Annotated in this window: 147 protein-coding genes, 2 other RNA genes and 1 pseudogene (1 of these 150 only partly in view); 54 read left to right on the top strand and 96 right to left on the bottom strand. The window is 64.5% G+C overall.

The genetic code is table 11. The annotated features are described in order from the left end of the window. Window positions 1–722 precede the first annotated feature (722 nt). On the top strand, window positions 723–878 hold the full coding sequence (locus RB623_RS05880) for a lipoprotein (RefSeq protein WP_308055829.1): 156 nt from the start codon (window positions 723–725) through the stop codon (window positions 876–878). 26 nt (window positions 879–904) lie between these two features. On the opposite strand, the gene RB623_RS05875 is transcribed toward RB623_RS05880, so the two are convergent. Next, window positions 905–1813, bottom strand: a complete 909-nt coding sequence (locus RB623_RS05875; RefSeq protein ID WP_308055828.1) for a PhzF family phenazine biosynthesis protein — start codon at window positions 1811–1813, stop codon at window positions 905–907. Window positions 1814–2054: 241 nt separating this feature from the next. On the opposite strand from RB623_RS05875, the gene RB623_RS05870 reads away from it, so the two are divergent. The 3 genes from RB623_RS05870 to RB623_RS05860 are packed head-to-tail and all read left to right on the top strand — an operon-like array spanning window position 2055 to window position 5256. After that, entirely contained in the window at window positions 2055–3341 is a 1287-nt protein-coding gene (locus RB623_RS05870) for an efflux RND transporter periplasmic adaptor subunit (RefSeq protein ID WP_308055827.1), read from the top strand. Next, window positions 3341–4048, top strand: coding sequence for an ABC transporter ATP-binding protein (locus RB623_RS05865; RefSeq protein ID WP_308055826.1), 708 nt, complete (start codon window positions 3341–3343; stop codon window positions 4046–4048). Before RB623_RS05870 ends, RB623_RS05865 begins: the two co-directional genes overlap by 1 nt. Further along, a complete protein-coding gene (locus tag RB623_RS05860; protein ID WP_308055825.1) occupies window positions 4048–5256 on the top strand; it encodes an ABC transporter permease in 1209 nt (402 codons plus the stop codon). The genes RB623_RS05865 and RB623_RS05860 overlap by 1 nt, the downstream gene beginning before the upstream one ends. A 3-nt stretch (window positions 5257–5259) precedes the next feature. On the opposite strand, the gene RB623_RS05855 is transcribed toward RB623_RS05860, so the two are convergent. Both RB623_RS05855 and RB623_RS05850 read right to left on the bottom strand, forming a co-directional pair. Beyond that, window positions 5260–5973 carry a hypothetical protein gene (locus RB623_RS05855; protein ID WP_308055824.1) on the bottom strand — a complete coding sequence of 238 codons (714 nt, stop codon included), beginning with the start codon at window positions 5971–5973 and terminating at the stop codon, window positions 5260–5262. Between the two features lie 11 nt (window positions 5974–5984). Further along, window positions 5985–7097 carry an endonuclease/exonuclease/phosphatase family protein gene (locus RB623_RS05850; protein WP_308055823.1) on the bottom strand — a complete coding sequence of 371 codons (1113 nt, stop codon included), beginning with the start codon at window positions 7095–7097 and terminating at the stop codon, window positions 5985–5987. 155 nt (window positions 7098–7252) lie between these two features. Here RB623_RS05850 and RB623_RS05845 point away from each other — a divergent pair, with 155 nt between their 5' ends. After that, window positions 7253–7879 carry a BA14K family protein gene (locus RB623_RS05845; protein ID WP_308055822.1) on the top strand — a complete coding sequence of 209 codons (627 nt, stop codon included), beginning with the start codon at window positions 7253–7255 and terminating at the stop codon, window positions 7877–7879. A gap of 112 nt (window positions 7880–7991) precedes the next feature. Here the strand turns inward: RB623_RS05845 and RB623_RS05840 are convergent, their stop codons facing one another. The 4 genes from RB623_RS05840 to RB623_RS05825 form a co-directional block, all read right to left on the bottom strand. Beyond that, entirely contained in the window at window positions 7992–8282 is a 291-nt protein-coding gene (locus tag RB623_RS05840; RefSeq protein ID WP_308055821.1) for a PilZ domain-containing protein, read from the bottom strand. A gap of 134 nt (window positions 8283–8416) precedes the next feature. Next, window positions 8417–9436, bottom strand: coding sequence for a ketol-acid reductoisomerase (gene ilvC / locus RB623_RS05835; protein WP_308055820.1), 1020 nt, complete (start codon window positions 9434–9436; stop codon window positions 8417–8419). 34 nt (window positions 9437–9470) lie between these two features. Further along, complete coding sequence (locus RB623_RS05830; RefSeq protein WP_308055819.1) at window positions 9471–10115, bottom strand: TetR/AcrR family transcriptional regulator C-terminal domain-containing protein; 645 nt, start codon at window positions 10113–10115, stop codon at window positions 9471–9473. Between the two features lie 718 nt (window positions 10116–10833). Continuing rightward, window positions 10834–11241 carry a helix-turn-helix domain-containing protein gene (locus tag RB623_RS05825; protein WP_308055818.1) on the bottom strand — a complete coding sequence of 136 codons (408 nt, stop codon included), beginning with the start codon at window positions 11239–11241 and terminating at the stop codon, window positions 10834–10836. 112 nt (window positions 11242–11353) lie between these two features. Between RB623_RS05825 and RB623_RS05820 the strand changes: the two genes are divergently transcribed. Further along, the gene (locus RB623_RS05820; protein WP_308055817.1) at window positions 11354–12238 is read left to right on the top strand and encodes an NmrA family NAD(P)-binding protein; all 885 of its coding nucleotides are present in this window, start codon (window positions 11354–11356) and stop codon (window positions 12236–12238) included. Between the two features lie 12 nt (window positions 12239–12250). On the opposite strand, the gene RB623_RS05815 is transcribed toward RB623_RS05820, so the two are convergent. Further along, complete coding sequence (locus RB623_RS05815) at window positions 12251–13156, bottom strand: LysR family transcriptional regulator (RefSeq protein WP_308055816.1); 906 nt, start codon at window positions 13154–13156, stop codon at window positions 12251–12253. Window positions 13157–13258: 102 nt separating this feature from the next. Here RB623_RS05815 and RB623_RS05810 point away from each other — a divergent pair, with 102 nt between their 5' ends. Then, on the top strand, window positions 13259–14452 hold the full coding sequence (locus RB623_RS05810; RefSeq protein ID WP_308055815.1) for an MFS transporter: 1194 nt from the start codon (window positions 13259–13261) through the stop codon (window positions 14450–14452). A 29-nt stretch (window positions 14453–14481) separates the two neighbouring features. Then, on the top strand, window positions 14482–15519 hold the full coding sequence (locus RB623_RS05805; RefSeq protein ID WP_308055814.1) for an aldo/keto reductase: 1038 nt from the start codon (window positions 14482–14484) through the stop codon (window positions 15517–15519). Window positions 15520–15592: 73 nt separating this feature from the next. On the opposite strand, the gene RB623_RS05800 is transcribed toward RB623_RS05805, so the two are convergent. Together RB623_RS05800 and RB623_RS05795 are read right to left on the bottom strand one after the other, a co-directional pair. Beyond that, window positions 15593–17497, bottom strand: a complete 1905-nt coding sequence (locus tag RB623_RS05800; protein WP_308055845.1) for a potassium transporter Kup — start codon at window positions 17495–17497, stop codon at window positions 15593–15595. Window positions 17498–17611: 114 nt separating this feature from the next. Continuing rightward, window positions 17612–18352, bottom strand: a complete 741-nt coding sequence (locus RB623_RS05795; RefSeq protein WP_308055813.1) for a pyridoxine 5'-phosphate synthase — start codon at window positions 18350–18352, stop codon at window positions 17612–17614. Between the two features lie 111 nt (window positions 18353–18463). On the opposite strand from RB623_RS05795, the gene RB623_RS05790 reads away from it, so the two are divergent. Beyond that, window positions 18464–18853 (top strand): STAS/SEC14 domain-containing protein, encoded by a 390-nt coding sequence (locus RB623_RS05790; protein ID WP_308055812.1) that lies wholly within the window; start codon window positions 18464–18466, stop codon window positions 18851–18853. Between the two features lie 3 nt (window positions 18854–18856). Here the strand turns inward: RB623_RS05790 and RB623_RS05785 are convergent, their stop codons facing one another. Beyond that, a complete protein-coding gene (locus tag RB623_RS05785) occupies window positions 18857–19984 on the bottom strand; it encodes an ATP-dependent RecD-like DNA helicase (RefSeq protein ID WP_308055811.1) in 1128 nt (375 codons plus the stop codon). A 225-nt stretch (window positions 19985–20209) separates the two neighbouring features. Here RB623_RS05785 and RB623_RS05780 point away from each other — a divergent pair, with 225 nt between their 5' ends. Further along, window positions 20210–20902 (top strand): gamma-glutamylcyclotransferase, encoded by a 693-nt coding sequence (locus tag RB623_RS05780; RefSeq protein ID WP_308055810.1) that lies wholly within the window; start codon window positions 20210–20212, stop codon window positions 20900–20902. 6 nt (window positions 20903–20908) lie between these two features. Here the strand turns inward: RB623_RS05780 and RB623_RS05775 are convergent, their stop codons facing one another. After that, a complete protein-coding gene (locus tag RB623_RS05775; RefSeq protein WP_308055809.1) occupies window positions 20909–22189 on the bottom strand; it encodes an MFS transporter in 1281 nt (426 codons plus the stop codon). Between the two features lie 70 nt (window positions 22190–22259). Between RB623_RS05775 and RB623_RS05770 the strand changes: the two genes are divergently transcribed. Further along, window positions 22260–22892: a TetR/AcrR family transcriptional regulator gene (locus RB623_RS05770; RefSeq protein ID WP_308055808.1), complete on the top strand. Its 633-nt coding sequence runs from the start codon at window positions 22260–22262 to the stop codon at window positions 22890–22892. Window positions 22893–23135: 243 nt separating this feature from the next. On the opposite strand, the gene RB623_RS05765 is transcribed toward RB623_RS05770, so the two are convergent. The 3 genes from RB623_RS05765 to nthA are packed head-to-tail and all read right to left on the bottom strand — an operon-like array spanning window position 23136 to window position 24758. Continuing rightward, entirely contained in the window at window positions 23136–23507 is a 372-nt protein-coding gene (locus tag RB623_RS05765; RefSeq protein ID WP_308055807.1) for a nitrile hydratase accessory protein, read from the bottom strand. After that, window positions 23494–24153 (bottom strand): nitrile hydratase subunit beta, encoded by a 660-nt coding sequence (gene nthB, locus RB623_RS05760; RefSeq protein WP_308055806.1) that lies wholly within the window; start codon window positions 24151–24153, stop codon window positions 23494–23496. Before nthB ends, RB623_RS05765 begins: the two co-directional genes overlap by 14 nt. Next, window positions 24150–24758 carry a nitrile hydratase subunit alpha gene (gene nthA, locus RB623_RS05755; RefSeq protein WP_308055805.1) on the bottom strand — a complete coding sequence of 203 codons (609 nt, stop codon included), beginning with the start codon at window positions 24756–24758 and terminating at the stop codon, window positions 24150–24152. Before nthA ends, nthB begins: the two co-directional genes overlap by 4 nt. Before the next feature lie 92 nt (window positions 24759–24850). Between nthA and RB623_RS05750 the strand changes: the two genes are divergently transcribed. Beyond that, the gene (locus RB623_RS05750; protein WP_308055804.1) at window positions 24851–26128 is read left to right on the top strand and encodes an SDR family oxidoreductase; all 1278 of its coding nucleotides are present in this window, start codon (window positions 24851–24853) and stop codon (window positions 26126–26128) included. Window position 26129: 1 nt separating this feature from the next. Further along, window positions 26130–26603 (top strand): DUF2269 domain-containing protein, encoded by a 474-nt coding sequence (locus RB623_RS05745; RefSeq protein WP_308055803.1) that lies wholly within the window; start codon window positions 26130–26132, stop codon window positions 26601–26603. Between the two features lie 2 nt (window positions 26604–26605). On the opposite strand, the gene RB623_RS05740 is transcribed toward RB623_RS05745, so the two are convergent. The 3 genes and pseudogenes from RB623_RS05740 to RB623_RS05730 all read right to left on the bottom strand — a co-directional run. Then, window positions 26606–27199, bottom strand: coding sequence for a LysE family translocator (locus RB623_RS05740; RefSeq protein WP_308055801.1), 594 nt, complete (start codon window positions 27197–27199; stop codon window positions 26606–26608). 129 nt (window positions 27200–27328) lie between these two features. Continuing rightward, on the bottom strand, window positions 27329–27472 hold the full coding sequence (locus tag RB623_RS05735) for an SEL1-like repeat protein (protein ID WP_308055846.1): 144 nt from the start codon (window positions 27470–27472) through the stop codon (window positions 27329–27331). A gap of 8 nt (window positions 27473–27480) precedes the next feature. Next, a pseudogene (locus tag RB623_RS05730) lies at window positions 27481–27596 on the bottom strand (LysE family translocator); the annotation flags it as partial. Between the two features lie 263 nt (window positions 27597–27859). On the opposite strand from RB623_RS05730, the gene RB623_RS05725 reads away from it, so the two are divergent. Next, complete coding sequence (locus tag RB623_RS05725) at window positions 27860–28609, top strand: hypothetical protein (RefSeq protein ID WP_308055800.1); 750 nt, start codon at window positions 27860–27862, stop codon at window positions 28607–28609. Window positions 28610–28667: 58 nt separating this feature from the next. On the opposite strand, the gene ilvN is transcribed toward RB623_RS05725, so the two are convergent. From ilvN to RB623_RS05710, 3 genes are all read right to left on the bottom strand, one after another. Beyond that, the gene (gene ilvN / locus RB623_RS05720; RefSeq protein WP_308055799.1) at window positions 28668–29240 is read right to left on the bottom strand and encodes an acetolactate synthase small subunit; all 573 of its coding nucleotides are present in this window, start codon (window positions 29238–29240) and stop codon (window positions 28668–28670) included. An 83-nt stretch (window positions 29241–29323) separates the two neighbouring features. Further along, the gene (locus tag RB623_RS05715) at window positions 29324–31114 is read right to left on the bottom strand and encodes an acetolactate synthase 3 large subunit (RefSeq protein ID WP_308055798.1); all 1791 of its coding nucleotides are present in this window, start codon (window positions 31112–31114) and stop codon (window positions 29324–29326) included. Between the two features lie 256 nt (window positions 31115–31370). Next, window positions 31371–32618, bottom strand: coding sequence for a flavin-dependent oxidoreductase (locus RB623_RS05710; RefSeq protein WP_308055797.1), 1248 nt, complete (start codon window positions 32616–32618; stop codon window positions 31371–31373). Between the two features lie 262 nt (window positions 32619–32880). On the opposite strand from RB623_RS05710, the gene RB623_RS05705 reads away from it, so the two are divergent. The 3 genes from RB623_RS05705 to RB623_RS05695 all read left to right on the top strand — a co-directional run bounded on the left by RB623_RS05705 (window position 32881) and on the right by RB623_RS05695 (window position 39213). Further along, on the top strand, window positions 32881–34728 hold the full coding sequence (locus tag RB623_RS05705; protein WP_308055796.1) for a CHRD domain-containing protein: 1848 nt from the start codon (window positions 32881–32883) through the stop codon (window positions 34726–34728). 597 nt (window positions 34729–35325) lie between these two features. Beyond that, window positions 35326–37269 (top strand): M10 family metallopeptidase, encoded by a 1944-nt coding sequence (locus RB623_RS05700; RefSeq protein ID WP_308055795.1) that lies wholly within the window; start codon window positions 35326–35328, stop codon window positions 37267–37269. Window positions 37270–37413: 144 nt separating this feature from the next. Continuing rightward, window positions 37414–39213 carry an NAD(P)/FAD-dependent oxidoreductase gene (locus tag RB623_RS05695; RefSeq protein ID WP_308055794.1) on the top strand — a complete coding sequence of 600 codons (1800 nt, stop codon included), beginning with the start codon at window positions 37414–37416 and terminating at the stop codon, window positions 39211–39213. 14 nt (window positions 39214–39227) lie between these two features. On the opposite strand, the gene RB623_RS05690 is transcribed toward RB623_RS05695, so the two are convergent. Together RB623_RS05690 and RB623_RS05685 are read right to left on the bottom strand one after the other, a co-directional pair. Then, window positions 39228–40208, bottom strand: coding sequence for an AraC family transcriptional regulator (locus RB623_RS05690; protein ID WP_308055793.1), 981 nt, complete (start codon window positions 40206–40208; stop codon window positions 39228–39230). Between the two features lie 103 nt (window positions 40209–40311). Then, window positions 40312–41316, bottom strand: a complete 1005-nt coding sequence (locus RB623_RS05685; RefSeq protein ID WP_308055792.1) for an AraC family transcriptional regulator — start codon at window positions 41314–41316, stop codon at window positions 40312–40314. A 562-nt stretch (window positions 41317–41878) separates the two neighbouring features. Here RB623_RS05685 and RB623_RS05680 point away from each other — a divergent pair. Further along, window positions 41879–44644: a calcium-binding protein gene (locus RB623_RS05680; protein ID WP_308055791.1), complete on the top strand. Its 2766-nt coding sequence runs from the start codon at window positions 41879–41881 to the stop codon at window positions 44642–44644. Window positions 44645–44703: 59 nt separating this feature from the next. Here RB623_RS05680 and RB623_RS05675 read toward each other — a convergent pair whose 3' ends face one another. Both RB623_RS05675 and RB623_RS05670 read right to left on the bottom strand, forming a co-directional pair. After that, complete coding sequence (locus RB623_RS05675) at window positions 44704–45282, bottom strand: HD domain-containing protein (RefSeq protein ID WP_308055790.1); 579 nt, start codon at window positions 45280–45282, stop codon at window positions 44704–44706. Then, the gene (locus RB623_RS05670; RefSeq protein WP_308055789.1) at window positions 45279–46430 is read right to left on the bottom strand and encodes a gamma-butyrobetaine dioxygenase; all 1152 of its coding nucleotides are present in this window, start codon (window positions 46428–46430) and stop codon (window positions 45279–45281) included. The genes RB623_RS05675 and RB623_RS05670 overlap by 4 nt, the downstream gene beginning before the upstream one ends. Before the next feature lie 133 nt (window positions 46431–46563). Here RB623_RS05670 and RB623_RS05665 point away from each other — a divergent pair, with 133 nt between their 5' ends. Both RB623_RS05665 and RB623_RS05660 read left to right on the top strand, forming a co-directional pair. Continuing rightward, window positions 46564–47490, top strand: a complete 927-nt coding sequence (locus RB623_RS05665) for a LysR family transcriptional regulator (protein ID WP_308055788.1) — start codon at window positions 46564–46566, stop codon at window positions 47488–47490. A 132-nt stretch (window positions 47491–47622) separates the two neighbouring features. Next, window positions 47623–49479 (top strand): ATP-binding protein, encoded by a 1857-nt coding sequence (locus RB623_RS05660; RefSeq protein ID WP_308055787.1) that lies wholly within the window; start codon window positions 47623–47625, stop codon window positions 49477–49479. Window positions 49480–49644: 165 nt separating this feature from the next. Here the strand turns inward: RB623_RS05660 and RB623_RS05655 are convergent, their stop codons facing one another. Both RB623_RS05655 and miaA read right to left on the bottom strand, forming a co-directional pair. Beyond that, window positions 49645–50439, bottom strand: a complete 795-nt coding sequence (locus RB623_RS05655; protein WP_308055786.1) for a GGDEF domain-containing protein — start codon at window positions 50437–50439, stop codon at window positions 49645–49647. A gap of 83 nt (window positions 50440–50522) precedes the next feature. Next, window positions 50523–51497, bottom strand: coding sequence for a tRNA (adenosine(37)-N6)-dimethylallyltransferase MiaA (miaA, locus tag RB623_RS05650; RefSeq protein ID WP_308055785.1), 975 nt, complete (start codon window positions 51495–51497; stop codon window positions 50523–50525). Here miaA and serB point away from each other — a divergent pair. Continuing rightward, complete coding sequence (gene serB, locus RB623_RS05645) at window positions 51496–52380, top strand: phosphoserine phosphatase SerB (protein ID WP_308055784.1); 885 nt, start codon at window positions 51496–51498, stop codon at window positions 52378–52380. The genes miaA and serB overlap by 2 nt on opposite strands. Then, entirely contained in the window at window positions 52377–52940 is a 564-nt protein-coding gene (locus RB623_RS05640; RefSeq protein WP_308055783.1) for a GNAT family N-acetyltransferase, read from the top strand. The genes serB and RB623_RS05640 overlap by 4 nt, the downstream gene beginning before the upstream one ends. On the opposite strand, the gene RB623_RS05635 is transcribed toward RB623_RS05640, so the two are convergent. The 9 genes from RB623_RS05635 to RB623_RS05595 all read right to left on the bottom strand — a co-directional run bounded on the left by RB623_RS05635 (window position 52937) and on the right by RB623_RS05595 (window position 61615). Continuing rightward, window positions 52937–54007, bottom strand: coding sequence for a YopT-type cysteine protease domain-containing protein (locus RB623_RS05635; RefSeq protein WP_308055782.1), 1071 nt, complete (start codon window positions 54005–54007; stop codon window positions 52937–52939). The genes RB623_RS05640 and RB623_RS05635 overlap by 4 nt on opposite strands. 239 nt (window positions 54008–54246) lie before the next feature. Beyond that, window positions 54247–55821: a DegQ family serine endoprotease gene (locus RB623_RS05630; RefSeq protein ID WP_308055781.1), complete on the bottom strand. Its 1575-nt coding sequence runs from the start codon at window positions 55819–55821 to the stop codon at window positions 54247–54249. Between the two features lie 278 nt (window positions 55822–56099). Further along, complete coding sequence (locus RB623_RS05625; protein WP_308055780.1) at window positions 56100–56285, bottom strand: DUF2065 family protein; 186 nt, start codon at window positions 56283–56285, stop codon at window positions 56100–56102. 10 nt (window positions 56286–56295) lie between these two features. Next, window positions 56296–57246: a protease modulator HflC gene (locus RB623_RS05620; RefSeq protein ID WP_308055779.1), complete on the bottom strand. Its 951-nt coding sequence runs from the start codon at window positions 57244–57246 to the stop codon at window positions 56296–56298. Beyond that, window positions 57246–58349: an FtsH protease activity modulator HflK gene (gene hflK, locus RB623_RS05615; RefSeq protein WP_308055778.1), complete on the bottom strand. Its 1104-nt coding sequence runs from the start codon at window positions 58347–58349 to the stop codon at window positions 57246–57248. Before hflK ends, RB623_RS05620 begins: the two co-directional genes overlap by 1 nt. A 382-nt stretch (window positions 58350–58731) precedes the next feature. Beyond that, window positions 58732–59280 (bottom strand): dihydrofolate reductase, encoded by a 549-nt coding sequence (locus RB623_RS05610; RefSeq protein ID WP_308055777.1) that lies wholly within the window; start codon window positions 59278–59280, stop codon window positions 58732–58734. Continuing rightward, window positions 59280–60293 (bottom strand): DUF4424 domain-containing protein, encoded by a 1014-nt coding sequence (locus RB623_RS05605; RefSeq protein ID WP_308055776.1) that lies wholly within the window; start codon window positions 60291–60293, stop codon window positions 59280–59282. The genes RB623_RS05610 and RB623_RS05605 overlap by 1 nt, the downstream gene beginning before the upstream one ends. A 79-nt stretch (window positions 60294–60372) precedes the next feature. Next, window positions 60373–61167, bottom strand: coding sequence for a thymidylate synthase (locus RB623_RS05600; protein ID WP_308055775.1), 795 nt, complete (start codon window positions 61165–61167; stop codon window positions 60373–60375). A gap of 136 nt (window positions 61168–61303) precedes the next feature. Beyond that, entirely contained in the window at window positions 61304–61615 is a 312-nt protein-coding gene (locus RB623_RS05595) for a DUF2853 family protein (protein WP_308055774.1), read from the bottom strand. Window positions 61616–61764: 149 nt separating this feature from the next. Between RB623_RS05595 and ssrA the strand changes: the two genes are divergently transcribed. From ssrA to RB623_RS05575, 4 genes are all read left to right on the top strand, one after another. Next, window positions 61765–62119: a transfer-messenger RNA gene (gene ssrA / locus RB623_RS05590) on the top strand. Window positions 62120–62161: 42 nt separating this feature from the next. Continuing rightward, on the top strand, window positions 62162–62464 hold the full coding sequence (locus tag RB623_RS05585) for a nucleotidyltransferase family protein (protein ID WP_308055773.1): 303 nt from the start codon (window positions 62162–62164) through the stop codon (window positions 62462–62464). Further along, window positions 62454–62801 (top strand): HepT-like ribonuclease domain-containing protein, encoded by a 348-nt coding sequence (locus RB623_RS05580; protein ID WP_308055772.1) that lies wholly within the window; start codon window positions 62454–62456, stop codon window positions 62799–62801. Before RB623_RS05585 ends, RB623_RS05580 begins: the two co-directional genes overlap by 11 nt. A gap of 51 nt (window positions 62802–62852) precedes the next feature. Then, window positions 62853–63407 (top strand): AAA family ATPase, encoded by a 555-nt coding sequence (locus RB623_RS05575; RefSeq protein WP_308055771.1) that lies wholly within the window; start codon window positions 62853–62855, stop codon window positions 63405–63407. 108 nt (window positions 63408–63515) lie between these two features. Here RB623_RS05575 and RB623_RS05570 read toward each other — a convergent pair whose 3' ends face one another. Together RB623_RS05570 and RB623_RS05565 are read right to left on the bottom strand one after the other, a co-directional pair. Beyond that, a complete protein-coding gene (locus tag RB623_RS05570) occupies window positions 63516–64268 on the bottom strand; it encodes an NAD(P)-binding domain-containing protein (RefSeq protein WP_308055844.1) in 753 nt (250 codons plus the stop codon). Beyond that, entirely contained in the window at window positions 64265–65470 is a 1206-nt protein-coding gene (locus RB623_RS05565) for a multidrug effflux MFS transporter (protein WP_308055770.1), read from the bottom strand. The genes RB623_RS05570 and RB623_RS05565 overlap by 4 nt, the downstream gene beginning before the upstream one ends. Window positions 65471–65619: 149 nt before the next feature. On the opposite strand from RB623_RS05565, the gene RB623_RS05560 reads away from it, so the two are divergent. From RB623_RS05560 to RB623_RS05545, 4 genes are all read left to right on the top strand, one after another. Next, complete coding sequence (locus RB623_RS05560; RefSeq protein WP_308055769.1) at window positions 65620–66291, top strand: TetR/AcrR family transcriptional regulator; 672 nt, start codon at window positions 65620–65622, stop codon at window positions 66289–66291. 246 nt (window positions 66292–66537) lie between these two features. Beyond that, window positions 66538–67080: an SspB family protein gene (locus RB623_RS05555; RefSeq protein ID WP_308055768.1), complete on the top strand. Its 543-nt coding sequence runs from the start codon at window positions 66538–66540 to the stop codon at window positions 67078–67080. 19 nt (window positions 67081–67099) lie between these two features. Continuing rightward, window positions 67100–67294: a DUF4169 family protein gene (locus RB623_RS05550; RefSeq protein WP_308055767.1), complete on the top strand. Its 195-nt coding sequence runs from the start codon at window positions 67100–67102 to the stop codon at window positions 67292–67294. Next, entirely contained in the window at window positions 67291–67518 is a 228-nt protein-coding gene (locus RB623_RS05545; RefSeq protein ID WP_308055766.1) for a ribbon-helix-helix domain-containing protein, read from the top strand. Before RB623_RS05550 ends, RB623_RS05545 begins: the two co-directional genes overlap by 4 nt. A gap of 237 nt (window positions 67519–67755) precedes the next feature. Here the strand turns inward: RB623_RS05545 and RB623_RS05540 are convergent, their stop codons facing one another. Further along, window positions 67756–71736, bottom strand: a complete 3981-nt coding sequence (locus RB623_RS05540; protein ID WP_308055765.1) for an AsmA-like C-terminal region-containing protein — start codon at window positions 71734–71736, stop codon at window positions 67756–67758. Window positions 71737–72089: 353 nt separating this feature from the next. Between RB623_RS05540 and RB623_RS05535 the strand changes: the two genes are divergently transcribed. Beyond that, the gene (locus RB623_RS05535; protein ID WP_308055764.1) at window positions 72090–72791 is read left to right on the top strand and encodes a glycosyltransferase; all 702 of its coding nucleotides are present in this window, start codon (window positions 72090–72092) and stop codon (window positions 72789–72791) included. Between the two features lie 107 nt (window positions 72792–72898). Here RB623_RS05535 and RB623_RS05530 read toward each other — a convergent pair whose 3' ends face one another. Next, complete coding sequence (locus RB623_RS05530; RefSeq protein ID WP_308055763.1) at window positions 72899–74302, bottom strand: FAD-linked oxidase C-terminal domain-containing protein; 1404 nt, start codon at window positions 74300–74302, stop codon at window positions 72899–72901. A 101-nt stretch (window positions 74303–74403) separates the two neighbouring features. Between RB623_RS05530 and RB623_RS05525 the strand changes: the two genes are divergently transcribed. Further along, on the top strand, window positions 74404–74889 hold the full coding sequence (locus RB623_RS05525) for a thioesterase family protein (RefSeq protein WP_308055762.1): 486 nt from the start codon (window positions 74404–74406) through the stop codon (window positions 74887–74889). Window positions 74890–75067: 178 nt separating this feature from the next. Then, window positions 75068–75271, top strand: a complete 204-nt coding sequence (locus RB623_RS05520) for a hypothetical protein (RefSeq protein ID WP_308055761.1) — start codon at window positions 75068–75070, stop codon at window positions 75269–75271. A gap of 57 nt (window positions 75272–75328) precedes the next feature. Here RB623_RS05520 and RB623_RS05515 read toward each other — a convergent pair whose 3' ends face one another. Together RB623_RS05515 and RB623_RS05510 are read right to left on the bottom strand one after the other, a co-directional pair. Beyond that, the gene (locus RB623_RS05515) at window positions 75329–76207 is read right to left on the bottom strand and encodes a dienelactone hydrolase family protein (protein WP_308055760.1); all 879 of its coding nucleotides are present in this window, start codon (window positions 76205–76207) and stop codon (window positions 75329–75331) included. Window positions 76208–76301: 94 nt separating this feature from the next. Then, window positions 76302–77447 carry a metallophosphoesterase gene (locus tag RB623_RS05510; protein WP_308055759.1) on the bottom strand — a complete coding sequence of 382 codons (1146 nt, stop codon included), beginning with the start codon at window positions 77445–77447 and terminating at the stop codon, window positions 76302–76304. 209 nt (window positions 77448–77656) lie between these two features. On the opposite strand from RB623_RS05510, the gene RB623_RS05505 reads away from it, so the two are divergent. The 4 genes from RB623_RS05505 to RB623_RS05490 all read left to right on the top strand — a co-directional run bounded on the left by RB623_RS05505 (window position 77657) and on the right by RB623_RS05490 (window position 83226). Further along, window positions 77657–78307, top strand: coding sequence for a L,D-transpeptidase (locus RB623_RS05505; RefSeq protein WP_374121642.1), 651 nt, complete (start codon window positions 77657–77659; stop codon window positions 78305–78307). 11 nt (window positions 78308–78318) lie between these two features. Then, complete coding sequence (locus tag RB623_RS05500; protein WP_308055757.1) at window positions 78319–78858, top strand: OmpA family protein; 540 nt, start codon at window positions 78319–78321, stop codon at window positions 78856–78858. Window positions 78859–79023: 165 nt separating this feature from the next. Further along, entirely contained in the window at window positions 79024–81732 is a 2709-nt protein-coding gene (locus RB623_RS05495) for a UvrD-helicase domain-containing protein (protein WP_308055756.1), read from the top strand. Window positions 81733–81801: 69 nt separating this feature from the next. Continuing rightward, on the top strand, window positions 81802–83226 hold the full coding sequence (locus tag RB623_RS05490) for a hypothetical protein (protein ID WP_308055755.1): 1425 nt from the start codon (window positions 81802–81804) through the stop codon (window positions 83224–83226). Window positions 83227–83464: 238 nt separating this feature from the next. Here RB623_RS05490 and RB623_RS05485 read toward each other — a convergent pair whose 3' ends face one another. From RB623_RS05485 to RB623_RS30325, 4 genes are read right to left on the bottom strand one after another with little or no spacing between them, the layout of a single operon-like run. Next, a complete protein-coding gene (locus tag RB623_RS05485; RefSeq protein ID WP_308055754.1) occupies window positions 83465–83812 on the bottom strand; it encodes a hypothetical protein in 348 nt (115 codons plus the stop codon). Continuing rightward, window positions 83809–84546 (bottom strand): thiocyanate hydrolase subunit gamma, encoded by a 738-nt coding sequence (scnC, locus tag RB623_RS05480; RefSeq protein WP_308055753.1) that lies wholly within the window; start codon window positions 84544–84546, stop codon window positions 83809–83811. The genes RB623_RS05485 and scnC overlap by 4 nt, the downstream gene beginning before the upstream one ends. 29 nt (window positions 84547–84575) lie before the next feature. After that, entirely contained in the window at window positions 84576–84887 is a 312-nt protein-coding gene (locus RB623_RS30330; protein WP_374121641.1) for an SH3-like domain-containing protein, read from the bottom strand. Then, complete coding sequence (locus RB623_RS30325) at window positions 84874–85299, bottom strand: hypothetical protein (protein ID WP_374121640.1); 426 nt, start codon at window positions 85297–85299, stop codon at window positions 84874–84876. The genes RB623_RS30330 and RB623_RS30325 overlap by 14 nt, the downstream gene beginning before the upstream one ends. A gap of 776 nt (window positions 85300–86075) precedes the next feature. On the opposite strand from RB623_RS30325, the gene RB623_RS05470 reads away from it, so the two are divergent. After that, a complete protein-coding gene (locus tag RB623_RS05470; RefSeq protein WP_308055752.1) occupies window positions 86076–86744 on the top strand; it encodes a Crp/Fnr family transcriptional regulator in 669 nt (222 codons plus the stop codon). Between the two features lie 45 nt (window positions 86745–86789). On the opposite strand, the gene RB623_RS05465 is transcribed toward RB623_RS05470, so the two are convergent. The 7 genes from RB623_RS05465 to RB623_RS05435 form a co-directional block, all read right to left on the bottom strand. Beyond that, complete coding sequence (locus RB623_RS05465; protein WP_308055751.1) at window positions 86790–88805, bottom strand: putative 2-aminoethylphosphonate ABC transporter permease subunit; 2016 nt, start codon at window positions 88803–88805, stop codon at window positions 86790–86792. A 1-nt stretch (window position 88806) separates the two neighbouring features. Beyond that, on the bottom strand, window positions 88807–89940 hold the full coding sequence (locus tag RB623_RS05460; protein ID WP_308055843.1) for a putative 2-aminoethylphosphonate ABC transporter ATP-binding protein: 1134 nt from the start codon (window positions 89938–89940) through the stop codon (window positions 88807–88809). A 129-nt stretch (window positions 89941–90069) separates the two neighbouring features. Then, window positions 90070–91092 carry a putative 2-aminoethylphosphonate ABC transporter substrate-binding protein gene (locus RB623_RS05455; protein WP_308055750.1) on the bottom strand — a complete coding sequence of 341 codons (1023 nt, stop codon included), beginning with the start codon at window positions 91090–91092 and terminating at the stop codon, window positions 90070–90072. Between the two features lie 220 nt (window positions 91093–91312). Continuing rightward, a complete protein-coding gene (locus RB623_RS05450) occupies window positions 91313–92152 on the bottom strand; it encodes an EamA family transporter (RefSeq protein WP_308055749.1) in 840 nt (279 codons plus the stop codon). A gap of 283 nt (window positions 92153–92435) precedes the next feature. Further along, entirely contained in the window at window positions 92436–93893 is a 1458-nt protein-coding gene (gene phnY / locus RB623_RS05445) for a phosphonoacetaldehyde dehydrogenase (protein WP_308055748.1), read from the bottom strand. A gap of 227 nt (window positions 93894–94120) precedes the next feature. Then, a complete protein-coding gene (gene phnA / locus RB623_RS05440; RefSeq protein ID WP_308055747.1) occupies window positions 94121–95377 on the bottom strand; it encodes a phosphonoacetate hydrolase in 1257 nt (418 codons plus the stop codon). Between the two features lie 23 nt (window positions 95378–95400). After that, window positions 95401–96588: a 2-aminoethylphosphonate--pyruvate transaminase gene (locus tag RB623_RS05435; RefSeq protein ID WP_308055746.1), complete on the bottom strand. Its 1188-nt coding sequence runs from the start codon at window positions 96586–96588 to the stop codon at window positions 95401–95403. A gap of 173 nt (window positions 96589–96761) precedes the next feature. On the opposite strand from RB623_RS05435, the gene RB623_RS05430 reads away from it, so the two are divergent. Next, complete coding sequence (locus RB623_RS05430) at window positions 96762–97631, top strand: LysR substrate-binding domain-containing protein (protein ID WP_308055745.1); 870 nt, start codon at window positions 96762–96764, stop codon at window positions 97629–97631. Between the two features lie 75 nt (window positions 97632–97706). On the opposite strand, the gene RB623_RS05425 is transcribed toward RB623_RS05430, so the two are convergent. From RB623_RS05425 to RB623_RS05415, 3 genes are all read right to left on the bottom strand, one after another. After that, window positions 97707–98195 carry a hypothetical protein gene (locus tag RB623_RS05425; RefSeq protein ID WP_308055744.1) on the bottom strand — a complete coding sequence of 163 codons (489 nt, stop codon included), beginning with the start codon at window positions 98193–98195 and terminating at the stop codon, window positions 97707–97709. Between the two features lie 125 nt (window positions 98196–98320). Then, window positions 98321–98962 carry a DapH/DapD/GlmU-related protein gene (locus RB623_RS05420; protein WP_308055743.1) on the bottom strand — a complete coding sequence of 214 codons (642 nt, stop codon included), beginning with the start codon at window positions 98960–98962 and terminating at the stop codon, window positions 98321–98323. 184 nt (window positions 98963–99146) lie between these two features. Further along, window positions 99147–99635 carry a CreA family protein gene (locus RB623_RS05415; protein ID WP_308055742.1) on the bottom strand — a complete coding sequence of 163 codons (489 nt, stop codon included), beginning with the start codon at window positions 99633–99635 and terminating at the stop codon, window positions 99147–99149. A gap of 185 nt (window positions 99636–99820) precedes the next feature. Between RB623_RS05415 and RB623_RS05410 the strand changes: the two genes are divergently transcribed. Next, window positions 99821–100399 carry an SCO family protein gene (locus RB623_RS05410; RefSeq protein ID WP_308055741.1) on the top strand — a complete coding sequence of 193 codons (579 nt, stop codon included), beginning with the start codon at window positions 99821–99823 and terminating at the stop codon, window positions 100397–100399. Window positions 100400–100409: 10 nt separating this feature from the next. After that, a complete protein-coding gene (locus RB623_RS05405; protein ID WP_308055740.1) occupies window positions 100410–101282 on the top strand; it encodes a 50S ribosomal protein L11 methyltransferase in 873 nt (290 codons plus the stop codon). A gap of 46 nt (window positions 101283–101328) precedes the next feature. Here RB623_RS05405 and RB623_RS05400 read toward each other — a convergent pair whose 3' ends face one another. After that, entirely contained in the window at window positions 101329–101505 is a 177-nt protein-coding gene (locus RB623_RS05400; RefSeq protein ID WP_308055739.1) for a hypothetical protein, read from the bottom strand. A 202-nt stretch (window positions 101506–101707) separates the two neighbouring features. On the opposite strand from RB623_RS05400, the gene RB623_RS05395 reads away from it, so the two are divergent. Continuing rightward, entirely contained in the window at window positions 101708–103552 is a 1845-nt protein-coding gene (locus tag RB623_RS05395) for an aminopeptidase P family protein (RefSeq protein WP_308055738.1), read from the top strand. Window positions 103553–103658: 106 nt separating this feature from the next. Here RB623_RS05395 and ydiK read toward each other — a convergent pair whose 3' ends face one another. The 26 genes from ydiK to mraZ form a co-directional block, all read right to left on the bottom strand. After that, window positions 103659–104735: an AI-2E family transporter YdiK gene (ydiK, locus tag RB623_RS05390; RefSeq protein WP_308055737.1), complete on the bottom strand. Its 1077-nt coding sequence runs from the start codon at window positions 104733–104735 to the stop codon at window positions 103659–103661. Between the two features lie 233 nt (window positions 104736–104968). After that, complete coding sequence (locus tag RB623_RS05385) at window positions 104969–105307, bottom strand: hypothetical protein (RefSeq protein ID WP_308055736.1); 339 nt, start codon at window positions 105305–105307, stop codon at window positions 104969–104971. A gap of 12 nt (window positions 105308–105319) precedes the next feature. Further along, window positions 105320–105616, bottom strand: coding sequence for an AzlD family protein (locus RB623_RS05380; RefSeq protein WP_308055735.1), 297 nt, complete (start codon window positions 105614–105616; stop codon window positions 105320–105322). After that, window positions 105613–106338, bottom strand: a complete 726-nt coding sequence (locus RB623_RS05375) for an AzlC family ABC transporter permease (RefSeq protein ID WP_308055734.1) — start codon at window positions 106336–106338, stop codon at window positions 105613–105615. The genes RB623_RS05380 and RB623_RS05375 overlap by 4 nt, the downstream gene beginning before the upstream one ends. A 727-nt stretch (window positions 106339–107065) precedes the next feature. Continuing rightward, entirely contained in the window at window positions 107066–109282 is a 2217-nt protein-coding gene (ligA, locus tag RB623_RS05370; protein ID WP_308055733.1) for an NAD-dependent DNA ligase LigA, read from the bottom strand. A gap of 82 nt (window positions 109283–109364) precedes the next feature. Beyond that, window positions 109365–111035, bottom strand: a complete 1671-nt coding sequence (gene recN, locus RB623_RS05365; RefSeq protein ID WP_308055732.1) for a DNA repair protein RecN — start codon at window positions 111033–111035, stop codon at window positions 109365–109367. Window positions 111036–111213: 178 nt separating this feature from the next. After that, window positions 111214–112083, bottom strand: a complete 870-nt coding sequence (locus tag RB623_RS05360) for an outer membrane protein assembly factor BamD (protein WP_308055731.1) — start codon at window positions 112081–112083, stop codon at window positions 111214–111216. Window positions 112084–112374: 291 nt separating this feature from the next. Continuing rightward, window positions 112375–113325: a UDP-3-O-acyl-N-acetylglucosamine deacetylase gene (gene lpxC, locus RB623_RS05355; protein ID WP_308055730.1), complete on the bottom strand. Its 951-nt coding sequence runs from the start codon at window positions 113323–113325 to the stop codon at window positions 112375–112377. A gap of 278 nt (window positions 113326–113603) precedes the next feature. Next, window positions 113604–115307 carry a cell division protein FtsZ gene (gene ftsZ / locus RB623_RS05350; RefSeq protein WP_308055729.1) on the bottom strand — a complete coding sequence of 568 codons (1704 nt, stop codon included), beginning with the start codon at window positions 115305–115307 and terminating at the stop codon, window positions 113604–113606. Between the two features lie 67 nt (window positions 115308–115374). Beyond that, window positions 115375–116685: a cell division protein FtsA gene (ftsA, locus tag RB623_RS05345; protein ID WP_308055728.1), complete on the bottom strand. Its 1311-nt coding sequence runs from the start codon at window positions 116683–116685 to the stop codon at window positions 115375–115377. Beyond that, window positions 116682–117617: a cell division protein FtsQ/DivIB gene (locus RB623_RS05340; RefSeq protein ID WP_308055727.1), complete on the bottom strand. Its 936-nt coding sequence runs from the start codon at window positions 117615–117617 to the stop codon at window positions 116682–116684. The genes ftsA and RB623_RS05340 overlap by 4 nt, the downstream gene beginning before the upstream one ends. Then, entirely contained in the window at window positions 117605–118531 is a 927-nt protein-coding gene (locus RB623_RS05335) for a D-alanine--D-alanine ligase (RefSeq protein ID WP_308055726.1), read from the bottom strand. Before RB623_RS05335 ends, RB623_RS05340 begins: the two co-directional genes overlap by 13 nt. A gap of 383 nt (window positions 118532–118914) precedes the next feature. Beyond that, window positions 118915–120366, bottom strand: a complete 1452-nt coding sequence (locus RB623_RS05330) for a GntP family permease (RefSeq protein ID WP_308055725.1) — start codon at window positions 120364–120366, stop codon at window positions 118915–118917. 3 nt (window positions 120367–120369) lie between these two features. Further along, window positions 120370–121395 (bottom strand): patatin-like phospholipase family protein, encoded by a 1026-nt coding sequence (locus RB623_RS05325; protein ID WP_308055724.1) that lies wholly within the window; start codon window positions 121393–121395, stop codon window positions 120370–120372. 195 nt (window positions 121396–121590) lie between these two features. Beyond that, window positions 121591–122556, bottom strand: a complete 966-nt coding sequence (gene murB, locus RB623_RS05320; RefSeq protein WP_308055723.1) for a UDP-N-acetylmuramate dehydrogenase — start codon at window positions 122554–122556, stop codon at window positions 121591–121593. Further along, the gene (gene murC, locus RB623_RS05315; RefSeq protein ID WP_308055722.1) at window positions 122553–123959 is read right to left on the bottom strand and encodes a UDP-N-acetylmuramate--L-alanine ligase; all 1407 of its coding nucleotides are present in this window, start codon (window positions 123957–123959) and stop codon (window positions 122553–122555) included. The genes murB and murC overlap by 4 nt, the downstream gene beginning before the upstream one ends. Continuing rightward, entirely contained in the window at window positions 123956–125083 is a 1128-nt protein-coding gene (gene murG / locus RB623_RS05310; RefSeq protein ID WP_308055721.1) for an undecaprenyldiphospho-muramoylpentapeptide beta-N-acetylglucosaminyltransferase, read from the bottom strand. Before murG ends, murC begins: the two co-directional genes overlap by 4 nt. 12 nt (window positions 125084–125095) lie before the next feature. Then, window positions 125096–126253 carry a putative lipid II flippase FtsW gene (gene ftsW, locus RB623_RS05305; protein ID WP_308055720.1) on the bottom strand — a complete coding sequence of 386 codons (1158 nt, stop codon included), beginning with the start codon at window positions 126251–126253 and terminating at the stop codon, window positions 125096–125098. Further along, entirely contained in the window at window positions 126253–127653 is a 1401-nt protein-coding gene (gene murD, locus RB623_RS05300; RefSeq protein ID WP_308055719.1) for a UDP-N-acetylmuramoyl-L-alanine--D-glutamate ligase, read from the bottom strand. The genes ftsW and murD overlap by 1 nt, the downstream gene beginning before the upstream one ends. Before the next feature lie 4 nt (window positions 127654–127657). After that, the gene (gene mraY / locus RB623_RS05295; protein ID WP_308055718.1) at window positions 127658–128740 is read right to left on the bottom strand and encodes a phospho-N-acetylmuramoyl-pentapeptide-transferase; all 1083 of its coding nucleotides are present in this window, start codon (window positions 128738–128740) and stop codon (window positions 127658–127660) included. A gap of 25 nt (window positions 128741–128765) precedes the next feature. Next, complete coding sequence (locus RB623_RS05290) at window positions 128766–130199, bottom strand: UDP-N-acetylmuramoylalanyl-D-glutamyl-2,6-diaminopimelate--D-alanyl-D-alanine ligase (protein ID WP_308055717.1); 1434 nt, start codon at window positions 130197–130199, stop codon at window positions 128766–128768. Beyond that, window positions 130196–131650, bottom strand: a complete 1455-nt coding sequence (locus tag RB623_RS05285; RefSeq protein ID WP_308055716.1) for a UDP-N-acetylmuramoyl-L-alanyl-D-glutamate--2,6-diaminopimelate ligase — start codon at window positions 131648–131650, stop codon at window positions 130196–130198. Before RB623_RS05285 ends, RB623_RS05290 begins: the two co-directional genes overlap by 4 nt. Window positions 131651–131722: 72 nt before the next feature. After that, window positions 131723–133441, bottom strand: a complete 1719-nt coding sequence (locus RB623_RS05280) for a penicillin-binding protein 2 (RefSeq protein ID WP_308055715.1) — start codon at window positions 133439–133441, stop codon at window positions 131723–131725. After that, window positions 133438–133815, bottom strand: coding sequence for a hypothetical protein (locus tag RB623_RS05275; RefSeq protein WP_308055714.1), 378 nt, complete (start codon window positions 133813–133815; stop codon window positions 133438–133440). Before RB623_RS05275 ends, RB623_RS05280 begins: the two co-directional genes overlap by 4 nt. Window positions 133816–133817: 2 nt before the next feature. After that, window positions 133818–134834, bottom strand: coding sequence for a 16S rRNA (cytosine(1402)-N(4))-methyltransferase RsmH (rsmH, locus tag RB623_RS05270; RefSeq protein WP_308055713.1), 1017 nt, complete (start codon window positions 134832–134834; stop codon window positions 133818–133820). Then, entirely contained in the window at window positions 134831–135295 is a 465-nt protein-coding gene (gene mraZ / locus RB623_RS05265; protein ID WP_308055842.1) for a division/cell wall cluster transcriptional repressor MraZ, read from the bottom strand. Before mraZ ends, rsmH begins: the two co-directional genes overlap by 4 nt. 502 nt (window positions 135296–135797) lie before the next feature. Between mraZ and RB623_RS05260 the strand changes: the two genes are divergently transcribed. Next, entirely contained in the window at window positions 135798–136913 is a 1116-nt protein-coding gene (locus tag RB623_RS05260) for a cystathionine gamma-lyase (RefSeq protein WP_308055712.1), read from the top strand. 330 nt (window positions 136914–137243) lie between these two features. Here RB623_RS05260 and rnpB read toward each other — a convergent pair. From rnpB to RB623_RS05235, 5 genes are all read right to left on the bottom strand, one after another. Further along, window positions 137244–137693: RNase P RNA component class A (rnpB, locus tag RB623_RS05255), an RNA gene on the bottom strand. A 101-nt stretch (window positions 137694–137794) separates the two neighbouring features. After that, window positions 137795–138688 carry a transglycosylase SLT domain-containing protein gene (locus tag RB623_RS05250; RefSeq protein WP_308055711.1) on the bottom strand — a complete coding sequence of 298 codons (894 nt, stop codon included), beginning with the start codon at window positions 138686–138688 and terminating at the stop codon, window positions 137795–137797. Between the two features lie 184 nt (window positions 138689–138872). Next, window positions 138873–139637, bottom strand: coding sequence for an N-acetylmuramoyl-L-alanine amidase (locus RB623_RS05245; RefSeq protein WP_308055710.1), 765 nt, complete (start codon window positions 139635–139637; stop codon window positions 138873–138875). Further along, window positions 139634–140353 carry a DnaJ family molecular chaperone gene (locus RB623_RS05240; RefSeq protein WP_308055709.1) on the bottom strand — a complete coding sequence of 240 codons (720 nt, stop codon included), beginning with the start codon at window positions 140351–140353 and terminating at the stop codon, window positions 139634–139636. The genes RB623_RS05245 and RB623_RS05240 overlap by 4 nt, the downstream gene beginning before the upstream one ends. Window positions 140354–140604: 251 nt before the next feature. Continuing rightward, window positions 140605–140808, bottom strand: coding sequence for a hypothetical protein (locus RB623_RS05235; RefSeq protein ID WP_308055708.1), 204 nt, complete (start codon window positions 140806–140808; stop codon window positions 140605–140607). 291 nt (window positions 140809–141099) lie between these two features. Between RB623_RS05235 and RB623_RS05230 the strand changes: the two genes are divergently transcribed. Both RB623_RS05230 and RB623_RS05225 read left to right on the top strand, forming a co-directional pair. Continuing rightward, on the top strand, window positions 141100–141345 hold the full coding sequence (locus RB623_RS05230; protein WP_308055707.1) for a hypothetical protein: 246 nt from the start codon (window positions 141100–141102) through the stop codon (window positions 141343–141345). 148 nt (window positions 141346–141493) lie between these two features. After that, complete coding sequence (locus tag RB623_RS05225) at window positions 141494–145294, top strand: hydantoinase B/oxoprolinase family protein (RefSeq protein ID WP_308055706.1); 3801 nt, start codon at window positions 141494–141496, stop codon at window positions 145292–145294. A 9-nt stretch (window positions 145295–145303) separates the two neighbouring features. On the opposite strand, the gene RB623_RS05220 is transcribed toward RB623_RS05225, so the two are convergent. Beyond that, on the bottom strand, window positions 145304–145693 hold the full coding sequence (locus tag RB623_RS05220) for a cupin domain-containing protein (protein ID WP_308055705.1): 390 nt from the start codon (window positions 145691–145693) through the stop codon (window positions 145304–145306). 167 nt (window positions 145694–145860) lie between these two features. On the opposite strand from RB623_RS05220, the gene RB623_RS05215 reads away from it, so the two are divergent. After that, window positions 145861–147105 (top strand): DUF3419 family protein, encoded by a 1245-nt coding sequence (locus RB623_RS05215; RefSeq protein WP_308055704.1) that lies wholly within the window; start codon window positions 145861–145863, stop codon window positions 147103–147105. Then, window positions 147102–147755: a class I SAM-dependent methyltransferase gene (locus RB623_RS05210; protein WP_308055703.1), complete on the top strand. Its 654-nt coding sequence runs from the start codon at window positions 147102–147104 to the stop codon at window positions 147753–147755. Before RB623_RS05215 ends, RB623_RS05210 begins: the two co-directional genes overlap by 4 nt. 172 nt (window positions 147756–147927) lie before the next feature. On the opposite strand, the gene RB623_RS05205 is transcribed toward RB623_RS05210, so the two are convergent. Both RB623_RS05205 and RB623_RS05200 read right to left on the bottom strand, forming a co-directional pair. Next, window positions 147928–148317, bottom strand: coding sequence for a tautomerase family protein (locus RB623_RS05205; protein ID WP_308055702.1), 390 nt, complete (start codon window positions 148315–148317; stop codon window positions 147928–147930). Window positions 148318–148332: 15 nt separating this feature from the next. After that, complete coding sequence (locus RB623_RS05200) at window positions 148333–149712, bottom strand: serine hydrolase (protein ID WP_308055701.1); 1380 nt, start codon at window positions 149710–149712, stop codon at window positions 148333–148335. 201 nt (window positions 149713–149913) lie between these two features. Between RB623_RS05200 and RB623_RS05195 the strand changes: the two genes are divergently transcribed. The 4 genes from RB623_RS05195 (at window position 149914) to RB623_RS05180 (ending at window position 154855) form a co-directional block, all read left to right on the top strand. Then, window positions 149914–150732, top strand: a complete 819-nt coding sequence (locus RB623_RS05195; RefSeq protein ID WP_308055700.1) for a GH25 family lysozyme — start codon at window positions 149914–149916, stop codon at window positions 150730–150732. A 98-nt stretch (window positions 150733–150830) separates the two neighbouring features. Further along, window positions 150831–152051, top strand: a complete 1221-nt coding sequence (locus tag RB623_RS05190) for a lytic murein transglycosylase (RefSeq protein ID WP_308055699.1) — start codon at window positions 150831–150833, stop codon at window positions 152049–152051. 177 nt (window positions 152052–152228) lie between these two features. Then, window positions 152229–153671 (top strand): amidohydrolase family protein, encoded by a 1443-nt coding sequence (locus RB623_RS05185; RefSeq protein ID WP_308055698.1) that lies wholly within the window; start codon window positions 152229–152231, stop codon window positions 153669–153671. A gap of 131 nt (window positions 153672–153802) precedes the next feature. Beyond that, entirely contained in the window at window positions 153803–154855 is a 1053-nt protein-coding gene (locus RB623_RS05180) for an AI-2E family transporter (RefSeq protein WP_308055697.1), read from the top strand. Window positions 154856–154950: 95 nt separating this feature from the next. Here RB623_RS05180 and RB623_RS05175 read toward each other — a convergent pair whose 3' ends face one another. Both RB623_RS05175 and glsA read right to left on the bottom strand, forming a co-directional pair. Beyond that, window positions 154951–156564: an MFS transporter gene (locus RB623_RS05175; protein WP_308055696.1), complete on the bottom strand. Its 1614-nt coding sequence runs from the start codon at window positions 156562–156564 to the stop codon at window positions 154951–154953. Between the two features lie 48 nt (window positions 156565–156612). Next, the gene (glsA, locus tag RB623_RS05170; protein WP_308055695.1) at window positions 156613–157614 is read right to left on the bottom strand and encodes a glutaminase A; all 1002 of its coding nucleotides are present in this window, start codon (window positions 157612–157614) and stop codon (window positions 156613–156615) included. A 209-nt stretch (window positions 157615–157823) separates the two neighbouring features. Here glsA and RB623_RS05165 point away from each other — a divergent pair, with 209 nt between their 5' ends. Further along, window positions 157824–157985, top strand: coding sequence for a hypothetical protein (locus tag RB623_RS05165; RefSeq protein WP_308055694.1), 162 nt, complete (start codon window positions 157824–157826; stop codon window positions 157983–157985). A 118-nt stretch (window positions 157986–158103) separates the two neighbouring features. On the opposite strand, the gene RB623_RS05160 is transcribed toward RB623_RS05165, so the two are convergent. Next, entirely contained in the window at window positions 158104–158613 is a 510-nt protein-coding gene (locus RB623_RS05160) for a hypothetical protein (protein WP_308055693.1), read from the bottom strand. Next, window positions 158606–159031, bottom strand: coding sequence for a hypothetical protein (locus RB623_RS05155; RefSeq protein WP_308055692.1), 426 nt, complete (start codon window positions 159029–159031; stop codon window positions 158606–158608). The genes RB623_RS05160 and RB623_RS05155 overlap by 8 nt, the downstream gene beginning before the upstream one ends. A gap of 430 nt (window positions 159032–159461) precedes the next feature. Here RB623_RS05155 and RB623_RS05150 point away from each other — a divergent pair, with 430 nt between their 5' ends. After that, entirely contained in the window at window positions 159462–160487 is a 1026-nt protein-coding gene (locus tag RB623_RS05150; RefSeq protein ID WP_308055691.1) for a serine hydrolase, read from the top strand. Window positions 160488–160650: 163 nt separating this feature from the next. On the opposite strand, the gene RB623_RS05145 is transcribed toward RB623_RS05150, so the two are convergent. Continuing rightward, window positions 160651–161874: an alanine racemase gene (locus tag RB623_RS05145; protein ID WP_308055690.1), complete on the bottom strand. Its 1224-nt coding sequence runs from the start codon at window positions 161872–161874 to the stop codon at window positions 160651–160653. Between the two features lie 425 nt (window positions 161875–162299). Here RB623_RS05145 and RB623_RS05140 point away from each other — a divergent pair, with 425 nt between their 5' ends. Next, a protein-coding gene (locus tag RB623_RS05140; RefSeq protein ID WP_308055689.1) for a DMT family transporter crosses the window boundary here: on the top strand, window positions 162300–163027 show its 5' portion. The gene runs 184 nt beyond the window's last position; only the first 728 of its 912 coding nucleotides appear in the window; it begins with the start codon at window positions 162300–162302; its stop codon lies off the right edge, out of view.

The raw sequence follows: 163027 nt of genomic DNA, 5'->3' as shown, positions 1-163027 counted from the left end.
CCAAATGAGCGATGATCCGCTCATCAGCCTGCCAGCCATGGCGCGCTGATCGTCCCGGCCCAACGCCGGAGAGCGCGGCGACCAACGCCGTCAGCTACACCACTCCCAGGGACACGATCGGCAGTGGAACGGGATAGAGCCCAAAGTCGCCGGCGGGCGCGGAAGCTGCGCCATATTATCAAGTCTGTGAGGCAAGGTTTTTGCGCCCGCTTCCCGGACTACCTCCCGAAAGGGAGCATTCTCTCAACAATGGCCAGGGCCGAAGGGCAGCGTGGTAACGGGGAAGGTTTTGACGGTGCCGCCTGATTTCATCTCGCTCCAAAAGGTTCCAGCAGGCGTGGGCTGCGATGTCGGCGCTCAGGCGGTACAGCCGCCGAGTGCATCTCACCTCCGCGCCTGCAATCCCCGCGACAATGTGCACAGCAGGCATGCAAATTTGAACATTGCCGAATCGGCGGGCATTTCGTATTTATTGGGTGTCGGCCATCTCCTCCTCCCAGATGTGGTGCCGACGCTGAAAGCGGCGAACCTCCTCCCTCGCCGCAATCAAATCGAGCCCGCTGCCACCTCCTCCCGGCAGCGGGCTTTTTTCTTGGTCCGGTGCCGCAGCATGCCCGCCGCACCCCGACGGGTGAGGGACGCATCGCTCGCCGTCAAGGCTGCGCCCCTCCCCTCGCCTGGGCATGCGCCCCGTGTTATGAGCGGGCCTCCGAAACGGGAAGATGCGGATGCGGCGATTGCTCTTGACCACGCTCACCCTGGTGCTGCTGGCCGGCTGCCAAAATTCCGGCACGCGCGGCATCGATCCGGCGGAATGCGACCCCCGCGCCACCGACAGCGGCAGGTGCGTGCCCGGAGAACTCCCGCCCGAGGAGTGAGCGGCTTCGGTCAGGAGCCGGCCTGCTCAGGCGAAAAGCGTTCCTTCCGCCACCTTGACGGCCTGGCCGCCGATGCGCGCCGCTTCGATCTCGCCCTGCGCCGTATCGATCTCCAGCCTGATGCGCGAGGGCCGGCCCATTTCGATTCCCTGCTCGATCCAGTACTGCGACGAGCCGTCGACCGGCCTGTCGAAACGCACGATGGCGCCAGCAAAGGCCGCTGCCGCGGAGCCCGTCGCCGGATCCTCGTAGGACGGGTTGCCCGGCACGAACATGCGCGCATGGAAGGCGGTGTCGTGGTGGATCGTCTCGCGGCAGTAGACATAGGCCGACGCCACCGCGCTGCCGCTCTTCGCCGGCGAAATCTCCATCCAGGCGGCGTTGTCGAAACGCACCTTGGCGGCGATGTCCAGGCCTGAAACCGGCACCGCCACGTAAGGAACGCCGGCGGTCCAGCAGGAAACCCTGTGATTTTCGAAGCCGATCTCGTGCGGTCCGAGACCGAGCGCTGAGGCAACAATGGCGGGATCGACCGAAAACGGCACCGGTTCCGGCAGTTTTGCGAGCGCGAATTCGGCAAAGGCCACGCCGTCGACATGACCGACGGCGCAGCGCACCGGCCCGATGTTTTCCTCCAGCACGAAGATCGACGGCGCGGCGCTGCCCGACAGGTCGGCAAGGGCGATCGCCGTGCCGACCGTTGGATGGCCCGCGAAAGGCAATTCGTAGTTCGGCGTGAAGATGCGCACCCGCGCCTTGTGGCGGGAATCTTCCGGCGGCAGCACGAAGGTCGATTCCGACAGGTTGAATTCGCGGGCGATGCGCTGCATGCCATCCGTATCCAACCCGTCGCAGTCGAGCACCACGGCCAGAGGATTGCCGGTCAGCGCCTCGCTGGTGAACACGTCGTAGACCACGTAACGGCGGCGTTTCATCGTGCAACTCTCCGGTCACCCCAACATGAGCGAAATTTAACTTGAAAGTGCTCCGCCTCTACATGACCTGTCGAGGTGAAGGGATTTTTCGGATCGGAATCAGCGCCATGGCCGGGGGTAGCCGTCCGCGGAGCATCTAGAGGGCTGCAATCGGACGTAATACGCCGGCAGCTTGCCTCGCGACGTGGATATTTCCTTTGGCCATAACGATGTTTACGATCACGCATGAAAAGGGTCCCTGATGGACCAGATTGTCAATCGGCCACGCGCCGGCAACTCGTCATCCATCGATGTGCTCGACCTCGGCGGGCGCGGCGGTTTTCGCTGGGGGCGGTTGGCGCGGCGTGCGCTGGTCGCGCTGGCGGTCCTGGCCGCGCTGTCCGGCGTCGCCTACTGGTGGACCGGCCCGTCGCGGGCTCCGGTCTCCTTCACCACCGTGCCGGCAACGCGGGACGACCTGGTCGTCGAGGTTTCCGCCACCGGCACGCTGCAGCCGCTGATTCAGGTGGATATTTCCAGCGAGCTTTCCGGCGTGGTGCGCTCCGTCGCGGTCAACGAGAACGACACGGTGAAAAAAGGTGATGTGCTGGCCGATCTCGACACGGTGCGCATCGCTGCCAACGTCGATCGCGCCGAGGCGTCCTTGAAGGTTGCTGAGGCGCAAGTCGGCCAGGCCGAGACGACGCTGACGGAAGCCGAGCAGACGCTGACCCGCGCCCAGCAACTGTCCAACCGCGGCATGGTCGCCCAGCAGGCGCTGGACACCGCGCTCGCCGCCCGCGACCGGGCCTCGGCGGCCGTCGCCGTCGCCAAGGCCAACATCGCCATCGCCCAGGCGGAGTTGAAGCTCCAGGAAGCCGACCTCCAGAAAAGCAGGATATACGCGCCAATCGACGGCATCGTGCTTACCCGTTCGGTCGATCCCGGCCAGACCGTCGCCTCGTCGCTGCAGGCGCCTGTGCTTTTCGTCATCGCAGCCGATCTGAAGAAGATGGAGTTGAAGGCGGCGATCGACGAGGCCGACATCGGCGCGGTGAAACCCAGCCAGCAGTCGCGCTTCACCGTCGACGCCTTTCCCGACCGCCCCTTCGACGCCGAGATCCGCGACATCTCCTTCGCTTCGGTGACGACCGAGGGCGTGGTCACCTATGACGCCCGCCTCGATGTGGAAAACGACGAACTGCTGCTGCGTCCCGGCATGACCGCAACCGTCGCCGTGGTGACCCGCGAGGCCAAGAACGTGCTGACCGTGCCCAGCGCTGCCTTCCGCTACAGCCCGCCGCAGCAGGCGAGCGAAAGTGGCTGGAGCCTGCAAAGACTGTTCATGCCGCGCATGGGCCGGCCGCGCGCCAACCGGCCGCAGGTGCGCGAGGCGGACGGCCTGCGCACGCTTTATGTGCTGCGCGACGGCCAGCCGGAGGCGGTGCGTGTCAAGACCGGCTCGACCGACGGTGAGAACACCGAAATCCTGTCAGGCCTGTCGGCGGGCGACCAGGTGATCACCGGCGCCCGCGAGGCGCGGCGCTGATGGCCGCCGACGCAACGCTCATCCGCTTCGACAAGGTCTGGAAGACCTATGGCAAGGGCGAAGCAAAGGTGCATGCGCTGGCCGGCGTGTCGTTTTCCATTGCCCGCGGCGAGTTCGTGGCGATCATGGGTCCGTCCGGGTCGGGAAAATCGACGGCGATGAACATCGTCGGCTGCCTCGATACGCCGACCGGCGGCCGCTACGATTTCCTCGGCACCGATGCCGGCGCGCTCGACCGGGGAAGGCGCGCAACGCTGCGCAACCGCCATATCGGCTTCGTTTTCCAGGGCTACAACCTCCTCGCCCGCACCACGGCGGCCGAGAATGTGGAACTGCCGCTGATCTATCGCGGCGTGCCGGCATCCGAGCGGCGGAAACTGGCGATGCGAGCGCTGGCGGAAGTGGGCCTCGAAGGCCGCGAGCACCACACGCCGGCTGAACTCTCCGGCGGACAGCAGCAGCGCGTGGCGATCGCCCGCGCCATCGTCACGCGGCCGACGCTGCTGGTCGCCGACGAGCCGACCGGCAATCTCGATACCGCTCGCAGCCATGAGATCATGGACCTCTTGACGCGGCTCAGCGAGGAATTCGGGCTGACCATCGTCATGGTCACGCACGAGCAGGATGTGGCCGGCTACGCGCACCGGATCATCGGTTTCCTCGATGGCCATGTCGCCTCGGACCGGCTCAAGGCGGAGGCCGCCTGATGTTGCTCGAAACCGTCCGTCTCGCCCTGCGTTCGGTGCGCCGCAACGTGCTGCGCTCCTTCCTGACTCTGCTCGGCATCGTCATCGGCGTCGCCGCCGTCATCGCCATGGTCACCATCGGCAGCGGCACAACCGAGAAGGTGAAGTCCGACATATCGCGGCTGGGCAGCAACCTGCTCGTGGTCCGCGCCGCCCGGCCCGACCGCTCCGGCTCGACATCGTTCACGCCGCGAAAACTCGACGAGAAGGACATGGCCGGCCTGGTCAAAGGGCTGGCGACGGCGCGCGCCGTCTCGGCCGAGGCGCAGAGCACAGTACGTGTCGTTTTCGGGGCGCAGAACGTGTCGGCCAGCGTCAGCGGTACCGACACCGACTATTTCATCGCCCGCGACTGGGACGTGGCGCTGGGCCGTGTCTTCACGGAGTCGGAAGTGCGCGGCGGCACCAATGTCTGCGTGATCGGCCAGACGGTGCGCGGCCTCTTCTTCGGCGCAGGAGATCCGGACGGCCAGTCGATCCGCGTCGCCAAGACGAGTTGCCGCGTCATCGGCGTGCTGGAGAGCAAGGGCACCTCCGGTTTCGGCCAGGACCAGGACAATGTGGTGCTGATGCCGCTGCTCTCCTTCCAGCGCCGTATCGCCGGCGACCGCGACATCGATACGATCTACGTGTCCGCGACAGAGGGCGTGCCTACATCGGGCGTGCAAGAGGAGATCGAGACGATCTTGCGCGAGACCCGCCGCATCGCGCCGGGCGCCGACGACAATTTCGACGTACGCGACATGACTCAGATCGCCGACGCGATGGCCAGCGCCACAGCCACCATGACCGGCATGCTTGGCGCGGTTGCCGGCGTCAGCCTGCTGGTCGGCGGTATCGGCATCATGAACATCATGCTGGTGTCGGTCACCGAGCGCACGCGCGAGATCGGCATCAGGCTCGCCATCGGCGCGCATGAGCGCCACATCCTGATCCAGTTCCTGGTGGAGGCGACTGTGCTGTCGCTGCTCGGCGGGCTGATCGGCATCGCTATCGGCCTTGCATTGGCCGGAGCCGCGTCACTGGCACTGTCGATTCCCTTCGCGCCGAGCCTCGCCGTCATCCTGCTTGCCGTCGGCTTCTCGGCGCTGATCGGCATGGTGTTCGGCTTCTTCCCGGCGCTGCGCGGCGCGCGCCTCGACCCGATCGTGGCGCTCAGGCACGAATGAGGCTTACTTGCCGCCGAAATGCCAGTCGATGAAGGCCTTCATGTAAGGCATTGCGCCCGGCGGAATGTCGTCACGGCCACGGATGATCACTGCTTCTTCGATTTCGGACTGTGCCTGTGCCTTCACGTATTCGGCGACGCGCGCCGCGACGCGGTCGGCCGTTTCACCGAGATGATAGCGCCGGAACGCGACAGACGCGCCGTCCTGGGAGAAAAGCAGGTAGTCTGCTTCGTGCTGAACGGCGGAAATGTCGAGGCCGGTCTCCTCGCGCACCTCGCGCACCATGTTGCCTTCGGCGTCGACCAGGCCGTCGGCATCGACGTCCGTCGGCTCGAAGGAACCGGCGGCGAAATAGACGCGGCCGGGATTTGCAGTATGTGCGGCCATGCGGATGGCCACCAGCGCCCCGTCGCTGCAAACCAGGGCGGCGTGGGCGAAGGCGTGCTCAGCCCCAGTCGGACGGTGGTCCCGCCAGTAGAGCAGAGTCGCATAATGCACCGCATGGCAACGCCCCGCCAAAACCCCGCCGGTATAGGTGAGTTCGGAGAGCAGCACGGTGCGACCGTCGAAAAGCGCCGGATTGGCGGAAACCTCGCGCCGCCAGTTGGCTTCGATCGCCTCCGCGTTCTCGATCTCCCAGGGATGCTGCCCGGGATCGAGCCGCACCTCGATCCGGGAAACCGGCACCAGCCGGCCACGGGGGAGGTCGAATGTCATGGGCGCGTCCATCATGCCATGTCCAGCGTCACGGCCACGGGACAATGGTCGGACGCCTTGGGCCTGTCCCAGCCGATACGCGGGAACCGCTCCACCTCCTGGCCCGGCGGAAAGATCGTACGCCACGGCTGGCCGCCGCGGACGATGTCCGGCACGGCGGTGGCGTTGCGCTTCGCCAGCCATGGCGACAGCAGCAGGTAGTCGAGCTGGCACAGATGCCGTTCCTGCGGCCCGCGCGTGTGATAGAGGGTCCAGCGTTCAAGCTCGGGCCGACGCTCGACGATGTTTTCGGCAAAACCGTCGGCAAGCAGGACGTCGAGCGCCGAGCCGGTTTCGTTCACCACGGTGAAATCGAAGCCGGGCTCAGCCTCGCCGCCGATGACGATGCGCTGGCGATAGTCGTTCAGATCGCCGCAGATAACCCAGCGCTTGGACGCGGCGTGGTCCTTGCCGAAGCGGGTTTCGATGATGTGCCGGACGGCAAGCGCCTCGGCCCGGCGCACCGGCATGGTCGCGTCGCGCCCCGGAATGCCGTCGCGCGGGCCGCCCATCGATTTGAAATGCACGGCATAGACGGTGAGCGGCTGTCCGCCGATGCGCAGGTCGATCTCCAGGCAGTCGCGGCGGAAGATGCGCTCATGCGGCTCGATGCCGAGCGCCGCGAGTTCGGGCGTGTGCAGGCCGAGTTCGCCGAAGGTGAGAGGCGCGTGGCTGTTCATGCGGACGAACTCGATCGGCTGGCCGTCACGGGTATGGTCGCGGGTCATCACCGCCACGTCGATGCCGCGCGAATCGTTGCCGGCAGTGGTGAATTTCTGGCGGTAGCCCTGCCCCACCATCTTGAACAGATAACCGTATTCGAAGGCCTTCAGCGCCTCGATATTGTCGACTTCCTGCAAGCAGAGGATGTCGGCGCGCGTGGCCGCGATGGCAAGCGCCGTCAACTGACGCGTGTCGTCGGTGTGGGCGACGGTGCGCGCCTGCTCCAGCAGCCTGTATTCGGCCTCGTCGCGAATGTGGAACAGCGCCAGCGTGCGGTCCTGCTGCAACTGGTTGCGGTAGCCGGAGAAATCGAACCTGTTCATCAGGTTTTCGACGTTGAAGGTGGCAAGGCGAAGCGACATGGTCCGCTTGTGCCCGCTAGCAGGAGCGAAGACAAGCCCGGCGCACGACCGCCAAGGGAACCGGCGCCGTTCATGCAGCGTTCATCGGAAAAATCCTACGATGTCACGGTGGACATGCAGGGGTGGCGGGCAGCTCGCTTTTTTGGAGATCGGAGATGATTACCGCATTCTCTACCCTTGCGCGCGCGGGCGTGATTGCGCTCGGCGTGCTCACCGGCGTTACGGGCGGCGCGTCCTCGGCGCCGATCGGGCCGGTCGTTCCGCAGTCGCCGGCCGCAAGCACGGGGCTTGCCGTCGTGCCGGTCGTCGAAGGCGAGTTCCGAGGAGGAACGAACCCAATCTATCGCAATTGGCGTGGCGGCGGCCGCCAGTGGCGCGGCAACCGCGAGTGGCGCGGCGGCCGCCATTGGCGTGGCGACGATGGATGGCGCGGAGGAAATCGCCATTGGCGTGGCGATCGCGAATGGCGACGCGACCGGTACTGGCGGGGCGATCGTGGATGGCGGCGTGATCGCCGCTGGGCGCGCCGGAACTATTGGCGCGACAATTACCGCTACGGTTCCGGCATCTATCTGGGCTTTGGCGTTCCCTATTACGGCGCGCCCTACTACGGCTACGCCGATCCGGGCTACTATGCCGCTCCGAGGTATTATCGCGCGCCGGTGAGGGCCAACTCGCATACCCAGTGGTGCTACGCCCGCTATCGCAGCTACCGCGCCTACGACAATACCTTTCAGCCCTATTACGGCCCGAGGCGGGAGTGCATTTCGCCGTTCATCTGACGGCATGCTGATCGAGATTGGCCGGGCCGACGCAGTTTCCCCTTTCTGCGCCGGCCCGTTGCGTTGACCACCGACACCCCCGCTGGCCAGTCGGTCAACGCTAGTCCGGGCATCAATCGAGCGAGACACCCAGTGCGGTTACACTGCGCCAGCGGACGGTCGCCTTGCGGGCCCTTTCTTCGCCGGACATCAGAAGGTCGAAATGCGATGGGATCGCAGAGGTGTCGCCGAAGACCAGGCGAGCTCCGCTTTCCGAAACGTTGCGTACGACGCATTCGAATGCGCCGTAGCCCTTGTTGAAGGTCAGCCGCGCGCCCTTGAACACGCGCCGGCGATCTTCCTGTCTCCGGTCGGCGAAAACCTCGCCGTCGATGCCAATGGACTTCTCGACAATAGGTGTCACGGCACAACCTCCTCGACTGCTGGAGGTTGAGCAAGAACCGCGCCACACTCGCAATGTACTGAAATGAGACACTTCAAAAAGAAGCGGCCCCGGTCGGATGACCTGGGCCGCTTCGTTCGACGGAGCTGGAATGCTCAGTTCTTGGCCTTGTCGACCAGCTTGTTCTTGGAAATCCACGGCATCATGCCGCGCAGCTTCTCGCCGACCTGCTCGATCTGGTGAGAATCGTTCATGCGGCGGATGCCCTTAAAGCGAGCGAGACCTGAGCGGTATTCCTGCATCCACTCGCTGGTGAACTTGCCGGTCTGGATGTCCTTGAGTACACGCTTCATCTCGGCCTTGGTCTCGGCGGTGATGATGCGCGGGCCCGACACATACTCGCCCCACTCGGCGGTGTTGGAGATCGAATAATTCATGTTGGCGATGCCGCCCTCATAGATCAGGTCGACGATCAGCTTCACTTCGTGCAGGCACTCGAAATAGGCCATTTCGGGTGCGTAGCCGGCTTCCACCAGCGTCTCGAAGCCGGCGCGGATCAGTTCGACCAGGCCGCCGCACAGCACCACCTGCTCGCCGAACAGGTCGGTCTCGCACTCTTCCTTGAAGTTGGTCTCGATGATGCCGGAGCGGCCGCCGCCGACGCCGCAGGCATAGCTGAGGCCGAGGTCGAGCGCGTTGCCGGAAGCGTCCTGGTGGACCGCGACCAGGCACGGCACGCCGCCGCCCTTCTGGTATTCGCCGCGCACGGTGTGGCCCGGCCCCTTCGGCGCGACCATCAGCACGTCGACCGAGGCCTTCGGCTCGATCAGGCCGAAATGCACGTTGAGGCCGTGGGCGAAGGCGATCGCCGCGCCGTCGCGGATGTTCGGCGCGATCTCGCCCTTGTAGATGTCGGCCTGAAGTTCGTCGGGCGTCGCCATCATCATCAGGTCGGCCCACTTGGCAGCGTCGGCCACCGACATGACCTTCAGGCCGTCGGCCTCCACCTTCTTGGCAGTCGCCGAGCCGGCCTTGAGGCCGATCGCGATGTCCTTGACGCCGGAGTCCTTCAGGTTGAGCGCATGCGCCCGGCCCTGGCTGCCATAGCCGATGATGGCGACCTTCTTGCCTTTGATGAGATTGAGATCGGCGTCGCGATCGTAATAGACACGCATGTCGTTTCCTTCCCGTTGAAGATGATGGCCGCCTTCAGCGGCCGGCCTGTGCTCCGTAGAGAGCGAGAAACTGCCGCGTCGCCTCGCTCGCATCGCGAGCGATCTCGGCGGCAGTCAATTTCAGCCGGTCGCCGAGCAGCAGCCGGATCTGAACGTCGCGGGCAACCAGCCCGAAAAAGCTGCGAAACGCCGTCTCGGCGTCATCGAAGGCAAGCAGGCCGGCGTCGCGCCCGGCCTCCAGCACCGGCTTCAGCCGTGCGGCCAGCGCGAAACGGCCGTTCTCCAGCACAATCGCGCCGAGATTGGTCTTTGCCGTGCCGGCATGGCCGACAGCGACGCGGTTCAGCGCGATCGAAGTCTTTGAGGAGATCACCGTCAGCCAGTCGGAGGCGAAACGCTCGAGGCTGTTGGTGAGCGAAAACAGCGCGATCGGCTCGCCGCCAAGCGGCTGGACGCGGACATGCGAGGCCTGCCAACGCACCGTCGCCGTCAGCAATCCGTCACGATCGCCGAACCATTTATAGAGCGTTTCCTTGGAGCACGAGGCGCGCCGCGCCACTGCGGTCATGGTCAGCGCATCGCCCTCCTCGACCAGCAGCGCGAGTGCTGCATCGAGGACCGCCTTCTGGCGGTCGGTCGGCGCTTCGCTGCTCTGGGTCTCTGGGGCGATGTGCAACACGCGTCTTTCCGCTTGTGCCGGTCGGTCGACAGGAACCGTACCGTACGTTACGGTTCCCTATGCTGCGAAATCCGCGCGAAAGCAAGTGCCACGCTGCGAAAAATCCGCCCTGGCCATTGAGTGGAAATCTCCCTTCCGGGAGGTGGGAAACGGGGCGCAGGGCCGAGCCTCTCAAAATATAAAACGTGGCGCGAACCCTGCGCCCCGCCGGCGTTCTTGCCCGATCGCTGATACCGCTCACTCGATCCGGAGCGTGTCGTCGCGATCTGGGGCCCGGGTCTCGAGGCTCTCGCCAAGCCGCGCACCGTTACGCGGCCACCCCGGCGCCGACGCCCTCCCTGATACCCGGTGCGCACCAGGTTCCCGCGAGAGCGATGAGCACATTATGTGGGAGCCTGAAGCAGGAGGGATAAGTCGCGCCGTTTTTTTATCGGGAAGCGCCCGCGTCGAAGACGCACTACGTGCGATTTCAATGCGTTAACGAGAAAAAGGCTGGTGTCGGTAAAGAAAAAAGGTGGCGGGGCGAATATTTTATCCCCTTTTTGCACCAGCACGTACGCTCCGCTCGTCGCTGCGCGACCCCGGAAAACACCATCTTCACCTCACCCCTACCTGAATCTCAACAGGTATCGGCGCTTTGCGAGTTGCGTGCCGATCTATGGCGATTGTGTCAGGCAAGACCGCCAGGCTGGCGGTTGGCGAATTTTGATCTCTATCGTCAAGTGCCGGAATCAAAAACGGTGCGCGCCTTGCGGACGTTGTCGTGGTTGAGTTCCGCCCACTGGATCAGCCGCTGCAGCGGTTCGAACATCGAACGGCCGAGATCGGTAAGGCTGTATTCGACGCTAGGCGGCTTGGTCGGAAACACTTCGCGATGCACATAGCCGTCGCGCTGCAGATCGTGCAGCGTCTGTGTCAGCATGCGTTGCGAAATGTCCGGCACCAGCCTGCGCAACTCGCCGAAGCGATAGGGCTGTTCGGCCAGCGCCATCATCAGCAGCGAGTTCCATCGCCCGCTCAGGGTGTGGATGACGTCGCGCACCGGGCAGTTGGCCAGCCCCGCACCGCCGCTTTCGGCCCTATAAATCTCCAGCTTGGTGCGCAGATTGGCCTGCCTTGCGTCCATCGATGGTTCCCTGCCTGTGCCTACCTCCCGAAAAACTGCCTTCTTTACAGTCTTCGGTCAAACCATAATTTAGTGCTGATCTCAAAAAGAGACCATCAATCAGGACTGCACGATGACCGACACGATCTTCATCACCGGCGCCTCCGGCCATCTCGGCAGGGCCGTCATCCATCACCTGCTGGAACGCGGCGTCGCGCCGTCGAAAATCATCGCCGGCACCCGCGATCCGGACAAGATCGCCGACCTGGCCGCCAGGGGCGTTGTCGTCCGCGCCGCGGATTTCGACGACAAGCCCGGCCTGGTCAAGGCGTTTGCAGGAGCGCACACCATCCTGATCGTCTCGACCGATGCGCTGGACGGCGCCGGCACCCGCCAGCGGCAGCACAGCACCGCCGTGGAGGCCGCCGTCGAAGCCGGCGCAAAACGCCTCGCCTACACCTCCCTGCCGGTGCCGGAAACCTCGAAGGTCAGCTTCGCGCCCGACCATCTGAACACAGAGAAGGCGGTGAAGGCGACCGGCCTCCCCTATCTCCTCTTCCGCGACAACTGGTACCAGGAGAACCTGTTCAGGGCGCTCCCGCACGCTTTTGCAGGCGGCCAGTGGTACACGTCGGCCGGCGCGGGCCGCACCGCCTATGTCGCGCGCGACGACATCGCCGCGGCGATCGCCGGCGCGATTGTGAATTGGCCGACGCAGAGCACCACCTACACGCTGACCGGCACCGAAGCGCTGACCAACGAGCAGATCGCAAAACTGGCGAGCGCCGCCGTCGGCAAGCCGCTTCAGGTCGTCGACCTGACGGACGAGCAACTGGCCGGCGGCATGAAGGCGGCTGGCTTGCCCGAGGCGATCATCCCTACACTGGTATCCTTCGACACGGCCACGCGCGCCGGCGACCTTGCGCTGGTCACCGGCGATGTCGAAGCGCTCTCCGGCCGCAAATCGAAGCCGTTGAAGGTTTTTCTTGAGGAGAACAAGGCGGTCCTCGGCGCCTGACCGGCGGCTGGTTCAAACCCGCACCCGTTCCACCAGAAAATCGAGGAAGGCGCGCACCCGCGACGGCAGGTGCCCGCCCTGCCCTACGAAGATGGCGTGGATCGGGTCGGTGTCGCCCGGATTGAACTCTTCCAGCACAGGCACGAGCCGGCCGGCCTCGATGTCCTGCCGGAGATGGAATTCTCCGAGCCGGGCGATGCCCAACCCGGCCAGCGCCAGCGCGCGCATCGCCTCGCCGTCGCTCACCAGCGCGTTGCCCAGCGGCGGCACATAGATCACCTCGCCCGCTTCGTCGCGAAACGGCCAGCCTTCGATCAGCCGCGTGAAACAGAAGCCTAGCCGGTTGTGCTTCGCAAGATCGGCCGGCGTTGGCGGTTCACCGTGGCGCTCCAGATAGGCCGGCGACGCCACCACGACACTCCGCGATTCGCCCAGCTTGCGGGCGAGCAGCCGCGATTCGCGCAGCGGCCCGACCCTTATCGCCACGTCGGCCCGCTCTTCCAAAAGATCGACGACCGCGTCGGTCAGCGCCACGTCGATGCTGACACCCGGATGGCGGGCCAGAAAATCCGGCACCAGCGGCAGCAGATAGTGCAGCCCGAAGGCGATGTTGGAGTTCACCCGCAGCCGGCCGCGCGGCGAGGCGCCGGAGGCCGCCTCGCGCTCCGCCGTGTCCATCTCGCTCAGGATGCGCGCCGCCCGGTCGTGGAAGGCGACGCCTTCCGGCGTCAGTTGCAGCTTGCGCGTCGAGCGGTTGATCAGCCGCACGCCGAGCCGTCGTTCCAGCCGCGCCACCAGCTTGCTGACCGCCGAAGGCGTCATGCGGAAATCGCGCGCCGCGGCGGAGAATCCGCCCAGTTCCACCACGCGCGAAAACACTTCCATCTCGCCGGAGCGGTTGACGTCGAGGCGCGCCATGGTGAATTCAACTCACAAGTGATGTTCCGTTCGGCAGGCTAGTTCATCGAACTTCCGATGTCCACTTTCAGGCGCGACACAGCTTCTCGGAAAGGCCAAATCGTGCCCTTTGCCCTTTATGCCCTCACCGCCGGTGCCTTTGGCATCGGCGTCACCGAATTTGTCATCATGGGCCTGCTGCTCGAAGTCGGCGCCGATCTCGGCGTGTCGATCTCGGCGGCGGGCCTGCTGATCTCCGGCTACGCGCTGGGCGTCGTCGTCGGCGCGCCGCTGCTCGGCGCCATCGCCGGCCGCTGGTCGCGAAAGACACTGCTGATGGGCCTGATGGTGGTCTTCACCCTCGGCAATCTCGCCTGCGCGCTGGCGCCGGACTATTGGACGCTGATGGCGGCGCGCGTGCTCACCGCCTTCGCGCACGCCTCCTTCTTCGGCGTCGGCTCGGTGGTCGCCACCGGCCTGGTCGCGCCGAACCGCAAGGCGTCGGCCATCGCCATCATGTTCACCGGCCTGACCGTCGCCAACATTCTGGGCGTTCCGTTCGGCACCTGGCTCGGCCAGGCCTATGGCTGGCGCTCCACCTTCTGGGCGGTCACTCTGGTCGGCATCGTCGCCTTCGCCGTCATCGCGCTGCTGGTGCCGCGCGACGAGCCGGGGCCGCGCCAGGCATCGTCGGAAAACGCGCTTGCCGTGCTCGCCCGCCGGTCCGTCCTGCTCGGGCTGCTGACCACGGTGCTCTCCTGGGTCGGCGTCTTCGCCGCCTTCACCTACATCGCGCCGATCCTGACGCAGGTAACCGGCTTTTCGGAAAGCGCGGTCTCGCCGATCCTGTTGGTGTTCGGCGCCGGGCTGGTCGCCGGCAATTTGCTCGGCGGAAGACTGGCCGACCGCTGGCTGGTGCCGGCCATGCTCGGCAGTCTCGCAGCGCTGGCGGTCGTCCTGTTCGCCATGACGTTCGCCATCCATCAGCCGGCCGCCGCGGTCGTCGCCGTCGGCCTGTTCGGCGCGGCCGCCTTCGCCACCGTGCCACCGCTGCAGATGTGGCTGCTGGAAAAGGCCGACGGCACCGGCCAAGGTCTTGCGTCCAGCTTCAACATCGCCGCCTTCAACCTCGGCAACGCCATCGGCGCGTGGCTGGGCGGCGCGGTCATTGACCACGGACCGGGCCTCGGCGCAGTCCCCTGGGTCGCCGGCATCGTGCCGGTCGCCGCCCTCGGCGTCGCGCTATTTACCGCCCGGCTAGACAGACGCAGCACCAGCATCGACGTATCTCCCGCGCTGCCCTGCCCGGCAGAATGAATTCACCAACCCTTTCAGGAGCCATCACCATGGAATACCGCAATCTCGGCGCCTCCGGTCTCAAAGTGCCGGTGCTCAGCTTCGGAGCCGGCACCTTCGGCGGCTCCGGCCCGCTCTTCAGCCACTGGGGCACGACCGACGTCGAGGAAGCCCGCCGCCTTGTCGACATCTGCCTCGAGGCCGGCGTCACCCTGTTCGATACCGCCGACGTCTATTCGAACGGCGCATCGGAAGAAGTGCTCGGCGAGGCGATCAAGGGCCGGCGCGACGCCGTGCTGATCTCGACCAAGGCCGGCCTGCCGACGGGCGACGGGCCGAACGACTGGGGTTCCTCGCGCTCGCGGCTGATCGCTTCCGTCGAGGCCGCGCTGAAGCGGCTCGGCACCGACTACATCGACATTTTCCAGTTGCACGCCTTCGACGCCTCGACACCGGTCGAGGAAGTCGTCTCGACGCTCGACCGTCTCGTGGCTGACGGCAAGCTGCGTTACATCGGCGTCTCGAATTTTTCCGGCTGGCAGATCATGAAGTCGCTCGCCGCCGCCGAAAAACACGGCTGGACCCGTTATGTCGCCAACCAGGTCTACTATTCGCTGGTCGGCCGCGATTACGAATGGGACCTGATGCCACTTGGAAAGGACCAGGGACTCGGCGCGCTGGTCTGGAGCCCGCTCGGCTGGGGCCGCCTGACCGGCAAGCTCGGCCGCGGAAAATCGCTTCCGCAAGGCAGCCGGCTGCACGAGACGGCCGGTTTCGGCCCGCCGGTAGATGACGAGCTGCTGTATCGCGTCGTCGATGCTTTGGAACAGGTCGCGACTGAGGCCGGCAAGACTGTTCCGCAGGTGGCGATCAACTGGCTGATCCAGCGGCCGACAGTCTCATCAGTCATCATCGGCGCGCGCAACGAGGAGCAGCTCCACCAGAATCTCGGCGCGGTCGGCTGGTCGCTGACGAAGGAGCAGATCGAAAAGCTCGACGCGGCCAGCGCCGTCACCGCGCCCTACCCGCATTTTCCCTATCGGCGGCAGGAAGGTTTTGCCCGCCTGAACCCGCCGCTTGCCGGATGACGTCCTGAAAAGAAGCAGATTGGTCCGCGACGGAATCGGTCAGCGTGGCGCGGCGCGAAACAGGCGCCGCGCCTCAGACCGCGACCTGCGTGCCGATCTCGACCACCCGGCCGGTGGGGATCTGAAAATATTCGGTGGCGTCGGATGCGGTGCGGGCCAGCCCGATGAACAGCTTGTCCTGCCAGCCCGGCATGCCGGAATTCGGTGACGGCTTGAGCGAACGCCGCGACAGGAAGAACGAGGTCGTCATGATGTCGAACTTCCACCCGTGCTTGCGACAGATTGCCAGCGCCTTGGGAACGTTCGGCCGCTCCATGTAGCCGAAGGTCAGGGTGATGCGCATGAACAGTTCGTTGACCGTCTCCAGGCTGACCCGCTCGTCATCGGGCACGAATGGCTGCGGCGCCGTCACCACGGTGAGGATGACGTTCTGCTGGTGCAGCACCTTGTAGTGTTTCAGGCTGTGCATCATCGCCGTCGGCGCGCTCTGCGGGTCGCTGGTCAGGAAGACGGCCGTGCCGGGCACCAGATGCGGCGGTTTCTTGGCGATGTTGGCGGACAGGAAATCGAGCGGAATCTCGTTCTTGCGTGTCTTCTCGAACAGTTGGCGCGAGCCGCGCACCCAGGTGGTCATGACCAGCACCACGGCGATCGCCACCACCAGCGACGCCCAGCCGCCGTCGAAAACCTTCACGATGTTGGACGCGAAGAAGCCGACATCGATGATGGCGAAGACGACGGTCAGCCCGACCGCCCAGGCGAGTGGCCATTTCCAGATGCGCGTCATCACCACATAGAGCAGGATCGTGGTCATCAGCATGTTGCCGGTGACGGAGATGCCATAGGCGGAAGCGAGTTCGCTCGATTCGCCGAAGCCAACCACCAGCGTCATCACCACCAGCGCCAGCAGCAGGTTGACGCGCGGCAAGTAGATCTGGCCGGATTGCGTCTTCGACGTATGCTGGATCTGGAAACGCGGCAGAAGATTGAGTTGCACTGCCTGGCGTGTCAGCGAAAAGGCGCCGGAGATGACAGCCTGGCTGGCGATCACCGTGGCTGCGGTGGCCAGAACGACCATCGGCACCAGCGTCCACCCCTGGTTCATCTCGAAGAACGGATGGCCTATCCTGTCTCCGTGCGCGAGCACGAAGGCGCCCTGCCCGAAATAGTTGAGCAGCAGGCAGGGAAAGACGATAGCCAGCCAGGCGAGCACGATCGGCCGCCGGCCGAAATGGCCGAGGTCGGCGTAGAGCGCCTCGGCGCCGGTCACTGCGAGGAAGATCGCGCCGATGGTGACGAAGGCGACATCCGGCGAGCGGATGAGGAACAGGACGCCCTCGACTGGATTGAGCGCCCACAGGATTTCCGGATCGTGGATGATGTACATCAGGCCGGACAGGCCGATCGCCAGAAACCAGACGGCAGTGATCGGCCCGAACACTGTCGCCACGCGCCCGGTGCCGAAGCGCTGCACCGAAAACAGCACGGCCAGGATGAACAGCGTCAGCGGCACGACGAACGGATCGAAGGCCGGCGTGACGACTTTCATGCCCTCCACCGCCGACAGCACCGAGATCGCCGGCGTGATCACCGCGTCGCCGTAGAACAGGCCTGCGCCGAGGATGCCGACGATCAGGATGAAATTCGAGCGGTTGGTGAAGCTTGAGCGTGCCAGCGCCATCAGCGACAGCGTGCCGCCCTCGCCGCGATTGTCGGCCTTGAGCACGAAGCTGATGTATTTGACGGTGACGATGATGGTCAGCGCCCAGACGATCAGCGACAGCACACCGAAGACGTTGTCGCGCACCGGCAGGCCATCGCCCGCCGAGGCCATCAACGCCTCGCGGAATGCGTAGATCGGGCTTGTGCCGATGTCGCCATAGACGACACCGAGCGCTCCCAGCATGAGCACCCGCGTATCAAGCGAGTGCTCGCTGGCGACCGGAGATGACTTCACGTCCTCCGCTGAGCCTTCCATGGCCATCTATTCGGCGTCTCCGGCGAAAACGGGCGGTGCTCTACGCCTGCTGCACTGCAATAGCAACTGCCGGAAAGAGATAGCGCACAATTAGCCTTTGCCGATAGGCCAATCCTACCAGCCGCAAGCGGCGAGGAAACGCCTGACCGTCTCGCGCATGCCGAACTCCAGCGCATCCGCAGTGATGGCATGGCCGATGGAGGCTTCGGCAGCCCGCGGGATGCGCTTCACCAGCGCCGGGAGGTTGGCAACGGTGAGGTCGTGGCCGACGTTGACGTCGAGCCCCGCGCCAAACGCCGCATCCGCGGCTTTTCCCAGTCTTTCCAGCTCCTTGGCAGCTTTTTCGGAATCGGAATGGCAACTTCCGTAGGGGCCAGTGTAGAATTCGACGCGATCGGCGCCGAGGCTGCGCGCGATGTCCATGCCGGCCGGATCGGGATTGGCGAACAGCGACACACGCATGCCCTTGCGTTTCAGCCGCTGCACGATCGGCCGCAGGAAATCCGCCTGTTCCGCGAAATCCCAGCCGTGGTCGGACGTCGCCTGCGACGGATCGTCCGGGACCAGCGTCACCTGCTCGGGCTCGGTCTGCTCGACCAGGGCGAGGAAGCCCTCGTCGGGATAGCCTTCTATGTTGAACTCGGCCTTCGGAAACTCGTCGTCGATCAGCGCGCGAATTTCCGGCAGGTCGGTGAAGCGGACATGCCTCTGGTCGGGCCGGGGATGCACCGTCAGCCCGTGCGCGCCGGCGGAAAGCGCGATGCGGCCGAGCCCCGTCACACTGGGCCAGGGCAGGTCGCGGCGGTTGCGCAGCATGGCGATGGCGTTGAGGTTCACGGAAAGTCTGATGGGCATGGTCTCGTTCTCGCACGGGGTCGTCGGCACGACCCCTACAGCCCGAAAGGCTGGAACGGAAAGCGGATTTTTGTGTTCAGGACAATCAGGAGTGATGAGGGAGAGCCCGCCATGAACATGCTCGAATCCGTTCCGGCTGTCCGCCGCATCGACACCGGCCGCCGCGACCTGCACGCCTTCGACATCGTCGGCCACGTAACGGCGGCCGACGTGGAAAACCTGTTCGGCTTGCTGGAGGCCGCCTGCGCCATCGACCCGCGTATCGACGTGCTGCTGCGCGTTGTCGATAATGAAGGCGTCGACTGGCGGGAGGTCTCGCCCGACACGATGAAGCAGGGCAAGGCGCTCGCCTCGGAACATGTCAGGCGCTGTGCGCTGGTGGGCGACCGCGCCGCGCTTGCGGCCACTCACGGCGTTTTCCTCAACGCCAGGCCTGTCGAATTCAGAGAATTTGCACCCGAGGACGAAGATGGCGCCTGGGACTGGCTCGAGGGCGAATGACGCTCACCGCACCACCGTCAGCCGCTCCGCCGCGCGGGTGATCGCGGTGTAGAGCCAGCGTTCGCGCGTGTCCTTGAAGGCCCAGCTTTCGTCGAACAGCACGACGTCGTTCCACTGCGAGCCCTGCGCCTTGTGCACGGTCAGCGCATAGCCGTAGTCGAAATCGTCGAACCGCTTCTTCTGCTGCCACGGGATTTCGGCGTCCGGATCCTCGAACGCCGCCTTCAGCAACTTGATCTTGGCGACGCCGCGGTCCGGATCGTCCTCTTCGGGTGAGACCAGAAGGTTGATCCCCGGCTTCACGGTCTCGCGCGCCGAGGTCATCACCTTCCACAGCGAGCCGTTGAGCAGGCCCTTGTTCGGATCGTTGCGCAGGCAGACCAGCTTGTCGCCGGCCTGCGGATAATCGGCGGTAAACCCCTTCAGCTCGCGCAATCGCTTGTTGTAGCGTTTTCGCGTCCGGTTGGTGCCGACCAGCACCTGGTCGGCCTTCATGACGAGGTCCTGTGTCACCTCCTCGCGGCCGATCACCTGCGCGGTGCCGTAGTTGCCCTTCATGAACTCCCTACCCTCGCGCACGTCGAGCGCAAGGCGGATGATCGGATTGTCTCGCGCCTGCCGGTGGATCTCCGTGAGCAGGAAGTCGGGCTCGTGCTCGGTGAAAAAGCCGCCGCCCGAGATCGGCGGCAACTGGCCGGGATCGCCCAGCACCAGGATCGGCGTGCCGAAACTCATCAGGTCGCGGCCAAGCTGCTCGTCGACCATCGAGCATTCGTCGACGACGACCAACTTGGCGCGCATGATCGGGCTCTGCCGGTTGAGCGAGAAGGTCGGCGACATCGACGTCTTGCCCGTCGCCTCGTCGGCCACCGCCTCCTCGCCGCGCGGACGGTAGATCAGCGAGTGGATGGTACGGGCGTTGGTTGCGCCCTTGGAGCGCAGCACCTGTGCCGCCTTGCCGGTGAAGGCGGCGAACTGCACCTGCCCGTCGACGTGTTCGGCGAAATAGCGGGCAAGTGTCGTCTTGCCGGTGCCGGCATAACCAAACAGGCGGAAAATCTGCGGCCGGCCGGACTTCAACCAGCGCGCCACAGCCTGAAGCGCCTCGTCCTGCTGCGGAGAAAATTCCATTGGCCTGAAAGAGAGGATTCGAAAGCACTTCGCAAGGCCAGATTGGCAAGCCAAGCCCGGAATGAGAACATACAAAGAACAGACACACGGCGCAAGCATCGCAAGCCGGCACTTCCCAAACTCCGATCCCGAAATCCGTCGCCCCGAGATGGTCTTGAGCCGCGCCGGAAAGGCGCTAGTCTGTGCTTGGATAGGGGAATTTCCGGTTTGGCCCGGAGCAAGACGATGGCGCTTACGCCGGAACTCGTGGCGCTGTGCGAGCGCGTCGTGGCCGATCCGGGGCCTGAGGCCGGCTTCATCGAACTGACCGACCAGGAAATCGGCGATACGGCCGCAAGGCTCGACTCCGAATGCGGCGGCCGGCCGCTCTGGATCTTCGCCTACGGCTCGCTGATCTGGAAGCCGGTGTTCGACCCGGTCGAGGCACGCCGCGCCACCGCTTACGGCTGGCACCGCTCCTTCTGCATGGACATGCGGCGATGGCGGGGTTCCAGCGAGCAACCGGGACTGATGATGGCGATCATGCGCGGCGGCACATGCCACGGTGTCGCCTATCGCCTGCCGGAGGAGAGCCGCAGGCAGGTGCTTCATGACATGATCTGGCGCGAAACCAGCTATCCCGAGGATCTCGCCTCGATCCGCTGGCTCGAGGCGGAATCCGATCAGGGCAAAGTCAGGGCGCTCAGCTTCTGGGCCGGCCCGAAAGGCAGTTTTATCCTTGGCCGGCTACCGCCCCAAGAAGCCGCCCGGCGCATCGCACGCGCCTGCGGCCATATCGGCTCCAACGCCGCCTATCTCTACAACACCGTGCTGAAGCTCGGCGAATTCGGCATCCGCGACCGCAATCTGTGGCGGCTGCAGGAACTGGTGGCCGCCGAGATCGCGGAAATGGCCAGGCTACGCCAAGCTGCGGAATGAAACCGCTCATGCCGCCTGCGGCTCGCCGAACTCCTCGCGGCGCGTCGGCACGATCAGCAGCGAGAGCGCCGCGGCGGCGATCGCGGTCATGCCGGCGATCTGGAAGGCGAGGTCGTAATTGCCCTGCAGCTCGCGCATGAAGCCGCCGAAGAACGCGGCGGCGGCAGCACCAACCTGGTGGCCTGCCATGATCCAGCCGAACACCATCGGCCCGCTGCGGTCGCCGAATGCCTGGTTGGAAAGCTTCAGCGTCGGCGGCACGGTGGCGATCCAGTCGAGCCCGTAAAACACCGCAAACACCGCCAGTGCCCATGGCGAGAAGCCGGACAGCGGCAGGTAGATCAGCGCCAGGCCGCGAATGCCGTAGTAGATGCCCAGCAGCTTTCGCGCGTCGAAACGGTCGGTGAGCCAGCCGGAAAAGGTCGTGCCAATCAGGTCGAAGATGCCCATCATGGCGAGCAGCCCCGCCGCCTGCACCTCCGCAATGCCCATGTCGCTGCAGAAGGCGATCAGATGCGTGCCGACGAGGCCGTTTGTGGTGAAGCCGCAGATGAAGAAGGTGGCGAACAGATACCAAAAGACGCGCGTGCCCGCCGCCTTGCGCAGCGTCGACAGTGTATGCACCAGGAAGTTGCTCGTGGCCGCGGCGGCTTCGGGCTCCGGCCCTTCCGCGCCGTAGCGGGTCAGGCCGATCGAGGACGGCCGCTCCGGCACCAGCAGCCATACCAGCGGTATCAGCGCGGCAGTGGCGATAGCCACGGTGATCGCCACCGGCTGCCAGCCGCCCCATTGCGACAGCGCCGCCAGCACCGGCAGGAAAACCAGCAGGCCGGTCGCGGCACTTGCCGACATCAGCCCCATCATCAGGCCGCGATTGGTCTTGAACCAGCGGTTGACGATTGTGGCGCCGAGCACGGTGGCGACGGCGCCCGAGCCGACGCCGGACAGCACGCCCCAGGTCGCCACGAGGTGCCAAGGCTCGGTCATCAGCAGGCTGAGCGCCGTCGAGCCGGACATGATCAGCAGCGCCGCAAGCAGCGTCCGCCGCAGGCCGATGCGATCCATGAGTGCGGCCGCGAAGGGGCCCGCAAGGCCGTAGATGAAGATGCCGACGGCGGCGGCGAATGAGATGACGTCGCGCCGCCAGCCGAACGCATCCTCCAGCGGCACCATCATCACCGACATGGACGAGCGCAGGCCGGCCGCGATCAGCAGGCAGAGGAAGATGACGCCGACCACCACAAAAGCGTAGCGCTGGCCGAAGGGACGCGAATTTGCTATTGCCATGTGACTCACCGGTACGTATCTTGCTGCTTGATACGTACCGTTCAGTAACATTGTCAAGCGACCTGAAGCGATGGACGACGAAAAAATCCCGGAAACGCCCTCGGCATCCGACGGCGGCCGCCACAGCCCGCGCGCGGCGGACCGGATTTTGGATACGGCGCGCCGGCTCTTCTATCTGGAAGGCATCCGCGCCATCGGCGTCGACGAGATTGTCAGGCAGGCCGGCGTCACCAAGCCCAGCCTCTATCGTAGTTTCGCTTCAAAAGACGATCTCGCCGCGTCCTATCTGAAAGTCTACGATCAGGAATTCTGGAAACGTTTTGACGCTTCGGTCGCGGCCCATCCAGGCGACCCGCACCGGCAGATTCTTGCGTTCCTGTCGGGCGTCGGCGAACGTGCCGTGATGGAAGGCTATCGCGGCTGTGGCATGACCAATGCGGCGGTCGAATATCCGGAGCCCAACCACCCGGCCCGCGCCGTCGGCGAAGCAAACAAGCGGGAACTGCGCCGCCGCCTGCGCGAGATGGCGTCCGGCATGGGCACGGACGACCCCGACACTCTCGGCGACGGGCTGCTGCTGCTTATCGAGGGCGCCTATATCAGCGGGCAGTTGTTCGGGCCGGGCGGCCCGGCGGCTTCGGTGGCGCGGAATGCTGACCTGCTGATTGAAGCGAGTGTCGAGCCTTCCAGCCCTTCCCGTTGATTGGGTGCGTCCTTCGAGGCTCGCCCGCCAAAGATGTATGCTTGAATTTCAGCGCTTCGCGGGCTCGCACCTCAGGATGAGGAAGGTTTGCGCCTGCGACGCCCACCTTGGACGCCGGAGCCATAGCGTTCCGTAGAGACGGCGACGTCCCGGCGAACCAATCTCGGCGATTGGCTTGCAGGCACGACCTTCCTCATCCAGAGGTGCGAGCCCGCACGACGTTGAAATAAAAGACAAAACTTTTCACGAGCGAGCCTCGAAGGACGCACCCTGCTCCGGATCGTTCTCCAGCAGGATCGGCTTTCCGTGCGGCGTCGCATGCGCGGCGCGCTCCCACGCAGCCGCCAGCGTCTCGATATCCTCGGCGAGCGCCACGCCCTTCTTCGCCAGCAGCTTTTCCAGCGCCGCCAGCCAGTGGTCATAGTAGTCATGGCCGTCCAGCGCGGCATCGGCGCGATGCACCTCGGCGGAAAGCGTCTCGGCCCACTCGCCCCAGGAAAACAATCCACGCTCGTGCAGCGCCACGACGAGCGCAAAAGCTTCCGCTTGCCAGGGTTCGGCAAAGACAGGCTCGTCCATCCCCGGCGGCAGGGTGCCGGCCTCACGCCGGTTCAAGGTAGCTCTCCCACGCGTCGATCGAGACGGTCAGCGTCGGATCGGCGCCCTCGCCCCAGATTTCGCCGGCGTCGAACACCACCGTATAGACATGCTGCGGCTGCTCGCCCCCGCCATGCGCGTTGCTGTCGGGGAAGACAAAACCCTCGCGCACTGCCTCCACCACGCCCGGCTTGCCGCGCGCATAACGCGGCAGGCGCGTATGGCCTGCTGGATGGAAATTTTTCGTCCGCACCCGGTCGCCCGCCTTGAATCGCGGCGCACCTTTCACCGGCCGGTCGCATGGCGCGCCCTTCGCCAGCACCGCCGCGACATTCTCCGCCTTCAGAACGCGCTTCGGCGTTGCCGCCGGCGATAGCACCTCGCCTTTCGCCAGTTCTTCATCCGTGACGAACTGGTGGCGCACCAGCAGGCGCTCCAGCGCCTTGATCCAGATTTCGTAATAGCTGGACGCATAATAGTCCGCCGGATGCAGCGATTCCCGCATGTGCCGGCTTTCGTCAATCGTCCAGGCACCCATCGCACCCGCCGAGATGGTGACGCCCAACGCCCGCTTCTCCCATTCGCCATGGAAATACGGCTCGTCCTGTTCCGGAGCGACCGGGCCGAACCCCATCTGCCCGCCGAGATCCTGCGGCCCGTTCATGCCGCCGGCTCCAGCGCCAGCCCGGTGCCGATCATCGAATCGCGCGTCACCAGTTCAGAAAGCCGTTCCTCGTCCCAGCCCTCGGTGCCGGGCGGCCGCATCGGCACGACGAGATAGCGCAGTTCGGCAGTCGAATCCCAGACGCGGATTTTCGTGTCGCTAGGCAGGGTTAGGCCGAATTCCTCCAGCACACCGCGCGGATCGATGACGGCGCGGCTGCGGTAAGGCGGCGCCTTGTACCAGACCGGCGGCAGGCCGAGCACCGACCACGGATAACAGGAGCACAGCGTGCAGACGACGAGGTTGTGCGTGTCGGCCGTGTTGAACACCGCCTGCATGTGCTCGCCCTGCCGGCCGCTATAGCCGAGCGAGGCGATCGCCGCCGTCGCGTCGCGCCTGAGCCACTCGGCGAAACTGGGATCGCTCCATGCCTTCGCCACGACCTTGGCGCCGTTGCGCGGCCCGACCTTCGTCTCGTAGGTCTCGACGATGGCGTCGATCGCTGCCGGATCGACCAACCCCTTTCTGACAAGAATTGTCTCCAGGGCCCGCACCCGCGCAGCCATGGGGTCAAGGTCGTTGTCGTGGTGGTGATCGTGGGACATGCGCAAAGTCTAGAACCGCCCCGGCGTACAGGCAAGCGGCCGCCAGCACCCAAGAATTGCACCACCCGCGTGCAACTCGCTATCGTCGCATTATGCGGGTGCTGATTCTGGGCGGAAGCGGACTGATCGGAACGGCTGTCGTGACAGCACTCGCCGGTCGCGGGCATGCGCTGATCGCCCTCGCCCGTGACATCGCGGCGGCGTCGCGACGAATCGGCCATGTCGAATGGCTGTCAGTTGACCTCGCAACCCTGTCCCAACCGACGGACTGGCAGAAACACCTCGACGGCATCGACTGCGTGGTGAATTGCGCCGGTGCCTTGCAGGACGGCGGCCGCGACGATCTCGCGGCGCTGCAGACCGCAACGCTCGCCCTCTACACTGCGGCCGCACGGCCCAAGCCTCGCCTCATCGTCCAGGTATCGGCACGTACCGAAGGCGCCAGCAATACGACCCGCTTCATACGGACCAAGCGGCATGCCGACACGGCGCTGAAAGAATGCGGCCTGCCCTTTGTCATCCTGCGGCCCGCCATCGTCATCGGCCGCAACGCCTATGGTGGCTCCGCGCTGCTGCGGGCGCTGGCCGCCTTTCCCATCGTCTCGCCGTTGGCGAACGCCGATACGCCGATGCAGTTCGTCGCGCTCGACGACGTGGGAACGGCTGTTGTCGACGCGGTCGAGGGCCGTATTCCGCCAGACGGCGACCTCGACCTCGCCGCGCCCCAGACACTGACGCTCGCGCAGGCGGTCGCCCTGCATCGCCGCTGGCTTGGCCTGCCGCCAGCGGCCACGATTGCGGTCCCGTTTTTCGCCGCCCGCCTTTTATCACAGATAGCCGACGGGCTTGGCCATCTCGGCTGGCGCTCGCCGCTGCGCAGCACGGCCATGACCGTCGCCTCCGGCGGCGTTGCCGACCATGTTCCACCGAGCGGCCGCTCCTTCAAGCCACTTGCCGAAATCCTCGCGACCCCAGCCGGAGCACAGGACCTCTGGTTCGCGAGGCTTTATCTGCTGAAAGCCCCTGTCTTCGCCAGTCTAAGCTTGTTCTGGCTACTCTCCGGCCTGATCGCGCTGTTTCGGTTCGACGCAAGCGCGCAGCATCTCATCTCGGCTGGAGCGTCCACTGCCGCCGCCGGCGCACTTACCCTGGCAACCAGCCTCGCCGACATCGTGCTCGGCATTGGCGTGGCCATCCGCCGATACGCCGCCGCTGCATTGAAAGGGATGCTGCTGCTGTCGGCCATCTACCTGCTTTCGGCGACAGTGCTGACACCCGGCCTCTGGACCGATCCGCTCGGGCCGTTGGTGAAGGTGCTGCCGTCGCTCGCGCTCACGCTAGTCGCCCTGGCGATCCTGGACGAGCGTTGACATGGAAGATCTGCTGCGCCTCGTTCATGTGCTCGGCGCGGCGGTGTTGTTCGGCACGGGCGCCGGCATCGCCTTCTTCATGGTGATGGTCCACCGCACTCGCGATCCGAAAACCATCGCCCATGTCGCCGGCACGGTAGTCGTCGCCGACACCGTCTTTACTGCGACGGCGGTCATTCTTCAGCCGATCACCGGCGCATGGCTGGCACTTCGGATTGGCTGGCCGCTTTCCGAAGGCTGGATCGTGCTGTCGCTGGCGCTTTATGTCGTCACCGGCCTGTTCTGGCTGCCGGTGGTCGTAATCCAGATCAGGCTGCGTGACCTTGCCCGCCGAGCCGGGCGCGACGACAGCCCGTTGCCCGCCGAATATTTCCGGCTCTACCGCATCTGGTTCGCCTTCGGTTTTCCAGCTTTCTTCGCGGTGATCGGCATCTTCTGGCTGATGCTGACGAAACCCGCGATGAAACTGTTCTGAGCCTATTTCAACATCGGCCACAGCGTCGCCGCCAGCAGCAGCCCCATGGCGATGTTGAACCATTTCAGCCGCTCCGGATCCGCAAGGAACCCACGCAGCGCCATGCCGAACCCCGCCCAGGTCGAGACACTCGGAAAGTTGACCGCGGCGAAGGCAAAACCGATCACCAGCACCGAGAAGAAGGGCTGCGCCGGATTGGTGTAGAGCGACATCGCGCCGACCGCCATCGCCCAGGCCTTCGGGTTGACCCACTGGAAGGCGGCCGCCTCCAGGAACGTCATCGGCTTGGCCTTGCCGTTCACGCCGCCCAGCGTGCGCGACATGGCGATCTTCCAGGCGAGGTAGAGCAGATAGGCGCCGCCGGCGACCTTCAGCACCAATTCGAGCGCCGGAAACGCCTTCAGCACGGCGCCGAGCCCGAAACCCACAGCCAGGAGCAACACCAGAAAACCGATGGCGATGCCGGTCATGTGGGGGATGGTGCGGACAAAGCCGAAATTCACGCCCGACGCCAGCAGCATGAGATTGTTCGGCCCCGGCGTGATCGACGTCACGAACGCGTAGAGGAGCAAGGCGAGAAAGACTTCGGTCGACATGATGCTTCCTGACGATCTTTTATGTCAGCATCATTGACCTATCCTGCCAGACAAGTCACGCGGACAATTGCGTTGGTGACAAGCTTGCGCCGACCGGCTGTGCTCGGTGCATGCCGAAAACCCGCGCACTCATTCGAGCGTTCGGGAAAGCTCGTTCGCATAGTCGCAGGCGGAGAAATCCGGATCGATCGCGCAGGATTTTTCATAAAGCGCCCGCGCCTTCGCCCTGTCGGGCGTGACGCCCTCGCCGATCTGGTACGACTGTCCGTGCATCGTGCAGCCCCAGGCATCGTCGGGATCGTCCGCACGAAGCTGAAATTCACGCCCGATGCCAGCAGCATGAGATTGTTCGACCCCGGCAAGATCGAGGTGACGAGGCATAGGTCAACAAGGCCAGAAATGCGTCGCCAGACGTCCATCATCCCTCGAAATATTTCCATTGTCGTGTCTTTTCGGGGGATCCGAAAAAACCAACTCCGCCCGACAGGCTGGTCCAAGACAGTAGTCCTGTTCGGATCGGCGAGGCCAACACCAACCCTGCGGCCAGATTGAGATGCCTTGGCCCTCACGATCGAAGCCTTGCCAGCGAACAGTTCCTGGTTCATGTCTTTCTGACATTGCGCAAAATGGCGATTCACCGCGCAACACTGGGAATGAAAAATGTCCGCCGTTGCCAAGCTCGAACCAAGCAGCCGCGCCCGCGAGCTCATCCGACATGTTGTCGCGAGCATCGACGCATCCGACCGCTATTCGTTACCGTTCCCACACATCTTCTTCCGTGATTTCTTCCCAAGCGATTTCTACGCCGAGCTGATCAAGTCGATTCCAACCGGGGGCTACTATCGGATCACCAGCGCCCGCATGGCGCTTCGCCTCTACGGCGACAATCTCGCCAAGATCGACGGGGACGTGCGCGACCTATGGGCAGACGTGTCGGAAACGCTGACCTCCCCTGAGGTCGAGGACGCGATCCGGCGCCAGTTGCGCGAGGGCCTGGAGATCCGTGCGCGCGGCGACAAGATGAACAGCGTCGAAGACCTTAAAATGGTGGCGAGACCGGTCCTCTACAGCGACAAGGACGGCTATCAGATCAAGCCGCATCCCGACACGCGCAGGAAGGTGGTGACGATGCAGCTCTACTGCCCCGCCGACGACAGCCAGCGCGAACTCGGAACTACGCTGTACCAGGCATCACTGAAAGGCATGCTGAACGTCGGTTCCTATGGTCTCGAGCCAGTCAAGACGCTGCCGTTCCTCCCCAATGTCGGCTATGCCTTCGTGGTTCTGAAGGCCTCTCACTCACTGATGAAGATGAGCTGGCACGGCCGCCCGAAAATCAAGACACCTATCAATCAGCCGCGCGTCTCGCTGCTCAACACCTTCTACGTCAACGAAGAGGTCGAGTTCTGATTGCCGGACGGTTCTCGCCTTCGACCTTGCTTCTATCGGGCGCAGAAATCCGCCGGCCTCACATCCCCTGCGGACCGCGGTTCATTGCCGCCACGCCGGTGCGACACACCTCGACCAGTCCCAGCGGCTTCATGATGGCGATGAACTGCTCGATCTTGGCGACTGCGCCGGTGATCTCGAAGATGAAGTGTTCCGTGTTGGCGTCGATCACCTTGGCGCGGAAGGCTTCGGCCAGCCGCAGCGTCTCGACGCGCTCGTCGCCGGTGCCCGCCACCTTGATCAGCGCCAGTTCGCGCGCCAGCGGCTTGTCCTGGCCGAGTTCGCCGGCCCTGACCGACAGGTCGACCACCCGATGCACCGGCACGATGCGTTCGAGCTGGTGCTTGATCTGCTCCAGCACATGCGGCGTGCCGCGCGTCACTATGGTGATGCGCGACAGGTGCTTTTCATGCTCGGTCTCGGAGACCGTCAGGCTTTCGATGTTGTAGCCGCGCCCGGAGAACAGGCCGATGACCCGGGCGAGCACCCCCGGCTCGTTGTCGACCAGAACCGACAGCGTATGCGTTTCGGGCCGCTCGGTCTCTCGGGCGATGAAGTAGGCGGAGCCGGTGGGCTGAAGCTGGGCGTTCATGATGGATTTTTTGCTTTCGCGGACGGACTGAACTTTTTTCGCGGAATGAAATGGGCCGCTGGCAGCGGCCCCTGTGGATCGGGTTAAACCAGTTCCCTGCCCTTGGCGTCGATGGCGTTCGCCACCGCCTCGTCGGTCGCCTCGTCCGGCAAGAGCATCTCGTTATGCGCCTTCCCGGACGGGATCATCGGGAAGCAGTTGGCGAGTGTCGCCACGCGGCAGTCGAACAGCACCGGCTTCTTGACGTCGATCATCTCCTTGATCGCGTCGTCGAGGTCGCCGGGCTTCTCGCAACGAATGCCGTGCGCGCCATAGGCCTGCGCCATCAGCACGAAATCCGGCATCGCCTCCGTATAGGAATGCGACAGCCGGTTGCCGTGCAAAAGCTGCTGCCACTGCCTTACCATGCCCATATACTGGTTGTTGAGAATGAAGATTTTTATCGGCGCCTCGTACTGAACCGCGCAGCTCATCTCCTGCATCGTCATCTGCACCGAAGCGTCGCCGGCGATGTCGATGACCAGCGAGTCCGGATGGGCGATCTGCACGCCGAGCGCCGCCGGCAGGCCGTAGCCCATCGTGCCCAGCCCGCCGGAGGTCATCCAGCGGTTCGGCTTGTCGAAATGGAAATGCTGCGCCGCCCACATCTGGTGCTGGCCGACTTCCGTGGTGATGTAGACGTCCTTGTCGCGCGTCAGCTCGAACAGCCGTTGGATGGCGTATTGCGGCATGATCACGTCGTCATTGTTCTTGAAGGCGAGCGAATCCCGCGCCCGCCAGCGGGCGATCTGCTCCCACCAGGGATAGAGCGCCTTCTTGTCGGCTTTCGCGGTCGCCCGCCACAGCCGGACCAGATCTTCCAGCACGCGGCCGCAATCGCCGATGATCGGCACGTCGACACGCACGTTCTTGTTGATCGAGGACGGGTCGATGTCGATATGGATCTTCTTGGAGTTCGGCGAGAAAGCGCTGATGCGGCCTGTGATGCGGTCGTCGAAGCGCGCGCCGATGCACAGCATCACGTCGCAGTCGTGCATCGCCAGATTGGCCTCGTAGGTGCCGTGCATGCCGAGCATGCCCAGCCAGTTCTTGCCGCTGGCCGGATAGGCGCCGAGCCCCATCAGCGTCGAGGTGATCGGAAAGCCGGTCAGATCGACCAGTTCGCGCAAGAGGTGGCTCGCCTCGGGACCGGCATTGACCACGCCGCCGCCGGTATAGATGACCGGCTTCTTCGCTGAAGCCAGCAGCGCCACCGCCTCCTTGATCTTGTCGAGGTCGCCCTGGACCTTTGGATGGTAGCTGGTGCGCGGCGCCGTCTGCGGCGGCGTGTAGATGCCCTTGGCAAACTGCACGTCCTTCGGCACGTCGACCACGACCGGCCCAGGCCGGCCCGTGGTGGCGACGTGGAAGGCTTCGTGGATAATCGCCGACAGCTCGTTGACGTCCTTGACCAGCCAGTTGTGTTTTGTGCAGGGCCGGGTGATACCGACCGTATCGCATTCCTGAAAAGCGTCGGAGCCGATCAGCGAGGTCGGCACCTGGCCGGTGATGCAGACCAGCGGGATCGAATCCATCAGCGCGTCCTGCAGCGGCGTCACCGCATTGGTGGCGCCCGGACCGGAGGTCACCAGCATGACGCCGGCCTTGCCGGTCGAGCGGGCATAGCCCTCGGCCGCATGCCCCGCCCCCTGCTCGTGGCGCACGAGGATGTGCTCGATCTCCTCCTGCTGGAAAAGCTCGTCATAGATCGGCAGGACCGCGCCGCCGGGATAGCCGAAGAGGTGCTTGACGCCATTGTCCTTGAGCGCCTGTACGACCATCTCCGCGCCCGTCATCTCGCGTGTGCCGCTGTCGTTCTTTGCCGTACTCGTCATCTCAATTGTTCCGTCGGTTCTTCGCCGTTTGGCGTATGCTGGTCGGTTTAGTCGTGTTGCGGGCAATAAAAAAGGCCCCCGGGAGGGAGCCTGCTTGTTGCGCATGGGAGGACGTCGCCCGGCGGTCACACCGCCTTGCCCATGCGCCTTCCTACGAGAATGAGGGTCGTCTTCATGGGCGCGGACAATAGTGCGAGGTCGCGGCAACTGTCAACAGGTTCGCACACGCGTTGTTCCCGCTGGCAAAACCGCTATGTCAGCCCTTGTTGACCTGCTGTTTGGCAAATCCCGCAAGCGACGCGTAGCCGCGAACGATGGCTTCGCGCTCGCTGTGGCTTGCGACTTTCTCGATGTCGTCGAAGCCGTCCGGTGCACGCGCCTCGACGACGTCGATCACGCCCTCGGGCCCACCCTTTCGGTTGGCGAGCACGATCCCCTCGGTCGCGGGGCGCCGCTCGGCATCATAGGCGGCAAGCGCTTCCGCCATACCGGCCCCGGAGGTGAGATGCGTGGTCAAGCTGCGCGCGTCCAGTATAGCCTGGCTGGCGCCATTAGAGCCGACCGGATACATCGGGTGGGCGGCGTCACCGAGCAGCGTCACACGGTCGAACGACCAGCGTGCGACTGGATCGCGATCGCAGTTCGGGTACTCGTAGAATGTCTCGCTGGTTTCGATCAACGCAGCCGGCTCGACGAAATCCAGGTGAAACCTGTCGCGCACGAATGGCAGCACCTCGTTGAGCAGGCCGGCGCGGTTCCAATCCTCAGGGCGCAAAGGCGGCTCACCATACGCGCCGGTACGCGCCATAACGGCCCAATTGGTCAGCCGCATGTCCGGTCGCTCGGGAACCGCTTTGATGGGATAGTAGACGAACTTGGCGAAATTGCCGCCCGCGATCGCCATCGTCCTGCCGTCCTTCCAGACCGGCCATTCCGTGGTGCCGCGCCACAGCATGATGCCGCTCCAGATCGGTGGTCCCTCGCCGGGATAGAGGACGGCGCGGACGGCGGAGTGGATGCCGTCGGCGCCGATCAGCAGGTCACCCCATGCCATCGACCTGGTTCGATCACCGCCGCACTCGACGTGAACGCCGACACCGCCCCCGGTCTGCTCAAAACCCACAACCCGGCAGTCCGTATGAATGGCATGCGGGCCCAATCGCTCGATCACGTTTCGGTGGAGCAGCCCAAGCAGTTTCCCGCGATGGATACTGAACTGCGGAACCTCGTAGCCGGCATCAAGGCCGCGCAGTTCTTGCCACACGATCTGTCCGAAACGGTTGCTCAAGATCAGCTCGCGCGTCCGGATGCCCTCGGCATCGAGATCGCGCATCAGCCCCAGCGACGACAGCTCGCGCACCGCATGCGGCAGCATGTTGATGCCGACGCCCAATTCGCGCATCTGGGGCGCCCGCTCGAAAAGCTCCACCTCGATGCCGGCCTGGTGAAGAAAAAGTGCAGTCGTCAACCCGCCGATGCCGGCGCCCGCAATCAGCGCTTTCATGATCCATACCTACCCCGGAATGGGCCGAAAGTTCAACGCTTGGGTGCCGGTCTGCAAGATTGCTATCGACTAGCCAGGTGGCGGGTACTGCCCGCGGTCGTCAAGCGGCCCGCTATCGACGCTGAAACTTTTGCGCTGCGGCGTTCGTTGCTTCGGCCGCCGGGAAGAAACCCTACCCCGCCACCGTTCATACGTTTGCTGCGGGCCGCTTCCCCCGGCCCGGGTCTCCATCGATTCTTAGCGCAAAGTCTGGGAGGGCATCATGGCTAACATCACGCTTGGCTCTGGCAACCAGAGCTTTCAATTCGAGGCCGGATCGGGCGACAACACCATCGTCGACTTCCGTTCCCGCTATTTCAACGCCGACCTGAGCGGCGCCAACGAGGTTCCGCCGCGCGACACCACCGCCACAGGCACGGCCGAGGCGGTGCTCAATTTTGCGCAGACGAAACTCGACATCGACGTCAGCGTCACCGGCCTCAGCACAAACGCCAGCAGCGGCCACATCCACCAGGAAGTCGCCGGCAAGAACGGCGGCATCGTCTTCAATCTCACGCCGCCGTCGGCACAGACTTTCGACATTTCCCGGAGCTGGGCCATTCCGATCACCGAGGTGGACGACCTCTTGAACGCCGGCCTCTACGTCAACATCCACACCGACAAGTTCAGCGGCGGCGAGATCCGCGGCCAGCTCGAAGTCAATGCGGGCGACACCGGCAACGACAGGATCGACCTGACCGGCTTCAACGTCGGCACTTTTGACGCGCTGCTGCATGTGCTTTCGGACACGGCGGAGGGCGCGGACATCACGATCCGCAAGAACGGCGTCGCCGACGTGCTCACCCTCGGCGGCATCGAGGTGGCTGACCTGCAGGAAGCCTTCTTCGTCTTCGCCGGCAACGTCAACGAGACCATCAACGGCACGGCGGGCATAGACGACCTGTTCGGCGCGGGCGGCACCGATGTCATCAACGGTCTCGCCGGCAACGACCATCTGCTCGGCGAGACCGGCAACGACACGCTGGTGGGCGGCGCCGGCGCCGACCATCTGCATGGCGGCAGCGGTGTCGACACCGCGAGCTATGCCGGCTCGAACGCCGCCGTCAACGTCAACATGTGGACAGAAACCTATACGGGCGGCCACGCCGCCGGCGACGAACTGTTCTCGATCGAGAATCTCACCGGCTCGTCCCACAACGACATTCTCGTCGCCAACGACGTGAACAACGTCTTGAACGGCGCCGCCGGCGCAGACTCCATGAAGGGCCTTGCCGGCAACGACACCTATTTCGTCGACAATGCCGGAGATGTCATTCTGGAAGATGCGGGCGACCTCGCCGACCTCGTCGCCACCAATACGAGCTACGTGCTCACAGCCGGCGCCGAGGTCGAGACGCTGCGCACCACCTCGATGGGCGGGACCGGCGCGATCAACCTCACCGGCAACACCTTCTCCCAGACCATCGTCGGCAATGCCGGCATCAACGTGCTGAAGGGCGGCGGCGGCCTCGACACTCTGTCGGGTCTCGGCGGCAACGACGTCTATCTGGTCTACAACGCCACCGACATCATTCAGGAGAGTTCCACGCAAGGCGCCGTCGACAGGATCGCGGCCGCCACCTCCTACGTGCTCAAGGCCGGCGTCCATGTTGAGCAGATGACGACCACCTCGGCCGCCGGCACCGGCGCCATCAGTCTCACCGGCAACGAGATCGCCCAGATGATGACCGGCAATGCCGGCGCCAACCGCTTGGAGGGCAAGGGCGGCGCCGACCAGTATCGCGGCCTCGGCGGGGCCGACACATTCGTCTTCGCCACGAAGCTCGGCGGCGGCAATGTCGACAAGATTTTGGATTTCAGCGTGCCCGACGACCGCATGCTGCTTTCGGACGCCATTTTCACGGCGCTGAACACCGGCACATTGGCCTCGGCAGCCTTCCGGGCGAATACTACCGGATTGGCGGGCGACGCTAGCGATCGCATCATCTACGAGACCGACACCGGCAGGATCTTTTACGACGCGGACGGGACAGGCGCCACGGCCGGCGTCCATTTCGTGACGATCACCGCCGGGCTGGCGCTCACCAACGCGGATTTCTCCGTGGCGTAGTATTGTGATCGCCAGTTGCCGCTTGCCCGAGGCACTGACGCAGTCGGTTTTTGCGGCCCACTTGATATTTCGACGTGGCCCGGCACCTCAGGGTGCCGGCCGCGCTTCCGCAAGGCCGGCTTCCTGTCCGGCCTGGCGGAGCCGCCGCTCGTTGCGGGTTCCGCGGCACCGGGGGGTCTAAGGCAACTCAGCGTCGCCCCAGGGTTGCGCCGGCGCAGGCGGTTGAAAACGTGAAGTTGACGCAATAACGACCAATGTTGTTTTGAGTTTATAAACGGCTTGATCGTTTAACCGGTATCTTGGGAGCACAGGAAGATGTCCGGTCTTACATCGCGCCATACCGGTCGACGAATGCAGCGGCAGCAGGTCGACCGAAGCGAACGACGCCGCTCATTGGGCCCGCGGTTGGACCCTGACGCGCTGTCTGCTCTAAGGTCTGTTGAGATTCCAGGTTAGGGCGAGCCGAAAATGGCGGATTTCGAGAACCGGAACGGAGTGTACGTTCTGCTACATGAGTACCGGAAGCGCAGAAAACCGCCATTTGCAGACCGCCATGACCTGAACATAAACAGACCGTAGCCGGTCCGGAGCACTGACATGCGCGCCCTGCCTCCCGACGGTCCCGTCGCAAATGGCACCAACGATCCCGTAACCGCCAACGTCGCTTCCGGCGTCCAGCGCATCGACGGCTTGCTCGGACCGAGGAGATGGTCCGACGGCTCCGTCAGCTACAGCGACCCCGACGCGGTATCCGACTATGGCGCCGGCCATCCCGAGCCCTTCGCCAACTTTTCCCAGCTCAGCGCGCAACAGATGGTGGCGGTGCACTTCGCGTTGAACACCGGGATCCAAACGCAACCGAGCGGCGCGGTCGGCTTTTCCGTCGAAGGTTTCACTGGCCTCAACGTGAGCTACGCGGGAACAGGCGTCGGGGCCGCGACTTTGCGCTACGCCAACACGAGCAACCCGAGCACTGCATATGCCTACTTTCCGAACACGGCCAATTACGGCGGCGACGCCTTCTTCGGCCCAGCGGGCGACCTGCCGACGGCGGGCAACTACGACTGGCATACGATCATTCACGAGACCGGACACGCGCTTGGTCTGAAGCACGGCCACGAGACCGGCGACTTCGGCGCGCTGCCGGCCAATCGGGACTCGCTTGAATACACCGTGATGACCTACCGCACCTTCATCGGCGACGACACCAGAGGCTACAACTACGAGACGTGGAGCGCACCGCAAACCTTCATGATGGACGACATCGCGGCCCTGCAGCACATGTACGGGGCCGACTACAGCACCAACAGCGGCGACACCGTCTATTCCTGGGACGCGACGACAGGCGAAACCTACGTCGATGGGAACCTTGCCATCGACCCGGGCGCAAACCGCATTTTTCAGACCATTTGGGACGGCGGCGGCAACGACGCCTACGATCTCTCCAACTATGCGACCGACCTTTTCGTCAGCCTGACCCCGGGCGGCTATTCGACGTTCTCCAGCGACCAACGCGCCTATCTCGGCGGCGGTCCCAACGGCGGCTTCGCGCGCGGCAACGTGTTCAACGCCTTCATGTACAAGAACAACCCGGCATCCCTGATCGAAAACGTCATTGGCGGCTCCGGTGCCGACAACATCAACGGCAACCGCGCGGCCAACCGCCTGGATGGCGGCGCGAACGCCGACACGATGACGGGCCGTCTCGGCGACGACACCTATCTTGTCGACAATTGGGCCGATGCGGTCGTCGAAGCCATCGACGAGGGCATCGACGTGGTGCTGGCATCTGCCTCCTGGGTCCTGTCGGCCGGCGCCGAGATAGAATTCCTGGAAACCGCGTCGCAAACCGACGCGACAGCGATCGACCTCACGGGCAATGCCTTCTCCCAGACCATCGTCGGCAATGCCGGCATTAATGTGCTGAAGGGCGGCGGCGGCCTGGACACGCTGTCGGGCCTGGACGGTAACGACATCTATCTGGTCTACAAGGCCACCGACGTCATTCAGGAGAGCTCCACGCAAGGCGCCGACCGCATCGGCGCCGGCACCTCCTATGTCCTCGCCGCCGACGTCCATGTCGAGCATATGGCCACGACCTCGGTCGCCGGGACGCGCCCCATCAATCTCACTGGCAACGAGATCGGCCAAAGGATGAATGGCAATGCCGGCGCCAACCGGCTGGAGGGCAAGGGTGGCAACGACACGCTGAAGGGACTTGGCGGCGCGGATACTTTCGTCTTCGCCAGCAAGCTTGGCGACGGCAATGTCGACACGATCCTCGATTTCAGCGTGCCCGACGACCGCATGCTGCTTTCGGACGCAATCTTCGCCGCCCTAAACACAGGCACATTGGCCTCCGCCGCGTTCCGGACCAACACCACCGGGCTGTCGAGCGACGCCAGCGACCGCATCATCTACGAGACCGACACCGGCAGGATCTTTTACGACGCGGACGGGACCGCCGCTGCGGTCGGCGTCCACTTCGTCACCATCACAGCCGGGCTGGCGCTCACCAACGCGGATTTTTCGGTGGCGTGAGCCCCGCCCAAGCCACTGGCACAATACATAAGACCGGCCCCGACTTTGGTCGGGCGTGACGGCGGGCAAAGCCTTCGCTCATACTGCAAAAGGTTCGCCGCGAGGAGGCACGCGGGCCGCGAGGTCTTTCCTGGGAGGTTTTTCATGCTCGACAAGGCGCCGAACCAAAAACTGTCGGACCTGCTGCAAAAGTTCGGCGGCGCGCTCGCCGCCGGCGACATCGATGGCGCGGTCGACTGTTTCCAGGAGGATTGCTACTGGCGCGACCTCGTCACGTTCACCTGGAATATCAAGACGATGGAGGGTCGCGACCAGATTCGCGACATGCTGAAAAGCCGGCTTGCCGGAACGAAACCCTCCAACTGGCAGATCGCCGAGGGCGAGGACGCCGCCGAAAACGACGGCCTGCTGGAAGGCTGGATCAGCTTCGAGACCGAGGTGGCACGCGGCTTCGGCCAGATCAGGGTTCGCGACGGAAAAATCTGGACCTTGCTTACCACCATGGTCGAGTTGAAGGGTTTCGAGGAGCCCGCCGGCTTCGCCCGGCCGATGGGTGCAAAACACGGCGCCGGAAGAAACCGCCCGACCTGGAAGGAGGAGCGCGAAAAGGAGCAGGCCGAGCTCGGCTTCAGCAAGCAGCCCTACTGCCTGATCATAGGCGGCGGCCAGGGCGGCATCGCGCTCGGCGCGCGGCTGCGCCAGCTCGGTGTGCCTACCATCATCGTCGAGAAAAACGAGCGCCCGGGCGACAGTTGGCGCAAGCGCTACAAGTCGCTCTGCCTGCACGACCCGGTCTGGTACGATCACCTGCCCTATATCGACTTCCCGAAGAACTGGCCGGTGTTCTCGCCGAAGGACAAGATCGGCGACTGGCTGGAAATGTACACGAAGGTCATGGAGCTCAACTATTGGGGCTCGACCGAGGCCAAGAGCGCTTCTTACGACGACAAGAAGAAGGAATGGACGGTCACCGTCACGCGCGACGGCAAGGACATCGTGCTCAAACCCAAGCAGCTCGTGCTCGCTACCGGCATGTCGGCAAAACCCAACATGCCGAAGATCAAGGGCATGGAGAATTTCAAAGGCGACCAGCACCACTCGTCGAAACATCCAGGCCCGGACGCCTATGCCGGCAAGAAGGCGGTGGTCATCGGCTCCAACAACTCCGCCCACGACATCTGCGCGGCCCTTTGGGAAGCCGGCATCGACGTCACCATGGTGCAGCGCTCGTCGACCCATATCGTGCGGTCCGACACGCTGATGGACGTCGGCCTGAGTGCGCTCTATTCGGAAAAGGCGGTGCAGTCGGGCATGACCACGGCCAAGGCCGACCTGATCTTCGCCTCCCTGCCCTACAAGATCCTGCACGAGTTCCAGATCCCGCTCTATGCCGAGATGAAAAAGCGCGACGCCGCCTTCTACGAGGGACTGGAAAAGGCCGGCTTCATGCTCGATTGGGGCGACGACAACTCCGGCCTGTTCATGAAATATCTTCGCCGCGGCTCGGGTTATTACATCGACATCGGCGCCTCGCAGTTGATCATCGACGGCGAGATAAAGCTCGCCCGCGGCGACGTGAAGGAGATCAGGGAGCATTCCGTCCTGCTCGAGGATGGCACCGAGCTGCCCGCCGACCTGATCGTCTACGCCACCGGCTACGGCTCGATGAATGGCTGGGCGGCCGATCTCATCTCAAGGGAAGTGGCCGACAAGGTCGGCAAATGCTGGGGCCTCGGCTCGAGCACCACCAAGGACCCCGGCCCGTGGGAAGGCGAGCAGCGCAACATGTGGAAGCCGACGCAGCAGGAGGCGCTGTGGTTCCACGGCGGCAATCTGCACCAGTCGCGCCACTATTCGCAGTTCCTTTCGCTGCAGCTCAAGGCCCGGATGGAGGGCATTCCGACGCCTGTCTACGCGCTGCAACAGGTGCATCACAAGGGATAGCGCAGCGCCCGTCCTCAGCTCTCGGCGATGCCGCGCACCTGCGACGGCTTCTCGCCGAACCGCTGGCGGAAACGGCGGTTAAAATAGGACACCTCGTTGAAACCGACGGCATAGGCGATGTCGACGACCTTCAACTGGTCCTTGCCCTTGTCGGCCAGCATCTTTCGTGCTGCCTGCAGTCTCAATTCCGTCACCCGGTCGGCGAAGCCGGTACCGGTTTCCTGCAACAGGTCGTTCACGTAACGCGGCGTAAGGCCGAGCTTGCGGGCGACGTGGGCGGTGGAAAACGACGGATCCGTGAAATGCTTGCGGATCAGCACGACGATCTCCTCGATGCGCGCCGCACGCAGTCCGCGCAGCTTCGCCAGTTCTGCCGAGTCGCCATTGGCGCCGAGCACGAGCGCGACGAGATCGATCAGCGTGGTCGCGACATGGTCGAACAGCGCCGGATCCGGCTCGCCCTGGGTCAGGTGCGGCAAGATGCCGACATAGCGCCTGAGATGTAAAGCCGCTTTGGGTGCGGCGTCGAGCGGCCGCGCTACCAGGTCATAGGCATTGGTCACGCGCTCCAGCAGCATCCTGGACGGGATGTCGAGCATGACGAAATCGTAGCCGCCGGGCTGCCGCACGGACCCCGCTTCGCTCTCCGCCACCAGGATGGGGCTTTCTGGCCGATGCACCGTTTCCCGGCCCGCCTGCGCCTGGATCAGGGGAGACCCGTTGTTGCTGAAGGCCAGGCAGAAATTCGAGCGGACTGCGGCGGCGACCTGCTGCTTGCTGCGCATCAGCGTGTCGATGGCGGCGGTGGTGGCACCGACATTGATGCCGCAAAAATGCTGGGCCTCCGCCGTGGCGAAAAACGGCTTGTCCTCGATGCGCCTGAGGTCGAAATCGCAATAGGCGGCTACATACATGTCGTGCCACGTGTTGAAACGCGCCCGGTCATCGAGCCCGGCTGGCATGTCTTGTGTGGAGAGGATGAGCTTTTGCGTCACGTCCAACGCCCCTCACGACGGCCAGACCGCGGGCGCGAGGATATCGCCGCCATCGGAGAGACGGAAACGCGGAGACCGGGTTGCGCGTTCTGGGGCCGCAAACTCAGGCTCTTTCACTGACGAGGCCGTCGCCGTCGGCGTGGCCTCGCGCATCCGAGGGCTTTTCGCCAAAACGCTGGCGGAAGCGACGATTGAAATAGGATACCTCGTTGAAACCCACCGCATAGGCGATATCGATCACCTTGAGCCGGTCTTTGCCTTTGTCGGCGAGCATTTTCCGCGCCGTCTGAAGTCTCAGTTCGGTCACCCGCTCGGCGAAGCCAATGCCGGTTTCCTGCAGCAGGTCGTTCACGTAGCGCGGCGTCAGTCCGAGTTTGCGCGCGACATGGGCGGTGGAAAACGCCGGGTCTGCGAAATGCTTGCGGATCAGCGCGAACACATCCTCGAGGCGAGCGGCGCGCAAGCCACGCATTTTCGCCAGATCCGCCGAGTCGCCATTGGCGCCGAGCACGAGCGCGACGAGATCGATCAGCGTGGCCGCTATATGGTCGAGCAGCAAGCGATCCGGCTCGCCCTGCGTCAGTTGCGGAAGAATGCCGATATAGCGCTTGAGATGTGCCGCCACCTGCGGTGCGGCGTCGAGCTGGCGCGCGACCATGTCGTACGCATTGGCGACACGTCCGATCAGCAGTTGCGGCGGGATGTCGAGGAGGAGAAAATTGAAGCCGCCTAGCTGGCGGATGTCGCCCGCCTCGCCTTCCGTCACCAGCACCGGGCTGTCGATCCGATGCACTGTTTCCCGCCCGAGCTGCACCTGGACGATCGGAAACGCGTTTCGGCTGAATGCCAGGCAGAAATTCGAGCGCAGTGAGGCCCCGGCGACGTGCTGCTTGTTGCGCAGGACTCGATCGACGGCGGCATCCGTGCTGGCGACACCTATCCCGCCGATCGCCTGGAATTCCGTATTGGCGGCAAAGGGCTTGTCTTCGACGCGCCTCAGATCGAACTCGCAATAGGCCGCCACATACATGTCGTGCCAGGTGTTGAAGCGCCCGCGATCGTCGAGGCGGTCCGGCATCCCCTGGGTTGACAGAACCAGCTTGTCCATTGCGCCCGAACATCGCCCCCTTGGCCGCGCGCGAAAAAGATGCCGAGAGCCTATCCGCAAGATCAAGTGAAAGGAATAGCGCGCGGCAGCGGCGTTGCGGAGCAAACCGAAATCGATGCGAACAGCCTGGCCGCGTGTTTCGGTTGCAGGAAACTGTGTCGGCCACAGTTTCGATACGAAATCGCGCGGGCGCCGAAATCGAGTCGAAACAAGGCGAAGGCATATGGGCGCCCAACGAACTCGCCGGTGCGGATGACCACATCGCCGCGCCAGAACATGGCGAGCCGCGCCGGCGGACTTATGCTCGGCGCGAGAGAGGGAAGAGGAGGAAGTCCAGGCCGGCGCGCACCGCCGCCGGCGTCTACGGCCGAACGGCCGGTTCTTCTAATGTCTCGACTGCGTCATCAAGCTTCAGACCACAACCCATCCACGTCGAAACCGCGAACGGTGCATCCGCCTGCATCTCTTGAGGAGATCGCCGGGGAGGCAACCGGTTCGCATCCATTGAATGGGAGCCCGCGCCTGATCGGCGCGGCGCGGCCGGCAACCTCAAGGAACTCCAATGCCTGTAACCAGCGTCTTCACCCACGCAGCCACCAAATTCGAATTCCAGGCCAACACCTTCGAGGGAGGCGACCAGCTCCTTCCCGATGTCACCGGCCTCGCCAATGGCGGCTTCGCCGTCGCCTACCACAGCGGCACAGCCGCCACCGGCTCGCTCCAGGTGGATTTCTACGACGCCGCGCATGAAGTCGTAGGAACGTTCCGCACGCCCTATGTGGGCCCCACCACAGTGGTGGGGCAGCCGCAGGTCGTTCAGTTGGAAAACGGCAATGTGGTCGTCGCCTGGGGGGACTCCGGCGAAGGTTTCAGGGCGCGTATCTACACCGAGAGCGGAGTTGAGGTCAGCCTGGAACTCGCTTTGAGTTTCGGCGGAAGCGCCGAAAACCTTCAGATCTCCGCGCTCAACGGCGGCGGGTTCGTTGCCACGTACGGCATCAACGATCACATCTACCAGGCCCGCTTCAGCGAGAACGGCCTCAATCTCGACGGCGGTTTCTTCCAGGTCGACACCGGTCTTGTCAGTGCGCATGACGCCACCGTCACCGCGCTGAGCGGCGGCGGCTATGTCGTTACCTATACCGACACCGCTCCCGCCGACCAGACGATCCGCGCCCGCATCTACGATGCCGACGGGTCAACCCTGGTGAACGACTTCGTCGTCGCCACCGCCGGCGACAACACCGACTCGCAGGTGGTCGGCCTCGGCAACAACCGCTGGGCCGTCGTCTACAAGGACACCGGCTGGCAGGGCGGCGACGCCGGCAATTCCGGCATCACCTTGCAGATCTTCGACAACAACGGCCTCAATGTTACGCCCGATCTCTACCAGCACGTCAACACGCCGTCTGCCTATGTGGAAAGCGATCCGCATATCACAGTGCTGGAGAACGGCTTCATCGTCGTCACTTGGACCAGGGAACTGAGCGCCAGCGATCACGACATTCTGGCGCGCGTCTACACCCCGGAGGGCCACGCGGTAACCGACGAATTCACGATCACCGTCTCGGGGAACCTCGACGTGAAATCCGCTGTCTCCGGCCTGCTGTCCGGACAATTTGTCACCGCCTGGCAGGACAACACCAGTGACGGCGACGGGGGCCAGATCAGCGCAGCGATCAACGAGGTCGTCCGTGTCACCACCGGCGACGCCCTCGACAACGTCTATCTCGGTGATGCCTTACGCGACAACATTGCCGGTCTCGACGGGAAGGACTTTCTGCACGGTCTGGGCGGCGACGACGCCATCAGTGGCGGCGACGGCAACGACATGCTCTATGGCCAGGACGGCAACGACAGGCTCTACGGCGGCGCCGACGACGACCAGCTTTTCGGAGGGGCCGGCGACGACTACCTTGCCGGCGAGGCGGGGCTCAACAGTCTGGCAGGCGGCGAAGGCAACGACACCTATCTTGTCGAAACTGCGAACGACACCGTCTCCGAACTGAACTCCGGCGGCGACAAGGATCGCATTCTCGTGCTGGACAGCTACACGCTCGCGGACGGCGCCAACATCGAAATTCTGGCGGCGAACGTACCGGGCGGCGTCGATGATCTGACGCTCACCGGCAACGGCGACGACACCCATATCATCGGCAACCACGGCGACAACAAGATCGAAGGCAAGGGCGGCGTCGACACGCTCGAGGGCTTGAAGGGTAACGACGTCTACATCGTCGACAACGCCGCCGACGTGATCATCGAGACGGCTGGCAACGGCACGGCCGACCGTGTCATGGCGCGCGTCGACTACACCCTCGCCAAGGACGTCGATATCGAGCTGTTAACCACCACCAGTTCCTCCGGCAATTCCGCGATCAACCTCACCGGCAACGCACTCGCGCAGGAGATTGCCGGCAATGCCGGCAAGAACACGCTGAAGGACGGCGGCGGCGCCGGGGACATGCTGAAGGGGTTGGCCGGCGACGACGTCTACCTCGTCTACAGCGCCGCCACGCAGATCGTGGAAGGCTCCAGCCAGGGCGCGGCCGACAAGGTGATGGTCAATGTCGACTACGCGCTCGGCATCGGCGTCTATGTCGAGCAGCTTTCCACCACCAACAGCAACGGCAACGCGGCGATCGACCTCACCGGCAACAACCTGTCCCAGCAGATCACCGGCAATGCCGGCGAAAACATCCTGAAAGATGGCGGCGGCGCCGGAGACATGCTGAAGGGGCTGGCCGGCGACGACATCTACCTCGTCTACAGCGCCGACACCCAGATCATCGAAGGCGCCGCCCAGGGCGCGCTCGACAAGGTGAGCGTCAATGTCGACTACACGCTCGGCGCCGGCGTGCATGTCGAGCGGCTGGCCACCACCAGCGCCGCCGGCAAGGCGGCGATCGACCTCGCCGGCAACGAGATCGCCCAGAAGATCGTCGGCAATGCCGGCGCCAACATCATCAACGGCAAGGGCGGCAGCGACACACTGCAGGGGCTGGGCGGCAAGGACACCTTTGTGTTCTCATCGACGCTGGGCGCCGGCAATGTCGACACCGTCGCCGACTTCAACGCCGCCGATGACACGATCAGGCTGGAAAACGCCATCTTCACCAAGCTGGCTGCTGCCGGCGCGCTGGCGGCCGGCAACTTCCGCGCAAACGCCTCCGGTGTGGCCGTCGACGCCAACGACTACGTCGTCTATGAGACCGACACCGGAAAGCTCTTCTACGACGCAGACGGCAACGGCGCCGGCAAGGCCATCCAGTTCGCCGTGCTGACCGACCATCCTTCGATCACCGCGGCCGACTTCGTGGTGATCTGACCGGGACTAGGGGGCCGGCATCCGCGCCGGCCCCGGTTTCCCTCTGTGCGCGAAGACCTTCACCCGTCGTGCGTCCGCACCACCCGCTCCAGCAGCGGCACGTAATCGCGAAGACTTTTGGTCCGCATGCCGGCGATCTTGCCGCCTTCGTCCCAAAGCCGCACCCGCACCGCCTCGTCATGGAACGGGTTCTTGCGAAATTCGGCGACCTCGTCTGGGCTCATCGGCCCGCCTTGCAGCGACAGCGTGTGAACCGAAGCCTCGGACAGCTTTCCGAAATAGCTCGGGTCGGTGGCGCAGAGATAGCGCTTGGCGGCGACATGCAGGCGCACGCATTCGACGATCACCGGCGGGAAGAACGGCTCCAGCAGCGCACCGCCCGCCTCGTCATGATGCTTGTCCTCGATGTCGTCCGGCGAATAGGTGCCGAACTCGCTGGTGAAATGGCCGATGTCGTGCAGCAGCGCGGCCGCCACCAACTCGTCTGGTGCGCCTTCTTGTTCGGCCAGCCAGGCGCCCTGCAGCATGTGCTCGGACATCGTCACCGGCTCGCCGAGATAGGCGTCGTCGCCGCGCCGCTCGAAAATGTCGGCGATGACCTCGATGATGGTTTCGGTCGTCGGCGCGATCTTGCTCATTCGGCGGCTTCCTTGAAATTTTTCTGGAGGGCGGCGAGCGTCGACAGCAGCCCGTCCCGGTCGGCATAGCAGCCCTGGAGCCAGCGCTTGCCGGTCCCGGAAAACGCCTTGCGGGCATGCAGCACGCGCGTATTGTCGACGATGAATGCCTGTCCGGGCTCCAGCTTGAACGTCACTTCGAAGGACGGATCCTCGATCATCTCGGCGAAGCGGCGATAGGCGCGGTAATAGGCTTCCATGTCGTCGAACGGCACGTCGGTGACCGGCGCCAGCGAGCGGTTGTTGAAACGCACGGCGATGAGTTCGCCGTCCGGGCCGAGTTCGATCATCGGCCGCTTCGAGCGCAGGCGCACGCCTGCCGAACCCGCATATTCGAACCGCGCGGCCCTCGACGAGAGCAGCCGGAACCCTTCCGGATATTCGTCCTGCAAGGCGGCCGCGACGGCGAATCCGTCTACCACGCTGGATTCGCCGCCCTCCACCGTATTCTCGATGCAGGCCAGGATTTGCAGCGTCGGCACCGGATCGCGGTACGGATTGTCGGTATGCGCCTGCAGCCCCAGATTGGTGTAGGCGAGGTTGTTGGGATTGACCTCCGCCCGCACCTCGAACCAGCGGCCGTAGTTGGTCTCGCGCACATAGCCGAACAGGTCGACGATGCTGATCAACGCCCCGGACTCGGCCGGCAGCCCGTCCATCACTGCGAAACCGTAACGGTGCACCGCAGCAAGCCAGTCGCGCAGCGCCGCGCCTTGCGCCGAGGCGGCGGCGAAATGTGCGCGCGGGACGGCGTGCTGTATTGTGGCGCGGGTCCAGCGCTCGATGCCGCCATCGGTCCATCCCGCTTGTGCCGGCGCGCCGCGGTCATAGGCATGGAGCGCAAGCCAGCCGGACGGGAAGCGCACGGCTTTTCCTTCTGGCAGGAACTGCACGGAGAGGTCGCCACCGGCGACCGCCGCCTCGCCGATGCGGGTATCGGCTGGAATGTCCAGGACGGTGATCAGCCGCTGGCCGTTGCCGGAACTTCTGGTCTTGTCGTCCAGAGCATTGTCGCGCAGCCAGCCGGCATGGAATCGCGCCGTCGAGCCGTTGGCCCAGGCGAGTGTCAGGAACCGCCCCTCTTCCCCGACCACGACTTCCGTCAGCATGATGGCTGGCCTCCCGCTTGCTCTGCTTTGCAGGATGCTGAACCTTCCCATATAAGACAAATTATCGTTTTCGCTCGATAAGGCCAAAAATTTTTATGGCTCGTCATGATCGCAGAAATCCGGTAACCGGCGCATGACGGCGCCCGGCCCTCGCAACGACAGCAAGCGATCCGGCAATGGCGGTGTCGTCGCCATGCCGCATCTGGACTGGCTGCGCAGCTTCGAGGCCGCCGCCCGCCTGTCGAACTTCACTGCCGCCGCCGCCGAACTCGGCCTCACCCAGGCGGCGATCAGCCAGCACATCCGCGCGCTGGAAGGCAAGGTCGGCCGAAAGCTGTTCAACCGCCTGGCGCGCGGCGTCGAACTCACGCCCGACGGCGCCGCCTATCTGCCGCATATCCAGTCGGCCTTCGCCACCATCGCCAACAGCACCCACGAATTGTTCGAACCGGCCGCGACCCATAGCGTGCCGCTGCGCTCGCCGGTCTCGTTCGCCACGCTGATGATCGCGCCGCTGCTGCCCCGTCTGTCGCGCGACCTGCCGCTCATCGAACTCGGCATCGAGACCATCCACCGTCCGGGGGACTATGGCGAGGAAAGCGAGATGCTCGACATCCGCTTTGGTCATGGCGACTTCGCCGGCCGGCGCGCCGACCGGTTGACCGACGAGACGCTGGTGCCGATGGGGGCGGCAAGCCTCGCCGGCGTGCCGGACTGGCATCGCCTCCCTCGGCTCTCGGTGGTCGGCGGACGTGGCATGTGGCGGGAATGGTTCTCCGCCGCCGGCATCGCCCAGCCGCCCTCCCCGGCTCACAAGTTCGATACCTTCGTCACCGCCATGCAGGCGGCACGTGAAGGCGCGGGCGTGCTGCTCGGCTCACGGCCGCTGGCGGACGCAGCCCTTCGCGAGGGCTCGCTCGTCATGCTTTCCGATTTCCAATTGGGCAGCGGCGCCGGCCACTTCCTCACCGCGCCGTCCGGCCGCCGGCTGGAAAAGCCCGAGGCCGATCTTCGCGCCTGGCTGGTGGCCGCCTTCGCCGAAGCATCGGGTATCGCCTGATAGAAACGCCGGCATTCGGCACATAAAGTTTTAGCGATCGCGTTAAGCCTTCCTAGACCATCGCGCCACACGCCGCTTTAACCCGAACCCGATAGCGTTGACTTTCGATCAGGAACCGGAGCGACCGCCGGAATGTTTGTCGAGCGGGACCAGTCCGCCGGGGAAGGCACAGTGCAGGAACGGCGCGACGCTGCGCAGAACGACAAGCGCATTCTCGGCCATGTCGTGCAATGCGACGGCGCGCGCGCCACCATCTCCGCCTATGCCGACGACGAGGAAGGCGCCGTCACCGGCATGTGGACGGTCGGCAAGATGATCTCCATCAATCTCGGCTCCATCCGAACGGTCGGCCTGGTCTACGCCATCGGCAAGTCGGACCGCTCCTGGTCGCCGGGCGAGCGGAATCCTATCGAGGTCAGCGTCGAACTCATCGGCGAAGTGCGCGACAGCGCGCCACCGGCGGCTCCCGTCTTCGATCGCGGCGTCACCCAGTATCCGCATATCGGGGCGATCGCCCACCGCATCCGCTCGCGTGACCTGCAGGCGGTCTACGATCTCGCCGGCCGGCGCGGCATCACGATCGGGGCCCTGTCTCAGGACGAGACGATCGATGCCTGCATCGCCATCGACGACACGCTGGCACGGCATTTCGCGGTGGTCGGCACCACCGGCGTCGGCAAGTCCACCGCCGTCTCCCTGCTTCTGCGCAAGGCGATCGAGGCGCGGCCGGACCTGCGCGTGCTCATCCTCGACCCACACAACGAATTCGCCAGCGCCCTGCCGGAACACAGCTATCGCATCGACACCAACAGCCTCGAACTACCCTTCTGGCTGTTCCGGCTGGAGGAACTCACCGAGGTGCTGTTCCGCGGCCGCGATGTCGTGCCCGAGGAACTGGACGCCTTGCGCGATCTGATCCCGCTCGCCAAGGCCAACTACCGCAGCGCCAACAGTGGCAATCTGGTCCGCCGCGGCCAGGACTCCATGACCGCCGACCTGCCGGTGCCCTACCGCATGGCCGACCTGATCCGACTGATCGACGAGCGCATGGGCCTGCTGGACAGCAAGAACGACCGTCCGGCGCTGAAGGCGCTGCGCACGCGTATCGAATCGGCGATCAACGACCCGCGCTACCGCTTCATGTTCGCCTCGCGGCTGATCGAGGATTCGATCCACGAGACCATCGGCAAGATTTTCCGCGTGCCGCATGGCGGCCGCCCGGTCACCTGCTTCGAGATGGCGGGCCTGCCTTCGGAGGTCGTCAACTCCGTCTGCTCGGTGCTGGCGCGGCTAGCCTTCGACCTGGCGCTGTGGAGCGATGGCAAGCTGCGACTGCTGTTCATGTGCGAGGAAGCGCATCGCTACATGCCGGCCGACCCGCGCCTCGGCTTCGCGCCGACCCGCCACGCGCTGTCGCGCATCGCCAAGGAAGGCCGCAAATATGGCTGCTTCCTCGGTGTTGTCACCCAGCGGCCGGGCGAACTCGATCCGACCATCCTGTCGCAATGCTCGACCGTCTTCGCCATGCGCCTCGCCAACGAGCAGGATCAGGCGATCATCCGTTCGGCCATCGCCGACTCCTCGGCCTCGACCCTGTCGTTCCTGTCCTCCATGGGACAGCGCGAAGCGATCGCCTTCGGCGATGGCATCGCCACCACCATGCGCTTCAAGTTCGAACGGCTGGCGGCTGACCGCATCCCCGGCGCGGGAAAACACCACGCGGCAGATGTCGTTTCGGGAATGGGCGGCGAACCCGATATCGCCGAGATCGTCGACCGGCTCCGCAACCAGCAACGGCCTGCCGGCGGGTCATTCACCGCCGCCGAACCGGTCGCAGCCACGCTTCAGCCCGGTGATCCCGGCTACCACAGGCCCGCTGCCTTGGAGCAACCCGCCCCGCTGCCGCCTCCCGCAGCACCGCTGCCGCGCCGCGAGGAACCGCGCGGCGACTTCCGCTCAAGCAGCGGCGGTTTTGGCCTGCGGCGGTAGACCCCACCTGATCTCAAAAAGGCTGTTTTTCGCCGTCGACGATTGGCGAGATTGCGACGACGGCCGGTTCGCCTCTTGGCACGGCAATGACGGCGCCAAACCGTCGTGACCGGCATACGCCGTCGCTCCGCACAGCGCAGAGGCGACCTTTGTCTGGTTCCGCATTCAGGCGCTTACGCGGTTTCGACCCTGCTTCTTCGCCTGGTAGAGCTGCTGGTCGGCACGGCGGAAAAAGTCCTCGGCGCTCTCCTTGCGGTCCCAGACCGCCAGACCGACGCTCGATGTGATCCGCAACCGGACGTTACCGGACAGGATCGGCATCGTGGCGATGCCCTTGCGGATGCGCTCGGCCAGACGCGTCAGCATCTCGACGTCCATGTTCGGCGCCACCACCGCGAATTCCTCGCCGCCGAGGCGCGCCACCACGTCGTGGTAGCGGGTCATCTCCTTGAGGCAACCGGCAACGGCGCGCAGCACCTCGTCGCCGACGTCGTGCCCATGGGTGTCGTTGACCTGCTTGAAATGGTCGAGGTCGAAGATCATCAGCCCGACCGGCTTTTCGATCTTGTCGAACTCCTCCAGATATTCCTTCAGCGCCTCGTCGAAATAGCGCCGGTTCTGCATGCCGGTCAGCGCGTCGGTCAGCGCCGCCTGCTCCAGCGTCACCGAACGGTCGCTGAGCGATTTGGTCATGGCCCGCAGCATGCCTTCTTCCTTCACCTGCGTGCGGATCAGCGGGTAGATGAAGAACACGCCGAAGAACAGCGCGGTGGCGATCAGCACGCCGGTGGCGAACAAAAGATGCGCCAGATAGGTGAAATGCGCGCCGGCGTCTTCCGGGTTGGTCAGTACGCGGGGGCTATCCTGCAGTACGTCATAGGCATGCAGAACCACCACGCCGGCACCAAGAATGACGGCGATGAAAACAATGAAAGCCGATTCGGATTTATGGAACCGCATTGCCTCTCCGCACCCACGGCGGACTTATCGCAGCTTCGACCTTACGGAGCGTTAACAACGGCAACCAACGCGTGAAACCCGTCTTAATCGTCCGGTAACCAAGCCTCCGTCGGGGAGCCTGATGAAATACTGTCGATTCCACCGCTAATTGATTGAATCCTTTTCCATTCCGGTCCGAATTGATTGCGAAACCACGTCGTCTGGCGCTTGGCGTATTGGCGGGTTGCAATCTTTGCGCGCAGGATCGCCTCGCGCTCGTCCAGGTCTCCGGCGATCGCCGCGGCAAGCTCGCGCACCCCGATCGCCTTCATCGCGGGCAGCGCCGGATCGAGGTTGAACCGAAGCAGATCCTGCACCTCTTCCCGGGCGCCGAGGTCGAGCATCCGGTCGAACCGTTCCTCGATTCGCCGGACCAGTTCCGCCCGCTCGGGCTCGATCACGAACAGCCGCGCGCTGCCCTGGTCGACCAGCGGCCGCCCCGCAACCGCTTGCCACTCGCGGATCGATTTCCCCGAACTTTCCAGCACCTCCAGCGCCCGCACGATCCGCTGCCCGTCCGACGGCTGCAGGAGCGCCGCGGTCGCCGGGTCCTCGCGCGTCAGCAGCCGGTGAAGCTTGTGCGGCCCCCGCTCCATCAATTCGTAGCGCCAGCGGTCGCGGACGCTAGCCGGTATCTCCGGCATCTCCGAAAGGCCCTGCAGCAGCGCCCGGAAATAGAGCCCGGTGCCGCCGACGAAGACTGGCCTGCGCCCGGCGAGAGCCCCTTCGTCGATCAGCCGCATCACGTCGCGCAGCCAGGCGCCGGTCGAATAGGGCGTCGAGGGATGGACGTGACCGTAGAGATGATGCGGCACGCGCGCCATGTCGCTGACGGTGGGGCGTGCCGTCAGCAGGTTGAGCACCGAATAACCCTGCATGGAATCGGTGTTGACGATCGCCCCGCCGATGCGCTCGGCAACCTCGAGCGCCAGCGCCGACTTGCCGCTGGCGGTCGGCCCGGCTATCAGGACCGCAGCTTTCAGCCGTCCCCGGCCCGCATCCCGAACGGAATCTTCCATGTCGCTCGTCGCCACGCTGATCTCGCATCCGGCCGAACGCGCCCTGACGCCTGCGCTGCTGGATATGGCATCGCGCGCCCTGATGGCAACCGGTTCGCGATGGCTGGCCGCCGGCATTGCTTGCGACCTCGCTTTGCCCGACGGTTTCGATGCAAACGTAGACCCCGGCCTGACCGCCGACCTCGCTTCGCGACGCATCGACCTCGTCGTCCAGCCGGCCGCCGGCCGCCGCAAGAGACTGCTGCTGGCGGACATGGACTCCACCATGATCGACCAGGAATGCATCGACGAACTGGCCGACGAGGTCGGGCTCAAGGACCACGTCGCCGCCATCACCGCGCGGTCGATGAACGGCGAGATCGCCTTCGAACCGGCGTTGCGCGAGCGCGTCGCGCTGCTCGCGGGCTTGGACGCCGGCGTCATCGACCGCATCGTCGCCAACCGGCTGACGCTGGCCTCCGGCGGCCGCGAGCTCGTCGCCACCATGCGCAGCCACGGCGCCTGGACGGCGCTGGTGTCCGGCGGCTTCACCGCATTCACCGCGCGCATCGCGCAAAAGCTCGGCTTCGACGAAAACCGCGCCAACATTTTGCTGGAGGCCAACGGAAGGCTCTCTGGCAAGGTCGCCGAGCCGATCCTCGGCCGTGAGGCCAAGGCCGCCGCGCTCGTCGAGATCGCCGCGCATCTCGGCATCTCCACGGCGGATTCGATCGCCGTCGGCGACGGCGCCAACGATCTCGACATGCTGGCGCTGGCAGGCGCCGGGGTGGCGCTGCACGCCAAGCCGGCGGTGGCCGAGCAGGCGCGCATCCGCATCGATCATGGCGATCTCACCGCCCTGCTCTACATCCAGGGCTACGCCGAAGCGGATTTTTCGCAATGAGCTTGTTCGCGACGGAGCGGCTCATCCTGCGCAACTGGCGGGAAAGCGACCGTGACCTGTTCCACCGCATCAATTCCGACGACACGGTGATGGAATTCTTCCCGTTCCGCCGAGACCGCGCGGAAAGCGACGCCATGATGGACCGCATGCGCGCCGAGATCGACCGCGACGGTTTTGGCTGGACGGCGGCGGAAATCGCTACGACCGGCGAATGCATCGGCTTCGTCGGTCTGCATGCCGCCGAGATCGAGCCGGTGGTTCCGCCCGGTTCCTTCGAGATCGGCTGGCGGCTTGCGCCGGAATATTGGGGAAAGGGTTATGTCACCGAGGCGGCCGCGCGCCTCATCGACCACGGCTTCGACGAACTCGGCCTAGCCGAGATTGTCTCCTTCGCGGTTTGGGACAACGAACGCTCGATCTCAGTCATGCGCCGTCTCGGCATGACGAAAACCGGCGAGTTCGACCATCCGCGGGTGCCCGACACGCATCCGAATCTCAAGCGGCATCGTCTGTACCGCATTTCACAGGAAGAACGGCGACAGCCACCGGTACTGAGTTAGTAAACCCCCTCCATTTTCCAGCTTCCCCAAGAGTAAAACCTCCACCAGTCGTTCATAAAACGATCCCGATCGGCGCAACCGGGTGGAAATCTGAACTCGCCGAAGTTCGAGTCAAAAAAATGAAGCCCGCCGTCAAGGTGGATGCCAATCGTGTGCCCGCTCCTACCATTTTTCGGAGCAAAGTTAACCAAAAATATCTCTACATTATTATCGGCATTATTTTCCGCTTTAGCCTTGCGCCGAACGGCCTTGATTACTTCGCTCCCACTCGCAGTGTCGTCTATCAGTTGGGGATCGTTGCTACAGCTATATATATTAAGGCTGCTGTACTTGGCGAGTTTTTGATTATCTGTCGCCACCTGCTTTACGGCCGTCCCAAACTGATTAGGTCTCCATTGTTTAAGATCGGATTGCATATCCCGAATAGTGCTATCCACCTTCTTCATCATACGTTTCTTTTCTGCTTTATCCAGCGTGAGTGGATGCACCGCAGGCTGATTTTTGCGGATCCCAAAGTTCGCTTTACCCATCAGGATTCGCCGTGCCCAATGAACCGTGAAGGAATAGCAAACACCAGAGTTACTTTCGGGCAAGAACATTGCCTGGGCAAATCCGTAAAGCAGGTATTGCGGATAGTCCTTTCTCAGCTGCTGATTGACCGCCGGGTCTTCTTTCATTCCCAATTTGGCGTCTTCGATTGTGGCATTGAGTTTGGCCAGCTTGGCCTGGTCGTTGGCGTAAGAGGTGCGCAGCGTCTTCAAGCCGCTGATGGCGTTGTCGATGTCGTTTTTGTTTACCTGGCCAGCCACTTTGTTTACATGGTCGGCCACTTTGTTTACATGGGCGGCCGCAAACAATTCGCGGATGGGTGTTCCAAAATATTCGTCATTGGTGATAGAATCCCGCCAAATTGTGCGTATCACACCCTGTAATTTGCCGGGTTCGTCCACAGAAAATCGCGCCGTAGAGGGGCTGTAGCTAAGCTTACTTCCGGGCGGCTTATTGGCTAGTTGCGCGAGCGTAGCGAGATTAAACGCGAGATTTCCAGGATCGCCAGGAGACGGCATCCAACTCTCCCAACATAGATCAGAAATTTAGTCGGTGCTGCGGCAGCGCGAAACGATGCGACGGTGTCGGAACTTTGTCAACGAAGCCCGCGAGGCCGATTGCCGATTCTCATGTTGGCGACCGGCCGCTGATTTATCCAGCGGACACGCTTGGCCGTACGGGCAGCGACCGATCACCTCAAGAACTGGCAATGGCAGTCGCCGGTGCAACGGACCTGAAGTCGTTGGGCTCCCTGAGATCAATCCATCCGCAGTGTGACGAAACGCAGCTCGCCGGTCTTCGACGACAGCATCAGCAGCGCGTTCTTGCGGCCCTGCTCCTTCAGCGCGCCGATGCGGTCCATCGCGTCCTTGGGCGACGACACCGATTCCTGGGCGATCTCGGTGATCACCTCGCCGGCGAGGATGCCGCGCTCGGCGGCCAACGACTTCGGATCGACCTCGGTGATCACCACGCCCGAAACGTCGCTGGCGATCTCGAACTTCTTGCGCGCATCATCGGTGAGTTCGCCGACCGTCATGCCGAGCACGGTGGCGGTCGTCACCGCCTCCTCCTGCTGCTCCTCGTCGTCCTCCTCCGCCGAGGCCTGCTTCTCGCCGTCCTCCAGCCGGCCGAGCGTGACCTTCACCGTCTGCTCCACGCCCTTGCGCACGATGATCACGTCCACCGCCTTGCCGACCGGGCTTTCGGCGACGACCCGCGGCAGGTCGCGCATGTCGTCCACGTCCTTGCCGTCGAACTTGATGATCACGTCGCCGGCCTGGATGGTTCCGTTGTCCACCGGTCCGCCCTTGATAACGCCGGCCACCAGCGCGCCCTTGGCGACCTTCATGCCAAGGCTTTCGGCGATCTCGTCGGTGACCGGCTGGATGCGCACGCCGAGCCAGCCGCGTCGCGTCTCGCCGAATTGCCGCAACTGGTCGACCACGCCGATCGCCAGTTCGGACGGGATCGAAAAGCCGATGCCGATCGACCCGCCGGAGGGCGAGATGATCGCGGTGTTGATGCCCACCACCTCGCCTTCCATGTTGAACAGCGGCCCGCCGGAATTGCCGCGGTTGATCGCCGCGTCGGTCTGGATGAAATCGTCGTAGGGGCCGGCATTGATGTCGCGGTTGCGGGCCGAAACGATGCCGACGGTCACCGTGCCGCCCAGCCCGAACGGGTTGCCGATCGCCATCACCCAGTCGCCGATGCGGATCCTGTTGGAATCTCCGAATTTCACCGCCGTCAGCTTCTTCAGCTTCGGATCGACCTTCAGCACGGCGATGTCTGTCTTGGTGTCGGTGCCGATCAGTTCGGCCTTAAGCTTCGACCCGTCGGAAAAATTCACCTCGATCTCGTCCGCGTCGGCGATCACGTGGTTGTTGGTGACAACGATGCCCTGCTCGGCGTCGACGACGAAGCCGGAACCCAGCGACTGCACCTTCTGTGCGCCCCCGCCCTGGCTGCCCTCGCCCTGCCGGTTCTTGAAGAAGTCGTCGAAGAAATCCTGGAACGGCGAGCCTTCGGGAAGCTGCGGCATCGGCACCGCGTTCGGCGCCTCCGTGCCCTTGACGTTCTGCGAGGTCGAAATGTTGACCACCGCGCCGAGCAGCCGCTCAGCCAGGTCGGCCACCGAAGCCGGGCCGTGCGACGGCTGGAGCTGAACCTGGGGAGGAGCGATCGGGGCCGGCTGCAGTTGCGCCGGAACCTGCTCCTGCGCCAACGCCAGTGGCGCAAAGGAAGGCACGGCGAGCGCTCCCGCTAGCACGGCTGCGGTCGTCGCGACCAGTCTCTTGCGGATGGCCGAACGGACGGACGTTGCGCTCATATGGTCGTTCTCCGGAGGTGGGCCTGCTTGGCGGCAACGCGGAATCTGCCAGCCGCCCGGCAGGGGTTTGCGCAAGAAATAGGGCGTGTTTGCGGCCTTGCCTATCGGCAAAATAACAAAGTTGTGTGAGAGCGCCACAATATAGATCTGTCGAGCTTCACGTCAGGGCGAGCCGAAAATGGCGGATTTCAGGGTCGCGGAGCGACGAACGGAACGCATGTGCATGCCTGAATACCGGAAGCGCGGAAGGCCGCCATTGGCAGGCTGAGTATCGGGCCTTAGCCGCGCACCAGCCAGACGATGGCGACGCCGGCGGCGATGGCCACCAGGCCGGCGCCGCGCAAGGCGGTTTCGGACATCGACAGGACTTCCGTCGCCAGCCGCTTGGCGAGCGTCGGAAAGCCGCCATAGACGAGACCCTCGACGACGAGGACCAGGCCCATGGCGGCCAGGAAGTCGTTCACCGGTCCAGCCCTACTGCGCCGTTCCGGTCGTCGGAGCCTCGCTCGGCGCGGGCTGCGCTGGCGCCGGTGCAGGCTGCACCGGCGTCCCGTCCGCGCTGTTGAAATAGCGGAAGAACTCCGAATCCGGCGTCAGCAGCATGGTCGTGCCCTCGCTGTTGAGGCTGGTCCCATAGGCGCTCATCGAGCGGTAGAACTCGAAGAAGGCCGGGTCGCGCTGGAAGGCGCCGGCGAAAATCGCGTTTCGCTGCGCCTCGCCCTCACCGCGCAGAATCTCCGATTCCTTGCGGGCCTCCGCCACGATCTCGACAACCTCACGGTCGGCGCGGGCGCGGATGCGCTGCGCCGCCTCGTTACCGCGGGCGCGCAGCCGCTCGGCCTCGGCCAGGCGCTCCGCCTTCATGCGGTCGTAGGTCTGCTGCGAGACTTCCTGGGTCAGGTCGGTGCGGCGGATCCGCACGTCCTCGATCTCCAGGCCGAGCGAGGCCGCGTCCGGCCGCAACTGGTCGCGCACCTCGCGCATCATCGAGGCCCGCTCCTCCGAAAGCGCCGCCTCGAAGCCGCGCAAGCCGTAGACGCGGCGCAGCGCCGCGTCGAGGCGGGTGCGCAGCCGCTGTTCCGCCAACGGCACGCTGCCCGAGACCGCCGAGCGGAATACCCGCGCATCGTTGATGCGGTAGGCAATGAAGGCGTCCACCTCGTAGAAGCGGCCGCCCGACACCTGGACGCGGATGTCGTCGAGGTCGAAACGCATGACGCGGTCTTCGATGATCTGGACGTTATCGGCCTCCATGAAGGCGAACGGCGCCTTGAAATAGATGCCGGGCTCGGTCTTCACGTCGACGATCTCGCCGAAGCGGAGCACGATCGCCTGTTGCCGCTCGTTGACCACGAAGATCGACGAATAGACGAGGAAAAGCACGACGATGGCGACGACGCCGATGGCTGCTAGGCGGTTCGACATCAATTGCTTCCTCCCGTGGCCGGGGCACGTTTCTGCAGTTCGGTCAGCGGCAGGTAGGGCACGACGCCCTGGCCGCTGCCCGGCTCCACGATCACCTTGTTGGCATCCCGGAGCACCCGCTCCATGGTCTCGAGATAGAGGCGCTTGCGGGTCACGTCGGGGGCCTTGGCATATTCGTCGTGGACCGAGATGAAGCGCTGCGCCTCGCCCTCGGCTTCCTGCACGACGCGGTTCTTGTAGGCGGCGGCCTCTTCGCGGATCTGCGCCGCGTCGCCGCGCGCCGCGCCGAGTTTCTGGTTGGAATACTGGTTCGCCTGCTCGACGAAACGGTCTTCGTCCTGCTCGGCGCGCTGCACTTCCTCGAACGCGTCGGCCACCTCGCGCGGCGGCGCGGCGTCCTCGATCGAGATCGCGTTGACCGTCAGGCCGGCGCCATACTCGTCCATGGTCTGCTGGATGTTGGTGCGCACCGCGTCGGCGATGCCCTGGCGGTCGTCGCGGAAGATGTCCTGCGCCGGCCGCCGGCCGACGGCCTCGCGCATGGCGCTTTCGGCGACCTGCCGCAGCATCTCGTCGGGGTCGGCCACGTTGAAGAGATAGGCTCTCGGATCGGCGACCTGATAGGCCACGGAAAAGCGCACGTCGACGATGTTCTGGTCGCCCGAAAGCATCAGCCCGGTCGTCGAAGTGCCGCGGCCTTCCGGAATGTTGATGAGCTGCTCGGCGGTCTTGGCCTTCTCGACCGTTTCGACCGGCCACCAGTGGAAGTGCAGGCCAGGCTCAGACAGTTCCGCCTTCGGCTTGCCGAAGCGCAGCTCGACAGCCAGTTCGTCGGGTTGAACGGTGTAGATCGCCTGGAAGAACCAGAAGGCCACGAGTACGGCGCCGATGACGGCGAACAGCAGCGGATTGGCGCCGCCGCCGCCGGGCAGCACGTTCTTCAGCCGGTCCTGGCCACGCCGTATGATGTCCTCTAGATCGGGCGGCGAGCCTTGCGGTCCGCTCGGGCCGCGCGGCCCCTGGCCCCATGGGCCGCCGCCACCTCCCCCACTGCCGCCGCCGCCCCACGGGCCGCCGCCGCCGCTCTGATTCTTCCAGGGCATCGAATTCCTTTCGCTTCGCGCGCCGCTCGCTAGGGCATTTCGGGATTTGGGTCAGGCTGTGCCGAAAATGGCGATCTCGGGAACCGGAGCGGAGCGCACATTAGGGTACGCCGACGCCGGAAGCGCGGAAATCAACATTTGCAGGCCAGCATCACCCAAAATCCCGATATGCCCGTGACCGGCGGTCGTATGCAGTCGTTGGTCCTTGTATAGGGTTGCCTCGTCGCGCTTTCAACGCGGGCCGGGCGCCCCGCGACCAATCCGATGACAAATTCCCGGAAAGCGTTGCCGATCCTCCCGAAAATCCTGCCGTCGCACGCTTTTGCCACGCCGCGACGGCATTCGACAATGCGGCATAGCACCGGTCCCCACAGCGTGCCGGCTAGCGGGCCGCCGGGACGCCGTTATCGTTGGCCGGTTTGCCACGGCGTTCGTAGACGGCGTAACGTGTTGCATGGCTGTCCTTCTCGCCGGCGGGCACATCCTCGGAAGAGATTTCCAGCCACGCCACCGGATCTACCTTCGGGAACACCGTATCGCCGTCAATCGTGGCGAACACATGCGTAAGCTTGAGGCAGTCGGCTTTTTCCATGGCCTGCCGGTAGATCTCACCGCCGCCGACGATGCAGATTTCCTCCGCGCCGGCCATGCAACGCCCCTTGGCGGTGGCCAGCGTCAGCGCGTCCTTCAGCGAGGTGACAACCTCGGCGCCTTCGGCCTGATAGGTCTGATCACGGCTGATCACAATGTTGAGACGGCCGGGCAGCGGACGTTTCGGAAAGCTCTCCCAGGTCTTGCGGCCCATCACGATCGGATTGCCCATCGTACCCGCCTTGAAGCGCTTCATGTCGCTCGACAGCCGCCAAGGCAGCCCGCCCTCGCGGCCGATCACACCGTTTTCGGCAACGGCGGCATAGATCGCGATCCGCATCAGTTCGCCGCGCCCGCGGGCTGCAGGATCAGGATGTCGAGGTCGCGCTGCGGATAATAGTCCGTGGCTTCGAGTTCGAACCGTGTCGGCCCGGTCTTCTTCAGCCCCGAGGCGCAGAAGCTGACGAGGTTCTTCGGGTCTCCCTTGTCGACGATGAGGTGGAATTTTCCGATCGTGCCCAGCGCCCAGTTGCCGCCGGTGGTCAGCACATATTGCAGCCGGTTTTCCGACAGCGCCGGAAAACCGTCCCGCCCGGCTTTCGCCTTGGCGACGGCGTTCTCGAAACTTTTGTCGATGCAGTAGCGCTGCTTGTACTCCGCATACGGATCTTGAAACCCGTCGCCGCTGTAAAAATTCAAGCCGACCGAGGCGCCGACGCTCGGCCTGTAGCGGTGCGCCACGGCGACCGGCTTGCCTGCCGGAAATTTTGTGCGCCACCAGTAGGTGGATTTCAGGGTCCAGATCGGCGTGCGCACATTCTTCCAGCCCGAGCCGTCGTCGTAGGAATCGACCAAAATCATGCCGCGGTCGATCCAGTCGGCCGCCACGTCCTCCGGCAGCTTTTCCAGTGCCGCGAAAACAGGCTTGGCGAACGGGTTCACCGGCACGCCCTGCGCCTGCAGCAGTCCGGTCAAGTCGATGCCGACGGCTTCTGCCCGCTGCTCCAGTTCGACCGTCACCGGCGCGCCGTCGACCGTCACCGTAAAGCCGAGGAAATTGTCGGACGCGTCGTCCGGCAGTTGCGGCATCTCATGGGGATTGGCCTCGACGTCCGGCATCGGAAAAGCGACGATCGTCTCGAAATCCTTGTCGCTCTGGTTGCGGAAGACATAGTCGACCTTCACCTCGTCCATCGAGATGAACAGCTTTTCGCTTTCCATGGCGATGTCGTCGGTGCGGCCCAGAATGATGCCGCCGGCGCCGAGCCCGGCGATCGAATCGTTGGCGGCCGCCGGCGCAATAGCCGCCGTCAGCCCGGCCGCCGCGCAGAGGACCCGGACGAGTCGGGACATCTTTCTCCTCCTGACAAAGGAACCGGAGCGACGCTTGTCGCGCAGGACGCGGCCCACTCGCCGCGCCCGGAGACGGCTCTCACACTGCGATCGGCGCCCTGATGCTGGCGTCGGCGACATAATTCTCGAGCGCAAAATCCTCGAAGCGGAAGGCGAAAAGATCCTTGACCGCCGGATTGATCCGCATCGTCGGCAGTTTTTTCGGCGTCCGCTTCAACTGCTCGCGCGCCTGCTCGAAATGGTTGGAATAAAGATGCGCGTCGCCCAGCGTATGGACGAAATCGCCGGCTTTGAGCCCGGTCACCTGCGCCACCATCATGGTCAGCAGCGCGTAGGAGGCGATGTTGAACGGCACTCCAAGGAAGATGTCGGCGGAGCGCTGATAAAGCTGGCACGACAGCTTTCCGTCGGAGACGTAGAACTGGAACAGGCAGTGGCACGGCGGCAGCGCCATCTGGTCCACTTCCTCCGGATTCCAGGCCGAGACGATCAGCCGCCGTGAGTGAGGATTCTTCCGTATCTCAATGAGAAGATTCGCGATCTGGTCGATCGAGCCGCCACTGCGCGTCGGCCAGGAGCGCCACTGCGCGCCATAGACCGGGCCGAGGTCGCCGTTCTCGTCGGCCCATTCGTCCCAGATCGTCACACCATGGTCGGTGAGATATTTGGTGTTGGTGTCGCCGGCCAGGAACCACAGCAACTCGTGGATGATCGACTTCAGGTGCAGCTTCTTGGTGGTGGTCACCGGAAAGCCCTGGCCGAGGTCGAAACGCATCTGGTAGCCGAACACGCCGCGCGTGCCGGTGCCGGTCCGGTCGGGCCGGTCGATGCCGTTCTTCAGCACATGGTCGAGAAGGTCGAGATACTGGCGCATCGGCTCTTGATAGGTTTCCGGCGGGCAAAACCATAACACGCTTCGCCCGCTCCGGCAGCACCGCCTGCCCGAAACTCACATATTGTAAATCGATGTCCGGCCGGCAAGCGCCGGTCCAGAACTGCCCGCGTCGGTTCTACAGCGAGCCGAGCTTGCCCAGTTCCTTCGCCACAAGGTAGTAGAAGGTGACGCGGCTCTTGGTGTTGTCGGCCGCCATCGCCTTGGCGGTGCTGGCGATCGCCGCGTCGGCCTTGGCCCCGTCGCTGACGCCGAGTTTCTTGCCGACCCAGTTGGCTTTGACGCGGTCGAGTTCCTTGGGATCGGTGGCCGACACCAGCGAGGAATCCCGGTTGCGCAGCGCGATGCCAAGATGCTTGACGATCTTGTCGACGACCTCGGCGCTGGCGCCGGAATCGTATTTTTTTACGTCTGCAAGGTAGTCGGCCATCTCAAATCCCTCCGGCTGTGCGTGCCGTCCAAGAGCCGAATCGCACCGGCTGGACATCGGACGCGTTTCCACAACCCAAGCTTTGTGGACGCTCCCGCATGAGTCAAGGCCGAATGGCCGTCCACAGAAGCTTTTGGCCACGCGCGCCGGGGCTTTCAATTCGCGCGCACGCCCCCTATATTCGTTTCGTCAGCTTGCTGACTATGGCGATAAACAGGCGATGCAATAAGCCGTTCGGACCCGGGGGCGGTACCCGGCGCCTCCACCAAAAGCCGTCGAAAAGGACGGTTTCTGATGGGGGCGAAATAGGATCGACGAAGGTGTAAAGATCGTTCTTTTGCCCGGCATTGTACCGCCGTTATCGGGCTAAACTTATAGTTGCCAACGACAACTATGCTGAGGCACGTCTCGCTGCTTAATGCGGCGCGATAGTCTCGAATCAAGTCCTGTGGGTTAGCACCTTCAGGCGGGGTCCGGAGGCACCTGGCAACAGAAGCCTCCACTTTCCTTCTCGCGACAGTGCTTTCCGTTTGATACAATCGCGTCATGCGCACGAAACTTGAAGACGCACTGGCAACATTGCGCGCCGCTGAGAAGCAATTGCGCGCAAAAGGCATTGAGCATGCCGGTGTTTTTGGCTCGATTGCACGGAATGAAGCCCGGCCCCAAAGCGACATCGATATCCTGGTAGACCTCGATCCGGCGCTTCCGATCACGATCTACGACTATGTCGGCATTCAGGAAGAGGTCGCGCGGCTGTTCAGCCAGTCCGTGGATGTCATTGACAGTGCTGCACTAAAACCCCGCATGCGTACTGCGGTCACCCGTGATCTCGTCTATGCTTTCTGAGCGGGAACACAACGCCCTCCTTGATATTCTCGATAACATCGGCCACGCTGAAGCCTTTCTTGCTGATGCCACCAAGGACGAGTTGGCAACAGACACCTTGCGGTTCTATGCGGTCACGCGGGCTCTGGAGATTATATCCGAGGCGTCTCGCCGTTTGCCCGCGACACTCAAGGACCGTCATCCGGACGCTCCCTGGCAGCGGATCGCAGCCGCGGGGAACATCTATCGGCATGGTTATGATATCGTTTCGGTTGCCGTTGTTTGGCAAACGGTCAAGGACTCTCTGCCTGCCCTGCGGGCAATCATCGAAGTCGAGATTCGGTGCCAAAGCAAATAGCGCCCTCATCCGTAGCCCGATTTCATTCCTGCTCCATCCATAGTTAGCTCAATGTCTACCAACACCTTTTTCATCCTCACCGGCGGGCCCGGCTCGGGCAAGACAACGCTCATCGACGCGCTGCGCGCCGAGGGTTTCGCCGGCTCTGAAGAGGCCGGCCGCGGCATCATCCGCGACCAGGTGGCGATCGGCGGCAGCGCGCTCCACTGGGCGGACCAAAAACTCTTCGCGGAACTGATGCTCGCCTGGGAGATGCGCTCCTGGAACCAGGCGTTGGGCGCCTCCGGCCCGGTGTTCTTCGATCGCGGCGTGCCCGAGTGCATCGGTTATCTCGGCCTCTGCGGCCTGCCGGTCCCCGACCATTTCCGCCGCGCCGCGGAGCATTTCCGCTATAACAAAACGGCTTTTCTGCTGCCGCCCTGGCCGGAAATCTACCGCAACGACGCCGAACGAAAGCAGGATTTCGACGAGGCGATACGCACCTGCGAAGCGGTCGCCCGCTCTTATGCCGACTGCGGTTACGACCTGGTCGAGGTGCCGCGCGCGAGCGTCGCCGAGCGCGTCGCCTTCATAAGGTCGAGGGCGCTCGCGGCTACCGAGTTATAGGAAGGGCCTTGCCCTGTCCGTCGGCGCGGACGGTCTTGGATAACGGCCTTTGTAGAATTCCAACACGTCGAAAGGCCCCCGGCCGCCCGCCATCGCGTCCGGCCGCTGTCAGCCGCTTTTGCGCCACCACGATCCGTGCGCAAGCTCCACTTCGCGCTGCGCCAAGGCAAGCGCCTCCGTCAGCCCTAACCTGTCCAGCGGGATGCAGTAGGCCGGCTTGGCCCGTTCGAACCGCCAGCTCTCAAGAAGTCCGCCGGCGTCGACCGTGTCGAAGCCGAACTGGTCCTGCAGCCCTGCGACCACCTCTTTGGCCTGCGCATCGTCGCCCGCGATGGGCAAGGCCCGCCGGCCCGATCCTGCCGGCATCGACACCGTCTCCGGATTCGCCAGGTCGGCGGCAAGGATGGCGTTGAAGGCTTTGACGACAAGCGCGCCGGGGAAATGCGCGGCGACCATGCCGCTCGTGGTCGCCCGGCGTTCTTCCAGCTCGGCAAATCTGCCGTCCCGATTGGGATAGTAGTTGTTGGTATCGATCAGGATCTTTCCCGCCAGCGGGACCGGATCGAGCGAAAACACTTTTGCGAACGGAATGGTGACGACAACCACTTCGCCGAAGGCGATGGCCTCCTCGCGGGTTCCCGCCGCGCAGCCGATCGCGGCGGCGATTTCGGCCAGCGTCTCTGCGGTGCGCGAGTTGCTGAGCATCACCTCATGGCCGCTGCCCGTCGCCAGCCCGGCAAGCGCCTGCCCGATATTTCCGGCGCCGACAATTCCGATCTTCATCGCACCGCTCCTCCCTTGGCGCCTCGGCGCAGGACGCCGAGGCCAGCAACCCGCTCGCTTGCGGACCGGGACGTCTATTCCGCCGGCACTTCCGCTGCGGCGGGCCGGCGCCCCAGCGTGAGCTGCGTCAGCGCAAACGCGATCACCGCGCAGGCGGTAATACCGGTCACCATCGGCATCGGCAGGCCGTTGGCGAAAAATCCCGTCACCGTCATGGCCGCGACGCCGGTGATCATGTGCAGCGTGCCCATCAGCGCCGACGCCGTTCCGGCGATCTCGCCATGCTCTTCCATCGCCAGCACCGACGTGGTCGGGATGACGAGGCCGAGGAATCCATAGCCGAAGAACAGGGCGACCGCCATGAAGGCAAGCGATTCCACGCCCGATGCCATGACGGCATACATGGCGACCATCACCGCCGCGTAGCCGAACACGGCGATCCGCACGACGCGGCGCAGGCCGTATTTCTGCGCCAGCCAGCCGCTGAGCTGGGAGACCGCGAAGAAGGACACCGCATTCACCGAGAAGAACAGGCTGTAGGCCGAGGGCGACATGCCGTAGTGGTCGATGATGACGAAGGACGAGTTGGCGAGATAGACGAAGAAACTGGCGATGCCGAAGCCGCCGATCAGCACCAGGCCGAGGAAGGTGCGGTCCGTCGACAGCTTCTTGTAGCCGGCCCAGGCGGCGCCAAACGAACTGCCGCCGCGCATCTCGGCCGGGCGTGTCTCTTCGAGGCCGACGACCATCAGGGCGTAGGCGAGCACCGCCGCGATGGTCACCGCCCAGAACACCGCGCGCCAGCCGAAGGCGTCGATGATGAAGCTGCCTGTGAGCGGCGCCAGAATCGGCGATACGCTGAACACCAGCATCAGCAGCGACATCAGCTTGGCCGCTTCCGGGCCGGTGTGCAGGTCGCGCACCACGGCGCGTGGCACCACCATGCCGGTGCTGGACGCCAGCCCCTGCAGCAGGCGGAAGAAGATCAGCCAGCCAACATTGGGGGCGAGTGCGGCCCCAACGCTCGCCAGGGCGAACGCAACGAGGCCGCCATAAAGGATCGGCTTGCGGCCATAGATGTCCGCCAGCGGCCCGACCACAAGCGGCCCGATGGCGAAGGACAGGAACACGACCACGAGGCTCATCTGCACGGCCATGTCGCTCGCGCCGAGATCGGCGCCGATCGTCGGCAGGGCCGGCAGGTACATGTCGATGGCGAAGGGTCCTATGGCCGAGACGAGCCCAAGCACGATCGCGTAGCGAAGGTAATTCGTTTGCATGACGGATGTCTCTTTTGCTGCGGCCCACGCCGGCATGGCGCCCACCGGGGTGCGGCGGCATCCTTCCTCGAAAGTCTACCGCAGCGCACAATGTCGATATTTTTGGACGCTCTTGTCCAAATTGTCAATCAGGTGTACATAAATTTTCGATGCCACCTGCCACCGCTCCTGACACCATCGCGCCGCCCGGCCATATCGAGACCGGCCCGCGCGGCCATATCGAAAAGCGCCTGTCGATCATCGACGCGGCGGCCTGCGTGTTTTGCCGGGAAGGATATGGGGGCACCAACATCGACATGATCGCCGCCCAGGCCAATGTCTCGCGGCAGACCGTCTACAACCACCATGGCGACAAGGAAAAACTGTTTCGCGCCGTGGTGCGCGAGGTGACGGAGCGCATCAACGCCGGGCTTTTCGACACACTCGCCACCTTTCCGGACAGGCCCACCGACCTCGAGGCAGACCTCGCCGCCTTCGCGGTGCGGCTCACCCGCAACTGCATCTGCAACCGTGACGGCAAGTTCCTGCGCAAGCTGATCCAGTCCGAGGGCGAGCGTTATCCCGAACTGTTCGCGGACTGGCGCGTCAACGGCCCGGCAAAAGTCTGGTCGGCGCTGGCCGCCCGCTTCGCCCGCCTCGCGCTGTCCGGCCATCTCGACCTCGACGACCCCGACCTCGCCGCCCGCCAGTTTTTGGCGCTTATCAATGCGGACCTGCAGACTGCCATGCTGCTCGGCGACGACATCGGCGACGAGTTTCTGGAGAGTTCGGCCAGGCAGGCCGTGCGCACCTTTCTGCGCGCCTATGGGAAACGGGCGTAATCCGCACGTTGGCGATTGGCGGAAACGCCCAACACATCGTCATCCTATGGCAAGCGGGAGCGGAGCGAACTGCGCGACCATAGGACCCATGCCGTAACGGTGACGAGGCGCTCCGGCGGTGTAGAAGGATAAGTGCGCAACGGAAACAGCTCCGCCTCACCTGAATCTCCGCCCTATATTCCGTTTACGGCGGCTTGAACCTTCATTAGAGGTAAGGCTGACGATTCACTCGGAACCCGCTGCGCGATGGCCGAAGACCATATCCGTTACGACATCCTTGCCCAGGAGGCATTGCGCGGCGTCATGCGCAAGGTTCTGGCCGAGGTTGCGCGCACCGGCCTGCCGGGCAGCCATCATTTCTTCATCACCTTCCTGACCGGCGCGCCCGGCGTGCGCATCTCGTCGCGCCTGCGCGAGCGCTATCCTGAGCAGATGACCATCGTCATCCAGTTCCAGTACTGGGATCTGAAGGTCACCGAGACCGGCTTCGAGATCGGCCTGTCCTTCTCCGACGTGCCGGAAAAGCTTGAAATCCCCTTCTCGGCCGTGCGCGGCTTCTACGATCCCTCGGTCAATTTCGAGCTTGAATTCGACGTCAAGACGGAAGCCGCCGCTCCCGCCGCGCCGGAGCCGCTGCGCCCGGTCGCCGTGGAAAAGACACCGGCGCCCAAGAAGGCCGAGCCGAAGGAGAAGGAAAAGCCCGCTCCCGCGAAACCGGCTGCCGCCGAGTCCGCCGAGGAGGGTAAGGGCGCCGACGTGGTCTCGCTCGACGCCTTTCGCAAGAAGTAGTTTTCTCCCGCACGAAACCATGGGCGAGATCGTCAACCTCCGCATCGCCAAAAAACGCCGGCAGCGTGACGAGCAGGTCCGCATCGCCGAGGAAAACCGCGCCCGCCACGGCCGCACCAAGGGCGACAAGCAGCGTGACCGCGACCAGGCCGACCGCCTCGGCGCGCATCTCGACGGCCACCGTCTCGGACCGGGCGACCGTTCGGACGAATGAGTCTCGTCCGCAAACGCTCGGTCTCGATCCGCGGCCACCGCACCAGCTATTCGCTGGAGCAGCCTTTCTTCGACGAACTTTTGAGCATCGCCGCCGCACGCGGCCTGCCGCTCGCCACGCTGATCGCCGAGATCGACGAGAGCCGCCCGCGCGACGCCAATCTCTCCTCCGCCATCCGGATTTTTGTGCTGGACCGGGTGAAGGATCGAGCGCAGTCGGGTTGAGCGGACGCTTCTGCCTTGCCGCGCTTCGGGCGCATCGGCGTGAAGCCATTTGCCGATGGCGCGACCTCAAAAACAGCCAAAAGGACAACTCAAACCCCGTTTTCGAGCCCCTCCGCGAAGCCGATCGCGCGATTCGTATTCGACTCGACACCCAAATGCTTGAAATTTCTGATTCTTCCGGACTTCACACACCTCCGCCGAGCCGACGGAGATCGCCCGGATCACAATCGTACGCCCTCACCCGCCGGTCAGCGACCGGATCACTTCTCCCAATGTTGACGGGGGTTTAGGTCTGGCGTCGGGCGGATAGTCGCCCATCTCCCGTCCATTGCCGGCCTGCGGCAATGGCACTGCGTCGGCTTCCGGCTGGACCGGCCTTTGCACCGCTTGTTCGGCGGCGCGGCGGCTTGCCTCTTCCGCCTGGCGGGCATCTTCCGCCGCCCGCCGGCGCACCACGTCCTCGGTCTGGCGGCGCGCTTCCTCGGCTTGCGCCGCCGCCTGCCGCTCCTGCTCAGCCTTCAGGCTGGCGTCCTGTTCGGCTTTTCGGCGCGCTTCATCCTCGAGCCTTTGCCGCTCCTGTTCGGCCCGAACCCGTGCCGCCTCCTCGGCCTGCCGCTGCGCTTCTTCCGCCGCTTTTCGCCGCGCCTCCTCTTCCGCCTTGCGGCGAGCCTCTTCATCGGCCTTGCGGCGGGCTTCCTCTTCCGCCTTGCGGTGCGCTTCGGCGGCAAGGCGGTTGCGCTCGGCCTGCAAAGCCGCGTAGTAGCGGACTTCGCGCCTAAGCCTTTGTTTTTCCAGAAGGACCGCCTGCATGGCCTCGACCCGCGCCTGCTCGCGTTCCAGCGCCCGCTGTGTCAGGAACTGCGCCAGGGGGCCGCTGTCGAAGTCGATGGTCACGTTACCCGCCGGCCCCTCGGCCACAAAACCCAGCGACGGATCCGAGCCCGTCAGCGCCTGTTCGCCGGCTGCATAGGTCAGCGTGCCGGTCGCCGAAACGTCGCCGGTATTCAAATCCGCCCGCACCTCGGCGGAAAGCCGGGCCAGCGCATTTTCGAGGCTCACCGGCGGCGCGCGCACGATCCCGTTGGCGACGGTGAAGGCGACGTCCGCATTGCCGGCGGCGAAGCTGCCGCTTCCCACGATCTCCGGTGCAAAACTCGCGGTTTTGGCCGCATCGATGTCACGGCCGATCGCGTCGGCGCGCGCCAGCAACTCCGGAAACGCATCTTCGTTGACCCCCGAAATCGACAATCCGCGGATCGCCGCCGTGCCCGAGCCCGACAGCGACGCCGCGATCGCCGCGACGGATTTTCCGCTTCCCGAGGCGGTCGCCGAAAAATCGCCCGTCCCCGTCAGCCCGTTGACGGCCGCCTCGGAGGACAGATCCATGCCGGTGAGCTGCATCTGTCCGGACGCCAGCCCTAATCCGCCATTGTTCTTCAACTCAAACCGGCCGGAGAGCTTGCCACCGTCAAAGGTCGCCTTGAGATTGTCGATGCGAAATCCATCGGCGCCGAGTCCCAGCGACAGCGTCGCATCGTAGGCGCTGGCCGTGCCGGCGCTCAGCGTCGCCGCCGAAACGTCGATCGCACCAGTGAAAGGCAGGATCGCCTTGTCGCGGAATTGCGCGGACGGCCAGCCCCCTTCTGCGCTCTTCAGTGCCTCGTCCCCCACCATCAGCGCCAGGAATGGATCAAGATGCAGTTCGTCGAGCACCAGGGCGCCGCTGAAGTTCGGCGTCTCCTCCTTGAGGCTGACGTTGAGATCGCCGGCAACCGCCGATTCGTTGATCACCGCGTCCATGCCGCTCAACACCAGCAGGCCGGACCCGAGATCGGCCTGCGCCGAAAACTCCGCCGCCATGCCCAGCCCCATGCCCGGCAGGGAGACGCCGGCGGTCATCAGCCACGGCTCGATGTCGGCCGCTTCCACGCTGGCCTTGCCCTTGGCGGAGAACCCGTCCTGATCGACATTGGCCGGGCCGGCAAATGTGGCGAGGAAGCGGTCGCCCTTGAGCTCCAGCGTGGTCTCCATCGCCGTTTCGGCCACGCCCTTGGCCGAGGCCGTCAACTCGCCGGCGCCGGTCATGCCGAGCGACAGGGTACGCAGACCGAGCAACGCCAGCAGCGCGGTCGCGTCCTCGTTGCGGGCTGACAGGGTCAGCGCCATTTTCGCCTTGCCCAAGGCTGCCGGATCGCCGTTGCCCGAAAGGCTGGCGGACAGCGCCGAGCCGCCGGCGTTGCCTTGCAGGCTGAGCGCCATGCCGCTGCTGCCGTCGCCGTTCGTGGCGGCGCTGCCGACGAGGTCGAAGCGCGCATCGGCGAGCAGCGAGGGATAGGCGGCGATGCGCCGCTGCAACTGCCCCAGCAGATAGTTGTCCGGAAAGTTTTCCGCCGCCAGTTTCGCCAGGGGAGCCAGGTCCACGGCGACGATGGAAGCGTCGATGTCGCCGGTCGCATTGTCGGGCAAACCCTTGATCGTGCCGGTCGCGCTGATCGACGCGCCCGCCAGCCCGCCGATCGACAGCCGGTCGATCTCGACCTGCCCCTGCCGCAGCCGGAACGCCGTGTCGACCGTCTCGGCCGACAGACCGGCGACGGTCACCGGCCCGGCCCGCACGTCGAGATCGAGGTCGGATTCAGCGAAGCGGTTGCGGCCGGCATCGCTGACGAACAGCGAGGCGAAGGCGGCCAGGCCGTCGACGTCGAGCCCGCCGCCGTCCAGCCGGACAAGGATGGAGGGCCGAACGTCCGGCGGTTGCCGGCTGTCGATCTCGCCCTTGAAGCGCGCGCCGCCAAGCACCAGTTCGAGGTCGCGAAAAACCTGCCGGCGCTCGGTCACGTCGACCTTGGCGCTGAAACCCGCTGCCGGCAATTTGCGGATGGCATCGTCGATATCCTTCGCGACCCAGGCGGCGAAGCCGGAGGGCTGCGCGACCGCCAGAAGCAGATTGCCGTTGAAGCCGAAGACGCCATCCGTCTTCAGAAATCCGTCGGCTTCCAGCGTCGTGCGGCCCGGCAGCGTCGCCCCGGCGGATCTTATGGCCCAGCCACCCGGCTGAGGTTCGGCCGCCAGCCGAACGTCTCGGATCGTCGTGTCGCCGACCACCACGGCCGGCAGGTTGACTTCGATCGAGCCGGGAATGGCCGGGCGCGGCAGGCCAAGCATCGCCGCCTCGAACGCCTTCATGCGCTGCTCCAGCGACAGGCTGGCGGCGCCCCCGGTTCCGCCCAGCGCCTCGTCGAAACGCATCTGCGCGCCGCTCGCCTTGACCGAAAAACGCGGCTCGGCGCCGAAGTCCAGGCTGGCGGTGCCGTCGGCGGTGTAGGGCTGGTCGAGCGGGCCGGTCTCGAAACGGAAGGCGGCGATGTCGAGTTTCCGGCTGTCCAGGGTGAACTGGCCGTCGAGGCGATAGCCTGGGGGAGCCGGCTGTTTCTGGGTTTCGGCCTGCGGGGTGGTTTCGGCCCCGGCCTCCCTTGCCACCGTCTCGGCCGCCCGGAACGATCCGGAATAGACCAGCCCTTCCGGCCTGAGATGGACCTCGCCATCCGTGTCCACGGAGAGAGGATGAGCGGTCGGGGCCGCCTTGACGCGCAGCCGCATCCGGCCATTCTCGTCGAGGGTCCCGGTGGTGGCCGACAGCCCCGTCTCCACGCCGTCGAACTTGAATTTGCCTTCGAACCGCCATGGGCCGGCCAGCGACTTCGCCGCCATTTGGGCATCGAGCGCGGTCAGGAAATGGGTGCGGCCGCTCAGGCGGTGGCGGATCTGGACCTCGCCGTCAGTCACCGTCAGCTTTTCCAGCGCGATTTTCGACGCCGGTATAGGGCTCGAAGGGCGCACCGCCCAGTCGATCGTGCCGTCCTCGGCGATGTCGAGGATGCCTCTGGGCTTCACCATGCGCATGTCGAAGATCAGGAACTCGCCACGCAGAAACGGCGCGAGCTCGGCGTCCATTGAAAAGGTTTCGACGGTCATTGCTGGCTCGCCATGCGCACCGCCGCCGACGGCTACGTTGGAAAACGTCACGGACGGAAACGGCAGCAGTCTCGCGTCGGCGTCGCCCTGGACGACGACCTTGCGGCCAAGAATCGCGCTCGCCTCGCGCTCGAAATCGGCGCGATAGCTGGTCCAGTCGATGAAATAGGGCGCGACTAGCGCCACGGTCAGCACCAGAACGAAAAGCCCACCGACAGAGATGAACAGCCGCGCCAGAATCAAGCCCTTTCATTCATGGAAGCGGGACCGCACTCTAGAGCAATATCCACCCGGATTGAACCGTTCAGCGGGCCGTACGCATCGTTCTGCCTCAGTCGTCTGTCGATAAAGTGGCGCCGTGCGGCGTGCCGAGTGTGATGCGGCAGCCTTGCCGCAACGGCACTGGTGCATTCGGCTCGCCGGCGTGCCATAAGTCGTCCGCCGAAACTCCAGGCACGGCGGCGAACGGGCCGTCCCACCCACCCCTCATCGGCAAAGCGAGCACGGCGCAAGGCCGCAGCGGATGCAACCTTGCGGGCGCCTTGGTATTTTGGAATGTCGTCCTGTAGGATCGGACGAAAGCTTTCGAGGTAACGATGACGAACACCCTGGACATCTATATCGGCTGGGATTCCCGCGAACCCATAGCCTACGACGTGGCGAAGAAGACGATTCTGGAGCACGCCTCGATCCCGGTCCGCGTCATGCCGATCGTGCTGAACGAGCTGGTGCAAAAGGGCGCCTATACGCGCGAGGTCGACCCGCTCGCCTCCACCGAATTCACCTATTCGCGTTTCTTCACGCCGTGGCTTGCCGGCTACAAGGGCTGGGCGCTGTTCTGCGACTGCGATTTCCTGTTCTTCGGCGACGTGGCGGGCCTGCTCAAATATCAGGACGAGAGCAAGGCCGTCGCCTGCGTCAAGCACGACTATACGCCAAAGGCGACGGTCAAAATGGACGGCAAGGTGCAGACCACCTATCCGCGCAAGAACTGGTCGTCCTTCATGCTGTTCAACTGCGAGCACCCCTCGACCCGGCAACTGACGCCCGAACTCATCAACCGCGAGAGCGGCGCCTATCTGCACCGCATGCAGTGGGCCGCCGACGACGAGATCGGCGAGATTCCGGTCGAGTGGAACTGGCTGGAAGGCTGGAACGACAAGCCCGCGACCGGCCGGCCGCAGGCCGTGCATTTCACCAACGGCGGCCCGTGGTTCAAGAACTGGCAGGACGTCGACTACGGCGACGAATGGCGCACTGTGGCCCGTGAGATCGATCCGGACTTCAAGCCGATCTAAGAAAATCCGGGGACAGTTTACTTAATTCCGGGTCGCGCCGCCGAAATGCGAGCGCCCTTCGTTCGGGAATTAAGTAAACTGTCCCCGGATTTTCTCGCCTGTAGCCCTCAGAAAATCTTCCCTGGATTCAAAATCCCATTCGGGTCCAGCGTCGCCTTGATCGCCCGCATCACCTCGACGCTGTGGCCGACCTCGTGCTCAAGAAAACCCATCTTGCCCTGGCCGATGCCATGCTCGCCGGTGCAGGTGCCGTCCATGCCGATCGCCCGCATGTTCAGCCGCGCGACGAATTTTTCCATCTGCTCGATCTCGCTTGGGCTCGCAGGGTCGATCAGCAGCACGACGTGAAAGTTGCCGTCGCCGACATGGCCGACGATCGGCGCGATCAGCCCCATCGCGTCTATGTCGGCCTGGGTCTCGGCGATGCATTCGGCCAGGCGCGAGATCGGCACGCAGGTATCCGTCGACAGGCTCTTCGCGCCCGGCCTCAGCGTCAGCGCCGACCAGTAGGCGTCGTGCCGCGCCTTCCACAGCTTAGCCCGCTCCTCGGCCACCTTGGTCCACTGGAACGGCCCGCCGCCGTAATCGGCGGCGATCTCGCCGAACATTTCCGCCTGCTCGGCGACGCCGCTGTCGCTGCCATGGAACTCGACGAACAGGCAGGGCGATTCCGGATAGTCGAGCTTCGAATAGATCTTCATCGCCCGCATCTGCACCTCGTTGACCAGTTCGATGCGCGCCACCGGAATGCCCATCTGGATGGTGGCGATCACCGCCTCGCAGGCCTTTTCGATGCTTGGAAACGGGCAGACCCCGCCCGAAATCGCCTGCGGAATGCCGAAAAGTTTCAGCGTCAGCGAGGTGATGATCCCGAGCGTACCTTCCGAACCGACCATCAGCCGCGTCAAATCGTAGCCGGCCGAGCTTTTCTTTGCCCGCCGGCCGGTGCTGATAACACTGCCGTCGGCCAGAACCGCCGTCAGCGCCAGCACGTTCTCGCGCATGGTGCCATAGCGCACGGCGTTGGTGCCGGAGGCGCGGGTCGCCGCCATGCCGCCCAGGCTGGCGTTGGCGCCCGGATCGATCGGAAAGAACAGGCCGGTGTCACGCAGATGGGCGTTCAGCGCCTCGCGCGTCACGCCGGGCTCGACGATGCAGTCGAGGTCTTCCGCATGCACGGCAAGAATCCGGTTCATGCGCGACGTGTCGAGCGAGATGCCGCCGCCGGGCGCGTTGACGTGGCCTTCCAGCGACGTGCCGGTGCCGTAGGCGATCACCGGCACGCGATGCCCGGCGCAGAGTTTGACAACCTCTTGCACTTCCTCGCTGCTTTCCGGAAACACCACCCCGTCCGGCGCCTGATTCGGAATGTAGGTGGTCGTGTGGGCATGCTGTTCGCGGATCGACTTGCCAGTCTGGAAGCGCTCGCCAAAACGCTGCTTGAGCACGCCAAGCACGATGCCGACGCCCTCCTCGTTGCGCGGAACCTGCCGCAGGTCGCTCAAAGCCATGTTTTCCTCCGCGAATGGGCGATCGACGGCTTCCGCCGAACTTTATGTTCGCCTAAGCCCAGAGCCAGCATCTTGTCCAGCTTTTGAGAGAGCCGTTGCCCATGTCCCTGCCCGTTCCCTTCGTCTCCGACATCATGGACATCCAGGAGGAGTGGATCGACTACAACGGCCATCTCAACATGGCCTATTACAATGTGTTGTTCGACCGCGCCTCGGACGAGGCTTTCGAACTGATGGGGCTCGGCCCGGCCTATGCGAAGGAGCGGAAACTCACCGTCTACACAGCGGAAGTCCACATCTGCTACGTGCAGGAGTTGCATCTCGGCGACCGGGTGCGGGTCAGTTTCCAGTTGCTCGACCACGACGAGAAGCGCTTCACCGCCTACCAGGAGATCCGCCACGTCGACGGCTGGCTGGCCGCCACGTCGGAATCGCTGTCGCTGCACATCGACATGGCCGGCCCGAAGGTCGCGCCCTACCCCGCCGACATCGCCGAAAAGGTCGACGCCATGCGCGCCGCGCATGCCGCATTGCCCAGGCCGGAGCGCGCCGGGCGTTCCATCGGCATCCGGCGCAAATCTTCCTGACGCTGCGTCAGACCGCCATTTACCCTTCCTTAACCATAAACGGAGGCGATTTCTTAAGGTTACCGTTTATGCACAATTTGAACGATCCGGCCGGTTGATCCGGCACGCTCCGGCGCGAAGACTCCCAGGCATCGAATCGGGTCGCTTGGGGCGGACTTGCGACTCGCCGGAGATGAGAATGAAGCTCGATATCGCCACCATGTCGGCGCGCCTTGCGTCCGACGCGAAGCTGACCGACTACGACTTCTGGCGGGCGATCAAGATGATCGACGACGAACTCTACCAGATCGAAAGGCGCGGCAAGCCGATACCCATGCAGATGATCTACGCGCGCCATGTGCTGAAGGTCGCGCGATCCAATCGGCTGCGGCCCGGCAGGTAGGCGGAAGCGCTGCAAGCCGCCATTTGCAGGCCAGCCTCACCTGAATATCGATACATCCTAAGCCAGCTTCTCCTTGAAGAACGCAATCGTCCTTCCCCAGGCGAGTTCCGCCGCGTCCTTGTTGTAGCGCGCCTCCGACGTATCGTTGTTGAAGGCGTGCTGCGCGCCGTCATAGACATAGACGGTGAACTCCTTGCCGGCCGCCGTCAGCGCCGCCTTGTAGGCATCGATGCCGGCATTGATGCGTTCGTCCTGCCCGGCATAGTGCAGCAGCAGCGCCGCCTTGACGTTGGCGATCGCGGCGGCATCCTTGGGCTGCGCGCCGTAATAGGCGACGCCGGCGACAAGGTCCGGCGAAGCGATGGCAAGATTGTTCACCGTGCCGCCGCCCCAGCAGAAGCCGACCGCGCCGACTTTTCCGTTCGACCAGTCCTGGCCCTTCAGCCAGGTCACCGTCGCCACGCCGTTCGCCGCCGTCTTGGCCGGATCGAGCTGCGAGAACATTTCACGCGCCTTCTCCTCGTCGGGGGGCGTGCCGCCAAGCGGCGACAGGAAATCCACGGCGAGCGCGTCGAAACCTTCCAGCGCGACACGCCGCGCAACGTCCTTGGTATGGGCGTTGAGGCCCCTGTTCTCGTGGATGACGATCACCGAACCGAGCTTGTTGGTCTGGTCGGCCGGCCGCACCAGATAACCCTTCATCTCCCCGTCGGCGCCAGGCCAGGAAACATCCTCGGCCTTCAGCCGCGGATCGTCCTCGGCGACGATTGCAGCCTGGGCCGAGTTCGCCGCCAGCATCGGCACGATGACAGCAGCAGCAGCACCAGAGCCTGCCAGCTTGGAAAGCCTTTCCATGAAGCCACGCCGGTCGAGCGTCAGATGCGTGTATTCGTCATAGGCGTCGATCATCGCCTGGGTGATGACAGGCTTGTCCATGGCTCGCTCCCGTGGAGATTGTAAGGTTCGGGAAGATAGGCGCTGGCCTGATCGCGTCCAGTCAAGGCTTCGTGAAACTTTTCCGCGCCGCCGGTCAGCCGAGCGTTTTGCTGAAGGCGTCGGTGAAAATCACCTGGCCTTGCGGGCCGGACGCCTCGCCGAGGACCACGTCCATGAAGGCGCCGGTGACGCGGACCAGCGCAAAGCCCCCCATATAGGCCGCCTTCGGCTTGAAGAGGTCGAGCCCGTCGCGCCGGTAAATCATCGGCGTCTCGTGCTGGTGGCCATGGAAGATGCCGGCGACGTTGTAGCCTTCCAGCACGCCGAGCATGGCGCGGCGATCCGCGTCGCTCCACCAGTGCGGCGCGCCGCTGCCTTCGTCGTCGAAAGTGGTCTTGTCGGGGTCCCAGCGCTCCAGCGAGAACGGGTCCCAGCCATAGTGCTGGAAGATCACCACCGGCCTTCCGTCGCCGGCATGGGTGGCGAGATCGTTCTTCAGCCACGGCAGCGCGCTGACCGCACCCTTGTTCGTATCACCGGCAAAACGATGCGCCTGTACGAGATGCAGCCGGCCCCAGTTCCACGAATAGCAGTCGGAATGGACGTCATAATTGCCTGCCGGCACCGGCGGCTTGAAGAACACGCCCGGCCGGTGGTTCAGCTCGACATAGTCGCGCAGCTCGCGCCGGTACCAGTGGATGTCGGGCGGCAGGCCGTCCTGGTCGAGGTCGTGATTGCCGAGGCCGAGATACACAGGGAAATGAACCCTGTCAGGACCGGCACCCTCATGGTAGCGGTGGCCGAACTGCAGGAGTTGCGGCCCCTCGTGCGGCAAGGCGGTCTGCCCGCCGCCGTCGTCGGTCATGTCGCCGCCGATCACCAGCCCGCGCGGCTTGCCGATCCGGGTCCCGGCGCTTTTGAGGCCGCTCGCCGCGCCATTCACCGTTTCCGGCCAATGCCGGTGCTCCAGCCCGTTCAGCGCCGTGATGTGTTTCAAGAGGTTGGCGTCCGTCTTGCCTTCCTCGGCGCAGTTGGGGCTCAGCCCCTCCCCCATCCGGCACGCATGGATGTCGTTGGAAAACAGGAAGGTCACGTCGGTTTCGCCGGCCACAGCGCCAGTCTGTGCGAGCGCCCGCGACGCGGCAAGCGTGCCAAGGGCGGCGAAGGCGCCCCCGATCAGTGCCCGCCGCGACAGCGGGACGGACCCGAACGAAGCCTCGATCAAGGTTTTGTTTACCATGGTGCATCGTCAACCCGTGATCCGGCCGACAATACCGCAGCACGAAAGTTGATCAACTGCGGCAACCCGTTGCTGCAGGGTGACACTCGGCCATCTCTTTGGAAAAAGGGCCGATTTCCGATTGAACCGAAACGACTCTTCTTTATGCTTCGCGGCCATCGGAAGGTTTGAGGGGTCGATTGCCGATGATTCTGTCAAGACGAGAAGTCATGCTGGGCGGGATGGCCGCCGTGGCTACCGGTTTTGCCGGTGCCGAGGCGCATGCCCAGGCTTCCTCCTATTTCGCCGGCACGCTCACCGACAATGGCATCACCTTCCGCGCCACCAATTTCAAGAAGATCAACAAGAAGTGGCATCGCCAGGTCGTAAAATTCAAGTCGAGCGAGCCGCAAGGCACCATCGTCGTCGATACACGCAACCACTTCCTCTACGTGATCATGGAGAACAAGACGGCGATCCGCTACGGCGTCGGCGTCGGCAAGGAAGGTTTCCAGTGGTTCGGCCGCTCCACCATCGACCGCAAGGCGCTGTGGCCGAAATGGACCCCGCCGCCGGAAATGCGCAAGCGCCATCCTGAACTGCCGGCCTTCGTCGAAGGCGGTTCGCCGAAGAATCCGCTCGGTCCCCGCGCCATGTATCTGCACCGCGACGGCGCCGACACCGGCTACCGTTTCCACGGCACCATCGCTCCCTGGAGCATCGGCACGGACGCCTCCTCCGGCTGCATCCGCATGTTCAACGAGGATGCGATCGACCTCTACCAGCGCTGCCCGATCGGCACCGCCGTGCAGGTGCTGCCGCACCTCGCCGAACAGGCGCAGCGGTCCATCGCCAAACCCGAAGAACTGGAAGCCGAGTAGGATCGCCGCCGATGATCGTCCGTTATGAGGCCATGCGGCGGCTTGTCGCCGCCGGCCTGCTTGTCACGCTTGCTGCCTGCACTACCGCGAAACTGGAAACGCCGGAGGCCCCGGGCGTCAACCCCAACGAGGTCGGCAACACCAACGACCCGGCCGCCGGCTTCGCCAATGCAGGGCCCGGCAGCGAGGAGGATTTCATCCTCAATGTCGGCCGCCGCACCTTTTTCACCTCCGGCTCGGCCGAACTCGACTCGGTCGCCCGCGCCACGCTCGACAAGCAGGCCGCGTTCATGCAGCAGAATCCGCGCTGGCTGATGAAGCTGCAGGGTTTCGCCGACGATCCGGGCTCGGAATCCGCCCAGGAGGCGTTGTCGCAGAAGCGCGCCGACGCGGTGTTGAATTACCTCGCCTCCAAGGGCGTCGACCGCAAGCGCATGTGGGCCAAGGGCTACGGCAAGGAACGCCTCGTGCGCGCCTGCACCGACACCGCCTGCCGGGTGCAGAACCGCCGCGTCGTCTCCAATCTACGTAACGAATACGACGCCCCGTAAGGCCGGGCTGACCGACTGCCGCGGACCGCGGGATTGAACCGGCGCGAGCCGCGCCGCCAAAGCCAAGGAAAAACTTCCTTGGCTTTTCGCTATCCCCTCTTGCTTTCGGTACAAAACGGAAACCTCGCCTAGCCTTTCCGCCCCGAATCACTACATTCGGGGTCTATGGCCGGCCAGCCCGACGACATCCCGTTCTTCGACGACGACGCACCCCGTGCGCCGGGCAGCGAAGCCGTGCGTTCGAGCCAGGGCGGCATCGCGGCGCGCGCCATGGCGGCGCGACAGGGCCACAACAGCGCGCCCGCCTATCTCACCGGCCTGAACCCGGAGCAGCGGCTGGCGGTGGAGACCACCGAGGGCCCGGTGCTGGTGCTGGCCGGCGCAGGCACCGGCAAGACCCGCGTGCTCACCACCCGCATCGCCCATATCCTTGCCACCGGCCGCGCCTGGCCAAGCCAGATCCTCGCCGTCACCTTCACCAACAAGGCGGCGCGCGAGATGAAACAGCGCGTCGGCATCCTTGTCGGCGAGCAAGTCGAGGGCATGCCGTGGCTCGGCACCTTTCACTCGATCGGCGTAAAAATGCTGCGCCGCCACGCCGAACTCGCCGGCCTGCGCTCCGACTTCACCATTCTGGATACCGACGACCAGATCCGGCTGATCAAACAGCTCATCCAGGCCGAAGGGCTGGACGACAAGCGCTGGCCGGCGCGCCAGTTCGCCCAGATGATCGACGGCTGGAAGAACAAGGGGCTCGGACCCTCCGAGATCGCGGAAGGCGACGCCCGCGCCTTCGCCAACGGAAAAGGCCGCGAACTCTACAAGGCCTATCAGGACCGGCTGGCGACGCTCAATGCCTGCGATTTCGGCGATCTGCTCTGCCACCCGATCCGCATCTTCCGAAAGCACCACGACGTGCTGGCGGAATACCACCGCCGGTTCAAATACATTTTGGTCGACGAGTATCAGGATACGAACACGGCGCAGTACATGTGGCTGCGGCTCCTGGCGCAGCGGCCAACGAGTTCGCGCCCCACCTCCCCCTCGAGGGGGGAGGTCGCGCCGCGCAGCGGCACGGGTGGGGGTGACTTCGACCAACACCCCACCCCGGACCTACGGTCCGACCCTCCCCCTCCAGGGGAGGGTAAGGCCTCCGTAAACATCTGCTGCGTCGGCGACGACGATCAGTCCATCTACGGCTGGCGCGGCGCCGAGGTCGACAACATCCTGCGCTTCGACAAGGATTTTCCGGGCGCCACCGTCATTAGGCTGGAGCGCAATTACCGCTCCACCGCCCACATATTGGGTGCCGCCTCCCACCTCATCGCCCACAACGAGGGCCGGCTGGGCAAAACCCTGTTCACCGACCGCGACGACCCCGAAGAGGGCAAGGTCAACGTCCACGCCGCCTGGGACTCCGAGGAGGAAGCCCGCGCCGTCGGCGAGACCATCGAGCAGTACCAGCGCCAGGGCCACCTCTTGAACGACATGGCGATCCTGGTGCGCGCCTCCTTCCAGATGCGCGAGTTCGAGGACCGTTTCGTCACGCTCGGCCTCAACTACCGCGTCATCGGCGGCCCGCGTTTCTACGAGCGCCAGGAAATCCGCGACGCCATGGCGTATCTCCGCGTCGTCGCCCAGCCCGCCGACGACCTCGCCTTCGAGCGCATCGTCAACGTGCCGAAGCGCGGCCTGGGCGAGGCGGCGATCCGCCAGGTCCACGACACCGCCCGCGCGCTGGGCATCCCGATGCTCGCCGCCGCCGAAAAGCTCGCGGAAAGCGACGAGATGAAGCCAAAACCGCGCGCAGCACTCCGCCAGATCGCCGCGAATTTTTCCCGCTGGCAGGAGCTTCTGGAGACCAGCCCGCACACCGAGCTTGCGGAAACCATTCTGGAAGAATCCGGCTACACCGAGATGTGGAAGAACGACCGCTCGGCCGAAGCGCCGGGTCGGCTTGAAAATTTGAAGGAGCTCATCCGCTCCATGGAGGAATACGAGTCGCTGCGCTCTTTTTTGGAGCATGTCGCGCTGGTCATGGATTCTGAGCAGAACGCCGAGCTCGACGCCGTCTCGATCATGACGCTGCATTCGGCCAAGGGTCTGGAGTTCGAGACGGTCTTCCTGCCCGGCTGGGAGGAAGGCCTGTTCCCGCACCAGCGCGCGCTCGACGAGGGCGGCCGCTCCGGCCTGGAGGAAGAGCGCCGCCTCGCCTATGTCGGCGTCACCCGCGCCAAAAAGAACCTGCACATCTGGTTCGTGTCGAACCGGCGCATCCACGGCCTGTGGCAGTCGACCATCCCCTCGCGTTTCCTCGACGAATTGCCCGAGGCGCATGTCGAGGTGCAGGAGGCGGGCAATTCCTACGGCGGCTATGGCAACGCCTATGGCGGCCGCGCCGGCGGTTTTTCCGAACCCGGCCGCCGCAACCCCTACGGCGCCTCGCGCTTCGACAGCATCGGCTCGCCGTCGGGCGGCGCTGCCGCGCGCGGCGACCAGAGGGCCGATGCCGGCCGCGCCTTCTCCAACACCTACGCCACCCCCGGCTGGCAGCGCGCCCAGCAGAACCGCACCGAGGCCACCGACCGCAACTGGGGCACCCGCTCCGGCCACCAGGTCGAGCGCATCGGCTATGGCGAAACCGATTCCGGCTACGGCGCCGGGCGGGGCTCGGTAAAAGGCAAAACCATCGACGGCGAACTCGTCGCCAAATCCGTCGCCGACAAGCCCTCCCCCTTCACCGTCGGCGACCGCGTCTTCCACCAGAAATTCGGCAACGGTAATATTGCTGCCATCGAGGGCAACAAGCTGACCATCGATTTCGATCGAGCCGGGCAGAAGAAGGTGCTGGATGGGTTTGTGACGGGGGTGTGAGGTCTAAAAATAACAATAGATACCGGAATTTCTTAAGTTTAGACTCCCAGAATTCCCAAGAGGATGGATATGAAGACCATTGGGACTGTCAATACTGAAATAGCTGGAATAGACGATTACATCGAATATTTATCAGATTCATCTTTGAGAGACTATGATATAGTGGTTTTTGATCCGACATTTCCCCCACTATCACGGATATATTTCAATGGTGGGGGATCTTGTATTGATATCGATAGCACAAATAAACTAAAAGCCGCAATTTCGCATTGGCGGGGCGAAATCAGAAACGCCTTGCAATCCGGAAAGAACGTTTTTGTTTTACTCGCAAGCTCAAGTGACGATCAATGCGCCACAGGATACACAACACCAAGAAAAGATCAGAGAAATTATAACACCTCATCTATAAACAATTACAACTCCATTCCAGTCAAGATTGAAGTATCAAATACCAGAGGTCGCCGTATAAAGGTATCCCAGAGCGAATACAAAGGCTTGTATGAATCCATAAAGGAAACTGTAGAATACAAAGCGATTATAAAATCTCAATTAACAAAAAAGTTATTTTTAACAAACGATAACACCGAGGCTGTTGGAGGAATTATGGCGTTCCAGGAATATACTGGGCATTTGATTCTACTACCTTACTTCAACATGTCTGATATGATCGAGGAACGGAACGGTGAAGACGTTTGGACGGCGGGTGCGTTAAAAATTGGCAGGGCCTTCACAGGGCAGATAGTCGAAATCGATAAACTGTTAAGGTCCGATGTAGCCGGCACACCAAAGCCAAGCTGGATTGAAAACATCCCCGTGCCGGAAATTGTGACTGAAATTGACCACAGTATCTCAATTATTGATAAAGAAATAGAGGACCTCAATAATTCCAGGATAAATAAGGAAAGTGAAAAACTGTCATTTTTGAGATACCAAGCGTTACTCTACGAGAATGGAAAGGTACTGGAAGAATCAATTGAGATTGCCCTTAATATTCTTGGATATCAAGTCGAAAATTTTCGAAATGACGACCTGGAGATTGATCATATATTGATAGGTCCAAGTGGTCTGAGAATGATTGGTGAGTCCGAGGGCAAGGATAATTCGGCTGTTGACATTACCAAGTTTAGGCAGCTTGAAACGAATATCAACGAGGACTTTGCGCGAGAAGACATTGAAACTCCCGCCAAGGGAATTCTGTTCGGAAACGCATATCGGCTAACGGAGCCAAGTATGCGGGCAAGTGACTTTACAAGCAAATGCCTTACCAATTCTCGGCGACTCGGTACCGCTCTTGTAAGGACACGAGATTTGTACAATGCAGTCGTGTATGCTCTCAATAATCCGACAGACAGTGAGTTTAAGGAAAAGTGTCGGCAGGCAATTGAGTTGACGGTTGGAGATATAGTCGTTTTTCCTTTACCTGCCTCCCTCACCGACAGCCTAACCGAAGAGATCGATAAGGGAATAAATTCCTCTTCAGAGACTAAAGGATAAAGCCCTCAGTTCAACTTCGCGTAGGCACCTCCGGGGGCAGTTTACTTTCTTTCCGCAGAAAATAGCGGCAGTTCAGAACAACGCGCAAGCGGAAAAAGTAAACAGGCCCCTGCACTCACCCCTCCACATACTTATGCAAAATCGAATTGATCAGCGTCTGATACGGCATGCCCTCCTCCGCCGCGCGCGCCTTCAGCCGGGCAGGTCGCGCTCGGAGATCGAAATGCGCTGGGCGCGCTCAGCCGGCCTCCAGCCGTTGGCGGACAGTGCGCAGCCGCTCGCTCAGGTCCTGTTCGCTCAGCAGGCCGCGGCTGAGCAGGATATGGGCGAGCGAGAGAAGCTGCTGTTCCGGTCCCGGGATTTGCCGGTAAAGCGTCTCGCCGAGCCGGTCCTCGATATGCCGCCGTTCGAGCGAGGGCAACGCCTCGCCGACGGAGAGGCATTCCAGGGTGGCGTAGAGGCTCACTTTCCAGGGTGGGTCCGCGTCGGTCACGCCGTAGCGGGGCGCGATATTGGCCCAGGCGTGGTCCTCGGCGTGCAGGGTTTCCAGCAGCTTGATGGGTGTGTCGCCGACGGTGGCGGTCATGGGCGCGCCTCGGTTTCGTGCGGGACGGGGCGTCGGGCCTTGTGCACCGGGCGAGTGTCGTCGGCGGTGCGGCCGGCCCGGGGCAGGGCGACGCCGATCATCGTGTCGCGGGTAACGATTTCGGCGAGTTGTTCCTCGCTCCAGCCCTCGGTGCCGCCGGGACGCGCTGGCAGTACCATGAAGCGGCATTTCTGGTTGGAGTCCTCGACGCGGATCTCGACCTCGGGCGACATGAGCAGGCCGAATTCGGCGAGCACCTGACGCGGCCAGCGGATCAGGCGGCGGCGGTAGTTGGGCGAGCGGTACCAGTAGGGCGAGTGTCCCAGCAGCGGGCGCGGGTAGCAGGAGCAGAGCGTGCACACGATAACGTGGTGCAAGGTCGGGGTATCCTCCAGCACGCGCAGGTTCATGTAGTCGCTGGGCGTGCCGGAGCCGGTGGGCTCGGTCCAGTCGATGCCGATTTCCTTGCAGGCCTCGACGGCATCGTTCAGGACGCGGGCCTTGTATGCCGGGTCGGTCCAGGCCTTGGCGACGAGGCGCGAGCCGGCGGCGGGGCCGATCTGTTCGGCCCATTCGGTGAATTTGCGATGGTCCTCGGCGGTGAACAGGCCTTTCTCGATGGCGAGTTCACGGACGGCGATTTCCAGCACCTCGAAATCGGTGATTTCCTCGACCATGGGTGCGGCCGGGTGTTCGTGGTCATGCTCGTGATCGTGGTCGTGCGAATGCGACACGGTGGGCCCTCCTCCTGGAAGATCTCGTCTTAATTGTTTGCCGGTTCGAGCCAGCCGTCGGGCAACTCGGTCTGCAGCGTGTCGGCCGCGAACGGGTATTCCGGCCAGAGATCTTTCTGGCGGAAGCGGACGATATAATATTGCTCGCGCCGCGCGTCGTCGCGGTTCCAGGCCTCGTCTTCCGGCGTCAGATCCTCGTAGGTGCGTGCGGCGATGGTGCCGGTGACGCTGCGGACGTACATTTGCGTGCGTGTGTAGAAGAGGTTGGGCAGTTCGCGCACGCGGACGCGGTCGCCGACGTTGAAGCGCGCCGGCACGCCGGCGGATTTATCGCTGCTCATTGCGTGCCTTGACCTCCGCGACCTTTTCCAGAAGCTCGGTGAGTGTGACGTGGTTCTTGTCGACCAGCATCCGGGCGGCGGACCAGATCCAGCGGCCGTAATACGGAAAACCGTAATAGAGCGAGGCGCCGAGGTCGTTATTGCCGCGGCGGCGGCGTTCCTCGGAGTTCCAGATGCCGCGCCAGCCCAGGACCTCACAGGTGACGTAGGTGTTGAGTTCCCAGAGCTCCTCCTCCTTTTCCTCGTAGCGCACGGGGGAGTCGGCCTGGCCGCCGACATCGTGGGGCGGGACCATGTAGGCGGTGAATTCACCGTTGGCGATTTCGTACGGCCAGTCGTTTTGCTGGTGGTGGACCGGGCTGAATTGGGCGCTCGTGGAATAATATTTACTTAGCTCGTCTCTCGTGGGCATCGCTTTGCACCCTCATTTTCTTGCCAGCGCGTCGAGGCGATCTCTCTGAGGAAAACTTTGTCACTCCATCAAGCGGATAGAGATACAACCTACGGTCGTTGCCTGTAAAGTGATGATAACGGCGAGGTTACAGTTGCATTTCACCACAGTTGCCCTTCACTCGATCATCGGGGCTGTGGCTGGTCACGGCCTATGGCATAGGCGTTGCTCGGCGTCGTGCTCGCGAAGTCCGGCTATCTCGCGGAGGAAAACAGGAACGGTGGGGATATCGGGCGGCGTGACGGATACGCAAAACCCTTTTCCGTCACGCCGCCAGCCGGACCGGCCCTTTTGGCGAAGTGGGCGCGGTGCCTCGGGTTCGGGGAGGGCGAAACCGAGAAACGTCCGCGCAAAAACTTCGCCGTCCGGTCCGGCTGGTTCGAAACTCAGCGCAGGGCGTGTTGCTTGAACGTGCGGCGGCTGGCCGGCCCGGGGCCGCGCATATAATGAAGCTCCGGCCGGTAACGCGGGACGAAAAAGTCGCGGATTGCTTCCGCCAGTCTTACAACGATTGCCAATGGTTCCATGATCGTACCCTCCCCTGCCCCATCGCCGGTAGATGGGCCGGCAACGGCCAGGTGATGATGGAAGGATACGGCGGGCGCGCCCGCCGCGCTGTGGGGATTCGCACACCGCCCTAAAAATTTGCGGCGCGGCGCTTTCGCCGCTATTCGGGGTCCCGAACCGCTTTCGAGGGCGAGGCAAGGCAAAACCCATCGGGCGTGGGAGGATTTTTCATGACAGCCGTTCCGGCCTTTCTGTCGAGATTGTGCGAGGCCGACCGCGCCGCGCTGTCCGAGCGCTGGACGACGGCGAGCTTTCTGCACAGCGAATTCATCGTCGCCCATGGCGACCTGAGCCGCGACGTGTTCTTCCTGCTCGAAGGGCGGGCGCGCGTCACTCTCTATTCGGAGGACGGCAAGGAGATCGCCTATCGCGATCTCGCAGCCGGCGACATTTTCGGCGAGCTCGCCTGCATCGACGGCAAGGAGCGCTCCGCCAGCGTCGTGGCGCGCGAGCCGACCCATGTCGCCCACCTGCCGCCCGCCACGTTCCGCAAACTGGTGGAAAACCATCCGCGGCTTGCCTGGACGCTGCTCGAGCATCTGTCGACGCTGCTCAGGCGCATGACCGACCGCGTCTACGAGTTCAGCACGCTGGTGGTGCGCGAGCGGCTGATCCTGGAGCTGCTCCGCCGCGCCGAGGAGGCGGGGCCGCTGCACGGAAAGGTATCGATCAGCCCGGCGCCGACCCATTTCGAGCTGGCGGCGCAGATCAGCACGCATCGCGAGGCGGTGTCGCGCGAGATGAGCGACCTGGCCAAGCGCGGGCTGATCGAGAAGCGCGGCAACAGCCTTGTGCTGCACGACCTTGCCGCTTTGGAGGCGCTGGCGGGGCAAGCATGACCAGCGGCAGTGGCGCTTCGTTCGCAGCCGCTCTTGCCCGAGGCCCTACCTGATCCGCCAGCTCTGGGTGCGCTTGAGCACGACCCGCGAGAACAGCGCATGCAGGATGCGCACGCCGGCATTGGTGTAGAAAATCATCATGCCCATGGCGGCCGCCGGCGCGACGTCGCCGGCGTCGTCCATGTTGAGCACGGCCACCGACGCGAGCTGCGTGTGGGTGGAATAGAGAAACACAACCGCCGACACTGTCGTCATGGCGTTGACGAACAGGTAGATCGAGATGTCGAGGATCGCCGGCAGGCAGACAGGCACGGTCACCCGGAAGAACAGTTTGTGGAACGGCTGCTTCAGCGACGCGGCGACGGGCTCGAACTCTCGGTCGATCTGCTTCAGCGCCGTCAGCGCGGTCAGGTGCGCCACCGTGTAGAAATGCGTGACGGTGCAGACGACGAGGATCGCCATGGTGCCGTAGATGCCGTTGAGCGGATTGGCGGGATTGTTGAAGAAGAAGATGTAGGCCAGCCCCAGCACCATGCCCGGCACCGCCATCGGCAGCATGGCGAGGAAATGGAACGCCGCGCGCCCTGCCCCGAACCCGTCGGTCTTCTCGACCATGTAGGCGCCGGTGAACACCACCACCGTGCCGAAGACGGCGGTCAGCAGCGCCAGCCGGATCGAGTTCCAGTAGGAGGCCCAGCCGCCGCCATCCATCCTGTCGAAGGCGAAATTGTTGAGGCCGAGGCTCATATCGTAGGGCCAGAGTTTCACCAGCGCCGCAAGCTGGCAGACCCCGATGATGGTGAGGATGAACAGGGCGACCAGCGCGCACCACGCGAAGCAGAGCGCGTCGAAACGCGGATTCTTTTTCGGCTGGTAGGGCACGGCGCGCGCCGAAAGCAGCGCCACCTGGCGCTTCTGCATCAGCCGGTCGACGGCGAACGCCACCACCGCCGGCACCAGCAGGATCACCGACACCACCGCGCCCATCTCGAAATTCTGCTGGCCGATCACCTGCTTGTAGATGTCGACGGCGAGCATGTTGTATTGGCCGCCAATGACTTTGGGCAGGCCGAAATCGGTGATCACCAGCGTGAACACCACGAAGGCAGCGGAGATGATGCCGTAGCGCGCGCCGGGCACGGTGACGGTCCAGAAGGTGCGCCAGCGGCTGGCCCTGAGCGAGGCCGCCGCCTCGTAGTGGCGGGCGTCGGAGATGGACAGCGCCGTCGAAATGATCAGGAAGGCGTGCGGCAGGGTGAAAAACACCGAGCCGACGACGATGCCGATCGGCCCGTAGATCGAGTGCCCCATCAGCAGGCCCTTCAGCATGCCCTGGTTGCCGAAAAGGTAGACGAGCGCGATGCCGGGCAGCAGCGACGGCACCAGGATCGGCAGCGCGGTGACCAGCCGGAAAAAACCTTTGAACGGCATCAGGCTGCGGCTGAGCGCATAGGCGAGCCCGAAGGCGACCGCGGTGGTGATCACCGTACTGAGGCTCGCCATCAGCACGGAATTCCAGATCGAGCGCGACAGCGCCGGCGTGCCGAAATACGCCGCGAAATTGTCGAGGCCGTAAGCCTGCATCGGGCGCAGCGTCACGCGGCGAAAAGTGTTGGAATCGAATTCCTGCCAGGTGATGCCGCCGCCCGGCTGCGACCCGACCAGCCAGCGCGTCTGCTCGCTGGTGCCGCGCAGCCGGTACTTGACCGGGCTGCGGAAGCTGAAATCCTTGAAGAAGCTGGTTGCCGCCAGACGGCTGTCGGAGCCGGCGGCGAGATCGGCGGCCGGTACCGCGCCGGTGGCGGCGTTCAGCGCCTGTGCAGTCGCCGGCGCGTTCCAGTTGGCCCCGGTCTCGTCGCTGACCTGGAATTCGAACTGCGAAAGGTCGAAGCAGTAGATCGACACCGACTTCGACAGCATGACGTAGAGCGGCGCCGCCAGCGAGAACAGCAGGTAGAGCGAGATCACGACCATAAGGCCGCGCTTGACGAGGTCGTCGCGGTCGAGCGATTGCCGCAGCGTCTTTCCCGGCGGCAGGACGGCTGCGGCGGAGGCCGCCATGTCAGGCGCTCCGCGCGAAGACGAGCAGGCGCTCGGCCGGGATCTCGACGCGCATCTGGCCACCAGCCGCGATGCCCAGTCGGCGCACGGCGTTGATGGAAAAATCGGCGATCAGCGGGGTTTCGCCGAACCGTTCTGCGGCGAGCCGAACCCGCCAGAAGGCGCCGAGATATTCCATGCCAACCACATTTGCCTCGAGCAGGTTTTCCGGCGTGCCGACCGCCTCGCCATCGCTCGCCTTTGCCGCGTGCGGAATGATGTCGACCGGCCGGATCACCGCCGTGACCTCGGCTCCCGCAGCGAGGCGGTTTTCGGCGCAGCGCAGGCCGCCCGCGCCGAAGGCGACACGTTTGGCATCGACGAGCTTCGTTGCGATCTTGTTGGTTTCGCCGATGAAATCGGCGACGAACAGCGATTTCGGGTGCCGGTAGATTTCCGTCGGCGTGCCGACCTGCTCGATCACGCCGTGGTTCATCACCACGATGCGATCGGCCATCGACAGGGCCTCTTCCTGGTCGTGGGTCACCATGATGGTGGTGACGCCAAGCCGGCGCTGCAATTCCTTGATCTCGTGGCGCAGATGCACCCGCACCTTGGCGTCGAGCGCCGAAAGCGGCTCGTCGAGCAGGAGCAGGCCCGGCGAGATCGCCATGGCGCGGGCGAGCGCGATGCGTTGCTGCTGGCCGCCGGAAAGCTGCGCCGGATATTTTTTGGCCTGGCTGGCGAGCCCAACCAGCGCCAGCAATTCCTGAACCCGCGCCTCGACCTCGGCGCGTGGCCGCCCGGTGTTCTCCAGTCCGAAGGCGATGTTCTTCTCGATCGTCAGGTTGGGAAACAGCGCATAGGACTGGAAGACGATGCCGTAGTCGCGCTTCGACGGCGGCAGCACCGAGATGTCGCGGCCCGCCTGCACGACCATGCCGCGCGTCTGCAGGTCGAGCCCGGCAATGGCGCGCAGCAGCGTGGTCTTGCCGCAGCCGGACGGACCGAGGAAACAGACGAACTCCCCTTCCTTGACGTCCAGCGAGACGTCCTTCAACGCGAGGAAGTCGCCAAAGCTCTTCCACACACCGGAGATCCGGAGATAGGCCGGCGCGTCGCGGTTCGGCTCGGAAGGTCTTACCGGCACCCGCACCTGGTTCTCCGCCGCGATCGGCTCATGTCTCAAATCCGTGCTCCATGCCTGCTGCGGAGCGCAAAAACTCCAGATATGCGTCGCATGCGGGGCGCCGCTCGGCGCGGCGCCCGACCGTCGCCAAAAGGCTCAGGTTTTCGGCTCGGACTTGCTGTCGTAGCGCTTCTGCCACTCTTCGAGGATTTTGGCGCGGTTGTTGGCCGCCCACTCGAAGTCGTTCTTGATCATCCTGGTGGGAATATCGGCCGGCAGGTGTTCCACCGGCTTGGCGATTCCCGGATAGGCCAGCACGGCATAGCCGGCATTGTACATCTCGTTGGCCTCCTTGGTCACCGACCAGTCGACGAGCTTCTTGGCCGCCTCGAGGTTCGCCGTGCCGGCGATGATGGCGGTCGCCTCCGCCTCCCAGCCCGAACCCTCTTCCGGAAAGATGATGTCGATCGGCGCGCCCGATGATTTTGCCTTGGCACCGGGGAATTCGAAGGAAACGCCGATCACCGTTTCGCCGGCGGCCGCCATCTTGCAAGGCTTGGAACCGGAATGGGTATAGGCCGCGATGTTTTCGTGCAGGCCGTCCATGAATTTCCAGGCGTCTTCCTCGCCAAAGGTCTGGATCCATGCCGAGACGTCGAGGAAGCCGGTGCCCGAGGAGTTCGGATTCGGCATGACGACATGGCCCTTGTATTCCGGCTTGGTGAGGTCCTTCCAGCTCTTCGGCGGGGTCAGGCCGAGTTTCTCGGCCTCGACGGTGTTGTAGCAGAGCGCAGCGACATAGGCGTCCATGCCGACCCAGCTCGGCGGGGTGTCGCTGTCGACGAATTTCGGATCGAGTTTTTCGACGCCGGCCGGTGCATAGGCTTCCAGCATGCCTTCGCCCTTGAGCAGCAGCAGCGAGGTCGCCGCGATGCCCCACACCACGTCGGCCTGGGGGTTGTTCTTTTCGGCCAGCAGTTTTGCGGTCATAACGCCGGTGGAATCGCGGACCCAGTTGATCTTGATGTCCGGATTGGCGGCCTCGAAGGTCTGCTTGTAGCGATCGAGGTCGACGGCCTCGACCGAGGTGTAGACGGTGAGCTGCGTTTCGGCCAGCACGGCGGACGACGACAGAAGCAGCACGGCAAGGCTGGATGCGGTGGATTTCGTGAACGTCATGGCTTTTCCCCTGGTTCTGCGGCGGCAGTTTTTGTTGGGAGAGTTCTTTGGCCCTGCGCACGCGCGCCGGTCCTCTCCGCTTGTCCGAAAGGCAGCGGCGATGACACTGCGACTGCCCGCTCCGCCATTGGCCGCCACTTCCTTCAGGATAGTGCAAACCGGCGTTCAATAAGGGAAATCTATTTATCTTATGTTTTGAAAAGTTCTGACGATGAACCGGCTAATCGAACACGGCCAGAGTGACGACGCCGGCGGCAACGATCATCGCCGAGATGAGCCGGCCCAGCCACGGCCGCTCGCCGAAGAACACCACGCCGATCAGGGCCGCGATGACCACGCTGGATTCGCGGGTCGCCGAGACCGCGCCGATCGGCGCGAAGGTCTTGACCCAGAGCACGGTGGCGTAGGCGGCGACCGAAAACACGCCGCCGACCATGCCGATCCCGAAGACTTTCCAGTCGAAGGCGACCGCCTTGCGCCGCCGCTGCCACAGGATCGCGAACATCACCGGCGATTCCAGCAGGAACAGCCAACCGATGTAACCCAGCGGGGCCTCCGACAGCCGCACGCCGATACCGTCGGCGATGGAGTAGCCGGCAATCGTGAGCCCGAGCAGCGACGCCACCCCGACGGCGCGGCGGTCGGCATGCGCCGCGCCGCGCTGGATCGCCAGGAAGAAGATGCCGAGCGACACCGCGAACAGTCCGGTCCAGCCGAGCGGCGTGAGGTTCTCGCCAATGATCAGGAAAGTGCCGACCGCCACCAGCGCCGGCGCCAGACCGCGCGAGATCGGATAGACCTGACTGAGGTCGCCCAGCCTGTAGGCCTGGAACAGCAGCACGTAATAGGCGTAGTGGATCAGCGTGGAGGCGGCGATCGACGGCCAGCTCGCCATTGCCGGCGGCGCGCTTACCAAGATCAGCACAAGCCCCCCGACGGCATGCATCGCCGCCACCGCCGCGATCGTCAGCGCGCGGTCGGACGCCGCCTTGACCAGCGCGTTCCAACTGGCGTGCAGCACGGCGGCGGAAAGCACGAGGGTGAGTGCGAATGCGGACATTTCTGTTCCTGCCCGCCGTCAGCCAGGCCGACGGCGGGTTCGGCGATACCGGAAGTCGATCGTCGATTTCGTTCGCCAGCTAAACGCTACGTGGCCGCCAGGCATTGTGCCACGGCGGAGGTTTTCTTGCCCGCCCGAGACTGGCTCGAAATGGATCAGGGCGGAGCGAAAACGGTGATTTGCGGGCTCGCGAAGCGACGAGCGGAGCGTACATCAAGTACGTGAGCACCGGAGCACAGCAAAGCGCCGTTTGCAGCCCGCCCTCATCCATTTCGTGCAAGTCTCAACCCCAAGGTAAGGAGAAGGTCTTCACATTGGTAAAACTCTTCATCGCCTCGATGACGCCTTCCTTGAAGCCGTTGCCGGAATCCTTGATGCCGCCGAAGGGACTCATCTCGATGCGGTAGCCCGGCACTTCCCAGATGTTGACCGTGCCGACCTTCAGCCCGGCGATGAACTTCTGCATGCGCCGGAAATCGTTGGTGCACACACCCGACGACAGGCCGAAGGCCGTCGAGTTCGACAGCATGATCAGCGCCTCGTCGTCGTCGGGCGCGCGCACGATCGGCACGATCGGCCCGAACGTCTCCTGCATCACCAACTCGGAGGAATGCGGCACGCGGTCGACCACGATCGGCGGCAGCAGCGCGCCCTGCCGGCCGGGATGGTAGAGGATTTCCGCCCCCGCCTCCGCTGCCATCTCGACGCGCCGCTCGAACAGCGCGGCGGCCTTCTCATGGATCACCGTGCCGAGATCGGTCGAGCGGTCCATCGGGTCGCCGAAGCGCAGCTTCTTGGCGCGCTCCAGCACGAGCGGCACGAAGCGGTCGGCCACTTTTTCCTGGACGAGAATGCGCTTCACCGCCGTGCAGCGCTGCCCCGAATTTTTCGTCGCCCCGGCCACGGCAAGGTCGGCGGCTTTCGCCAGGTCGTCGTCTGAGAGGTCGTTCAGCACGATCAGCGGGTCGTTGCCGCCGAGTTCCAGCACCTGCCTTTTGTAGCCCGCCTTCGAGGCGATCATTTTTCCGACCGACACGCCGCCGGTAAAAGTGATCAGGTCGATGTTGTCGTTCAAGATCATCTCGTCGCCGATCTCGGCCGGCCAGCCGGTTACGACCGACAGCATTTCCGGCGGCAGCCCGGCTTCGTAAAGGATGTCGGCCAGAACCAGCGCGGTCATAGGCGTCAATTCGGTCGGCTTGACCACCACGCAATTGTTGGTGGCGATCGCCGGCGCCACCTTGTGCGCCACCATGTTCAGCGGATGGTTGAACGGGGTGATCGCCGAGATCGCCCGCAGCGGCTCGCGGATCGTGAAAATCTTGCGCGCCTTGCCATGCGGGGTGAGATCGCAGGAAAAGATCTCGCCGTCGTCGTGGATCGTCATCTGCCCCGTCAGTGTGAACACGTCGAAGGCGCGCCCGACCTCGTAGAGCGAGTCGGTCTTGGAGATGCCGAGTTCCAGCGTGATCAGGTCGGAAATCTCCTCCTTACGAGCGGCCAGCGTCTCGGCGGTCTTCAGCAGGATTTTCTGGCGCTCGTAGCGCGTCAGTTTCGGCGTGTATTCCGCCGCGATCCGGAACGCCTCGCGGGCGTGATGCGCCTGCCCCGCCGGCACCGTGCCGATCACCACATCGGTAAAGGGATAACGCACCTCGACGAGCGCATCCGCATCGACCTTGCGGCCGGCAATGCGCATCGGCTCGTGGCGGACCTGGAAAGATGTTTGTGCCTTGGTCATGGGTGTATCCATTGTATTTATCGGTCGTGCGTCCTTCGAGGCTCGCCCGCCAATATTTTCGCTTTCCTCCCCGGCGCGCTGCGGGCTCGCACCTCAGGATGAGGGAGGTTGGCGCTGACCTCTCCGGCGAAGCTGCAACCAAGGGTCCTCATCCTGAGGTGCGAGCCCGCACGACGTAGGAGGTTCTGTTCAAACATCGACGGGCGAGCCTCGAAGGACGCACATCTTCAGCCCCGCGCCGCCGCCATCGTTGCGTAGTAGAAAGCATCGAAATTGCGCAGCGCCGGCGCCTCGGGCAGATCGGCGAGTTGGCGGTTGACGATGAACGGCACCGCCTGCTCGGTCAGCCCGCCATGCGAGCGCAGCGGCTCGTCGAGCGCCGCGAGATCGTGGCGGTGCTCGCTGGTGCCGATCGTCTTGTTCTCGGACGAGACGATGACGATGTCGCCGATCCTGTCCGCCGGCAGTTCGAAACGCACGCAGGCGGTCTCGCGATCGAGCACGACATCCAGCCCTTCGATCGCTGCCAGCCGCTTCATGATCGCCTCACGGTCCGCATCTGCCGGAAGGTAAGCCGTGGCGAACGAACCGAGCGCGCCGTGATGGACGACATAGGGATCGGTGATCGGCAGGATGACCCGCGCCGCTTCCATGCCCAGCCATTCGTCCAAAAGATCCTGCACGTAGATGACGTCCGGCGTGCCGTCGGCCTTGTGCTTGGGCTTCATGCCGTGGTCGGCGGTCACGACGATCGCCGCGCCCAGCGCGTCGAGTTGGGCGAGATAGCGATCGAACATGGCGTAGAAATCGTTGGCCTGCTTCACGCCCGGCGCGTATTTGTGCTGCACATAGTCGGTCGTGGTCAGGTACATCACGTCCGGCCGGAACTCCTTCAACAGCTTGACCCCGGCGGCGAAGACGAACTCCGAAAGCTCGGCGGAATAGACTTCCGGCACCGGCCGGCCCAGCCAGGCCGAGGCATTGTCGATGCCGTTTTCGGCCTTCGTCGCCTTGTCGGATTTTTCCGAGGAGAAGCAGACCGCTCGCCCATCCTCGAAGGACAGGCCATGGCCGAGCAGCGCCCGCAGCTTATCCTTGGCGGTTACAACCGCGACCTTGGCGCCAGCGTCGAAGAAGGCCTTGAAGATCGTCGGCGCGCGCAAGAAGCGCGGGTCGTTCATCATCACTTCCTGGCCGGTTTCCGGCTCATAGAGGTAATTGCCGCAGATGCCGTGGATGGAGGGCGGCCGGCCGGTGGCGATCGACAGATTGTTCGGATTGGTGAAGGACGGGATCACGCTATGCGCGGTGCGCACCGTGGCCTTCGCCTTGATCTTTTCCAGCGCCGGCATCAGGCCGGCGGCAATCGCCTCGTCGAGATAGGCAGGCTCGCAGCCGTCGAGGCAGATGGCGATGGCCGGCACGCTCGGCCAGGCATAGTCCCGGCCGTTGACGGTGACCGCGACGCGCGAAAACTGGTTCATGGCAATATCCTTTTCGAGCAGGCTCACGCGGCGAGTTTGGCGCGTTCGGCAATGGCGAGTGCCGGCGGCGCGGCGCTGTCCACGCCCATTTCGGTCAGGGATTCGCCCGCCGCCGCCACCACGCGGCGCATGACATGCTCGTCCATCCGGCCGATGCAGCCGACGCGGAAACTGTCCACCGCCGTCAGTTTGCCGGGATAGATGATGAAACCCTTGTCCTTCATCAGCCCATAGAAGCGGTCGAATGCAAAATTATGATGGGCGGGGTTGAAGAAGGTGACGATGATCGGCGACAGCCAGTCGTCGGAAAGCAGCGTCTCGAAGCCCAGTGAGCGCATGCCCGCGACCAGCACGTCACGGTTGCGGCGGTATCGCGCGCCGCGACCGGCGATGCCACCTTCCGCGGCATGTAGCCTCAGCGCTTCGAGGAAAGCCGCCACAACATGCGTCGGCGGTGTGAAGCGCCACTGGCCGGTCGTTTCCATATAGGCCCATTGCGCATGGACATCGAGGCTGAGCGAATGGCTGCGGCCCTTGGCGGCCTCCAGTTCGCTCTTGCGGGCGACGACGAAGCCGAAACCCGGCACGCCCTCGACACACTTGTTGGCCGACGACGCAAGCGCGTCGTAGCGAATGTTCCGCACGTCCAGGTCGACGGCGCCGAAGGCACTCATCGAGTCGATCAGCAGCCGCCGGCCCTTCGTCGCCACCACGTCGGCGATCTCGGCGACAGGGTTGAGGATGCCGGAGCTCGTCTCGCAATGGATGACGACGACATGGGTGATCGCCGGATCGGCGTCGAGCGCCGCCCCGACCTCTCCGCCGCGCGGCGGCAGGTAGTCTCCCTTATCGATCACCGTATGGGCGCGGCCGAGATAGGCGAGCGTCTGCGCGGCGCGCTGGCCGTAGGCGCCGTTGGCCAGCACCAGCACCTTGCCGTCGCGCGGCACGAACGAGCCGAGCATCGCCTCCACGGCAAAGGTGCCGCTGCCCTGCATCGGCACGCAGTCGAACTCGCCGCTCGTATCGCCAGCCAATGCAATCAGTTGACGCCGCAATTCGGCGGTCATTTCGCGAAAATCGCCATCCCACGAGCCCCAGTCTCGCAGCATCGCCTGCTTCACCGAATAGGCGGTCGTGAGCGGGCCAGGCGTCAGCAGATAGGGCTCTCCCATGGCGGGCGCCGAAAACGGTTCGGTGGTGTCGGGCATCTCGTCCTCCATCGCGAAAGCGACGCGCACATCTCCCACTTGCCGACATATCTGTAAAATCGTTATTTTGTATCCATCTATAAGTTTTTCTGAAAATGTGCTTTTGGTCCGGCGATCTGGACACGTTCCGGCTCCGGCCGCAAGCCGCAGTGAGGATCCGGAGAGGACATCCGATGCGCTACGTGCAATTGCGGGCCTTTCATTACGTCGCCATCTCCGGCGGTTTTTCACGCGCGGCGGAAGAACTTCTGCTGACGCAGCCGGCGATCTCCGACCAGGTGCGCAAGCTGGAGGAAGAGTACGATGTGCTGCTGTTCAACCGGCAACGCAAGCAGGTGGTGCTCACGCCGGCCGGCGAAAAGCTTCTCGTCATCACCCGCCGCCTGTTCGACAACGAGCAGCAGGCGCTTGAGCTTCTGTCGGAATCCCGCGCCCTGCGCGCCGGCACCTTGCGCATCGTCGCCGATGCCGCCCACCATCTCCTGCAAATCCTCCGCGAGTTCCGCCGCCGCTATCCCGGCGTAAGAATCTCCGTCCGGTCCGGCAATACCGAGACGGTGATGCAGAGCCTCTACGGCTACGAGGCCGACATCGGCGTGCTTGGCGAAATCCCGGCGGCCCGCGATTTCGAGGTCGTCACCCTGAACTCGACGCCAATCGTCGCCTTCGCGGTAGCCGATCATCCTGCCGCGAAAGCCAAGTCGTTGACTTTCAAGCAACTGGCGGACCTGCCGCTGGTCATGCGCGAACGTGGCTCGAAGACGCGCCGCAAGCTGGAGGACGGCGCCGCCGAGGCCGGCGTGGAGCTGCGCCCGACCATCGAGGCGGAAGGCCGCGAGGCGGTGCGCGAGATCGTCGCCTCCGGAGCCGGGGTCGGTTTCGTCTCCGCCGCCGAATTCGGCCAGGATTCCAGGCTGGTGAAAATTCCGATCGACGCACCCGGCCTGCTGATGGACGAAGCGCTGATCTGCCTCACCGAACGCAGCGGCGGCAAGCTCGTGCGCGCCTTTCTGGAAATCGCCCGGTCGGCGGCCAGCCACTAACCTACTCAATTCCCGGCAAAAAAGTGCCGGCCAAAAGGCCGGCACAGATGTCACGCAGGAGAGATCGATCGGCGGTCAGCCGCCATAGGTGTAGACGACCAAAGTCCCATCGGGCATGACCTGGCTTGCCACGACATTGTCGGGCATCACCCTCTGCTCGGTCAGCCTTGTGCTGACGACGGTGTTCGCTACCAGAGCGGCGCGGAGGTCGCTCATCGGCTTCGCATTCTGGCTCATCGCTGCGTCGAACGCCTGCTTGTCGGCGCTCGCCCAGTCGTCGACCCGCACCACCGTCACCGACGACACCGCGGAGATCGTCTGGATCTGGCCGGCAGTGGTCGTACCCGCCGCCATCACCGGCGTCAGTGTTTGCAGGTCGCCGATGCTGGCGGTGGTCATGGTATCGGTATCGCTCTCGGCATTGAACTGCTGCGAGCCCGGGTTGATCTGCGTCTGGCCGGTGGAATCGGGGTCCTTGGCCTGTGCCGGGCTCTCGGCGAAGGCGGGAGCGGAAAAGGCGGCGAGCGCCGCCACGGAGGCGGCATAAAAGAGGCTGCGTTTCATCGTGAATCTCCTCAGATAGTCCCTCGCGGCGTCAACCCGTGGGGATGGAGATGGTTCCCGACAAACCCCGGCTCGCCGCACCGGCCCACGCGGCGAACCCCATGCGCTTGAAACGAAAGCCGCGGCTAACCGAGCTTCGCTTCCCAGCGGTCCAGAAACGCCTCGATCGGCATTGCCTGCATGTCGGGAATAGCCTCGAACAACGTCCCGACCGGCCAGTCCCACCAGGCCAGTTTCTCGATGCGCCGGCAGGTGGCGTCCGTGAAACGCCGCCGCAGCACCCGCGCCGGTATGCCGGCGACGATCGTGAACGGCTCGACGTCGTGCGTCACCACCGCATTGGCGCCGACCACCGCGCCGTTGCCGATCGATACGCCCGGCATGACGACGGCGCCGTGGCCGATCCACACGTCGTGGCCGATCGTCACCTGCTTGCCCTGCCGGCGTTTGCGAAACTCCTCGTCGACGCCGAGGTAGCGAAAATATTCGTTCGGCCGGTAGCTCAGCTTGTGCTGGGTGATGCGCTCGACCGGATGTTCCAGTGCGTTGATGCGCGTATTGGCGGCGATCGAGCAGAATTTTCCGATCGAGGTGTAGATCGCCTCGGCGTGGCGCTCGAAATAGGAAAAGTCGCCGACGCTGACCTCGCGCAGGACCACCCGCTCGCCGATCGCCGCATACCGACCGAGCCGGCAGGATTTCAGCTCTGCGGTCGGGTGAATGCGCGGCTCGGAATCCTTGAAGCGGAGGTCCGGATCGATATCCATGGGCGCGCTTTACTTGGCCCGGAAATCGGCGGCAAGCCCCAGTGGTGTGTTGAGATTCAGGTCAGGCTGAGCCGAAAATGGTGGCTTCCGAGAACCGGAGCGGAGCGTACTTTTGGGTACGTGCGCACCGGAAGCGCAGAAAGCCGCCGTTTGCAGGCCAGCCTCACCTGAATCTCGACACACCCTACTGCGGCTTGCCGTTCGTCCACACCACTTCCCGGCCGTAGAGCGGCACGGTCGAGATCGCCATTTTCGCCGAGCCGTCCTGCACCTGCCGCGAATGCGAGAGATAGATCAGCGTGTCGTTGGCCTTGTCGTAGATGCGGTTCACCACCTGCTTCTTCCAGATCAGGCTGATGCCCTGCTTGAACACCTCCTCGCCCCCCTCGCCGAGTTCGATGTCGCGAATGGCGATCGGCCCGGTCTGGCGGCAGGAGATGGCGGAATCCGACGGATCCTCGAACCAGTTGCCCTTCTGCAGCCGGTCGACCACACCGCGATCGAAATAGGAGACGTGGCAGATCACGCCGTCGACCTTCGGGTCCTTGATCGCCTCGACGATGATGTCGTTGCCGAGCCAGTCGACCCCGACCTCGCCGACCTGCTGGGCCCGGGCCAGTTCGGAAGACGCGGAGATGACGGCGGTGGAGATCAGGATTGCGAGCAGGCGCATGGAGGCCCTCCGTTGGACGACTGATGCAGACGTGGGAGCGCCCGCCCGCCAAAACAAGCCTGTCCTTGCCACAGCGTCAACATGGCCTCTTTCGCGACATCGCGGTGAAGGCTATTTTCGGCATATGGCTCCGTCGCCCTTCCAGGGTCTCGGGCGCAACCAACCTCCGGCAGATGAAAAACCCCATGATGCGCAGCATTCTCATCGGCATTCTGGTCCTGATGGCGGCGGGCGTCGGCTGGCTTACCTTCGACTGGCACCGCGCGCGCAACAGCGGCGAGGCATTCGGCGCGCCCTTCACCCTGGTCGACCAGAAGGGGGGAGAGATCACCGAGACCGCCTTCCGCGGCCATCCCTCGGCGGTCTTCTTCGGCTTCACCCATTGCCCGGAAGTCTGCCCGACGACCTTGGCCGAGATGGATGGATGGCTGAAAAAACTCGGCGAGGAAGGCCGCGACGTACGCGCCTATTTCGTCTCGGTCGATCCGGAGCGCGACACGCCCGAGATCATGAACACCTACGTCGGCAACGTCTCCGAGCGCATCACCGGCATCACCGGCGATCCCGAAAAGGTCGCGGCCATGGTGAAGGCCTTCAGCATCTATGCGCGCAAAGTGCCGCTGGACGGCGGCGACTACACGATGGACCACACCGCCACGGTGCTGCTACTCGACCGCAACGGCGGCTTCTTCGGCACCATCGCCTATGGCGAGGATTCGCAGACGGCCGTGACGAAGCTCAAGCGCCTGATCGCCGAAGGCTGATTTCGGCGCGATGGGGCAGACGAGGTTTTTCTTCACCGCCGCCAAGGCCGACGCCGAACGGCTGTTTCCCGCGTTCGAGGCCGAGTTCGAGGAGGACGGCCTGCCGCTTGCAAGGGTCGAGCTCGACGAAACCGCGGGCATCGACGAGATCTCGCTTTATGTCGACGGTGACCCGGGGGACACCGAAACCCGGATCAAGAAAATCCTGCGGGCGCTTGACGCTCCCCAGGATCTGTCGCGAGAAAACCTGCCCGACGTCGACTGGGTGGCGCGCTCGCTCGAAGGCCTGAAGCCGGTGCGCGCCGGCCGCTTCTTCGTCCATGGCGGACACGACCGGCATCGCCGCCGCATCGGCGATATCTCCATCGAGATCGAGGCAGGGCTCGCCTTCGGCACCGGCCACCACGGCACCACCGCCGGCTGCCTGGAGACGATCGAGAAGGTGGTGCGGCGCGAGCATCCGAGAAGCGCGCTCGACCTCGGCGCCGGCAGCGCTGTGCTCGCCATCGCCATCGCAAAAATGGCGCATATTCCGGTGCTGGCCACCGACATCGATCCCGTCGCAACCAAGGTCGCGGCCGAGAACGTCCGCCTGAACGGCGTTCCGGCGCTGGTGCGCACCGCCACAGCGCCGGGTTTCCATCATCCGGTTTTTAGCCTGGCCGGCCCGTTCGACCTGATCGTCGCCAACATACTGGCGCGGCCGCTGATGCAGCTCGCGCCGCAGATGGCGAGGCATGTCACGCCAGGCGGATCGCTGATCCTGTCGGGCATATTGGAGCGCCAGCGCGACGCGGTGCTGGCCGCTTATTCGGCGCAGCATTTCCGGCATGTCCGAACCCTGCCCCGCGAGGGCTGGGTGACGCTGCATCTCAAGCGCTGAGCCCCGCCGCCGGCCCTGGCCGCGGCGGCTTCGCTCGGCCAGCCCGTTACAGGTAATAGGCCCCGGCGCGCTTCTTGAGATCTGCCCGGCTGTAGCCGTGGGAGCGCAGGGTTTCGTCGTCAAGGCCAAGCAGCGCCGCGGCGACATAACGTTCCGCCTGCTTCTCGCGGGCCTGCATGTAGGCATCGAGGGCGGATCTGAAAAAGCCGGTTCTCGTGGTCATCGACGTTCTCCTTGTTCAGGATTCGCAGTCATGTCCTCCACATGAGAAAGGTAAGTTCTGCTGACCTTTTCCTGAAGTGCCAATTCGGCATGGATGCCATCTACAATTGCATACGCCGCCGCTGGACCAGCGCGCCCGAATTGCCACGGCGCATGCCTGCGGATACGGTCGCGCATTCGAATCCGCCGAGGAAACGACAGCCATGTTTCAGACCTTCGATGAAGTAAGCGATCCGACGCTGGGCGCGGGCCGCGTGGCGCAATTGCGCGAATGGCTCGCCGCCAAAAACCTCGACGGTTTCATGGTGCCGCGCTCCGACGAGCACCAGGGCGAATACGTCGCCGAGCGCTCGGAGCGGCTGAAATGGCTGACCGGCTTCACCGGCTCGGCCGGCGTCGTCATCGTGCTCTCCAGCCGCGCCGTGCTGTTCGTCGACGGCCGCTACACGCTCCAGGCTCGCCAGCAGGTCGATCCGGCGGTGTTTTCCATCGAAAGCCTGATCGCCAACCCGCCTCCCGACTGGCTGAAGGAGAATGCCGGCAAAGGTCTGCGCCTCGGCTTCGACCCATGGCTGCACACCATCTCCGAGGTGAAGGCGCTGCGCACGGCGCTTGAGGCCAAGGGTGGCGAGCTGATCGCCGTCGACAAGAATCCGATCGACGAATTGTGGAAGGACCAGCCGGACGCGCCGCTTCAGCCGGTGGAAATCCATCCCAACGCCCTTGCCGGCGAACTCGCCAGGGACAAGCTGGCGCGCCTTGCATCGGACATCGCCGCCGAAGGCGCCACCCACGCGGTGCTCACCGATCCCTCGTCGCTGGCCTGGACCTTCAACATCCGCGGCAACGACGTTCCGCACACGCCGCTGGCGCTCGGTTTCGCCATCCTCGCCGCTGACGGCGCGCACCGCATCTTCATCGACAAGCGAAAACTGTCGATCGAACCGAGGGCCTATCTGACGCAGCTCGCCGACATCAGGCCGCCCTCTGCCCTGGAGCCCGACCTTATCGCGCTGGCAAAAGCCGGCGCCCGCGTCGCGCTCGACCCGGTACTGGCGGCCGAGCAGCTTCGGCTCCTCGTCACCGCCAATGGCGGCACTGTGGTCGAGGCGGCCGACCCAGCGCGCATCCCGCGCGCCACCAAGAATGCGGCCGAACTCGCCGGCTCCCGCGCCGCGCACTGCCGCGACGGCGCGGCGATCGTAAAGATGCTGGCCTGGCTCGACCGCCAACAGCCGGGCACGATCGACGAGATCAGGACGGTCGAGCAACTGGAAGGTCTCCGCCGCGCTGTCGGCGAGGAGACGCAGATGCCGCTGCGCGACGTCTCCTTCTCCACCATTTCCGGCTCCGGCCCGAACGGCGCCATCATGCATTACCGCGTCTCGCGCGCCACCAATCGCGTACTCGCCGACGGCGAGCTGTTCCTGGTCGATTCGGGCGGCCAGTATCAGGACGGCACAACCGACATCACCCGCACGGTGCCGGTCGGTACGCCGACGGCGGAGATGAAGGAACGCTACACGCTGGTGCTGAAGGGGATGATCCGCATCTCCACGCTGCGCTTTCCGGCCGGCACACGCGGCTGCGACATCGACGCCTTCGCGCGCGTCGCGCTCTGGCAGCATGGGCTGGATTTCGCCCACGGCACAGGCCACGGCGTCGGCTCCTATCTCTCCGTTCACGAGGGACCGCAGCGCATCGCCAAGACAGGAACACAGAAGCTGCTGGCCGGCATGATCCTTTCCAACGAGCCTGGCTACTACAAGGAAGGCCACTACGGCATCCGCCTGGAAAACCTCATCGTCGTAACGCCGGAGGCGGCACTCCCCGGCGGCGACATCGCCATGCACGCGTTCGAGACGCTGACGCTGGCGCCCTTCGACCGGCGCATGCTGCAGCCGGAACTGCTCAACAAGGACGAGTTGCAGTGGCTGGACGCCTATCATGCCCGCGTGCTGGCAGAGATCGGCCCGATGCTCGACGGCGAAAACCTTGCCTGGCTGGAGAAAGCGGCAGCGGCGCTGCCGCACGACCACAAGGGGTGACGCAGCCGAAATAGATCCGGTTTCCTGGGGCATATGCGCGTTCAGTGGTAGTCCGACGGAAGGTCCATCCGCTTGCTTACTCACTCGCACGCCTGCGGGTCAGGACCTACCCACCTGCGGCCGGCGGCGATCCTTCATCGGCTTCGGCGATCCATGCATTCAGCAACGTGTAGGCGACCGCAAGCACGGTGGGGCCGATGAAAATGCCGAGAACGCCAAAGGCGATCAGGCCGCCCACGACGCCGGCGAGTATCAGCAGGAGCGGCAGGTCGGCGCCTCGTCGAATCAGGATCGGCCGTATGAACTGGTCGATGGTGGTGGCGACAAGCGTAAAGACGAGCAATACCGTGCCCGAAACGGCGTCGTTGGAATAATATAGCCACACGACGGTGGGAACCAGCACGAGGGCCGGTCCGAGCTGAATAAGGCAGAGGACGAACATCAGCGCGGTGAGCAGGGCGGCAAACGGCACGCCGACCACGGCGAGCCCGACGCCCCCGATGACACTTTGCGCCAGCGCGGTGACCACGACCCCTAGCGCCACGCTGCGGATGGCCTGGCCGGCCAGGTACACGGCTTTCTCGCCACGATCGCCAGCCAGCCGCCGGCCGAACCGCAGCAGTTGGGCGGCCGCTCGTTCGCCGCCGGTATACATCACGGCGGCAATGACGGCCGTCAGCAGGAACTGGACGAACATCCCGCCGACGTTCCCGGCTGCGGCGGCGACCCATTGCGTCAACGCGCCCGCATAGGGCATCAGGCGCGATGCCAGGTCGGCCACGCCGGATTGCCTGATCCTCTCCCATGCCTGCGCGATACTGTCTCCGATCAGCGGGAGCTGCCTTACCCAAGCCGGCACCTCCGGTATCCGCAGGGAAAGCGCTTTCCGGACCAGGTCGCCTATGACATCGATATTGGCGACGACAGTGCCGACCGCGAGCCAGAGCGGTATGATCAGCACCAGCAGAATCCCTACCGTCATGACAAGAACGGCAATTGCACGACGATTGCCGCAGCGGCGCTGCACCCACAGCATCACCGGCCAGGTGGCCAGCACCAGGGTCGTGGCCCACAGGATTGCCGGAAGGAAGGGCTGCAGTATCCAGAAGCTGGCGAGCAGCAGGCCGCCTATGAAGAGCACCAACAGCGTGGCGCGGCCGATATCCTGATTGTATGGCAGCATATGCTCGCACCCCTCAGCGTCGAGCTTGACCTTGATCCCCTATTGACTTGCGCTGCCTCGGTCCTGTCAAGCGCGACGCTTGCAGGCAACTCAGAGCCCGTCTCGAAACACGTCAGGGCGAGGCGAAAATGCGGGTTTCGAGAACCGGAGCGCAGCGTACGTGCAGGTACGTGAGCACCGGAAGCGCAGAAAATCGCATTTGCAGTCCGCCCTCACGTGTTTCGAGATGGGCTCTAAGCCCGGTCAGGCCCGCCGCCCGCCACGATCCGATAGTGGTCGACATTCTTCGGGCGCTCGACCAGGAAACGGTCGTCCTCGGGATAATACCGCGCGACTTCCGGATCGTCGCCGGCGAATGCCTTGATGGCATCGAGCGATGTCCACCAACTCAGCGTCGTCACTTCGCTGGTGCCGTCGCCGCGGGCGCGCAGGACCATCTGAAAGCCGAGGTTTCCGGGCGTCGATTTGTAATCCTCCAGCCCGGTCGCCTTGATGTAGTCGACATAGACCTGCTCGTCAGCGGTACGGATGACGCCGGTCCATTTGCGCAAGATCTTGGTTTCTCCGCTCATCGCTACCTCCTCCTATCCAATCACCTGCCGCAGCAAGATCAGCGTCGCAGCGCCGGCAAGGAACAGCGCCAGCATGCCGTAGCGCAGCGACACGACGGCCGTGACCACCAGCGCGATGAACTCGGCTGGTCCCGCCGTCAGCAGCGCCGGCGCCACCAGCGTGGTCAGCACCGCCGCCGGCACGGCGTTGAGCGCCGCCTCGACGCGCGGATGCACTGTCTCGAACCGCGACAACACCAAATGGCCGCCGATCCGCGTCAGGTAGGTCAGCGCCGCGCCCCACAGGGTGATCCACAGGATGGTGCTCATTTCAACGCATCCTTGCCGTTGCCGGGCACGAACAACGCGCCGAGGACGATGCCCGCCACCGCCCCCACCGAGACGTGCCAGGGCGAGCCGATGGTCTTGTAGGCGATCACCGAGACCACGCCGCTGACCAGCACCACCGGCAGCCACAGCGGCCGCTTGCGAAAACTCATGACCAGGCCGAGGAAATAGATCGGCAGCAGGAAATCGATGCCCAGCGCATGCGTGTCGGGGATCAGCTTGCCGAACATGGCGCCGAGCCCGCTCTCGATCACCCAGCAGACATAGATCGCCAGGCCCATGCCCATGTACCAGGCGAAGCCGACCTTCCCGCCGCTTTCGGCCTTGCGTTCAGCCTCGGCGAATTGCGGGTCGGTCAGCACGAAATAGCCGACCGCCTGCTGCCAGAGCGGCCAATGTGCCAGCCGCCGGCCGATCGAAGCGGAGTAGAGCACGTGGCGGAAATTGACCGCGAAGATCGACGCCACTACAAGCCACGGCGCGATGTTCTGGCCGAACAGTTCGATGCCGACCATCTGGCTGGCGCCGCCATAGATCAGCGCGCTCATCAGCACCGCTTCTGTAACGGTGAATCCGTTGTCCACCGCCAGCGCGCCGAACAGGATGGCAAACGGCGCCGAGGCGACGACCACCGGCAGGCCGAGCCGCACGCCCTGCCAGAAACTGCTTTCGGATGATCGCAATGCGATGGATTCGGTGGTCATGACACTCCCCGGAAACCGGGATAGCTATGTCAGCCCCCCTGCCCTGTCACACGAATTCGCTTGAGCCAAACGATCAGCGACGGTGAACCATGGTTCTGTTGACAGTGATTGCCCTTCTCTTGCGACTTGCTGCACGACCGACGCATTGGTGGGCGAAAACGGCGACGCGCGATATCTCTCCCCTTGCGGGAGAGAGTGAGGAATGCTTCCGCGAAGCGGATGATAAGCCCTTGAATGGGCTTATCAAATGACGAACGCCCGAAGGGCCGTTTCAACATCTTAGCTGGAGCAGGGCGAAGCCCGTCAGCGAAAGCTAAGTGTTAGAAATCGTAAGTGAGGGGCAATCGTCTTGTCGAATCTTAAGCGCCCTGTGATCGCGAGGGTGCCTGTGAATGCATGACCTTCTCCCGACCACACTTCCCGACGATACCGAAACAATGCCAGACCACCGGTACGGTGTCAAGGATTTTTTTCCTACACCTTCAACAATCGAACGAGACAAACGCCAAACTGCACATCGTCGCGTGGAAAGGCCGTTTCGGTGGCGTTGACCCCGTCTTTTTCGCCCGTTTTTGAAGCCCGAAACGCCGATCGGCCGCTACTGTCAGGACAACCCTTTGATCGGAAACGATATTGCCAACTTCATCGAAGACATCCCGAGTATTTTGAACGCCGTCCGATTTCTACGGTCTCTACAACCTTGAGATGAAATCGGCGCGTGCTATTTTCAAGCCTGCGCCACCCGCTCGAACCACTGGTCCTCGTCGATCACCTCGATGCCGAGGTCGGTCGCTTGCTTGAGCTTCGACCCCGCCCCTGGCCCCGCCACGACGAGATCGGTCTTCGCCGACACCGAACCGGCGACCTTTGCGCCGAGCCGCTCGGCCATCGCCTTCGCCTCGCCGCGCGACATCTTTTGCAGCGATCCGGTGAACACGACGGTCTTGCCCGCCACCGGGCTGCCGGCCGAGACGCTGACCACATAGGGTTTCGGGCGGACCTGGGCGAGCAATGCCTCGAGCACCGCGTCGTTGCGTTCGTTGCCGAAGAAATCGATGAGCGCCCCGATGACGGTATCGCCGATGCCGTTGATCGACGGGAAGACGGTGTGCGGGTCTTCGGCGGCAGCGGTCTCCTTGCCGACGCGGACAAATTCCTCGACCGTCGAAAACGTCTTGGCCAGCAGCGCGGCCGTGGTCTCGCCGATATGGCGGATGCCGAGCGCGAAGATGAAACGGTCGAGCTCCGGCTCGCGCCGCGCGTCGATCGCAGCAAACAGCTTGTCGAGTCCCTCGTAGGTGCGCTCCTCGGCCGACAGCACCTTCTTGCGCGCCGTGCCCTTGGCGGCCTCGCGCGCCTGCGCCTGCGCCTCGCGCTTTTCGAACAGCGCCCGCTGCACATCGGCGCGGCGGTCCTTCAGCGCAAAAATGTCGGCGGCGGTCTTGGTCAGCCCGGCATTGAAGAAAAGGTCGATGTTTTCCGTGCCGAGTCCCTCTATGTCCATCGCGCCGCGAGACACGAAATGGCGCAGCGCCTCCACCGCCTGCGCCGGGCAGATCAGCTCGCCGGTGCAGCGCCGGCGCGAATCCTCCTTGCCGGTCTTCTCGTTGATTTCGCGCGTCGCCGGCGATCCGCAGACCGGGCAGGTGTGCGGGAATTGATAGGGCACAGCATCGGCCGGCCGCTTTTCCAGTTCGACCCGCACGATCTGCGGAATGACGTCCCCCGCCCGCTGGATGACCACTGTGTCGCCGATGCGGATATCGATGGGCTCCTCGCCGCGGATCGGCAGCCCGTTGCTATCGATCCCGGCAATGTAGTCCTCGTTGTGGAGCGTGACGTTGACGACGGTGACGCCGCCGACAGTCACCGGGTCGAGCCGGCCCACCGGGGCCAGCGTGCCCGTGCGGCCCACCTGGATGTCGATCTGGCGCAGCACGGTGGTTGCCTGTTCCGCCGGGAACTTGTGCGCGACCGCCCAGCGCGGCTCGCCGGTGACAAAACCCCAGCGGCGCTGCAGTTCGAGCTGGTCGACCTTGTAGACGACGCCATCGATGTCGTAGCCGAGCGACGAGCGCTGCGCCTCGATGAGCTTGTAGTGCGCGATCAACTCCTCGACCGATTTGGCGCGGATCATCAGCGGGCTGATCTGAAAACCCCAGTTGGCGAATTTTCGAACCGACTCGTACTGCGTCGGCGCCGGGTCCTCGGTGGTGTAGCCCCAGGCATAGGCGAAGAATTTCAGGTTGCGGCTGGCGGTGACCGACGCATCCTTCTGGCGCAGCGAACCCGCCGCCGTGTTGCGCGGATTGACGTAGTCCTGGCCGCCGGCCGCCGCCGACCTTTCCTTCAGCGCCGCGAACTCCGCATAGGTCATGTAGACCTCGCCGCGGATCTCGATCGTCTCCGGCCAGCCCGCGCCCTGCAACCTATGCGGGATATCGGCGATGGTCTTCAGGTTAGCGGTGATGTCCTCGCCGACGGCACCGTCGCCGCGCGTTGCGCCCTGGACGAAAACGCCCTTCTCGTAGCGCAGCGAGGCCGACAGCCCGTCGATCTTCGGCTCGGCGGTAAAGGCGATGTCAAAATCCTTGTCGCGCTCGAAGAAGCGCTTCGCGCGTTCGAGAAAATCGACAACGTCCTGATCCGTATAGGCTTTTGCCAGGCTGAGCATCGGCACGGCGTGCCGCACCTTGGCGAATCCCTCCGCCGGCGGCGCACCGACCGAACCTGTCGGGCTGTCCGGCCGCACCAGGTCAGGGAAAAGCTGCTCGATCGCCGCATTGCGCCTTCTCAGCGCATCATAGTCCGCATCCGAAATGACCGGCGCGTCTTCCTGATGATACCGTCGGTCATGCTCGGCGATCTCCGCCGCCAGCCGGGCAAGCTCCTCGGCGGCTTGCTCCTGCGTCAGATCTTCAACGGGGATTTGAGTGGCGGCCATGGGGACAGTCTGCTTTTTTGAGGACGCGAACGCCGCAAAGTCTTCGGCAAAATCCCAAAAAAAGTAAACCGCTGCCGGCGCTTCAACTGACAGGCGATGTGGCGCTGAGCAGCCGCTCGGCCGCCGCCCGCGCCTCGTCGGTGATCGTCTCACCGGCGAGCATGCGAGCTATTTCCTCCTGCCGCGAGGCACGGTCGATTTCCGCCACGGTCGTTGCGACCCGCTCGGCGCCCGACTTGGAGATCAGAAAATGCGTCTCGGCGCGCGCCGCCACCTGCGGCGCGTGCGTCACCGTCAGCACCTGCACCTTTCGCGCCAGCCGGGAGAGCCGCTGGCCGATCGCATCGGCCACTGCGCCGCCGACACCCGAATCGATCTCGTCGAACACCAGCGTCGGCGCCGATCCGCGGTCGGCCAGCGCCACTTTCAGCGCCAGCAGGAAACGCGACAGTTCGCCGCCCGACGCCACCTTCATCATTGGTCCGGGCCGCGTGCCGGGATTGGTGCGCACCCAGAATTCGACCTGGTCGATACCTTCCTCAGCGCGGTTTTCCGCCTCGCTCGCCATCTGCACGATGAAGGCGGCGCGCTCCAGTTTCAGCGCCGGTAGTTCCGCCATGACGGCAGCCTCCAGGCCGGCGGCCGCCGATTTTCGCAGTTCGGAAAGATGCGCCGCATCCTTGTCGTAGGCGTCCCGCGCCGCCGCGGCCTGCCCTTCCAGCCCGTACAGCCGCTCCTCGCCGGCGTCCAGATCGGCGAGGTCGGCCACCATGGCGTCGCGCAGTTGCGCCAGGTCGTCGACCTGCACATTGTGCTTGCGCGCCAACGCCCGCAGCGCGAACAGCCGCTCCTCGGCGCGCTCCAGCCGCTCCGGATCGTACTCGGTAGCTCGCAGCGCGGCGTCCACGCCGGACTGCGCGGCGTCGAGCGAGATCAGCGCTTCGTCCAGTGACTTCACCACGTCGTCGAGCAGTTGCGGCGCCTCCTGCGCCTTGCGCTGCAGCCGCCGCAGCAGGCTGGCAAGCTGCGGCAGCGGCGAGTTGGCGCCCGACAGCACATCCTGCGCATCTTTGATCTCCGAGGCGATCTTTTCCACCCGCATCATCGAGGCGCGCATCTCGGCGAGGTCGCTCTCCTCGCCAGGCTGCGGATCGATCTTGGCCAGTTCGGCGACCGATGCGCGCAGGAAATCGGCTTCCCGCGCCGCTGCCTCGACCTTGGCGCGATGGCGCGCCAGTTCCTGCTCGGCGTCGCGCCAGCGCCGCCAGGCGAGAGCCACCGCCCGTGCCTCGCCGACATGGCCGCCGAAAGAATCGAGCAGGTCGCGATGCGCGCCGGCGTCCACCAGCGCCCGCTCGTCGTGCTGCCCGTGGATTTCCACCAGCGCCCGGCCGATGTCGCGCATCAGCGTCACGCTGGAGGGCTGGTCGTTGACGAAGACGCGGGTGCGGCCGTCGGCGGTCTGCACCCGCCGCAAGATAACATCGCCGTCGTCGTCCAGCGCATTCTCCGTGAGAATCGTCCGGGCTGGATGGTTGCGCGGCACGTCGAACACGGCGACCACCTGGCCTTGCGCAGCGCCATGGCGCACCAGCGAGGCATCGCCTCGCGCGCCGAGGGTCAGCGACAGCGCGTCCAACAAGATCGACTTGCCCGCCCCGGTCTCGCCTGTCAGCACCGAGAGGCCGGACGCGAAATCGATGTCCAGCCGGTCGATCAGGACGATATCGCGGATCGAAAGACGCGCCAGCATCACAACCCTTGAAGCTGAAGAATCGCTATCACAGCGCGGGGCAGAATGCGCAAAGACCCGCCAGCGGCCAATAGCATGATTTCGGAGTTGCACGCGACCGGCGCGAGGGATTCACTGCGGCCGACATGCGCGTCGAGAACCGGCGCATCCAAAAACGCCGGTTCGCCCGCGGCAAAAATCAGGCGCCGCCGGTAATCAGCGCACCGGCCTTCGAAATCCACGAACCCTGGTTCTCGCGCGGCTCGACACCGCCCGATTGCAGAAGCTTGTAGGAATCCTTGTACCATTGGCTGTCGGGGTAATTCTGGCCGAGAACCGCCGCGGCCGTCTGCGCCTCGGAGACCAGGCCCATCGCCATATAGGCTTCGGTCAGGCGCGCGAGCGCCTCCTCGACGTGACGGGTGTTCGAATAGTTTTCCACCACGTAGCGGAAGCGCTTGATCGCAGCGATGTATTCGCGCCGCTCCAGATAGTAGCGGCCGGTCTGCATCTCCTTGCCGGCGAGCTGGTCGCGCGCAAAGCGTATTTTTGTACGCGCGTCGTCAACATATTCCGACTCCGGCCAGCGCTGTACCAGTTCTTCCATCGCCTCGATGGTGCGGCGCGCTTCCTTCTGGTCCTGCGTCACGTCGCGGATCTGGCGGAAATAGCTGAGGCCGATGATGTATTGGGCATAGGCCGCATCCGGCGTGCTGGGATAGAGCGTGACGTAGCGCTTCGCGGAATTGATCGCCTCTTCGTATTTGCCCTGACGATAGTTGGCGAAGGCCCCCATCACCATCGATTTGCGCGCATACTCCGAATACGGATGCTGGCGGTCGATGGCGTTGAACTTGCGGCTGGCCTCGGTCATGCGGCCCGCGTCCATATTGGCCAGCGCCTGGTTGTAGAGCACGTCCGCCGGCTCGGTCTGCTCCACATAAGTGGAGAGGTCGATGTCGTCGTCCGACTGGCAGGCGGACAAGACAAGTGGAACGCCAATCACGGCGGCGGCCAATACAGCCCGCTTGATCCGCTTGTGGGCTAAAGCAGTTGGAATAAACGACATAAGTGCGATTCGCCCCTCTTGGCGTCGATGCAAGCGAAGGCGAGCAGCCTTAAACCAGAACGGCTCGCCACGGCAACGCTATCGGGTCGCAATGGTGCTTTTTTGTGGCCTTGACCGGATTTCCCGCCTGCAAGCTGCCGTACCCGTGGGGAAAGAGACTGTCGAAAAATGGTTAACAAACCGTCTGGGTTTGCCAGCCACCAACCAAAACACCACTGTTCGGCGCCCGTTGGCGCCGAAACGCGACGCTATTGGCTCACGAGCTTGCAACAGCCGCGACAGTCGAACGCGTCAAAGCACCCAAGGCGCGTAGACCGGCGCGTTGACCGCGATCATCTCGGCACCGCGGCCGCGCGAGCGGCGATTGGTCTCGACGATCTCGAACGCCGTCGGATCGGACAGCAGATGGCGCAGCGCTGCTGCGTTCAGCCTGTGGCCGCCGCGGAAGGAGCGGAAGCAGCCGATGAAGCGCGCGCCGGCCAGCGCCAGGTCGCCCATGGCGTCGAGCGTCTTGTGGCGCACGAACTCGTCGGCGTAGCGCAGGCCTTCCATGTTGATAACATGGTTGTCGTCACCGATGACGATCGAATTCTCCAGCGAGGAGCCGAGTGCGTAGCCGGCGGCCCACAGCTTCTCGACGTCGCGCATGAAGCCGAAGGTGCGCGCCCGCGAAAGCTCGCTGCGGAACGAGGCCGGATCGATGTCGGAGGCAAAAGCCTGCCGGCCGATGACCGGGCTGTCGAAATCGATCTCGACTTCGAAGCGCGTGCCGCGATACGGCCGGAACTCCGCCCAGGAGGCGCCGCTGTCGATGCGCACCGGCTTGACCACGCGGATGTAGCGGCGCTTGACGTCCAGCGTCTCGATGCCCACCTGGTCGATGGCGTCGACGAACATCGACGCGCTGCCGTCCATGACAGGCACTTCGTTGCCGTCGATCTCGATCGTGACATTGTCGATGCCGAGACCGGCGAGAGCGGCCATCACATGCTCGACCGTGGCGACGTGGAAGCCGCTCGGCTCGCCCAGCATGGTGCACAGAGAGGTCGGGCCGACCTCTGAAACCAGCGCCGGCAACTGACGCCCGGCGCCATGCTCGCCCGCATAGACGAACACCACCCCCGTGTCGGGTTCGGCCGGATTGAAACGGATCGTGACTGGCTTGCCGCTATGAACGCCGATGCCGGACAGTGTCGCGCACGATTTTACTGTGGTCTGGTAGTCGTGCAAATGTATCCCCATAAGCCCTTCGTGCCCGAGACCGCGGCTCCATCCCATCCCCGCGGCGATCGATCCTCGGCAGAAGCAGCCCCGGCAAGGCCAGTCCAATTCCTGCCACTTTTCGACCGTGAAGATAGTCTCGCGCCACCGCCCTCACAAATCACGGTTTCTTACTCTGTGTTACCGCCGCAGGGCTTGCGGGCTGTCGTGCAACCCTTTGCTTTCCTTAAGTAAAAAAGAAAATGCGGGCCGACGGTTCTCCGCCGGCCCGCATTCGATTGTTAACACACGTTTACGCCTCAATTGGCCTGCCGGCGAAGGAACGCCGGAATCTCCAATTGATCGTCGTCGTGAGTCGCGCGGGCCTGCGGCGCCACCCGGCCATGCTCGTCGAGTTGACCGCGACGCGGCGCATAGAGCTGCGGGTCCTGGCTGTTGAGGCGGCGGGCTTCCGGCGCCGGCTGGCGCAGCCGGGGCTCGCGCGGCTGGGCCGGCTCGAGCTTGGCGGGCTCTTCCTCGCGACGGGTCAGCCCGACCGTCAGCCGCTTCAGTAGGCCCATCGGGCCGCGGTCTTCCTGGTCGACCGGCCGCGCCTTGGCCTCGGCCTCTGCCTTCACCATCGGCGGAAAGTCCTCGACGCGCGGCATGCGCGGCGCGGCGGCCACCGGGGCCGGCTGCGCGACTGGCGCGGGCTGCGGAGCGGCGCGCTCGACCGGCTGCATAGCCACGGGCTGCATCGGCGCCGGCGCGGCATCCTCGACCACCTGGTACTGAGGCGCTTGTTGCTGGGCCGCTACCGGGCGCTGTACAGCGGCCGGATCGGGAGCCTGGAACAACTTGCTTTGCGGCCGGAAGTCGTCGGCCGGCGCCGTCTGCGGACGGGCGGCCGCGGCAGCGGCATTCTGTTCGGCAAGTCGGATCGCATCGGCGACGGGATCGGCGGTGCGCCCCTCGATACGCGGCGCCTCGGCGGCCGGACGCGGCGCCGGCTTCGGCGCCTGGCGGATGTTGATCGGCACGGCCGCGATCTGCTCCGCCGACTTGTCGATGCCGGTCGCAACCACCGACACGCGGATGACGCCTTCCAGTTCCTCGTCGAAGGTCGCACCGAGGATGATGTTGGCATCCTGGTCGACTTCCTCGCGGATGCGGGTCGCCGCCTCGTCGACTTCGAACAGCGTCAGGTCGCGGCCGCCGGTGATCGAGATCAGCAGGCCCTTGGCGCCACGCATCGAGGTCTCGTCGAGCAGCGGATTGGAGATCGCGGCTTCCGCCGCCGCCATCGCCCTGCCCTCGCCGGAAGCCTCGCCGGTGCCCATCATCGCCTTGCCCATCTCGCGCATCACCGAGCGCACGTCGGCGAAGTCGAGATTGATCAGACCTTCCTTGACCATCAGGTCGGTGATGCAGGCCACGCCCGAATAGAGCACCTGGTCGGCCATTGCGAAGGCGTCCGCGAAGGTGGTCTTGTCGTTGGCCAGCCGGAACAGGTTCTGGTTCGGGATGACGATGAGCGTGTCGACGCTCTTCTGCAACTCCTCGATACCAAAATCCGCCGTCTTCATGCGGCGCTGGCCCTCGAAGTGGAACGGCTTGGTGACGACGCCGACCGTCAGGATGCCCTTTTCGCGGGCCGCACGGGCAACGACAGGCGCCGCACCCGTGCCGGTGCCGCCGCCCATGCCGGCGGTGACGAAGCACATATGGGTGTTCGACAGATGATCGATGATCTCGTCGATGCATTCCTCGGCGGCGGCGCGGCCGACTTCCGGCTGCGACCCCGCGCCGAGGCCCTCGGTGACATGCGCGCCGAGCTGGATCAGCCGCTCGGATTTCGACATGGTCAGCGCCTGCGCGTCGGTGTTCGCCACCACGAATTCGACGCCGCGAAGACCCGCCGTGATCATGTTGTTGACGGCATTGCCGCCACCGCCACCGACGCCGAAAACGGTGATCCGCGGCTTCAGTTCGGTGATGTCCGGTCTCTGGAGATTGATGGGCATGTCCTCGTCCTTTGCCTTCCTGCCGCGTCGCCGCCGCGGCTGATTTATGGGGCTCGCCCCGCCGAAGTTAAAAACTGTCTCTCAACCACTGACTCATGCGCTGGAGCCGGCCGCCCGTCCCGCTCATGCGCAGTTTGGCACTCGTACTGATCCTGCCATTCTCGAAGCTTGCGACCTGGGGATAGATCAGCAAGCCGACAGCCGTCGCGAAGGCCGGCCCCTTGGCCGCCTCCGGCAGGCTGGAAACCCCCAGCGGCCGCCCGATACGGACGTTGCGGCCGAGAATGCGCCGCGCCGCGTCCGGCAACCCAGCAAGCTGGCTGGCGCCGCCGGTCAGCACCACGCGCTTGCCGACGACATTGCCGAAGCCGGATTTGTTCAGCCGGTCGCGCAGCATTTCGAGCGTCTCTTCCACGCGGGCGCGGATGATTCGTGTCATCACCGAGCGCGGCACCTGCAGCGGCACCTCGCCGTCGTCGCTGCCGATCGGCTGCACCGACACCACGTCGCGGTCGTCGGCGCTGCCGGGCAACACCGATCCGTGCATCACCTTCAGCCGCTCGGCGTCGTCGAATCGCGTCGACAGGCCCTTCGCCATGTCGAGCGTCACATGCGTGCCGCCGATGGCGAGCGCATCGGCATGCGCGAACTTGCCGTCCGCGAAAACCGAGATCGTCGTCGTGCCGCCACCCATGTCGATGCAGGCCGCGCCCATTTCCAGCTCGTCATCCACCAGCGCAGCAAGGCCGCTGGCATAGGGCGTGGCGATCATGCGCTCGACCGAGAGATGCGAGCGGTTGATGCAGAGTTCCAGGTTGCGCTGCGGAGCAGCGTCGCCGGTCAGGACATGCATGTCGACGCCGAGCGAGTCGCCGACCATGCCGCGCGGGTCGCGAACGCCGCGCTCGGCATCCAGCGAGAAGGCCACGGGAAGCGCATGCACCACCTGCCGCTCGGTCTTCAGGGACTGCTTCGCACCGGCAGCCAGCACACGCTTGATATCGCCCTCGTCGACTTCATGGCCGCCGAGATTGATGGTCGCCGAATAGGTATGGCTCTTCAACCGCCCGGAGGTGAGGTTGACCAGCAGCGAATCGACGGTCAGCCCGGCCATGCGCTCGGCCGCGTCGACGGCCAGCCGGATCGCCTGCTCGGCGCGGTCGAGGTCGACCACCACGCCCGACTTCACGCCCTGCGACTTCTGGTGGCCGATGCCGATGACCTTGGCCTTGTGGGTGCGGCCGCGCAGTTGCTGGCTTGGCTCGCAGGGTTTGAGCTGCGCGATGACACAGCAGATCTTGCTCGATCCCACATCGAGAACCGTGACGATGCCCGCCTTGTGCTGGGTGACGTCCTTTTGTCCGCCAAGCCAGTTCATGTACGCTTCTCCGGCTTGGGCTTCTTCGGTTTGCCGCTGCTATCCAGCGCCGCCTGGCGCGCCTCGGCAGCCTCGGGCGTCAGTTGCAGCACCATGCGGTCCGGGAACCGCATGTCGATCGCCGCGACCTGGCGATTGAACAGCCCCTTCTCGCGATCCGCGCGCAGCAGTTGCACGATCGCCTCGTCGGCCCCGGTTTCCGGCAATTTGACGGTGATGCCGTTGTCCAGGCGCAGGTTCCAGCGCCGGTCGGCGACCAGGATATAGCCCTTCACCCGCGAGGCCAGATCCGGATATTTCGCCATTTCCGCGACAAATCCCGCTGCCTGCTCCGCCGCGCCCGCTCCGACGACCAGCGGCAGGTCGGCATGCCTCCCGCCCGCATAAGGCACGATCACATTGCCTTTGCGGCCGATGATCGAAAGCTGGCTGCCATGCTGCCAGATCGCGAAAGGCTCGCGCTCGGTGATGCGGATCTCCAGCGTCTCGGGATAGACCTTGCGGACCGAGGCGACCTCGATCCACGGCAACGAGGCGACCCGTTCGCGCGCCGCATCGACGTCGAAGCCGATCAGCGAGGTCCAGCCGGTCAGGTCCAGTCTTTCGAGAATGTCGATTTCGGAGGTCTCGCGATGGCCGACAACACGAACCTGGTCGACCGCGAAGCCGGTGCGCGCAGTGACCGCCTGCGCCAGTTCCGGCATCCGCCCTCCGACATAGGTTCCGTAGAGGCCAGTCGCAGCAAACAGCAGGGCGGTCGCGTAGGCGGCGGCAAAACGCGGCGGCACGAAATCGCCGGTTCCAAGGCGCGCGAACAATCGCGCCGGACGCCTTGCCCAGCGCGGCAGCAGGAACCCGTCCGCCAGCCGCGAGGCGCCGGCCACCGGCGATCCGGCCGCGACTCTGCTTTGCCCCGCCCTCAGCGCGAACACGACGCGTCCTCCACCATCCAACTCAGCAATTCTCCGAAGGAATGCCCCGCCTCGGCGGCGATTTCCGGAACAAGCGATGTCGGCGTCATGCCCGGCTGCGTATTGATTTCCAGCCACACGACCTCGCCATTTTCTGAATGGCGATCGTCGTAGCGGAAGTCAGATCGGGAGACCCCGCGACAGCCGATTGCTTGATGAGCCTTGAGGGACAGTGTCTGTATCTTTTGGTAAATATTTAATGAAATTTTAGCCGGACAGATATGTTTTGATCCTCCGGGCACGTATTTCGAATCGTAGTCGTAGAAGGAATGGCCGGTCGGCACGATCTCGCAGACACCCAGCGCCACATCCCCCATCACCGCGCAGGTCAGCTCGCGCCCGTGCACGTAGCGCTCGACCATGACCTGGCTGCCATATTTCCATTCCGGCGAAGAAATGATCTGCGGCGGATGGGACTGCCCCTCCTTGACGATAACGACGCCGAAGCTCGACCCCTCGTTCACCGGCTTCACCACATAGGGCACAGGCATCGGATGCTGGTTCTGGATCGAGTAGCGATCCATGATCCGTGATTCCGCGACCGGAATGCCGGCCGCCCTGGCGACCTTCTTCGCCTGCTCCTTGTGCATGGCGAGCGCCGAGGCAAGCACGCCCGAATGCGTGTAGGGAATGCCGAGATATTCGAGGACACCCTGGATCGTGCCGTCCTCACCATACGGCCCATGCAGAGCATTGAACGCAACGTCGGGCTTCAGCTCGGAAAGAGCGGCGCCCACGTTGTGATCGACGTCGACACGGGTCACCTTGTACCCGACTTCCTCGAGCGCATCGGCGCAGGCATTGCCCGACGACAGGGACACGGGCCGCTCCGAGGAGAAACCTCCATACAGCACAGCGACGTGCTTTTTCGTCATGCCTCGACATCCCCTTGCGGGCCGCATTTCACCGCCGCCTCCCGGGTTGAGTCCGAGTCCTCCGGTGACCACCCCTCACCAGCGACGCGCCGCACGACTCAAATCAGGAAACGCTCTCGACCCAAAGAATCAGAGCATGGATTCCGTGGCAAGCCCTTGATTTTGCCTAAACGTATTTTCGTGCCCGGGAGCCGGCTTTCGCGCGTCCGCTATGGCATTTTGGACTCAGTGTTGCGGCTTGATGGAGTTGGACCGGCCGTACATCGGATCGGGATGAAATCAGCTATGGTCGTTGAGGCCGAGCACATGGACGCGAAGCTGCCTCCGGCCTTTCCAAGGCGGCTCCCATCGGCGACATTGCACCACCCTCGTCTGCGCGCGCGTCAGAAGCTGCCAGCCACAGAGCCGAGCACGATGACCGCGACGAGCGCCAGCAAGGCGCCAACGATGGCGACCATGACGATGTGGAGATAGCTCTGCCGCGGCGTCACCCCGCAGACCGAGAGGAGGGTAACCACTGCGCCGCTGTGCGGCAGGCTGTCGAGCGTTCCCGCGCTCATCACCGCCACGCGATGCAGCAGTGCCGAATCGATACCGAGTTCGCTCGCCCGTTGAAGAAACGTCGCGCCGAGGGAGTCGAGGGCAATCGTGAGGCCGCCGGAGGCCGAACCGGTCAGCGCGGCCAGAATGTTGGTGGCTATGGCCAGCGAGACAAGCGGGCCGCCCTCGATAGACAACACCCATTCGCGCACCAGGGCGAAGGCCGGTAGCGCCGCCACCACGGCGCCGAAGCCGACCAGGCTCGCCACGCTGAAGATCGGCAGCACCGAGGCATTGGCGCCGGCGTCCATGGTGTCGCGCAGCTTGGGCAGGCGGCGCAGGTTGATCAGGATGGTCGCGAGGATGGCGACGACGAGCGCCACCGCCACCGACCAGACGCCACTCACGGCGGCGAATGTGACACCGCCCCACCGCGCCTCGGCGAGGAAACCGAAATCGAGCCGCGGCAGGATCACGAAAGACATCAGCAGGTTGACGGCGACCACCAGCACAAGCGGCAGCGCAGCGAGGATGATGGACGGCCGGTCGGCGCTCAGATGCCCACGTTCGATTTCCGCCGGATCGAACTCGCGCGAGGTGGCCGCCCGCTCGCGCAGCACAGGGTCGGCAAGCACTTCGCGCATATCCTGCATAATGTCGTCGAACCCTTCGCCCGCACGGCGCGCGGCCGCCTCGGCACGGGCAAGCCACCACAGGCCGAAGCCGAGCATGATCGCCGAGGCGATGATGCCGAGGCCCGGCGCCGCGAAGGGCGTGGTACCGAAGAACGGCATGGGGATAGCGTTCTGGATCGCAGGCGTGCCGGGCAGCGCCATCATGGTGAAGGTAAAGGTGCCGAGTGCGATGGCCGGCGGCATCAGCCGGCGTGGAATGTCAGCGACGCGGAACAGCGCCTCGGCCATCGGCGCCAGCACGAACAACGCGACAAACAGGCTCACCCCGCCATAGGTGACGATGGCACCGGCCAGCACCACCGCGAGGATGGCGCGCTTGGCGCCGAGTTTCTCGGTCATGAACTCGGCAATGGCAGTCACCGAGCCACTGTCCTCCATCAGCTTGCCGAACAGTGCGCCGAGCAGGAACAGCGGGAAGAACTGGCCGATGAAGCTCGCGGCGCTGCCCATGAAGGTTTGCGTCCAGTTGGCAAGCAGCGGCTCGCCTGACAGCAGGGCGGCGATCAGCGCCGAGACCGGAGCCAGCAGCAGCACGCTCCAGCCACGATAGGCGAACCAGATCAGCAGGCCAAGGCCGACGAGGATGCCGAGGAGGCCCATGGCTCACACCCCCTCGAGCAGGATGTCGAGATCGACCGAGGAGCGCTTGCCGATATTGTCGGCGTCAGCTTCGAGGAAAGCGTCGGCGGCTTTTCGTCCCTCGTCCCGCAGCATGCTCAGGAACTCCCATTCGGCATTCAGCTTCGAGGAGTAGCCGAGAGTTCCCATGACGGAGTTCGGGACCAGATGGATGCGCATCTTCGCCCACCGCGCGCCTTCGCTGTTGCCGGGGTCGGCGACCTGGCGCAGCAGGGCGATCATGCGCAACTCCTTGAGCAGCGCCGAGTTGAACGACACCTCGTTGAGCCGGTTCAGGATCTCGGCGGCGGTGCGCGGCGTGCCGGGGCGCTCGACAGGGTTGATCGGCACCAGGATGGTGTCGTCCGAATCGAGTTCGCGCACAAGCGGCGTCATCGTCGGATTGCCGGCGTAGCCGCCATCCCAATAACTCTCGCCGTCTATCTCCACCGCTTGAAACAGGGTCGGCAGGCAGGCAGAAGCCAGCAATACGTCCGGCGTGATTTCCGCGTTGCGAAACACCCTGCCGCGACCAGTGCGCACATTGGTGGCGGTGACAAAAACCTTGATCGGCGAAGCCTTGAGACGGTCGAAGTCGATCGCCTTCTCGATCACGCCGCGCAGGGGATTGATCCCGCCCGGATTGAGATCGTAGGGAGAATAGAGCCGGGACATGAGGTCCATGGCAATGAACATGGGCGAAGTGTCGAGTGTCCAACGCCCAAGCAGCACGTCGATCGGGCTGCGCTGGAACGGGCTGAAGCGGGCGGCCTCGGCGACATGGCGCCAATAGGCATCGAGCGCGGCGCGCGCGCCCTCGGCCCCTCCCGCGGCATAGCCGTCGGCCAATACGGCCGCGTTCATCGCACCGGCCGAGGTGCCGGAGACGCCATCGATGCGCAGCCAGTCTTCTTCCAGAAGGCGGTCCAGTACGCCCCAGGTGAAGGCTCCGTGCGATCCACCGCCTTGCAGCGCGAGATCGATGAGCACCGGCTCGCGCCGTGCGTCCATGTTCGTTTCAGGGTTCCGGGAGGGCTTTCCCGACGGCTGGCCGGCACTGGTCGCAGGCATTCGACGTGGCATGAAGCAGCGTTTCCATCAGGGCAACGGCACCGTATCGTCACCGATGCTGCACTGCAGCATCCGAGAAAGAAACCATCGCGCTTTTCCAACCGCCTAATCGCGTTGGCGGAAGAACAACAGTCCCTACAGCAACTGCCCCAAAAACTCGTGCACCTTGCGTCCCGGCGTGAACTGGCCGAGCCGCTTGATCTCCCATTCAAGTCGGATGCCGGAGTTCTCCAGCACACGCGCCCGCACGGTTTCGCCGAGATATTCGAGGTCGTAGCCCGTGGCGGTGCCGGTGTTGATCATGAAGTTGCAATGCATCGGCGACATCTGCGCGCCGCCGATCATCAGGCCCCGGCACCCAGCGGCATCGATTTCCTTCCAGGCCGACGTGCCGGGCGGGTTCTTGAAGGTCGAGCCGCCCGTCTTCTCGCGGATCGGCTGCACCGTTTCACGATGATGCTGCACCGCGTCCATCGCCGCCTTGATGGCGCTGCGATCCTCGGGATAGCCCTCGAACACCGCCGACGTGAAAATGAGTTCCTTCGACACGGAAGAGTGGCGGTAGGCGTAGCCCATGTCGGCGTTGGACAGAACGTGCAGATTGCCCTTTCGGTCGAGCGCGCGCACCTCGACGACACGCTCGCGCGTCTCGACGCCGTTGGCGCCGGCATTCATCCGCAGCGCCCCACCGACAGCGCCCGGAATGCCGTGGTAGAAGTGGAAGCCGCCGATGCCGGCCTCCAGCGCTATGGCTGCCAGCCGCTTGTCCGGCGTCACAGCTCCCGCCCGTATGCGGTTGTCGCCGATGACCTCGGCCTCGCCGAAACCCTTCGCGGACAGGCGAATGACAAAGCCACGGAGCCCGCCGTCCCGCACCAGCAGATTTGAGCCGATGCCGACCACCGCGAGCCGCACGTCGTCAGGCACCGCCCTCAGGAACGCTGCGAGATCCTCCTCGTCGACCGGCTGGAACAGCGCGTCGGCTGTGCCACCCGCGCGAAACCAGGTGATCTTCTCCATCTCGGCGTCAGGCGTGATGCGGCCGCGCAGGCCGGCGAGCCGGTCGCCCAACGAGTTGAGAAGGGCCTCGCCGCTCTTCATGCGGCCTCGCCGCCGAGTTCCTTCGGCAGGGCATAGGCCCATTGGGTGATGTTGCCGGCGCCGAGGAAGACGACGAGGTCGCCATCCCTGGCGAGGTCGCGCACTGCTGGCGCGATCGCCGCGGGTCCATCGACGTAGCGTGCATCGCGGTGACCGCCCGAACGGATGCGCTGCACCAGCGTTTCCGACGTGACGCCCTCGATCGGCTCCTCGCCGGCCGGATAGACCGGCGCTACTAGGATCGTGTCGGCGTCGTTGAAGCAGGCGGAGAACTCGTCGAACAGGTCGCGCAAGCGGGTGAAGCGATGCGGCTGGGCGATCGCGATCACCCTGCCGCGGGTGGCGTCGCGCGCCGCCCTCAGCACCGCCTTGATCTCCACCGGATGGTGTCCGTAGTCGTCGAAAATGCGCACGCCGTTCCAGGTGCCGGTCGGCGTGAAGCGCCGCTTGACGCCGCCGAAACCGGACAGGCCTTTTCGGATCGCCTCGCCGGAAATGCCAAGCTCATGCGCCACAGCGATCGCCGCGGTCGCGTTCGACACGTTGTGCCTACCGGGCATCGGCAGGCTGAGGCCCTCGATCCTAGTTTCCGCGCCGCTCTTGCGGTTGCGGATGATCACGTCGAAGCTGGATGCGCCGCCGTTCATGCCATGGCTGAGGAAGCGCACGTCGGCCTGCGCGTTCTCGCCATAGGTGATGACACGGCGATCCTCGATGTGGCTGACCAGCGCCTGCACTTCCGGATGGTCGGTGCACATCACGCCGAACCCGTAAAACGGCACATTTTCCACAAACTGCCGGAACGCGTCCCGCACCCTGTCGAAGCTGCCGTAATGGTCGAGATGCTCGGGATCGATGTTGGTGACCACCGCGATCTCGGCCGGCAGCTTCAGGAACGTGCCGTCGCTCTCGTCGGCCTCCACCACCATCCAGTCGCCGGCGCCCATGCGCGCATTGGTGCCGTAGGCGTTGATGATGCCGCCATTGATGACGGTCGGATCGAGCCCGCCGGCGTCGAGCAGCGCCGCCACCATCGAGGTGGTCGTCGTCTTTCCGTGCGTGCCGCCGATCGCCACCGCCTGGCGGAAGCGCATGAGTTCCGCCAGCATCTCTGCGCGCCGCACGATCGGCAGCAGCCTTTCGCGCGCCGCGACCAGTTCCGGGTTGTTCTTCTTGATCGCCGTCGACACCACCACCACCTCGGCGTCGCCGAGGTTTTCGGCGCGATGGCCGACAAAACACTCGATGCCCTTCTCGCGCAGCCGCTGCACATTGGCACCGTCGGCCTGGTCGGAACCCTGCACGCGATAGCCGAGATTGCGCAGCACCTCGGCGATGCCGCTCATGCCGATGCCGCCGATGCCGATGAAATGCACCAGTCCGATGGTCTGCGGCATCTTCATGCGCGGGCACTCTCCCTGAATTCGTCTATCGTCCTGCCCTCGGCAATAGCCTCTGTCAGGTCCGCGAGCAACCGCGCCGCGTTGGGCTTGCCGGCCGATTTCGCCGCGGCCGCCATCTTTTCCAGCCGCGCCGGGTCGGACATCAGTCCGCCGAGAAGCTCGGCTATCCGCTCCGGCGACAGCGTCGATTGCGGATGTACCTCAGCCCCGCCGGCCGCTGAAAGCGCCGCCGCGTTCGCCGCCTGGTCATGGTCGAGCGCATGCGGATAGGGCACGAACAGCGCCGGCCGGCCGATCGCCGCGATCTCCGACACGGTCGAGGCGCCGGAGCGCGACATTACCAGATGCGCCGCGGCGATGCGCGCCGCCATGTCCGTGAAAAAGGGCGAGATTTCCGCCGGAACGCCAAGATCCGCATAGGTTTTCTTGACGTCTTCGGCATCCTCGGCGCGCGCCTGCTGCGTCACCCTCAGCCGCGCCCTGAGGTCCGCCGGGAGCTTCGCGACTGCTGCGGGGATAGCGTCGGAAAAGAACTGCGCGCCCTGGCTGCCGCCGAACACCAGGAAATGGAACGGCTCGCCCGTCCGCGAGGCGGCATAGGCGATCTTCGCCGCCTCCAGCACAGCCGGCCGCACTGGATTGCCCGTCTCGACGATCTTTGCCGCAACGCCACTCTCGCCGCTCTTCAGGAAGCCACCGGCGATGGCCTTGACCCGCACGGCAAGCGCCTTGTTGGCGCGGCCCATCACGGCGTTCTGCTCGTGGATCAGCGTCGGCACGTTGCGCCGCGTCGCGGCGTAGAGCGGCGGTATGGTCGGATAGCCGCCGAAGCCGACCACCGCCGCTGGCTTGATGCGGTGGATGAGGTCGGAGGATTGCCGCACGCCGCGCCAGATCGCCCAGAAGGCTGCGGCGAGCTTAATCGGATTGCGCGAACCGAAGGTCGCCGAGGCGATCGGATGGATGGCTGCCGCGGGAAAACTCCCGGCAAAGCGCCCTGCCCGGTCGTCGGTTGCCAGATGCACCGTCCAGCCACGCGCGATCAGCTCATGCGCCAGCGCCTCTGCAGGAAACAGGTGGCCACCCGTTCCTCCGGCCGCCAGCAGGATCGTCCCGTTAGCCATGTCGCTCCGCCGCTACTCCGCCGGAAGCGCATGGCGCGCCAGCATGGCGGCGCCGGGCTGCGTGCGCCGGGTCGGCTTCTTGCGGGTCAGCGCCAGCACCATGCCCATGGAGATGGCGATCGCAATCAGCGACGAGCCGCCATAGGAGATGAAGGGCAGCGTCATGCCCTTGGCCGGCATCATCTGCAGATTGACGCCCATATTGATGATCGACTGGAAGCCGAACACGCAGACCAGGCCGGACACCGCGTAGCGGGTGAAGTCGTCCTGCTCCCTAAGCGCCGTGCTAAGGCCCCGCAACACCACGAAAGCGAACAGCGCCATGATCAGAAAACACATGATCAGGCCGTATTCCTCGCCGGCCACGGCGAAGACGAAATCGGCATGGCTGTCCGGAATCATCTTCTTGTACAGGCCCTCGCCCGGCCCGACGCCCAGCCATTTGCCGTTGAGCAGCGCGTCATGCGCCATGTCCACCTGGTAGGAATCGCCCTCGCCGGTCAGGAAGCGGTCGATGCGGCCGGCGAAATGGTCGAAGGTCACATAGGCGCCGAACGCGCCCGCCACCGCCAGCGAGCCGATGGCGATGATCCAGAACCACGGCATGCCGGCCATGAAGAACATCACGCCCCAGGTGCTGATCGTCAGAATCGTCTGGCCGAGGTCCGGCTGGAGCACCAGCAGCGAAACGACGACACAAAGCAGCAGCATGGCGAGCACATTGCCGGGGATCGCCGGGTTGCGCGCCTTTTCCGCGAACAGCCAGGCGCAGACGATGACGAAGGCCGGTTTCAAGAATTCCGACGGCTGCACGGAGACGCCCAGGAACGACACCCAGCGATGCGCGCCCTTCACCTCGACGCCGATGAACAGCACCGCCACCATCAGCAGCAGAAAGACGCCGAGCATGATGATCGCCATGCGCCGCACCTGCCGGGGCGTGAGGAACGACACCGCCAGCATCGCGCCCAGCGCCGGGATCATGTAGATGATCTGCCTTGTCGCGAAGTGGAAACTGTCCAGTCCGATCCGCTCGGCCACCGCCGGGCTGGCGGCGAAGGACAGCACCACGCCCAGCCCCATCAACATTAGGAAGGCGGCGAGGAACCAGCGATCGATGGTCCTCCACCAGACGGCGACGGGGCTGCGGTCCAGGCGGCTGGTCGGCATCAGCGTGCCCCTCCGATGGGCGTGACGTTCTCGAGGGCTTCCACGGCGGTGCGGAAGGCATCGCCGCGCACCTCGAAATTGCGGAACTGGTCGAAGCTGGCGCAGGCCGGCGACAAGAGCACCACCGCCTCCCCGGCGCCGTCTGCTTCCGCGTCCTTGGCCGCATGCTCGACAGCCGCGGCCAGCGTTCCGGAAATCTCGTACGGCACGGTTTCGCCGAGCGTGGCGGAAAAGGCGGGCGCCGCCTCGCCGATCAGGTAGGCCTTGGCGATGCGCGGGAAATAGGAGCGCAGCGGCTCGATGCCGCCTTCCTTGGCCAGACCTCCGGCGATCCAGTAGATGCGCGGAAAGCTCGACAGCGCCGGCGCCGAAGCATCGGCGTTCGTCGCCTTGGAATCGTTGACGAAAAGCACCTTGCCCTTGCGCCCGACCTGCTCCATCCGGTGCGCCAGGCCCGGAAAGCTGTCCAATCCGGACTGGATCTCGCCGAGTTCCAGCCCGACCTTCAGGCAGGCAGCCACCGCGGCCAGCGCGTTCTGCGCATTGTGCTGCCCCCGCAGAGAGCCTATGCCTTCGAGGAAGGCGATGCGCTCGTAACGCCCGTCGCTCGCCTCCATCAGGTTTGTGCCGTCGGCGTAATAGCCGTCGGTCAGCGGCAGCCGTTTCGAAACCCGCACGACATGCTTGCCGGCCTTTTCCAGGCGATCCGCGATCTGCGCGCAAAAAATGTCGTCGACGCCGATGATCGCCGTCTCGCTGCCCGAAACCAGCCGCTCCTTGATCGAGGCGTAGTGCTGCATCGTGCCGTGGCGGTCGAGGTGGTCGGGCGTCAGGTTCAGCAGCACGCCCGCCGTCGGGTTGATCGAGGGGGCGAGGTCGATCTGGTAGGACGAGCATTCGACAATGTAGAACCGGTCGTCGGCGAGTTCGTCGAGCGTCATCACCGCGCGGCCGATATTGCCGCCCATCTGCGTGTCGCGGCCCGCCGATTTCAGGATGTGCGCGGTGAGCGCTGTCGTCGTCGACTTGCCGTTGGTGCCGGTGATGGCAATGAACGGCGCATTCGGCGCCCGGGCTATGCGCTCGCGTGCGAAAAGTTCTACGTCGCCGATGATCTCGACGCCGGCGCCGCGCGCCATCTCGATCGTCCAATGCGGCTTCGGATGCGTCAGCGGCACACCGGGCGACAGCACGAAGCTGGAAAACCCAGGCCACTCCGCCGCGCGCAGGTCGCCGGTCGGGATCGACTGCTCGGCAGCCTTGGCCACGCTGTCGGGATTGTCGTCCCAGGCGAGCACGTCCGCCCCGCCTTCCATCAAGGCGCGCGCCGTCGCGATCCCCGAGCCGCCGAGCCCGAAGAGCGCGACCTTCTTTCCCGAAAAGGAGCGCGCGGCGATCATGAGGTCACCTGAGCTTCAGGCTGGAAAGCCCGACCAGTGCCAGGATGACGGCGATGATCCAGAAGCGGATCACCACCTGGCTCTCCGTCCAGCCAAGCTTTTCGAAGTGATGGTGGATGGGCGCCATCAGGAATACCCGCTTGCCCGTCATCTTGAACACGCCGACCTGGATGATCACCGACAGCGCTTCCATGACGAAAAGGCCGCCGATGATGGCGAGCACGATCTCGTGCTTGGTGGCAACCGCGATGGTGCCGATGAGGCCGCCTAGCGCCAGCGAGCCGGTGTCTCCCATGAAGATAGCTGCAGGCGGGGCGTTGAACCACAGGAAACCCAGCCCGGCGCCGATCACCGCGCCCAGGATCACCGCCAGCTCGCCGGTGCCCGGCACGAAATGGATCTGCAGATAGTCGGCAAACACCGCGTTTCCCGACAGATAGGCGATCACCCCGAACGACGCCGCCGCGATCATGATCGGCACGATGGCGAGCCCATCGAGGCCGTCGGTGAGGTTCACCGCATTGCCGGCGCCGACGATGACGATGCAGCCCATCGGGATGAAGAACCAGCCGAGATTGAGCAGGAAATCCTTGATGAACGGAAAGGTCAGCGACGAGGAGAATGGCGCCACCCCGTTATGCATGATCGCCCAGGTGGCGACGGCCGCGATGGCGAATTCGATCGCCAGCCGCGCCTTGCCGGAAAAACCCAGATGCGACTGCTTCGTCACCTTCAGATAGTCGTCGTAGAAACCGATCGCGCCGAAGCCGAGCGTCACCAGCAGCACCACCCAGACATAGACGCTGGTGATGTTGGCCCACAGCAGCGTCGACCCGACGATGCCGGAGATGATCATCAATCCGCCCATGGTCGGCGTGCCGGCCTTCTTGAAATGCGTCTGCGGCCCGTCCGCGCGGATCGGCTGGCCCTTGCCTTGCCGGACCCGAAGCGAATCGATGATCGGCTGGCCGAAGATGAACACCAGCACCGCCGCCGTGATCAGCGCGCCGCCGGTCCGGAAGGTGATGTACCGGAACACGTTGAAGGCCGACACTTGATCGGCGAAATTGACCAGAAGCGTGAGCATTGTCCCCCTATCCCCGGAACCGCGGTCAGGTTGGTTTCTGGCCGCCGGCATGTGCCGGGAACCGGTTGAGGAGAGCATCGACGAGCTTGGAGAAGCCGATACCTTTGGACGATTTAACCATGACGACGTCGCCGGGACCCACCGCATCGAGCAGGATCGGCTTCAGGTCGTCTACGCTGGCGCGGTATTCCTTGCGCATGTCACCGGGCAGTGTGTCCGCCAGGTTCTTCATCTGCGGCCCGGCCATCAGCACGATGTCGGTGCTGGTCTCGGAAAGCACCCGGGCCAGCCCGGCATGCAGCTTGGCCGAATGGCTGCCGAGCTCCAGCATGTCGCCGAGCACGGCGATACGCCTGCCCTCCGCAGCCACCGGCGTGGCGTCGAGCAGTTCGATCGCCGCCTTCATCGATGCCGGATTGGCGTTGTAGCTCTCGTCGATCAGCGTGAAGGCGCCTGTCTCCGTGTCCAGTCTGTGCTGCCGTCCGCGTCCGTTCTCCGGCACGAGGTCGGCGAGAGCGGCGGCCACCTTTTCGAGGTCCGCGCCCACCAACCGGGCCGCGCCCAGCACGGCCAGCGTATTCTGCACGATATGCCGACCTGGTGCGCCGACGCGCACATCCAGCGTGGTGTCGCCGACCTTGACCGCGATCGTCGAATGGTCTGCTGCAAGCTCGCATTTCAGCAGCCGGAACTGCGCGCGGGCATTCTCGCCGAATCCGACGATGTGCTGCACGCCGGCATTGCGCGCCAGTTGCGCCAGGAGTTTCCAGCGGCTGTCGTCGCGGTTTAGCAGCGCGTATCCGTTCGGCTCCAGCCCCTCGAAAATCTCGGCCTTGGCGCGCGCGATCTCGTCGAGGCTGTTGAAATAACCGAGATGCGCCGCCGCGATCATCGTGACGATGGCGACATGCGGCCTCACCATTTTCACCAGCGGCCGGATCTCGTCCGGATGGTTCATGCCGATCTCGAAGACCGCGTAGTCGCTGTCGGCCGGCATGCGCGCCAGCGTCAGCGGTACGCCCCAGTGATTGTTGAAGGATTTGTCGGAAGCATGCACCTTGCCGACCGACGACAGCACGTGGCGTAGCGCCTCCTTGGTCGTGGTCTTGCCGACCGAACCGGTAACCGCAACGATCTTCGCCCTGCTGCGGGCCCGCGACGCGACGCCGAGCTTCTCCAGCCCGACCAGCACATCCGGCACGACGATCATCGGCGCAGTCAGCCGTCCCAGCGCCGGCAGCTTGCCTTCGGCTACCACCAGCAGCGCAGCACCCGCCTTCACGGCGGCGGTCGCGAAATCATGCCCGTCCATCACCTCGCCCTTGATGGCGAAGAACGCGTCGCCGGGCTTCAGCGTGCGGGTATCGATCGAGATGCCCCCTACGCCCGCCGGCATGGCGCCGACCGGACGGCCGTCCATTGCCGTGACCAACTCATCCGTGGTCCAAAGCAGGCTCATCCGGCGCGCTCCCGGAGGGCCTTCCGCACCTCCTCATGGTCGGAGAAGGGCAAGGTCTCGGCTCCGATGGTCTGGCCCTCTTCGTGCCCCTTGCCGGCCACGACCAGCGTGTCGCCCGCATTCAGCATGTCGATCGCTGCATGGATCGCCTCGCGGCGGTCGCCGATCTCGATCGCGCCCGGCGCAGCGGCAAGGATCGCCGCCCGGATTTCCGCCGGCACTTCCGAACGTGGATTGTCGTCGGTGACGATCGTCACGTCGGCCAGCCGTGTGGCGATCTCGCCCATGATCGGCCGTTTGCCGCGGTCGCGGTCGCCGCCGCAGCCGAACACCACGATCACCCGCCCTGTCGTGAACGGCCGAACAGCGGCAAGCACGTTCTCCAGCGCATCCGGCTTGTGCGCATAGTCGACATAGACCGGCGCGCCGTTGGCGTCGGTGCCGACGAGTTCCAGCCGGCCCGAAGCACCCTTCAGTTTCTCCAAGGCTTTCAAGGCCTTGCCGGCAGGTGTTCCAGTCGCGATCGCCAGTCCGGCCGAGACCAGCGCGTTGTAAATCTGGAAATCGCCGGCAAGCGGCAGATCGATCTCGAAGATCTCTCCGGCATGCTCGATCTCGGCGCGCTGGCGATAGCGCTCGTGCTCGACCCGCTTGAGCGCCAGGAAATCGCCATGACGTCCGACAGTCAGCACATTCATCCCGGCAGCCTTCGCCGCCTTGACCGCCGGCTCGGAATAGACGTCGTCGGCAAAGATCACTGCCGGCGCGCCCTTCGGCAACAACGTATCGAACAGCCGCAACTTGGCTTTCAGATAATCCTCGACCGTCGGATGGTAGTCCATATGGTCGCGGCCGAGATTGGTGAAGGCGCCGGCAGCGAGCCGTACCCCGTCCAGCCGCCGCTGGTCGAGCCCATGACTGGACGCTTCCATCGCCGCATGGGTGACGCCGGCTTCCGCCAGTTCTGCCAGCAACCGGTGCAGCGCCACGGGGTCGGGCGTCGTCAGCGAGCCGTATTCGTTGCGGCCGGGCGCGATCACGCCGGTCGTGCCGATACTGGCCGCCGCATGGCCGGCATGCTCCCAGATCTGGCGCGTGAACGACGCCACGGAGGTCTTGCCGCTGGTGCCGGTCACCGCAACCATGGTCTCGGGCTGCCTGCCGTGGAAGCGCGCCGCCAGCAGCGCCAGGGCAAGGCGCGGATCATCCACCCGGATCGCGGGTACGACCAGTGCTCCCAGCGACGCATCGTGTGCGGCGACCACCGCGACGGCTCCGCGCGCCTCGGCGTCGGCGGCGTAGACCGACCCGTCGGTCTTCGTGCCCGGCACGGCGACAAACACCGTGCCCGGTCTGACGACGCGCGAATCCGAGGTCACGCCGGTTACCTCCAGATCGGCGGGCAGACCCCGCGCGACCGGCAGGAAGGTGGCGATATCGGCGAGCTTCATGGGACGGTTTCGTTCTTCGGTCCGGTCGTCATAAACAAGCGGCGCGCCCTGTCCGCGCGCCTCGATCAAGAATCACTGGCTTGAGGCGAGCGTTGCCCCGCCTTCATGGCTGAAATCAGGCTTCACGCCAAGCATGGCGGCCGAACGGCGGATGATGTTTGCGACGATCGGCGCGGCGTTCAGGCCGGCGGTGGCACCCATGCCCGGCTTCTCCGGCTTCGGCTCGTCGATGATCGACAGCACGATATATTGCGGATCGTCCATCGGGAAGGACGCCACGAAAGCATTGAAGCGCACATTGCCCGCATAGCGGCCGTTGACCACCTTTTCCGCGGTGCCCGTCTTGCCGCCGACGCGGTAGCCGGGAACCTGTGCCCGCGCGCCCGAACCGCCCGAGCCCTTGGTGGCGTTGAGCTTGTAGAGATAGCGCATGCCCTCGACCGTGTAGTCCGTGACCACCTGCTCGCCTGCCTCCTGTGCTTCGCTCTCGCTGCGCGGCAGGAACGTCGGCGGCAGCAGCATGCCTGTCATCAGCGCCGCGCATCCCACCGCCGTCTGCAGCGGCGTGGTGGAAAAGCCATGGCCGAACGCGGCGGTGATCGAATGCACCTTCTTCCAGACCTTCGGCTCCGTCGGTTTCGCCACCTCGGGCAGTTCGGTCTTCATGCGGCTGAGCAGTCCCAGCCGCTTCAGGAAATCCCGGTGACCCTCGACGCCGACCACGTCGGCTTCGCGCGCCGAGCCGATGTTGGACGAATAGATGAACACCTCCGGCACGGAGAGCACCCTGCCCTTGCCGTGAAAATCGCGGATGGTCTGGCGGCCGATGGTGATCGGGCGGCTGGCGTCGAAGCGGCTCTGCATCGTCACCTTGCCGGAATCCAGCGCCATCGCCGTGGTAAAACTCTTCACGGTCGAGCCCATCTCGTAGACGCCGCCGGTCATCCGGTTCAGCCGGTCCTTGTCCAGCGCGTTGACCGGATTGTTCGGATCGAAGTCCGGAACCGACGCCATGGCCAGCACCTCGCCGGTCTTGACGTTGAGCACCACGGCCCCGGCGGCGATGGCGTGATAGCGCTGCATCGCCTGCGAGATCTCGTCGCGCACGATGTGCTGCACCCTGACATCGATCGACAGTTTCACAGGCTGCAGGTCGCCGGCCACCGCCAGCCCTGACGCCTGCAGGTCCGCAAGGCCGTTGTCGTCGATGTACTTTTCCATCCCGGCAATGCCCTGGTTGTCGATATTGGTCAGGCCGAGAATGTGCGAGGCTGTCGGGCCGCCCGGATAGAAGCGCCGCTTTTCGGTGCGGAAACCGATGCCCGGCAGGCCGAGCGCCATGATCTCCGACTGCTGGCGCGGCGTGAGCTGGCGTTTCAGCCAGACGAAACCGGCTCCGCCCTTCAGCTTGTGATAGGTCTGCTCGATCTCGAGGTCGGGCAGCACGGTCGACAGTTTTTCGATCACCTCGTCCGCATCGACGATGCGGCGCGGCTCGGCGAACAGCGACGCCGTCTTGATGTCGGTCGCCAGCACCTGGCCGTTGCGGTCGACGATATCCGGCCGCGAGGCGGTGACGCGCGACACCGGCGGCCCGCCGGCGTCCGGCTCCTGGAAACCGAGATAGACCAGCCGGCCGGCGATCGCCGTATAGATTCCGAAGAACACCGCCATGGTCATCACGACGCGCGTTTTCGTGCGTCCGCCAGTGGCCATGCGTGCGCCGTCGACCACGATCGAGGCGGTCGAGCTTGCCGCGGCAGCCGCTTTTCCGCGCCAGAATTTCATCATTGCCGCACCGCGCCTGTCCGGGTTTCGTCCGTTGCTTCGCCGCCCGCCACCAGATCGTGCGCCTGACCGATAATGTCCTGGATCTCCAGCGCCCGGACCGGGATCTCGTCGAGTTTCGCATATTGATGCGGGTCGACCGGCTGCAGCTTGAGATCGGCTTGGTAGATTTCGGTCAGTTTCTGCAGACGCGCCGGCTGGGTAAGCAGGCTCCAGTCGGCCTTGAGCAGCGCGATGGAATCCTCCTCGAGCCGGATCTGCTGCTCCAGCTTGCGCACGGAGACCCGCTCGTGTTCGGCCTCCTGCTTGGTCTTGTAGGTGAAGGCGGCTGCCGAGACCATAACCGCGATCAGCACCATGTCGCTTGTCCGGAACACATCTACCTCTCTGCGGTCATGCGAATGTCTGGAAGTTTCGGCAGGCCGAACAGGTCGCCGTCGCCCGTCCGCGCCGGCGCGTCGGTACGCACCGCGGCGCGCAGCTTCGCCGAACGCGCGCGCGGGTTGCGGTCCACTTCCGCCTCCGATGGCGCAACCACGCCACCCAGCTTGCGGAAGGTCGGGACGATCGCCTGCTTCTGCGGCAGGTGCCGCGAACCGGCCGGATCGGTCGAGCGGTCGGCGATGAAACGCTTGACGATGCGGTCCTCCAGCGAATGGAAGGTCACCACCACCAGCCGCCCGCCGGGCTTCAGCGCGCGCTCGGCGGAACACAGCGCCCGCGCCAGTTCGCCCAGCTCGTCATTCACGTGGATGCGCAACGCCTGGAACACCCGCGTCGCCGGATGGATTTTTTCGCGCGGTGGGAAGCCGACGAGGTCGGCGATCGCCTGCGCCAGCTCCGTGGTGCGCGAAAACGGCTTTTCGGCGCGCCGCTTCTCGATCATGCGGGCGATGCGGCCGGCATGCCGCTCCTCGCCGAGCAGGCCGAAGATGCGCGCCAGATCGCCGGCCTTGTAGCGGTTGACCACGTCTGCCGCCGAGACGCCCGCCTGCGCCATGCGCATGTCGAGCGGCCCGTCGGAGCGGAACGAGAATCCGCGCTCGGCCTGGTCGACCTGCATGGACGAGATGCCGATGTCCAGCACCACGCCATCGACTTGTTCCGCATGCTCGTCCAGCGACGAGAACGGCGCCTGCACCAGCCGCAGCCGCCCTTCCGACGCCGCCTCCAGCGCCCTGCCCTTGGCAATCGCGTCCGGATCGCGGTCGATGCCTATAACTGACGCGCCGCTGGCAAGGATGGCTTTGGTGTAGCCGCCGGCGCCGAACGTGCCGTCGACAATGACCTGCCCGGCTTCCGGGGACAGTGCGGCCATCACCTCGTCAAGGAGAACCGGAATGTGGCGGGCCGGTCCGCCAACCGCGAGGCCGTCCTCGCCGTGGCCCGCCATCATTCCGACGCCCTCGCACCAATACTCTCCCGGCCTTGCCTCAGGCTGGCGAGCCGCGCGCGAACGGCCTTGCCATGCGCCTCGAACCGCCCCGGCTCCCAGATCTGGAAGAACGCTCCGCGGCCGACGAAAACTGCTTCCGTGGTGATCCCCGTATGCTCGCGGACAAAATCGCTCATGGTGATGCGGCCGTCCTGGTCGAGTTTGAGAAACGTCCCCTCGCCATGCACGAAGAACGACATGTCGTCCCCCGCCCCCAGGAAAGGGTCCTCCTGCGCGATGCGCTGCTCGTAGCGGTCGAGCAGGTCGGGCCCGCCCACATCCATCGCCGGCGCGTCCAGCGCCCGCAGCGCGTAGAGGTCCGAATAGCCGCGCTTCTGCACCACCGCGCGGAAATGCGCCGGCACCGAGACGCGGCCCTTCGCATCGATCCTGTTGACGGCGTTCGACAGAAACCGGTCCATCATCCGATGCGGCGGCCGCATCCCTCCTGTCCCGCGCCCCGTGCGACGCGCTTTTCCCAGGCCCGTTCGGGACCCGGCCAGCGCGAACCAACGACCGGAAAACGCCAAGGCCGGTCGCCGAAATGTTCGACGCCGTCACCCGTCCCCGCACGCGCTGCTGAATATGGAAATGGGATAACATGGGCTGGTATGGGCGTCAACGGGACCGGGTCATCAGGATGGGCCGGCCAGGCGCCCGGCGGGAGCTTTTCCGGCCCACCATGCTTTATGGTCCATTAAGACTAACGAAGGGTTATTAACGCGCCCCCCGCGGCGGCGGCGGATACGCCGGGCCGCCTGTCGGACGGATAGCCCGCCGAGGTCCAGTTCCGGCCGACGGCGAAGGCAAACCATCCTTGCAGCGCCTTTTGCATGGCGATACTCAAGACCTCGCGCGGCAGGTACGGCTGTTGCTGCGGCGCATCACGTCTTCGACAATTGTCATAGCGAGGCGGGCACCACCATGACCGACACCCCTACCTCCCGCGCGGCGAGCCTGCAGCACCTGCGCCGGCAAAAACTCATGAAGGGCGAGCCGGTCGCGCTGCCGCTTACGCTCGCCTCCACCTATCACCTGCCCGGTGATCCGAAAGACTTCAATCAGTACGGCCGCTTCGACAACGCCACGTGGGAGGCGGCGGAGGAAATGCTGTCGCATCTGGAGGGCGCGCCCTGCCTGGCCTTCCCCTCCGGCATGGCGGCCATTTCGGCGGTCTTCTTCGGCCTCCTGAAGTCCGGCGACCGCATCCTGCTGCCGTCCGACGGCTATTACACCACGCGCGTTCTCAGCGAACGTTTCCTGTCGCGCTTCGGCGTTTCCTTCGACCTGGGGCCGACCGCCTCCTTCCTCGACGGCGGCTTCGACGGCTACCGGCTGGTTTTTGTGGAGACGCCGGCCAATCCCGGCCTCGAGCTCTGCGACATCGCCGCGGTGGCGAGGGCCGCGCACGCCGCTGGCGCGCTGGTGGTCGCCGACAACACCACCATGACGCCCTTTGGCCAGCGGCCGCTCGATCTCGGCGCCGACATTCTCGTCGCCGCCGACACCAAGGCGCCCAACGGCCATTCCGACACGCTGTTCGGCCACGTCGCCACCCGGGACACGGAAATCTTCGAATCGGTGCGTCGCTGGCGCGAACTGTCGGGCAGCATCCCCGGCCCGTTCGAGGCCTGGCTGCTGCATCGCGGCCTGGAGACGCTCGAACTGCGCTTCGACCGCATGTGTTCTTCCGCCGGTGTCCTGGCCGCAAGGCTGAAACGGCACAAGGCCGTCGAGGCGGTGCGCTATCCCGGCCTGCCCGACCATCCCTCTCACAACCTCGCCTCCACCCAGATGCTGCGCTTCGGCTCGCTGATCGGCCTGACGCTGAAAAGCGCCGAAACGGCGGAGGCCTTCATCGACGGCTGCGAATTGCTGCAGCCAGCCACCTCCTTCGGCAGCGTGCACAGCTCGGCCGAGCGCCGCGCCCGCTGGGGCGACGCGGTGGCGCCGGGTTTCATCCGCCTGTCGGTCGGCTGCGAGCCCACCGAGGATCTTTGGCAGGCGATCGACCGGTCGCTGTCGGCCACCGATAGGTGAAGCGATTGACATTTTCTCAATCTAAGATTGTATTTCCTTGGATCACTCGACCGTCGAACCGCATAAAATCCGCTGCGCGAAAATCGTCTCCGCCGTAAGCTCAAAACCTCCAAAAAGGCAGGCCGACCGGCCAAAAATAGGGCCCGCGTGAAGCGCGAAGCGCTATCTGTCGCTGCGTTCCAGCGCAAGCTGCTGAAATCACTGCATATTCCGGACTTCACGGGATCGCGCGAAACCCCGCCACCCAAGCAGCGGCGGCGGTCGTGGCGGTGGCAAGCGACTTGACTCTGTTGATCAGGCGCCTCGCCTAACCGCTTGAAAAGGCGGAAAAATGTCAGCCGGCCTGTAAGCCGGGTTCTGTATGGCCCGCGCGCCTTTCGGCGCGCGAACGTGGCGGCCATTCATCTTGGACGCGGATTGCTCCGCGCCTCACGCAACCTACCCGGATGGCCGGACCGGAAACAGTCCTGAGGGTCGCCCCTCGCGCCATCCCTATTCGGTTTTGCTCCCGGTGGGGTTTGCCGTGCCGCTCCCGTTGCCGGCAGCGCGGTGGGCTCTTACCCCACCCTTTCACCCTTACCCCGCCTATAGATCGGCCCGCTTGCGGCGGTCTGCCCGATAAAGATGGGCCGATTTATCGGCGGGGCGGTCTGCTTTCTGTTGCACTTTCCCTGGGGTCGCCCCCGCCGGTCGTTAACCGGCACCGTGTCTCCATGGAGCCCGGACTTTCCTCACCCGCCGCCTTTCGGCGCTTGCGGGTGCGGCCGCCCGGCCGGCTGACACGCCTTATAAAGGGGCTCGGGCGGCAAAATGCAACCCCAACCCCCTGCTTTTCCTCGCCATTTCGGCGGTAGCGCGCAGGCGCTGCCGTTGCGGCCCGATCAGTTCGACAGGAACCGCAGCACCTTGCCGCAATAGGCCCGCGACACCGGGTTCATGCGCGTGGCGCCATGCCCGGCATTATATTTCAGGATTGTGCCGCAGGTGGTGCCGCCGCCGAGCTGATGTGCCCCGGCCAGGTATTTCATGCCCCAGCGGATGTTGGTCTCGGGATTGTAAAGAGCCGACACCGACCCGCTGTAGCCCAGGCCGCGCGCCGTGGCCGGCATGATCTGCATCAGCCCGACCTCGCCGGAAGAACCTGTCGCGTTCGGCCGGTAGCTGCTTTCGACGCTGATCACCGCGTGGGCAAGCGAAACCGGCACGCCATATTCCGCGGCATAGCGGGCAATCACCGCATGATAGGGTCCGGATCCGTCAACCGCCTTCGACGCGAGCGCGTCCAACTTCACCGGATAACCCGAAGCTTTCGCCTCGACAGTGGTTTCCACCACGGTCGTGACCGTCGATTTCGCCTTCCCGCGGCTCGCTTTGGCCGTTCTGACGCTCCGCTTCGACGTCTTGACATCGAGCTTCGCCGTCTTGCGTTTCACCTTCGGCCTCTGGCCGACCTTCTCGGTCGCCTTGGCGTGCGCCTTTGCAGCCTTGCCTGTAGCAGCCGTCTTCTCCGTCCGTGCCTCGGCGTTACGGGTGGTGAACAGCGGCGTGCGCACGATGACGGGTTTTTCCGCCGAAGCCTTGGAAAGAGTGGCTGCCTTCGTCTTGGAGGCAAGTTTTCGCGCCGCCTTCGAGCGCGGCTTCGCCTTCTCCGTCGAGACCGCTTTCTGCGTGGAGAACAGCGGGGTACGCGGGATGGTGGGGGATTCGGCCGCACTGGCGGCAAAAGTGGTCAGGCCGGCGGCGAGAGCCACCGTCAACACGATCGTCTTGTTCATCAGGTCCTGTTTTATAAGTGCCGGCAAGGATGCGCGGTCGGTTCTGTCGTAGGCGCGTGGGAGCCGCGCCGGCGGGAGGCCCAGCCGTTTGATCGCCAATTTTGGGGTGAAAAGGGCACCGCCAATCACATTGTGTTACGAATTGTTACAGAGGCCTGGCACGGGACCGGCTGCTTCCGCAGCGTCAATCCTGCGATTGGGGGAGTGCGGCGAGCAGCCCGCGCAGCGTTTCCAGCGTTGCGCGGTCGGCGGCGCCGTCGACCTTTCCCGGGCGGAAATGGCGTTGGAACGCCGCGACCACCGTGGCGGTCGCGGCATCGTAGCGGCCGCTGACGTCGATGCCGTAGCCGTAGCCGGAAAGCGCGGATTGCAGCCGCTCCACCGCTTCGCCCACATCGCCCACGCACAGCACCGGCCCGCGGCGATGCCGCGCGGGGCGGACGTAGTGCCCCACCCCGGCACGGGCGAGCGCGCGCCATGGAAACTTTTCGCCGGGATCGATCTTTCGTCCCGGCGCCACGTCGGAATGGCCCAGCACCATCTCGGGCAGGATCCGATGCCGTGCGACGATGCCTTGGCACAGTGCGATCACAGAGGCGATCTGCCGCGGCGGGAAACTCCGATAACCGAGTTGATGTCCGGGATTGACGACCTCGATGCCGATCGACTGCGAATTGATGTCGGCTACGCCGCGCCAAGAACTCTTTCCGGCGTGCCAAGCCCGGTCGACTTCGCGTACCATCTGCACGATCCGCCCGTTCTCATGGACGAGGTAGTGCGAAGACACCTCGCTCTCGGGATTGCACAACCAGTCCTCGGCCTCCGGCCCGGTCGTCATGCCGGTATAATGCAGCACGACGATCTCCGGGGTGAGTCCGTCGCGTCGCTCTCCGAAATTCGGCGAAGGCCGGACGTCCGCCCCCGGCTGGTCCGCCGCGAAAACGCTCATAGGCTGCGCATGCCGCGTTCGATCATCTCGTAGGCCCCGTTGATGGCCGCGAGCCGTGTCGTCGCGATGGCGATGAATTCGGCAGGCAGGCCGCGCGCGATCAACCTGTCTGGATGGTTGTCGGCGACCAGTTTCCGGTAGCGCCGCTTGATCTCCTCGAAGGGGCGGCCGCGTTCGACCCCGAGCACGGCATAAGGGTCGGCGTCGTCGACATCGATGTGCCGCGCCAGGATCGTGCGATAGTGTTCATCGCTGATCTCGAATATCTCGGCGACCCGGCGCAGGTAGAGCCCTTCCCGCTCGTGCAGCAGCCCGTCAGCCTTGGCGATATGGAACAATCCGTCGAGTATGTCCTCCAGCATGCCGCAGTTCGGCCTGCCCGAGCCGCACAACCCAGCCATCTTTTCCGCGTAGGCCTCGAATCCGGCTACGGTGCCCTGCGCCAGATCGTAAAGCCGCGCCACGTTGCGGGCTTCGTCAGCCGGCACGGAGAAGATTTGCTGGAAGGCGCGAACTTCGTCCTGGGTGACGATGCCATCGGCCTTCGCCATCTTGGCGGAAAGCGCGATCATGGCGATCGAGAAGGCGACGCGGCGCCGCAGTTCGGGATCGCCCGAGAATACCGTGCGCACCGCCTCGGCAAGGTCGGCCGCACCGGCACCGACCGAGGCGCCGGCCCTGATGACGAATTCTCCGATGCGGGCCCAGATCGACATGCCGCTTCATAGCCAAGCCGCCACCACTTGGCGAGGCGCAATCGGCAGTAGGGCAAAGCGCTAACTCGCAGAGCTGTCAACGGAACGTTGCGACCGCGTTGTTAAGGCAGATGCCGGGAGCAGATCACCCTACTGCCCTACTGCCCTACTGCCCTACTGCCCTACTGCCCTACTGCCCTACTGCCCTACTGCCCTACTTGAAAGAGAAAGGCCCGGAAATCCGGGCCTTCCGACGTGGCTTGCTGCCGCCCCTACTGCGCGGGCGCCGGCTCGGTCGGAGCTGGCTTTGCCGGATCGCTGGCCGGCGGCGGCGAAGCTTCCGGCGTGGCGGGCTGCGTGCCCTGGTCGGCAGGAGGCGTCGTGCTCTGGGTCGTCGTATTGTCCGAGCTGTCGCTGCACGCGGCTGCGCCCAGCAGGGCGAGCGCCGACACGGAACCCAGGATGAACTTCTTCATGGCAGTCTTCCTCTCTCTTCGACGTTGCACTACGTCGCCTGAGAAATGCTGAAACGGCCCATACGTTTCTTCACGCTTGGCGACGGGCTGCAACATTTCGCGATGAACATACGGGAGGCGTCCCGCCCTGCCTTCTCCGGCGTTCGCTCGCCTGCTGATTGCAGTTCGCAAAAAGCGCGCTTGTGTTCGCGGCGCCGCGGTTCTAGAAAGGCCACCTTTCGTTACATTTCTTCCGCACGGTTTCGGTCAATGAGGGCCGATGCTTTGACAACACTTGGAGGGTAACAAGTTATGTGGATTAAACTAACGCGAAACGACCTCGAACCGGTTCTGGTCGATGTCGATCGTCTCACGCATGTCGGCCCGCGCACGGGCGGCGGATCGACGCTCTATTTCGCCGACGAAGCCGATAAGAAAGGCGATGCGAAACAGAAGGTGCTGGCGGTTCGCGATTCGGTTGCCGAAATCTACAATCTGATCAAGGCTGCCGACGGCGGCGTACCGATCCCGGCTTCCAAGTCGCGGACGGCAAAGTAAGCCCCTCCACACTGCCGACCGATCTTTTCGCCCGCGTGCTCCCAAGCGCGGGCGAAATTGTTTTTGAGCGCCGGCCGCACACGGGCAGCGCGGTGACCGCTCCAAAACTTTCCGCTATCACTCGGGCGCAACCCGGACGGAGCGGACCGTGAACGGCAAGTGGGATTTCTGGATCGATCGCGGCGGCACTTTTACCGACGTGATCGGCCGTGCGCCCGACGGCTCTCTGCATCCCGCAAAACTGCTTTCCGAAAATCCCGAGGCCTATCGCGACGCCGCCATCCAGGGCATCCGCGACCTTCTCGGCGTCGACCGCGACGCCGCCGTCCCGCCCGGCCTGATCGGCGAGATCAAGATGGGCACGACCGTCGCCACCAACGCGCTGCTGGAGCGCAAAGGCGACCGCGTCCTGCTGCTCATCACCAAAGGTTTTCGCGACGCCCTGCGCATCGCCTACCAGGCGCGGCCCGACATCTTCGCCAAGGAGATCATCCTCCCCGAGCAGCTCTATGAGCGTGTCGTCGAAGTGGACGAACGCGTGCGCGCCGACGGCTGCGTCGAAAGGCTCCTCGATCTCTCCAGCGTCATCCCGGCCATCGAACAGGGCAAGGCCGACGGAATCGATGCCGTGGCCATCGTCTTCATGCATGCCTGGAAATATCCGGAACACGAGCGCGCGGTGGCAAGACTCTGCCGCGGGGCCGGATTTTCCCAGGTCTCCGCCAGCCACGAGGTATCGCCGCTGGTGAAACTGGTCGGCCGCGGCGACACCACGGTTGTCGACGCGTATCTGTCGCCGATTCTGGCGAGGTATGTGCGGCGGGTGGCGGAGGAGTTGGGCGCTACGCCGAAGCTGCCAATCTCCCCCCAAGCGGGGGAGATGTCCGGCAGGACAGAGGGGCGCGCTGTCCTGCCAACATCTCAGCCTTTTTCGGAAGCAGATGGAGACGGTTCGCGCTCTACGTTGCCCCCCTCTGCCCTGCCGGGCATCTCCCCCGCTTGGGGGGAGATCCGCCAATCGTCATCCCCCCGCCTGATGTTCATGATGTCCTCCGGCGGCCTCACCGCCGCCGAAAAATTCCAGGGCAAGGACGCCATCCTTTCCGGCCCCGCGGGCGGCGTGGTCGGCATGGTGGAAACGGCGAAATCCGCCGGTTTCGAAAAAGTCATCGGCTTCGACATGGGCGGCACGTCAACCGACGTCGCCCACTACTACGGCGACTACGAGCGCGCCTTCGACACCGAGGTCGCCGGCGTGCGCATCCGCGCGCCGATGATGCGCATCCACACCGTGGCGGCCGGCGGCGGCTCCGTCCTGCACTTCGAGGCCGGCCGTTTTCGCGCCGGCCCGGATTCGGCCGGCGCCAATCCCGGTCCCTTGAGCTACCGGCGCGGCGGACCGCTTACCGTCACCGACGCCAACATCATGCTGGGCAAGCTGCAGCCGGATTTCTTCCCGGCGATCTTCGGCCCCGGCCAGGACCAGCCGCTCGACCGCGATGCGGTGCGGGAAAAATTCGCCGCACTCGCCGACGAGGTCGGCAACGGCCGCGCGCCCGAAGCCGTGGCGGAAGGCTTCGTCACCATCGCCGTCGAGAACATGGCCAACGCCATCAAGAAGATCTCCGTGCAGCGCGGCTACGACGTCACCGAGTACCTGCTCAACTGTTTTGGCGGCGCCGGCGGCCAGCACGCCTGCCTGGTCGCCGACGCGCTCGGAATGGAAGCGGTGCTCATCCACCCGTTCTCCGGCCTGCTTTCGGCCTATGGCATCGGGCTCGCCTCGGTCTTCGCCTCGCGCCAGCAGGGGCTTTTGAAGCCACTCGACGAAGCCTCGCACGAGGCGATCGACGTCTTGATCGAGACGCTGAAAGCCGGCGTGCTGGCCGAACTCGCCGACCAGGGCATCCAATCGCGGAACGCCGCCTGCCGCCCGGTGCTGCATATCCGCTACGACGGAACCGATACCGCTTTGCCCGTCCCCTTCCAGGCCGGTTCACTCGATCAGGCGAAAGCCGATTTCGAGCGCGCCCACAAGGCGCAGTTCGGCTTCGTCTACGAAGCGAAGCCGATGATCGTCGAGGCGGTCGCCGTCGAGGGCAGTGACAACCGCGGCACGGCCGGCGCCGAAGTGGAATCAACATTGCAGGAAACGGATGCAAATCCTTCCGAACGCAGGGCGATTTTCGTCGACAGCGGCTGGCAGGACGCAGGCATTTTCCGGCGCCAATCCCTGCGCCCCGGCAACCGTGTCGCCGGCCCGGCGCTGATCATCGAGCCTCACCAGACCATCGTCGTCGAGCCCGGATGGCGCGCCGAGATCACCGCGAAAAACCACGTATTGATGCGCCGTGTCGAGAAGAAACGCCGGCAGGCGGCGATCGGCACCGAGGCCGATCCGGTGATGCTGGAGGTCTTCAACAACCTGTTCATGTCGATCGCCGAGCAGATGGGCGTGACGCTGCAGAACACCGCCTATTCGGTCAACATCAAGGAGCGCCTGGATTTTTCCTGCGCCGTCTTCGATCACACCGGCGCACTGGTCGCCAACGCCCCTCACATGCCGGTGCATCTGGGCTCGATGGACCGATCGGTGGAAACCATCATTCGGCTCAACGAAGGCGACGTACATCCGGGCGACGTGTTCGCGCTCAACGCGCCCTACAATGGCGGCACGCATCTGCCGGACATCACGGTGGTCACGCCGGTGTTTGAGGAGAAGATTGGCCAATCGCCAAAAATCCTCTTCTGGGTCGCCGCGCGCGGCCATCATGCCGATGTCGGCGGCACGGCGCCCGGTTCGATGACGCCGCTCGCAACGACGGTCGACGAGGAAGGCGTGCTCTTCGACAATTTCCGCATCGTCGCTCAAGGAAGATTCCGCGAGGCCGAACTCCACCGCCTGCTCACCGACCACCCCTACCCCGCTCGCAACCCGCACCAGAACATCGCCGACCTCAAGGCACAGATCGCCGCCAACGAAAAGGGCGTCGCCGAACTACGCAAGATGGTCACGCATTTCGAGCTGGATGTCGTCGAGGCTTATATGGGCCATGTCCAGGACAACGCCGCCGAAAGCGTGCGCCGCGTGCTGGAGCGCCTGCCCGACACGTCCGAATACGAATATCCGACCGACACCGGCCAGGTGATCAAGGTGAAGATCACCGTCGACCGCCAAAAACGCGAGGCAACGGTCGACTTCAGCGGCACCTCGCCGGTGATGAAAAACAATTTCAACGCCCCCGAGCCGGTCGCACGCGCCGCCGTGCTCTACGCTTTTCGCGTGATGGTCGAAGACAGCATCCCGATGAATGCCGGCTGCTTGAGGCCGATCAACATAATCATCCCCGACGGCTGCATGCTGAAGCCGTCCTATCCGGCCGCGGTCGTCGCCGGCAATGTCGAGACCTCGCAGCATGTCACCAACGCGCTGTTCGGCGCCATGGGCGCGCTCGCCAACGCGCAGGGCACCATGAACAACCTCACCTTCGGCAACGACTGCTACCAGTATTACGAGACCATCTGTTCCGGCTCGCCGGCCGGCCGCATGAATGACGGGCGCGGTTTTTCCGGCACATCGGGCGTCCATACCCACATGACCAATTCGCGCCTCACCGACCCCGAAGTGCTGGAACTGCGTTTCCCGGTGCTGCTGGAAGATTTCCACATCCGCGAAGGCTCGGGCGGCAAGGGTCTTTGGAACGCCGGCGACGGCACAAAACGAACCATCCGCTTCCTGGAAAGCATGGAGTGCGCCATCCTCTCCTCGCACCGCAACCGCCCGCCGCGCGGGATCGATGGCGGCGGCGACGGCGAGGTCGGCAGCACTCAGGTCCGCCGGTTGGATGGCATGCTCGAAACCCTGAAGGCCTGCGACCAGACCGTATTGGAGCCCGGCGAGGCGGTGATTGTCACCACGCCGACATCGGGCGGGTTTGGCGCGCGATAAGCCGCGCACCTATTCCAGGTTGGTCTGGATCCACTTTGGCGACAGGTGGATGTCGAGCGTCTGCAGCCGCCCCGGACCGAGATTGACGAAGCGATGCGGTAGCGCGGCGGGGCCGAGCACGACGTCGCCCGCTTCCGCGTCGATCACCTGGTCGCCGACGAAGAACCGCGCGCGGCCCTGCTGGACCACGAAGACCTCGTCATAAGGATGAACATGCAGCATCGGGCCGGTGCCGGGCTCGTCGTTGCCGTAGGTCAGCACCGTGACCCCGGTGGGCAGCGTTTCGCCATTGACTGAACCGCGATAGGGACCGTCGGCCGCGCCGTCGAAGAGCCGCGCCTTCGCCGGCAAGCGGCCGTCCGGGACGACGGTTGAGGGGTCGAAATCACGTCGGGCCATAGGCGTCTCCAATCCGAGGCCGCAGAATGGTCGAGGCGCACGGTGGGTGCAAGCCGCCCACCGTCGCCTCCTGACAGCCGTCACATGCCCGTCATCCCGGCGTCACCCGTCCGTCACGCCGCCGCGCTACCGGCTTGCGGACCATTTCCACGGGATTCGCGCCGCTCATGACCGAAACCTCCGCCGCCCCGCTTCTGCGTGGAAATGCTCGCCTCAAGCAGGCGGTCTACCAGCACAAGGCTCTGTCGAAAGCCGGCTTTTCCGAGCGGCTGTTCACGCTTTTGTTCTCCGGCCTCGTCTACCCGCAGATCTGGGAAGACCCCACCGTCGACATTGAGGCCATGCAGCTCGCCGAGGGCCACCGCGTGATCACCATCGCTTCCGGCGGCTGCAACGTGCTTGCCTATCTCACCCGCTCGCCGGCGGCGATCGACGCCGTCGACCTGAATTCCGCGCATGTCGCGCTCAACCGTCTGAAACTCGCCGCGCTGAAACACCTGCCCGGCCAGCGCGATTTCTTCCGCTTCTTCGGCGAGGCGGGCAACCGCAGCAACAGTGAGGCCTACGACCGTTTCATCGCCCCCCATCTCGACGAGACCTCCCGGCGCTATTGGGAAAAGCGGCGATTGCTCGGCCGCCGCATCGGCGTGTTCGAGCGCGATTTCTACCGCACCGGCCTGCTCGGCTGGTTCATCGCCGCCGGTCATCTCGCCGCCCGCGCCCACGGCGTCGACCCGCGCAGGCTGACCGACGCCTGCAGTATTGAGGAGCAGCGCCGCTTCTTCGACGAGCAACTCGCCCCGGTCTTCAACAAGCCAGTCCTTCGCTGGGCGACGGCGCAGAAGGCCTCGCTGTTCGGGCTCGGCATCCCGCCGGCGCAATATGATTCGCTGGTCACCTCCGGCGACGGCACCATGGCGAGCGTCTTGCGCGCCCGGCTGGAAAAGCTCGCCTGTGACTTCCCGCTCTCCGACAATTATTTCGCCTGGCAGGCTTTTGCCCGCCGTTATCCGCGCGAAGGCGAGGCGGCGCTGCCCGCCTACCTCGCCCGCGAGAATTTTCCGAAAATCCGCGCCAATGCCGACCGCGTCACGGTCCATCACGCCAACATCGGCGAGATTCTCGGGCTCAAGCCGGCCATGTCGGTCGACCGCTACATCCTGCTCGACGCGCAGGACTGGATGACCGACGCCCAGCTCAACGCGCTCTGGAGCGAGATCACCCGCACTGCCGCGCCCGGCGCGCGCGTCATCTTCCGCACGGCGGCCGAACCCAGCCTGCTGCCCGGCCGCGTCTCCAACGTGCTGCTCGACCAGTGGCGCTACGCGGAAGAAGAATCGCGAAAATATTCGGCGCGCGACCGCTCGGCCATCTATGGCGGCTTCCACCTCTACTTGCTGAAAGACCGATGAGCGCAGCCTCGCATCACGCGGCGCTGATGGACCGCAACTACCGGTTCCAGCGCCACATCTACGATCTTACCCGCAAATATTACCTGCTCGGGCGCGACCAGATGATCGCCGGGCTCGACGTGCCGGACGGCGGCTCGGTCTTGGAACTCGGCTGCGGCACCGGCCGCAATCTGATCCTCGCCGGCCGCCGCTATCCGAAGGCAAGACTCTTCGGCCTCGACATTTCCGCAGCCATGCTCGAAACTGCCGCCGCCAATCTGGCCAGGGAAGGCATCGCCGGCCGCACCAGACTGGCGCGCGGCGACGCGACCTCCTTCGATCCGGCAAGACTGTTCGGCGAGGAAAAATTCGACCGCGTCTTCATTTCCTATGCGCTGTCGATGATCCCCGGCTGGGAAGGCGCCATCGCCGCCGCGCTCCGCGCCCTGTCGCCGGCGGGCTCGCTGCACATCGTCGATTTCGGCCAGCAACAACGCCTGCCGCGCTGGTTTCACGGCGCGCTGCACGCCTGGCTCGCCAAATACCACGTCACCCCGCGCGCCACGCTCGACGCAGAATTGCACCGGCAAGCCACAGAGCATGGCCGCCCCTTGCAGTTCGACCGGCTTTATCGCGATTACGCGTGGCTGGCGGTGGTGGGACCGATATGAAAGCGGCCGGCTTAGAGCCCGTCTCAAAACACGTCAGGGCGAGGCGAAAATGCGGATTTCGAGAACCGGAGCGCAGCGTACATGCAGGTACGTGAGCACCGGAAGCGCAGAAACTCGCATTTGCAGCCCGCCCTCATGTGTTTCGAGACGGGCTCTTGCTGCCCAGTTCCGGTCAGTCGTCCTTGATGTAAGAAGCAAGCCCATTGCCGAACGACCAGTCGTCGCGGTCGTTCGGCGACAAGACGACCTGGACATCCTCTTGCCGCAAGCCAGGATCGGCCCCGAGATTTCGCGCGATCGTTTTGTAAAGTGCCTGCTTGGCTTGGGTATCGCGCCATTTGCCGGCGGTGATGTGGACGAAGACGACGTTGTCGGTGCGGTGAACGCCGAGATAATCCGCATCGTAGACGAATTCATCGGGCTCATGCTGATGCACGAACTGAAAGCGGTCGGCCACCGGGACACCATAGGTTTCTACGAGGGCGCTATGCACACCGTCGAGGATGGCGCGGATGTAAGCCGGCGGTTTGCCGCGTAGAAGCGAGAGATGGACGAGAGGCATCGGTGCCTTCCTTTCTTACTGCAAAGCTTTCACCACCGCCGCCACCATCTTCTGCGGCCGGTATCCCAGCTTGTCCGGGGTCAGCCCCATACGCACCACCACCAGCTTTCGCGACGGGATGACCGTGACCGTCTGCCCGTCATGGCCGTTGATCCAGAAAGCGTCGTCCGGAATGCCCAGCGCCGCATCCTCGGCCCGCGTCCCGTCCGGCCCGCGCAGCCATAACTGTCCCCGCCCGTAGGCGCCCGACGAGGCAGGCGCGGGCTGCCGCATCCATGCTACAAAACCCTCGGGCAGGATCGCCTCCCCCTTCCACACGCCGTCCTGCAGCAAAAACTGGCCGAAGCGCGCCCAGTCGCGCGCCGTTGCGTAGAGATAGGACGAGCCGACAAACGTGCCCGCCGCATCCGTCTCCAGCACCGCGCTGTCCATGCCGAGCGGCCCGAACAGTTTTGCGCGCGGCCAGGCCAGCGCGGTATCGCCACCGCCAAGCGCATGCTGCCACACCCGCGAAAGCAGCAGCGTCGTACCGCTCGAATAGCTGAAGTCGCTGCCCACCGGATGCGCCAGCGGCTTTGCCGCCGCGAAACCCGCCATGTCCGGTTCGAGGAACAGCATGCGGGTGACGTCGGTCACGTCGCCGTAATCCTCGTTGAACTCCAGCCCGCTCGACATGCCCATCAGGTCTACGACGGAAATCTCCGCTCGCCCGTCGGCCTGCCAGTCGCCAAACAGCCGCCTGTCATCGACCGTCATCTTGCCGTCCTTGACCAGCGTGCCGATGATGGCCGCCGTCACCGTCTTGGTCATCGACCAGCCGAGCAGCGGCGTATCCGCCGAAAACCCATCCCCATAGCGCTCCACGACGATGCGGCCGTCCTTGACGACGACCACCGCCCGCATGCCGGGTCCGGTCATGGCCGGGTCGTCGAGGATCGCATCTATCTCCGCATCGGGCGCGGCTTCGACCGTATTGCCCTGCGGCCACAGTCCGGACGCGTCGGCGGCCCGCACGATAGGTTCCGTCGGCGCCTGCTCCAGCCGGTCGGCCGCAAAACCCTCCGGCAGGACGGTGCAGCCGAGCCCGTCGCGCGCGACCGCCCTGCGTGCGCCGAAGAAACCGAGCAGCCCGGCGCTCACCGTCTTATGGTCGCGGTCGACGGAGACGCGCATGATTTGCAGCAGCGGATGCCCCGGTGCCTGCACGTCGTCGGCCAGCACCTGCGCCGCGTCGCGCCCGGCGAGGAACACGTTGGAGCAGACGATCTTCGCGCTGTATCCGGCGCCGACGCGGATCAGTTCCGGCGGCGCGACATGGAGCCAGCCGATCAGCGTGCCGACGACAATTACCAGCAAAATGGCCAGTCCCTTGGCCAACCGCCTTGTACGCCGCATGCGCTGCCCTCTTTTGTCCTTCAAATTGCCTGAATTCACCGTGCAGTTCACGGTTGATGTCGCGGAAGGTCAACCGAATATCAACCATGTTCGGTCATGACAGTTAGCAGTTGATGACCGTCCGGACGCTGGAGGCCCGCATCTTGGGCGGCCGCCGAGCGCGACGAAGACCAGCCGGGGGGACCGGCGCGAAGGAGACCCATGCGCCGACTGGCGGCTCTTGCCCTAGCTTCGCTGCTCGCGGCCTGCAGCACGAGCGATCTCGGCCTGGAATCCGCCGCCTCGGCCCTGCCGCCGTCCGGCGCCAAGGCAAGCGCCAACGTATCGCTGCTCAACCCGCGCTTCGGCGACAACGATCCGCACGACTGGACGGCGCGCTCGCCCTTTTCCTACGCCGTGCACGGCACGGACGTTTCAAAATACCAGAGGTCGATCGACTGGCCGAAAGCCAGGGATGCCGGCATCTCCTTCGCCTTCATCAAGGCGACCGAGGGCGGCGACCGCGTCGACGACAAGTTTTCGGAGCACTGGCGCAACGCTCGGGCGGTCGGCATCCCGCGCGGCGCCTATCATTTCTACTATTTCTGCCGGCCCGCCGCCGAGCAGGCGCGCTGGTACATCGCCAACGTTCCGCGCGAGCGCGGCGCGCTGCCGCCCGTTCTCGACATGGAATGGAACCCGCAATCGCCCACCTGCAAGCTGCGGCCCGCCGCCGCCACGGTGCGCAGCGAGATGCGCATCTTCCTGCAGATGGTCGAAAAACACTACGGCAAGAAGCCGATCATCTACACCTCGATCGACTTCTTCGATGACAACCAATTGGCGAGCTTCACCGACTATCCCTACTGGCTGCGTTCCGTCGCCGACCATCCGAACGACCGCTACGGCGCGCACCCCTTCACCTTCTGGCAGTACACCGGCACCGGCGTCGTGCCCGGCATCAGGGGCAATGCCGACATCAACGTCTTCAACGGCAGCCACGCCGCGTGGCGCAAATGGGTGGCCGCGAACACGCATTAGTGTACAGATCAAGTTCGACTTGCCGCGCTGCCCGCTTTTCGCCATGAGATTTGTGCAGGGGACGCCGAGTTCTCCAATTTGATCAGGATGCGCCCGGAATGCGGATTTCCGTAACTGCCCTTCTTTTCGCTGCCCTCGCCGCGGCTACCACCGCCGAGGCGCAGACACAGGCTCCCGCTGCGGCCGAGCCCTTGCAGGCTGCGGCTCCCGAATGCGGCATCGACTTCGAGACCTGGCGCAAGGGCGTGACCGACGAGGCGCGCGCCGCCGGCGTCGGCGAAATGGGCCTGGCCGCGCTTGCCGCCGCAGATATCGACACCCGCGTGCTGGCGCGCGACCGCGCCCAGGGCGTTTTCGGCCAGACATTCATCGAATTCTCCTCGCGCATGATCTCCGACTACCGGCTGAAGCAGGGCGCGGCCAACTTGAAGAAATACGCCGACGCCTTCACCCGCGCCGAGCAGGAATACGGGGTCCCCGGCCCGGTCATCGCTGCCTTCTGGGCGCTGGAGACGGATTTCGGCGCTGTGCAGGGCGATTTCGATACGTTGAACGCGCTGGTCACGCTTGCCCATGACTGCCGCCGGCCGCAGCTTTTCCGGCCGCAAGTCGTGCCGCTGCTCACGCTGATCGACCGCGGCATCCTGCCCGCCGACGTCAAGGGCGCCTGGGCGGGCGAGATCGGCCAGACCCAGATCCTGCCGACCGACTATCTCTTGCGCGGCATCGACGGCGACGGCGACGGCAAGGTGGATCTGCGGACCAGCGCGCCCGACGTCATCATGACCACCGCCAACAAGATCCAGCATCGCGGCTGGAAGCGCGGCGAGCCGTGGCTGGTCGAAATCAGCGTGCCGGACGAGATGCCGTGGGACCAGACCGGCCGCACCAACAAGCTGCCGGTCGCGAAATGGACCGAATGGGGCGTCACCAACCGCGACGGCTCGCCGCTGCTCGACCACGGGCTCAACGCCGGCGTCGTGCTGCCGATGGGCCGCAAGGGGCCTGCCTTCCTCAGTTACGACAATTACGACATCTACCTCCAGTGGAACCAGTCGGCGACCTATACGCTGACCGCCGCCGTGCTCGCCACGCGCCTTGCCGGCGCCCCGCCCTACGACAAGCGCAGCCCCGAACCCGGCCTCAATGGCGAGGCGATGAAGCAGTTGCAGCAGAAACTCGCCGACAAGGGTTACGACGTCGGCGGCATCGACGGCATTCTGGGCGTCAACACCCGCGAGGCGGTGCGTCAGGAGCAGATGAAGGCCGGCCTGCCCGTCGACGGGTGGCCGACGCAGGCGCTGCTCGGCATGATATGAAGCCGCCGCCCTTCTGCTCGCCGGTAGTTTCGGTGCCTTGAGGTCGTCTCGCGGAGGGTCTTTGTGCGGCCCCGTCACCGGTCCCGCGACAGACAGATGGGACAATCGCAGGTAGATTCCCCGCGAACTGGTGCTATCCTGATTCTGTTCACAGCAGCACACAGCCGGAGAGATTCCATGATGCGGCTCGGCGAGAAGTATCAGCACCTTGTCCACGGCGCCGGTTGCGGCTGTCTGAATCCGGTCGTTCAGCAGGCGACACGCCGTCTGGAATCGTTTTCGCGGCGAAGCTTCCTCGCCGGTGTGGGAGCAGCAGCAATCGCCGGGACGATGCCGGGGGCCGCTTTTGCCCAGGCGCCGGGACCGGCCCCCAAAATACTCTTCAGCAAGGCCCGCCTGTTCGACGGCAAGTCCGATACGTTGCAGGACGGCGTTCAGATCCTGGTCGAAGGCAACAGGATCGCCTCGATCGACACGGCAAACAGCGCCCCGCCGTCCGACGCGACCGTCATCGACTGCGGCGACCGCGTCCTCATGCCGGGCCTGATCGATGCGCACTGGCACGCGGTGTTCGCCGCGGTTCCCTTGCCCCTTCTGATGGCGGGCGATCCCGGCATCATCTTTGCCGCATCGACCGCCGAGGCCGAGAATACCCTGATGCGCGGTTTCACCACCATTCGCGATCTGGGCGGTCCCGTCTTCTCGTTCAAGCAGGCGATCGACAGCGGCATCATACCCGGTCCGCGCATCTTTCCGTCAGGAGCGATGATCACGACCTCCGGAGGACACGGCGATCTACGGCTGCCAAACGAAATCCCGCGCAGTGAAGGCCGACTGAGCAAAGGCGAACTGCTTGGGGGCGCGGCGATCGTCGACGATGTCGGCAGCCTGCAGCTTCGCGTGCGCGAACAGCTTCTGCAAGGCGCCTCCCAGATCAAGATCATGGCTGGCGGAGGCGTCTCCTCTCCCCGCAGCCCTCTCGACATGACCGCGTTCAGCGAGGAGGAACTGCGCGTGGCGGTCAATGTGGCCCGGGATTGGAACACCTACGTCACCGTCCATGCCTACGCTCCAAACACCGTCCAGCGAACCCTGGCGGCCGGGGTGGCCTGCGTCGAGCATGCGCATCTGATGGACGAAGAGACCGCAAGGATGATCGCCGACAAGGGCGTCTGGCTCAGTATGCAGCCCTTCCTGACGATGGATGACGCCGCCTCGCAGACCGGGCCGGGCGCCGAAAGGGTCCAGCAGCTTTTCGCCGGCACGCCAAGGGTTTACGAATTCGCCAAGAAGTACGGCATCAAGACCGCGTGGGGCTCCGACGTCCTGTTCTCGCCTGAACTGACGCCGCGCCAGAACATCATGCTGACCCATCTCAGCAACTGGTACACGAACGCCGAAGCGCTACGCATGGCGACATCGGTCAATGCGGAATTGCTTGCGCTCTCCAATCTCCGCAATCCCTATCCCGGCAAGCTGGGGGTGATCGAACAGGGTGCATTCGCGGACCTGCTGGTCCTGAACGGCAACCCGCTCGACAACATCCGGCTGGTCGAGGACCCCGAAAAGAACCTGGCCGTCATCATGAAGGACGGCAGGGTCCACAAAAACACGCTGTGACGGCTGGCTAGCGCGCCCCCGGCGCAACCGCGCGGACAGGTCTGTTGCCCGGGTATCGGGCATCTGTCATGCCTGTGCGGACACCGCTCTGGCCTTCCGATAGGCGAATACCGTTCTGAGAGGTAAGGTGCATGCCTGCTGCGAGGCACGAGATCGTCCAGGCCGCCCAGATTCTGATCGCGGTCCTTCTCCTCGTCGCGGTGCTCTCGGTTGCAAGTTCCGTCTTTGCGCCATTTGCCTTCGCGCTCTTCGTCATCGCGCTTGTGTGGCCGATGCAGCGCCGGCTGCAAGCTACGCTCCCTCGCTACCTGGCGCTGGTCGTCAGCTTTCTCATCGTCGCGCTCGCCTTTCTGGCTTTCGTCTGGCTCATGGCCTGGGCGTTCGGCCAGGTCGGCCGGTTTATCATCGCGGATGCGGCGCGCCTTCAGCAGATCTATGAAGGCGCCCGCCTCTGGCTCGAAGACCGTGGCATCGCGGTTGCCGGGCTTTGGTCGGAGAATTTCAGCGTCGGTTGGATCTTGCGCAGGGTACAGGCCATAACCGGCCGCCTCAACAGCACTTTCAGCTTCTGGCTGATCGCCCTGGTCTATGTCCTGCTGGGCCTGCTCGAAGTGGAGGACTTCGAGCGCAGGATCAAGACATTGCGGAACCGGACTGCCGCTGCGGTGCTTCTTCAAGGCTGCCGGCAGACGGCTGCGAAGATACGCCGCTACATGGTGATCAGGACGGCGATGAGCGTGGTCACCGGACTTCTTGTCTGGATGTTTGCCCGTGCCATCGGACTACCCCTTGCCGAGGAATGGGGCTTCATTGCTTTCGCCCTCAACTACATCCCATTTTTGGGACCGCTTGTGGCCACAATGTTTCCGACACTGTTTGCCCTGATCCAGTTCGACACCTGGCAGTCGGTATTTGCGGTATTCGTGTGCCTCAATCTCATCCAGTTTGTCGTGGGCAGCTATGTCGAGCCGCGCGTCTCGGGCAGCACGCTGTCGATATCGCCCGCGCTGGTCCTGTTTTCCGTTTTCCTGTGGGGTTATCTCTGGGGGATTTTCGGCGCTTTCATCGGCGTACCGATCACCATCGCCGTCCTGACCTTCTGCGGACAGCACCCATCCAGCCGCTGGATCGCGGAGCTTTTTGGCTCGGTGCCGGAAAACCAGGATGCCACCGGAACTGCTTGAGCGGGCCGGCACCGGATCCGCATCCGGTTTGACGCAGGCCGTGCAGAAAGAACGCGCGGCCCGATTGGCCGCGGCGTCATTTCAGCGCGAACTGTTCAGGGCTCGGGTATTTCCCCCGGCCGATAATTGGGCAGCCGGCCGGCCGGCACTATCGCCAGAAGAGCAAGCCCAGCCATGATCAGGAAGCCGATCTTCAGCGCCAGCAGCCTGGCCTCCGTGTTAATGCGGATCGCCTCTGCCTTCTGTTCGGGTGTGGCGGTCGTGGCCGCGACTACGGCTTCAAGCCGTTCGTTGCTCACAAATGTGATGCTGTCGAGATTGACCTCTGATTGAATATCGATCGGCAAGGTCGGGTTCTCGGCAAGCTGGCGCATCACCGCCGAACTCAGCAGGCCCACGAGCAGCGCCCCGGCAACGGCCGTACCCACGGCGGCCGCGAGATTGTTCGTCGTGCCGCGCAGCGAACCGACGTCTCCGGCGAGTTCCTTGGGCGAGGCCGTGACCAGCACGTTGAACAGCAGCGTCACCAGCGATCCCTGGCCGATGCCGAACAGGATCAGGCCGAAGAGCACGGGGATCGAGCTCCAGTCGTTGCGCACCACGAAGGCCAGCCAGATCAGCGCCACGGCGCACAGCGCGAACCCGAAGCGCCCGATCTGCCGCGGCGTGAACCGCCCGTAGAAGCGCACGATCAGCATGGCCGCGAAAAAAACCGTCAGGTTGAACGGCAGCATGGCGACGGCGGTCGCCAGGGGCGAACGGCCCTGGACGATCTGGATATAGAGAGGCACCGAAAAATTGAGTGCCGCCTCCAGCGCCACGACGGAGAACATCGCGTAGACGGCCGCGCGTTCCTGGGGGGAATCCAGCACTTCCAGCGGCAACAGCGGCGTCTGGCCGGCTGCCTCGCGGCGTCGCGTCCACGACAGGAATCCCTGGCCGAGCACGATACCGGCAACGATCATGATCGGCGCCGGCGACAGGCCGAGCAGATTGAAAGGCGCCGTCGGCCGCGCCAACGCGAGTCCCCAGCCGTTCAGATTGTTGAAGCCGAAGCTGATGAGGATGATCGCGGATGCCGCGAGCAGCACGCCGACAAAGTCGATCCGCACGTCGGGACGTCCCTGATCGGGCTTGAGCCGGAAGCTCAGCAGCAGCACGAGTGCCGAGACGACGATCAGGATTCCGAAGACCGGCCGCCAGCCGATATAGGTGCCGAGCACGCCGCCGATCAGGAACGCCAGCACGCCGGCGCCCGCCCGGGCCGACCCCAGCGTGCCCAAGGCAGTCGCCTGCTGGGTTCCGTGGTAATTTTCGGCGATCAGCGCCACCAGCGCGGGAACGATGACGGCTCCCGCCGCCCCGGACAGCGCCTGCGCGGTGATCATCGCAGTGGCGTTCGGGCTGAAGGTCATGAGCACCTGCGCCAGGCCGAACACGATGACGGCCAGACGGAACACATGCAGCGCGCCGAACCGCTGGACGAGTTTTGCGCCCAGCATGACGAAACCCGCGACGATCATGGAATAGGCGACGATGCCGGTTGCAACCGTCGTCGGCGGCACGCCGAAACTGTTCACCATGCCGCCCAGCGCAACCGGCAGGGACGCCACGTTGAACGACATGATCGCCTGGCCGAATGCGATCGCGATCATCGGGATCCACGACGCTCGCTCTTCCACGTGGTTCTGGTGGGTGGTCGCGGCCATGGATAGTCTCCCTCAAATGTGATCGAACCAGGCTCGAACGGTCGGCCCCTATCCGCCCGGCGACGACATCAGCAGGTCGAGCCCCAGGCGCTGCGACAGGAACTGCGCCACCAATTGCCCTTTGACGCTGTTTCCCGCCTCGTCGAGCGGCGGCGCGAACGTGCCGAGACCGCCCTTGCCGGGCGAGACGGTGACAATTCCGCCGCCGATGCCGCTCTTGCCGGGAAGCCCGATCTCGTAGAGCCAGTCGCCGGACGTTTCATACAAGCCGGCGGTGAGCATCACCGCCAGCGCATAGTGACAGACGTCAGGTTTGACCACCTGCTCCCGCGTGACGGGATTGAAGCCGCCATGCGCCAGCGTCGCACCCATTATGGCAAGGTCTTTGGCGCTCACATTTAGCGAGCACTGCCGTGTATAGAGTTCCGTGGCCTCGGACGGGTCGCAATATATGCGGCCCACGCTTTCGAGCATCCAGGCGATGCTTCGATTGCGGAAATTCGTGGCCGTCGCAGAAGCATAGACCTCGTCGTTCAGCGCCAGTTGCCTGCCGGCGAAACGGGACAAGCCCTCAAGGATGAAACGCCACTTCGCCTCTTCATTCTCGCCTGGCACCAGGCTGGTCGTGGCGATGGCGCCGGCATTGACCATCGGGTTGGTGCGTCCATCGGAATTGCGCTCGACGCCGGTGAGGGAGTTGAACGCGTAGCCCGTCGCGTTCACGCCGAGCCGCTCGCGTGCACCCGTTGCGCCGATCACATCGCAGATCAGCGCGAAGATGAACGGCTTCGATACGCTCATGATGGTGAATTCGTGTTCCGCGTCGCCGACGGAAAAGATGCGGCCGTCCGCACCCGCCACACAGATGCCGAACAGGCTGCTCGGAACCCGGGCCAGAGCCGGATAGACTTGGGAGGTCTGCCCGAGTCCCACGGACCCGAACCGTTCGTGGGCTTCCGTCACCAGCCTTGCGACACGATCGGATGCAGGAAGGCTGCCGGTCGAGACATACGAGCTTTCGGGATCGAACAGGGGGTCCGGCAGATCCACGCGCTTCTCCTCTTCCTGGTATTGCCGCGGATGCGGCCCAGCCCTTGGAAGATTTCTACCCTTGGGTGCAGGCTAGTTCATCGAATCGATATCCGCAACGGGTACTCGACCGGAGAGCCGAGCCATCCTATCCTCGCTCGCCAGCACAGGAGCGACTCGATGCAGCACGGAGGTGGGATATGCCGATAGGGGACGGAAGAAGTGGCCTTTTGACCAACAAACTCGTGGCGATAGTTCTTATCATCCTCGGCTTCCTGCTGGCGGCATCGGGCTACAGGGCCGACTCGACTGGCTATATGGCCGCGGGCATCGTGCTCCTCGCGATAGGCATTGTGCTGCTGGTGCTCAAGGTGGTCCGGCGCAACCCGTGACAGGCGAGGCGATCGTTCATCGCCAACAAGACGCCGAGGCGGTGCTGATGCGTTTGCGCCGCCACTGGTGTTGATCGTGGTCAATCGCTTCTTCGCCGCACGCTTCTGTCTGGCCCGTTCAGTCCGATACGCTGTCGCGCACGCCCTGGAGCAACGTACATCGATCCGCGCAACTCGCGTCCGGGGGCGAAAGTCCTGAATACGGATCGGCCTTCAAAAACTCCGCCTTGACCCATTCCGCGAACTTGCCTTGTTCTATACCGTTCCGGCGCGTGCAGGCCGACGAACCAGTCTGGACAAAGGCCGATTGCCCACCATGGCAGGCGGCCGTGTAGTAGGGAGAAACACGGGTCCAGCCGCCTTCCGTCTCGTAGCTCACCACCGATTCGCCGAGATTGAATCGGCCGACGCCGCCGCATTCCATCGACGGGCAGGTCCTCCTCACGATCGTCTTGTCGACCACGACCATCCGGCTTTCGGCCGCCGCTGGCAGACACAGGCAGAGGGCCGCGGCACCGGCTGCCAATGCCGCCATTGTCCGAAGACGCGGGGAGGACGCCGCCGACGGCGAACCACCTCCCAGCCCGGCATCGACGTGACCGATCGCAATCATCGACAGATCAGCCATCGACGGGCCGGACCACCGCGCTTACCTGCGGAAGCTCTTCCATGCCGGCCAGCATGTCGGCGCATCGGTCGGCCGCACCGCTGATGATCCTCTTTGGACCGAGGAGCTTCGCCCAGCCGCCTTCCTTGATGAAATCGTCCCGCTCCCAGGTGGATTTCTCCTTCAGCACAGTGAGCTGCTGCGAGGCATCAGCGGAGGCGGCGAACCTGTCCACGCAGACAGTGGCAGCCAGTTCGGCGCGCGCATCCGTCGCGGCCTTCTTTGCCATGACGGCGGCATTGCCGCTCGTCGTCCAGCCTCCGGCGGTGAAGCCGAGTATCGTGGTGACGACCGCTGTGCCGACGACCGACCAGAACCATGTGGTCTTGCTCGGACGATAATTTTCCCAGCGCGCGGAAAGTGTATTCGATTCCTGCATGCGATGTTCCTTCCGTTCCCCTTTGACGAAAAGTGTCTATGCGTAACGAATGGAGAGTAACAGCTCGACCGGTCGCCGCCATCAAACCCTGCTCAACTCCGGATCAACTCATCGAGAGCAGGCGGACACGCGCGAATGTATGCGGAACGAATACAAGACTTGGGCTAGGCGCAGCCGTCATGCGGCCAAATCAAAGGCCCCGCTCCGCTGCGAGACGGACGGCCAAAAGCGGTAGACGGCGAAGAGGGACTCGGGACGGCTTAACACCTACTGCCCTACTGCCCTACTGCCCTACTGCCCGCCCTTGCGATGCAACCAGGACGAGATAAGTTCCTGGCGCTGACAGCGGTCAGCGGTATCTGAATGTTCCCCTCATTTCAGGATTTTCCCCATGGTCTCCATTCCCCAGCCTCGCACTGAAGAAGCAGACTTGAACCCGCGTTCCCCGCGCCGCCTTGCCAGCTCGCCGACGCCGCAATGGGCGAGCGTCTTCCAGCAATATCTCGGCAACTCTCCGGGCGGCTATGCCTATTGCATCGGGCTGAACGGCTCTCTCGTGGACCAAGGGGCATGGGGTTACGCGCGCATGCCGCAGGACACGTCCGACGGCCAGGGCCTCGACTTCACCGTCGACAGCCGCTGCAACCTTGCCAGCGTCTCCAAGACCGTCACCGCCACCGCGGTCTTCACGATGATCCAGAAAGGGTGGATCAGCAGCGTCAACGACTGTTTCTGGCCCTATATCCAGCCCCTCTACCCCGACCTTCAGCCTGCCGACGGCGTCGAGACGGTGACCATAGCCGAACTGCTGGTGATGATCTCGCGACTGCCGGAGAACGGTGCGCTCTACGCCTCGGACGGTGCGGTTGCCTTCGTCGAGCAATATCTGCAGTCGAACGCCGTCATCCCGGGCCAGCTCTACATCTACTCGAACACGAATTTCACCATCCTGCAGGTGATGATTTACAGCATCTGCCAGCAGCAGGGCGTGGGCAACTACCTCGGTTGGGTGCAGTCGGAGATCCTGACGCCCCTGGGTATCGATACGACGGTGTTCAGCCCGGTTCCCGACGACGAGCAGGCGGCGACACTTTGCTACGACCCGTCCGACCCGAACGGCTACGGTCAGTACTGGCCGCAGATGCAATGCGTCGGTCCCGGCGGCTGGATCTCTTCCGCGTCGGCGACGCTGACCTACCTGATGGGCCTCAGGAGCAACGCCGTCCTCAAGCCTAGATACGCCAACTTCATGATGCAGCGGATGCTCGGCTGGTATCCGGGAGCGACCTGCTACGGCCTGGCCTATCATCACAATGGCGGCCTCACGACCAGCAGCGGCGCGGGGCTGAGCACCGGCGTCATTCACTTCCCGAATGGCTACGACGCCGTCCTCCTGTCCAACAAACCGGTGGCGGACATCATCGGCGTGATGATCGACGCCTTCGACGCGTCCTGATCGGCAAGTCCCGATCCGCTTTCAGCCCTGCGCCGCGATCGAGCGGCCAGGGTTTTCCGCAGCATCCGTCAGGCCCTGTGCCGCAAGCGGTCCTGGCTCACCGAATCGCGCCTATGCAACGAGCCTGACGGATGTCCCTGCGGATCGCTCCTCCGGTCGCAGCCTACTCCGCCGCCATGGTCTCCATGCTGGCAAAACCCTGCGGCTTGTCGCCTTCCTCGAACGGCATCGTCACCTCGACGAACGTATCGGGATAAAACCCGTTGAAGCGGGTCCTCAACGACAGCGAGTAGGCGCCGATATGGCCGATCTCGATCCAGTCGCCGGTGTCGATCGTCTCCGGCAGCCAGAATGGCCGTGACAGAATGTCGACGGAATCGCAGGTCGCGCCGCACACCTTGAACGGCACGATGTTGTCTTCCTGGCCGTTGCGCGAGCGGATCGCCGGATCGGGGATGAAGCGCGCCGGCAGCGTCAGCTTGCCCGTCCAGCTATCCGACAGCGACGCCCAGATGCCGTCGTTGATGTAGAGCCGCCGGCCCTTCCTGAGCAGCACCCGCACGATCAGCGAAAAGGCGCGGGCGACGATGACACGGCCCGGCTCGGCCACAAGCGGCATCTCGTCGAAGTTCCAGGCGGCGATGTCGGCGCGCAGGCGCGACATCAATTGCCCCAGCGCAGGCATGGGCGGTTTCTTGGAGGCCGGGTCGATGCCGTATTCGGCCGGAAACCCGCCGCCGACGTCCAGCCCCGCCAGCGGAAAGCCGACGCGGTTGCGCACCCAGTCGGCGGAGGCCAGCGCCCGGTCGTAGGTATCCGGATCCTCGATCTGGCTGCCGACATGGAAGCAGAGGCCGACCTTGTAGCCGGTCTTTTGCAGCCGCTGCGCCAGCTCGACCGCATAGGCCGGCCCCGCGCCGAATTTTTTGGACAGCTCGTAGGCGGCCGATCCCTTCGTCTGGATGCGCACGAACACCGTGATCTGGCCGGGGTCGATGTCGAGCGCCCGCACCACCCGCGTCAGTTTGGCGATCTCGTCCTCATGATCGACCGCGATCACCCGGATGCCGTATTCCTCCAGCGCTAGCCTGATGTCCGACTGCGCCTTGACCGGATGCATGTAGAGCATCTCGGCGTCGGATGAGACTGCCCGCACCGCCGCGAACTCGCCGGGTGAGGCCACGTCGAAGGCGCTCACCCCTGCCTCCACCAGCGTCTTCAGGACCAGTTGCTCGCCATTGGTCTTCACCGCATACGCGGTCTTGCCGGGAAACATGCCCATGAACTGCCTTGCGTCGGCCTTCAGAACCTCCGGCCGGAAGCAGTAGACCGGATCGTCGGGCCTCAGCGCCAGCGCCGCTTCCCTGGCATTGTCGAATCTCTGCATTGCCGCTCCTCGAAGCCCGCCGCTAACCGATAGCCTGTTTTCGTGTCGCTTTGAACTTGCCTCGTCCGCCTGCAACGCAGCAGCCCATGCAACGCTCCTTCCTTCGACATGCCGCGCGCCTCTCGGGACAGTCGGCGCCCCTGGCGCACGGCAAGGCCGAACGAACTCTTTTGCCGCTTGCGGCAAGCTCGACAGGCCGAATTTGTCGGGTCTTGCCGGGTTTGAAGGCATTGCCGTGAAGCCCGGAACGGTCTTTCCACGCGATAATCCGGATAGAGTATTGAATTCCTTGACTCTTCCGGACTTCACGGGCGTCTCTGGGAGTATATCGGGAAACGGGTGGCGCGCCGACGCTGGCCGGTTTAAGCCGCGTCTCGAGGAGTCCCAAAATGCCAGCGAATCAAATACATAATGCGCCGGCTACAATGTCCGCCCGCAGTTGGGCGATGCTCGTCCTGCTCGGCGTCATCTGGGGCGGATCGTTCTTTTTCGCCCGCATCGCCGTATCGGAGCTTCACCCGCTTTCGCTTGTGCTTTTTCGGGTCGCAATCGCCGCCATCGCGCTCCAGATCTATCTCGCCGCCGCCGGCATTTCCTTCCGTAGCGCCCTGCCCTACGCCCCGGGCCTTGTCCTGCTAGCCGTCCTCAACAACGTCATCCCCTTCTCGCTGATCTTCGCCGGCCAGACGCAGCTCGGCGCCGGCCTCGCCTCGGTGCTCAACGCCACCACGCCGTTCTGGACCGCGCTGCTCGCAAGCCAGTTGACGGACGACGAAAAATTGAGCTGGAACAAGGTGTTGGGCATTCTGCTTGGCATCGCCGGCACGGCGATCATGATCGGCCCAGGCCTGGTCTCGGGCCTCGGCGCGCCGGCCTGGGCGAAGCTGGCGCTGATCGGCGCCTCGCTGTCCTATGCCCTTGCACTGATGGTCGCAAAACGCCTCAGGGGCATTCCGCCCGCCGTCGTCGCCACCGCCCAGCTCACCGCCTCAACCGCCGTGATGGTCCCTGTCGTGTTGACCGTAAACGGTTTTGCCGGCCTGTTTTCGCACAGCGTTCACGTCTGGGCCGCGGTGCTTGGCCTGGCGCTGCTCTCCACCGCCTTCGCCTATCTGCTTTATTTCCGCCTCGTCGCCGACGCCGGAGCCACCAA

It is taken from the genome of Mesorhizobium sp. LHD-90 (assembly GCF_030929505.1).
In the GTDB taxonomy this organism is placed as follows: domain Bacteria; phylum Pseudomonadota; class Alphaproteobacteria; order Rhizobiales; family Rhizobiaceae; genus Kumtagia.
The sequence above is the reverse complement of the archived record's forward strand: the minus strand, read 5'-3'. Positions and strand labels throughout refer to the sequence as shown.

Excerpts from the sequence above, each read along its gene's own strand:
- RB623_RS05400 (WP_308055739.1), bottom strand. The coding sequence starts at position 101,505 with ATGACCACGAGAACCGGCTTTTTCAGATCCGCCCTCGATGCCTACATG.
- ydiK (WP_308055737.1), bottom strand. The coding sequence starts at position 104,735 with ATGCTGCCATACAATCAGGATATCGGCCGCGCCACGCTGTTGGTGCTC.
- RB623_RS05500 (WP_308055757.1), top strand. The coding sequence starts at position 78,319 with ATGATCGTCCGTTATGAGGCCATGCGGCGGCTTGTCGCCGCCGGCCTG.
- RB623_RS05640 (WP_308055783.1), top strand. The coding sequence starts at position 52,377 with ATGAGCTTGTTCGCGACGGAGCGGCTCATCCTGCGCAACTGGCGGGAA.
- RB623_RS05790 (WP_308055812.1), top strand. The coding sequence starts at position 18,464 with ATGAACATGCTCGAATCCGTTCCGGCTGTCCGCCGCATCGACACCGGC.
- RB623_RS05175 (WP_308055696.1), bottom strand. The coding sequence starts at position 156,564 with ATGGCCGCGACCACCCACCAGAACCACGTGGAAGAGCGAGCGTCGTGG.
- RB623_RS05685 (WP_308055792.1), bottom strand. The coding sequence starts at position 41,316 with ATGGACAAGCTGGTTCTGTCAACCCAGGGGATGCCGGACCGCCTCGAC.
- RB623_RS05795 (WP_308055813.1), bottom strand. The coding sequence starts at position 18,352 with ATGCCCATCAGACTTTCCGTGAACCTCAACGCCATCGCCATGCTGCGC.
- RB623_RS05520 (WP_308055761.1), top strand. The coding sequence starts at position 75,068 with ATGAAGCTCGATATCGCCACCATGTCGGCGCGCCTTGCGTCCGACGCG.
- RB623_RS05245 (WP_308055710.1), bottom strand. The coding sequence starts at position 139,637 with ATGAGCGTTTTCGCGGCGGACCAGCCGGGGGCGGACGTCCGGCCTTCG.
- RB623_RS05875 (WP_308055828.1), bottom strand. The coding sequence starts at position 1,813 with ATGAAACGCCGCCGTTACGTGGTCTACGACGTGTTCACCAGCGAGGCG.
- RB623_RS05665 (WP_308055788.1), top strand. The coding sequence starts at position 46,564 with ATGACGGCGCCCGGCCCTCGCAACGACAGCAAGCGATCCGGCAATGGC.
- RB623_RS05800 (WP_308055845.1), bottom strand. The coding sequence starts at position 17,497 with ATGGAAGGCTCAGCGGAGGACGTGAAGTCATCTCCGGTCGCCAGCGAG.
- miaA (WP_308055785.1), bottom strand. The coding sequence starts at position 51,497 with ATGGAAGATTCCGTTCGGGATGCGGGCCGGGGACGGCTGAAAGCTGCG.
- RB623_RS05575 (WP_308055771.1), top strand. The coding sequence starts at position 62,853 with ATGTCTACCAACACCTTTTTCATCCTCACCGGCGGGCCCGGCTCGGGC.
- RB623_RS05845 (WP_308055822.1), top strand. The coding sequence starts at position 7,253 with ATGATTACCGCATTCTCTACCCTTGCGCGCGCGGGCGTGATTGCGCTC.
- RB623_RS05780 (WP_308055810.1), top strand. The coding sequence starts at position 20,210 with ATGGCGCTTACGCCGGAACTCGTGGCGCTGTGCGAGCGCGTCGTGGCC.
- RB623_RS05435 (WP_308055746.1), bottom strand. The coding sequence starts at position 96,588 with ATGCCCGACACCACCGAACCGTTTTCGGCGCCCGCCATGGGAGAGCCC.
- RB623_RS05205 (WP_308055702.1), bottom strand. The coding sequence starts at position 148,317 with ATGCCTCTCGTCCATCTCTCGCTTCTACGCGGCAAACCGCCGGCTTAC.
- RB623_RS05405 (WP_308055740.1), top strand. The coding sequence starts at position 100,410 with ATGGGGCAGACGAGGTTTTTCTTCACCGCCGCCAAGGCCGACGCCGAA.
- RB623_RS05850 (WP_308055823.1), bottom strand. The coding sequence starts at position 7,097 with ATGTCGCTTCGCCTTGCCACCTTCAACGTCGAAAACCTGATGAACAGG.
- RB623_RS05290 (WP_308055717.1), bottom strand. The coding sequence starts at position 130,199 with ATGAGCCTGCTTTGGACCACGGATGAGTTGGTCACGGCAATGGACGGC.
- RB623_RS05565 (WP_308055770.1), bottom strand. The coding sequence starts at position 65,470 with ATGCAAACGAATTACCTTCGCTACGCGATCGTGCTTGGGCTCGTCTCG.
- RB623_RS05485 (WP_308055754.1), bottom strand. The coding sequence starts at position 83,812 with ATGACCGCCACCGTCGGCGACACACCCATCAAGCTGCTGGAAACCCTG.
- RB623_RS05525 (WP_308055762.1), top strand. The coding sequence starts at position 74,404 with ATGTCCCTGCCCGTTCCCTTCGTCTCCGACATCATGGACATCCAGGAG.
- RB623_RS05385 (WP_308055736.1), bottom strand. The coding sequence starts at position 105,307 with ATGAGCGGAGAAACCAAGATCTTGCGCAAATGGACCGGCGTCATCCGT.
- RB623_RS05195 (WP_308055700.1), top strand. The coding sequence starts at position 149,914 with ATGCGCCGACTGGCGGCTCTTGCCCTAGCTTCGCTGCTCGCGGCCTGC.
- mraY (WP_308055718.1), bottom strand. The coding sequence starts at position 128,740 with ATGCTCACGCTTCTGGTCAATTTCGCCGATCAAGTGTCGGCCTTCAAC.
- RB623_RS05555 (WP_308055768.1), top strand. The coding sequence starts at position 66,538 with ATGGCCGAAGACCATATCCGTTACGACATCCTTGCCCAGGAGGCATTG.
- RB623_RS05260 (WP_308055712.1), top strand. The coding sequence starts at position 135,798 with ATGACCGACACCCCTACCTCCCGCGCGGCGAGCCTGCAGCACCTGCGC.
- RB623_RS05825 (WP_308055818.1), bottom strand. The coding sequence starts at position 11,241 with ATGGACGCAAGGCAGGCCAATCTGCGCACCAAGCTGGAGATTTATAGG.
- RB623_RS05220 (WP_308055705.1), bottom strand. The coding sequence starts at position 145,693 with ATGGCCCGACGTGATTTCGACCCCTCAACCGTCGTCCCGGACGGCCGC.
- RB623_RS05680 (WP_308055791.1), top strand. The coding sequence starts at position 41,879 with ATGCCTGTAACCAGCGTCTTCACCCACGCAGCCACCAAATTCGAATTC.
- RB623_RS05465 (WP_308055751.1), bottom strand. The coding sequence starts at position 88,805 with ATGGCGGCCTCCGCCGCAGCCGTCCTGCCGCCGGGAAAGACGCTGCGG.
- RB623_RS05855 (WP_308055824.1), bottom strand. The coding sequence starts at position 5,973 with ATGACATTCGACCTCCCCCGTGGCCGGCTGGTGCCGGTTTCCCGGATC.
- RB623_RS05430 (WP_308055745.1), top strand. The coding sequence starts at position 96,762 with ATGCGCTACGTGCAATTGCGGGCCTTTCATTACGTCGCCATCTCCGGC.
- RB623_RS05470 (WP_308055752.1), top strand. The coding sequence starts at position 86,076 with ATGACAGCCGTTCCGGCCTTTCTGTCGAGATTGTGCGAGGCCGACCGC.
- hflK (WP_308055778.1), bottom strand. The coding sequence starts at position 58,349 with ATGCCCTGGAAGAATCAGAGCGGCGGCGGCGGCCCGTGGGGCGGCGGC.
- RB623_RS05530 (WP_308055763.1), bottom strand. The coding sequence starts at position 74,302 with ATGGCTTTGAGCGACCTGCGGCAGGTTCCGCGCAACGAGGAGGGCGTC.
- RB623_RS05630 (WP_308055781.1), bottom strand. The coding sequence starts at position 55,821 with ATGAGCGCAACGTCCGTCCGTTCGGCCATCCGCAAGAGACTGGTCGCG.
- RB623_RS05600 (WP_308055775.1), bottom strand. The coding sequence starts at position 61,167 with ATGCGCCAGTATCTCGACCTTCTCGACCATGTGCTGAAGAACGGCATC.
- RB623_RS05180 (WP_308055697.1), top strand. The coding sequence starts at position 153,803 with ATGCCTGCTGCGAGGCACGAGATCGTCCAGGCCGCCCAGATTCTGATC.
- RB623_RS05455 (WP_308055750.1), bottom strand. The coding sequence starts at position 91,092 with ATGACGTTCACGAAATCCACCGCATCCAGCCTTGCCGTGCTGCTTCTG.
- RB623_RS05495 (WP_308055756.1), top strand. The coding sequence starts at position 79,024 with ATGGCCGGCCAGCCCGACGACATCCCGTTCTTCGACGACGACGCACCC.
- RB623_RS05360 (WP_308055731.1), bottom strand. The coding sequence starts at position 112,083 with ATGTCGTTTATTCCAACTGCTTTAGCCCACAAGCGGATCAAGCGGGCT.
- RB623_RS05375 (WP_308055734.1), bottom strand. The coding sequence starts at position 106,338 with ATGACCACCGAATCCATCGCATTGCGATCATCCGAAAGCAGTTTCTGG.
- RB623_RS05585 (WP_308055773.1), top strand. The coding sequence starts at position 62,162 with ATGCGCACGAAACTTGAAGACGCACTGGCAACATTGCGCGCCGCTGAG.
- RB623_RS05620 (WP_308055779.1), bottom strand. The coding sequence starts at position 57,246 with ATGTCGAACCGCCTAGCAGCCATCGGCGTCGTCGCCATCGTCGTGCTT.
- RB623_RS05560 (WP_308055769.1), top strand. The coding sequence starts at position 65,620 with ATGCCACCTGCCACCGCTCCTGACACCATCGCGCCGCCCGGCCATATC.
- murC (WP_308055722.1), bottom strand. The coding sequence starts at position 123,959 with ATGAAGATGCCGCAGACCATCGGACTGGTGCATTTCATCGGCATCGGC.
- RB623_RS05635 (WP_308055782.1), bottom strand. The coding sequence starts at position 54,007 with ATGCCGTCTCCTGGCGATCCTGGAAATCTCGCGTTTAATCTCGCTACG.
- nthA (WP_308055805.1), bottom strand. The coding sequence starts at position 24,758 with ATGTCCCACGATCACCACCACGACAACGACCTTGACCCCATGGCTGCG.
- phnA (WP_308055747.1), bottom strand. The coding sequence starts at position 95,377 with ATGAACCAGTTTTCGCGCGTCGCGGTCACCGTCAACGGCCGGGACTAT.
- ilvN (WP_308055799.1), bottom strand. The coding sequence starts at position 29,240 with ATGAACGCCCAGCTTCAGCCCACCGGCTCCGCCTACTTCATCGCCCGA.
- RB623_RS05410 (WP_308055741.1), top strand. The coding sequence starts at position 99,821 with ATGATGCGCAGCATTCTCATCGGCATTCTGGTCCTGATGGCGGCGGGC.
- RB623_RS05505 (WP_374121642.1), top strand. The coding sequence starts at position 77,657 with ATGCTGGGCGGGATGGCCGCCGTGGCTACCGGTTTTGCCGGTGCCGAG.
- RB623_RS05425 (WP_308055744.1), bottom strand. The coding sequence starts at position 98,195 with ATGAAACGCAGCCTCTTTTATGCCGCCTCCGTGGCGGCGCTCGCCGCC.
- nthB (WP_308055806.1), bottom strand. The coding sequence starts at position 24,153 with ATGAACGGGCCGCAGGATCTCGGCGGGCAGATGGGGTTCGGCCCGGTC.
- rsmH (WP_308055713.1), bottom strand. The coding sequence starts at position 134,834 with ATGATGGCGGGCCACGGCGAGGACGGCCTCGCGGTTGGCGGACCGGCC.
- RB623_RS05515 (WP_308055760.1), bottom strand. The coding sequence starts at position 76,207 with ATGGACAAGCCTGTCATCACCCAGGCGATGATCGACGCCTATGACGAA.
- RB623_RS05740 (WP_308055801.1), bottom strand. The coding sequence starts at position 27,199 with ATGTCGACCGAAGTCTTTCTCGCCTTGCTCCTCTACGCGTTCGTGACG.
- RB623_RS05695 (WP_308055794.1), top strand. The coding sequence starts at position 37,414 with ATGCTCGACAAGGCGCCGAACCAAAAACTGTCGGACCTGCTGCAAAAG.
- RB623_RS05280 (WP_308055715.1), bottom strand. The coding sequence starts at position 133,441 with ATGATGAAATTCTGGCGCGGAAAAGCGGCTGCCGCGGCAAGCTCGACC.
- RB623_RS05240 (WP_308055709.1), bottom strand. The coding sequence starts at position 140,353 with ATGTCGATCTGGGCCCGCATCGGAGAATTCGTCATCAGGGCCGGCGCC.
- RB623_RS05775 (WP_308055809.1), bottom strand. The coding sequence starts at position 22,189 with ATGGCAATAGCAAATTCGCGTCCCTTCGGCCAGCGCTACGCTTTTGTG.
- RB623_RS05805 (WP_308055814.1), top strand. The coding sequence starts at position 14,482 with ATGGAATACCGCAATCTCGGCGCCTCCGGTCTCAAAGTGCCGGTGCTC.
- RB623_RS05745 (WP_308055803.1), top strand. The coding sequence starts at position 26,130 with ATGGAAGATCTGCTGCGCCTCGTTCATGTGCTCGGCGCGGCGGTGTTG.
- RB623_RS05610 (WP_308055777.1), bottom strand. The coding sequence starts at position 59,280 with ATGCGGATCGCGATCTATGCCGCCGTTGCCGAAAACGGTGTGATCGGC.
- RB623_RS05235 (WP_308055708.1), bottom strand. The coding sequence starts at position 140,808 with ATGAAGAAGTTCATCCTGGGTTCCGTGTCGGCGCTCGCCCTGCTGGGC.
- RB623_RS30325 (WP_374121640.1), bottom strand. The coding sequence starts at position 85,299 with ATGCCCACGAGAGACGAGCTAAGTAAATATTATTCCACGAGCGCCCAA.
- RB623_RS05420 (WP_308055743.1), bottom strand. The coding sequence starts at position 98,962 with ATGGATATCGATCCGGACCTCCGCTTCAAGGATTCCGAGCCGCGCATT.
- RB623_RS05450 (WP_308055749.1), bottom strand. The coding sequence starts at position 92,152 with ATGTCCGCATTCGCACTCACCCTCGTGCTTTCCGCCGCCGTGCTGCAC.
- RB623_RS05335 (WP_308055726.1), bottom strand. The coding sequence starts at position 118,531 with ATGACGAAAAAGCACGTCGCTGTGCTGTATGGAGGTTTCTCCTCGGAG.
- RB623_RS05155 (WP_308055692.1), bottom strand. The coding sequence starts at position 159,031 with ATGCAGGAATCGAATACACTTTCCGCGCGCTGGGAAAATTATCGTCCG.
- ligA (WP_308055733.1), bottom strand. The coding sequence starts at position 109,282 with ATGGCCGCCACTCAAATCCCCGTTGAAGATCTGACGCAGGAGCAAGCC.
- RB623_RS05230 (WP_308055707.1), top strand. The coding sequence starts at position 141,100 with ATGTGGATTAAACTAACGCGAAACGACCTCGAACCGGTTCTGGTCGAT.
- RB623_RS05815 (WP_308055816.1), bottom strand. The coding sequence starts at position 13,156 with ATGGCGCGCCTCGACGTCAACCGCTCCGGCGAGATGGAAGTGTTTTCG.
- RB623_RS05710 (WP_308055797.1), bottom strand. The coding sequence starts at position 32,618 with ATGAAAGCGCTGATTGCGGGCGCCGGCATCGGCGGGTTGACGACTGCA.
- RB623_RS05785 (WP_308055811.1), bottom strand. The coding sequence starts at position 19,984 with ATGGAATTTTCTCCGCAGCAGGACGAGGCGCTTCAGGCTGTGGCGCGC.
- RB623_RS05880 (WP_308055829.1), top strand. The coding sequence starts at position 723 with ATGCGGATGCGGCGATTGCTCTTGACCACGCTCACCCTGGTGCTGCTG.
- RB623_RS05605 (WP_308055776.1), bottom strand. The coding sequence starts at position 60,293 with ATGTCCCGACTCGTCCGGGTCCTCTGCGCGGCGGCCGGGCTGACGGCG.
- ftsA (WP_308055728.1), bottom strand. The coding sequence starts at position 116,685 with ATGAACTGGCTTGGCGGACAAAAGGACGTCACCCAGCACAAGGCGGGC.
- RB623_RS05595 (WP_308055774.1), bottom strand. The coding sequence starts at position 61,615 with ATGGCCGACTACCTTGCAGACGTAAAAAAATACGATTCCGGCGCCAGC.
- RB623_RS05330 (WP_308055725.1), bottom strand. The coding sequence starts at position 120,366 with ATGGGCCTCCTCGGCATCCTCGTCGGCCTTGGCCTGCTGATCTGGTTC.
- RB623_RS05380 (WP_308055735.1), bottom strand. The coding sequence starts at position 105,616 with ATGAGCACCATCCTGTGGATCACCCTGTGGGGCGCGGCGCTGACCTAC.
- RB623_RS05870 (WP_308055827.1), top strand. The coding sequence starts at position 2,055 with ATGGACCAGATTGTCAATCGGCCACGCGCCGGCAACTCGTCATCCATC.
- serB (WP_308055784.1), top strand. The coding sequence starts at position 51,496 with ATGTCGCTCGTCGCCACGCTGATCTCGCATCCGGCCGAACGCGCCCTG.
- murD (WP_308055719.1), bottom strand. The coding sequence starts at position 127,653 with ATGATCGCCGCGCGCTCCTTTTCGGGAAAGAAGGTCGCGCTCTTCGGG.
- RB623_RS05675 (WP_308055790.1), bottom strand. The coding sequence starts at position 45,282 with ATGAGCAAGATCGCGCCGACGACCGAAACCATCATCGAGGTCATCGCC.
- RB623_RS05580 (WP_308055772.1), top strand. The coding sequence starts at position 62,454 with ATGCTTTCTGAGCGGGAACACAACGCCCTCCTTGATATTCTCGATAAC.
- RB623_RS05185 (WP_308055698.1), top strand. The coding sequence starts at position 152,229 with ATGATGCGGCTCGGCGAGAAGTATCAGCACCTTGTCCACGGCGCCGGT.
- murB (WP_308055723.1), bottom strand. The coding sequence starts at position 122,556 with ATGAAGAGCGGCGAGGCCCTTCTCAACTCGTTGGGCGACCGGCTCGCC.
- RB623_RS05670 (WP_308055789.1), bottom strand. The coding sequence starts at position 46,430 with ATGCTGACGGAAGTCGTGGTCGGGGAAGAGGGGCGGTTCCTGACACTC.
- RB623_RS05250 (WP_308055711.1), bottom strand. The coding sequence starts at position 138,688 with ATGAACAAGACGATCGTGTTGACGGTGGCTCTCGCCGCCGGCCTGACC.
- RB623_RS05750 (WP_308055804.1), top strand. The coding sequence starts at position 24,851 with ATGCGGGTGCTGATTCTGGGCGGAAGCGGACTGATCGGAACGGCTGTC.
- ftsW (WP_308055720.1), bottom strand. The coding sequence starts at position 126,253 with ATGCCGACCAGCCGCCTGGACCGCAGCCCCGTCGCCGTCTGGTGGAGG.
- RB623_RS05770 (WP_308055808.1), top strand. The coding sequence starts at position 22,260 with ATGGACGACGAAAAAATCCCGGAAACGCCCTCGGCATCCGACGGCGGC.
- RB623_RS05705 (WP_308055796.1), top strand. The coding sequence starts at position 32,881 with ATGGCTAACATCACGCTTGGCTCTGGCAACCAGAGCTTTCAATTCGAG.
- RB623_RS05725 (WP_308055800.1), top strand. The coding sequence starts at position 27,860 with ATGTCCGCCGTTGCCAAGCTCGAACCAAGCAGCCGCGCCCGCGAGCTC.
- RB623_RS05550 (WP_308055767.1), top strand. The coding sequence starts at position 67,100 with ATGGGCGAGATCGTCAACCTCCGCATCGCCAAAAAACGCCGGCAGCGT.
- RB623_RS05655 (WP_308055786.1), bottom strand. The coding sequence starts at position 50,439 with ATGCGGTTCCATAAATCCGAATCGGCTTTCATTGTTTTCATCGCCGTC.
- RB623_RS30330 (WP_374121641.1), bottom strand. The coding sequence starts at position 84,887 with ATGAGCAGCGATAAATCCGCCGGCGTGCCGGCGCGCTTCAACGTCGGC.
- phnY (WP_308055748.1), bottom strand. The coding sequence starts at position 93,893 with ATGACCAAGGCACAAACATCTTTCCAGGTCCGCCACGAGCCGATGCGC.
- RB623_RS05285 (WP_308055716.1), bottom strand. The coding sequence starts at position 131,650 with ATGAAGCTCGCCGATATCGCCACCTTCCTGCCGGTCGCGCGGGGTCTG.
- RB623_RS05860 (WP_308055825.1), top strand. The coding sequence starts at position 4,048 with ATGTTGCTCGAAACCGTCCGTCTCGCCCTGCGTTCGGTGCGCCGCAAC.
- RB623_RS05865 (WP_308055826.1), top strand. The coding sequence starts at position 3,341 with ATGGCCGCCGACGCAACGCTCATCCGCTTCGACAAGGTCTGGAAGACC.
- RB623_RS05145 (WP_308055690.1), bottom strand. The coding sequence starts at position 161,874 with ATGCAGAGATTCGACAATGCCAGGGAAGCGGCGCTGGCGCTGAGGCCC.
- RB623_RS05545 (WP_308055766.1), top strand. The coding sequence starts at position 67,291 with ATGAGTCTCGTCCGCAAACGCTCGGTCTCGATCCGCGGCCACCGCACC.
- RB623_RS05735 (WP_308055846.1), bottom strand. The coding sequence starts at position 27,472 with ATGCACGGACAGTCGTACCAGATCGGCGAGGGCGTCACGCCCGACAGG.
- RB623_RS05715 (WP_308055798.1), bottom strand. The coding sequence starts at position 31,114 with ATGACGAGTACGGCAAAGAACGACAGCGGCACACGCGAGATGACGGGC.
- RB623_RS05415 (WP_308055742.1), bottom strand. The coding sequence starts at position 99,635 with ATGCGCCTGCTCGCAATCCTGATCTCCACCGCCGTCATCTCCGCGTCT.
- RB623_RS05210 (WP_308055703.1), top strand. The coding sequence starts at position 147,102 with ATGAGCGCAGCCTCGCATCACGCGGCGCTGATGGACCGCAACTACCGG.
- RB623_RS05820 (WP_308055817.1), top strand. The coding sequence starts at position 11,354 with ATGACCGACACGATCTTCATCACCGGCGCCTCCGGCCATCTCGGCAGG.
- ftsZ (WP_308055729.1), bottom strand. The coding sequence starts at position 115,307 with ATGCCCATCAATCTCCAGAGACCGGACATCACCGAACTGAAGCCGCGG.
- murG (WP_308055721.1), bottom strand. The coding sequence starts at position 125,083 with ATGGCTAACGGGACGATCCTGCTGGCGGCCGGAGGAACGGGTGGCCAC.
- RB623_RS05160 (WP_308055693.1), bottom strand. The coding sequence starts at position 158,613 with ATGGCTGATCTGTCGATGATTGCGATCGGTCACGTCGATGCCGGGCTG.
- RB623_RS05660 (WP_308055787.1), top strand. The coding sequence starts at position 47,623 with ATGTTTGTCGAGCGGGACCAGTCCGCCGGGGAAGGCACAGTGCAGGAA.
- lpxC (WP_308055730.1), bottom strand. The coding sequence starts at position 113,325 with ATGGGGATACATTTGCACGACTACCAGACCACAGTAAAATCGTGCGCG.
- RB623_RS05510 (WP_308055759.1), bottom strand. The coding sequence starts at position 77,447 with ATGGTAAACAAAACCTTGATCGAGGCTTCGTTCGGGTCCGTCCCGCTG.
- recN (WP_308055732.1), bottom strand. The coding sequence starts at position 111,035 with ATGCTGGCGCGTCTTTCGATCCGCGATATCGTCCTGATCGACCGGCTG.
- RB623_RS05215 (WP_308055704.1), top strand. The coding sequence starts at position 145,861 with ATGACCGAAACCTCCGCCGCCCCGCTTCTGCGTGGAAATGCTCGCCTC.
- mraZ (WP_308055842.1), bottom strand. The coding sequence starts at position 135,295 with ATGGACCGGTTTCTGTCGAACGCCGTCAACAGGATCGATGCGAAGGGC.
- RB623_RS05490 (WP_308055755.1), top strand. The coding sequence starts at position 81,802 with ATGAAGACCATTGGGACTGTCAATACTGAAATAGCTGGAATAGACGAT.
- RB623_RS05200 (WP_308055701.1), bottom strand. The coding sequence starts at position 149,712 with ATGCGGCGTACAAGGCGGTTGGCCAAGGGACTGGCCATTTTGCTGGTA.
- RB623_RS05700 (WP_308055795.1), top strand. The coding sequence starts at position 35,326 with ATGCGCGCCCTGCCTCCCGACGGTCCCGTCGCAAATGGCACCAACGAT.
- RB623_RS05190 (WP_308055699.1), top strand. The coding sequence starts at position 150,831 with ATGCGGATTTCCGTAACTGCCCTTCTTTTCGCTGCCCTCGCCGCGGCT.
- RB623_RS05535 (WP_308055764.1), top strand. The coding sequence starts at position 72,090 with ATGACGAACACCCTGGACATCTATATCGGCTGGGATTCCCGCGAACCC.
- RB623_RS05395 (WP_308055738.1), top strand. The coding sequence starts at position 101,708 with ATGTTTCAGACCTTCGATGAAGTAAGCGATCCGACGCTGGGCGCGGGC.
- ilvC (WP_308055820.1), bottom strand. The coding sequence starts at position 9,436 with ATGCGTGTCTATTACGATCGCGACGCCGATCTCAATCTCATCAAAGGC.
- RB623_RS05325 (WP_308055724.1), bottom strand. The coding sequence starts at position 121,395 with ATGGACGCACGGCGCGAGCCGGTGCTCATCGATCTCGCGCTGCAAGGC.